214 protein-coding genes, 1 tRNA gene, 1 other RNA gene, 2 pseudogenes and 1 riboswitch (1 of these 219 only partly in view) are annotated in these 226,575 nt (G+C 63.3%); of the genes and pseudogenes, 137 read left to right on the top strand and 81 right to left on the bottom strand.

Annotation, left to right across the window (positions count from 1 at the left end):
- Together pdxY and LB559_RS18105 are read right to left on the bottom strand one after the other, a co-directional pair.
- A protein-coding gene (gene pdxY, locus LB559_RS18110) for a pyridoxal kinase PdxY (protein ID WP_063169475.1) crosses the window boundary here: on the bottom strand, window positions 1-555 show its 5' portion. Its footprint begins 330 nt before the window's first position; only the first 555 of its 885 coding nucleotides appear in the window; the start codon lies at window positions 553-555; its stop codon lies off the left edge, out of view.
- Between the two features lie 13 nt (window positions 556-568).
- Window positions 569-820 (bottom strand): hypothetical protein, encoded by a 252-nt coding sequence (locus LB559_RS18105; protein WP_224674643.1) that lies wholly within the window; start codon window positions 818-820, stop codon window positions 569-571.
- Window positions 821-983: 163 nt separating this feature from the next.
- Between LB559_RS18105 and LB559_RS18100 the strand changes: the two genes are divergently transcribed.
- The 6 genes from LB559_RS18100 to ppa all read left to right on the top strand — a co-directional run bounded on the left by LB559_RS18100 (window position 984) and on the right by ppa (window position 5,275).
- The gene (locus tag LB559_RS18100) at window positions 984-1,622 is read left to right on the top strand and encodes a LemA family protein (protein WP_024504707.1); all 639 of its coding nucleotides are present in this window, start codon (window positions 984-986) and stop codon (window positions 1,620-1,622) included.
- A gap of 27 nt (window positions 1,623-1,649) precedes the next feature.
- Window positions 1,650-2,474, top strand: a complete 825-nt coding sequence (locus LB559_RS18095; protein WP_411970082.1) for a TPM domain-containing protein — start codon at window positions 1,650-1,652, stop codon at window positions 2,472-2,474.
- 4 nt (window positions 2,475-2,478) lie between these two features.
- Complete coding sequence (locus LB559_RS18090) at window positions 2,479-3,357, top strand: TPM domain-containing protein (protein ID WP_224674642.1); 879 nt, start codon at window positions 2,479-2,481, stop codon at window positions 3,355-3,357.
- Between the two features lie 8 nt (window positions 3,358-3,365).
- The gene (locus LB559_RS18085) at window positions 3,366-4,004 is read left to right on the top strand and encodes a TPM domain-containing protein (RefSeq protein ID WP_224674641.1); all 639 of its coding nucleotides are present in this window, start codon (window positions 3,366-3,368) and stop codon (window positions 4,002-4,004) included.
- A gap of 118 nt (window positions 4,005-4,122) precedes the next feature.
- Window positions 4,123-4,629 (top strand): GNAT family N-acetyltransferase, encoded by a 507-nt coding sequence (locus LB559_RS18080; protein WP_013528996.1) that lies wholly within the window; start codon window positions 4,123-4,125, stop codon window positions 4,627-4,629.
- A 112-nt stretch (window positions 4,630-4,741) separates the two neighbouring features.
- Window positions 4,742-5,275 (top strand): inorganic diphosphatase, encoded by a 534-nt coding sequence (ppa, locus tag LB559_RS18075; protein WP_013528997.1) that lies wholly within the window; start codon window positions 4,742-4,744, stop codon window positions 5,273-5,275.
- A 9-nt stretch (window positions 5,276-5,284) separates the two neighbouring features.
- Here the strand turns inward: ppa and LB559_RS18070 are convergent, their stop codons facing one another.
- Together LB559_RS18070 and LB559_RS18065 are read right to left on the bottom strand one after the other, a co-directional pair.
- The gene (locus tag LB559_RS18070; protein WP_224674640.1) at window positions 5,285-5,878 is read right to left on the bottom strand and encodes a hypothetical protein; all 594 of its coding nucleotides are present in this window, start codon (window positions 5,876-5,878) and stop codon (window positions 5,285-5,287) included.
- Between the two features lie 45 nt (window positions 5,879-5,923).
- Window positions 5,924-6,541, bottom strand: a complete 618-nt coding sequence (locus tag LB559_RS18065; RefSeq protein WP_013528999.1) for a TetR/AcrR family transcriptional regulator — start codon at window positions 6,539-6,541, stop codon at window positions 5,924-5,926.
- A 74-nt stretch (window positions 6,542-6,615) separates the two neighbouring features.
- Here LB559_RS18065 and LB559_RS18060 point away from each other — a divergent pair, with 74 nt between their 5' ends.
- Together LB559_RS18060 and LB559_RS18055 are read left to right on the top strand one after the other, a co-directional pair.
- Complete coding sequence (locus LB559_RS18060; RefSeq protein WP_064995962.1) at window positions 6,616-7,899, top strand: MFS transporter; 1,284 nt, start codon at window positions 6,616-6,618, stop codon at window positions 7,897-7,899.
- 195 nt (window positions 7,900-8,094) lie between these two features.
- Complete coding sequence (locus tag LB559_RS18055; RefSeq protein WP_263499093.1) at window positions 8,095-9,654, top strand: alkaline phosphatase D family protein; 1,560 nt, start codon at window positions 8,095-8,097, stop codon at window positions 9,652-9,654.
- 48 nt (window positions 9,655-9,702) lie between these two features.
- On the opposite strand, the gene LB559_RS18050 is transcribed toward LB559_RS18055, so the two are convergent.
- Entirely contained in the window at window positions 9,703-9,984 is a 282-nt protein-coding gene (locus tag LB559_RS18050; protein WP_224618852.1) for a hypothetical protein, read from the bottom strand.
- A gap of 197 nt (window positions 9,985-10,181) precedes the next feature.
- On the opposite strand from LB559_RS18050, the gene typA reads away from it, so the two are divergent.
- Window positions 10,182-12,011 carry a translational GTPase TypA gene (gene typA, locus LB559_RS18045; protein ID WP_013529003.1) on the top strand — a complete coding sequence of 610 codons (1,830 nt, stop codon included), beginning with the start codon at window positions 10,182-10,184 and terminating at the stop codon, window positions 12,009-12,011.
- A gap of 60 nt (window positions 12,012-12,071) precedes the next feature.
- Here typA and LB559_RS18040 read toward each other — a convergent pair whose 3' ends face one another.
- A complete protein-coding gene (locus tag LB559_RS18040) occupies window positions 12,072-12,698 on the bottom strand; it encodes a DUF1062 domain-containing protein (protein ID WP_013529004.1) in 627 nt (208 codons plus the stop codon).
- Window positions 12,699-13,092: 394 nt separating this feature from the next.
- Here LB559_RS18040 and LB559_RS18035 point away from each other — a divergent pair, with 394 nt between their 5' ends.
- Window positions 13,093-13,707, top strand: coding sequence for a LysE family translocator (locus tag LB559_RS18035; protein WP_024504201.1), 615 nt, complete (start codon window positions 13,093-13,095; stop codon window positions 13,705-13,707).
- A gap of 9 nt (window positions 13,708-13,716) precedes the next feature.
- Here LB559_RS18035 and LB559_RS18030 read toward each other — a convergent pair whose 3' ends face one another.
- On the bottom strand, window positions 13,717-14,040 hold the full coding sequence (locus tag LB559_RS18030) for a hypothetical protein (protein ID WP_224674638.1): 324 nt from the start codon (window positions 14,038-14,040) through the stop codon (window positions 13,717-13,719).
- A gap of 138 nt (window positions 14,041-14,178) precedes the next feature.
- On the bottom strand, window positions 14,179-14,742 hold the full coding sequence (locus tag LB559_RS18025) for a peroxidase-related enzyme (RefSeq protein ID WP_224674637.1): 564 nt from the start codon (window positions 14,740-14,742) through the stop codon (window positions 14,179-14,181).
- 136 nt (window positions 14,743-14,878) lie between these two features.
- Between LB559_RS18025 and LB559_RS18020 the strand changes: the two genes are divergently transcribed.
- The gene (locus LB559_RS18020; protein ID WP_224674636.1) at window positions 14,879-19,693 is read left to right on the top strand and encodes an NAD-glutamate dehydrogenase; all 4,815 of its coding nucleotides are present in this window, start codon (window positions 14,879-14,881) and stop codon (window positions 19,691-19,693) included.
- Window positions 19,694-19,773: 80 nt separating this feature from the next.
- On the opposite strand, the gene LB559_RS18015 is transcribed toward LB559_RS18020, so the two are convergent.
- Window positions 19,774-21,918 carry a TonB-dependent siderophore receptor gene (locus LB559_RS18015; protein ID WP_224674635.1) on the bottom strand — a complete coding sequence of 715 codons (2,145 nt, stop codon included), beginning with the start codon at window positions 21,916-21,918 and terminating at the stop codon, window positions 19,774-19,776.
- A gap of 355 nt (window positions 21,919-22,273) precedes the next feature.
- On the opposite strand from LB559_RS18015, the gene LB559_RS18010 reads away from it, so the two are divergent.
- On the top strand, window positions 22,274-23,650 hold the full coding sequence (locus LB559_RS18010; protein WP_224674634.1) for an MFS transporter: 1,377 nt from the start codon (window positions 22,274-22,276) through the stop codon (window positions 23,648-23,650).
- A 249-nt stretch (window positions 23,651-23,899) separates the two neighbouring features.
- Here LB559_RS18010 and purH read toward each other — a convergent pair whose 3' ends face one another.
- The 4 genes from purH to htpX all read right to left on the bottom strand — a co-directional run bounded on the left by purH (window position 23,900) and on the right by htpX (window position 29,879).
- Entirely contained in the window at window positions 23,900-25,516 is a 1,617-nt protein-coding gene (purH, locus tag LB559_RS18005) for a bifunctional phosphoribosylaminoimidazolecarboxamide formyltransferase/IMP cyclohydrolase (RefSeq protein WP_224674633.1), read from the bottom strand.
- 86 nt (window positions 25,517-25,602) lie between these two features.
- Window positions 25,603-27,327, bottom strand: coding sequence for a heparinase II/III family protein (locus LB559_RS18000; RefSeq protein WP_224674632.1), 1,725 nt, complete (start codon window positions 27,325-27,327; stop codon window positions 25,603-25,605).
- A gap of 147 nt (window positions 27,328-27,474) precedes the next feature.
- On the bottom strand, window positions 27,475-28,902 hold the full coding sequence (locus LB559_RS17995; RefSeq protein WP_263499088.1) for an RsmB/NOP family class I SAM-dependent RNA methyltransferase: 1,428 nt from the start codon (window positions 28,900-28,902) through the stop codon (window positions 27,475-27,477).
- Window positions 28,860-29,879, bottom strand: coding sequence for a zinc metalloprotease HtpX (gene htpX, locus LB559_RS17990; RefSeq protein WP_024504208.1), 1,020 nt, complete (start codon window positions 29,877-29,879; stop codon window positions 28,860-28,862). Before htpX ends, LB559_RS17995 begins: the two co-directional genes overlap by 43 nt.
- Window positions 29,880-29,984: 105 nt before the next feature.
- On the opposite strand from htpX, the gene LB559_RS17985 reads away from it, so the two are divergent.
- Entirely contained in the window at window positions 29,985-30,206 is a 222-nt protein-coding gene (locus tag LB559_RS17985) for a DUF1674 domain-containing protein (RefSeq protein ID WP_024504209.1), read from the top strand.
- A 7-nt stretch (window positions 30,207-30,213) separates the two neighbouring features.
- Here LB559_RS17985 and LB559_RS17980 read toward each other — a convergent pair whose 3' ends face one another.
- A complete protein-coding gene (locus tag LB559_RS17980) occupies window positions 30,214-30,879 on the bottom strand; it encodes an HAD-IA family hydrolase (protein WP_063169463.1) in 666 nt (221 codons plus the stop codon).
- A 165-nt stretch (window positions 30,880-31,044) separates the two neighbouring features.
- Between LB559_RS17980 and LB559_RS17975 the strand changes: the two genes are divergently transcribed.
- The 3 genes from LB559_RS17975 (at window position 31,045) to LB559_RS17965 (ending at window position 35,550) form a co-directional block, all read left to right on the top strand.
- The gene (locus tag LB559_RS17975) at window positions 31,045-31,914 is read left to right on the top strand and encodes a transglutaminase-like domain-containing protein (RefSeq protein WP_013529017.1); all 870 of its coding nucleotides are present in this window, start codon (window positions 31,045-31,047) and stop codon (window positions 31,912-31,914) included.
- Between the two features lie 524 nt (window positions 31,915-32,438).
- Window positions 32,439-33,917 (top strand): TadE/TadG family type IV pilus assembly protein, encoded by a 1,479-nt coding sequence (locus tag LB559_RS17970; RefSeq protein WP_224674631.1) that lies wholly within the window; start codon window positions 32,439-32,441, stop codon window positions 33,915-33,917.
- Between the two features lie 364 nt (window positions 33,918-34,281).
- Entirely contained in the window at window positions 34,282-35,550 is a 1,269-nt protein-coding gene (locus LB559_RS17965; RefSeq protein WP_063169461.1) for an SAM-dependent methyltransferase, read from the top strand.
- Window position 35,551: 1 nt separating this feature from the next.
- Here the strand turns inward: LB559_RS17965 and LB559_RS17960 are convergent, their stop codons facing one another.
- Both LB559_RS17960 and acs read right to left on the bottom strand, forming a co-directional pair.
- Window positions 35,552-36,295 (bottom strand): MOSC domain-containing protein, encoded by a 744-nt coding sequence (locus tag LB559_RS17960; RefSeq protein WP_063169460.1) that lies wholly within the window; start codon window positions 36,293-36,295, stop codon window positions 35,552-35,554.
- Window positions 36,295-38,250 (bottom strand): acetate--CoA ligase, encoded by a 1,956-nt coding sequence (gene acs, locus LB559_RS17955; RefSeq protein ID WP_224674630.1) that lies wholly within the window; start codon window positions 38,248-38,250, stop codon window positions 36,295-36,297. Before acs ends, LB559_RS17960 begins: the two co-directional genes overlap by 1 nt.
- A 302-nt stretch (window positions 38,251-38,552) precedes the next feature.
- Between acs and LB559_RS17950 the strand changes: the two genes are divergently transcribed.
- Entirely contained in the window at window positions 38,553-38,825 is a 273-nt protein-coding gene (locus LB559_RS17950) for an usg protein (RefSeq protein ID WP_013529022.1), read from the top strand.
- A gap of 241 nt (window positions 38,826-39,066) precedes the next feature.
- Here LB559_RS17950 and LB559_RS17945 read toward each other — a convergent pair whose 3' ends face one another.
- Both LB559_RS17945 and LB559_RS17940 read right to left on the bottom strand, forming a co-directional pair.
- Window positions 39,067-40,101, bottom strand: a complete 1,035-nt coding sequence (locus LB559_RS17945; protein WP_024504215.1) for an aldo/keto reductase — start codon at window positions 40,099-40,101, stop codon at window positions 39,067-39,069.
- Between the two features lie 51 nt (window positions 40,102-40,152).
- Window positions 40,153-41,334, bottom strand: coding sequence for an MFS transporter (locus LB559_RS17940; protein ID WP_224674629.1), 1,182 nt, complete (start codon window positions 41,332-41,334; stop codon window positions 40,153-40,155).
- A gap of 119 nt (window positions 41,335-41,453) precedes the next feature.
- Here LB559_RS17940 and LB559_RS17935 point away from each other — a divergent pair, with 119 nt between their 5' ends.
- Window positions 41,454-42,362, top strand: a complete 909-nt coding sequence (locus LB559_RS17935; RefSeq protein WP_224674628.1) for a LysR substrate-binding domain-containing protein — start codon at window positions 41,454-41,456, stop codon at window positions 42,360-42,362.
- A gap of 44 nt (window positions 42,363-42,406) precedes the next feature.
- Here LB559_RS17935 and LB559_RS17930 read toward each other — a convergent pair whose 3' ends face one another.
- Window positions 42,407-43,456 (bottom strand): aldo/keto reductase, encoded by a 1,050-nt coding sequence (locus LB559_RS17930; RefSeq protein WP_024504218.1) that lies wholly within the window; start codon window positions 43,454-43,456, stop codon window positions 42,407-42,409.
- Between the two features lie 110 nt (window positions 43,457-43,566).
- Window positions 43,567-44,229, bottom strand: a complete 663-nt coding sequence (locus LB559_RS17925; RefSeq protein ID WP_027163466.1) for a YggS family pyridoxal phosphate-dependent enzyme — start codon at window positions 44,227-44,229, stop codon at window positions 43,567-43,569.
- A 155-nt stretch (window positions 44,230-44,384) separates the two neighbouring features.
- On the opposite strand from LB559_RS17925, the gene leuS reads away from it, so the two are divergent.
- The 3 genes from leuS to LB559_RS17910 all read left to right on the top strand — a co-directional run bounded on the left by leuS (window position 44,385) and on the right by LB559_RS17910 (window position 50,557).
- Window positions 44,385-47,009, top strand: a complete 2,625-nt coding sequence (gene leuS, locus LB559_RS17920; RefSeq protein ID WP_224674627.1) for a leucine--tRNA ligase — start codon at window positions 44,385-44,387, stop codon at window positions 47,007-47,009.
- Window positions 46,996-47,574, top strand: a complete 579-nt coding sequence (gene lptE / locus LB559_RS17915; RefSeq protein ID WP_013529029.1) for an LPS assembly lipoprotein LptE — start codon at window positions 46,996-46,998, stop codon at window positions 47,572-47,574. The genes leuS and lptE overlap by 14 nt, the downstream gene beginning before the upstream one ends.
- Before the next feature lie 301 nt (window positions 47,575-47,875).
- The gene (locus LB559_RS17910) at window positions 47,876-50,557 is read left to right on the top strand and encodes a DNA translocase FtsK (RefSeq protein WP_224674626.1); all 2,682 of its coding nucleotides are present in this window, start codon (window positions 47,876-47,878) and stop codon (window positions 50,555-50,557) included.
- A 103-nt stretch (window positions 50,558-50,660) separates the two neighbouring features.
- Here LB559_RS17910 and LB559_RS17905 read toward each other — a convergent pair whose 3' ends face one another.
- Window positions 50,661-51,044 carry a hypothetical protein gene (locus LB559_RS17905; protein WP_224674625.1) on the bottom strand — a complete coding sequence of 128 codons (384 nt, stop codon included), beginning with the start codon at window positions 51,042-51,044 and terminating at the stop codon, window positions 50,661-50,663.
- A gap of 345 nt (window positions 51,045-51,389) precedes the next feature.
- The gene (gene fsa / locus LB559_RS17900; RefSeq protein WP_224674624.1) at window positions 51,390-52,046 is read right to left on the bottom strand and encodes a fructose-6-phosphate aldolase; all 657 of its coding nucleotides are present in this window, start codon (window positions 52,044-52,046) and stop codon (window positions 51,390-51,392) included.
- 90 nt (window positions 52,047-52,136) lie between these two features.
- Here fsa and LB559_RS17895 point away from each other — a divergent pair, with 90 nt between their 5' ends.
- From LB559_RS17895 to LB559_RS17860, 8 genes are all read left to right on the top strand, one after another.
- Entirely contained in the window at window positions 52,137-54,320 is a 2,184-nt protein-coding gene (locus tag LB559_RS17895; RefSeq protein WP_224674623.1) for a primosomal protein N', read from the top strand.
- Window positions 54,321-54,374: 54 nt separating this feature from the next.
- Complete coding sequence (locus LB559_RS17890) at window positions 54,375-55,070, top strand: aspartate/glutamate racemase family protein (RefSeq protein WP_224674622.1); 696 nt, start codon at window positions 54,375-54,377, stop codon at window positions 55,068-55,070.
- A gap of 95 nt (window positions 55,071-55,165) precedes the next feature.
- The gene (locus LB559_RS17885) at window positions 55,166-55,561 is read left to right on the top strand and encodes a DUF4345 family protein (RefSeq protein ID WP_013529034.1); all 396 of its coding nucleotides are present in this window, start codon (window positions 55,166-55,168) and stop codon (window positions 55,559-55,561) included.
- 246 nt (window positions 55,562-55,807) lie between these two features.
- The gene (locus LB559_RS17880; protein WP_013529035.1) at window positions 55,808-56,368 is read left to right on the top strand and encodes a F0F1 ATP synthase subunit delta; all 561 of its coding nucleotides are present in this window, start codon (window positions 55,808-55,810) and stop codon (window positions 56,366-56,368) included.
- Window positions 56,368-57,897, top strand: a complete 1,530-nt coding sequence (atpA, locus tag LB559_RS17875) for a F0F1 ATP synthase subunit alpha (protein ID WP_013529036.1) — start codon at window positions 56,368-56,370, stop codon at window positions 57,895-57,897. The genes LB559_RS17880 and atpA overlap by 1 nt, the downstream gene beginning before the upstream one ends.
- Window positions 57,898-57,929: 32 nt before the next feature.
- Window positions 57,930-58,814 (top strand): F0F1 ATP synthase subunit gamma, encoded by an 885-nt coding sequence (locus LB559_RS17870; protein WP_013529037.1) that lies wholly within the window; start codon window positions 57,930-57,932, stop codon window positions 58,812-58,814.
- Window positions 58,815-58,884: 70 nt separating this feature from the next.
- Window positions 58,885-60,477 carry a F0F1 ATP synthase subunit beta gene (gene atpD, locus LB559_RS17865; RefSeq protein ID WP_224674621.1) on the top strand — a complete coding sequence of 531 codons (1,593 nt, stop codon included), beginning with the start codon at window positions 58,885-58,887 and terminating at the stop codon, window positions 60,475-60,477.
- Window positions 60,478-60,579: 102 nt separating this feature from the next.
- Window positions 60,580-60,987: a F0F1 ATP synthase subunit epsilon gene (locus tag LB559_RS17860; RefSeq protein ID WP_013529039.1), complete on the top strand. Its 408-nt coding sequence runs from the start codon at window positions 60,580-60,582 to the stop codon at window positions 60,985-60,987.
- A 51-nt stretch (window positions 60,988-61,038) separates the two neighbouring features.
- On the opposite strand, the gene LB559_RS17855 is transcribed toward LB559_RS17860, so the two are convergent.
- Window positions 61,039-62,559, bottom strand: coding sequence for a mannitol dehydrogenase family protein (locus LB559_RS17855; RefSeq protein ID WP_224674620.1), 1,521 nt, complete (start codon window positions 62,557-62,559; stop codon window positions 61,039-61,041).
- A gap of 95 nt (window positions 62,560-62,654) precedes the next feature.
- Between LB559_RS17855 and uxaC the strand changes: the two genes are divergently transcribed.
- From uxaC to LB559_RS17815, 8 genes are all read left to right on the top strand, one after another.
- Window positions 62,655-64,115 carry a glucuronate isomerase gene (uxaC, locus tag LB559_RS17850; RefSeq protein WP_050580485.1) on the top strand — a complete coding sequence of 487 codons (1,461 nt, stop codon included), beginning with the start codon at window positions 62,655-62,657 and terminating at the stop codon, window positions 64,113-64,115.
- 32 nt (window positions 64,116-64,147) lie between these two features.
- Window positions 64,148-65,125 carry a TRAP transporter substrate-binding protein gene (locus LB559_RS17845; protein WP_024504231.1) on the top strand — a complete coding sequence of 326 codons (978 nt, stop codon included), beginning with the start codon at window positions 64,148-64,150 and terminating at the stop codon, window positions 65,123-65,125.
- Window positions 65,126-65,184: 59 nt separating this feature from the next.
- A complete protein-coding gene (locus LB559_RS17840; RefSeq protein WP_013529043.1) occupies window positions 65,185-65,712 on the top strand; it encodes a TRAP transporter small permease in 528 nt (175 codons plus the stop codon).
- Complete coding sequence (locus LB559_RS17835; RefSeq protein ID WP_224674619.1) at window positions 65,713-66,993, top strand: TRAP transporter large permease; 1,281 nt, start codon at window positions 65,713-65,715, stop codon at window positions 66,991-66,993. It abuts the gene before it with no gap.
- Window positions 66,994-67,097: 104 nt separating this feature from the next.
- Complete coding sequence (locus tag LB559_RS17830) at window positions 67,098-67,871, top strand: FadR/GntR family transcriptional regulator (RefSeq protein ID WP_024504234.1); 774 nt, start codon at window positions 67,098-67,100, stop codon at window positions 67,869-67,871.
- A 22-nt stretch (window positions 67,872-67,893) separates the two neighbouring features.
- Window positions 67,894-68,745 (top strand): 5-dehydro-4-deoxy-D-glucuronate isomerase, encoded by an 852-nt coding sequence (gene kduI / locus LB559_RS17825; RefSeq protein ID WP_024504235.1) that lies wholly within the window; start codon window positions 67,894-67,896, stop codon window positions 68,743-68,745.
- The gene (gene kduD, locus LB559_RS17820; protein WP_224674618.1) at window positions 68,742-69,500 is read left to right on the top strand and encodes a 2-dehydro-3-deoxy-D-gluconate 5-dehydrogenase KduD; all 759 of its coding nucleotides are present in this window, start codon (window positions 68,742-68,744) and stop codon (window positions 69,498-69,500) included. The genes kduI and kduD overlap by 4 nt, the downstream gene beginning before the upstream one ends.
- 66 nt (window positions 69,501-69,566) lie before the next feature.
- Entirely contained in the window at window positions 69,567-69,902 is a 336-nt protein-coding gene (locus LB559_RS17815) for a cupin domain-containing protein (protein ID WP_224674617.1), read from the top strand.
- A 271-nt stretch (window positions 69,903-70,173) separates the two neighbouring features.
- Here the strand turns inward: LB559_RS17815 and LB559_RS17810 are convergent, their stop codons facing one another.
- Window positions 70,174-71,595, bottom strand: a complete 1,422-nt coding sequence (locus LB559_RS17810) for a coniferyl aldehyde dehydrogenase (protein WP_224674616.1) — start codon at window positions 71,593-71,595, stop codon at window positions 70,174-70,176.
- 448 nt (window positions 71,596-72,043) lie between these two features.
- On the opposite strand from LB559_RS17810, the gene LB559_RS17805 reads away from it, so the two are divergent.
- Together LB559_RS17805 and recQ are read left to right on the top strand one after the other, a co-directional pair.
- The gene (locus LB559_RS17805) at window positions 72,044-72,706 is read left to right on the top strand and encodes a sulfotransferase family protein (RefSeq protein ID WP_224674615.1); all 663 of its coding nucleotides are present in this window, start codon (window positions 72,044-72,046) and stop codon (window positions 72,704-72,706) included.
- Window positions 72,706-74,547, top strand: coding sequence for a DNA helicase RecQ (gene recQ, locus LB559_RS17800; RefSeq protein ID WP_224674614.1), 1,842 nt, complete (start codon window positions 72,706-72,708; stop codon window positions 74,545-74,547). The genes LB559_RS17805 and recQ overlap by 1 nt, the downstream gene beginning before the upstream one ends.
- A 276-nt stretch (window positions 74,548-74,823) precedes the next feature.
- Here recQ and LB559_RS17795 read toward each other — a convergent pair whose 3' ends face one another.
- Entirely contained in the window at window positions 74,824-75,720 is an 897-nt protein-coding gene (locus tag LB559_RS17795) for a LysR family transcriptional regulator (protein ID WP_013529052.1), read from the bottom strand.
- Between the two features lie 277 nt (window positions 75,721-75,997).
- Between LB559_RS17795 and LB559_RS17790 the strand changes: the two genes are divergently transcribed.
- Together LB559_RS17790 and LB559_RS17785 are read left to right on the top strand one after the other, a co-directional pair.
- Window positions 75,998-76,732 (top strand): SDR family NAD(P)-dependent oxidoreductase, encoded by a 735-nt coding sequence (locus LB559_RS17790; RefSeq protein WP_024504244.1) that lies wholly within the window; start codon window positions 75,998-76,000, stop codon window positions 76,730-76,732.
- A gap of 74 nt (window positions 76,733-76,806) precedes the next feature.
- Window positions 76,807-77,406 (top strand): NADPH-dependent F420 reductase, encoded by a 600-nt coding sequence (locus LB559_RS17785; RefSeq protein WP_224674613.1) that lies wholly within the window; start codon window positions 76,807-76,809, stop codon window positions 77,404-77,406.
- Here LB559_RS17785 and LB559_RS17780 read toward each other — a convergent pair.
- Both LB559_RS17780 and LB559_RS17775 read right to left on the bottom strand, forming a co-directional pair.
- A complete protein-coding gene (locus tag LB559_RS17780) occupies window positions 77,390-77,782 on the bottom strand; it encodes a hypothetical protein (RefSeq protein ID WP_224674612.1) in 393 nt (130 codons plus the stop codon). The two genes, LB559_RS17785 and LB559_RS17780, sit on opposite strands and share 17 nt — an antisense overlap.
- 274 nt (window positions 77,783-78,056) lie before the next feature.
- Window positions 78,057-78,146 (bottom strand) — tRNA-Ser (locus LB559_RS17775).
- Window positions 78,147-78,550: 404 nt separating this feature from the next.
- Between LB559_RS17775 and LB559_RS17770 the strand changes: the two genes are divergently transcribed.
- From LB559_RS17770 to LB559_RS17755, 4 genes are all read left to right on the top strand, one after another.
- Window positions 78,551-79,231: a 50S ribosomal protein L21 gene (locus LB559_RS17770; protein WP_013529062.1), complete on the top strand. Its 681-nt coding sequence runs from the start codon at window positions 78,551-78,553 to the stop codon at window positions 79,229-79,231.
- Window positions 79,232-79,328: 97 nt separating this feature from the next.
- The gene (rpmA, locus tag LB559_RS17765; protein WP_013529063.1) at window positions 79,329-79,598 is read left to right on the top strand and encodes a 50S ribosomal protein L27; all 270 of its coding nucleotides are present in this window, start codon (window positions 79,329-79,331) and stop codon (window positions 79,596-79,598) included.
- A gap of 120 nt (window positions 79,599-79,718) precedes the next feature.
- The gene (locus LB559_RS17760; protein WP_024502874.1) at window positions 79,719-80,306 is read left to right on the top strand and encodes a GNAT family N-acetyltransferase; all 588 of its coding nucleotides are present in this window, start codon (window positions 79,719-79,721) and stop codon (window positions 80,304-80,306) included.
- 3 nt (window positions 80,307-80,309) lie between these two features.
- Window positions 80,310-80,858, top strand: a complete 549-nt coding sequence (locus tag LB559_RS17755; RefSeq protein ID WP_411970077.1) for an N-acetyltransferase family protein — start codon at window positions 80,310-80,312, stop codon at window positions 80,856-80,858.
- A 7-nt stretch (window positions 80,859-80,865) separates the two neighbouring features.
- Here LB559_RS17755 and LB559_RS17750 read toward each other — a convergent pair whose 3' ends face one another.
- Window positions 80,866-81,735 (bottom strand): endonuclease/exonuclease/phosphatase family protein, encoded by an 870-nt coding sequence (locus LB559_RS17750; protein ID WP_013529066.1) that lies wholly within the window; start codon window positions 81,733-81,735, stop codon window positions 80,866-80,868.
- Window positions 81,736-81,869: 134 nt separating this feature from the next.
- Between LB559_RS17750 and obgE the strand changes: the two genes are divergently transcribed.
- From obgE to LB559_RS17725, 5 genes are all read left to right on the top strand, one after another.
- On the top strand, window positions 81,870-82,901 hold the full coding sequence (gene obgE / locus LB559_RS17745; protein ID WP_013529067.1) for a GTPase ObgE: 1,032 nt from the start codon (window positions 81,870-81,872) through the stop codon (window positions 82,899-82,901).
- A 4-nt stretch (window positions 82,902-82,905) separates the two neighbouring features.
- Window positions 82,906-84,096 (top strand): glutamate 5-kinase, encoded by a 1,191-nt coding sequence (gene proB / locus LB559_RS17740; protein ID WP_013529068.1) that lies wholly within the window; start codon window positions 82,906-82,908, stop codon window positions 84,094-84,096.
- A 3-nt stretch (window positions 84,097-84,099) separates the two neighbouring features.
- A complete protein-coding gene (locus LB559_RS17735; RefSeq protein ID WP_224674611.1) occupies window positions 84,100-85,386 on the top strand; it encodes a glutamate-5-semialdehyde dehydrogenase in 1,287 nt (428 codons plus the stop codon).
- A gap of 163 nt (window positions 85,387-85,549) precedes the next feature.
- Window positions 85,550-86,137: a nicotinate-nucleotide adenylyltransferase gene (locus LB559_RS17730; RefSeq protein ID WP_013529070.1), complete on the top strand. Its 588-nt coding sequence runs from the start codon at window positions 85,550-85,552 to the stop codon at window positions 86,135-86,137.
- Between the two features lie 68 nt (window positions 86,138-86,205).
- The gene (locus LB559_RS17725) at window positions 86,206-87,489 is read left to right on the top strand and encodes an MFS transporter (protein WP_224674610.1); all 1,284 of its coding nucleotides are present in this window, start codon (window positions 86,206-86,208) and stop codon (window positions 87,487-87,489) included.
- A gap of 9 nt (window positions 87,490-87,498) precedes the next feature.
- Here the strand turns inward: LB559_RS17725 and LB559_RS17720 are convergent, their stop codons facing one another.
- Entirely contained in the window at window positions 87,499-88,350 is an 852-nt protein-coding gene (locus tag LB559_RS17720) for a mechanosensitive ion channel family protein (RefSeq protein WP_224674609.1), read from the bottom strand.
- 242 nt (window positions 88,351-88,592) lie between these two features.
- Between LB559_RS17720 and rsfS the strand changes: the two genes are divergently transcribed.
- The 10 genes from rsfS to LB559_RS17670 all read left to right on the top strand — a co-directional run bounded on the left by rsfS (window position 88,593) and on the right by LB559_RS17670 (window position 98,093).
- Window positions 88,593-88,970, top strand: a complete 378-nt coding sequence (gene rsfS / locus LB559_RS17715) for a ribosome silencing factor (protein WP_013529073.1) — start codon at window positions 88,593-88,595, stop codon at window positions 88,968-88,970.
- 27 nt (window positions 88,971-88,997) lie between these two features.
- The gene (gene rlmH, locus LB559_RS17710; RefSeq protein WP_224674608.1) at window positions 88,998-89,480 is read left to right on the top strand and encodes a 23S rRNA (pseudouridine(1915)-N(3))-methyltransferase RlmH; all 483 of its coding nucleotides are present in this window, start codon (window positions 88,998-89,000) and stop codon (window positions 89,478-89,480) included.
- A gap of 124 nt (window positions 89,481-89,604) precedes the next feature.
- Entirely contained in the window at window positions 89,605-90,933 is a 1,329-nt protein-coding gene (locus tag LB559_RS17705) for a murein hydrolase activator EnvC family protein (protein WP_224674607.1), read from the top strand.
- The gene (locus LB559_RS17700; protein ID WP_024502881.1) at window positions 90,934-92,265 is read left to right on the top strand and encodes a S41 family peptidase; all 1,332 of its coding nucleotides are present in this window, start codon (window positions 90,934-90,936) and stop codon (window positions 92,263-92,265) included. It begins immediately after the preceding gene.
- A 212-nt stretch (window positions 92,266-92,477) separates the two neighbouring features.
- Window positions 92,478-93,656, top strand: coding sequence for a divergent polysaccharide deacetylase family protein (locus LB559_RS17695; protein WP_063169215.1), 1,179 nt, complete (start codon window positions 92,478-92,480; stop codon window positions 93,654-93,656).
- A 30-nt stretch (window positions 93,657-93,686) separates the two neighbouring features.
- Window positions 93,687-94,208, top strand: coding sequence for an RNA pyrophosphohydrolase (locus tag LB559_RS17690; RefSeq protein ID WP_013529078.1), 522 nt, complete (start codon window positions 93,687-93,689; stop codon window positions 94,206-94,208).
- Window positions 94,209-94,324: 116 nt separating this feature from the next.
- A complete protein-coding gene (alr, locus tag LB559_RS17685; protein ID WP_224674606.1) occupies window positions 94,325-95,464 on the top strand; it encodes an alanine racemase in 1,140 nt (379 codons plus the stop codon).
- Window positions 95,465-95,737: 273 nt separating this feature from the next.
- Window positions 95,738-96,160, top strand: coding sequence for a nucleoside diphosphate kinase regulator (gene rnk, locus LB559_RS17680; RefSeq protein ID WP_013529080.1), 423 nt, complete (start codon window positions 95,738-95,740; stop codon window positions 96,158-96,160).
- 2 nt (window positions 96,161-96,162) lie between these two features.
- A complete protein-coding gene (locus tag LB559_RS17675) occupies window positions 96,163-96,717 on the top strand; it encodes a nucleoside-diphosphate kinase (RefSeq protein WP_013529081.1) in 555 nt (184 codons plus the stop codon).
- 119 nt (window positions 96,718-96,836) lie between these two features.
- The gene (locus LB559_RS17670) at window positions 96,837-98,093 is read left to right on the top strand and encodes a D-amino acid dehydrogenase (protein WP_013529082.1); all 1,257 of its coding nucleotides are present in this window, start codon (window positions 96,837-96,839) and stop codon (window positions 98,091-98,093) included.
- Window positions 98,094-98,097: 4 nt separating this feature from the next.
- On the opposite strand, the gene LB559_RS17665 is transcribed toward LB559_RS17670, so the two are convergent.
- From LB559_RS17665 to LB559_RS17655, 3 genes are all read right to left on the bottom strand, one after another.
- Window positions 98,098-100,254, bottom strand: coding sequence for a phospholipase D-like domain-containing protein (locus LB559_RS17665; protein ID WP_224674605.1), 2,157 nt, complete (start codon window positions 100,252-100,254; stop codon window positions 98,098-98,100).
- Window positions 100,251-100,694, bottom strand: a complete 444-nt coding sequence (locus tag LB559_RS17660) for a hypothetical protein (RefSeq protein WP_013529084.1) — start codon at window positions 100,692-100,694, stop codon at window positions 100,251-100,253. Before LB559_RS17660 ends, LB559_RS17665 begins: the two co-directional genes overlap by 4 nt.
- A 216-nt stretch (window positions 100,695-100,910) precedes the next feature.
- Window positions 100,911-101,792, bottom strand: a complete 882-nt coding sequence (locus LB559_RS17655) for a LysR family transcriptional regulator (RefSeq protein WP_224674604.1) — start codon at window positions 101,790-101,792, stop codon at window positions 100,911-100,913.
- A 217-nt stretch (window positions 101,793-102,009) separates the two neighbouring features.
- On the opposite strand from LB559_RS17655, the gene LB559_RS17650 reads away from it, so the two are divergent.
- Both LB559_RS17650 and LB559_RS17645 read left to right on the top strand, forming a co-directional pair.
- Window positions 102,010-103,506, top strand: coding sequence for a CoA-acylating methylmalonate-semialdehyde dehydrogenase (locus LB559_RS17650; RefSeq protein ID WP_013529086.1), 1,497 nt, complete (start codon window positions 102,010-102,012; stop codon window positions 103,504-103,506).
- A gap of 315 nt (window positions 103,507-103,821) precedes the next feature.
- Window positions 103,822-104,121 carry a hypothetical protein gene (locus LB559_RS17645; protein WP_024502890.1) on the top strand — a complete coding sequence of 100 codons (300 nt, stop codon included), beginning with the start codon at window positions 103,822-103,824 and terminating at the stop codon, window positions 104,119-104,121.
- 52 nt (window positions 104,122-104,173) lie between these two features.
- Here LB559_RS17645 and LB559_RS17640 read toward each other — a convergent pair whose 3' ends face one another.
- Window positions 104,174-104,866: a GntR family transcriptional regulator gene (locus LB559_RS17640; RefSeq protein WP_050596296.1), complete on the bottom strand. Its 693-nt coding sequence runs from the start codon at window positions 104,864-104,866 to the stop codon at window positions 104,174-104,176.
- Window positions 104,867-104,935: 69 nt separating this feature from the next.
- Here LB559_RS17640 and LB559_RS17635 point away from each other — a divergent pair, with 69 nt between their 5' ends.
- From LB559_RS17635 to LB559_RS17575, 13 genes are all read left to right on the top strand, one after another.
- The gene (locus LB559_RS17635; protein ID WP_024502892.1) at window positions 104,936-105,829 is read left to right on the top strand and encodes a dihydrodipicolinate synthase family protein; all 894 of its coding nucleotides are present in this window, start codon (window positions 104,936-104,938) and stop codon (window positions 105,827-105,829) included.
- A gap of 61 nt (window positions 105,830-105,890) precedes the next feature.
- Complete coding sequence (locus LB559_RS17630) at window positions 105,891-107,210, top strand: NAD(P)/FAD-dependent oxidoreductase (protein ID WP_411970075.1); 1,320 nt, start codon at window positions 105,891-105,893, stop codon at window positions 107,208-107,210.
- A gap of 32 nt (window positions 107,211-107,242) precedes the next feature.
- Window positions 107,243-108,244, top strand: a complete 1,002-nt coding sequence (locus LB559_RS17625) for a 4-hydroxyproline epimerase (RefSeq protein ID WP_013529091.1) — start codon at window positions 107,243-107,245, stop codon at window positions 108,242-108,244.
- Between the two features lie 334 nt (window positions 108,245-108,578).
- The gene (locus LB559_RS17620; RefSeq protein WP_013529092.1) at window positions 108,579-109,481 is read left to right on the top strand and encodes a branched-chain amino acid ABC transporter permease; all 903 of its coding nucleotides are present in this window, start codon (window positions 108,579-108,581) and stop codon (window positions 109,479-109,481) included.
- Window positions 109,482-109,485: 4 nt separating this feature from the next.
- The gene (gene livM / locus LB559_RS17615) at window positions 109,486-111,081 is read left to right on the top strand and encodes a high-affinity branched-chain amino acid ABC transporter permease LivM (protein ID WP_013529093.1); all 1,596 of its coding nucleotides are present in this window, start codon (window positions 109,486-109,488) and stop codon (window positions 111,079-111,081) included.
- Window positions 111,081-112,637, top strand: coding sequence for an ATP-binding cassette domain-containing protein (locus LB559_RS17610; RefSeq protein WP_063173264.1), 1,557 nt, complete (start codon window positions 111,081-111,083; stop codon window positions 112,635-112,637). The genes livM and LB559_RS17610 overlap by 1 nt, the downstream gene beginning before the upstream one ends.
- The gene (locus tag LB559_RS17605) at window positions 112,637-113,365 is read left to right on the top strand and encodes an ABC transporter ATP-binding protein (protein WP_013529095.1); all 729 of its coding nucleotides are present in this window, start codon (window positions 112,637-112,639) and stop codon (window positions 113,363-113,365) included. The genes LB559_RS17610 and LB559_RS17605 overlap by 1 nt, the downstream gene beginning before the upstream one ends.
- 110 nt (window positions 113,366-113,475) lie before the next feature.
- Entirely contained in the window at window positions 113,476-113,823 is a 348-nt protein-coding gene (locus tag LB559_RS17600) for a DUF6867 family protein (protein WP_013529096.1), read from the top strand.
- Between the two features lie 137 nt (window positions 113,824-113,960).
- A complete protein-coding gene (locus tag LB559_RS17595; protein ID WP_013529097.1) occupies window positions 113,961-115,079 on the top strand; it encodes a branched-chain amino acid ABC transporter substrate-binding protein in 1,119 nt (372 codons plus the stop codon).
- A 291-nt stretch (window positions 115,080-115,370) separates the two neighbouring features.
- Window positions 115,371-118,829: a pyruvate carboxylase gene (gene pyc, locus LB559_RS17590; RefSeq protein ID WP_224674602.1), complete on the top strand. Its 3,459-nt coding sequence runs from the start codon at window positions 115,371-115,373 to the stop codon at window positions 118,827-118,829.
- 159 nt (window positions 118,830-118,988) lie between these two features.
- Window positions 118,989-119,249, top strand: coding sequence for a DUF2312 domain-containing protein (locus tag LB559_RS17585; protein WP_013529099.1), 261 nt, complete (start codon window positions 118,989-118,991; stop codon window positions 119,247-119,249).
- A gap of 201 nt (window positions 119,250-119,450) precedes the next feature.
- Window positions 119,451-119,891 carry a hypothetical protein gene (locus LB559_RS17580; protein WP_013529100.1) on the top strand — a complete coding sequence of 147 codons (441 nt, stop codon included), beginning with the start codon at window positions 119,451-119,453 and terminating at the stop codon, window positions 119,889-119,891.
- A gap of 7 nt (window positions 119,892-119,898) precedes the next feature.
- Window positions 119,899-120,210 carry a hypothetical protein gene (locus LB559_RS17575; RefSeq protein ID WP_024502896.1) on the top strand — a complete coding sequence of 104 codons (312 nt, stop codon included), beginning with the start codon at window positions 119,899-119,901 and terminating at the stop codon, window positions 120,208-120,210.
- A gap of 100 nt (window positions 120,211-120,310) precedes the next feature.
- Here the strand turns inward: LB559_RS17575 and msrB are convergent, their stop codons facing one another.
- The 5 genes from msrB to LB559_RS17550 form a co-directional block, all read right to left on the bottom strand.
- Entirely contained in the window at window positions 120,311-120,715 is a 405-nt protein-coding gene (gene msrB / locus LB559_RS17570; protein WP_013529102.1) for a peptide-methionine (R)-S-oxide reductase MsrB, read from the bottom strand.
- 197 nt (window positions 120,716-120,912) lie between these two features.
- The gene (locus LB559_RS17565; RefSeq protein WP_224618765.1) at window positions 120,913-121,710 is read right to left on the bottom strand and encodes an MBL fold metallo-hydrolase; all 798 of its coding nucleotides are present in this window, start codon (window positions 121,708-121,710) and stop codon (window positions 120,913-120,915) included.
- Window positions 121,711-121,729: 19 nt separating this feature from the next.
- A complete protein-coding gene (locus LB559_RS17560; RefSeq protein WP_224674601.1) occupies window positions 121,730-122,920 on the bottom strand; it encodes a vWA domain-containing protein in 1,191 nt (396 codons plus the stop codon).
- 6 nt (window positions 122,921-122,926) lie between these two features.
- On the bottom strand, window positions 122,927-123,373 hold the full coding sequence (locus tag LB559_RS17555; protein WP_013529104.1) for a GNAT family N-acetyltransferase: 447 nt from the start codon (window positions 123,371-123,373) through the stop codon (window positions 122,927-122,929).
- Window positions 123,374-123,438: 65 nt separating this feature from the next.
- Entirely contained in the window at window positions 123,439-124,302 is an 864-nt protein-coding gene (locus LB559_RS17550; protein ID WP_024502900.1) for a LysR family transcriptional regulator, read from the bottom strand.
- A 136-nt stretch (window positions 124,303-124,438) separates the two neighbouring features.
- On the opposite strand from LB559_RS17550, the gene LB559_RS17545 reads away from it, so the two are divergent.
- The gene (locus tag LB559_RS17545; RefSeq protein ID WP_063173817.1) at window positions 124,439-126,007 is read left to right on the top strand and encodes an MFS transporter; all 1,569 of its coding nucleotides are present in this window, start codon (window positions 124,439-124,441) and stop codon (window positions 126,005-126,007) included.
- Window positions 126,008-126,022: 15 nt separating this feature from the next.
- Here LB559_RS17545 and LB559_RS17540 read toward each other — a convergent pair whose 3' ends face one another.
- Window positions 126,023-126,862, bottom strand: a complete 840-nt coding sequence (locus LB559_RS17540) for an AAA family ATPase (protein ID WP_224674600.1) — start codon at window positions 126,860-126,862, stop codon at window positions 126,023-126,025.
- Window positions 126,863-127,010: 148 nt separating this feature from the next.
- Between LB559_RS17540 and ssrS the strand changes: the two genes are divergently transcribed.
- From ssrS to LB559_RS17520, 4 genes are all read left to right on the top strand, one after another.
- A non-coding RNA gene (ssrS, locus tag LB559_RS17535) (6S RNA) lies at window positions 127,011-127,166 on the top strand.
- Between the two features lie 96 nt (window positions 127,167-127,262).
- Window positions 127,263-127,850 carry a 5-formyltetrahydrofolate cyclo-ligase gene (locus tag LB559_RS17530; protein ID WP_024502903.1) on the top strand — a complete coding sequence of 196 codons (588 nt, stop codon included), beginning with the start codon at window positions 127,263-127,265 and terminating at the stop codon, window positions 127,848-127,850.
- A 70-nt stretch (window positions 127,851-127,920) separates the two neighbouring features.
- On the top strand, window positions 127,921-128,745 hold the full coding sequence (locus tag LB559_RS17525) for a YmdB family metallophosphoesterase (RefSeq protein WP_024502904.1): 825 nt from the start codon (window positions 127,921-127,923) through the stop codon (window positions 128,743-128,745).
- A 74-nt stretch (window positions 128,746-128,819) separates the two neighbouring features.
- The gene (locus LB559_RS17520; protein ID WP_013529109.1) at window positions 128,820-129,581 is read left to right on the top strand and encodes a TerC family protein; all 762 of its coding nucleotides are present in this window, start codon (window positions 128,820-128,822) and stop codon (window positions 129,579-129,581) included.
- Window positions 129,582-129,747: 166 nt separating this feature from the next.
- Here LB559_RS17520 and LB559_RS17515 read toward each other — a convergent pair whose 3' ends face one another.
- Window positions 129,748-130,215: an SRPBCC family protein gene (locus LB559_RS17515; RefSeq protein ID WP_127369214.1), complete on the bottom strand. Its 468-nt coding sequence runs from the start codon at window positions 130,213-130,215 to the stop codon at window positions 129,748-129,750.
- A gap of 16 nt (window positions 130,216-130,231) precedes the next feature.
- Entirely contained in the window at window positions 130,232-130,714 is a 483-nt protein-coding gene (locus LB559_RS17510) for an SRPBCC domain-containing protein (RefSeq protein WP_013529111.1), read from the bottom strand.
- 52 nt (window positions 130,715-130,766) lie between these two features.
- Here LB559_RS17510 and LB559_RS17505 point away from each other — a divergent pair, with 52 nt between their 5' ends.
- The 3 genes from LB559_RS17505 to LB559_RS17495 all read left to right on the top strand — a co-directional run bounded on the left by LB559_RS17505 (window position 130,767) and on the right by LB559_RS17495 (window position 132,367).
- Complete coding sequence (locus LB559_RS17505) at window positions 130,767-131,090, top strand: ArsR/SmtB family transcription factor (RefSeq protein ID WP_024502907.1); 324 nt, start codon at window positions 130,767-130,769, stop codon at window positions 131,088-131,090.
- 213 nt (window positions 131,091-131,303) lie between these two features.
- A complete protein-coding gene (locus LB559_RS17500; protein ID WP_013529113.1) occupies window positions 131,304-132,053 on the top strand; it encodes a YebC/PmpR family DNA-binding transcriptional regulator in 750 nt (249 codons plus the stop codon).
- A 17-nt stretch (window positions 132,054-132,070) separates the two neighbouring features.
- Window positions 132,071-132,367: a SelT/SelW/SelH family protein gene (locus LB559_RS17495; protein WP_127218697.1), complete on the top strand. Its 297-nt coding sequence runs from the start codon at window positions 132,071-132,073 to the stop codon at window positions 132,365-132,367.
- An 18-nt stretch (window positions 132,368-132,385) separates the two neighbouring features.
- On the opposite strand, the gene LB559_RS17490 is transcribed toward LB559_RS17495, so the two are convergent.
- A complete protein-coding gene (locus LB559_RS17490; RefSeq protein WP_013529115.1) occupies window positions 132,386-132,535 on the bottom strand; it encodes a hypothetical protein in 150 nt (49 codons plus the stop codon).
- Between the two features lie 21 nt (window positions 132,536-132,556).
- Window positions 132,557-133,036: a DUF1772 domain-containing protein gene (locus LB559_RS17485; protein ID WP_013529116.1), complete on the bottom strand. Its 480-nt coding sequence runs from the start codon at window positions 133,034-133,036 to the stop codon at window positions 132,557-132,559.
- Between the two features lie 126 nt (window positions 133,037-133,162).
- Between LB559_RS17485 and LB559_RS17480 the strand changes: the two genes are divergently transcribed.
- A complete protein-coding gene (locus LB559_RS17480) occupies window positions 133,163-133,804 on the top strand; it encodes a TetR/AcrR family transcriptional regulator (RefSeq protein ID WP_224674599.1) in 642 nt (213 codons plus the stop codon).
- A 128-nt stretch (window positions 133,805-133,932) separates the two neighbouring features.
- Here LB559_RS17480 and rpmE read toward each other — a convergent pair whose 3' ends face one another.
- The gene (rpmE, locus tag LB559_RS17475) at window positions 133,933-134,154 is read right to left on the bottom strand and encodes a 50S ribosomal protein L31 (RefSeq protein WP_013529118.1); all 222 of its coding nucleotides are present in this window, start codon (window positions 134,152-134,154) and stop codon (window positions 133,933-133,935) included.
- Between the two features lie 206 nt (window positions 134,155-134,360).
- Here rpmE and LB559_RS17470 point away from each other — a divergent pair, with 206 nt between their 5' ends.
- Window positions 134,361-136,160, top strand: a complete 1,800-nt coding sequence (locus LB559_RS17470; protein WP_224674598.1) for an ABC transporter transmembrane domain-containing protein — start codon at window positions 134,361-134,363, stop codon at window positions 136,158-136,160.
- A 27-nt stretch (window positions 136,161-136,187) separates the two neighbouring features.
- On the opposite strand, the gene LB559_RS17465 is transcribed toward LB559_RS17470, so the two are convergent.
- Window positions 136,188-137,675 (bottom strand): carboxypeptidase M32, encoded by a 1,488-nt coding sequence (locus LB559_RS17465; RefSeq protein ID WP_224674597.1) that lies wholly within the window; start codon window positions 137,673-137,675, stop codon window positions 136,188-136,190.
- Between the two features lie 139 nt (window positions 137,676-137,814).
- On the opposite strand from LB559_RS17465, the pseudogene LB559_RS17460 reads away from it, so the two are divergent.
- Window positions 137,815-138,169: pseudogene (locus LB559_RS17460) on the top strand (DUF1304 domain-containing protein).
- Window positions 138,170-138,245: 76 nt separating this feature from the next.
- On the opposite strand, the gene LB559_RS17455 reads toward LB559_RS17460, so the two are convergent.
- The 9 genes from LB559_RS17455 to LB559_RS17415 form a co-directional block, all read right to left on the bottom strand.
- Window positions 138,246-138,680 carry a hypothetical protein gene (locus tag LB559_RS17455; RefSeq protein WP_013529122.1) on the bottom strand — a complete coding sequence of 145 codons (435 nt, stop codon included), beginning with the start codon at window positions 138,678-138,680 and terminating at the stop codon, window positions 138,246-138,248.
- Window positions 138,681-138,919: 239 nt separating this feature from the next.
- Window positions 138,920-139,951 carry a peptidoglycan -binding protein gene (locus tag LB559_RS17450; protein WP_063173252.1) on the bottom strand — a complete coding sequence of 344 codons (1,032 nt, stop codon included), beginning with the start codon at window positions 139,949-139,951 and terminating at the stop codon, window positions 138,920-138,922.
- Between the two features lies 1 nt (window position 139,952).
- The gene (locus LB559_RS17445) at window positions 139,953-140,978 is read right to left on the bottom strand and encodes a MotA/TolQ/ExbB proton channel family protein (protein ID WP_013529124.1); all 1,026 of its coding nucleotides are present in this window, start codon (window positions 140,976-140,978) and stop codon (window positions 139,953-139,955) included.
- Window positions 140,979-141,082: 104 nt separating this feature from the next.
- Window positions 141,083-141,769: a PAQR family membrane homeostasis protein TrhA gene (gene trhA, locus LB559_RS17440; RefSeq protein WP_224674596.1), complete on the bottom strand. Its 687-nt coding sequence runs from the start codon at window positions 141,767-141,769 to the stop codon at window positions 141,083-141,085.
- Window positions 141,770-141,891: 122 nt separating this feature from the next.
- A complete protein-coding gene (locus LB559_RS17435; protein WP_224674595.1) occupies window positions 141,892-142,692 on the bottom strand; it encodes an inositol monophosphatase family protein in 801 nt (266 codons plus the stop codon).
- Window positions 142,693-142,777: 85 nt separating this feature from the next.
- Window positions 142,778-143,344: an elongation factor P gene (gene efp, locus LB559_RS17430; protein WP_013529127.1), complete on the bottom strand. Its 567-nt coding sequence runs from the start codon at window positions 143,342-143,344 to the stop codon at window positions 142,778-142,780.
- A gap of 173 nt (window positions 143,345-143,517) precedes the next feature.
- Window positions 143,518-144,558 carry a tetratricopeptide repeat protein gene (locus LB559_RS17425; protein WP_224674594.1) on the bottom strand — a complete coding sequence of 347 codons (1,041 nt, stop codon included), beginning with the start codon at window positions 144,556-144,558 and terminating at the stop codon, window positions 143,518-143,520.
- Window position 144,559: 1 nt separating this feature from the next.
- Entirely contained in the window at window positions 144,560-145,207 is a 648-nt protein-coding gene (locus LB559_RS17420) for a thiamine phosphate synthase (RefSeq protein WP_024502915.1), read from the bottom strand.
- A gap of 134 nt (window positions 145,208-145,341) precedes the next feature.
- The gene (locus LB559_RS17415; protein ID WP_224674593.1) at window positions 145,342-146,259 is read right to left on the bottom strand and encodes a DMT family transporter; all 918 of its coding nucleotides are present in this window, start codon (window positions 146,257-146,259) and stop codon (window positions 145,342-145,344) included.
- A gap of 135 nt (window positions 146,260-146,394) precedes the next feature.
- Between LB559_RS17415 and LB559_RS17410 the strand changes: the two genes are divergently transcribed.
- The 3 genes from LB559_RS17410 to LB559_RS17400 all read left to right on the top strand — a co-directional run bounded on the left by LB559_RS17410 (window position 146,395) and on the right by LB559_RS17400 (window position 148,557).
- On the top strand, window positions 146,395-146,874 hold the full coding sequence (locus LB559_RS17410) for an Lrp/AsnC family transcriptional regulator (RefSeq protein ID WP_013529131.1): 480 nt from the start codon (window positions 146,395-146,397) through the stop codon (window positions 146,872-146,874).
- Between the two features lie 65 nt (window positions 146,875-146,939).
- Window positions 146,940-147,668 carry a class I SAM-dependent methyltransferase gene (locus tag LB559_RS17405; RefSeq protein ID WP_224674592.1) on the top strand — a complete coding sequence of 243 codons (729 nt, stop codon included), beginning with the start codon at window positions 146,940-146,942 and terminating at the stop codon, window positions 147,666-147,668.
- Window positions 147,669-147,786: 118 nt separating this feature from the next.
- Window positions 147,787-148,557, top strand: coding sequence for a sulfite exporter TauE/SafE family protein (locus LB559_RS17400; RefSeq protein ID WP_013529133.1), 771 nt, complete (start codon window positions 147,787-147,789; stop codon window positions 148,555-148,557).
- Window positions 148,558-148,591: 34 nt separating this feature from the next.
- Here LB559_RS17400 and LB559_RS17395 read toward each other — a convergent pair whose 3' ends face one another.
- Window positions 148,592-149,143, bottom strand: a complete 552-nt coding sequence (locus LB559_RS17395) for a DUF2269 family protein (protein ID WP_224674591.1) — start codon at window positions 149,141-149,143, stop codon at window positions 148,592-148,594.
- Between the two features lie 331 nt (window positions 149,144-149,474).
- Here LB559_RS17395 and LB559_RS17390 point away from each other — a divergent pair, with 331 nt between their 5' ends.
- From LB559_RS17390 to LB559_RS17355, 8 genes are all read left to right on the top strand, one after another.
- Window positions 149,475-149,855: a hypothetical protein gene (locus LB559_RS17390; RefSeq protein ID WP_013529135.1), complete on the top strand. Its 381-nt coding sequence runs from the start codon at window positions 149,475-149,477 to the stop codon at window positions 149,853-149,855.
- 397 nt (window positions 149,856-150,252) lie between these two features.
- Entirely contained in the window at window positions 150,253-150,786 is a 534-nt protein-coding gene (locus tag LB559_RS17385) for a DUF1465 family protein (protein WP_013529136.1), read from the top strand.
- A 75-nt stretch (window positions 150,787-150,861) separates the two neighbouring features.
- On the top strand, window positions 150,862-151,371 hold the full coding sequence (ruvC, locus tag LB559_RS17380) for a crossover junction endodeoxyribonuclease RuvC (RefSeq protein WP_224674590.1): 510 nt from the start codon (window positions 150,862-150,864) through the stop codon (window positions 151,369-151,371).
- A 61-nt stretch (window positions 151,372-151,432) separates the two neighbouring features.
- On the top strand, window positions 151,433-151,684 hold the full coding sequence (locus LB559_RS17375; RefSeq protein WP_013529138.1) for an AbrB/MazE/SpoVT family DNA-binding domain-containing protein: 252 nt from the start codon (window positions 151,433-151,435) through the stop codon (window positions 151,682-151,684).
- Window positions 151,685-151,686: 2 nt separating this feature from the next.
- Complete coding sequence (locus LB559_RS17370; protein WP_013529139.1) at window positions 151,687-152,100, top strand: type II toxin-antitoxin system VapC family toxin; 414 nt, start codon at window positions 151,687-151,689, stop codon at window positions 152,098-152,100.
- A 15-nt stretch (window positions 152,101-152,115) separates the two neighbouring features.
- The gene (ruvA, locus tag LB559_RS17365) at window positions 152,116-152,736 is read left to right on the top strand and encodes a Holliday junction branch migration protein RuvA (protein ID WP_013529140.1); all 621 of its coding nucleotides are present in this window, start codon (window positions 152,116-152,118) and stop codon (window positions 152,734-152,736) included.
- A 43-nt stretch (window positions 152,737-152,779) separates the two neighbouring features.
- A complete protein-coding gene (gene ruvB, locus LB559_RS17360) occupies window positions 152,780-153,817 on the top strand; it encodes a Holliday junction branch migration DNA helicase RuvB (protein ID WP_224674589.1) in 1,038 nt (345 codons plus the stop codon).
- Between the two features lie 160 nt (window positions 153,818-153,977).
- Window positions 153,978-154,874 carry a metallophosphoesterase gene (locus tag LB559_RS17355; RefSeq protein WP_224674588.1) on the top strand — a complete coding sequence of 299 codons (897 nt, stop codon included), beginning with the start codon at window positions 153,978-153,980 and terminating at the stop codon, window positions 154,872-154,874.
- A gap of 11 nt (window positions 154,875-154,885) precedes the next feature.
- Here LB559_RS17355 and LB559_RS17350 read toward each other — a convergent pair whose 3' ends face one another.
- Complete coding sequence (locus LB559_RS17350; protein ID WP_224674587.1) at window positions 154,886-156,136, bottom strand: glycoside hydrolase family 5 protein; 1,251 nt, start codon at window positions 156,134-156,136, stop codon at window positions 154,886-154,888.
- Between the two features lie 57 nt (window positions 156,137-156,193).
- Between LB559_RS17350 and ybgC the strand changes: the two genes are divergently transcribed.
- From ybgC to ftsH, 11 genes and pseudogenes are all read left to right on the top strand, one after another.
- The gene (gene ybgC, locus LB559_RS17345; RefSeq protein ID WP_013529144.1) at window positions 156,194-156,664 is read left to right on the top strand and encodes a tol-pal system-associated acyl-CoA thioesterase; all 471 of its coding nucleotides are present in this window, start codon (window positions 156,194-156,196) and stop codon (window positions 156,662-156,664) included.
- A gap of 399 nt (window positions 156,665-157,063) precedes the next feature.
- Window positions 157,064-157,774 carry a protein TolQ gene (tolQ, locus tag LB559_RS17340; protein WP_013529145.1) on the top strand — a complete coding sequence of 237 codons (711 nt, stop codon included), beginning with the start codon at window positions 157,064-157,066 and terminating at the stop codon, window positions 157,772-157,774.
- A 10-nt stretch (window positions 157,775-157,784) separates the two neighbouring features.
- Window positions 157,785-158,237: a protein TolR gene (gene tolR / locus LB559_RS17335; protein WP_013529146.1), complete on the top strand. Its 453-nt coding sequence runs from the start codon at window positions 157,785-157,787 to the stop codon at window positions 158,235-158,237.
- 7 nt (window positions 158,238-158,244) lie between these two features.
- Window positions 158,245-159,402 carry a TonB family protein gene (locus LB559_RS17330; protein WP_224674586.1) on the top strand — a complete coding sequence of 386 codons (1,158 nt, stop codon included), beginning with the start codon at window positions 158,245-158,247 and terminating at the stop codon, window positions 159,400-159,402.
- 40 nt (window positions 159,403-159,442) lie between these two features.
- Window positions 159,443-160,753 carry a Tol-Pal system beta propeller repeat protein TolB gene (gene tolB, locus LB559_RS17325; RefSeq protein ID WP_013529148.1) on the top strand — a complete coding sequence of 437 codons (1,311 nt, stop codon included), beginning with the start codon at window positions 159,443-159,445 and terminating at the stop codon, window positions 160,751-160,753.
- A gap of 23 nt (window positions 160,754-160,776) precedes the next feature.
- A pseudogene (locus LB559_RS33180) lies at window positions 160,777-160,914 on the top strand (four helix bundle protein); the annotation flags it as partial.
- An 89-nt stretch (window positions 160,915-161,003) separates the two neighbouring features.
- Window positions 161,004-161,066: a hypothetical protein gene (locus LB559_RS33175; RefSeq protein ID WP_411970080.1), complete on the top strand. Its 63-nt coding sequence runs from the start codon at window positions 161,004-161,006 to the stop codon at window positions 161,064-161,066.
- 331 nt (window positions 161,067-161,397) lie between these two features.
- Window positions 161,398-161,904 carry a peptidoglycan-associated lipoprotein Pal gene (gene pal / locus LB559_RS17315; RefSeq protein WP_013529149.1) on the top strand — a complete coding sequence of 169 codons (507 nt, stop codon included), beginning with the start codon at window positions 161,398-161,400 and terminating at the stop codon, window positions 161,902-161,904.
- A 220-nt stretch (window positions 161,905-162,124) separates the two neighbouring features.
- Window positions 162,125-163,234: a tol-pal system protein YbgF gene (gene ybgF, locus LB559_RS17310; RefSeq protein WP_224674585.1), complete on the top strand. Its 1,110-nt coding sequence runs from the start codon at window positions 162,125-162,127 to the stop codon at window positions 163,232-163,234.
- A gap of 57 nt (window positions 163,235-163,291) precedes the next feature.
- A complete protein-coding gene (gene tilS / locus LB559_RS17305) occupies window positions 163,292-164,665 on the top strand; it encodes a tRNA lysidine(34) synthetase TilS (protein WP_224674584.1) in 1,374 nt (457 codons plus the stop codon).
- Between the two features lie 125 nt (window positions 164,666-164,790).
- Window positions 164,791-166,719 carry an ATP-dependent zinc metalloprotease FtsH gene (ftsH, locus tag LB559_RS17300; protein WP_013529152.1) on the top strand — a complete coding sequence of 643 codons (1,929 nt, stop codon included), beginning with the start codon at window positions 164,791-164,793 and terminating at the stop codon, window positions 166,717-166,719.
- Window positions 166,720-166,965: 246 nt separating this feature from the next.
- On the opposite strand, the gene LB559_RS17295 is transcribed toward ftsH, so the two are convergent.
- Together LB559_RS17295 and LB559_RS17290 are read right to left on the bottom strand one after the other, a co-directional pair.
- A complete protein-coding gene (locus LB559_RS17295; RefSeq protein WP_127369729.1) occupies window positions 166,966-167,418 on the bottom strand; it encodes a hypothetical protein in 453 nt (150 codons plus the stop codon).
- Window positions 167,419-167,660: 242 nt separating this feature from the next.
- Window positions 167,661-168,497 (bottom strand): hypothetical protein, encoded by an 837-nt coding sequence (locus LB559_RS17290; protein WP_027162515.1) that lies wholly within the window; start codon window positions 168,495-168,497, stop codon window positions 167,661-167,663.
- A 368-nt stretch (window positions 168,498-168,865) separates the two neighbouring features.
- Here LB559_RS17290 and glmM point away from each other — a divergent pair, with 368 nt between their 5' ends.
- From glmM to serA, 5 genes are all read left to right on the top strand, one after another.
- The gene (glmM, locus tag LB559_RS17285) at window positions 168,866-170,218 is read left to right on the top strand and encodes a phosphoglucosamine mutase (RefSeq protein WP_127267139.1); all 1,353 of its coding nucleotides are present in this window, start codon (window positions 168,866-168,868) and stop codon (window positions 170,216-170,218) included.
- Between the two features lie 249 nt (window positions 170,219-170,467).
- The gene (locus tag LB559_RS17280) at window positions 170,468-171,304 is read left to right on the top strand and encodes an outer membrane protein (RefSeq protein ID WP_224674583.1); all 837 of its coding nucleotides are present in this window, start codon (window positions 170,468-170,470) and stop codon (window positions 171,302-171,304) included.
- A gap of 207 nt (window positions 171,305-171,511) precedes the next feature.
- Window positions 171,512-172,369 carry an outer membrane protein gene (locus LB559_RS17275; protein WP_013529157.1) on the top strand — a complete coding sequence of 286 codons (858 nt, stop codon included), beginning with the start codon at window positions 171,512-171,514 and terminating at the stop codon, window positions 172,367-172,369.
- Window positions 172,370-172,569: 200 nt separating this feature from the next.
- Complete coding sequence (locus LB559_RS17270; protein ID WP_027162512.1) at window positions 172,570-173,745, top strand: phosphoserine transaminase; 1,176 nt, start codon at window positions 172,570-172,572, stop codon at window positions 173,743-173,745.
- A gap of 67 nt (window positions 173,746-173,812) precedes the next feature.
- Window positions 173,813-175,414 carry a phosphoglycerate dehydrogenase gene (serA, locus tag LB559_RS17265; RefSeq protein WP_224674582.1) on the top strand — a complete coding sequence of 534 codons (1,602 nt, stop codon included), beginning with the start codon at window positions 173,813-173,815 and terminating at the stop codon, window positions 175,412-175,414.
- Window positions 175,415-175,471: 57 nt separating this feature from the next.
- Here the strand turns inward: serA and LB559_RS17260 are convergent, their stop codons facing one another.
- Together LB559_RS17260 and LB559_RS17255 are read right to left on the bottom strand one after the other, a co-directional pair.
- A complete protein-coding gene (locus tag LB559_RS17260) occupies window positions 175,472-175,936 on the bottom strand; it encodes a DUF2231 domain-containing protein (RefSeq protein WP_013529160.1) in 465 nt (154 codons plus the stop codon).
- Window positions 175,937-176,088: 152 nt separating this feature from the next.
- On the bottom strand, window positions 176,089-176,994 hold the full coding sequence (locus LB559_RS17255) for a DMT family transporter (protein WP_063173242.1): 906 nt from the start codon (window positions 176,992-176,994) through the stop codon (window positions 176,089-176,091).
- A gap of 208 nt (window positions 176,995-177,202) precedes the next feature.
- Between LB559_RS17255 and LB559_RS17250 the strand changes: the two genes are divergently transcribed.
- Both LB559_RS17250 and LB559_RS17245 read left to right on the top strand, forming a co-directional pair.
- Complete coding sequence (locus tag LB559_RS17250) at window positions 177,203-178,501, top strand: adenylosuccinate synthase (protein ID WP_024502931.1); 1,299 nt, start codon at window positions 177,203-177,205, stop codon at window positions 178,499-178,501.
- Window positions 178,502-178,575: 74 nt separating this feature from the next.
- Window positions 178,576-180,234: a hypothetical protein gene (locus tag LB559_RS17245; RefSeq protein ID WP_224674581.1), complete on the top strand. Its 1,659-nt coding sequence runs from the start codon at window positions 178,576-178,578 to the stop codon at window positions 180,232-180,234.
- Between the two features lie 17 nt (window positions 180,235-180,251).
- On the opposite strand, the gene LB559_RS17240 is transcribed toward LB559_RS17245, so the two are convergent.
- The 4 genes from LB559_RS17240 to LB559_RS17225 form a co-directional block, all read right to left on the bottom strand.
- Window positions 180,252-180,551 (bottom strand): CcdB family protein, encoded by a 300-nt coding sequence (locus LB559_RS17240; protein WP_224674580.1) that lies wholly within the window; start codon window positions 180,549-180,551, stop codon window positions 180,252-180,254.
- The gene (locus LB559_RS17235) at window positions 180,551-180,793 is read right to left on the bottom strand and encodes a type II toxin-antitoxin system CcdA family antitoxin (RefSeq protein WP_063170355.1); all 243 of its coding nucleotides are present in this window, start codon (window positions 180,791-180,793) and stop codon (window positions 180,551-180,553) included. Before LB559_RS17235 ends, LB559_RS17240 begins: the two co-directional genes overlap by 1 nt.
- A 168-nt stretch (window positions 180,794-180,961) precedes the next feature.
- Window positions 180,962-182,782, bottom strand: coding sequence for an ABC-F family ATP-binding cassette domain-containing protein (locus LB559_RS17230; protein WP_224674579.1), 1,821 nt, complete (start codon window positions 182,780-182,782; stop codon window positions 180,962-180,964).
- 1 nt (window position 182,783) lies between these two features.
- On the bottom strand, window positions 182,784-183,443 hold the full coding sequence (locus LB559_RS17225; RefSeq protein WP_027162509.1) for a thiamine diphosphokinase: 660 nt from the start codon (window positions 183,441-183,443) through the stop codon (window positions 182,784-182,786).
- Between the two features lie 87 nt (window positions 183,444-183,530).
- A riboswitch (TPP riboswitch) is annotated at window positions 183,531-183,645 on the top strand.
- 43 nt (window positions 183,646-183,688) lie between these two features.
- Between LB559_RS17225 and thiB the strand changes: the two genes are divergently transcribed.
- The 4 genes from thiB to LB559_RS17205 all read left to right on the top strand — a co-directional run bounded on the left by thiB (window position 183,689) and on the right by LB559_RS17205 (window position 188,833).
- On the top strand, window positions 183,689-184,687 hold the full coding sequence (gene thiB, locus LB559_RS17220; protein WP_013529168.1) for a thiamine ABC transporter substrate binding subunit: 999 nt from the start codon (window positions 183,689-183,691) through the stop codon (window positions 184,685-184,687).
- An 8-nt stretch (window positions 184,688-184,695) separates the two neighbouring features.
- Window positions 184,696-186,321: a thiamine/thiamine pyrophosphate ABC transporter permease gene (gene thiP, locus LB559_RS17215; protein ID WP_224674692.1), complete on the top strand. Its 1,626-nt coding sequence runs from the start codon at window positions 184,696-184,698 to the stop codon at window positions 186,319-186,321.
- Complete coding sequence (gene thiQ, locus LB559_RS17210; protein WP_027162507.1) at window positions 186,314-187,105, top strand: thiamine ABC transporter ATP-binding protein; 792 nt, start codon at window positions 186,314-186,316, stop codon at window positions 187,103-187,105. The genes thiP and thiQ overlap by 8 nt, the downstream gene beginning before the upstream one ends.
- Window positions 187,106-187,363: 258 nt before the next feature.
- On the top strand, window positions 187,364-188,833 hold the full coding sequence (locus LB559_RS17205; RefSeq protein ID WP_024502938.1) for a M48 family metalloprotease: 1,470 nt from the start codon (window positions 187,364-187,366) through the stop codon (window positions 188,831-188,833).
- 24 nt (window positions 188,834-188,857) lie between these two features.
- On the opposite strand, the gene LB559_RS17200 is transcribed toward LB559_RS17205, so the two are convergent.
- Window positions 188,858-189,721, bottom strand: a complete 864-nt coding sequence (locus tag LB559_RS17200) for an RNA polymerase factor sigma-32 (protein WP_027162506.1) — start codon at window positions 189,719-189,721, stop codon at window positions 188,858-188,860.
- Window positions 189,722-190,043: 322 nt separating this feature from the next.
- Here LB559_RS17200 and LB559_RS17195 point away from each other — a divergent pair, with 322 nt between their 5' ends.
- From LB559_RS17195 to LB559_RS17185, 3 genes are all read left to right on the top strand, one after another.
- A complete protein-coding gene (locus LB559_RS17195; protein ID WP_013529173.1) occupies window positions 190,044-190,817 on the top strand; it encodes an amino acid ABC transporter substrate-binding protein in 774 nt (257 codons plus the stop codon).
- A gap of 126 nt (window positions 190,818-190,943) precedes the next feature.
- On the top strand, window positions 190,944-191,624 hold the full coding sequence (locus tag LB559_RS17190; protein ID WP_013529174.1) for an amino acid ABC transporter permease: 681 nt from the start codon (window positions 190,944-190,946) through the stop codon (window positions 191,622-191,624).
- Window positions 191,621-192,391, top strand: a complete 771-nt coding sequence (locus LB559_RS17185) for an amino acid ABC transporter ATP-binding protein (protein ID WP_013529175.1) — start codon at window positions 191,621-191,623, stop codon at window positions 192,389-192,391. Before LB559_RS17190 ends, LB559_RS17185 begins: the two co-directional genes overlap by 4 nt.
- Window positions 192,392-192,572: 181 nt before the next feature.
- On the opposite strand, the gene LB559_RS17180 is transcribed toward LB559_RS17185, so the two are convergent.
- The gene (locus tag LB559_RS17180) at window positions 192,573-193,184 is read right to left on the bottom strand and encodes a LysE family translocator (RefSeq protein ID WP_024502939.1); all 612 of its coding nucleotides are present in this window, start codon (window positions 193,182-193,184) and stop codon (window positions 192,573-192,575) included.
- A 155-nt stretch (window positions 193,185-193,339) separates the two neighbouring features.
- Window positions 193,340-193,999 carry a response regulator gene (locus LB559_RS17175; protein ID WP_024502940.1) on the bottom strand — a complete coding sequence of 220 codons (660 nt, stop codon included), beginning with the start codon at window positions 193,997-193,999 and terminating at the stop codon, window positions 193,340-193,342.
- A gap of 130 nt (window positions 194,000-194,129) precedes the next feature.
- On the opposite strand from LB559_RS17175, the gene LB559_RS17170 reads away from it, so the two are divergent.
- Complete coding sequence (locus tag LB559_RS17170) at window positions 194,130-195,899, top strand: ATP-binding protein (protein ID WP_224674578.1); 1,770 nt, start codon at window positions 194,130-194,132, stop codon at window positions 195,897-195,899.
- Window positions 195,900-196,065: 166 nt separating this feature from the next.
- On the opposite strand, the gene LB559_RS17165 is transcribed toward LB559_RS17170, so the two are convergent.
- The 6 genes from LB559_RS17165 to LB559_RS17140 all read right to left on the bottom strand — a co-directional run bounded on the left by LB559_RS17165 (window position 196,066) and on the right by LB559_RS17140 (window position 204,212).
- Entirely contained in the window at window positions 196,066-196,647 is a 582-nt protein-coding gene (locus LB559_RS17165) for a CarD family transcriptional regulator (RefSeq protein WP_013529179.1), read from the bottom strand.
- 367 nt (window positions 196,648-197,014) lie between these two features.
- Window positions 197,015-197,353 (bottom strand): ferredoxin FdxA, encoded by a 339-nt coding sequence (gene fdxA / locus LB559_RS17160; RefSeq protein ID WP_013529180.1) that lies wholly within the window; start codon window positions 197,351-197,353, stop codon window positions 197,015-197,017.
- Between the two features lie 234 nt (window positions 197,354-197,587).
- Window positions 197,588-197,974 (bottom strand): RNA-binding S4 domain-containing protein, encoded by a 387-nt coding sequence (locus tag LB559_RS17155; RefSeq protein ID WP_013529181.1) that lies wholly within the window; start codon window positions 197,972-197,974, stop codon window positions 197,588-197,590.
- A 16-nt stretch (window positions 197,975-197,990) separates the two neighbouring features.
- Window positions 197,991-201,383, bottom strand: a complete 3,393-nt coding sequence (locus LB559_RS17150; protein ID WP_224674577.1) for a helicase-related protein — start codon at window positions 201,381-201,383, stop codon at window positions 197,991-197,993.
- Window positions 201,384-202,109: 726 nt separating this feature from the next.
- Window positions 202,110-202,835, bottom strand: a complete 726-nt coding sequence (phbB, locus tag LB559_RS17145) for an acetoacetyl-CoA reductase (RefSeq protein WP_013529183.1) — start codon at window positions 202,833-202,835, stop codon at window positions 202,110-202,112.
- A 198-nt stretch (window positions 202,836-203,033) separates the two neighbouring features.
- Window positions 203,034-204,212, bottom strand: coding sequence for an acetyl-CoA C-acetyltransferase (locus tag LB559_RS17140; protein WP_024502944.1), 1,179 nt, complete (start codon window positions 204,210-204,212; stop codon window positions 203,034-203,036).
- 86 nt (window positions 204,213-204,298) lie between these two features.
- Between LB559_RS17140 and LB559_RS32900 the strand changes: the two genes are divergently transcribed.
- On the top strand, window positions 204,299-204,427 hold the full coding sequence (locus tag LB559_RS32900; RefSeq protein WP_255337222.1) for a hypothetical protein: 129 nt from the start codon (window positions 204,299-204,301) through the stop codon (window positions 204,425-204,427).
- 84 nt (window positions 204,428-204,511) lie between these two features.
- The gene (gene phaR, locus LB559_RS17135; protein WP_013529185.1) at window positions 204,512-205,123 is read left to right on the top strand and encodes a polyhydroxyalkanoate synthesis repressor PhaR; all 612 of its coding nucleotides are present in this window, start codon (window positions 204,512-204,514) and stop codon (window positions 205,121-205,123) included.
- 21 nt (window positions 205,124-205,144) lie between these two features.
- Here the strand turns inward: phaR and LB559_RS17130 are convergent, their stop codons facing one another.
- A complete protein-coding gene (locus LB559_RS17130) occupies window positions 205,145-206,284 on the bottom strand; it encodes a citrate synthase (protein ID WP_224674576.1) in 1,140 nt (379 codons plus the stop codon).
- Window positions 206,285-206,375: 91 nt separating this feature from the next.
- Here LB559_RS17130 and LB559_RS17125 point away from each other — a divergent pair, with 91 nt between their 5' ends.
- The 3 genes from LB559_RS17125 to LB559_RS17115 all read left to right on the top strand — a co-directional run bounded on the left by LB559_RS17125 (window position 206,376) and on the right by LB559_RS17115 (window position 209,614).
- Window positions 206,376-207,464, top strand: a complete 1,089-nt coding sequence (locus LB559_RS17125) for a citrate synthase/methylcitrate synthase (RefSeq protein WP_224674575.1) — start codon at window positions 206,376-206,378, stop codon at window positions 207,462-207,464.
- 187 nt (window positions 207,465-207,651) lie between these two features.
- Window positions 207,652-208,434 (top strand): 3-hydroxybutyrate dehydrogenase, encoded by a 783-nt coding sequence (locus tag LB559_RS17120; RefSeq protein WP_127369067.1) that lies wholly within the window; start codon window positions 207,652-207,654, stop codon window positions 208,432-208,434.
- A gap of 49 nt (window positions 208,435-208,483) precedes the next feature.
- Complete coding sequence (locus tag LB559_RS17115; protein WP_224674574.1) at window positions 208,484-209,614, top strand: patatin-like phospholipase family protein; 1,131 nt, start codon at window positions 208,484-208,486, stop codon at window positions 209,612-209,614.
- Window positions 209,615-209,647: 33 nt separating this feature from the next.
- On the opposite strand, the gene LB559_RS17110 is transcribed toward LB559_RS17115, so the two are convergent.
- A complete protein-coding gene (locus tag LB559_RS17110; RefSeq protein ID WP_027162498.1) occupies window positions 209,648-210,244 on the bottom strand; it encodes a TetR/AcrR family transcriptional regulator in 597 nt (198 codons plus the stop codon).
- 123 nt (window positions 210,245-210,367) lie between these two features.
- Here LB559_RS17110 and LB559_RS17105 point away from each other — a divergent pair, with 123 nt between their 5' ends.
- From LB559_RS17105 to LB559_RS17080, 6 genes are all read left to right on the top strand, one after another.
- The gene (locus LB559_RS17105; RefSeq protein ID WP_063169182.1) at window positions 210,368-210,829 is read left to right on the top strand and encodes a (2Fe-2S)-binding protein; all 462 of its coding nucleotides are present in this window, start codon (window positions 210,368-210,370) and stop codon (window positions 210,827-210,829) included.
- A gap of 2 nt (window positions 210,830-210,831) precedes the next feature.
- Window positions 210,832-213,105, top strand: a complete 2,274-nt coding sequence (locus LB559_RS17100; RefSeq protein ID WP_224674573.1) for a xanthine dehydrogenase family protein molybdopterin-binding subunit — start codon at window positions 210,832-210,834, stop codon at window positions 213,103-213,105.
- Window positions 213,102-213,710 carry a hypothetical protein gene (locus tag LB559_RS17095; RefSeq protein WP_063169180.1) on the top strand — a complete coding sequence of 203 codons (609 nt, stop codon included), beginning with the start codon at window positions 213,102-213,104 and terminating at the stop codon, window positions 213,708-213,710. Before LB559_RS17100 ends, LB559_RS17095 begins: the two co-directional genes overlap by 4 nt.
- Before the next feature lie 155 nt (window positions 213,711-213,865).
- Window positions 213,866-215,041, top strand: a complete 1,176-nt coding sequence (locus tag LB559_RS17090) for an efflux RND transporter periplasmic adaptor subunit (protein ID WP_013529194.1) — start codon at window positions 213,866-213,868, stop codon at window positions 215,039-215,041.
- Window positions 215,042-215,121: 80 nt separating this feature from the next.
- Window positions 215,122-218,295, top strand: coding sequence for an efflux RND transporter permease subunit (locus LB559_RS17085; protein WP_127366518.1), 3,174 nt, complete (start codon window positions 215,122-215,124; stop codon window positions 218,293-218,295).
- Between the two features lie 93 nt (window positions 218,296-218,388).
- The gene (locus LB559_RS17080; RefSeq protein WP_013529196.1) at window positions 218,389-218,547 is read left to right on the top strand and encodes a DUF3309 family protein; all 159 of its coding nucleotides are present in this window, start codon (window positions 218,389-218,391) and stop codon (window positions 218,545-218,547) included.
- A 57-nt stretch (window positions 218,548-218,604) separates the two neighbouring features.
- Here LB559_RS17080 and LB559_RS17075 read toward each other — a convergent pair whose 3' ends face one another.
- Both LB559_RS17075 and LB559_RS17070 read right to left on the bottom strand, forming a co-directional pair.
- Entirely contained in the window at window positions 218,605-219,564 is a 960-nt protein-coding gene (locus tag LB559_RS17075; protein WP_127366519.1) for an SDR family oxidoreductase, read from the bottom strand.
- Between the two features lie 91 nt (window positions 219,565-219,655).
- Window positions 219,656-219,865: a DUF680 domain-containing protein gene (locus LB559_RS17070; protein WP_127366520.1), complete on the bottom strand. Its 210-nt coding sequence runs from the start codon at window positions 219,863-219,865 to the stop codon at window positions 219,656-219,658.
- Window positions 219,866-219,979: 114 nt separating this feature from the next.
- On the opposite strand from LB559_RS17070, the gene LB559_RS17065 reads away from it, so the two are divergent.
- On the top strand, window positions 219,980-220,888 hold the full coding sequence (locus LB559_RS17065) for a LysR family transcriptional regulator (RefSeq protein ID WP_224674572.1): 909 nt from the start codon (window positions 219,980-219,982) through the stop codon (window positions 220,886-220,888).
- Here LB559_RS17065 and LB559_RS17060 read toward each other — a convergent pair.
- The 3 genes from LB559_RS17060 to LB559_RS17050 all read right to left on the bottom strand — a co-directional run bounded on the left by LB559_RS17060 (window position 220,852) and on the right by LB559_RS17050 (window position 223,263).
- Window positions 220,852-222,027 carry an MFS transporter gene (locus tag LB559_RS17060; protein ID WP_064993272.1) on the bottom strand — a complete coding sequence of 392 codons (1,176 nt, stop codon included), beginning with the start codon at window positions 222,025-222,027 and terminating at the stop codon, window positions 220,852-220,854. The two genes, LB559_RS17065 and LB559_RS17060, sit on opposite strands and share 37 nt — an antisense overlap.
- Before the next feature lie 118 nt (window positions 222,028-222,145).
- Complete coding sequence (locus LB559_RS17055; RefSeq protein WP_013529201.1) at window positions 222,146-222,454, bottom strand: DUF1244 domain-containing protein; 309 nt, start codon at window positions 222,452-222,454, stop codon at window positions 222,146-222,148.
- Window positions 222,455-222,465: 11 nt separating this feature from the next.
- Entirely contained in the window at window positions 222,466-223,263 is a 798-nt protein-coding gene (locus LB559_RS17050; protein ID WP_224674571.1) for an N-formylglutamate amidohydrolase, read from the bottom strand.
- Between the two features lie 245 nt (window positions 223,264-223,508).
- Between LB559_RS17050 and LB559_RS17045 the strand changes: the two genes are divergently transcribed.
- Window positions 223,509-223,997, top strand: coding sequence for a DUF1036 domain-containing protein (locus tag LB559_RS17045; RefSeq protein WP_013529203.1), 489 nt, complete (start codon window positions 223,509-223,511; stop codon window positions 223,995-223,997).
- Entirely contained in the window at window positions 223,994-225,430 is a 1,437-nt protein-coding gene (pyk, locus tag LB559_RS17040) for a pyruvate kinase (RefSeq protein ID WP_013529204.1), read from the top strand. The genes LB559_RS17045 and pyk overlap by 4 nt, the downstream gene beginning before the upstream one ends.
- A 43-nt stretch (window positions 225,431-225,473) precedes the next feature.
- Here the strand turns inward: pyk and LB559_RS17035 are convergent, their stop codons facing one another.
- Window positions 225,474-226,538 carry an alpha/beta fold hydrolase gene (locus LB559_RS17035; RefSeq protein ID WP_224674570.1) on the bottom strand — a complete coding sequence of 355 codons (1,065 nt, stop codon included), beginning with the start codon at window positions 226,536-226,538 and terminating at the stop codon, window positions 225,474-225,476.
- Window positions 226,539-226,575: the final 37 nt, after the last annotated feature.

Here is a 226,575-nt window from a genome sequence, read left to right as displayed (position 1 = left end):
GGTGACCAGCATGGTCGATGGTCCGGCGTGCAGCGCCGCCGCGATCACCGATTTCATGTCTGGCAACGCGGCGCCGGCCATCCATTCCAGTTCGTAGCGGTTAGGGGTGGCTATGTCGGCGATCGGCATCAGCCGGTCGCGCATGGCGATGGCGGTCGGTTCGGGCACATAGAGGCCGCCCGAATCACCCATCACCGGATCGCAGATATAGACGGCGCCGGGCGTCCTTGCCTTGACCGCTGCGACCAGCGAGGCGACGGCCTCGGCCTGGCCCGCCTCGCCGAGATAGCCGGACAGCACGGCGCCGACCTCACCCAGCCATGGCGCCCGCTCGAGATCGGCCATCAGAGCCTTGAACTCGTCGAGCGGCGGCACGATGCGCGTCGCGCGCCCATGGCCGGGATGCCAGGGCAAGATGACGGTCGGCACCGCCCAGACCGGGAAACCCAGGGTCTCCAGCGCAAAGACGGCGGCACGGTTGCCGACCGAGCCACGCGCGACATGGCTGGAAATGACGATGACCGCACGCGGCGCGTCGGTTTGTTCGGCGCTCATTGTCGTTTGATTCCTAACTGTCCCGGATGACGTAAAGCACGAGCCAGACCATCAGGCCCAGCGCCAGCAGCAGGCCCAGCGTGCGGCCAAAGCGGGTGCCCCAGACTTCGATCGGATCGGCACGATCGGCATCGGCCGCGGTGACGTGATCGTGCATGCCTTTCGCTGCCCGCGCTACAAACGAGTTGCCGGCCGGATCCGTCTCGCGCGCAATGCGCTCGAGGATACGGCGCGATTCCTTGTCGCTGTCCTGGCGTTCCGCCATGATGATGTCCCGTTTTGCCGGACCTTATCGCGTTCGCACGGCCAATCACAGAGCCTTGCAGCGGCACCGGGCGTGCCAGGCGAGGGGCTGCCGGCGCGGGCGGTTTTCTTGCGCGCTGATTGTGGTAATGCTTCGCGTGCAACTTCTACCGAGGGACCCCATCATGTTTGCCCAGCGCCTTGCCTTGCCGTCCACGTTCCGCACGCTGCCCGCCTTCCTGATGATGGCGATCGTGCTGCCGCTGCTTGCAGGCTGCGGCTATAACACCATCCCGACGGCGGAAGAAAATGCCAGGGCGGCATGGAGCGAGGTGCTGAACCAGTATCAGCGCCGCGCCGACCTCATCCCCAACCTGGTCGAGACGGTCAAGGGCTATGCCTCGCATGAAAAGGATACGCTCGACGCGGTGGTCGAGGCACGCGCCAAGGCAACGCAGATCACGGTAACACCGGAAACGCTGAAGGATCCCGAAGCCCTCAAGAAGTTCCAGGATGCCCAGGCGGGGCTGACCAGCGCGCTGTCGCGGCTGATCGCGGTCTCGGAGGCCTATCCGGACCTCAAGGCCAATCAGAACTTCCTGGCGCTGCAGGCGCAGCTCGAAGGCACCGAGAACCGCATCGCGGTGTCGCGGCGCGATTACATCCAGGCGGTCAGGGACTACAATCTGACGCTGAGGACGTTCCCCTCGGTGCTGTGGGCGACCTTCTGGTTCCGCGGCAACGAGCCCTTCGCCAATTTCACCGTCGCCGAAGACAAGATGCAGCCGCCGAAGGTCGATTTCGGCACGAAGCAGGGCGGGTGAACGGCGGGGCCAAACGTCGTGATCTTGCTGGCCGGTGAGAGGCGGCGCGTCATTCGTCTTGTCGCAGTCGTCCTGCTCGTCCTTGTGCTGCCGTTTTCGGCCCTCGCGGCCGATCTCCCGGCGCTGACCGGCCGTGTCGTCGACAATGCCGGCATCATCGACGCCGCGACCAGGGCGGCGCTGACCCAAAAACTCGCCGATTTCGAGACAAAAGGCTCCGACCAGATCGTCGTCGCGACGATTCCCAGCCTCGATGGCGAGGAGATCGAGCCTTACGCCAACCGGCTGTTCCGCTTCTGGAAGCTCGGCCAGGCGAAGGAAAACAATGGCGTCCTGCTGCTGGTGGCCCCGAACGACCGCAAGATGCGCATCGAGGTCGGCTATGGGCTGGAAGGCACGCTGACCGACCTGCACACCAAGCTGATCATCGAAAATGACATGGTGCCGGCCTTTCGCGCCGGGGACTTCTCCGGTGGTATCAGCAAGGCCGTCGACGACATGGTCATGGTGCTGGAAGGCAATCCGGAGGAGCTGGAGGCGCGCGGCGAGCGCAACCAGCAAGCGCCTTTCGATTCCGACGACCTGTTCTTCGCCGTCTTCATCAGCATCTGGGCGATCATCTTCTTCGGCAGCATTGCGGCTTCCGTGCTGCCGCCGATCTTCGGCCAGAAGCTTGGCCCCGGCCGCTACCGCTGGCTTGGCATGACCTTCGAGCCAAGCCGGCGATCCTCCAGTGGCGGCTGGTCGTCGGGGAGTTCCGGCGGCGGCTGGTCTTCGGGGTCAAGCAGCGGTGGAGGCTTTTCCGGCGGCGGCGGTTCGTCCGGCGGCGGCGGCTCGTCGGGAAGCTGGTGATGGCATGATGGTATCCAGCATCAGCCTGTCGAAACGCGACCGCCTCGCCTCGGCTGTCCTGATTGCTGCGGTCGTGCTGTTCTCCTGCGTCATGGCCTACGCGGCCGACCTGCCGGCGCTGACCGGCCGTGTCGTCGACAATGCCGGCATCATCGATGCCGCGACCAAGACGGCGCTGACGCGGAAGCTCGCCGACTTCGAGACGAAAGGTTCCGACCAGATCGTCGTGGCGACGGTCCCCAGCCTCGATGGCGAGGAGATCGAGCCCTACGCCAACCGGCTGTTCCGCTTCTGGAAACTTGGCCAGGCGGGCGAGAACAATGGCGTGCTGCTGCTGGTTGCCCCGAACGACCGCAAGATGCGCATCGAGATCGGTTATGGGCTGGAAGGCACGCTGACCGACCTGCACACCAAGCTCATCATCGAGAATGACATGGTGCCGGCCTTCCGCGCCGGGGACTTCTCCGGCGGCATCAGCAAAGCCGTCGATGACATGGTCATGGTGCTGGAGGGCAATCCCGAAGAACTGGAAGCGCGGGGCAAGCGCAATCCCGCCGATGACGGCACGTCCATCGATCCGATCTTTGCCGTGTTCCTGATCCTGTGGGCGACGATGTTCTTCGGCGGGATGGCGATGGCGTTCCTGCCGCCGATGTTCGGCACGAAACTGTCGCCGGGCGTGTACAAATGGCTGGGCATGACGTTTCGTTATGGCCGCGGGCCGAGCGGGTACTCGGGCACTGGCTGGACAACCGGTTCGTCGTCGGGCGGCGGCTGGTCTTCGGGTTCGGGCAGTGGCTGGTCCTCGGGGTCAAGCGGCGGTGGCGGATTTTCCGGTGGCGGCGGCTCGTCCGGTGGTGGCGGTTCTTCAGGAGGCTGGTGAGACAGATCATGGCAACGCGACCAATCAGCCCGCAGGATCATGAGCGCATCGCAACCGCGATCCGCGCCGCCGAGGAGAAAACCGACGGCGAAATCTACTGTGTCGTGGCGCATGCCAGCGACGGCTATTTCTTCCCGGCCGCCTTCATGGCGACCGTGTGCATGCTGTTCGTCAGCCTGGCGGTCGGCTACGGTCTGGAGGCCTGGTGGCTGTCGATCCGGCTGCCGCATTTCGTCCTCGCCCAGCTCCTGGCGCTTGCCTGCGTGCTGGCCTTGTTGTGGGCGCTGCCTGGTATGCGCATCCACCTGGTGCCGAGGCGGCTGCGCTACCAGGCGGCGCACGCCAACGCGATCAAGCAGTTCCTCGCCCGCAACGTCCACCGCACCACGGCGCGCACCGGCGTGCTGGTCTTCGTCTCGATCGCCGAGCGCTATGCCGAGGTGGTTGCCGATTCGGGTATCGACGCCAAGGTCGGCCAGCATGTCTGGGACGGCGTCGTGCGCGACCTTACCGCGCATGCCGGCGACGACCGGCTTGCCGACGGCTTCGTCAAGGCGATCGAGTTGGTGGGTGCGGTGCTGGCCGAGCATTTCCCGGTCACTGCGGGCGACAGCAACGAGCTCGACGACCATCTTGTCGAGATTTGAGCCTTTCCACAGAAGTCTTGAAGGCCCCTCACCAGCGCGGTGATCGCCTGTGAGAAAGCAGCCGGCTGGCCGCCCGGACCCTTGCAATCGGGCGATGCGGGTTTATGGTTAACAAATCATGAATACGCTGACGATCGACATCCGGAAAGCCGACCCGCGCGATGCCAGTGCCATCGCCGAGGTGCATCTGGAAGCCTGGCGCGGCGCCTATTCCGGCATCATTCCGCACCGGACCCTGACATCGATGATCAACCGTCGAGGCGCCGACTGGTGGGCGAATGCGATTCGCCGCGCCGCCACCGTTCTGGTCGTCGAAATCGGCGGCAAGATCGCCGGCTATGCGACGATCGGCAAGAACCGCGCCCGTGAACTGCGCCAGCAGGGCGAAATCTACGAATTGTACCTGCGCCCGGAATATCAGGGCATCGGGCTCGGCAGCCGCCTGTTTTCGGCGGCCAAGGCGCGGCTGGCCGATCACGGGCTGAAAGGCATGGTCGTGTGGGCGCTGGAGGACAACCAGAACGCGCTTGCCTTCTATGCCGGCGCCGGTGGCCGCGATGTCGCCGAGGGCGTCGAGATCTTCGAGCAGAAGGCGCTGAAGAAGGTCGCTTTCGTCTGGGAATGACAACCCGGCCTTTCGGCAATTGGGCGTTCCATTCGCATCCAGCACCATTCGCCGCATTGCACCATGACGCGCCGCCCGCTATCGATCGTCCATCGAGAGAGGGATTTAAGCCATGCGCATTGAAGCCATAGCCAGCGGAAAGAATCCGCCTGAGGACGTCAACGTCATCATCGAGGTGCCGATCGGCGGCGAGCCGATCAAGTACGAGATGGACAAGGAGGCCGGCACGCTGTTCGTCGACCGCTTCCTGCACACCTCGATGCGCTACCCCGGCAATTACGGCTTCGTGCCGCACACGCTGTCGGGCGACGGCGATCCGATCGACGTGCTGGTCTGCAACACGCGCGCGCTGGTGCCGGGCTGCGTCATCAACGTGCGGCCGATCGGGGTGCTGATCATGGAAGACAATGCCGGCCAGGATGAGAAGATCATCGCCGTGCCGTCGCCAAAACTGACGCTGCGTTATGAGAACGTCACCGAATACACTCAGCTGCCCGACATTACGCGCCAGCAGGTGCAGCACTTCTTCGAGCACTACAAGGATCTCGAGCCCGGCAAATGGGTCAAGATCGAAGGCTGGCACGATTCCAAATACGCCAAGAAGATGATCGTCGACGCGATCGAGCGGGCCAAGGCGAGCAAGTAGCCCGACCGGTCAGTTGTCGACCCGGCCGAAGGCCGGCACTTTGCCGATGACGGTGTGTCTGTCCTTGCCGCAGGCGAAGGTGCGTGCCTTGTCGTCGGCAAGCTTGCGCGCCTGGTCGTTGGCGGCGGGATTGCCGGTGGCCAGCACCAGGCCGACGGTGCAGCCGTCGCGGGCGTCCATCTGGCCGACCTTGGCGACGAGCAGCACCTCGGTCGGCTTTTTCTCGTCCTCGGGATTGCTGATCGAGCGGCGATGGATGGCGGCATAGGGCACTGCCGTGTCGCCCTTGGTTTCGATGCGCCATTCGACTTTGGCTCCGGACGAATTGAAGCCGGAAAAGCTTTCCCAGACCGTCGTCATGTCGCCGCCGGGCGGAAAACCGTAGAACAGCGATTCACGGGCGTCGTCATAGGCGATCAGTACGGGATAGCCGCGATAGCCTGAACAGGCGAGTTCGGCCCAGTCGCCGTCGCCTTCTTCTGCCTGCGCGTAGGTCACGCAGTCCGTTTTCGAATCCAGATCGGTGTAGGCGCTGGAAATGCCGTCGGCTTGCGCCGCCTGACCGAGACCGACCAGGACAAGCGGGATCAGAATGGCACGCATGGCGGTCAATCTCCGTTGCAAGCCGCCGCAGCGTAGCGCCAAACGCTATTTCTTCAAGCTGGCTTCGATCAGCAGGTCGGCATTGCGGGCAACCGCTTGCGCCGGACCGCCGAGGCCGAACAACTGGCCGCTGATATAGGCGCCCTCGATCAGCAGCAGCAGGCCGTCGCCGAGCGTGTCTGGGTCTTGCGCGCCCATCGCAGCCGCCATGGCGCGCAGGCGGCGGCGCAGTTCCTGCTTGTTGGCCTCGCTGACCACGCGGGCCGGATGGCTGTGGTCGGGATATTCGACCGCCGCATTGGTCATGCCGCAGCCGCGATAGTCCGCCACCTGCGTGCGCTTGCCGATGCGGGTCAGGAAAGCCTTGATCTGAGCGCGCGGGTCGCCGGGATGAGCGGCGACCGCCTCGTCGAAGCGCTCCCAGTATTCACGGTCATATTGCCTGAGATAGGAAGCGGCCAGTTCGTCCTTGGACGGAAAGCTGCGGTAGAGGCTGGGCTTGGTGACGCCGGCACGCTTGACGATCTCGTCGACGCCGATCGCCCTGATGCCGCGCCGGTAGAACAGGTCATAGGCCACATCGAGGATCTTCTTGGCGGCTTTCGGCGGAGCGGATGCATGACCGTCGCTGATGGTCAGTTCAATATTTTTGTCGGTTGGCATCGTGTGACTCGATTGACAATGTTACCGATCGGTACGTATACATGTTCCCACCCTGCAACGTACCGGTCAGTAACATGATAACTCAATCTCGCCCCTTTGGCCAGCGCTACGCTTTCGTCGTGGTCGGCGTCATCTTCCTCAGCCTGCTGGTCGCGGCTGGCCTGCGCTCCGCACCCTCGGTCATGATGCTGCCACTCGAGAACAGTTTCGGCTGGCGCCGCGACATCATCTCCCTGGCCGCCGGTGTCGGCATTCTGCTTTACGGTTTGACGGGGCCATTTGCCGCAGCCCTGATGGAGCGCATCGGGCTGCGCCGCACGCTGCTCGCCTCGCTGGTGATGATGTCGGGCTCGACCATGCTCAGCCTGCTGATGACCAAGCCGTGGCATCTGTTCATCACCTGGGGCGTGTTCTCGGGCATTGGTTCCGGTGCCGTCGCCAGCGTGCTCGGCGCGACCATCGTCAATCGCTGGTTCAAGACCAATCGCGGCCTTGTCATGGGATTGATGTCGGCCTCCAGTGCCTCGGGCATGCTGGTGTTCCTGCCGCTGATCGCCGCTCTGGCACAGTCGGGCGGCTGGCAGCCGGTTGTCATTGCGGTCGCGATCGCGACCGCTGCCCTGATACCGCTGGTCTGGCTGCTGGTGCCGGAGCGGCCGGCATCGATCGGCATGGTGCGCTATGGCGCCGAGGCTGACGATGTGCCGCCGACCCCGCCTGCATCACAGGGCAACTTTCTGGCGCATACGTTCTCGACGCTGCGCCGTGCTGCCGGCACGCGGGTGTTCTGGTATCTGTTCGCCACCTTCTTCGTCTGCGGCTTCACCACCAACGGGCTGGTCGGCACGCATCTGATCGCGTTTTGCGGCGACATGGGCATTGGCGAGGTGCAGGCCGCCGGCCTGCTGTCGATGATGGGCATTTTCGATCTGATCGGCACGACATTGTCGGGCTGGCTCACCGACCGTTTCGACCCCCGCAAGCTGCTCGGCGTCTATTACGGCATCCGCGGCCTGTCGCTGATCTACCTGCCCTATTCCGGCTTCTCAGCGACCAGCCTGATCATCTTCGCCGTGCTCTACGGTCTCGACTGGATCGCCACCGTGCCGCCGACTCTGAGGCTCGCCAATGAGGCGTTCGGCGATCGCAGTGGGCCGATCGTGTTCGGCTGGATCGTCGCCGGCCACCAGATCGGTGCGGCGACCGCCGCCGCCTTCGGTGGCACCATGCGCGAGTTGCAGGGCAATTACGAACTGGCCTTCCTGATCGCCGGCATGACGGCAATAGCCGCTGCCTGTATCTCGCTGCTGATCAACACCAGCAAGCCGGCATTCGAGCCGGAGCCGCAGGCGGCGTAGGGAGAGACGCTACCGGCCAAGCTGCCATCTCCCCCACACGGAGGAAGATCGGCAGCTTCGCCGTCCGCGCAAACGCCCACCCGCCTGTTGATCGTCAGAAAAACTTCATGATCCCGAGATGTCCCTGAAACATTGACGCTGGATTTTGATGGCACCGTTCAAGCCATCCAGGAGACAGCCGTGAACAAGCTTTCGATGACTCGCCGCGCTTTCGTCACCTCCGCCAGCGCCGTTGGCCTGGCTGGCGTCTCGAGCCTGGCGCTGCCCTACTATTCGCGCGCCAGTCAGCGGCCGGCCTTCACCCATGGCGTCCAGTCCGGCGATGTCGACGCAACCAGCGGCATGGTGTGGACGCGCACCGATCGCCCGTCGCGCGTCATGTTCGAAGTGTCGTCGACGGAGAATTTCGTCAATGCGACACGCCTGGCGTCGCTCGATACGTCGCCGGCCAGCGACTACACCGTCAAGCGGCTGCTCACCGACCTCGCTTCGGACCAGGATATCTTCTATCGCATGACGGCAGCCGATCTCGCCGACATCAACGCCGTTTCCGAGCCGATCACCGGGCGCTTCAGGACGGCGCCGGCCTCGAAGCGCGACATCCGCTTTGCCTGGTCGGGCGACACCGCCGGCCAGGGCTGGGGCATCGATGAGACCGGCATGAAGACCTACGCCACGATCGGCAAGCACACGCCCGACTTCTTCCTGCATTCGGGCGACACCATCTATGCCGACGGCGCCATGAAGGACGAGGTCGACCTGCCCGGCGGCGGCAAGTGGAAGAACGTCGTGCTGATCGACGGCAAGCGTAAGGTTGCCGAGACGCTGGACGAATACCGGGACCAGTGGAAATACAACATGATGGACAGGAACGTGCTCGGTCTCAGCGCCATCTGCCCGACTTTCTACCAGTGGGACGACCATGAAGTCCTGAACAACTGGTCGGATTCGAAGGATCTCAGCGCCGACAGCCGCTATACGGAAAAATCCATCCACGTGCTGGCGGCCCGTGCGGCGCGGGCTTTCCACGAGATGACGACGATCCGCTACGAACCTTCCGAGCCCGGCCGCGTCTATCGCAAGATCGCCTACGGGCCGCTGCTCGACGTGTTCTTCCTCGACATGCGTGCCTACCGCGGCCCCAATGGTCCCGACATGCAGGATGAGATGACGCCGCAATCGCGCATGCTCGGCGAGCAGCAGACGAAATGGCTGAAGCGCGAACTGGCGAATTCGAAGGCGACCTGGAAAATCATCGCCGCCGACATGCCGCTCGGCCTCGTCGTCTGGGACGACGGCACCAAGAAGGTTGGTGCCGAAGCAGTCAGCAATGGCGACAATGGCTTGCCAAAAGGGCGTGAGCTCGAGATCGCCGACCTGCTGCGCTTCATCAAGAATGCCGGCATCAGCAACACCGTCTGGCTCACCGCCGACGTGCATTACACGGCCGCGCATTATTACAACCCGGACAAGGCGCAGTTCCAGGATTTCAATCCGTTCTGGGAATTCGTTTCGGGTCCGATCCATGCCGGAACATTCGGGCCGAACGATTTCTACATGACGTTCGGTCCGGAGCTGAAGTTCATCAAGGCGCCGACCGCCGAACAGGGACAGAACCTGCCGCCGTCGGCAGGTCTGCAATTCTTCGGGCTGGTCGATATTTCAGGCGCCAGCGAGCAGATGACGGTGCGGCTGATGGATCGCGACGACAACGAACTCTACAAGGTGACGCTCGACCCGGTGCGGTCGGCATAAGCGCGCGCTGATGGAAAGGTGTCGCGCGCGTCCAGGGCGCGCGATGCCTTAGTCCGGGTAGCAGACCATGGGGATATTCGGCCAGACGGCGCTGTCGCAGTTGGCGGCGTCCTGCCGCTGCTTGAAGGCGGCGCTGACCGGGCCGGTCACCACCGGGTCGACGCCGTCGGGCGCGTCGGCGAAAATCTGCTCGGCCGACTGTGCCTCTGACGGCAAGGCAGGCCGTGATTCCTTCGTCGTCGCGGCCGACTGCGCGGCGTTGGCCGCCAGCAGGACGGCGAAGGCAACAGAGGCGATGAGCGGCCAGAATCGGTTGAGTTTATCGGTCATGACGTTCGAACTGCCCGGGCCCCGAAGGGTTCCCGCCTTGGTTAACAAAATCATCTCACACGCAGATGCTTAAGATTTGATGAGTATTTGGTGACGCGCCTCCTCTTTCGCAACTGCGAAAAACCCTGTATGAGCCGCGCAACCGAAAGAGGCAGCGCCTTTTGGCCTGCTGCCTGCAACGCTTCCGAGACCAGAACATGAAAATCCGTAATATCGCGATCATCGCGCACGTCGACCATGGAAAGACCACCCTGGTCGACCAGCTTTTGAAGCAGTCCGGCTCCTTCCGAGACAATCAGCGCGTGGCCGAGCGCGCCATGGATTCCAACGACCTCGAAAAGGAGCGCGGCATCACCATCCTGGCCAAAGCGACCTCGGTCGACTGGAAGGATACCCGCATCAACATCGTCGACACCCCCGGCCACGCCGATTTCGGTGGCGAGGTCGAACGCATCCTGTCGATGGTCGACTCAGCCATCGTGCTGGTCGATGCCGCCGAAGGGCCGATGCCGCAGACCAAATTCGTCGTCGGCAAGGCGCTCAAGGTCGGCCTGAAGCCGATCGTCGTCATCAACAAGATCGATCGCCCGGACGCCCGTCATGTCGAGGTGGTCAACGAGGTGTTCGACCTTTTCGCAGCGCTCGACGCCACCGACGAGCAGCTCGACTTCCCGATTCTGTACGGCTCAGGCCGCGATGGCTGGGTTTCGGAAAATCCGGAAGGACCGAAGGACCAGCAGTTGGCGCCGCTGTTCGACCTCGTCATCAAGCATGTGCCGGAGCCGACCGTTCATCCCGGTCCGTTCCGCATGATCGGCACCATCCTGGAAGCCAATCCGTTTCTCGGCCGCATCATCACCGGCCGCATCGAGAGCGGCACGCTGAAGGCCAACCAGCCGGTCAAGGTGCTGCACCATGACGGTACCCAGATCGAAACCGGCCGTATTTCCAAGATCCTGGCCTTCCGCGGCCTTGAGCGCCAGCCGATCGAAGAAGCGCAGGCGGGCGACATCGTCGCCATTGCCGGCTTGTCGAAGGGCACCGTCGCCGACACGTTCTGCGACCCGAGCGTGAGCGAACCGCTGCATGCGCAGCCGATCGATCCGCCGACCGTGACCATGTCGTTCCTGGTCAACGACAGTCCGCTGGCCGGCACCGAAGGCGACAAGGTGACCAGCCGCGTCATCCGCGACCGCCTGCTGCGCGAAGCCGAAGGCAATGTCGCGCTGAAGATCGAGGAATCGCCTGACAAGGATTCGTTCTTCGTCTCCGGCCGCGGCGAATTGCAGCTGGCCGTGCTGATCGAGACGATGCGGCGCGAAGGCTTTGAAATCGCCGTGTCGCGTCCGCGCGTCGTCATGCAGAAGGGCGAGAATGGCGAATTGCTGGAGCCGGTCGAAGAAGTCGTCATCGACGTCGACGAGGAGCATGCCGGCGTCGTCGTGCAGAAGATGTCCGAGCGCAAGGCCGAGATGGTCGAACTGCGCCCATCCGGCGGCAATCGTCAGCGCATTGTCTTCCATGCGCCGACCCGTGGCCTGATCGGCTACCAGTCGGAGCTTTTGACCGACACGCGCGGCACCGCCGTGATGAACCGGCTTTTCCATGCCTATGAGCCCTACAAGGGCGAGCTGCCAGGCCGCACCAATGGCGTGCTGATTTCCAACGAACAGGGCGAATCGGTCGCCTACGCCATGTGGAACCTGGAAGATCGCGGCCCGATGGTCATCGATCCGGGCGTCAAGGTGTATCAGGGCATGATCATCGGCATCCATTCCAGAGACAACGATCTCGAAGTGAACGTGCTCAAGGGCAAGAAGCTGACCAACATCCGTGCCGCCGGCAAGGACGAGGCGGTCAAGCTGACCCCGCCGATCCGCATGACGCTGGAACGCGCGCTGGCCTGGATCCAGGACGATGAGCTGGTCGAAGTGACGCCGAAGACCATTCGACTGCGCAAGCTCTATCTCGATCCGAACGAGCGCAAGCGGTTCGAGAAGTCGTCCAAGGTGGTCGGCGCGGCGTAAGCTCTCTGTTTTCCGATAATCGAGAGGGGCGGAGCAACCAGTGTTCCCCCCCTTTTTCGTTCATCCACCGGCAGCCGCGATGATGGCCTGCCGATCGGCCTCGCCGGCCAGATCGATGCGGATCGTGTTTCCCGCACGGGCCGGCTTGCGCAGGGCCTTTGCTCCATCCGGGTCAACGATGAGCAGCCGCTTCTCCTCCAGCGCCTGAAGCCGTGATCGCGAGATGCAGAGTTCGCTTGCGAGCAGCCGGTCGAGCCGCAGCGATGTCGGCATTTCGAGCCCGAGCTGGAGTTCCAACACGGTCGCGGCTTCCCTGGTGTCGCCGAGCCTGCGCTTGTGAACGCTGACATCGGAGAACTCCTCGACGCGCCCGATCCGGTTGCGCAACGCCACCGCATCGAAGGCATGACGGTGAGCGAGTGCAGGATCGTTGCTTTCGAGCGCCGCCAGCAGCGCCGGGTCGATGTCGCGGCGGTTGCAGCGTTCGAAAATGCCGAAATTCCAGGAATTGTCGCAGTCGATGCAGCGATAGATCAGCCACACGTCGATGCGTTTGCCATTGGCGTTGACGCGGAACTTTCCGCTGCTGCAATAGGCCCTCACGGTGCCGCAGCGGTTGCAATTGATGAGCGGTCGAGGTGCGGTCTTGGGCGCGATTGCCCAGTGGATACGCAGAAGTCCAGACATGCCGATAAGCCCTTCCCGTCGGGAAGTTCATCAGGCCGGCGATGTCGAGATGCCCATGCGGGCGCGGCGTGGCGGTCGCTTGCTATGATTGGAAATCGGATGTCACGGGCGGCAGCGCGCAACAACGGTTCAGCAGTGCCAAACCGGTCTCGAACCGCCGCCCAGAAGAACACATGAAAATGAAAACAGATACCGCAAATGCGGTGTCATGCAGTGTGTCGGGGGAGTTGGCGAGACCGGCGGTTACGTAGGCAAAGTGAAGCTCAAAATTGTTTCGCGATGGCCTTTCTAGCCGCGACATGCCGGACCGACAAGGGTCTTTTGTCGGTGCTACCGCAGCCGAGCCACTTGCGTTAATATCCGAAATCGAAGGTTTTCAACCAGAGACCCGGTTATGCACCCCACCTCGCTCCTGATTTTCGCCGCCGCTCTGTTCGTTGCCGCGGGCTCGCCTGGGCCATCGATCGCGGCGCTTGTCGCCCGCGTCATCTCGAAAGGGTTTCGCGACGTGTTCCCGTTCCTGCTCGCCATGTGGATCGGCGAGGGCATCTGGCTATCGCTGGCGGTGTTCGGGCTGGCTGTCGTGGCGCAGACCTTCCATTTCGCCTTCGTCGTGGTGAAATGGGTCGGCGTTGCCTATCTCGCTTACCTCGCCTGGAAGATGTGGACCGCGCCTGTCGATGCAAAAGAGGGCGAGATGCCGCGCGAGGATTCGGCGATAAAACTGTTCTTCGCCGGCATGGCGGTGACGCTCGGCAATCCCAAGATCATGATGTTCTACCTGGCGCTGCTGCCGACCATCATCGACCTCGCTTCGGTCAGCATCGTCGGCTGGGTCGAGCTGACGGCGACCATGGCCGTGGTGCTGGTCGCCATCGACCTCGCCTGGGTGCTCGCCGCATCACAGGCGCGCAAGCTTTTGAAGAGCAAGCGCGCCATGAAGATCGCCAATCGCATCAGCGCCACGACGATGGCCGGTGCGGCGGCCGCCATAGCGACGCGGTCCTGAGCCGGCGCGTCACATCACTTCAATGATCGGCGCGATCTCGACGCTGAAGGCCGGGTTCATCAGGATCGGGCAGTCCTTGGCCTTGGCGACGGCATCGTCGATGTCTTTCGCTTCGACGATCGTGTAGCCGGCGGCCGGATTGCTGCCGCCATTGTTCTCGACCTTGCCGCCGGGCAGCACCATCTTCGACATGCCGACCGGATTGCCGCCGTCGACCACGGTCGAGCCGAGCTTGCCGTACCAGCCGTTCCAGGCGTCCATTGCGGCCTTCCGCTCGGCCTCGTCGGTCGGCATCTTGCCCGAGCCATGATAGACGTAGAGATACTTCGCCATGTTCTCCTCCCTTGGTGAGCGGCATCGAACCGGCATGCGGTCATGCCGCCTGCCGATCATCGGACCAAACCGGCAAACAAGCAACGAGAATGCGACACTGCTAATATAACGCCCCGGTCTGGCCCCTGCCGCAATCCGTCACCTTGCCATGGCGTGGTATTCGTCGTTCGGCCGCATATCGATTGCCGCAGCCACGCGGTTCGACATGTTGAAGAAGGCAGCGGTCGAGGCGATGTCCCAGATGTCGCGATCGGTGAAGCCGGCCTGACGCAGCGCGGCCCGGTCGGCCTCGGCGATCTTGGCCGGCTCTTGCGTCAGCTTGACGGCGAATTCGAGCATTGCCGTCTGCCTGGGCGAAAGATCGGCGGCGCGGAAATTCATCACCATCATTTCACCGAGCGGCGGGTCGCCGGAGAGCTGGCGCACCGCCGCGCCGTGCGCGGTCAGGCAATAATAGCAATGATTGATCGAGGAGACGGCGACCGCGATCATTTCGCGCTCCAGCTTCGACAGGCCGGACTCACCCAGCATCAAATCGTTGTACATGTCGGTGAAGGCGCGCAGCTTCTTGTCGTCGAAGGCATAGGCCCTGAGCACGTTGGGGACGAGGCCGAGCTTCTCCTCGCATTTGGCGAAATAGGTTTTTGTCGCCTCGCTCAGCTCTCCCTGGCCAAGATCAAGCGCGCTGATTTTACCGGTCATGGGTCATTTCTCCTCGTTGCGCGGCATCTTGTCGCCAAATTCCGATAATTCTTGGCAAGCCGTCAAACCTTTGTCGCCAAACAGCGGTCATCTGCTACCATAGTCGTAAAAGCATTCGACGGGAGGGACGTGCGTCATGGCCAGCGTGAAATCCGCGAGCAAGCCGAAGAAAAAAGCCACGGCAGCGCTTAAAGCGGAGGAAAGGCCAGCCAGGCTTGCAGACTATCTGCTCGCCCGCGCGCCAGCTGAAGACATTGCTCCCTACGATGTGGCCGACCTGGAGCGGGCTGCCGATCTCGCCGGCCAGGCAGTCGCCACTCACAGGAAAGGCGAGTGCGTCGTCGCCGTCGATGCCGATTCGGGCGTTGTGCGAGACGGCCGCCCGATGACGGTTGTCACGGTCGTCAACGACAACATGCCGTTCCTGTTCGATTCCATCCTCGGCGAGATCACCGAGACATCGGGCGAACCGACCCTGGTCACCCATCCGGTTATCGTCGTGCGCCACGGCAAGGGCGGCGTGGAAGAAATCCTCGGCGACGGCAATTTCGCCAAGGACGATGGCAGCCACGACCGGCTGAGCGTCATCCATGTCCACATCCCGCGGCTGACATCCGAGCAGGCGAGCGGATTGAGCGAGCGGCTGCGCAAGATCCTTGGCCAGGTTCATGCCGCCGTTCACGACTGGAGGCCAATGCTGGCCCGCCTCGATCAGGCGATCTCGGAATTCCGCTATACGGCCGTGCCGCTCGACAAGAAGAGCGTTGCCGAGGCTCTCGCCTTCCTGGAGTGGCTGCGCGACGACAATTTCACCTTCCTTGGCATGCGCGAGTTCAAATACACCGGCGGCGAGGAAAGCGGCACGCTGGAGCGCGCTGAAAAGCCTGGCCTCGGCATCCTGTCCGATCCCGACGTGCTGGTGCTCAGGCGCGGCACCGAAGCGGTAACGACGACGCCGGAGATCCGCGCCTTCCTGCATGGGCCGGAGCCGCTGATCGTCACCAAGGCCAATGCCAAGTCGTCCGTGCACCGCCGCATCTATCTCGATTACATCGGCATCAAGACCTACACCGCCAAGGGTACGCTCGCGGGCGAATTGCGCATCGTCGGCCTGTTCACCTCGACCGCCTACACGCGCTCGGTGATGAAGATCCCGTATCTGAGGTCAAAAGCCGAAACCATCATCGCCAAGTCCGGCTTCGACAGGCACGATCACTCCGGCAAGGCGCTGATCAACGTTTTAGAGAGCTATCCGCGCGACGAACTGTTCCAGGTGCCGGTGCCGATCCTGCGCAAACATGCCGCCGCCATTCTGGGCCTGGTCGAGCGGCCACGCGTGCGGGCGCTGGTGCGCGCCGACCAGTTCGACCGTTTCGTCTCAATCCTCGTCTTCGTGCCGCGCGACCGTTACGACAGCGTCGTGCGCGAGAAGATTGGCTCCTATCTGAAAACCGTATTCGAAGGCCGGCTGTCGGCCTACTACCCGGCCTTTCCCGAGGGCGGGCTGGCGCGCGTGCACTTCATCATCGGCCGCTCCGGCGGCAAGACGCCGAAGGTCGAGCAAGCGACGATAGAGGCGGCGATCCGCGACATCGTGCGTACCTGGGAGGACGCCCTTTCCGATGCGGCCGAGGCCAGTGGCGGCGACCAGGCTTTGAAGGCGATTGCCGCGCGGCTGCCGGAAAGCTACCGCGATTCGTTCAGCGCGGCGGTGGCGCTGGCCGATGCCAGGCGCATTGCCAAGATCAGCGCCGGCAATCCGATCGCCATCGATTATTATCGCCATGCCGAGCAGAAACCGCACCAGGCATCACTGAAAATCTATCACCATGGCAGCCCGGTGGCGCTGTCGCGCCGGGTGCCGGTGCTGGAAAACATCGGCTTCCGCGTCATCAGCGAGCGCACTTTCGAGGTCGGCGACGACCAGGTCGGCACGATCAATAGTGATCGGCCCGGCTTAGTCTTTATTCATGACATGGAGCTTGAGAACAGCTACGGCCAGCCGATCGACCTGACCGATGGCGGCGCGCTGTTCGAAGATGCGTTCCTCTCCGTCTGGCGCGGCGACGTCGACAATGACGGCTATAACGGCCTCGCCCAGACCGCCGGTCTGTGGTCTGGCGAGATCACCATCCTGCGCGCCTATGGCCGTTATCTGCAGCAGGTCGGCATTCCGCAAAGCCAGGATTTCATCGCCGCCGCGCTCAACCGCTATCCCGACATAGCGCGTGGCCTGCATGCGCTGTTCATCGCCCGGCTTGGCCCGACAGCGGAGACCGAAGGCGTGGTGGCCGCAAAGCACCTCAAGGCCAAGATCAAGGATGCGCTGGAGGATGTGCCGAACATCGACGACGACACCATCATCCGGCGCTACCTCAATCTGATCGAAGCCACGCTGCGCACCAATCATTTCGTTGCCGATACGAAAGAAAAGGGCCAGTCGCTGGCGATCAAGCTGGACTCGCACGCGGTCGAGGGCTTGCCGGCGCCGCGGCCGTGGCGGGAGATCTTCGTCTACGGCTCCGAGGTCGAAGGTCTGCATCTGCGCTTCGGTCCGGTGGCGCGCGGTGGCCTGCGCTGGTCCGACCGCGCCCAGGACTACCGCACCGAGGTGCTCGGCCTGGTCAAGGCACAGCAGGTCAAGAATGCCGTCATCGTGCCGGTGGGCGCCAAGGGCGGCTTCTATCCGAAGAAGCTGCCGATGAGCGCCGGCCGCGACGCGATCTTCGAGGCCGGTACTTCGGCCTACAAGAACTTCGTCTCCAGCCTGCTGTCGATCACCGACAATATCGGCCTCGACGGCGTCATCCCGCCGGCCGGCGTTATCAGACGCGACCCGGACGATCCGTATTTCGTCGTTGCCGCCGACAAGGGCACGGCGACCTTCTCCGATACCGCTAACGCGATCTCGGAGAAGCACGGCTTCTGGCTCGACGACGCCTTCGCCAGCGGCGGCTCGGCCGGCTATGACCACAAGAAGATGGGCATCACCGCCAAGGGCGCCTGGGAAGCGGTCAAGCGGCATTTCCGCGAGATCAACCGCGACATCCAGACCTCGTCCTTCACCGTCGTTGGGGTCGGCGACATGTCAGGCGACGTGTTCGGCAACGGCATGCTTTTGTCCCCGAAAACCCGGCTGATCGCGGCCTTCGACCATCGCGACATCTTCATCGATCCCGATCCCGACATGGCAGCCTCGATGGCCGAGCGCGAGCGCATGTTCGCGCTGCCGCGTTCGAGCTGGCAGGACTACGACAAGACGAAACTGTCGGAAGGCGGCATCATCGTCTCGCGCAACCAGAAATCGATCACCTTGCCGGCGGCGGCGGCGGCGGCGATCGGCCTGGCCAAGACCACCGCCACGCCGGTCGAGATCATGACCGCCATCCTCAAGGCGCCGGTCGATCTCCTCTGGTTCGGCGGCATCGGCACGTATCTCAGGGCATCGACCGAGACCAATGCCGAGGTCGGCGACCGCGCCAACGATGCCATTCGCATCACCGCGCTCGACGTCCGGGCGAAAGTGATCGGCGAGGGCGCCAATCTCGGCGTCACGCAGCGGGCGCGCATCGAGTTCGGCATGAATGGCGGCCGCTGCAACTCCGACGCCATCGACAATTCGGGCGGCGTCAACTGCTCCGACGTCGAGGTCAACATCAAGATCGCGCTGGCTTCCGCCATGCGCAAGGGGTCGTTGACACGCCCGGCACGCAACAAGCTGCTGGCCGAGATGACCGAGGAGGTCGGCTCGCTGGTGCTGTCCAACAACTACCAGCAGACGCTGGCGCTTTCGATCGCCCGCAAGCGTGGCCTCGCCGACATCGCGCATCAGAGCCGTTTCATGACAGCGCTGGAGGCGCGCGGCCTGCTCGACCGTGCCGTCGAGACGCTGCCGTCGCCGGCAGCGCTGGCCGAGCGCGAAGCGCGTGGCGAACCGCTGACCAGAGCCGAACTCGGCGTGCTGCTCGCCTATGCCAAGATCGTGCTGTTTTCCGACATCGTCGCCAGCGACGTGCCTGATGACGCGCATTTCGACCGCGACCTGATGGGCTATTTTCCCGACCAGATGGCGAAGAAATACGCCGCCGAGATCCATGGCCACAGGCTGCGCCGCGAGATCATCACACGGGTCGTCGCCAACGATCTGGTCAATCGCGGCGGCCCGTCCTTCGTCAACCGGCTGCAGGAGGCCACCGGGCGCACCGCCGCCGACGTGGTGCGGACCTTCGCGGTGGTGCGTGACGGTTTTGCCTTGCCGGCGCTCTATCGCGAGATCGACGCGCTCGACAACCAGATCGACGGCCAGGTGCAGCTCGATCTCTATCAGATGGTCAGCCGGCTGATCTATGTGACCAGCGGCTGGTATCTGAAGAACGATGCCGGCACGGCACCCCTCAGCCAGCGCATTGCCGAGTTGCAGGAAGCCCGCAAGGCGCTGGAGCCCAAGCTCGTTTCGCTGCTGCCGGCCTTTTCACGCGAGCGCATCGAGGAGAAGCGGCATGGGCTGTTCACGGCCGGCGCGCCGGAAAGCTTGGCCGGGCAGCTGGCACTGAGCGAAGTGGCGGAACTCATCCCCGACATCGCGCTAACGGCGCGCACCGCCGGCGCCGATATCGTCGCCGCGGCCAAGGCGTTCTTCGCCGTCAGCGATGCCTTCCGCATTCCGCGTGTCGAGGATGCCGCACGCTCGATCACGCCATCGGACTACTACGATCAGCTGGCGCTTTCGCGCGCCACCGACACGATCGATGCGGCACGGCGCGGCATCGCGGTGGCGGCGCTCACCGGCCACGCCAAGACGGCCGATCCGGTGGCTGCCTGGCTGGACGCCGGCGGCGAGCGGGTGGCGCGCATCCGCGAGCGGCTGCAGGCGTTGACCGAGGGCGGCGACATCACCGTGTCGCGGCTGTCGGTGGCGTCGGGGCTGATGAGCGATCTGACGGGGATGTGAACCGTCGATGATTGCCACACGCGTTGTCGGGTGCGTGTGGCGCCTTTTCCAATGTTATCGGCGCTCGGCGTTCAGCAAGCTCACCAGGAATGTTTGAGAGTGCCGACGATTTTCAGCCGGTCGCCGTAGAATTCGGTCCCGTAATAGCTGGTTGTCAGATACTTCCGGTCGAACAGGTTCGTTGCGTTCAAGGCCAACGTCACGTCCTTGGTCATCTTGTAGCTAATCGCCGCATCCACCAGTGCGTAGCCGCCAATCGAAATGGTGTTCGCGTCATCCCCGTAGGTTTGTCCGATATAGCGCACGCCACCGCCGATGGTCAGGTCGCCACGCGGTCCTTCCTCGGGAAGCGTATAGTCAACCCAGGCTGACGCCAGGTGGCGAGGAACGCGCTGCGGCCGATTGCCGGCATTCCCGCCAATGCCGTCTTCCAGGATCTCGGCATCCCAGTAGGAATAGGCAAGCGTCAGGTTCAGGTTTTCCGCGATGGCGGCCTTGCCCTCGAGTTCGATGCCGCGGACGCCAACCTTGCCGATCTGCTGCTGGACAACAGGCGTGACATAGGTCGGAACATTGGTTTGGGTAAGGTCGAAGACCGCGGCTGTGAACAGGCCGTCGAAGCCGTCGGGCTTGTACTTGATGCCTGCCTCATACTGTTTGCCCTCCTGAGGCTTCAACGAGCCCGAGACCGCATACCCGTTGGCGCTTGGCGACACGAGCGGCTGGAAGCTTTCCGAATAGTTGGCGTAGACCGCGAGGTTCGGCGTGAATTTGTAGGTCAGGCCGGCGCGCTTGGTGAAGGCCGATGCGGTGTCGTCGTCCTGCGTTCCCAGGTCGAGATAATCAGCAGTCGTCTGCACGCGGTCCCAGCGCCCGCCCAGGGTGACGATCCAGCGGTCGTCAAACGTCAATTGCTCCTGGGCATAGACACCGACCGCCTGTTGCTTGACCCGCCAGTTCACGTAGGGGCCGAGGTTGATGCAGGACAGACCGCAATAGGTCGGGTTGTCGATGTCGATGGGACCCGCGGTGCCGAAGAGGATGTTTTCGCGGGTGTTGTCGTTGGCGTAGTCGACGCCGACAAGCGTCTTGCTGTCGATCCCGTCCCATCCCGTATCGTATTGCAACTGATTGTCGAAGGCATAGCGGTTGGACAGGCCGCCGACGGAAAATGCCGTGCGGTCCGCCGTGGGGTCAAGCGACGCGCCGTAGACCTCGGCGTAGTCGAGGCTCAAATGCGTGTAGCGGGCATTGGAGCGGAAGGTGAGATTCTCGTTGAATTCATGTTCGAACTGGTAGCCGATATCGACCTGCTCGGTGTTGAAGCGGTTGAAATCCGGCTCGCCCAGGAAGGTGCCGATGTCGATATTGGCGCCGGCCGGGGTGCCGCGTGCGCCTGTGCCATCTCGCTTGTAATAGTCAGTCAGGATGGTGAGCGAGGTTCCTTCCTCGGGCTTGATGGTCAACGCGGGTGCGATGTAAAGCCGGTCGTCGTTGGAATAATCCCACCCTTGATCGCCATCCTTGGCCAGCCCGGTAAGCCGATAGGTCCACACGCCATCGGCGTCGATCGGCCCGCCAAAATCAACGCCAATCTCCTTGGTGCCGTCGCCATAGGACGTGTAAATCTCCCCCTGCTTCTGGTCCAGCGGCCGCTTGGTAATGGCGTTCACCAATCCGCCAGGGCCGTTGAGACCAAAAAGCGTCGATGTCGATCCCTTCAGGACCTCCACGCGCTGAAGTCCGTAAGGTTCGAGACGGCTGGCCGTGAACCAGGCTGGGATGCGCGCCGTCAAGCCGTCGCGATAGGTACCGAGCGATGTCTGGTCGAAACCGCGGATGCGAATATAGTCGTATCGGTCATCGTTGCCGAACTCGTCGGTGAGGACGCTGGATGTGTAGGCCACGGCCTGCTGGAGGCTTTCGACATGGCGCGCCTCCAGTTCCTTTTGGGTTACAACTGAAACCGAGGCGGGAACGTCGACGCTCGGCGTATCGGTCTTGGTGGCGGTCGCCGTATCCTTGGCGACGATCGTTTGATCGGGCCCGCCAACGCGGTCCGACTTGCCGGTGACGACGATCGTTTCCAGTTGAGTTGCATCGTCCGGCGAAACGTCCTGGGCCCGGCCGGTCCCCACCATTCCAAAAGATGCCGCTATCAAGGCACTGCTCGCAATCACTCGCCTTGCCTGAATGCGCAACAATGCCTGTCGACCAATCGTCATCTCTTATTCCCTGTCAGACCAATTTCGAGCAGTTCGGCCGGTCACCGTTCCGGCCCTGCGCGAGCGCAATTAGTCAAAGCGGACAAAAAGAGTCAACTTAATAATCAAGAAATCCACCCCGGCGACAATCGTTGCGAAGCAGGGGGGTGGAGGACGGCGCCGGACCTACGGTCCGACTTCCCCCACGAGAAAAATACGGGCTTGGTTCGCGAAGCGGACGAAAGCCAGTTGCATGGCTTTCGAACAGTGAACGCCCGGCAGCGTCAAGGGTACGGCACCGAGCTTGGTTCATTGCATGAGCGCATGAAACATGCAGACATGGCGCCCGACACGGAACCGGTGCCGAGGGATCATGATGACGGTAGAGACAGTGCAGCGTGCGTCCGGGCGCGGCATCTGGGGATGGATGCTGTTCGACTGGGCGGCGCAGCCGTTCTTCACGGTCGTGACGACCTTCATCTTCGGACCTTACTTCGTCTCGCGCATGGCGAGCGATCCGGAGACTGGCCAGGCGGCCTGGGGCTACGGCATTGCCGCGGCCGGTCTTGTCATCGCCGTGCTGTCGCCCATCCTCGGCTCGATTGCCGACCAGACCGGCCCGCGCAAGCCCTGGATCGCATTCTTTGCCGCGGTCAAGGTCACCTGCCTTTGCATGCTTTGGTTCGCGGCCCCCGGTTCGAACCTTTTCCTGGTCGTGCTGTTCTTTTCGCTGGCGTCGGTCGCGGCCGAGTTTTCGACCGTGTTCAACGATTCGATGATGCCGCGCCTGGTGCCGAAGAGCGAGATCGGCCGAATCTCCAACATGGCCTGGGGCCTTGGTTATCTCGGCGGCATGATCGCGCTGATCTTCGTCGTCGCTTGCTTGGCCGGTTCGCCGGAGACCGGCAAGACGATCATCGGCACCGACCCGCTCTTTGGGCTCGACCCGAAGCTCGGCGAGGACGCGCGCGCAACCGGGCCTTTGTCAGCCGGCTGGTACTTCCTGTTCATCCTGCCGATGTTCTTTTTCACCCCCGATGCCATCAAGGGCCTGCCGATCGGCCCTGCGGTGCGAGAGGGGTTGGCGGAGCTGAAAGTGACGCTGGGCGAGGTGCGCAAGCGCAGCGGCATCTTCCGCTTCCTGGTCGCCCGCATGATCTATCAGGACGGTGTCAATGCGGTGCTGGCGCTGGGGGGCACTTTCGCAGCAGCGATGTTCCACTGGTCGATCACCGAAATCGGTATTTTCGGCATCATTCTCAACGTCGTCGCCATCTTCGGCTGCCTGGTTGCGGCCCGTCTCGACACGGCGCTTGGCTCAAAAACCATCGTCATGATCTCGCTGGTCCTGCTCAGCATCGCCACGATCGGCATCGTCTCGACCGGACCGGGCTATACTTTGTTCGGCCTCTGGATGATGCCTGGACCGGACAGTGGCGGCCTGTTCGGCACCGCAGCGGAAAAGGCCTACATCTTCTTCGGCCTGTTGATCGGTGTGGCTTTCGGGCCGGTGCAGGCGTCGTCGCGATCCTACATGGCGCGCAGCGTCACGGCGGCCGAATCCGGCCGCTATTTCGGCATTTATGCGCTGGCCGGGCGGGCGACCAGTTTCCTGGCGCCGTTCATGGTCGCGTCCGTCACCCTGGCCAGCGGCTCGGCACGGCTCGGCATGGCGGTGATCGTGCTGTTCCTCGGGATCGGCATGGCGATCCTGGTCAAGACGCCCTATCCGGCGGACCGGCCGGCGGAGTGAGTTCTTTCTTCCTTCTCCCCCTGTGGGGTGAGCGGCCGGTTCGCGAAGCGAATTCATCGTGCCAGTGGCACGATGAAAGGCCGGCGAACGCCGGGACGCTGCGGAGCAGCGGGGACCCGGCAGGGCGGATCGGCCACCGCCCGGCCCTTCGCAGCTCAGGGCGTTCGAAGCTCGAAAAGCCAAGCAATTGGCTTTTCGTTCGCTGCGCGAACCGCTTCTCACCCCGCAAGGGGAGAAAGAAGAAGTGCGTCAATGCCTGAAATGCCGGACGCCCGTAAACACCATGGCGATGCCGTGCTCGTCGGCAGCGGCGATGACGTCCTTGTCATTCATCGAGCCACCCGGCTGGATAACGGCAGTGGCGCCGGCGGCGATCGCCGACAGCAATCCGTCGGCGAAGGGGAAGAAGGCGTCGGAGGCGACGACCGAGCCCTTGGTCAGCGGTTCGGCAAGGCCGGCGGCCTCGGCGGCGTCGAGTGCCTTGCGGGCAGCGATGCGTGAGGAGTCGACCCGGCTCATCTGGCCGGCGCCGATGCCGACGGTGGCGCCGTCCCTGACGTAGACGATGGCGTTGGACTTGACGTGCTTGGCGATGCGGAAGGCGAATTTCAGGTCGGCCATTTCGACCGGCGTCGGCGCCCTCTTGGTCACCACTTTCAGTTCGAGGTCGTCGACGACAGCGTTGTCCCGGCCCTGGATGAGCAGACCGCCGGCGACGGATTTGACCGTCGTGCCCGGCGTGCGCGGATCCGGCAGCCCACCGGTGACCAGCAGGCGCAAATTCTTCTTCGCCGCGACGATGGCCGCTGCCTCGTCGGTGGCGCCGGGCGCTATGATGACTTCGGTGAAGGTTTTTACGATCTCTTCCGCCGCCTCGGCGTCGAGGGTGCGGTTGACCGCGACGATGCCACCGAAGGCCGAAACCGGGTCGCAGGCGAGCGCCTTGGCGTAGGCGGCTTTCAGCGAGGCGCCTTCGGCAACGCCGCACGGGTTGGCGTGCTTGATGATGGCGACGGCGGCGGAACGCGCCGGATCGAACTCGCCGACCAGTTCGAAGGCGGCGTCGGTGTCGTTGATGTTGTTGTAGGATAGCTGCTTGCCCTGCAACTGACGCGCCGTGGCGACGCCCGGCCGCTTGTCGCCATCGATATAGAAGCCGGCGCTCTGATGCGGGTTCTCGCCATAGCGCATCACCTCGACCAGCCTGCCGCCAAAGGCGCGCCACGTCGGGTGTTCGATCTCGAGCGCTTCGGCGAACCAGCCCGAGATCGCCGCGTCATAGGTGGCGGTGCGGGCGAAGGCCTTGGCGGCCAGCTTCTTGCGGAAATCCAGCGACAGCGAGCCGATGTTCATCTCCAGCGCGTTCAGCACCGAGGCATAGTCGCCGGGATCGGTGACGATGGCGACATAGGCGTGGTTCTTGGCCGAGGCGCGGATCATGGCCGGGCCGCCAATGTCGATGTTCTCGACGATCGATGCGTAGTCGGCGCCGGAGCGGCGGACCTCCTCGAACGGATAGAGATTGGAGACGACGAGATCGATCGGCTCGATGCCGTATTTGCGCATTGCCGCTGAATGCTCCGGATCGTCGCGCACGCCAAGCAGCGCGCCATGCACGCCGGGATGCAAGGTCTTGACGCGGCCATCCATGATCTCGGGAAAGCCGGTGAGATCGGAGACGTCGCGCACCGGAAGGCCCGCGTCAGAGATCGCCTTTGCCGTGCCGCCGGTCGAGACCAGCTCGACGCCTGCGGCTGCCAGCGCCTTGGCGAAATCGATGAGGCCGGTTTTGTCGAAAACGGAGAGCAGGGCGCGGCGCACGGGAACCAGGTCTGGTGCGGGAATGTTCTTGGCGGCGACGGCCATGGGCTGGCGGCCTTTCACGACTGGTGTGGTGGATGCCCGCGCCCGTAGCACATGCCGCCCGGAAATCAAACCGGCGGTCAGGTAGGTCAGTTGTTTTCCGGATAACCGGCGATGCTGGTGCGGGTCAGCTGCCAGTGGACTTCGGCGATTTCCGAGGCCTTGAAGGCAAGCACGACCTGGCGGCTGCGGCGCGGGCCGCCAAGACCGGCGAAATAGATCGATTCCTCGACCTCCGGCACCACTTCGGCCGATGTGAACACCCAGGTGTCGGCCTGATCGGCGGCCAGCACCAGGCGGTCATGCTCGTCCTGCAAAAGGTTGACATCGGGATGAACGTGGAAGCGGACGGTGACGAAGTCGCGGCCATTGTTGCGGATCGCGGCACTGCCGGGGCGCTGGAAGCGGTCCCGGCCGGCCAGCACATTGCCGTTCGACGACAGCTTCAGCTCGCGCTCATGCAGGAAACCAAAGCGCGCGACATAGCCGTCATGGCGGGCGATGAAACCCTGAACGCCTTTCTGATCGGTGCGCTTGCACTGCACATGCTGCGGGCCGCCGATCAACGGCGAACCGAGCAGGTCGTTGACGCGCAACGAGTGGCTGAAGCGCGCCGACGAGGTGTCGTTGATGGTGGCGGTCGAGTGCGCGGCGGTGGCGCGCGCCAGCGGCCGGAATTCAGCCGCGCCGTAGGTGTCGATGCCGGCATTGACGATGTAGTGCTGGCGCCCGGACGACAGTTCGAAGGCAAGGCAGCTGGCATGTGCGGCATTGGACACGTCGACCGGCGGCGGCGGGCCGGTGTCGGCGATGACCGTGGTGCCGCCCATAGACAGGCGCTCATAGCCGGAATGCGGCGCATGCAGCAGCGGCGCGCCAGCGGTGTCGTCGTGGCGCAGGATGGTGGCGATGCGGTCGTGGATGGTGGCGCCCATGCCGTTGAAGCGGGCGAGGCTGCCATCCTGATGGCGGAAGAAGCGCAGCGCCGGCAGCATGCGGTCGATGGCGCCGATCAGCGCCTGCGGCGGCGTTTCCGCCTGGTTGGCATAGGTCTGGCGCAGCGGCAGAAGGTCGGCGAGGATTTCCAGGACGACCATCGGATTGCGCGAAATGTGCCCGCCATCGGCGAGGATCTGGCGGTCGAGTTCCTCGGCAAGGTTGCGGGTCGCGCCACGCAGCGCCGATGCCGGCGCCGGCAGGGACAAGGCAGCGAAGGCGAGCGCGATGCGGGCCCGCAGCCTGTCCTTGCCGTCGGGCATTTCGCGCGCCATCGACCTGAGATAGCGGATCTGCATGGCAACCGACTTCAGGAAGGCGCGGTAGAAAGGGAACTCGGCGCCCTGCAATACGACCGAGGAGTGCTGCAACCAGGCGATGATGCGCTTGGCCGTCGTGCCGGGCTCCCAGGCGATGCCGGAAATATGGCTGCCATGCATGGTGATCCAATCGGAGACCAGGGCGCGGGCATTGGCAGCGGCAAGCTCCGTGCCGGCAGCGCGCATATGGCGCAGCCAGCGAAAGCCGTGCAGCGTCTTCTGCCAGCCGTGATTGGGCACGTTGATCTGGAAAGGCGACTTGCCGCCGGTCTCGACCAGATGCCCCGACAGGGGATAGCGGCCGTAATAGATCTCGAGTGCGATCTGCGGGTCGGCGAGGCGCAGGTCCGGCGGTGCGATCAGCACACGTTCCGGCGTGCGGCCGGAATAGCGCCAGCGATAGACAGGCCCGGCGCGCAGGCGCCGGCGCGTTTTGCGCCAGAACTCCTTCGCGACAAGCGTCCACAGACGCGTCGTGCTGCTGGCAGCCAGTGCCAAAACCCCTCCTGATCGTCCTCTACCCCGGCGCCGAGTCTACATGATTGCACGATTCGTGCGAAGGCGAATTCCACGAGCCCGGGCCGGTTCACCTGCTTCTGCCGCCGGTCCTGCCTAAAAAAGGCAGCAAATCCGGCAGTTCAAGCCCTAGCCGGCTCGCCGCATGCGAGCGGCGAAGAAGCCGTCGAGGCCCGAGCGTTCCGGTGCGCCGAGGTCCAGGTCGGCGGGCGTGGTGCGCAGCGTGCCTTGCGGCGTCAGGAATGGATCGATGCCGGCGATCTCGCCTTGCAGCAGCGGATCATTGGTGATTTCAGGCGTGCCGGCGAGAAAGGCGCGACAGAGATCCTCGCCTTCGAGCGGATCGAGCGAACAGTTGGAAAAGACGATCCTGCCGCCGGGCTTCACCAGCGTCACAGTGCGGGCGAGCAGCCTGCGCTGCAGGTCGGCCAGTTTTTCCACATCGGCCGAAGTCTTGGTCCATGGCACGTCGGGATGCCGCCGCACCGTGCCGGTCGACGAGCAGGGTGCGTCGAGGAGAACGGCGTCGAACAATTCCTTCGGCTCGTATTTGAGCAGGTCGGCCTGGACGATCTCGGCGGACAGGCCGAGGCGGTCGAGATTCTGCGTCAGCCGCGCAAGCCGGTTTTTTGACGTGTCGATGGCGGTGACCTTCGCGCCGGCAACGATCAGCTGCGCGGTCTTGCCGCCGGGCGCGGCGCAGAGATCGGCAACCCGCAATCCCGTGACATCGCCGAACAGTCGGGCGGGCAGGCTGGCCGCGGCGTCCTGGACCCACCAGGCGCCCTCGGCAAAGCCAGGCAATTCGGTGACAGGACCGACAAGATTCTCGACCCGCACCGTGCCGGTCGGCAGGACGATGCCGCCGAGTTTTTCGGCCCAGAGTCCGGGATCGGCCTTGACCGAGAAGTCGACCGGCGCCTCAACGCGGTGCGCTTCGAGGATCTGTCTGGCCTTTTCGTTGCCGTAGGTAGTCTTCAGCCTGTCGGAAAACCATTTGGGCGCCTCGTCGGTGGCGGCAAGGGCGGCAGGCAATTCCGTTTCCTTGGCCCGTGCCAGTGTGCGCAGCACGCCATTGACGAGGCCGGAGAACCGCACCGTGCGCGGATCGGACTTGGCATGGGTCACCGCAATGTCGACGGCGGCGCTGTCGGGAATATCGAGGAACAGGATCTGTGCGGCCGCCACATGCAATATGTGCGACAGCGCCGTGGCATTGGGCGGCAGCGGCTTTTCCAGGCGCCGCGCCAAGAGCCCCGATATGGTCATGCGATAGCGCAGCGCGGTGACCAGAATGGCGCGGACAAGGCCGCGATCGCGCAAATCGAGCGCCTTGTATTGCGGGTGGCCGTTCTCGTGATCGGTCAGCCCGTCAAGCGGTGTCCTGGCATCGATGACGGCGGCAAGCAGGCGGGCCGCTGCCTTGCGCGCGGCGAGACCGGCGACGAAGTCGCCGCCGTCCCTGTGTTCCTGATCACCTGAAACCGTGCGTCGAGGTCCTCTGTCCGCCACGCTCACGACCACCGGCCCCTGGGGCCGGTCGGATTGCGACCCCATGGGTTGGATTTGGGCTTGGCGGGCTCCGCCGGCTGCTCGGGCCGTGCTGTCTGATCCCACGGGCCGGATGGCCGCAGTTCGTCCGCCTGGCGTGGCGTTGGGGCCTGGCGCGGTGCAGCCCGGGTTTCGCTGCCGGCCATGTCGCGCGCCATCGCCTGCAAGGCTGCAATGCGGTTCTCAGTGGCGGGGTGGGTGGAGAACAGGCTGTCCATGCGCTCGCCGTGAAGGGGATTGATGATGAAGAGATGCGCGGTCGCGGGATTGCGCTCGGCATCGGGGTTGCGGATGCGTTCGGCGCCGCGGGCGATCTTGTCAAGCGCCGATGCCAGCCAGAGCGGGTGTCCACAGATTTCGGCGCCACGTCGGTCGGCCTCGTATTCGCGGGTGCGGCTGACCGCCATCTGCACGACCATCGCGGCAAAGGGCGCTACGATCATCGCCGCCAGCACGCCGACAAAGCCGAACGGATTGTTGTCGCGATTGCCACTGAAAAAAAAGGCGAAATTGCCGAGCATCGAAATGGCACCGGCAAAGGTGGCGACGATCGTCATGGTCAGCGTGTCGCGGTGCTGCACATGGGCGAGTTCGTGCGCCATGACGGCTGCGACCTCTTCAGGCGTCAGCGCCTGCAACAGGCCGGTGGAGGCAGCGACCGCCGCGTTCTGCGGGTTGCGGCCGGTGGCAAAGGCGTTCGGCTGCGGATTGTCGATCAGGTAGGTCTTCGGCATGGGCAGGCCGGCCTGTTTGGCGAGCGACTGGACGATGGCGTAATATTCGGGCGCGTTCTTCTCGTCGACCTCGACGGCACGGTTCATCGACAGCACCATCTTGTCGGCATTCCAGTAGCTGAACAGATTGGTGCCGGCGGCGATCAGCAGCGCGATCATCATGCCGCCGGTTCCGCCGATCAAAAAGCCGACGCCCATGAACAGCGCAGTCATCGCGGCAAGAAGCATGGCGGTGCGAAGTGTGTTCATCGTCTGCTCCTGTCCAGGTGATAGCGAAAAGGGGTCGATCCGCTTCGTCTCATCGCTATATGATGGGAAACACCAGTTCCCGTTTCAATCCGCTGGAAATATCGCATGAACGACGAAGCCAGTAAAACCGATGCCGAGCTTGCCCATGATGTCGAGCCAAAGGCGCTGACGCCGGAAGCCAGACGTGCGCTCGCGGAAGCCGAAGCAAGGCGTGTAAAGTACCTGGAAAAGGAAGCCTCGGCGCCGAAGGAAATCGGCGGCCGCGGCGGCAAGGAGCCCGGCCGCTACGGCGACTGGGAGGTAAAGGGCCTGACCAGCGATTTCTAGACGCGGCCTAGGCGGCGTTGCGCTGCGGCTCGAGCGCGATCCAGCCACGCTCGTCGACGGTGATGCCCACCATGTCGTAGCCCGCGATCGCGGCGTGTTGCGTTGGCAAGGGGTGCTTGTGCGTGGCGCTGATGACCATGACCGCCGCGCCCGCCGCTTCGGCTGCCGCTATGCCGGCCGGGGCATCCTCGAACACGAGGCAGTCGCGCGCGTCGAAGCCGAGCCGTTCCGCGCCAAGCCGGAAGCAATCGGGCGCCGGCTTGCCGCGGGAGACATCTTCCGCTGCGACGATGACGGCCGGGACGGGGATGCCCGCGGCCTTCATGCGCAACAGCGCCAGCTCACGTGGGGCGGAGGTTACGATCGCCCAGCGTTCGGGCGGCAGCGAATCGAGAAATGCCACGGCGCCGGCGATCTGGATAATGCCTTCGAGATCGGCCGCCTCGGCCTTCAGCAGCAGATCAGCCTCGTGTGCCGGGTCGACGCCCGGCAGCGCCAGGCCGGTGATGGTCTCGATCGCGCGTACGCCATGGATCGTCGGCAGGAAGGCAGCGACGTCGAGGCCCTGGCGGCGTGCCCAATCGCTCCACACCCGTTCCGCCGAGGCGATGGAATTGATGAGCGTGCCGTCCATGTCGAAGAGGAAGGCCGCGAATTTTCTGCTTGAATACATGATTTTCCTTGAGTCCGGGGAGCGCTGGTGGGGTTGCCGAACCTAACGTCTCGACCGCGGCAGGGGAAGACACGGGGTGGGCTTTTCGATCGGCCCAGGGAACCACGGTATCCTCCGGGCGTTTGGGAAGGACTGCTTCTCACAAGATCGAAGGGGGGACCAACGATGCTGATCCGGCTCGGCTATGAAATCGCCATCGAATGCGTAGCCGCCACGCCGGTGATTTCAGTGCTCGAGATCCATCGGGACAGGCAGGCTGATATCAAGCGGCAGACGCGGGTGCTGACCTCGCCCGCGGTGCCGACAAGGCTGTACCACGATCTGCATGGCAATGCCTGCCGGCGCTTCACAGCGCCCGCCGGTGGTTTTCGCATCCTGTACGACGCGGTCGTCGAGGACAGCGGCGAGACGGACGAGGTAAACACGCTGGCCAGGGAAGTGCCGGTGGCGGACCTGCCGGACGAAGTTCTCGGTTATCTCCTGGGCAGCCGCTATTGCGAGACGGATCATCTGAGCAGCCTGGCCTGGCAGCTCTTCGGCGACATTCCGTCCGGCTGGGCGCGCGTGCAGGCGATCGTCGACTATGTCCACAACCGGCTGTCGTTCGGCTATGGCTATGCGCGCTCGACCCGCACGGCGGCTCAGGCGCATGAGGAACGCGTCGGGGTCTGCCGCGACTTCGCTCATCTGGCGATCACGCTTTGCCGCTGCATGAATATTCCGGCACGCTATGTGAACGGCTATCTCGGTGATATCGGCGTGCCAGCCGATCCGGCACCGATGGACTTTTCGGCGTGGCTGGAAGTGTTCCTCGACGGCAAATGGTACACGTTCGATCCTCGCCACAACACGCCAAGAATCGGCCGCATCGTCATCGCCCGCGGCCGCGACGCCACCGACGTGCCGCTGCTGCATAGTTTCGGCGCCCACCGGCTCAGCCTGTTCAAGGTATGGACCTATGAACAGGAAGGCAATCTGTTCAACCCGCCCTACCACGGTATCGACAGGACCGTCGGCGCACAGATGCTGGCCTAAAGGTATGTCGATTCAGGTGAGGCCGGTCTGCAAATGACGGCTTTCTGAGCTTCCGGTGCTCACGGACCAAATGTCCGCTCCGCTCCGGTTCTCGAAAGCCATCATTTTCGACTTGGCCTTACCTGAATCTCAACACCCCCTTGAGGCGCGGCCAAAAGCGGCCCTGGTTTTCAAACGTGATGGCGCTTTGGTCTTTCGACGGCCGGAGGCGTTGGATCCGATCATTTCGCGCCCTGCAGTCTCGGGACAACTGGCCCGCTTCGGCACACGGACCCTGTCCCGCAACAGGACGTCATCGGGATTCCGTGATTGCTTCGTCTTGAGCATGGTAACCGGCTCGTAAACGCAGCCGCGGCCGCGCCTTTCTGTTTACCAGTCATTCACCTTTGCGGAGCTTGAAGCCGAACAAAAACAATGATTTGGCGGCAAGCGGCCGGCCTTCTACCAGCCAGCGGCGTCATCCGGCGGGAATCCTGCATTGCCCTGTCCGCGGCGACGAGGCCGAGGCGAATGGAGGCTGTAGGATGCGGAATTACGGGGGTCTTGTTCACGCGGTCGGCGGGTTCGCCAGGGATCGCGGTGGAAATTTCGCAATCCTGTTCGGCCTCAGCGCCTCGGTCTTGGCGCTGGCTGTTGGCTTCTCGGTCAACGTATCGCAGCTCTACAATGCCAGATCGAGCCTCCAAGGCGTCGTCGACGCCGCGGTCACATCGACGGCACGCGACCTAACGACCGGCGCCATCAAGGAAGCCGATGCCAACAAATCGGTGCAGGCCTTTCTCGACGCCAACAGCCAGGCAGGCATTCTGCAGGCCGACCAGATCGTACTCGACAAGCTGATCGTCAACAGGACTGCCAAGACGGTCCAGGCCGACGCCCATGTCGATGTCGGGCTGTATTTCCCGATTTTTGGCACGGGCGACATGAAACGCGTCGCCGCCTCCACGACGGCGCTCTATTCGGACAAGACCGTAGAAGTGGCGATGATGCTCGACATAACGGGGTCGATGGCCAAGCGCGGCAAGGTCGACAAAATCGGCGATCTGAAAACAGCTGCAAAAAACGCCGTCCAGACGATGCTGCAGAAACAGGATCCGCAGAACCCCCGCATCCGCGTCGCGATTGTGCCTTATGCATCTGGCGTCAACGCCGGCAAGCTGGCGGAAAACATCTATGCCGAGAAGCAAAGCAGCTCTGAACTCCCACCCATCGCCGGCAGTCCGCTTGTCGTCGCCAAGACGGGCAAAAATCTGCTGCCGTCCTTCAGCGACTACATCTCCATTGTCGGCGCGGCGATGCCACGCCCCGACAATTGCGCCACCGAGCGCAAGGACAAGAACGGCAACGCGGATATGAGCGCCGACGGCCCGGATACTGTTCGCACCGACGGGAACGGCAAGAAATACTATGCTCTGGTCAACCGGGACGATCATCTCGGTAACGGGGACATGAACAGGTGCCCTGATGCCAAAGTGATCCCGCTGACCGCCGATTCCGATGCCTTGCTTGAATCGATCGAGGACTTCCGGGCCAATGGGTTTACGGCCGGCGCGATCGCCATTCAGTGGACCTATTATATGCTGTCGCCGCAATGGCGCACTGCGATCAGGAATGCCGGTCTTGGCAAGGGTGCCTCGGATGCCGATCCGAAGAAGATCGCCAAGGTCGCGATCCTGATGACCGATGGCCAGTTCAATACCGCCTTCGCCGGTGCTGGGGACAGCTACAACAGGCAGGGCACCCTTGCGCGCGGCAACGCCGAAACGCTGTGCGACAACATGAAAAACGACGGCATCGAGATTTTCACCATCGGCTTCGATCTGGACGACAAGGATATGTCGACAACCGAGCGGGATCAGGCAAAGGCGGTGCTGAAGGATTGTTCGTCGAAAGATACCTCCGCCGCCAAGAGGCATTTCTTCGACGTGTCCACCGGAGCCGAATTGGACGACGCCTTTCAGGAAATCATTCGCAACACTGAAAAGGTCGCATTGACCCAGTAGTCTAGTCCGCAAACGGAAAAGGCCGCCGCTTCTTTCGAAGCTGGCGGCCTTCCGTGTTTCCGTCCGTGGCGCGGCCCATGGCGATGACCTATCAGGTCAGCCGCCGCGCATTTCGCGCCTTAACGGGAAGACTGCTTCCCGAAAGTGCAATCCGCTGAGGCCACGTTCTGGAAAACGAAATCACTCGACATCGGATCACCTCCTTTCGATTTGTTGAACACATACTCATGATGGGGTGCATTGCAGCAAAAGACAAGGTGCAGGTCTGAAATTAACCAAGGGGCGGGCCTGGTGCGGGCCGGCTTGCGATTGCCAGGCCGACCGGGCAAACTTCTGCCCCTGAGCCAGCATTCGGAGGAATCGCATGGAGGCAGCCGAAAAGGCCGCTCGCATCGTTCGAACGGTGATCGAAACATTGAAGCCGGGTTTTGCGGTCAGGCTGTGGACCGGGGAGCGGATAGGCCCCGCCACTGGTCCGGTGCTCACCATCAACGACCAGGACATCGTCTGGCAGATCGTGAAGCGACCGTCCCTGTCGACGCTGATCGAGATGTGGATTTCCAAGACCATCGACATCGAAGACGGGACGATCTTCGATTTTTATGCCCTGCCGTCGCAAGGCAAGCTCAGAACCAAGCTCAAGTCGCTGCCGAAAATGGCGATCCTGCGCGACCTGCCTTCCGTGCTTTTGGCACGCAAGCAGATGAGCGCGCGGACCGATCTGTCGGGGCGCAATCCCTATGTCAGCGGTTCGAGCCAGGAGGCGATCCAGCATCACTATGACATCTCGAACGCCTTCTACCGGCTCTTTCTCGACGAGCGCATGGTCTATAGCTGCGGCTACTTCAAGGATTTCGCCAATGGCATCGACGAGGCCCAGGTCGACAAGCTCGACCACATCTGCCGCAAGCTCCGGCTGAAACCGGGCGAACGACTGCTCGACATCGGTTGCGGCTGGGGCGCCATGCTGATCCATGCGGCGAAGAACTACGGCGTCGTCGGCCACGGTGTGTCGCTGTCGCAGGCGCAGACCGAGCTGGCCCGCGAACGCATTCGCGCCGAGGGGCTGGAGGACCGCATCACCATCGAGATCAAATCCTATGCGGAACTCACCGGCAGCTTCGACAAGATCTCGTCGATCGGCATGTTCGAACATCTCGGGCTCGCCAACCATGCGACTTATTTCAAGACCATTCATCGCCTGCTGAAGCCGGGCGGCATCTATCTGCACCACGCCATCACCCGGCGCAGCAAGGGCGACATCAAGAAGACCTTGCGCAAGGGGCCGGAGTTCAAGGCGCTGCTCAAATACATTTTTCCCGGCGGCGAACTCGACACCATCGGCATGACAACAGGCAATCTCGAGGCGCATGGTTTTCTCGTCTACGATGTCGAGAACCTGCGCGAGCACTATGCCCGCACCTGCAGGCTGTGGGCCGAGCGGCTGCAGGCCCGCTTCGATGAGGCAATCGCCGAGGTGGGCGAGGCCAGGGCGCGGCTATGGCTGCTTTACCTGACGGGCTGTTCGATCACCTTCGAGCGCGCATCGGCACAGATTTTCCAGACCGTCGTGACCAAGCGCGCGCGCGGTCCAAGCGGCCTGCCGCCGACACGGGCGGATCTGTATCGATAGCTTACAGGAAGCGCATCGCGTCGCCGACTTCGACGCGCGCCGGCCGGTCGACCGTGCAATAGACGCCGAGATTGTGGGCGTTGTGGCGGACCAGGTTGCGCAGGATCGCCGGATCATGGTCGAAGCCATCCTGGGCGACGATGGTGAAACCGCAGCGGCGGCAGGGTTCCGAGATGGTCAGCAGGAGATCGCCGACGGCAAGCTTGCGGCCGATCCATTCCGTTTCGGGAAACGAGCCTTCGATGGCCGCCATGTCGACAACGATGTTGGGGCGGAAGCGGCGCGGGTCGGCGACCCCTTCCGGGTGCAATGCTTTCAGGCGTGCCAGCGAAGCCGTGGTCAACAGATGAATCGGCGCCTTGCGGTAGCGCTCCGCGGTCAGCGGGCCGGAATAGTCGGGCCCGGCATTCTCGCGGCGAAACGGACGGAGCGAGGCCTCGAAGCCGAGATAGGCCGACACCGCGCGGTCGCTCTCGATGCTTGGCGCGGCCAGCCAGTCGCCCTCGGGAACGGCAATCTCGAGTTCCAGGGTCGGCGACAGCCGGGTGCGGATGCGCGGCACCTTGTGCCATTTCGCGTCGCGGTCCGGTCGTGCGATCTCGTTGTCGGACACGTCGACAAGGCCGAACAGGCGGTCGCCGTCGATGCTCTCGACGTCGACCGAGATTGTTTTCAGGCGCTCGCCGGCAAGCGAACTCGCCGGATAGCGCCAGAGTTCGCTGACAGTGCCCAGCGCGGCCTGCATCAGCTCTTCTTGTTCTGCCGGTTGGCGACCAGATCATCGACGACGGCCGGGTCGGCCAGCGTCGAGGTGTCACCCAGGGCAGAAAAATCGTCCTCGGCGATCTTGCGCAGGATGCGACGCATGATCTTGCCGGAACGCGTCTTCGGCAGGCCCGGCGCGAACTGGATCTTGTCGGGCGAAGCGATGGCGCCGATCTCCTTGCGGACATGGGCAACAAGCTCCTTGCGCAGCTCTTCGGTCGGTTCGGCACCCTTCATCAAGGTGACGTAGCTGTAGATGCCCTGGCCCTTGATGTCGTGCGGATAGCCCACGACCGCGGCCTCGGAAACCTTATCATGGCTGACCAGCGCCGATTCGACTTCGGCCGTGCCCATGCGGTGGCCGGAGACGTTGATGACGTCGTCGACGCGGCCGGTGATCCAGTAATAGCCGTCGGCGTCGCGGCGGCAGCCGTCACCGGTGAAGTACTTGCCCTTGTAGGTCGAAAAATAGGTCTGCACGAAGCGGTCGTGATCGCCATAGACGGTGCGCATCTGGCCCGGCCAGGAATCTGTGATGCACAGATTGCCGTCGGCCGCACCTTCCAGCACCTTGCCCTCGCCGTCGACCAGCTGCGGCTTGATGCCGAAGAAAGGCCGCGTCGCCGAACCCGCCTTGAGGTCGGTCGCACCTGGCAGCGGCGTGATCAGGATGCCGCCGGTCTCGGTCTGCCACCAGGTGTCGACGATCGGCACCTTGCCGTTGCCGACGACGTTGAAATACCACTCCCAGGCTTCCGGGTTGATCGGCTCGCCGACCGAACCCAGCACGCGCAGCGATTTGCGCGACGTCTTCTTCACGTGCGCATCGCCGGCGCCCATCAGCGCGCGCAACGCCGTCGGCGCGGTGTAGAAGATATTGACCTTGTGCTTGTCGATGACTTCCCAGAAGCGCGACTGCGACGGATAGTTCGGCACGCCTTCGAACATCAGCGTGGTGGCGCCGTTGGCGAGCGGGCCGTAGACGATGTAGCTGTGGCCGGTTACCCAGCCGACATCGGCGGTGCACCAGTAGATGTCGCCGTCATGGTAGTCGAAGACATATTGGTGGGTCATCGAGACGTAGACGAGATAGCCGGCGGTGGTGTGCAGCACGCCCTTCGGCTTGCCGGTCGAACCCGACGTGTAGAGAATGAACAGCGGGTCCTCGGCCTTCATCTTCTCGGGCTTGCATTCGGCTTTCATCGTCGCGATCTCGTCGTGATACCAGACGTCGCGGCCTGAAACCCAGCCGGTCTTGCCGCCGGTGCGGCGCACGACCACCACCTTTTCGACTTTCGTTCCGGCTTTCGCGGCGATCTCGATCGCCCTGTCGGTGTTTTCCTTCAAAGGGATCGGCTTGCCGCCGCGCAGGCCTTCGTCAGCCGTGATAACGAAGGTCGACTTGCAGTCGTCGATGCGGCCGGCCAGCGCATCCGGCGAGAAACCGCCGAAGACGATCGAATGGACGGCGCCGATGCGCGTGCAGGCCAGCATCGCATAGGCGGCTTCCGGGATCATCGGCATGTAGATGGTGACTCGATCGCCTTTCTTGACGCCGTGTTTCTTCATCACATTGGCGAGCCGGCAGACATGCTCGTAGAGCTCGTTATAGGTGACCTTCTTGTCGTCGTAGGGATTGTCGCCTTCCCAGATGATGGCGGTCTGGTTGCCGCGCTTCTTCAGATGCCGGTCGATGCAGTTGTAGGAAACGTTGGTCAGTCCGTCCTCGAACCATTTAATCGAGACCTTGCCGTCGAAGGAGGTGTTCTTGACCTTGCTGAACGGCTTGAACCAGTCGATGCGCTTGCCGTGCTTGCCCCAGAATTTGTCCGGGTTCTTGACGCTGTCGGCATACCATTTCAGGTAGGAGTCATTGTCGATCAGCGCGTTTTTCTTCCACGCCGGCTGGACGCGATGGACATGAACCTCGGACATTCCTGACTTTCCTCCCGAACCAATCGCCGGCTTGAAATGCCGGCGGGATCGCGGCGACACGGCCGCGAATTCGGCGGCATTATTACCAGTTCCGCCGTTACGGCAACATTAGACGTTGGATTCGCGCGGCGGGATGCCGCAGGGGGCTTCTCCAAGGCTGTCAGCACTCGAAGAGGTGCGCTGCTAACTGCATGTTTTCGCATGCTAAAGCCGGTTCAGATGAAGAAAAAATCAATAGACGGTTAATCAGCGGCGCGCACAATCAGCCGTGGGAGGACAGGCGAATCAACCTGGGGACCGTCATGCGCGACCATGCCGAAATGGACCTGATGCTCAAAGGCTATGGCTTGACCACTGCCAAGATTCTTTATCACTTTCCCGATCACCCGCATCTGCTGCAGAGCTTCATCTGGCAGGACTACGATCTCGCGCCGAAGTTTCCGGTGCTGATCAAGTTCATCGAATTCTGGAAGGCCAAGCTGGACGGGCCGCTGCATTCGATCAGCTATACGCATCAGAAGCTGATCGCGCCGAACGAATGGCGCAAGGTGGATGGGGAGTTTGTGCTGCACTAGGGGCAAGTTTCGCAGCAACGGCTTCTTGAGGTCGGCGTTCTACGACGCCCCCCTCTGTCCTGCCGGACATCTCCCCTCAAGTGGGCAGATTGGCAGCTCCACCGACAACGCCGCCCCTTGTTACGCCTGCGATTGGCGAAAGTCGCCGCGACATCCGATCTCCCCCCTTGAGGGGGAGATGGCCGGCAGGCCAGAGGGGGGCGCTGGCCCGCGAACCTTGCGCCATGACGGCCCGATGCGCTCAAACCACCGGCGGGTTCAACCGGGCAAAGCCTTCCTGCCGCCGATACGGGAAGTACGGGTAGGGCGCGGTGACCTCGCTTGCCGCGTCGAGCTGCCTTATCTGCTCCGGCGTCAAGGTCCAGCCGACGGCACCGAGGTTCTGGCGCAACTGCTCCTCGTTGCGGGCGCCGATGATGACCGACGATACGGTCGGGCGCTGCAGCAGCCAGTTGATGGCGATCTGCGGCACGGTCTTGCCGGTTTCTTCGGCCACGACATCGAGGGCATCCATCACTCGATAGAGATGCTCGTCCTCGACCGGCGGACCGAAGCTTGCCGTGTCGTGCAGCCGGCTCTGTTCCGGTAGGAGCTGGCCACGGCGGATCTTGCCGGTCAGGCGGCCCCAGCCAAGCGGGCTCCACACCAATGCACCGACGCCCTGGTCGAGGCCGAGCGGCATCAGCTCCCACTCATAGTCGCGGCCGACCAGCGAATAGTAGACCTGATGGGCGACATAGCGCGGATAGCCTTGGCTGTCGGCTTGCGCCAACGACTTCATCACTTGCCATCCGGAGAAGTTGGAGACGCCGACATAGCGCAGCTTGCCGGCACGGATCAGGTTGTCCAGCGTCGACAGCACCTCCTCGATCGGCGTGCCGGCATCGAAGGCGTGTAGCTGCAAAAGGTCGATGTAGTCGGTGCCGAGGCGCCTCAGCGCATCATCCACGGATCTGATCAGCCGCGAACGTGACGAGCCGTAATCGCCCGGCCCATCGCCCATCGGCAGCGCGGTCTTGGTCGAGATCAGCACGGCATCGCGGCGGCCTTTTATCGCGTCGCCAAGCACCTGTTCAGAAGCGCCGTTCGAATAGACGTCGGCCGTGTCGAACAAATTGACACCAGCCTCCAGGCAGATGTCGATCAGCCGCCGCGCTTCCCTGGCGTCGCTGTTGCCCCAGGCGCCGAACAGCGGGCCGGAACCGCCAAAGGTTCCCGCGCCGAATGAGAGTGCGGGCACTTTCAAGCCCGATGCACCGAGACGTCGATAATCCATCTTTTTACTCCTGGTGGTATGAAGGGTGTCGGAAGGGTTTGCCGAGGGTAGTCACGAGCGGATGGAGGCAGGTGCGCCGAGCGCCGGGGTACGATCGAGACGCAGCGCCAGTCCGGCCGCGCCGAGCGCCGTGAGCGGCAGCAAGGCGGCGACCCAGGTCAGGGCACCCAGGCCAAGCCCTTGGGCAATCACCGCGCCGCCAAGCCAGGCGCCTGCGGCGTTGCCGAGATTGAAAGCGGCGATGTTGAAGGACGAGGCGAGGCTCTGGCCGGCACCTTGCGCCTTGTCCAGCACCCACATCTGCAGCGGCGCCACGGTGGCAAAGGCGGCGGCACCGAGCAGGCCGACATAGATGACGGCCATCACCTGGCTGTGGATGGCGAAGGTCATCGTTGCGAGCACCAGGGCCAGCACCACCAGACTGCCCAGCACGGCCGGCACAAGCCAGCGGTCGGCGACCTTGCCGCCAAGCAAATTGCCGGCGATGAGACCGCCGCCGAAGACGAGCAGGATCGGCGACACGGCTGCTTCCTTGAAGCCGCTGATCTCGGTCAGCAACGGAGCGATATAAGTGAAGACGGCGAAGACGCCGGCATAGCCGAGCACGGTGGTGGCGAGGCCGAGCAGGACGGGGGTGCGGCGTAAAACCGCGAGATCGGCGCGCAGGTCGCTCTTTTCGGGCGCCGTCCGGCTGCGTGGCACCAGAGCCAGGATGACGGCGAAGGCGGCCACACCGACCACTGTCACGGCCCAGAAGGTCGCCCGCCAGCCAAAGGCCTGGCCGAGCCAGGTGCCGAAGGGCACGCCGAGGATGTTGGCGATGGTCAGGCCGGTGAACATCAGCGCGATCGCCGAGGCTTGTCTGTTGGGTGCGACCAGCCCTGTGGCGACCACCGAGCCGACGCCGAAGAATGTGCCGTGGGCAAAGGCGGTGATGATGCGGGCGCCCATCAGCGTCCAGTAGTCGGGCGCCAACGCGCAGGCGAGATTGCCGAGCGTGAAGATCGCCATCAGCGCCAGAAGCACGGTCTTGCGCGGCCAGTTGCCGGTGGCGATGGTCAGCAAGGGCGCGCCGATGACGACGCCAAGCGCATAGCCCGAAATGAGCTGGCCGGCAGCCGAAATCGAAACGCCGAGATCCTTGCTGACATCGAGCAGCAAACCCATAATGACGAATTCGGTGACGCCGATGCCGAAGGCACCGGCGGCGAGGGCGTAGAGAGCAAGAGGCATGGCGGTTTTCCACTTCGATGCGAAGAGCGCCGTCCCGCGCCCCGACCCCTGAGATCGTGCTTCCCTGCATTGTGAACCAGACTTGCCTTGGGCATATTTTCTGTGAAATAGATTCATGAATGGCCAGGCCCGACATCAATCGCTCCGGCGAGATCGAAGTGTTCGTGCGCGTCGTCGAGGAAGGCAGTTTCTCCTCCGCGGCACGCGCGTTGCGCATGACGCCGTCGGCGGTGAGCAAGCTGATCGCGCGGCTGGAGGCCCGGCTTGGCGCGCGGCTGGTCAGCCGCTCGACGCGAAAGCTGCAACTGACGCCGGAAGGCACAGCATTCTACGAGAGCGGCCTGCGCATCCTCGCCGACATGGCGGCAGCCGAGCAGGAGGCAGCGGCGGGTGCTTCACCGCGCGGACGTGTGCGCATTAACAGCTACGTGCCCTTCGGGGTGCATCGGCTGGTCCCGCTTCTGCCTCGGTTCCTGGAACGCTACCCCGAGATTTCGGTCGATCTGGTGCTGACCGACAGCGTCGTCGACCTGATGGCGGAGCGCGCCGATGTTGCCATCCGTGCCGGGCCATTGAGTGGGTCACGGCTGGTGGCGCGCAAGCTCGGGCAAAGCCCGGTGGTCGTTGTTGCAGCACCTTCTTACCTCGATACGCACGGCATACCGCTGACGCCAGCCGATCTCGACAGGCACAACCGCATGGGCTTCGGCTTCGTCAGGCACCTCGATGGCTGGCCGTTCCTCGACGCGGAAGGCCGCGCCATCATGATTCCGATCACCGGCAACACGCTGGTCAGCGATGGTGAGGCGATGCGGCTCATGGCACTGGCGGGCGCGGGCATCGCCCGGCTGGCGCGCTGGCATGTGGCGGAAGACATAGCGGCCGGCAGACTGGTGCCGCTGTTGGAGGCATTCAATCCGGGTGACGAGGAGCCGACCCACGCCGTCTATGTCGGCCAGGGCCGGCATCTGCCGGCGCGGGTGCGCGCCTTTCTCGACTTTCTGGTCGAGAGCGTCCGGCTGACCTGACATCTCCGGAGCCACGGCTCCCGAGATGTCAGCGTGGGCTGTATTTATGCTTTCGGCGTGAACGCCGCCGGACGGCGGCCCGCTGCCTGGCGCTCCAGCATCCAGCCTGGATATTCGGACGGCAGCGCGCTGACCTCGTCGAGGCGGGCGAGATCGTCGGTGTCGAGCTTCACTTCAGTCGCTGCGAGGTTCTGTTCAAGCTGGTCCATGCGGCTGGCGCCGATGATGACGCTCATCACGAAGGGCTTGGCCAGGACATAGCCGAGCGCCACCGTGGCGACGCTCACATCATGTTTTTTGGCTATGTCGCGCATGACGGCAACGGCCGCCCAGGCGCGGTCCTCATTGACCGGCGGGAAGTTGAAGGACGCGCGGCGGCCTTCGCCATTGCCGGGTGCGCCGGGGCCATATTTGCCGGAGAGCAGGCCGCCGGCCATCGGCGACCACACCATCAGGCCGAGTTTTTCCTCGTTGAGCAGCGGCACGATTTCGCGCTCGAGATCGCGGCCGGCGATCGAATAATAGGACTGCACGGTCTCGAAACGGGCGAAACCCTTGCGCTCGGCGATGCCGAGCGCCTTGGCGATGCGCCATGCCGCCCAGTTGGAGACGCCGACATAGCGGACCTTGCCGCTGGCAACGAGATCGTCGAGCGCTCGCAGCGTCTCGTCGATCGGCGTCACCGTGTCGGTGCCGTGCAACTGATAGAGATCGATATGGTCGAGCTGCAGCCGCTCCAAGCTGGCATCGATCGAATCCATGATGTGGCCGCGTGACGAGCCGCGCTGGTTGGGGCCTTCACCCATGGCGCCATGCGCCTTGGTGGCGATGACCACATTCTGCCTGTTGATCTTGAGATCCCTGAGCGACTGGCCGAGCAACCGTTCGGATTCGCCAAAGGAGTAGACGTCGGCCGTATCGAAGAAATTGACGCCGGCGGCAAGCGAATGGGCAACGATCTCGTTGACGCCCTTCTGGTCGAGGCTGGCGATCAGGCCCCATTGGGCATTCTGGCCGGCGGCGCCGAAGGTCATGGTGCCGAGGCACAGTTCGGAGACGAACATCCCCGTATTTCCAAGCTGGTTGTAGCGCATGGTGGCGGCTCCAGAGAGTTTGTGACGACCCAAAGCAAATAGGAACGGTACGTTTCGTTTCCAGTCCTGGAGCAACGAGCCTGTCGGATTGGCCCAAACGCCGTTGCGTCTCAGCGAGTGCCGAAGATCGCCGAACCGACGCGGACGCTGGTGGCGCCGAAGGCGATTGCTGTTTCGTAGTCGCCGGACATGCCCATTGAGAGTTTGGCGACGTCGGCTTCCTTGCTAAGCTTCTCCAACAGCGCAAAATGCGGACCGGGATTCTCGTCGGCCGGCGGGATGCACATCAGGCCTTCGATGGCGAGGCCGTGCACGTCGCGGCAGCGGGCGACGAAGGCCACGGCGTCGCGGGGCTCGATGCCGGCCTTCTGCGGCTCGGAGCCGGTGTTGACCTGGACATAGAGTTTTGGCGCGCGGCCCTGTTTGGCGATCTCCTTGGCGAGTTCGGCGGCGATCTTCTCGCGATCGACCGTCTCGATGACGTCGAACAGTGCTACCGCTTCCCTAGCCTTGTTGGATTGCAGCGGGCCGATCAGATGCAGTTCGATGTCGGGAAATGCGTCCTTCAGATCAGGCCATTTGGCTTGCGCCTCCTGCACCCGGTTCTCGCCGAAGACGCGCTGGCCGGCTTCGATGACCGGGCCGATGTCGGCGGCATCAAAGGTCTTTGAGACCGCGACCAGGATCACGGCGCCGGCTTCGCGGCCGGCCTCGCGTTCGGCGGCGGCGATCTTCGCCTTGACCGCGAAAAATTGCTGAACGGCGTCACCCATATGCAAATCCTGCTGTTTTGACCGGCGTTTTTGTCAGACGCGGTACCCATATGGTTGACGGGTTTGCCAAACCATGGTGAACACCCGGACCACATTCCCTGAACTGCCGAGCCATCGCCCGCAGTTCGCGCATGCTTTTAAGTGAAAAACGTCCCATGGCAACCGAACGATACAATCCGCGCGCGTCAGAGCCCAAATGGCAGAAGGCCTGGGACGCCAAGAAGCTGTTCGAAGCGCACAATGACGATCCGCGCCCGAAATACTACGTGCTGGAGATGTTCCCCTATCCGTCGGGGCGCATCCATATCGGTCATACCCGCAATTACACGATGGGCGACGTGGTGGCGCGCTACAAGCGGGCCAAGGGCTTCAACGTGCTGCACCCGATGGGCTGGGACGCCTTCGGCATGCCGGCCGAAAACGCGGCGATGCAGAATAAGGTCCACCCCAAGGAGTGGACCTACCAGAACATCGCCACCATGCGCGAGCAGCTCAAGGTCATGGGGCTGTCGCTGGACTGGGCGCGCGAATTCGCCACCTGCGACGTCGATTACTACCACCGCCAGCAGATGCTGTTCCTCGACTTTGTCGAGAAGGGGCTGGTGACGCGCAAATCCTCCAAGGTCAACTGGGATCCGGAGGACATGACGGTGCTTGCCAACGAGCAGGTCATCGACGGGCGCGGCTGGCGCTCGGGCGCGCTGGTCGAACAGCGCGAACTGACGCAGTGGTTCTTCAAGATCACCGACTTCGCCCAGGATCTGCTGGATTCGCTCGAAGGCCTCGACGAATGGCCGGAAAAAGTGAAGCTGATGCAGCAGAACTGGATCGGCCGCTCGGAAGGCCTGCTGATCCGTTGGCCTCTGGCCGACGCCTCCGATGGCGAGCATGAGCTGGAAGTCTATACGACAAGGCCCGACACCATCTTCGGCGCTTCCTTCATGGCTGTCGCCGCCGATCATCCGTTGGCCAAGAAGGCCGCTGCGCACAATCCGGCACTGGCGAAGTTCATCGAGGATATCGGCCATATGGGCACCTCGGTGGCGGCGCTGGAGACAGCTGAGAAGAAGGGTTTTGACACCGGCCTCCGCGTCGTCCATCCGTTTGACGACAACTGGACGCTGCCTGTCTATGTCGCCAATTTCGTTTTGATGGAATACGGCACCGGCGCCATTTTCGGCTGCCCGTCCGGCGACCAGCGCGACCTCGACTTCGCCAACAAATATGGCCTGCCGGTGATTCCGGTGGTGATGCCGGAAGGCGAGAATCCGGCGACGTTCCAGATCATCGATGAAGCCTATGTCGATGACGGCGTGATGATCAATTCGCGCTTTCTCAACGGCTTGAAGCCGGATCAGGCTTTCGACGAAGTCGCCAAACTGCTGGAGCAGAAGACGATCGGCAACCGGCCGATGGCCGAGCGCAAGGTGAATTTCCGTCTGCGCGATTGGGGCATTTCGCGCCAGCGCTACTGGGGCTGCCCTATCCCGATGATCCATTGCGAGGCTTGCGGCGTGGTGCCGGTGCCGAAGGCGGACCTGCCGGTGAAGCTGCCCGACGATGTCGATTTCGACCGCCCGGGCAATCCGCTCGACCGTCATCCGACATGGCGGCATGTGAAATGTCCGCAATGCGGCAGGGATGCGCGGCGCGAAACCGACACGATGGACACGTTCGTCGATTCGTCGTGGTATTTTGCCCGCTTCACCGCGCCGTGGGCACATGAACCGACCGATCCCAAGGCGGCCAACGAATGGCTGCCGGTCGACCAGTATATTGGCGGGATCGAGCACGCGATCCTGCATCTGCTCTATTCGCGCTTCTTCACCCGCGCCATGCGCGAGGCCGGCCATGTCGATCTGGCCGAGCCGTTCAAGGGCCTGTTCACGCAAGGCATGGTGGTGCACGAAACCTATCGCGTTGGCTCGGCATCGAACGGCCGCTGGCTGGCGCCCACCGAAGTTCGGCTGGAGGACGTCGACGGCAAGCGCAGCGCCATCGAGATCGCCACCGGCGAGACCGTCTCCATCGGCCCGCTGGAAAAGATGTCGAAGTCGAAGAAGAACACGGTGAGCCCGGAAGACATCACCGATGGCTACGGCGCCGATACGGCGCGCTGGTTCATGCTGTCGGATTCGCCTCCCGAGCGCGATGTCGAGTGGACCGACGATGGCGCCGCCGGCGCGCATCGCTTCATCCAGCGCATCTGGCGCCTGGTGTCGACGGCGGCGGAAACACTGGCCGGCATCAAGCCCGTGGCGGCCAGCAGCGGCGAGGCCGCGGTGGTTTCCAAGGCCGCGCACAAGATCCTCAAGGCGGTCGGAGAGGATATCGAGAAGCTCGCTTTCAACCGCGCCATCGCCCGCATCTACGAACTGGCCAACGCGCTGACCACGCCGCTTAACGAGGTGGCCGAAGGCAAGGCCGATGCAGCGCTGAAAGGCGCCTGCCGGCAGGCGGTGGAGATTCTCGTGCATCTGATCGCGCCGGTCATGCCGCATCTGGCCGAGGAGTGCTGGGCAACGCTCGGCGGCACCGATCTCGTTGCCGAACGGCCGTGGCCGGTCTTCGATCCGGCGCTGGTCGTCGACAACGAAGTCACCTATCCGGTACAGGTCAACGGCAAGAAGCGGGGGGATTTGACAATTGCCCGCGACGCGGACCAAGGTGCGGTCGAAAAAGCGGTATTGGCTCTCGACTTCGTGCAGAAAGCACTCGAAGGGAAGGCTCCGCGCAAGGTGATCATCGTGCCGCAGAGGATCGTCAATGTCGTTGCCTGATCGGGAAAAGACAGAGTTGAGCCATTTGCTGCGCCGCATGGCGCTTGCCGGCCTGATAGGTTCGCTCGCGCTTGTCTCGGCCTGCACGGTGCGGCCGCTCTATTCGAGCGCGCCACTGTCGGGTTCGCAGGCCAGTGCCAGTGCCGAACTGGCGTTGATCGGCATCAAGCCGGTCAATACGCGTTACGGCCAACAGGTGCGCAACAATCTCATTTTCGGGTTTGGACGAGGCGCCGGCGAGCCGGCCTCGCCGGCCTATTCGCTCAATCTCGGCGTGACCGAAGCGGTCGAGTCCGCGGCACTTGTGCAGGTCGGAACCGACGAAGACGAGCCGACCGCCGGTTCCGTGACGCTGACCGGCAGCTATACGCTGGCCGATGCGAAGACCGGCGTGGTGATCGCATCCGGCAAGCGTTCGATCACCTCGTCCTTCGACAGGCCGCGTCAGGAATTCGCCGCATACCGGGCGCAGATCGACGCCGAGAATCGCGCTGCGCGAGAGTTGGCGGAAGCGCTGCAGCTGTCCATTGCCCAGGACCTTGTCCGGCACGGCAAGACCGGCTAGCGCACCTCATCTGCTTCACGAAAACGGTCTGGCGCCCCAGGCATGACGGGATGATCGTGGGATCATGACCAGATTCCCGAACAGAGCCAGATTCTGAACAGAGATTGGCCGAAGAGACCCATCGGCCTGCCATGGCACAGCGAGTAGATCGCGCCACCGCGGTGGGTGCGGCGAGGCGACGATCGTGCCGCGTCGCTCGCGAAGATTTTGGCGCTCAGGATCGTAGGCGACCCATCCGGGAAGCAACTGTTAACCACTCGCTCCCTATTGCTCGGCAGACATTTCAGAGTGAGTCTTGAGAATGGAAGCCAAGCGTTTTTCCCGGGTCAATTTGTCGACGGCCGCACCGCCTGATGATCCCGAGGGGAAGCGCTTCGAGAGCATTGGCGACAGGGGTGATCAGCGAAGTTCTTCCGCCGCAGGCGCCCTTGATCGTATGGCTCGCAAGGAGCCGGACGGTCGGCAGCCCGCCACACGCCAGGCCGGCTATTCCGCGCCTATGGTCGATCTCGGCGGCAACAAGCGGCCCTATATGGAGCCGCGGAGTGGCTCCGACGACACGCCTTCGAAAATCGGCGATATCGAGAGCCCTGCCTGGCAGGAATATTTCTTCCTTGCACCCAACGTGCGTTTTACACGCACGCCGGATTATGAGGCCAGGAAGCATCATCCGCAGCACGAGCGTGTCGTCGAACACGGCGCGACGCGCCCGGCACAGCAAGCCGTTGCGCAACCCATGGTCGGCAGGGCGTCCTCCGCGCCCTCGCTCCTGGCATTGCCGGCGTCGGTGAAAAGCCCTGCCTCCCAGCCGCAGACCGGGCGCGCCACGCAAGAGCCATTACCGCCGGCTGCTGCCTTTGTCCCGTCGGTGCGCGCCAGGGAGAGGGCGCCAGCCGTTGCGCCGGTGCCGCCGAGGACGGTCGCAACGGGACGGGCATCCGTGCGTGCGTCCGTTGCTCCGGGCGCCCCGACCAAAACCGAAAGGCAGCGCTGGCCCTATCTTTCGGATCATGCCTTCTTTGAGGCTATGGCACCCTATCTGGTCGACGTTTCGCCGCCGGCCCGGCAAATCGGTTCAACGTCGCCTGCGCCGCTCGCCGCAGCGCCAGTCACCACTATGCCGATCGATATCCGTCCGACGACAGGGACCGATGCCACCGCATTGTTTCGCGTCATCGACTGCCTGCCGGGCCAGGCCTTGAAGCCGTTGCCGGATGTTTGGCCGGCCAATTCGAACCAGGCCGTCGCCCAACCTGACGTGCCGGCGAGCAATGCGCCGTCGCCGGTCCAGCCTGTCGCAATTCCAGCCGCCAAAAGCGTCGCCGTTTCCAAGCCGTCCGCGCCAAGTGTGAACCTCCCTGCCAAGGCCGTTGGCGCCCGCTCTGCACGCTTGCCTGGGGCTGGAAAGGTCGTGCTGTCAACCGCGGGCGATCCCTATGAGCTTCCCTCGGAAGAGCTGTTGCAGCAGCCACCGGAGGGACAAGGCTTCTACATGTCGCAGGAGCGGCTCGAGCAGAACGCGGATCTCCTGGAAAGCGTGCTCGAAGACTTCGGCGTGCGTGGCGAGATCATTCATGTTCGTCCCGGCCCGGTCGTCACGCTCTATGAGTTCGAACCGGCGCCGGGCGTCAAATCTTCTCGCGTCATCGGGCTTGCCGACGATATCGCCCGCTCCATGTCGGCGATTTCGGCGCGCGTCGCCGTCGTGCCCGGCCGCAACGTCATCGGCATCGAGCTCCCGAACGAGATGCGCGAAACCGTCTATTTCCGGGAGCTGATCGAATCGGAGGGCTTCCGCAAGACGAGCTGCAAGCTGGCGCTGTGTCTCGGCAAGACGATCGGCGGCGAGCCTGTCATTGCCGAGCTGGCGAAGATGCCGCATCTGCTCGTGGCCGGAACCACCGGCTCCGGCAAGTCGGTTGCCATCAACACCATGATCCTGTCGTTGCTCTATCGGCTGAAGCCGGAAGAATGCCGGCTGATCATGGTCGATCCCAAAATGCTCGAACTCTCTGTCTATGACGGCATCCCGCATCTTCTGACGCCCGTCGTCACCGATCCAAAAAAAGCCGTCACGGCGCTCAAATGGGCGGTGCGCGAAATGGAGGACCGGTATCGCAAGATGGCGCGGCTCGGTGTGCGCAACATCGACGGCTACAACGAGCGCGCCGCCCAAGCCCGCGACAAGGGCGAAACCGTCGTCATGACGGTGCAGACCGGCTTCGAAAAGGGCACCGGCGAACCGCTTTTCGAACGGCAGGAAGTAGACCTGGCGCCGATGCCCTACATCGTCGTCATCGTCGACGAGATGGCCGACCTGATGATGGTCGCCGGCAAGGAGATCGAAGGCGCCATCCAGCGTTTGGCGCAGATGGCGCGTGCTGCCGGCATCCACCTGATCATGGCAACGCAGCGTCCCTCGGTCGACGTCATCACGGGCACGATCAAGGCCAATTTCCCGACCCGGATTTCCTTCCAGGTGACGTCGAAGATCGACAGCCGCACCATCCTGGGCGAGCAGGGCGCCGAGCAGCTGCTCGGCCAGGGCGACATGCTGCACATGATGGGTGGCGGGCGCATTTCGCGCGTGCATGGGCCGTTTGTCTCCGACGCGGAGGTCGAGCATGTGGTCGCGCATCTCAAGGCGCAGGGCCGGCCTGAATATCTGGAAACCGTGACCGCCGACGAGGATGAGGAAGAAATCGAAGACGACCAGGGCGCGGTCTTCGACAAGGGATCGGTTGCAGCCGAAGACAGCGATGCCATCTACGACGAGGCGGTCAAGGTGGTGGTGCGCGACAAGAAGTGTTCGACGTCCTACATACAGCGCCGTCTCGGCATAGGCTACAACCGCGCCGCGTCGCTGGTCGAGCGTATGGAAAAGGAAGGCTTGGTCGGCACACCCAACCATGTCGGCAAACGCGAAATCATCGTGGGCCGGCGCCAGCCGGCGACCGTGCCTGAGGATGACGGCGCGGACTGAGCGACCCCGGCCGTTATGGGATCATGCTTCAGGGGATGCTTCAGCTGCGGGTCAAGCTCGTGAATTCCATCACCTATCCCAGCCTAAACCTTAAGCATCTACACTAGCGCTTAGTGACGGCCTTTCCAATGCTGACGACCACATAGGATAACCAGCCAATGACATGCCCGAAGAAATAGATGCACAGTCCCAAATATGTAAGCAACGCAATCACAAATAGCTTCTCACCTAACGCAACATTCGTCACGAAGCCTTGAGGCAACAGGGCAAGAATCCAACCGAAGTGAAGGCCCCAGCTACACCCCCATTGACCACACGTCCGGTTGGCACTCAGCACCGTTGCGCCAAGCCACACGACCGAAATCACTATGAAACTCACCCACGAATAACGTTTGTCCCGAATGAGGCCGTAGATTGAAAATGCCTTTGCGAAAGCGAGTCCTATTGATGCAAGAACAGAAAAGGCGATTGAGATTAGAAGGCTCATGTTCGACCCAGTAGCTAAAACATCGAAGCTACAGCCAGCACCTTTACAAAGGGTTCGACCAAGTCATCGTTTTTTAAGTTCGTCGAAGGGCATCTCTCTAGCGTGATATCCAGGGTATGCTTCAGCAGCGTGTCGATCTGGTGAACTCGATCAAATATCCTGTTTTGAACTTGTCGCTCTCGATTTCAGCTGGATGCAATGCTGCGATGCAGTAAAGCCAAAAGAGCTAGTGCAAGGCACGCAAAAACAAAGACATGGAAAGTCACCCCACCCGCAGCACATAAAAAAGACCGGTTGCCCGGTCTTTTTTCACTGCAAGCGCATTGGCTTCAGCCGATCGCCATCTCAGCCAATCGATTGGCCGGTCTTGGCCCAGTCGGCGAGGAAGGCGGCGAGGCCCTTGTCGGTCAGCGGATGGTTGACCAGGGCCTTCAGGGTCGCCGGCGGCGCGGTCACGACGTCGGCGCCGATCAGTGCCGCCTGCTTGACGTGGTTCACGGTGCGCACCGAGGCGACGAGGATCTCGGTCTGGAAATCGTAATTATCATAGATCTGCCGGATTTCCTGGATCAGCTCCATGCCGTCGATGCCGATGTCGTCGATGCGGCCGACGAAGGGCGAGATGAACGAGGCGCCGGCCTTGGCCGCAAGCAGCGCCTGGTTGGCCGAAAAGCACAGGGTGACGTTGACCAGGCGGTTCATCTCGGTGCGGATGGTCTTGCAGGCCTTGAGGCCGTCCAACGTCAGCGGCACTTTGATGCAGACATTGTCGGCTATCTTGGCCAGAGCCTTGGCCTGCTGCATCATCTCGGAATATTCGGTGGCGGTGACTTCAGCCGAGACCGGACCCTTGACGATGTCGCAAATCTGTTTGGTTACCTCGGCGATCTTGCCGCCGGATTTGAGGATCAGCGACGGATTGGTGGTGACGCCGTCGAGCAGCCCCAGATCGTTCAGCTCACGGATATCCTTGACGTCGGCGGTGTCGACAAAAAATTTCATGGCGGGTCTCCTGAAGATTTTCATGTGCATGCCATGCACATTTGGGGTCGGCCTTTGATCTAGACCAAAGTCAGGGCAAGGTCACGCCTCATGATCGAAGATTCGCCCTTTGTCGCAGCCGCACCGGTGCTGGTGCCGATGCCCGCCGAACGCCCCTACACCTACGCCGTGCCGGCCGGCATGCGCGTGGTGCCGGGCTCGATCGTGCGTGTGCCGCTCGGGCCGCGCCAGGTCGCCGGCATCGTCTGGGATGGCGCGGTCGAGAAGGTCGACGCGAAAAAGCTGCGCCCCATCGAACAGGTCTTCGACTGCCCGCCGATCGACCGCGCGATGCGCCGTTTCGTCGACTGGGTGGCGCAGTACACGCTGTCGCCGCCGGGCATGGTGGCGCGCATGCTGCTTCGGGCGCCGGAGGCTTTCGACCCCGAACCGTGGATCGAGGGGTTGCAGCGCACGCTTCTCGCACCTGACCGGATGACGGGCGCCAGGCAGCGCGTGCTGGAGACGGCCGAAGGCGGCCTTGCCTGGACGCGATCCGGCCTCGCTCACGCCGCCGGCGTGTCCTCGACGGTGATCGACGGCCTGAGGGCGCAAGGCGTGTTCGAGACGGTGATGATCCCGCCGCGCCCGGTGGTGGCCGCGCCCGATCCCGGCTACGCTATTCCGGAACTGATGCCGGACCAGGGCGCCGCGGCGCAGATGCTGCGCGCCAATGTCGCAGCCGGCGTGTTCAACGTCGCGTTGCTCGACGGCGTCACCGGTTCGGGTAAGACCGAGGTCTATTTCGAGGCGGTGGCGGCTGCGCTCGACCAGGGGAGGCAGGTTCTGATCCTGCTGCCGGAAATCGCGCTGACGCATGCCTTTCTCGAGCGCTTCCAGCAGCGCTTCGGCGCCAAGCCGGGCGAATGGCATTCCGACCTGCCGCCGCGGATGCGCGAGCGGGTTTGGCGGCAAGTGGCGGAAGGCGGCGTGCGCGTCGTCGCCGGCGCGCGCTCGGCGCTGTTCCTGCCGTTCAAGGAGCTCGGCCTGATCGTCGTCGACGAGGAGCACGACCCCGCCTACAAGCAAGAGGACCGCGTCTTCTACAATGCGCGCGATATGGCCGTGGTGCGCGGCCATATCGGCAGCTTTCCGATCGTGCTGGCGTCGGCGACGCCATCGGTCGAGAGCCGGGTCAATGCCAGCCAGGGCCGCTACGACAGGGCGGTGCTTTCCGCTCGCTTCGCCGAGGCAGCACTTCCGCATCTGAAGGCGGTCGACATGCGGCGTGCGCCGCCGGCGCGTGGCGGTTTCCTGTCGCCGGTTCTGCTCGACCAGATGCGCCAGACGCTGGAGAGGCAGGAGCAATCGCTGCTGTTCCTCAACCGGCGCGGCTATGCGCCACTGACGCTGTGCCGGGTCTGCGGCCATCGCTTCGGCTGCCCGGTCTGCTCGGCCTGGCTGGTCGAGCACCGGTTTCGCGGGCAACTCGTCTGCCATCATTGCGGCCACAATGAGCGCCGCCCCGAAGCCTGCCCGGAATGCGGCACGCTGGATCATCTGGTCGCCTGCGGGCCGGGTGTCGAGCGCATCGCCGAGGAGGTCGTGACGCATTTCCCCGACGCGCGCACCATCGTCTTGTCGTCCGACCTGATGGGCGGCGTGCGGCGGCTGCGGCTGGAGCTGGAAGCGATCGCCGATGGCGAGGCCGACATCGTCATCGGCACGCAGCTCGTCGCCAAGGGCCACAACTTTCCCAACATGACTTTGGTCGGCGTTGTCGACGCCGATCTTGGCCTTGCCAATGGCGATCCGCGCGCCGCCGAGCGCACGTTCCAGCTGCTCAGCCAGGTCACCGGCCGCGCCGGCCGCACCGGCAAGAAGAGCCTTGGCCTTTTGCAGACTTTTCAGCCCGACCACCCGGTGATGCGGGCGATCGTCTCGGGCGACGCCGAGGCATTTTACGAACGTGAGATCGCCGAGCGCGAACGGGCTGCCCTGCCGCCCTTCGGCCGGCTCGCGGGTGTCATCGTCAGTGCGGTGACACGAGCGGAAGCCGAGGGCCACGCACGTGGCCTGCGCCGCGCCGCACCCGAGGCGTCAGATCTGTTCGTGCTGGGGCCAGCCGAGGCGCCACTGTCACTGCTCGGCGGCCGCCACCGCTTCCGGCTGCTGATCCAGGGCGAACGGCGCGCCGACATGCAAGGTTTTATCAGGGCCATGCTGGCCAACGGGCCGAAGCAACGCGGCTCGGTCCGGGTGCAGGTCGACGTCGACCCGCAGAGTTTTTTGTAAGGTTGCGCTTTCAGCGATAGGTTGCCCGCAAGCCAGCGAGATGTGGAAACTCATATGAAGACCCTTGGCCTGCTCGGCGGCATGAGCTGGGAATCGACCGCCATCTACTATCGCCTGCTCAACGAGATCGTGCGCGAACGGCTGGGTGGGCTGCATTCCGCGAAACTGCTTCTGTGGTCGTTCGACTTTGCCGAAATCGCCGAGCGGCAGCATCACGGCGATTGGGACGGTGCCGGCGTGCTCCTCGTAGAAGCGGCGCGCAAGCTCGAGGCCGGCGGCGCGGAAGGTCTGCTTTTGTGCACCAACACCATGCACAAACTGGCCGATCAGGTGCAGGCGTCGGTGTCGATCCCGCTGATCCACATCGCCGATGCCACCGCAGTGGCGGTCAAGCGTGCCGGAATGCAGCGTCCGGCGCTGCTGGCGACGCGCTTCACCATGGAGCAGGATTTCTACAAGGGCCGGCTCGCTGACAGATTTGGCTTGGACCCCGTGGTGCCTGATGCGGCCGGGCGCGACATGGTGCACCGTGTCATCTACGAAGAACTGTGCCAGGGCATCGTCACGGAGGTCTCGAAGGCGGCCTATATCGCCGAGACCGAACGCCTGCGCCGCGAAGAGGCGGCCGACAGCGTCATCATGGGCTGCACTGAGATCACCATGCTCATCGGCCAGCAGGATTTCGACATCCCGGTCTTCGACACGACGCGCATCCATGCCGAGGCGGCTGTGGAATTCGCGCTCGGTTGATGCGCGCTGCCTAAAGTACCTGGACCCATCTGGCGCGGGGGCTTTCCTCCGTTAGAATGCCCGGAATTTCAAAACAGGCATTTCGAGGGGACAAGATGGATTTTGCGCTTCCATGGCCGACGAGCCAGGGCGAATGGCTGGCTTGGTCGAGCGCCGTCTTCACGGTGCTGCTCGGGCTTTTGTTCTTCCTGGCGCCGGGTCTCGCCTTTCGTGCCCTGCGCCTGCAGGTCAAGCCAGAGAAGGCTGCGGCGATCGCCGAGGGGCGCGGCAGGATGTCGGGCTTTTATCTCGGTGTCGGCCTGTGCTGTATCCTGCTGGCGCAGCCGCTGATCTACATGGCGCTTGGCTTCTCCTGGCTGTTCACTGCCTTCGGCCGGCTGCTGTCGATGATGTCTGATGGCGCCAACACGCCTTTCAATTGGGTTTCCATTGTGCTGGAATTGGTCCTGGCGGCGTTGCCGCTCGCCTTCGCCTTCGGCTTTCTGCCTTGAATCATTGGGTATTCCGCGATGGAAGACGGGCGACTTTCGCTGGATGCGACAATAGTGCCTGAAAACCATGCGGAACGACGCATTGCGGTCTTAAAATGCCTGTGCTAGACGGCAATCGACTTTCGGCCGGGGATAGCGGAAGCCGCGCCTCCGTGCTCGAAAAAATGCAGTAAGGTCAAAGATTTAGCCAGAGTTTTTGCTCGCGCCAACAATCTACGGCCTGTCAGACAAGAGAAAAGACGGTCCGTGGCTCAATCGTCATCGCCAATCTCAGGTGTCGCAGAACGCTATGCGGGTTCGCTGTTCGAACTCGCCCTGCAGGCAAATTCCGTGGCCAAGGTCGAAGCCGACCTCAACAGTTTCGAAATCATGCTCGCGGGCAGCGCTGATCTCACCCGGCTGATCAACAGCCCGGTGTTCTCCAGCGAGGACCAGGCGAAGGCCATCGCGGCGATCGCCGACAAGGCCGGGATCACCGGCCTCACCGGGAATTTCCTGCGCGTCGTCGCCCGCAACCGCCGGCTGTTCGCCATTCCCGGCATGATCAGGGCGTTCCGCCAGATATCAGCCGAACACCGTGGCGAGACCGCTGCTGAAGTGACGTCGGCTCACGCGCTGACGGCTGTCCAGCAGACCGAACTCAAGGCGGCGCTGAAGAGCGTTGCCGGCAAGGATGTGGCTATCTCCGTCACCGTCGATCCGTCGCTGCTCGGCGGGCTGGTGGTCAAGATGGGCTCGCGCCAGATCGATACGTCGCTCAAAACCAAACTCAATTCGCTCAAGCTTGCACTGAAAGAGGTCGGCTGATGGACATCCGCGCCGCGGAAATTTCCGCAATTCTGAAAGACCAGATCAAGAATTTCGGCAAGGAGGCCGAGGTCTCCGAAGTTGGACAGGTGCTGTCCGTCGGTGACGGTATCGCTCGTGTCTACGGCCTCGACAATGTCCAGGCCGGCGAGATGGTCGAATTCCCCGGCGGCATCCGCGGCATGGCGCTCAACCTCGAAGCCGACAATGTCGGCGTCGTCATCTTCGGCGCCGACCGCGACATCAAGGAAGGCGACATCGTCAAGCGCACCGGCGCCATCGTCGACGTTCCCGTCGGCCCAGGCCTGCTCGGCCGCGTCGTCGATGCGCTCGGCAATCCGATAGATGGCAAGGGTCCGATCAAGGCAGTCGAGCGCAAGCGCGTCGACGTCAAGGCGCCCGGCATCATTCCGCGCAAGTCGGTGAACGAGCCGATGTCGACCGGCCTCAAGGCCATCGATGCGCTGATCCCGGTCGGCCGCGGCCAGCGCGAGCTGGTCATCGGCGATCGCCAGACCGGCAAGACCGCCATCATCCTCGACACGATGCTCAACCAGAAGTCGGTGCACGACAACGGCCCCGAGAAGGAAAAGCTCTACTGCGTCTACGTCGCCGTCGGCCAGAAGCGCTCGACCGTCGCGCAGTTCGTCAAGGTGCTGGAAGAGCGCGGCGCGCTCGAATACTCGATCATCATCGCCGCCACCGCTTCCGACCCGGCGCCGATGCAGTTCCTGGCGCCGTTCGCCGGCTGCACCATGGGTGAATATTTCCGCGACAACGGCATGCACGCGCTGATCAGCTATGACGATCTGTCGAAGCAGGCCGTCGCCTATCGCCAGATGTCGCTGCTGCTGCGCCGCCCGCCGGGCCGCGAAGCCTATCCGGGCGACGTGTTCTACCTGCACTCGCGCCTGCTCGAGCGCGCCGCCAAGCTCAACGACGATCTGGGCGGCGGGTCGCTGACCGCTCTGCCGATCATCGAGACGCAGGCCAACGACGTGTCGGCCTACATCCCGACCAACGTGATCTCGATCACCGACGGCCAGATCTTCCTCGAAACCAACCTGTTCTTCCAGGGCATCCGTCCTGCGGTGAACGTCGGTCTGTCGGTGTCGCGCGTCGGCTCGGCAGCGCAGATCAAGGCGATGAAGCAGGTTGCCGGCTCGATCAAGGGCGAGCTCGCGCAGTACCGCGAAATGGCGGCCTTCGCGCAGTTCGGCTCGGATCTCGACGCTGCCACGCAGCGCCTGCTCAACCGCGGATCGCGCCTGACCGAACTCCTGAAGCAGCCGCAGTTCTCGCCGCTGAAGACGGAAGAGCAGGTCGCGGTGATCTTCGCCGGCGTCAACGGTTATCTCGACAAGCTGCCGGTCAACCAGGTCGGCAAGTTCGAGCATGGCCTGCTCAGCCACATGCGTGCGGCCGGCAAGGACGTTCTCGACGCCATCCGCAAGGAAAAGGCACTGTCGGACGACCTGCGCGCCAAGCTGAAGGCCGAGATCGACGCTTTCGCCAAGACCTTCGCCTGAGCGAAGCGACAAGACGGGATCAGGTTTGAAGCATGCCTTCATTAAAAGACCTTCGTAACCGTATCGCCTCGGTCAAGGCGACGCAGAAGATCACCAAGGCGATGCAGATGGTCGCCGCGGCGAAGCTGCGCCGTGCGCAAGAGGCTGCGGAAGCGGCGCGCCCCTATTCGGAGCGCATGGGTTCCGTGCTGGCCAACATCACCCAGGCGATCGGCGGCGGTGGCGATGCCCCGGCGCTGATGACCGGCACCGGCAAGGATGATGTGCATCTGCTCGTCGTCTGCACCGCCGAGCGCGGCCTGTGCGGCGGCTTCAATTCGCAGATCGCCCGTCTTGCCCGCGACCACATCCGCAAGCTTTTGGCCGACGGCAAGCAGGTCAAGATCATCTGCGTCGGCAAGAAGGGTTTCGACATCCTGCGCCGCGACTACGCGTCGCTGATCATCGATCGCGTCGATCTGCGCGAGGTCAAGACACTCGGTTTCGTCAATGCCGATGCCATAGCCAAGAAGGTCATCCATCTCTTCAACGAGGGTGGCTTCGACATCTGCACGCTGTTCTATTCGCAGTTCAAGTCGGTGATCAGCCAGATCCCGACCGCGCAGCAGATCATTCCGGCGGGCGTTGCTTCGGCTCAGGCGGAAGTGACGGATGGCGGCAACGCTGTCTATGAATACGAACCGGAGCCGGGCGAAATCCTCTCCGATCTCATTCCGCGCAACATTTCCGTGCAGGTTTTCCGGGCACTGCTCGAAAACGCGGCCGGCGAGATGGGCGCCAAGATGAGCGCCATGGACAATGCGACGCGCAACGCTGGCGAGATGATCAACAAACTGTCGATCACCTATAACCGCCAGCGGCAGGCGCAGATCACCAAGGAACTGATCGAAATCATTTCGGGCGCCGAGGCGCTCTAGGCGCGGTCCGCGGGTTTTTTGCCCGCGACCGGACCGCGTGAGAAACAAAGGACGAAAAAGGGTAAAGACGATGGCGAAAGCAGCGACCCCCCAGAAGGCAGCCCACAAGGCCGCAGCCGCGAAGGCAGCAGCCCCCGCGAAGGCGGCAAAGGCTCCAGCAGCAGCCGTGAAGGCGGCCCCGGCCAAGGCAGCAGCACCGGCGAAGGCCGCAGCTGCCAGGACATCGGCAGTGGCCAGCAAGGCAACCGGCGTTGTCGGCAAGGTCCGCCAGGTCATCGGCGCCGTCGTCGACGTGCAGTTCGGCGATCACCTGCCGGCGATCCTGAACGCGCTCGAGACGACCAATGTCGGCAACCGTCTGGTGCTCGAAGTCGCCCAGCACCTGGGTGAAAACACCGTGCGCTGCATCGCCATGGACTCGACCGAAGGTCTGGTTCGCGGCCAGGAAGTGCGTGACACCGGCGCGCCGATCACCGTGCCGGTCGGCCCGGGCATGCTCGGCCGCATCATCAACGTCATCGGCGAGCCGGTCGACGAAGAAGGCCCGGTCGACGCGATCGAAATGCGCTCCATCCACCAGCCGGCTCCGACGTATGTCGAGCAGTCGACGGAAGCACAGATCCTGATCACCGGCATCAAGGTGCTCGACCTCTTGGCTCCCTACGCCAAGGGCGGCAAGATCGGCCTGTTCGGCGGCGCCGGCGTCGGCAAGACCGTGCTGATCCAGGAACTGATCAACAACATCGCCAAGGCGCATGGCGGCTATTCGGTGTTCGCCGGCGTCGGCGAGCGCACCCGCGAAGGCAACGATCTCTATCACGAGTTCATCGAATCCGGCGTCAACAAGAAGGGCGGCGGCGAAGGCTCCAAGGCCGCGCTCGTCTACGGCCAGATGAACGAGCCGCCGGGCGCGCGCGCCCGCGTCGGCCTGACCGGCCTGACGGTTGCGGAGTATTTCCGCGACCAGGGCCAGGACGTGTTGTTCTTCGTCGACAACATCTTCCGCTTCACGCAGGCTGGTTCGGAAGTGTCGGCTCTGCTCGGCCGTATTCCTTCAGCCGTGGGCTATCAGCCGACGCTCGCCACCGACATGGGCGCGCTGCAGGAACGCATCACCACCACCACCAAGGGCTCGATCACGTCCGTGCAGGCGATCTACGTGCCCGCCGACGACTTGACCGATCCGGCGCCGGCGACCTCGTTCGCCCACCTTGACGCGACGACGACGCTCAACCGCGCCATCGCCGAAAAGGGCATCTACCCGGCCGTCGATCCGCTGGATTCGACCTCGCGCATGCTTGATCCGCTGGTCGTCGGCGACGAGCATTACGGCGTCGCGCGCCAGGTGCAGTCGATCCTCCAGCGCTACAAGTCGCTGCAGGACATCATCGCCATCCTGGGCATGGACGAGTTGTCGGAAGAGGACAAGCAGACCGTGGCCCGCGCCCGCAAGATCGAGCGCTTCCTGTCGCAGCCCTTCTTCGTCGCCGAAGTGTTCACCGGCGCGCCGGGCAAGCTGGTCGACCTCGCCGACACCATCAAGGGCTTCAAGGGCCTCTGCAACGGCGACTATGATCACCTTCCGGAAGCTGCCTTCTACATGGTCGGCGGCATCGAGGAAGCGGTCGAGAAAGCACAGCGCCTCGCGGCTGAAGCGGCGTAATCAAGCGAATAGCGAATAGGGAGTAGCGAATAGGGAATATGGGCCGGCGAATTCTTCTTCTGACTACTCGCTGCTCGCTATTCGCTATTCGCTAAATTGATCATGGCTGAAGCTTTCAAGTTCGAACTGGTCTCGCCGGAGCGCCTGCTTGTTTCCGAGCAGGTTGAATCCGTCGTCATTCCGGGCGCCGAAGGCGAGATGACCGTCATGGCGCATCACGCGCCGGTGATGACCACGATCAAGCCGGGCGTCGTCACCGTGAAGACCGCAGCGGGCGGCGAAGAACGCTATGTGGTGTTCGGCGGCTTCGCCGACATCGTTCCGGCCGGCTGCACGCTGCTGGCGGAATCGGCTGTCGCGGTGAAGGATGTCGACCGCGCCGATCTCGCGCGCCGCATCCAGGAAGCCAAAGAAGACGCCACTGATGCCAAGGACGACGAGGCTCGCAGCAAGGCGGAACAGTTCCTTAGCCAGCTCACCACGCTGGAAGGCGCCATCCTGCCGGCTTGAAATTCGGTTCGATGAAAGAGTAAAAAGCGGGGCCTTGCCTCGCTTTTTTGTTTAAATGCCCAAGGCTGCGAAAGCCAATGTCGGGCCGTCTCGTCGCAGGTGGACGAGATGCACGGCCACGAGCTCGATCAAGGTCTGGCGCTCGGCATGGTCCCTGGCGAAGCCGGCGAGGTCGAACACTGCGGTCACGGTTTCGTTCGCCGGCAGTTGCTCGCCCAAAAGTGCCGTCAACGCCGCGTCGAGCGGGTCGGTGAAATGGCCCTCCGGCAAGGTTTTTCCTCGTGCGGCGCAAGCAGCGATCCAGGCAGCCACCACCAACGTGAGATGGACCAGCTCGGTACCGGCTTCTAGACATTCGATGGCGGAAGCGACGATGCGCTGCGGCAATTTCTGGCTGCCGTCATTGGCGATCTGAGCCGTACGGTGGGCAAGTGCAGTGTTGGAAAAACGCTCAGCGAGCTCCGCGGTGTAAGCGCTCGGGTCGAGCCCGGCATCCTCGGGCAGGGTCGGGATGGCTTCCGCCCACAATGCATCGACGAATTGCCGGATCGCCGGGTCGGCGAAGGCGCGGTCGACGGTGGCATGACCGCTGAGCAGGCCAAGATAGGCGATGGCCGAATGCGAGCCGTTGAGCAGCCTGAGCTTCATGTCCTCGAACGGGCCGACGTCGCGAACCATGGTGACGCCGAACTGTTCCCAGTCCGGGCGGCCCGCTGGGAAATTGTCTTCGACCACCCATTGGCAGAACGGCTCGGTCATGACAGGCCAAGCGTCCTCGGCACCGAGTTCTTCAGCGATCCGCGCCCGATCGGCATCGGTGGTTGCCGGCACGATGCGGTCGACCATGCTTGAAGGAAAGGCGACCTGATGGGCGATGTGATCGGCAACTCCGACATCACTCGATTGGGCGAGCCCGGCATCTCGCAACTGGGCGAATTCAACCAACAGCCGATGCAGCGTGGCGCCGTTGGCCGGCAGATTGTCGCAACAGAGCACGGTAAAGGGCGGCGTGCCGGCGGCGCGTCGCCGGGCAAGCGCCTCGGTCAGGAAACCATGCGCTGTCTTCGGCATCTGCGGATTGGCCAGATCATGGGCGATATCGGGATGAGCAGCGTCCAATCCGCCGCCAGCCGCCCTCAGATAGGCCTTTTCGGTGATCGTAAGCGTGACGATGCGGGTGCGCGGATCGGTCAGCGCGGCCAGCACCGCGCCCGGATCCTCCGGCGCCACCAGCATCGCGGTAATCGAGCCGATGACCTGAAGTTTTTCGGTTCCACTGCTTCTGATCGCCAGCGTGTAGAGCCCATCCTGCGGCGTGAGTGCGTCGCGCGTGTCGGCGCTGCGCAATGAAACGCCTGTTATGCCCCAATCCGTCTCGCCGGCCGCCAGGCAATCGTCGACATAGGCGGCCTGGTGGGCGCGATGGAAGGCGCCGACGCCTAGATGCACGATGCCCGGGACGATGCGGCTGCGGTCATACGAAGGCGTCGCGATCGAAGCCGGCAGTGCGCGCACCGTCTTCGTGGAAAGGCGTTCGGTCGTCGTGGTGCGACTGGTCTGGTCGGATGACATGAGTGGCCTCGGCAGGGATCGGCAAAGCGGCGTAACATTCGATTTCCCGCCACACAATGGGCCGAAAAGTCATCATACAACAATCTAATTTTTGTATGTTGACATTATTTCTTGCCGCCCCTACCGATAGCGGCCCTGGGAGGATTGCCGTGCCACTGACCGATGCGGATCTGCTGTTTCCCGCCGATGCGCATTCGCGCTCGGTTGCCCGCGATCTCTATGCCGGGATCAAGGACCTGCCCCTGGTCAGCCCGCATGGCCACACGGATCCGCGTTGGTATGCGCTGAACGAGCCTTTTACGGATCCGGCGCAACTGCTCATCGTTCCGGATCACTACATTTTCCGCATGCTGTTCAGCCAAGGCATCCGCCTTGAGGATCTCGGCGTGGCGACGCTGGACGGCGCGCCTGTCGAGACAGACGGCCGGACGATCTGGCGTCGTTTTGCCGAGCACTATTATCTGTTTCGGGGCACACCGACCCGGCTGTGGTTCGATCATGTGCTTGCCGATCTGTTCGGCATCGACGAGCCGCTGACCGCAGCGACCGCCGACCGCCACTACGACGCCATCGCGACGCTGCTGCAGTGGGAGAATTTCCGCCCGCGCGCCTTGTTCGAGCGCTTCAACATCGAGGTCATCGCGACCACGGAAGGCGCGCTCGACGATCTCAAATGGCACCAGATGATCCGCGACAGCGGCTGGCAGGGCCGTGTGGTCACCGCTTATCGCCCCGACGCCGTCGTCGATCCCGACTTCGAGGGGTTTTCAACCAATCTCGACCGGCTCGGCGAGATCACCGGCTGCGACACCGGCAGCTGGGCAGGCTATCTCGATGCGCATCGCCAGCGGCGCGCCTTCTTCAAAAGCTTCGGCGCGACCTCGTCCGACCATGGCCATCCGACGGCCGAGACCGCCAATCTTTCGGATGCTGCAGCGCAGGAGCTGTTCAATCGCGTTCGCCGTGGCTCCGACGACGAGCGCGAACGGAAACTGTTCCGCGCCCAGATGCTGACCGAGATGGCCAAGATGAGCCTCGACGACGGGCTGGTGCTGCAGATCCATCCCGGCTCCTGGCGCAATCATTCGTCGGCTGTTTTCCAAAAATTCGGCCGCGACAAGGGTTTCGATATCCCGACCCGGACCGACTATGTCACGGCGCTGAAGCCACTGCTCGACTGCGTCGGACTTGAGCGCGACCTCACAATCGTTCTCTTCACGCTCGACGAAACAAGCTATGCGCGCGAACTGGCGCCACTCGCCGGTGTCTACCCGGCGCTGAAGCTCGGGCCGGCCTGGTGGTTCCACGACAGCCCGGAAGGCATGCGGCGCTTCCGCGAGATGACCACCGAGACCGCCGGCTTCTACAACACCGTCGGCTTCAACGATGACACCCGTGCCTTTCCCTCGATCCCGGCGCGCCACGATGTGGCGCGGCGGGTCGACTGCGCGTTCCTGGCGCGTCTCGTCGCCGAGCATCGGCTGCGCGAGGACGAGGCGCATGAGCTGGCGCGGGAGCTTGCCTATACACTTGCGAAAAAGGCCTACCGGCTCTGAGCCGGGCGTTTTGGTTTCATAGGGAGGAAGTCATGTTGCATCTTTCGAAATTGACGGCAGTCACATTCGTTTTCGGCTCGTTGCTGGTCGGCATTGCCAACGCCGAAACCGTGCTGCGGTCGTCCGATACCCATCCCGACGGCTATCCAACCGTCGAAGCGGTCAAATATATGGGCGAGCTGATCAAGCAGCGCACCAATGGCCGCTATTCGGTCGAGGTCTATCATTCGGCGCAGCTCGGCGAGGAGAAGGACACGATCGAGCAGACGCAAACCGGCGTCATCGATCTCAACCGCGTCTCGATGGGGCCGTTCAACGGCATCGTTCCGCAAACCGCGGTGCCGTCGCTGCCCTACATGTTCCGCTCCGTCGAGCATATGCGCCATGTCATGGACGGGCCGATCGGGGACGAGATCCTGAAAGCCTTTGAGACTCACGACCTTGTCGGTCTCGCCTTCTACGATTCCGGGGCACGCTCCTTCTACAACACCAAGAAGGACATCACCTCGATGGCCGACATGAAGGGCATGAAGTTCCGCGTCATCCAGTCCGACGTGTTCGTCGACATGGTCAATGCGTTGGGCGCCAACGCCACGCCGATGGCCTATGGCGAGGTCTATTCGGCTTTGCAGACAGGCGTCATCGACGGCGCCGAGAACAACTGGCCGAGCTTCGAATCCGCCAAGCATTTCGAGGTCGCCAAGCATTACACGCTCGACCAGCACCAGATCGTGCCAGAGGTTCTGGTGATGTCGAAGGCGAGCTGGGACAAGCTCGCCCCGGAAGACCAGGCGATCGTGCGGCAGGCGGCCAAGGACAGCGTCGTCAAGATGCGTGAATTGTGGGACGCGCAGGAGAAGAAGTCGCGCGACATCGTCGAGAAAGCCGGCGTCAAGGTCAGTGAGATCGACAAGCAGCCGCTGATCGATGCGATGAAGCCGGTCTACGAGAAATATCTCTCGACCCCCGAGTTGAAAGATCTCGCCGCGCGCATCCAGGCGACCAAATAATCCGTTCGCGGCAATGGTGGCGCGAGCTTGCGCGCCACCGTCCAGGGGGAAGTGCGCATATGAAACCATTCTGGCTGGCAATAGAACGGCTGCTGTCACGGCTGGCGAGGCTTGCGCTGTGGGTCAGCGGCATCGGACTGACGCTGATGACCGTGATCATCTTCTGGCAGGTGTTCTCACGCTATGTGCTCAACAGTTCGCCAAGCTGGACGGAACCCTTCTCGGTGATTTTGATGGGGTGGTTCATCTTTTTGGGCGCGGCCGTCGGTGTCCGCGAACGCACGCATCTGGGCTTCGATGTGCTGCTCTATTTCCTGCCGCCCGCCGCAAAGGCGGTACTGCGCAGCATTTCGGATGTCGTCGTGCTCGCCTTCGGTCTCGGCATGATCGTCTACGGCGCCCAGCTCACCCGGCTGACATGGAACACGGTGATGCCGTCTCTCGCTTTCCCGGGCGGCGTCAGTTTCCTGCCGGTCATCCTGGGCGGCGCGCTTGTCTGCCTGTTTTCGCTCGAGCGGCTTGCCGGGCGGTTTGCCGGACTGCCGGTCGATGCCGATCAATACGCCACGGGCGAGGAGGGTCTCTAGATGGCATTGACGGTTCTGTTCGGCACCTTCGTCTTTCTTCTGATCATCGGCACACCGATCGCCTTCTGCCTCGGTGTCGCCAGCTTCGCCACGGTTCTGGTGCTGGGGCTGCCGCCGCTGGTGGTGTTCCAGCGCCTCAACTCCGGTGTCGGCGTGTTTTCGCTGATGGCCATCCCGTTCTTCATCTTCGCCGGTGACCTGATGGTGCGCGGCGGCATTGCCGCTCGCCTTGTTGCGCTCGCCGGGGCGTTGGTCGGCCACCTGAGAGGCGGGCTCGGCCAGGTCAACATCGCCGCCTCGACCATGTTCGGCGGCATTTCCGGCTCGGCGGTGGCCGATGCCTCGGCGGTCGGCGGGCTGATGATCCCGCAGATGAAGGCGCGCGGCTACGGCGTCGATTATGCTGTCAACATCACTTCGGTCGGCGCCATCATTGCGCTGCTGATACCGCCTTCGCACAACATGATCATTTATTCGATTTCGGCCGGCGGCCGGATCTCGATCGCCGATCTGTTCACCGCCGGCATCATACCGGGCCTGCTGCTGGCGCTATCTCTGATGGTCACGGCCTATTGGGTCGCCAGCCGCCGCGCCTATCCGACCGAGCCGTTCGCCGGCTTCGGCAGGGCGCTGCAATTGCTCGTTGCCGCAATTCCCGGGCTGATCCTGATCGGCATCATCTTCGGCGGCGTTCGCTCCGGCGTCTTCACCGCCACCGAAAGCTCCTGCATCGCCATCGTCTATGCTTTCCTGGTGACCCTGCTGATCTATCGCTCCATGAGCTGGAACGACTTCGTCACCGCGACCACCGCTGCCGTGCGCACAACCGCAATGGTGCTGATGATCATCGGCTGCGCCGCCGCCTTTGGCTGGCTGCTGGCCTATCTCCGGGTGCCGGCCGCTCTGGTCGCCTTCCTGCAGTCGGTATCCGACAACAAGCTGGTCATCCTGCTGTTGATCAACGTCGTGCTTCTCATCCTCGGCACGTTCATGGACATGTCGCCGCTGATCATCATCACCACGCCGATCTTCCTGCCGGTGGTCATGGCCTACGGCGTCGATCCGGTGCATTTCGGCGTGATCCTCATTCTCAATCTCGGCATCGGCTTGTGCACACCGCCGGTGGGGGCCGTGCTGTTCGTCAGCTGCGCGATCGGCCGGATCCCGATCTGGACGGCGATGCGTTCGATCTGGCCATTCTATGGGGCGGCTTTCGCTGTGTTGATGCTTGTCACCTACGTGCCGGAAATTTCGTTGTGGTTGCCGCACCTGTTCCACTAGAGCAGTTCACGGGAACGGCGAACTGCTCTAACCCTTTGTTTTGACGCAATTCCGGACGGAAACCGTTTCACATTTTTCCTGGAATTGCTTTAGGAGACCATCACGTGTCCGCTGCATCCGCCGACCTCAGGGTCGAGAGAAAACCCAAGCTGTCGGAGACCGTCGTCGCGGCGATCCGCAAGCAGCTGCAGGCGGGCGAAATCCTGCCTGGCCACAAATTGCCGACCGAGGGCCAGCTGACCGAGACCTTCGGCGTCAGCCGCACCGTCATCCGCGAGGCGCTGGCCAAGCTTGCCGCCGACGGCCTGGTCGAGTCGCGTCAAGGCGCCGGCGTCTTCGTCACCGAGCATATCTCGACGATGTTCGGAGCGCTTGCCGCCGACATGGGAGCCAAGGATTCGATCGCGCTCAACGTGCTCGAGGTACGCCTGGCAATCGAGATCGAGTCGGCCGGGATCGCCGCTATTCGCCGCAACGCCGCGCAGGAGGCGGCGATCCAGGAAGCCTTCTTCGAATTCGAGCGGCTGCTGCTTGCCAGCGAGCCGACCGGCCCGGCCGACCTCGCCTTCCACCGCGCCATCGCCAGCGCGACCAACAACCCGTTCTATGTCGAGATGCTCGACGTGCTCGGCCGGCGCGCCATTCCGTGCGACGTGACCTCGCCCTGGTCGACCGAACTGGCGCAATCCGACAGCTACCAGCGCGGGCTGCAGCGCGAACACCTGGTGATCCTCAATGCGATCACATCGGGCGATGCCGAAGCGGCGCGCGAGGCAATGCGCGCGCACCTCACAGCCAGCCAGCAGCGCTACCGCGAACGCCTGCATGCGCGGCAGGCTTTCTATGCCAGTTCGGTCAGGGCCGCCGCCGGCGAATGACCCATTTCAAGTCAGGACGAAAATGAGCCAGAGCCATACCGATTACACATCCCGCTTTGCCATAGACCCGGTTGCCGCCGCGGCGATGGGAACCGATGAACTCCGTCACAATTTCCACATTGACGGTCTGTTCCAGTCCGGCCGCATCAGCCTGACCTACACCCACTACGACCGCATGATCGTCGGCGGCGCCGTGCCGATAGGCTCGCCACTCCAACTGGAAGCGATCAAGCCGACCGGCACCAAAGGTTTCCTCGACCGGCGCGAGTTGATCGCCGTCAACATCGGTGGCGTGGGCGTCATCACGACCGGCGGCCAGTCCTTCGAATTGCAGGCGCGCGACATGCTCTATCTCGGCATGGGCACACAGGATGTGTCCTTCGCCTCGGCGGATGAGGGGGCGCCGGCGAAGTTCTATCTGCTCAGCGCGCCGGCGCATCTGGCTCATCCCAGCCGGCTGATCCGCATCGGCGATGCAAAGCGCCTCGATCTTGGCAGCAAGGATGCCTGCAACGAGCGTTCGATCTTCCAGTTCATCCATGCCGATGGCGCAAAGACCTGCCAGCTGGTGGTCGGCATGACCCAGCTGGCGCCGGGCTCTATCTGGAACACCATGCCTTGCCATGTGCATGACCGGCGCATGGAGGCCTATCTCTATTTCGACCTGGCCGAGACGGCGCGCGTCTTCCACTTCATGGGCGAGCCGGACGAAACGCGCCATATCGTCATGGCCAACGAAGAGGCCGTGCTGTCGCCGGGCTGGTCGATCCACTCCGGCGCCGGCACTTCCAACTATGCGTTCATCTGGGCGATGGCCGGCGACAATGTCGACTACACCGATGTCGACCCGGTGGCGTTAGGCGATCTGCGGTGAGCGACCCCTTCAGCCTTGCCGGAAAACGTATCCTGGTCACCGGCGCCAACACCGGCATCGGCCAGGGCATCGCCGTATCGATCGCACGCGCCGGCGGCACGGTGATCGGCGTCGGCCGCTCGTCGATGGACGATACGGCCAGAAAGATCGCAACGGTGGGCGGGCAATTCGAGGCGGTGAGCGCCGATCTTGCCGACACGTCAGCCGCCGGCCCCTTGCTCGACCGCGTCTGGGACGAAAGCGGCCCGTTCGACGGGCTGGTCAACAATGCCGGCATCATCCGGCGCGCCGATGCCGTCGATCTCAGCGAGGCCGATTGGGACGACGTCATGGATGTCAATCTGAAGGCGGTTTTTTTGCTCTGCCAAAGCTTTGCCAGGCGTGCCTTGGCCGCTGAGCGGAAAGGCAAGATCGTCAACATTGCCTCCGTGCTGAGCTTCCAGGGCGGCATTCGCGTGGCGTCCTACACCGCCTCGAAGCATGGCGTGCTCGGCATCACCCGGCTGCTTGCCTGCGAATGGGCGCAAAAAGGCATCAACGTCAACGCTATCGCGCCAGGCTATATCGAAACCAACAACACGCAGGCGCTGCGCGCCGATCCCGACCGCAGCGCCGCTATCCTGGCGCGCATCCCGGCCGGTCGCTGGGGCGAGGCGGGCGACATTGGCGATGCCGCCGTCTTCCTGCTGGCGCCGGCGTCGAACTACATGCATGGCGCGGTGGTGCCGGTGGATGGTGGCTGGCTGGCACGCTAGGTTTTGACGCAATTCCGAACGGAAACCGTTTCACACTTTTCCTGGAATTGCTCTGAGGAGACGACGATGACCGCAAAGATCTTCGCGCATGCCGGCGAGGGCGCCTGGACGGCGACACCGGACGGCAACAGGCGCCGCATTCTCCTGCACACTGACGAGTTGATGCTGGTCGAATTCGGCTTCGACAAGGGTGGCATCGGCGCCCTGCATTCGCACCCGCACGTCCAGGCAAGTTACGTCGCCGAGGGCCGCTTCGAGGTGACCATCGACGGTCGGACCGAGATCGTTGGGACGGGCGGGAGTTTCATCGTGCCGTCGGGCCTGGTGCACGGCGTCAAGGCGCTGGAAGCGGGGCGGCTGGTCGACAGCTTTACGCCGCACCGGGCCGATTTCCTCGGCTAGAGCATTTCACCGTTTCACGGAAACGGCGAGCTGCTCTAACTCTTTGTTTTGACGCAATTCTAGATGGAAAACCGCTTCACACTTTTCCTGGAATTGCTCTAACGAGGGGTAAGAGATCGAGCGGGAATGACCCGCACCCCAGAAAGAGGCGCGGGTCTGTTGCCTGGGCGCTTGTGGCGCCGCGGTACTCAAGACATCACCGCAGGATGAGGACCCTGCCGCACCGTGGTGAAGATAGTCTTAATGCACCGGGGCTGCGTAGCTCGGTCGGTCAGGTGATGTGACGCAGGAGGCTGAAAAGCCGTTCGAACGTCTTGCCGTAGGGCGGGCGCAGCAGGCTTCCCGCGCTCAGCCGCGACTGCATGAAAACCGGTTTCTCCTTGCTGAAGGTGCGAAATCCCCATTCGCCGTGATAGGCGCCCATGCCGCTGGCGCCGACGCCGCCGAAGGGCTGGTTTTCCTGTACCAGATGCAGCATGCAGTCGTTGACGGTGACGCCGCCGGCAATTGTCTCGTGCAGGATGCGTTGACGGTTGCCGCTGTCGCGGCCGAACCAGTAGAGTGCCAGCGGGCGGTCGGCCCCGTTCACATGGGCGATCGCCTCGTCGATCCCGGTGTATTCTACGATGGGCAGCACCGGCCCAAAGATCTCTTCGCGCATCAGCCGCAGGTTTGCGCCGGCATTGCGGACCAGGGTCGGCAGCAACTTCCCGCTATTGGCGTCAAGTTCCTCGCCGGCCGGGTTGATTTCGGTGACATCGGCGCCGGCGTCACGCGCTTCAGTGACCATGTCGCGCAGGCGCTGGTGGTGCCGATCGCTGATGATGGCGGTATAGTCGGGGTTGTCGCGCAGGGTCGGGTAGAGCTTAGCGATCGCCGTTGCGAGCTTGGCAGCGACCGTGCCTGCTTGCCCCTTCGGCACCAGAAGGTAATCCGGCGCGATACAGGTCTGCCCGGCATTCAACAGCTTACCGTAGGCAATGCTCGATACTGCCGCGTCGAGGTCGCAGGACGGATCGAAGATTGCCGGCGACTTGCCGCCGAGTTCGAGCGTGACCGGGGTCAGGTTGGCGGCCGCGGCGATCGCGACCTGGCGTCCGACCGCGGTCGAGCCGGTGAACAGCAAATGATCGAAAGGCATCGACACGAAGGCCTTTCCCATCTCCGCATCGCCGCTGATGACGCTGAGCTCATCGGCTGCGAAATGCTCGGCAACGAGTTTGGCCAGCAGCGCGGAAAATGCCGGCGTCAGCTCGGAAGGTTTGATGAGCACGCGGTTGCCGGCGGCAAGGGCGGCGGTCACCGGTGCGACGGCGAGCTGGAAAGGATAATTCCAGGGCGACACGATGCCGATGACACCGAGCGGCTGCGGGATGAGGCGATTTCTGCCGGGCAGGAACGGCATGGTGGTGGCAACGCGGCGTTCGCGCATCCAGCCCCTGAGGTGCGACAGCGCGTGGCGGATGCCGGCACGTACGACGAACAGTTCCGCAAGACGCGTCTCATGCGCGGAACGGCCGCCAAAGTCGGTGTCGATGGCGGTGCAGATGTCGGCTTCATGCCGCTCGGTCAGCGCGAGCAGGCGTTTGAGGCGATCCTTGCGAACGTCAAAGTTGGGGAAAGACTGCGCCTCGAAGGCGGCGCGCTGCAGGTGGAACCGCTCGCCGAGAACATTCTGTCTGGTCTGCAGCATCGCGCCCTCCCTGGCTTGCCGGACGGAGCTTACATCGTGGTGCGTGGCGGAATCCAGCGGGGGTGCAGGTGTCCTAGGGGAAGCCGCTTTCGGATGCGCACGGCATCCGGCTGGCAAGCGCCGATGGCCGCATCAACGGCAGGTTCCTGCAAAGGGGGCGTTGTGGTTGGATGACGGCTGCGCTACTCCAAAGCGTCACGCCAGAGAGTCGTCTTGACCGGTTTCCACATCCTCTCCAGTCTACGAAATTCCAGCCCGGTGTCCGCCTGATGCTGATATCGGTGACAAGCATCTTGGCCATGGACCCCAAGCGGCGCGTTCCGCGCCGCGCGGCCCAGCGGAATTGCGGATGAAGGGCGCTCACAGGCTTGAGGCTGCGTTTGGAGCGGCTGCACGAAGGGTGGTGCGGGAGTTTCTGCGGTTCGTGCCGCTGTCTCTGAGACAGCGCATGCAAAGACGCACATATGCACGCGCGACGCCCGCCAACAGAATTTTCATTTCGGGCTGCGCACGCAGCGGGACGACGCTGACACAGCGGCTGATGAGGTGTTTCGAGGACATTTTCGTCCATCCGCCCGAAGCGCGATACGCAATGCTGGACATGCTGGACCGGCCGGAATCGAACCTCGTCGTCAAGCGCGATGCGCGCGGTTTTGCGCATCTGGCGAAGCTACCGACCTCCATCGGCTTGATCTATTGCGTGCGCCATCCATTCGACACGCTGACAAGTTCGCATCCGCAAACACGTAACCAGCGTCGGTTCCACGTCACGCCGCAACGCTGGCTGACCGAATACGACGCGCTGATCCGGCTGAAGAAGGCACAACCGCACCGGCAGATCCTTTTCGTCCGCTACGAAGACATGATCGGCGCGCCCGATGCGCAGCAGGACAGAATCGCGCAGTCATTCGGACTGACACCGCGCATTCGTTTCAGCGAGGACCCGGACAATCCGATCCGGGTGGCTTCGTTGAGAAAATGGGAACGGAATGAAGAATTCAGGACCTATCTCGGCGGCCTGCCCCCGGCATTTCTCGCCCGCGTCCAGCGTTTCTGCGCCGAGTTCGGCTATGACATGCCAATAAGCACGCCGACCGTGGACGCGCGGTGATGCAGGCACCGGCGGCCCTCGCGACAGAAGAGCTGGATCCCAAGCGGCGCGTGCTGAAGGACGTGTTCGGCTTCGATGATTTTCGCCCCGGGCAGGCCGATGTCATGGACGCGTTGCTGGCCGGGCGTCATGTGCTGGCTGTCATGCCGACTGGTGCCGGCAAATCGCTCTGCTACCAGGTGCCGGCGCTTGTCCTGGGCGGGCTCACCATTGTCGTTTCGCCGCTGGTGGCGCTGATGCAGGATCAGGTCGCCGCCTTGCGGCTTGCCGGCGTGGCCGCCGATACGATCAATTCCTCGATCGACCGCGATGCCAATATTGCCGCATGGCGTCGCGTCGCCTCGGGCCAGACGCGCCTGCTCTATCTCGCGCCGGAGCGGTTGATGACCGAACGGATGCTCGAGGCGCTGGCCAGGCTCGATATCAGCCTGATCGCCGTCGACGAGGCGCATTGTATCTCGCAATGGGGGCCGGCGTTCCGGCGCGAATACGAGGACCTGTCGCGTCTGCGCGGCATCTTTCCCAGCGTGCCGATCATCGCGCTGACGGCAACGGCGGACGAAGGCACGCGCACCGACATCGAATCCCGGCTGTTTGCCGAGCGCGTCGAGACCCTGGTGCTGGGCTTCGACCGGCCGAACATCAAGCTTGCCATCGAGGCCAAGCAGGACAGCAAGCGCCAATTGCTGCGCTTCGTCGAGCGCCATCCCGGCCGCAGCGGCATCGTCTATTGCCTGTCGCGCAAGAAGACGGAGGAGATGGCGGCCTTCCTCGAGAAGAACGGCGTCACCGCGCTCGCTTATCACGCCGGCATGAGCAAGGAGGCGCGTGACGCCAACCAGAACAGCTTCATGACCTTGTCCGGCGTCGTCATGGTGGCGACCATCGCCTTCGGCATGGGCATCGACAAGCCTGACGTCGCCTATGTCTTCCACACCGACATGCCGGGCAGCCTGGAGGCCTACTACCAGGAGATAGGCCGCGCCGGCCGCGATGGGCGGGACGCCGAGGCGCATATGCTGTTCGGCCTGGGCGATATCCGCATGCGCAGGATGTTCATCGACGACGAGGATGCGCCGCCCGAGCACAAGAGGCGCTCGCATGGCCGGCTCGACACGCTGATAGGCTATTGCGAGACGGCGCAGTGCCGCCGCCAGGTGCTGCTCGGCTATTTCGGCGAGGAAGCGCAGCCTTGCGGCAATTGCGACACCTGCCTCGACCAGGCACCGCGCGCCGATGGCGGAGCCGAGGGTCGGATCATCCTGACGGCGATCGCCCAGAGCGGTGAGCGTTTCGGTGCCGGCCATGTCATCGACATCCTGCTCGGCCATGAAACCGAGAAGGTGCTTGCCAGGAACCACCAGAGGCTCACGAGTTTCGGCAGCGGTCTGGCGCACAAGAAGGATTTCTGGCTATCGCTGATCCGGCAACTCGTCGCCGGCGGGTTCCTGATGCCGGATCCGGCCGGCCATGGCGGCCTCGCCATCGCCGAAAAAGGCCATGCGCTTGGCCGTGGCGAGATGCCGTTCCATTATCGCGTCGAGGTGCGCAGCCGCGCCTTGCGCGGCAAGATGCGCTCCGGGCAGGATCTCGGGCAGTCGGCTGTGGACACCGGGCTACTGGCCGCGCTTAAATCCTTGCGCCTGCGGCTCGCCAAGGAGCGCCAGGTGCCGGCCTATGTGGTGTTCTCGGATCGTACGCTGATCGACATGGCCGAGCGCCGCCCGCACGATCTCGACGCCTTCGCCGAAGTGAATGGGGTTGGGGCGGCAAAGCTCAAGGAATTCGGCCAGGTTTTTCTGAGTGCGATTGCCGAGCACCGGTCGGGTGAGGCGGCCTGAGGTCAGATCAGCGACTGGTCACGCGCCGTGAAGCAGAGGGATCTTCGGAGAAGGCATCCGTTCCGAAACCTCCTGTGCCGCCGCCGCCCATTCCTCCACCGCCCATGCCCCCCAGGGACCGATTAGTTCAACGTTTTCTGGCCGGCCGGTCGACAGATCAGGCCCAGACTGAGGCGTGCATCGACTTCATGGCCGAGCATTTGCAACCGCAATAGATGCCGCTGTCCGCTTGCAGGCACCTATCCACTGCAAGCGTCGCGGGCGACCCGCCGGGCGTCAGTCGCGCGATGTGGACAGTCCCGCGAGAAGCGGAGCGTAGGCGGCGAGCCTGCGGGATACGAACTCAGTGAAGAGCCGCACGCGCTTCGTCTTGCGTGTCTCCCCATGTGTGAGAAGCCAGAGCGTTCCGTACAGGTGCAGGTCGGTGCCCGGCACCCTCACCAGCAGGGGGTCGGCATCTCCGACGAAGCACGGCAGTGTCGTGATCCCGAGACCTTGCCGTACGGCAACGATCTGCGCCTCGGCGTCCGTGATCCTGAATGGAACTCCCGTGGTGCCAACCTCACCCGCGCTGGCCCACTCTGGAATTCCATGAACGCTTATGACGATCCACCGGATGGGATCAGGTGCGCCCGCACGCCACGCGGCCAGGCGGTCGCGGGACATGTAGACGCCGCCAAACACCTCCGCTCCCTTCAGGCCGTGAAGATTGAGCGGCAGGGTTTTGCGGTCGTAGACGACGCGGATCGCCACGTCGGCCTCTCGGTTGGTCAGATTTGCCAGTTCGCCGGACGACAGGATTTCCATCTCGATGTCTGGATGCAGGTGCGCGAAATCGGCGAAGTCCGGCATGAGCAGGTGCGTCGCGAGGGGCGGTGCCAGCGTCACCCGCAGAAGTCCGCGTACGCTCTGGTCGCGCCCGAAGACGCGCGTCTCCAGCTGGTGCGACGACGCTTCCATCTGGTTCGCGAGCTCGAGGACCTCCTCGCCCGCAGCGGTCAGGCGGTAGCCCGAAGGCAGCTTTTCGAACATTTGCGCCCCGAGGCGTTCCTCAAGCTGTGCGATGCGTCGCAGCACGGTCGAGTGATTCACCCCGAGCTGCGCGCCGGCAGCCCGCACCGAGCCTCCGCGTGCGACGGCTAGAAAGTAGCGAACGTCATCCCAGTCGATCATGGTGCAATCCGGCACCGCGCGGTGCGCCTTCCAAAGCCCGTATCTAACACATCCTACAGCAGTAGGGGCGGGATATCGTGGCTTGTGTCGACAAGGGCGACGCTATTCCGAACGGCGGACACGGATCGTCGCGGGCTGGCGTCAATCCTGAAAGCGGATCGATTCTGCACCACCGATGTGCGCGCTTCCGCACTCACCGCGCGACCCCGGCGGGCCCATCTAGAGGTTCTCGGGGCGTCCCCGAACGACCAAAGACAGAGCCTGGAAGGATTAAGTCATGGGAAAACTGGACGGTAAGGTTGCGGTTATAACGGGTGGTGCCACCGGCATCGGCCTCGCCGCTGCAAAGCGCTTCATCGAGGAGGGCGCCTTCGTCTTCATCTTCGGCCGCCGGCAGGAAGCGCTAGACGCCGCTGTGGCCGAGCTCGGGCCCAATGCCCGCGCGGTGAAGGGCTCGGTCTCGGATGAGGCCGACCTTGATCGGCTCTACGCGGCGGTGAAGGCCGAGCGCGGAAGCCTCGACATTATCTTCGCCAACGCCGGGGTGGGAAGCCTGCTTCCGCTCGGCAAGCTCACCGCCGAGCACATTGACGAAACCTTCAACACCAATGTGAAGGGTACGATCTTCACGGTCCAGAAGGCGCTGCCGCTGATGGGCGAGGGCGGTTCGATTATCCTGACCGGATCGAGCGCCGGCACCACGGGCGCGCCCGCATTCAGCGTCTATAGCGCGAGCAAGGCGGCCGTGCGCAACCTCGCGCGGACCTGGGCGGAAGACTTGAAAGGCACCGGCATCCGGGTAAACGTGCTGTCGCCCGGGCCGACGGCGACCGAACTCGCGAAGGCAGCGATAGGCGAGGAGGGCTTGAAGGTCTTCGCCTCGATGAATCCGCTTCAGCGTATGGCCGATCCAGCGGAGATCGGGGCGGCGGCTGCGTTTCTCGCGTCGCCCGACAGCAGCTTCATGACTGCCAGCGAGGTCGCCGTCGACGGGGGCTTGGCGCAAATCTGACCCGCTACGCCCCGCCGTTCATTCCATTCGATATCCCGAGCCCGCAGGGCCTGGTAAACTGAAGGAGAGTATACATGAGCTACGCAATTATCGGCTTTGGCAAGATCGGCCAGGCTCTTGCCAAGGCATTTGCCCGCAAGGGCCTCGAAGTGTCCGTGGCAACCACGCGCGACCCGGAAAGCTTTGCATCCGACGCGGCCGCGATCGGACCCACGATCATCCCGAAAACACTGGCGGACGCCGTCAAGGCGGACATCATCTTTTTGGCTGTCCGCTTTGAATCGCACCCGGATGTCGCGAAGGCGCTGCCAAGCTGGGAAGGCAAGACGATCATCGACGCGACGAACGTGTTTCCAGTCCCCGAAGAGCTGGACGGTCTGCCGTCCTCCGCCTTCGTCGCGAAGGCGTTCACCGGCGCCAAGCTCGTCAAAGGCTTCAATCACCTGATTGCGGCCACCCTGGCTGCCGATCCGATCGTCGAGGGCGGGCACCGGGTCGTCTTTCTGTCGAGCGACGACGAGGACGCGATCGCTCCCGTGGCGGCATTGGCCAAACAACTCGGGTTCGCACCGGTCAAGCTGGGGAAGCTCAACGAGGGCGGCACGCTGGTGCACGCACGCGGCCGCACTTGGGGCCAGCTGATCTTCCAGGACCTGTTCAAGAAGGAGCAGTAACGGATTTATCGTGCGCCGACAGAGTGGCAGGCGTACGATGCCGGCCACATCGTCGGCAACGAGCCAAGCGCGCGAAGTGACGTGCTTGAAAGCTTACATCTGCCTGGGATCCTTCGGCCGACATGTGCCGGCCCTCCCATGCTTCATAGTTGCAAAAGCTGATGTCCCAGCCGGCATCGCGTCTTTTGGAAGTTGCCTCACGACCGCCCGCGCGGATGGGTCCGAAGCCACCCCAACTGCCATCCGAGCCTTTGTAATTTCCCATGACGCGATAATTGCAGTTGTTTACGACGACGTTGCCGTCCATCGACACGCATGCCGATGCAACAGTGGCAAGGCTGAAGAAAGCTGCGATGGCGAGAGAGGCTTTGCGCATCGTGGTCTCCTAACTGGGTTCGGCGAACCAACCGTTACGAGATCGTGGGCCGGGCCTCTTCCCCATTTGGGCTAAACCGGCTGGTAAATTCACAGCGGCATGGCTGCGCTTGCGGACAGAAGCGATGTGCGGAGATGCCGAATGGGCCTGCCCATCGCCGAAGCTTTACGGCCTCCGCGAAGGCCAGAGTGTCCCGGCTCGAGCGGCTTTGTCCTATTGGCTGCGCGATATGCGGCAGGCGGCCCAGGAAATGTCCGGTTTTCTCGGGATTGAATGGCGGAGAGGGAGGGATTCGAACCCCCGATGGGCTTGCACCCATGCCGCATTTCGAGTGCGGTGCATTCGACCACTCTGCCACCTCTCCGCGGTCATGGTCGGCCGTTGCCGGCGCGGCGCACTAGATAACGGCTGAACGGGCAGGTTACAAGGCCAATCCGTCAGTTATTTGGCTTGCCGGGCAAGCAGCGGATTCGCGACGGTTCAGCGGCGGCGAGGCCTGGGTAGGTTGGTAACCAGTCACGCGTGCTTGCCTCGATGACGGTCACGTCGTGCAGTCGTGCTGACACGCTCGATCCTTCGGCCGCCAACAACAGTCCCGACAACAGCTGTTTGCCTTGACTCGCACTCAACCTTCGGTTAGGGACAGCGCGCAATCGGCGTGGAGGGTTCTTCCGCGCCGCTTGTTTTTTGAACCCGCAGACTGACAAAAAGACGGCTGAACCGCCAGAGGCGGCTCATCAAGGCCGACCGAACAGCGAAAGGCAAAAAATGTTCGCAGTCATTAAAACGGGTGGCAAGCAGTATCGCGTTGCCGCCAACGATCTCCTGAAGATCGAAAAACTCGAAGCCGCTGTCGGCGATATGGTCGAGATCGGCCACGTCCTCGCACATGGCGAAGGCGAGAATGTCACGTTCGGCGCGCCGTTCGTCGACGGCGCGGTGGTCACCGCCGAAGTCGTCGAGCAGGGCAAGAACCGCACCGTCATCGCCTTCAAGAAGCGCCGCCGGCAGAATTCGCGCCGCAAGATCGGCCATCGCCAGCTTTTGACCACCGTGCGGATCTCCGAGATCCTGCTGGGTGGCGCCAAGCCGACGAAGACGGCAGCGGTCAAGGCGCCGAAGAAGGTGAAGGCCGAGGCCGCCACCGAGGTGCAGGCGGAAGCCGCGCCGAAGAAGGAGCCCAAGGCCAAGGCAGCCGAGACAAAGGCAGCCGAGACCGCGGCAGCGCCGCTGTTCAAGGCGCCCAAGGGTGAGCCGGACGATCTGACCGTGATCAAGGGCATCGGCCCGGTCGCGGCCAAGGATCTCAACGAGCAGGGCATCATCACCTTCGCGCAGCTCGCCAAGCTGACCGACAAGGATGTCGCCAAGATCGACGAGCACATGCCCTTCAGCGCCGACCAGATCAAGGACTGGCGCGAGCAGGCCAAGGAATTGGCGGCGAAGTAATTTTCTGGCGACCAGGTCGCCGGATCGGACTTGAAACGGAACGCGAACGCGTTCATAAGGCCTTTTAGGCGCCTTGCGGCGCAACGGAGTTAGTTAGATGGCACACAAGAAAGCTGGCGGCTCGTCGCGCAACGGTCGCGACTCGCATTCCAAGCGTCTGGGCGTGAAGAAGTTCGGCGGCGAAGCCGTCATCCCGGGCAACATCATCATTCGTCAACGCGGCACCACGTGGCATCCCGGCGTCAATGTCGGCATGGGCACGGACCATACGCTTTTTGCGCTCGAGACCGGCGCCGTGACGTTCAACAAAAAAGCCAACGGCCGAACCTACGTATCGGTCAACCCGATTGCCAAAGCCGCGGAGTAGCCGGTTCCGCACTAGAACACCGGCGCCCATCTCGGGAACCGGTGTCTGGCAAAGCCAGGAAAAGGATCAGGGGAGATGGGTTTCCATCTCCCCTTTTTCTTGTGCCTGGAGGACTTTCAAATGGTTGCCGAAGCGGAAGACTCAGAAGACGAAAGTTACGCGATAGATTGCCCGGTGCTGGTCACCGAGCGGCTGGTGATGCGGGCGCCACACGAGGGCGATATCGCGCAACTGGTCGAGCTTGCCGACAACCGCCATGTCGCCGAAATGCTGGCACGCATGCCGCACCCCTATGGCGAGGCCGAGGCGCGCGCTTTCCTGGCCATGACCAAATCGCGCCGGGCCGGCATTGCTTATGCCCTGACGCTGGCTGGCACCGACACCTTCGTCGGCTGCGCCGGCCTCAACACCACCGATCGCGGGCTGGAGCTCGGTTACTGGATCGGCGAGCCGCACTGGAAGAAGGGCTATGCGACGGAAGCAGCGCACGCGCTGGTCGATCTCGCCTTCCAGAGGACGTCGATCCAGGTCCTGCATGCCTCGACGCGGGTCATCAATCCGGCCTCGCGCCGCGTCATCCACAAATGCGGGTTCCAATATGCCGGCCAGGGCATGCTGAACTCGATCGTCGCCGGCCAGGTTCCCGTCGAGCGCTACCGGCTCGATCGCAAGACCTGGACCAGCCTGCGGAACTGGGTGCATTTCTGATGGATGACGGCGGTCAAGCCAATGGTCGACAGCAGCGATATTGAAACGGCCGCGATCGCGCCGATGACGCCTGGGGATATCGAAAGCTTTCATCGCGCGCTCGATGTCGTAGCGCGTGAGCGAAAGTACTTGTCCTTCCTTGAGGCGCCACCGCTGGATCAAGTCAGAAGTTTCGCAATGGATCGTATCGGGAGAGGCGATCCGGGGTTCGTGGCCGTTGTTCGTGGCGAGGTCGTCGGCTGGTGCGACATCTCACGCCATGATCGGCTCATCCATGCCCATCGCGGCTCCCTCGGGATGGGGATTGTTCCTCCCTATCGGGGGCGAGGGCTTGGACTGCGGCTCATCAATGCAACCTTGGCGCAAGCGCGCAGGGCCGGTTTCGTCCGCATCGAACTCTCCGTGCATTCCGACAATGCTCGCGCCATCTCTCTCTACGACAAGGTCGGGTTTGTCAGGGAGGGCGTGCAGCGCGATGCCGTCCATGTCGACGGGGAATACCGCGATACGATCATGATGGCGATCGTCGAACGCGAAAACGCCGCCAGATGAATGGCCATCAGCCCAGTTCGACCCACACCGGCAGATGGTCCGAGCCGACTGCCTTTCGGTCGACCCACAGACGCTGCAGGGATCTGGCAAGCGAAGCGCTGGTAAAGATATAATCGATGCGCTTGTGCCGGCTGGGATCGGTGGGTTGCTTGGGATCGACCCAACTGATGAGATCGTCGCCGGTGGCGTTCAGCCGCAAGGCGGCATCGACGGCGAAGTCGGCGGTCAGCGGCATGCCGAATTCATGGTCCGGCCGGCCGGCGAGTTCGACATATTCGGGTGAGCCGGCCAGCATGTTGAAATCGCCCATGCCGACAAAGGCTTCGGGATGCGGCAGTTCCGGCAGGCCGATCTCGGCGACGCCGGACAGTGCTCCGCCTTCGAGCGCATAGTTCAGCATGCGTTGGCGCAGGAACTGGATCTGGCTGGCGCGTTCGAGGGGGCTGCGGTGATCGAGATGGATGGAATAGAAGCGGATGAAACCAAGCGGCGTCTCGATCAGCGCTTCCAGCGCGCCGCGCTGGAAGTTCATCATCTCGAAGCTGCGGCTGCGCGGCAAAAGCAGGTTGCGCGACAGATGAATGGGCGTCCTAGACAGCACCATGTTGCCGAGCTGGAAGGTTTTCGTCACGGCACGGCCGTTGTCGATGTGCGAACCGATATTGGCCTCGAAATTGCTGCCATAGACGGCGAAATAGTCGGGCAGCGCCTCGCCGATCTCGGCGACCATGTCGCGGCCGCCATTCCGAGGATTGTTGCGGGTCACCTCCTGCAAAGCGATCACGTCGGCGCCGCGCACGGCATCGGCGATGCGCCCGACATCGTACTGCCCGTCGAGGCCGATGCCGTACTGGATGTTGTAGGTTACAAGCTTCATTCCGACGTCTCTCCGGCCAACCCCACATGGCCATTGTCACAAAACGGCCTCGCCCTTCGCCGCGCCTTGGTTTAGAGCAAGGGCCAAGGTTTAGAGCAATGCCGCAAAGCCACTAGTAGAAACTGTACAATCTCATGAAATTTCTCGATCAAGCCAAGGTATACATCCGCTCCGGTGACGGCGGCGCCGGTTCGGTGTCGTTCCGGCGCGAAAAATTCATCGAGTTCGGCGGGCCGGATGGCGGCGACGGCGGCCGCGGCGGCGATGTCTGGCTGGAGGCGGTCGACGGGCTGAACACGCTGATCGACTACCGGTATCAGCAGCATTTCAAGGCCAAGACCGGCGTCCACGGCATGGGCCGCAACATGACCGGAGCCAAGGGCGCCGACGTCACGCTGAAAGTGCCGGCCGGAACGCAGGTGTTCGAAGAAGACAACGAGACGCTGATCTGCGACCTGACCGTGGTCGGACAGCGCTTTCTGCTGGCCAAGGGCGGCAATGGCGGTTTCGGCAACCAGCATTTCAAGACCTCGACGAACCAGGCGCCGCGCCGCGCGAATCCCGGCCTGCCGGGGCAAGAGCTCAACATCTGGCTGCGGCTGAAGCTGATCGCCGATGCCGGGCTGGTCGGGCTGCCCAATGCCGGCAAGTCGACATTCCTGGCGGCGGTCACCGCAGCCAAGCCGAAGATCGCCGACTATCCGTTCACGACGCTGCATCCCGGCCTCGGCGTTGCCCGCATCGACGCGCGCGAATTCGTCATCGCCGACATTCCGGGCCTCATCGAAGGCGCGCATGAGGGCGTCGGCATCGGCGATCGCTTCCTTGGCCACGTCGAGCGCACGCGTGTGCTGCTGCATCTGGTTTCGGCGCAGGAGGAAAATCCGGGCAAGGCCTACAAGACCGTGCGAGCCGAGCTCGACGCCTATGGCCATGGCCTCACCGACAAGGTCGAGATCCTGGCGCTTTCCCAGGTCGACACGCTCGACGCCGATGCGCGCAAGAAGAAGGTCGCCTCGCTGAAACGCGCTGCCGGCCGCGCGCCGATGCTGTTGTCGGCGGTCACCGGCGAGGGCGTCGAGGCGGTGCAGCGGGCGCTGATGGCGGTGATTGCTGAGGCGCGCGCGCAGATCGCGGCGCCGGTCGAGACGCGCTGGGACAAATAGGGTCATGCAGTCGCTGAGAAAATATCGGCGCATCACCGTCAAGATCGGCTCGGCGCTGCTCGTCGACCGCGCGACGGGCCTGAAGCGCGACTGGCTGGCTTCGCTCGCCGACGACATTGCCGGGCTGGCCCAGGGCGGCGCTGAAATCCTCGTCGTCTCGTCCGGCGCTATCGCGCTTGGCCGCACCATCCTTGGCCTCGGCAAGCGAGCCCTGAAACTGGAGGAGAGCCAGGCGGCGGCAGCCGTGGGACAGATCGCGCTGGCCGGCGCCTGGTCGGACGCGCTCGGCAAGGGCAGCCTGAAATCGGGCCAGATCCTGCTGACGCTCGGCGACACCGAGGAGCGCCGCCGCTATCTCAACGCGCGGGCGACGATCTCGACACTCTTGAAGATGAAGGCAGTGCCGGTCATCAACGAGAACGACACGGTGGCGACTTCCGAAATCCGCTACGGCGACAATGACCGGCTGGCGGCCCGCGTCGCCACCATGATGGGCGCCGATCTTTTGGTGCTGCTTTCCGACATCGACGGGCTCTACACCGCGCCGCCGGCGCGCGACCCCAACGCCAAATTCATTCCGGTGGTCGACCGCATCACGCCTGATATCGAGGCGATGGCGGGTGCGGCCGCTTCCGAGCTGTCGCGCGGCGGCATGCGCACGAAGCTCGATGCCGGCAAGATCGCGACCGCCGCCGGCACCGCGATGATCATCACGTCGGGCACTCGGCTGTCGCCGCTGATGGCGATCGAACGCGGCGAGCGCGCTACTTTCTTTCGGCCGAGCAGCAACCCGGTCAAGGGCTACAAAACCTGGATCGCCGGCCAGCTCGAGCCGGCCGGCCGGCTTACGGTCGATGCCGGCGCCATCGGCGCGCTGCTGTCGGGCAAATCGTTGCTGCCGGCCGGCGTCAAGCTGGTCAGCGGCAATTTCTCGCGCGGCGACACGGTGGCGATCCTGTCGCCCGAGGGCCGCGAGATCGCGCGCGGGCTGGTTGCCTATGATGCCGCCGATGCCGTAAGGATCGCGGGCCTGAAGACGGCCGAGATCGAAACCGTGCTCGGCTACGAGGCGCGTTCGGCGATGATCCACCGCGACGACCTTGTGGTGAGCCATTCGGGTGACCAAGTACGGGCCGGCGACCAAACAGGGGCCGGTGACCAAGTCACGGTCGGTGGCGATGTAAGCGGAGGATGAGCCATGCTGAAACTGCATGAAAAATCCGGGGATGACACTGTCGCGCTGATGGCCGATATCGGCCGGCGCGCCCGGGCTGCCGCCCGGCCGCTGGCCATTGCCACGACCGCCGCCAAGAACGCCGCACTGCTGGCCATGGCCGAGGCGATCGTGGCCCGTGAGCAGGACATTCTCGACGCCAACGCCATCGATGTTTCGAATGGTCATGAATCCGGGCTTTCCACCTCCTTCATGGACCGGCTGAAGCTCGATCCGGCGCGCATCCGCGCCATGGCCGACGGCATCCGCGAAATCGCCGCGCTGCGGGATCCGGTTGGCGACGTGATCGCGCAGTGGGACCGGCCGAACGGTCTGCATATCGAGCGCGTGCGCACGCCGCTCGGCGTCGTCGGCGTCATCTATGAGAGCCGCCCGAACGTCACCGCCGATGCTGGCGCGCTGTGCCTCAAGGCCGGCAATCCGGTGATCCTGCGCGGCGGTTCGGATTCGCTCAATTCCTCGGCCGCCATCCACGCCTGCCTGGTCGAAGGGCTGAAGCAAGCGGGCCTGCCGGAGGATGCCATCCAGCTGGTGCCGACCACCGACCGCGCCGCCGTCGGCGAGATGCTGAAGGGGTTGGGCGGCAACCTCGACGTCATTATCCCGCGCGGCGGCAAAAGCCTGGTCGGACGGGTGCAGGCCGAGGCGCGGGTCCCGGTCTTCGCCCATCTCGAAGGCATCTGCCATCTCTACATCGACCGTTCCGCCGATCTCGATATGGGGGTGCGGATCGCCGTCAACGCCAAGATGCGGCGCACCGGCGTCTGCGGTGCCGCCGAGACGCTGCTGGTCGACCGGGCGGTTGCCTCCACGCATCTGGTGCCGATCCTCGACGCGCTGCGCGCGGCCGGCTGCGAAATCCATGCCGATGCCGAGGTGCTGAAAGTGTTTTTCGACGCCAAGCCGGCGACCGATGCCGATTGGGTGACAGAATATCTCGATGCCATCATCGCGGTAAAACTGGTCGACGGTATCGGTGGTGCGATCGAGCATATCGAGACGTTTTCCTCGCATCACACCGAGGCGATCGTCGCCGAGGATGCGCAAGCCGTCGAGCGGTTTTTCAACGAGATCGATTCGGCGATCCTGCTGCACAACGCATCGACGCAGTTCGCCGACGGCGGCGAATTCGGCATGGGCGCCGAGATCGGCATCGCCACCGGCAAGATGCATGCGCGCGGACCGGTGGGCGTCGAACAGCTGACGTCGTTCAAATACCGTGTGCGCGGGTCGGGACAGGTGAGACCTTGAGCGCTGGTCTTACCCTTCCCCTTGTGGGGAGGGTGGCGAGCATAGCGAGCCGGGTGGGGGGACGACGCTGAATTCCGCGATACCCCTACCCCGCTCCGCTTCGCGGATCGACCCTCCCCACAAGGACGAGGGTAAGGAGGCTATCTCCTCCCACTATCTCAAAATGCCGCACGCCGAGAAAGGCCTTGCCGTCGGCCTGTTCGGCGGTTCGTTCAATCCGCCGCATGCCGGCCATGCGCTGGTCGCCGAGATCGCGCTCAGACGCCTGGCGCTCGACCAGTTGTGGTGGATGGTGACGCCGGGCAATCCGCTGAAGAACACCAGGGAGTTGGCGCCGCTGGGCGAACGGCTGCAGCTGTCGGAACAGATCGCCAAGAACCCGAAGATCAAGGTCACCGCTTTCGAAGCCGCCCATCACGTCCGCTACACCGCCGATACGCTGGCGCTGGTCAAGGCGCGCAACCCCGGTGTCGATTTCGTCTGGATCATGGGTGCCGACAGTCTGCGCGATTTCCATCGCTGGCAGCGCTGGCGCGAGATCGTCATGACCTTCCCGATCGCCGTCATCGACCGCCCGGGCGCGACGCTGTCGTTCCTGTCCTCGGTCGTCGCCAAGACCTTCGACTATGCCCGCATCGACGAGGGCGATGCGCCGCGGCTTGCCCGCATGAAGGCGCCGGCCTGGACCTTCATTCACGGCCCGCGCTCGTCGCTGTCATCGAGCGCGATCCGCAAGCTGGCGAAGGGGTGAGCCCGGCCGCCCGGCCATGTCGCTTTTATCGCTTCCTTTGCCCGTTTCATGGGCAATCCTGAGCAGGCATGTCGATTCCCAGGAAAAACCGCAGCGAAGCCGAGCAGGGCGCCGAGCCCACGCCGCTGATCGCGATTGCCAGTGTCATCGTGTCGATGGCGCTGATTGCCGTCGGCAACGGGCTGATGTTTGCCTACATCCCGGTCCGGCTTGGCGCCGAGGGTTTCGATCCGACCTGGGCCGGGCTGATCATCACCGGGCTTTCGGCCGGCGGGCTCGCCGGCTGTATCCTGACCGGACCGCTGGTGCGAAGGGTCGGCCATGCCCGTGCCTTCATGGTGTTGTCGGCGCTGATCGCGCTGGCCAACGCCGCTGTCGGCGCCGGGGTCCTTCCGCTGCTGTGGATAGCCGCGCGCGCGCTCTACGGCTTTGCCATATGCGGCCTGTTCATCGTCGCGCAGAGCTGGCTGAACGATGCGGTTGCCAACGCCATCCGCGGCCGGGTGATGGCTTTCTTCTACGTTGCCTATGTCGCCGGGCTCGGCGTCGGCTACGCGACGCTAGCGCTGGTCGATATCAGGACAGCGGATGCGCCGCTGATCGGCATCGTCTTCACCGCGCTGTCGATCCTCCCTGTCGGGATGACCAAACTTGCCCAGCCGCCGGCGCCGCAGGCGGCCTCGGTGGCGCTGCGCCGTGCCTGGCGGGTTTCACCGGTCGGCGTCGCCGGCATGCTTGCCGTCGGCGGCCTGTCCATGTCGATTGCTGGCTTCGCGCCGATCCACGCCACGGCCAAGGGCTACAGCCAGGCCGACGTGGCGCTGCTGCTTTCGGCGATGCCTCTCGGCACGCTGATCCTGCAGATCCCGCTTGGCTGGATTTCCGACCGAACCGACCGCCGCTATGTGCTGATCGCCGCATCCGCGCTCGCCATGGTCGCCGGCCTGTTTGCACTCGGGTTCGATGGCGGCGCGCTGGCCGCGTTGGTTGTGATCTACATCGTGTGGGACGGCGCTTCGGAATCGATCTATTCGCTGGCCAGTGCGCACGCCGCCGACCGCGCCGGCAAGGACGACATGGTGGCGCTGTCCAGTTCGCTTTTGTTTGCCTGGTCGCTGTCGGGCTTCGTCGTGCCCGGCATCGTGACGGCGCTGTCGGCCGTCTTCGGAACGCAGGCTTTCATCTATGTGGCTGTTCTCATCGCCGCAGCCTTCTGCCTGTTCGTGCTTTTGCGTGTGTTCACGACGCGTGCGGTCCCGGTCGGCGAAACCGGCAGTTTCGCACCGATGACGGCGCAGGCGCCGTTGCCGGTCGAACTCGCCTTCGCACCGGCCGATGAGGGCCGGCACTGAGCCACCCGACTATTGTCGACGGGCTTCCGGTGACGGGGCTTTCGGTGGCGGCAGCGGGATCGATATGCCTTCGCTATCGAATTCCTGTTTGGCGCGCTTGGTGAGATCGGTCTGGGTGGCGAAGAAGTCGGCCGACGATGTCCAGTAGCGCAAGGCAATCGAAACAGTGCTGTCGCCCAATGTCGCGACGAAAGCGATCGGTGCCGGCTCACGCTTGACCCGCCGTTCGGCGGCGGCAATGGCAAGCAAGGTCTTTTGAGCGCGGTCGATGTCGTTCCAGGAACCGATGCTCAGCGTGATGTCGCTGCGGCGCACGCCATTGCGCGAAAAGTTGCGCACCGGCTGGTTCCATAGCGTCGAGTTGGGCGCCAATATGTAGACCCCGTCGGCCGTCCTGAGCTTGGTTGCGAACAGGCCGATCTCCTCGATCGTACCGGCAATCGAACCGACCTCGACGGACTCGCCGATGCGAAACGGCCGCAGTGCCAGAAGCATGATGCCAGCCGCGATGTTCTGCAGCGTGCCTTGCAACGCCAGGCCGATGGCGAGGCCAATGGCACCGATCGCGGCAATGATCGAGGCCGTCTGCACGCCGAACTGGCCGAGCACCATGATGGTGACGAGGATCAGGATGGCATAGCGGACGATCTTGGAGAAGAAATGCCGCAACGTCGCGTCGAAACCATGGATATGGCCGAGACCGGCGAAGATCGAACGTTCGGCAAGGCCGGCGACGATATAACCGACGATCAAGAGGATAACGGCACCGATGGCCGAGAAGGAGTAGGAAACAATCAGCGTGCTCAGTTGGGCGAGGCCAGCCTGGACGCTGAGGAAGGCGTTTTGCGGGTCGATCGGCATGGGGGAAATCCGGTTGGTCGGTGAGCCGATAACCCATGCCGACGGCGAGGGTTCCGATCTTTTCCGGTGTGCGGCGGAACCACAGGAGCGACAATACGTTCGTGCGAGGCAGGGTCCCGTCTTGAAACTGTCAGGGAACTCTGCCTATCTAAGTGGTGTCACCTGCTTCAAGGGGTGATTTGGTTGTTCTTGCTGCGAAAGGAAATACACTGAGAACAGCACTGCGGAAGAAGGCCGATATCATGCCTTCGCCGGCCAGGATCAGCGTAGACGACGCCGTGTCCCGCGCCATCAAGACAGTCCTTGCCAGTCTGGAAGACTCCAAGGCCGAAAATATTGTCTCCATCGACATCCAGGGGAAATCGAGCCTCGGCGACTATATGGTCGTCGCTTCGGGCCGATCGCACCGTCATGTCGCGGCTGTCGCCGATCATCTTCTCAAAGCGATCAAGGATGCCGGTCTCGGCACCGCGCGCGTCGAGGGGCTGTCCGGCGCCGACTGGGTCCTGATCGATTCTGGCGACATCATCGTCCATGTCTTCCGCCCCGAAGTCCGCGAATTCTACAATCTCGAAAAGATGTGGCAGGCGCCGGACCTCGAGGAAGAAACGCTCCACTAAGTCGTTCGCGCGGCTTACAAGGCAAGGATGAAGATATCAGTTCATGCCGTGGGCCGGATGAAAGCCGGCCCCGAGAAGCTGCTGGCCGACCGCTATTTCGAGCGCTTCGCCAAGAGCGGCCCGGCGGTGGGGCTTGAATTTGGCGGCATTGCCGAAATAGCCGAGGGGCGCGGCCAGACTGCCAACGAGCGCCGGCGTGAGGAAGGCCAGAAACTGCAGACGCAGTTGCAGCCCGGCACCGCGCTGATCCTGCTCGACGAACGCGGCAAAAGCTTTTCCTCGGAAGATTTCGCCGGGCGCCTCGGCCTGTTGCGTGACGGTGGCCGCAAGGCGCTGATCATCGCCATCGGCGGCGCCGACGGCCACGATCAGTCGCTGCGCGACCATGCCGAACTGGTGATGTCGTTCGGATTGCTGACATGGCCGCATCAACTGGTGCGCGTGATGCTGGGAGAGCAGCTTTATCGTGTGGCCACCATCCTTTCGGGACATCCCTACCATCGCTCGTAAGCCGGTGAATTGGTGCGACACACCCGGATTTCCGCCCCAATGCCAACGTAACATTGCATCGAGTGGGCGGTTTCGAACATGGTTGATTGTTCGTTAACGAAGCCACGCATAGAGTCGGGCTTCAATGTCTGAAGACAGAAAATCAAGAACGGGCTCATGGCGCGCGCGCTGCGGCATCGCGGCGGCGGTGCTTGTGCTGTCGCTGCATGTGGGGCGGGCGGAAAACACGCTCGACATGGCTCCCGATCCGGACCAGAGCCGGGCCGAATATGAACGGGTCTCGAAGGAGATCTCGCTGTCGTCGGAACGATTGGCCAAGCTCTCCGCCGACATCGCGACGATCAAGAAGGATCACGCCTCGATCACCGCCGCATTGATCCAGTCGGCGATGACCGAGCAGAAGCTCGGCCAGGACATCGAGGACATCGGCGCCAGGCTGGAAGGGTTGAAGGGCCAGGAACAGAAGATCCGCGCCTCGCTGATGGCGCGGCGCGACGTTCTGGCCGAAGTGCTGGGCGCGCTGCAGCGCATGGGCCTCAACCCGCCGCCGGCGATCCTGGTCAAGCCCGAGGACGCGCTGTCGTCGGTGCGCAGCGCCATCCTGCTCGGCGCGGTTGTGCCGGAACTGCGCCAGCAGACCGATAGCCTGCTTGCCGATCTCAAGGAACAGACCAGGATTACGGCGTCGATCGAGGCCGAACGGGCGCGGCTGACGGCGGCGGTCGGCGACCAGACGGCGGAAAAGAAGCGGCTCGGCATGCTGCTGGAGGCCAAGCAGAAGCTCGAAGCCGACACGCAAACGCAAATGGCCGCGGAAAAGCAGCGATCCGAAGCGCTGGCGGCCAAGGCCGGCAGCCTGAAAGAGTTGATCGCCTCGCTCGAAGCGCAGGCCGACAAGAGCCGCAAGGCCGCCGATGCCGCCAAGCAGAAGACGGCGGATGGCGACAAGACATCCGCGCCGGCGGAACTGGCGTCGCTGCCCGTTCCGGAAAGCAACCAACTTGCCGCCGCGGTGCCCTTTTCGGCGCTGCAAGGACAGATCGCACTGCCGGTGACCGGCCGCATCAAGCGGCGATTCGGCGCCGACGACGGTAACGGCGCGGTGATGCTAGGCGACATGGTTGCGACACAATCGGGAGCCATCGTTACCGCGCCGGCGGATGGAAATGTGCTTTATGCGGGGCCGTTTCGCTCTTATGGTCAACTCTTGATCCTGAACGCAGGCGACGGCTATCATGTCGTTTTGGCGGGGATGAGCAGAATCAGCGTCGCGACCGGTCAATCAGTGCTTGCAGGAGAGCCGATCGGTGCGATGGGAGAGGCCCGGGTGGCGAGCACCTCGGTTTCGAAGAATGGAAATGCCACGCCGGAACTCTATGTCGAGTTCCGCAAGGATGGAAAACCCGTCGATCCGGCCCCATGGTGGGCGGACCGTTTTTCTGGAAGGACGTGAATAATGCGGAAACTGTCGCTTCTGTTTGCCGGTGCGCTGATGGGCGCGTCCGCCATGAGCCTGGTCTATGGCGCACCCGGCTCGGCGGCGAACGCTGCAGGGTCGGAGACCTACAAGCAACTGGCGATCTTCGGCGATATCTTCGAGCGCGTGCGGGCACAGTATGTGACGCCGCCCGACGACAAGTCGCTGGTCGAGAATGCCATCAACGGCATGCTGGCTTCGCTTGACCCGCACTCCTCCTACATGAATGCCGAGCAGGCGCAGGATATGCGCGTCCAGACCAAGGGCGAGTTCGGCGGCCTCGGCATCGAAGTCACCATGGAGAACGATCTGGTCAAGGTGATCACGCCGATCGACGACACGCCGGCCGCCAAGGCAGGCGTGCTGGCCGGCGACTACATCGCCAAGATCGACGGCGAAGAGGTTCGCGGCCTGACCCTCAACGATGCGGTCGACAAGATGCGCGGCCTGGTCAACACGCCGATCAAGCTGACCATCCTGCGCCAGGGCGCCGACAAGCCGATCGAACTGACGGTCGTGCGCGACATCATCAAGGTCAAGGCGGTCAAGTTCCGGGTCGAGAACGACATCGGCTACATGAAGATCACCTCCTTCACCGAAAAGACCTACGACGACCTCGAGAACGCCATCGACACCATCAAGAAGCAGATTCCCGACGACAAGCTGAAGGGCTACGTTCTGGATCTCCGCCTCAATCCGGGTGGCCTGCTCGACCAGGCGGTGAGCGTGTCCGATGCCTTCCTCAACCGCGGCGAGATCGTCTCGACGCGCGGCCGCGACCCCAAGGACGTCACCCGCTTCGACGCCAAGCCCAAGCAGGTCGACGACATCAACGGCAAGCCGATGATCGTCCTGGTCAATGGCGGTTCGGCCAGTGCCTCGGAAATCGTCGCCGGCGCGCTGCAGGACCTGCGCCGCGTCACGGTGGTCGGCACGCAGTCCTTCGGCAAGGGTTCGGTGCAGACCATCATTCCGCTCGGCGAGAATGGTGCGCTCAGGCTGACGACGGCGCTCTATTACACGCCGTCCGGCAAGTCGATCCAGGGCAAGGGCATCACGCCCGACATCAAGGTCGAACAGCCACTGCCGCCGGAACTGCAGGGCAGGGATCTGACGCGTGGCGAATCCGATCTCAAGGGCCATATCAAGGGCGCCGACGAGAGCACGACGGGTTCGGGCTCTGCGGCCTATGTGCCACCGGATCCGAAGGACGATCTGCAGCTCATCTATGCCGAGCAGCTGCTGCGCGGTCAGAAGACCGATCCGTCCTTCCCGCCCAATCCGCAAAAGGCGGTTCTCAACCAGTAAGCATCTGGAGCGGCGCACGCGCCGCTCCATCTTTCTGTTTGAGCATGATGGAAGCAATGCGATGCTGCCGGGACCGAAAGGTTCCGGCAGTTTGATTCGGGGGCGAGGCAAAGCTCCCAAGGCATGGCGCGGGAGTGCGCCGGGATTGATGAATTCGCGCATGCCGTTTCGAAGTGGCTTCGCCTTCGGAGCCATGCGCCCGGGGATTACGCTTGACTGATATCGGCAAGGACATCGAACGCCCGCTCGGACAGGCAGTCCGGCCGCCGCGCGCCGCCGGCAAGCTCAGCGGCGGTGCGATCATGGCGACAGTGGCCGTGCTGGTGGTGGCAGGCATCTCCGGCGCGATCGCGCTCAGGGAAAAGCCGTTTCGTAAGCCGCAACAGGTTGCCGTTTCAACGCCGAAAGTGACCGCGGCGGCCGAACCTGCCGCCGCGCCGCCTGCATTGGCCCCGGCGGCACCGAAGCCGGAGGCGCCGGTCAAATCAGGTGGGCCGCAGATCATCCATGTGCAGACGGAGGAGGGCGATGGGCCGCCCAAGGCAGCGATCGTCATTCGCGACCCGTCGACCGTCGGCCAGAACCTGAAGGTCGCGCATATTCCAGACAAGGCGCTGATCGAGGCCAGCGAGACCGGGCCGTTGCCGGTGCGCGCCGCCGATGGCAGGCGGCCGTTCGACGTCTATGCGCGGCCCTGGTCGGGCGGGCGCGGCGCACGGGTGGCGATCGTCATCGGTGGGCTTTCGGTTTCGCAGACCGGCACCCAGGCGGCCATCGCCAAGCTGCCGGCGGAAGTGACGCTGGCCTTCGCGCCGCAAGGCAACAGCATCGGCCGCTGGATGCAGGCAGCCAGGCAGAGCGGCCACGAGATCGTCATGCAGGTGCCGCTCGAACCGTTCGATTATCCCAAGGTCAATCCGGGACGCAACACGCTGACGGTGGCGGCGAGCGCGGACGAGAACCTGAAGAGCCTGCACTGGGCGCTGTCGCGGACGACCAACTATACCGGCGTCATGAACTATATGGGCGCCCGCTTTTCCGCTGACGCGGCGGCGATGGAGCCGTTCATCGCCGAGCTCGGCAAACGCGGCCTCGCCTATATCGATGACGGCTCGTCGGCGCGCAGTCTGGCGCCGGATCTGGCGCTGAAGGACGGCGTGCCCTTCGTCGCCGGCGACATGGCGATCGATGCCGTGCAGGATCGCGGCGAAATCCTGAAGAAGCTCGACAGCCTGGAGGCGACCGCGCGGGCCAAAGGCACTGCCGTCGGCATCGGTTCGGCCTTCGACCTGACGGTCGATACCGTGTCATCCTGGGTGGTCGAGGCCAAGAAGCGCGGCATCGAGATCGTGCCGATTTCAGCGGTGGCTATCGATCCGCAAAAAGGCTAGCCCTCGGAAGACGGCTGGAAAGAGTGACTGATGCCAAAGACGAACAAAATCGACCGCGAAACGCTGCCTTACCGACCCTGCGTCGGGCTGATGATCCTCAATGCCGAGGGCCTGGTCTGGGTCGGGCACCGCATTGCCGAACCGGACAGCGAATTTGCCGGCACGACGCAGCTCTGGCAGATGCCACAAGGCGGCATCGACGAGGGCGAGGAGCCCCTGCAGGCGGCCGAGCGCGAGCTCTATGAGGAGACCGGCATGCGCGGCGTCTCGCTACTGGCCGAGGCGCCGGACTGGATCAACTATGATTTGCCGGAGCATCTCGTCGGCATCGCCTTCAAGGGCCGGTATCGCGGCCAGACGCAGAAATGGTTCGCCTTTCGCTTCCACGGCGATGTCAGCGAGATCCAGATCAATCCGCCGCCGGGTGGCCACACCGCCGAGTTCGACAAATGGGCATGGCGGCCGATGCAGGATCTTCCTGACCTGATCGTGCCGTTCAAGCGCCATGTCTATGAGGATGTGGTGGCGGCGTTCCGGCATCTGGTGCGATAGTAGGGGAGTAGGGGAGTAGGGTTGAATGTTCTGTTGCGGTCCGCGCCAAATTCTACTGACTACTGACTACTGACTACTGACTACTGACTAACCCATCCACCACAAGAACGGTCGCCATGAACGACGCCCTCCAAAAATCGCCGCCAGAAGAGGTCACCGCCACGAGCGAAGTGGCGGCTGGGGCCATCCTCACCATCGATCTCGGTGCAATCCGTGAAAACTACCGGCGGCTGAAGGCGCGGTTGGGCGATGTTGCCTGCGCTGGTGTGCTCAAGGCGGACGGCTACGGCCTTGGCGCCGGCCAGGTCGGGGCGGCACTGCTGCGCGAAGGCTGCGATATCTTCTTCGTTGCGCTTCTGGGCGAAGGCGTCGCCCTGCGCCGCTCGCTTGGGGCCGGCCCTGCCATTTTCGTGTTGAACGGCATTCCGCCCGGTGCCGAGCCGGACGCCGTGGCAGCAAACCTTTGCGCTGTTATCAACAGCCACGAGCAACTGGCAGCCTGGCGTGCTGCGGCCCGCCGCGCCGGCCGAAAAATGCCGGCCGCGGTCCAGGTCGACAGCGGCATGTCGCGGCTCGGCATGGCGCCTCGGGATGTGGATCGCATCGCCGCCGATCCGCAGGCTTTCGACGGCATCGACATCCGTTACGTGATGAGCCATCTGGCCTGCGCCGACGAGCCGGAGCATCCGGCCAATGAGAAGCAGCGGTCGGTGTTCGAGCGGCTGCGCGCAATGTTGCCGAAGGCGCCGGCGTCGCTGGCCAATTCCTCCGGCATCTTTCTTGGGCCGTCCTTTCACTACGATCTCGCCCGCCCCGGTGCCGCCCTCTACGGCATCAATCCGACGCCGCCAAAGTCCAATCCGATGCTGCCGGTGGTGCGGCTGCAGGCAAAGGTGGCACAGACGCGCAGCGTCGAAAAGGGCGCCGGCGTCGGCTATGGCCACAGCTATCATGCGCAAGGCCCGCTCAGGCTGGCGACGATTTCGTTCGGCTACGCTGATGGCTGGCAACGCCGCGCCGCGTCCGCCGCCTGGTTCGAGGGCGTGCGGCTACCTTTCGTCGGGCGGGTGTCGATGGATTCGATCATTCTCGACATTTCCGCCCTGCCGGGCGGCAGGCTGCGCGAGGGTGATCTGGTCGAACTGCTCGGTCCCTCGCAAAGCGTCGATGACGCCGCCGGCCATGCCGGCACCATCGGCTACGAGATCCTGACCAGCCTCGGCCCGCGCTTCCACCGGCGCTATGTCGGCGGTTGAGCGGTTTGGCCGCGCTTGACAAGCGGACGCCTGTCGGCAAGGCTCCATGCATGAGCAACCCAGCTTATATCAGAACCTTGTTCAGGGTCTGCCCGATCGCGGGATCGTAGCCCCGGCGCGGTCGCCTTTGGCGTCCGTCCGAACCGGGGCATTTCTACCTGACATTATCATTCCCGAGCCAGACAGCTTCGCGGCTGCCGGTTTTTCATCAAGCCACCGTTTGCGCGGCGGCAGGCGCGCGTCTGTTCGATGCGCCAAGTCATGAGGTTTGCCATGCAACATGCAACAGGATTGCGTCCACCGAGTCGGCTTCTGGTCACCGATGCCGACCATCTCAGGCTGACGGGCCTGGCGCGGGCGTCGCTCGACCGCGTGCCCGAGACGGCCGAAGAATTGCTTTCGGAGATGGACCGTGCCGTTGTCACGGCAGCGGCTTCCATGCCGGCCAATGTCGTGCGGATGGGCTCGGCGGTGACAATCCGCAACGATGGCGGCAACATCCAGCGCGTCACGCTGGTCTATCCCGGCGAAGCAGACATCAGTGAAAACAGGATCTCGGTGCTGACGCCGATGGGGACGGCGCTCATCGGCGCGACCGCTGGGCAGACGGTGTGCTGGAGCAGCCGTGGCGGCCGGGAACTGTCGGCGACCATCGAAGTGGTCGATACGCCGGCCTGCGGGCGGGAGGGGGCCTGATCATGGAGACGGTGATGACAGGCGCGAATTTCCAGCTGACGACAAAGGACTTCGCCGTCCTCGAAATCATGTTGGAGCGTCGGCGGGCTTTCGCGGATCCGATTGTTCCAATGCTTGAAGACAAGCTTTCCAAGGCCGAGGTCGTCGCGATCGATTCGGTCGGATCCGATATCGTGACGCTGAACAGCAGGCTGGTATTCCGTGTCGATGCCGGCCCCGCCCAGACCCGGACCCTGGTGCAGAACGAGGTGCGCGGCCCGGTCGGCTCCAGCCTGTCGATCATGACGAGGCGGGGGCTTTGCATGCTCGGCATGGCCGAGGGCCAGACTGCATGGATCGAACAGGCCGACGGCAGGCGGGAGTCGGTCCTGATCGCGACCGTGCTCTACCAGCCGGAGGCCGCGCGGCGTGCCGTTAGGGAGAAATCCCAGGCCGAGGCGCGACGGCCGCATGGGCTCACCCTCGTCTACAGCGCCGCAGCCGATTGGCGGCCCCTTGGCGAAAGGGCCGGAATGCGGCAGACAGGGGACGACGACCCCGGTCCTGCGGCGGCGTGAACAGGCAACACTGCATGATCTCGAAAATCGGCATCGATTTTCGCCGAGGATCATGCGCAAATCGGAATGCGCCGCGTCCAGGCGTCCTCAAGGGCGTGCGACGCGGCAAGGAGTGAACGATGAAGATCATGGTGCTGGGCGGCGGTGTCATCGGAGTGACCACGGCGTACTTTCTCGCCGAGGCCGGCCACGAGGTGACGGTTCTCGACCGCCAGAAAGGCCCGGCGCTGGAAACCAGCTTCGCCAATGCCGGCGAAATTTCGCCCGGCTACGCCTCGCCCTGGGCCGGTCCCGGCATTCCGCTGAAGGCGATCAAATGGCTGCTGATGAAGCATGGCCCGCTGGTGGTGCGGCCGGCCTTCGATCCGCATATGTGGACATGGCTCATCAAGATGCTGCGCAACTGCACGGCCGAGCGCTATGCGATCAACAAGGCGCGCATGGTGCCGCTGGCCGAATACAGCCGCGATACGCTCAAGGCGCTGCGCGAAGCGACCGGCATCGCCTATGACGAGCGGACCCAGGGCACGCTGCAGCTGTTCCGGACGCAAAAGCAGCTTGACGGCACCGGCGGCGATGTCGAGGTGCTGAAGAAGTATGGCGTGCCTTACGAGATCCTCGACCAGGACGGTTGCATCGCGGCTGAGCCTGGCCTTGCCGGGGTGCGCGAAAAGTTCGTCGGCGGCCTCAGGCTGCCGCACGACGAGACCGGCGACTGCAAGATGTTCACCGACAGGCTGGCCGAACTCTGTGTGGCCCGTGGCGTCAAGTTCGAGTACGACGTGACGATCTGGCGCGTCATCCGCAGCCGCAACCGCATTGCCAATCTCAGCACCAGCAAGGGCTGGAAGACCGCCGACGCCTATGTGATGGCGCTGGGCAGTTATTCGGCGGGTTTCATGCGCCGAGTGAAGCGGCCGATCCCGGTCTATCCGGTCAAGGGCTATTCGATCACCGTGCCGATCAAGGACGCGGCGGCGGCGCCGGTCTCGACGGTGATGGACGAGACCTACAAGGTGGCGATCACCCGGCTTGGCGACCGCATCCGGGTTGGCGGTACGGCCGAGATTTCCGGCTTCGACCTCAGGCTGCACGAATCGCGGCGGCGCACGCTGGAACACTCGGTCGGCGATCTCTTTCCCGGCGCCGGCGCGATGCGGGACGCGACGTTCTGGTGCGGGCTGCGGCCGATGACGCCGGATGGTCCGCCGCTGATCGGCCGCACCGAGCTCTCCAATCTCTATCTCAACACCGGCCACGGCACGCTCGGCTGGACCATGGCTTGCGGCTCGGGCAAGGTGCTGGCCGACATCATCTCCAACCGGGTGCCTGACATCGACGTCCGCGACCTCGCGCAGGAGCGCTATCTGCGCTAGAGAGTCAGAACGCCTGCCGGACCCAGTCCTCGTCGAAAAGCAGCCGATACGCCCACGGGATCGTCACATTGGTGGCGACCGGTTTGGAGTGGGCGACATAGTCGTCATAGATCGGCTTCATCCTGGTGTAGAAGGCCGGATCGAGCACCATCATGCCGTTCTCACTGTCGTGGAAGAAGCTGCGGTTGTTGAGGTTGACCGACGAGATGGCGACCAGCCTTTCGTCGATCATCATGATCTTGGAATGCAGCACCACGTCAGGCGCCTTGAACTCGCGGATGTTGATGCGGTCGCCATATTTCTCGACGAACAGCTTGTTGAGCGCGGTGAGGAACTTGCCGCCGATATCGCCCTTGAGATCGATGCGGCCGACAATGTCGATCCTGACGCCGCGCGCGAGCGCCCGGTCAACAGCCTGGGCAAGCTTGGGCGTCAGGTTGAGGTAGGGGTTGACGATCTGGATATGGTGCTGGGCGGCGTCGACCAACTCGACGAAATAGTCCTCCAGCGCATGGCCATCCTCGTAAGGCACCGAAATGAAGTGTCGTGCCGTGCCTGAAGGACGGGCGCCGTCGGACCGGACCGGAATGGAGAAGGGGCGCGCCAGATTGGTGTCGGCGTCGCGCAGCCACACTGTCGAAAGATGCGCGGCAAGGGTCTCGACCGTGGCCGGATCGGCGAACTCGATGTCGAAGTCGCTCCAGTTCGAATAGTAGTTCAGCGAGAACCCGTCGGTCTTGCCGTATTGCTCAAGGTCTGGATAGCGCGACAGATCGATCGGCTGGTGGAACAGGAAGCCGTCATGGATGTTGCGGCCGCCGATGATGGCGCGCGACCGCCGTGGATCGTCGGCAAGCGTCGCCAGCATCTTGACGTGATGGACCTTGTGCAATTGTGAAATCTGCTCGTCGATCGGCGCGCCCCGGTCCGCCCGCCAGCGATATTCCTGCAGCCCGACATTGGGGAATTCGGCCGCCAGCCGATGCAGCATGGCGTCGTCCTTGTCGCGCTCCAGCACGTCGGTGACCAGGATGCGCACCTTGGTGCCGAGGGCTGCATGATGACGGATCAGCCGTTCGATGATGCGGCCGGAGAAGTCGGCCTTGAACTCCAGGGATGACAGATAGATCAGCTTCAGTTTTGGGGCCCTGGAGAAGTCGAGCGGCAGCTCCGGGTCGCCCTTGTCGATGGCGCTGTCGGACAGCGGCGCTCCCATCAGCGCCTCGACCTTGGCGTTGAAGCCATCGCGCGATTTGCGCAGCAGGCGCGGCTTTCCGATCGGCAAGGCACAGGTCTGCGACAGCCAACGGCTGGCATAGAAGGCGCGGCTGAGAGGATCGAGGCCGGTTGGGTCTGGCGTCGGGCAACGCTCGTAGCGACTGTCGAAAGCGGCAAGCGCCGGATCGGCGGTCTCTTCGCGTCGGATGGTGAGCGGCGCGCCGGCCGGAGCAAGGCTGGAGCGGATTCTTGTCGCGCAGCGGTTCAGGCCGTCACTTGGAAACAGGCTGACCGTATCGTCCTCGCCGGACAGGCGAAAGCGAAATGCCGTGCCGGTGGCGATGGTGCGTGAAGCGCCGCCGGCACGGATCGCCAGCGTGCCGTCGCATGTGCCCTCGATGGCGGCCGGTTGCTTGCCGGCCTGGCGCAGCACGATCTCGACGCCGCGCGCTTGCAGGCCGGAGAAATCGAAGGTCTTGGGCGCCGAAGGCCGCGCCGCTGCATCGATGTAGAGCGTCTGTCGCGACACCCGCCAGCGTCCGTCAAAATGACCCTCGCCGCTGTTGGCGTCGGCCGGCGGCAGATGCGTTTCGGCGACCGGCCCGGCCAGTTTTTGCAGCGTCCGGTAGGTCGCCTGGAAATTGCTGTTGCGGATTTCATAGCGGTCGTGGCCGAAAAGGCCGGTGCCGTTGGCTCGGTCCATGGCGCCAAGCTGATGGCGGGCGAGCAGCGCCAGGAAGCGTTTTTCGTAGTCGCTGGTGCCGGCGTCGCCGAAAAACTGCGCGGCGGCGATCCGCGGCCCAGCTGTCTCGGCGGAGAGCGCGGGTCGCGCGCAAGCGCTCTGGCCTTGCAGGAGATCGCAGGCATTGCGGCCAGCGCCGGCACAGCCGGCAAGGACAGCCAGCCCGAACAGAACGACGGCGATGAATGCGCGACCCTTCACCCGGCCGCTCCGGTCTTCAGAGCGCTCAATTGCGCCGGATCGCGCGGCGGCATGAAGCCCTGGGGGAAGACCTTGCAGACGGGAATGGCGAAGGTGGCGATCAGCAGTTCGGCCTCGCCGCGCATCTTGCGCGGCGTTGCGTTGTCGTCACGGATCGCTTTCGCCGAGGCGACCAGGGCGCCGTCGCAGTCGCAATGGTTGTGGCGGGCGATGTAGCAGGCATCATGCGTCTGGCAGGCCGCGTCGAGGCGGTCGGCCGGTCGGGCCGACAGATCGCCGGTGCGGGTGCCGGGGCCGCAATAATTGCCGAAGACGAAAGGCGAAGGCCGCGCCATGGCGTAGCGGATCGGTTTGGGCAGTTCGGCCTCCGGAACCTTCGTCCACGGATTGGCGCAAGCGGAAACGAAAAGCAGCGGCAGGATGGCAAGAACGGCTCGCATGTCTATCCGCGCCAGCTTTCTGAAAGGTTTCCCACCCGGCGACCTGCCCGTGGCCGGCGACCGCACGCCTGATGCCACACTGGCCGGTTTTGTGGCAAGGAAAAGGCGGCACGGCCAAAGCGTATCGCGTTTGATCGGATTCATGCGATGCGCTTTAGCGTCTTAGTTTATGCATGTCGTTCGCCCAAAACCGAGATCAGTTTTGGGCGACATGCCTCAGACGAACAGGTTCCGCTCCCGCTCCACCATCTTGGTGATGAAGCTGGCGACGATCTGGACGCGGCGCAGCGGCCTGACCGATTCGTGATAGACCAGCCAGTAGGCGCGGCGGATGGGTGCCACGACATCGACCGGGACGAGTTCCGGCATCGAGCGGGCGACGAAGGTGTGCAGGATGCCGATGCCGGCGCCCGAGCGCACTGCTTCGGCCTGGCCGAGCGCCGAGGAGATGGCGAAACTGGTGCGCCAGTCCGCGCTGAATTCGGCCGCGTAGTCGAGCGAAGGGCTGACAATGAGATCCGGCACATAGCCGATAAGGGTGTGCTGGCCGAGTTCGGCCGCTGTTTTGGGCAGACCATTGGCATCGACATAAGCGCGCGAGGCAAACAGGCCGAGCGAATAGTCGACCAGCTTTCCCGCCACCAGCCGGCCTTCGGTCGGCCGCTCGACAGTGATGGCGATGTCCGCCTCGCGGCGCGACAGGGAGAAGGAGCGCGGCACCGGCACCAGCTGGATCGTCAGCTCGCGGTGCAGGGCGGTCAGCGCGCCAAGGCGCTTGGCCAGGAAGGCAACGCCAAAACCGTCCGGGGCGCCGATGCGCACCGTGCCGGAAACATCGTCGCCTTCGCCTGATATGGTCGAGCGCGCGGCGATCATGTCGCCCTCCACGCGCTCGGCAATGTCGAGGAAGCGCTCGCCGGCGGGAGTCAGCTCGCTGCCGGTGGTCAGCCGGCGAAACAGCTTTGTCCGAAGCGCATCCTCGAGTGCGGCGATGCGGCGTGAGACGGTGGCGTGGTTGAGCTCCAGCCGTTTGGCGGCGCCAAGGATCTGGCCGGCACGCGCCACGGCAAGGAAGATGCGGACGTCATCCCAGTTCATGGGGATGGTCCAGATGACAATCGCTGACGCCGCGTCCTGTGGTGGGAACTCAATCTCTCAATCCCTGCTGCTATCAGACGGGGTCTCGCATTTGCGAGAATTGATGCTCGTCCGTCAACCGCTATCTACTTTCCGCACAACGGTTGCGTTCTCCGTCGCGTTGCCATCCGCCGGCCAAAGGCGGACAATGCAGCATCACAAACAAGGGAGAGAAATCATGATCGACTATGGTCATTTCATCGGCGGCAAGCATGTCGCCGGGACCAGCGGCCGCAAGCAGGATGTCATGCAGCCGATGGACGGCTCCGTGCGCGGCACGGTGGCGCTGGCATCACAGGCGGAACTGCGCGCTGCGGTGGAGAACGCCAAGGCTGCGCAGCCGAAATGGGCCGCAACCAACCCGCAGCGTCGCGTGCGCGTGCTGATGAAGTTTCTCGAACTGGTCGCCCGCGACTATGACGAACTGGCCGACATCCTGGCGCGCGAGCACGGCAAGACGATCGCCGACGCCAAGGGCGACATCCAGCGCGGCCTCGAAGTGGTCGAAGTCTGCATCGGCGCGCCGCACATGATGAAGGGTGAATTCACCGACGGCGCCGGCCCCGGCATCGACGTCTATTCGATGCGCCAGCCGCTCGGCGTCGTCGCCGGCATCACACCGTTCAACTTCCCGGCAATGATCCCGCTGTGGAAGATCGCGCCGGCCATCGCCTGCGGCAACGCCTTCATCCTGAAGCCTTCGGAGCGCGATCCGGGCGTGCCGATGCGCATCGCCGAACTGTTCCTCGAAGCTGGCCTGCCGGCGGGCATCCTCAATGTCGTCAATGGCGACAAGGACGTGGTCGACGCCATCCTCGACGATCCCGACATCAAGGCCATCGGCTTTGTCGGCTCGACGCCGATCGCCCACTACATCTATTCGCGCGGCACGGCCGCCGGCAAGCGCGTGCAGTGCTTCGGCGGCGCCAAGAACCACATGATCATCATGCCCGATGCCGACATGGACCAGACGGTCGACGCGCTGATCGGCGCCGGCTACGGCTCGGCCGGCGAACGCTGCATGGCGATCTCGGTTGCCGTCCCGGTCGGCAACGACACCGCCAACCGGCTGATGGAAAAGCTGATCCCGCGCGTCGAAAGCCTGAAGGTCGGTCCTTCGACCGACTCTTCCGCCGATTTCGGCCCGCTGGTGACGCGCCAAGCCCTGGAGCGGGTCAAGGGCTATGTCGACACCGGCGTCAAGGAAGGCGCCAAGCTGGTCGTCGACGGCCGCGGCTTCTCCATGCAGGGCTATGAAGACGGCTACTATATGGGCGGCTGCCTGTTCGACAACGTCACCGCGGACATGCGCATCTACAAGGAAGAGATCTTTGGGCCGGTGCTGTCGGTTGTGCGCGCGCCGACCTATGAGAGCGCGATCAAGCTCGCCAACGACCATGAGATGGGCAATGGCGTCGCCATCTTCACCCGTGACGGCGATGCCGCGCGCGACTTCGCAAGCCGTGTCCAGGTCGGCATGGTCGGCATCAATGTGCCGATCCCGGTGCCGATCGCCTACTACACCTTCGGCGGTTGGAAGGCGTCTTCCTTCGGCGACCTCAACCAGCACGGCCCGGACGCGTTCCGCTTCTACACCAAGACCAAGACGGTGACCTCGCGCTGGCCGTCCGGGATCAAGGACGGTGCCGAATTCGTCATCCCGACGATGAACTGACCGGACGATTTCCTGGTTGCGCGTCCTCGCCTTCGGCTGCGGTCGCGCGGGCAGGCATCAAGGACGGTGCCGAATTCGTCATCCCGACGATGAACTGACCGGACAACAGATTGATTTTGAATTTGAGGCCCGGGCGCTCGCGCTCGGGCTTTTTTGCAGTCCGGCGACGACCCTATCTGCGTGAACGCTAATGTGATGGAACCAAGTGGGCATCTGCCGTCTTGGTTTGCAGTCCTGCCGCAAGGAGGTACGGCAGATCAAGCAACGGCGCTGGCGACAGCTTCGGGGACATCGTCTGGCGCAAGGAGGTGTCAGATGACCCGTCTTGTGGCAACGCTATTTTTCGCGGCGGTTTCCGCGTTTGCCGCCGTCCCGGCGATGGCGGAGCAATGCGCAGCCCGTGCGGATATGATCAAAGCGCTCGGGGAAAAATTCCACGAAAGCGAGGCTGCGCGCGGCCTGGTCAACCCGAGCGTCATTCTTGAGATATTCGTCTCCGACCAGGGCACCTGGACGATCCTTGCCACCGACACGCATGGTCAGAGCTGCGTCATCACGGCGGGCGAAGGCTGGGACGGTTCGTTGATGGCGGCGGCTGCCTTGCCAGGGACCTGATCCGAGCTTCGAGGAAGCACCGGCGGCGAAAGCGCATCGGATTAAAAGACGTTCAGCGCGTCGCCGCCGTTTCGGCGTGGCCGCGCAGCAGCGCCATCAGGCGTTTGGCATCCTTGGCCGCGGCCTCCTCGTCGCCGGCAAGGATCGAGCGGATCAGCGCGACATGGTGCTCGGCGGATTCGGCAAGACCGGTCTCGGCCTTGTAGCGGAACCAGAAGCGGCGGCTGTGGGTCTGCAACGGGGCGGCCAAACGGGCGGCGAAGGGATTGTCGGCAGCCAGTGCCAACGCTTCGTCAAGTGCCTTGTCGGCCTGAATGAAGGCAAGCACGTTGCCCGAGATCACCGCTTTCTGCATGGCAAGCGCTGCTTCGTGAAACAGGTCGGCGGCCTCGCGGGTGACGAAGCGGGCGGCCGAGCGGGCCAGCACCACCTCGACGCCGCGACGCGCGTCGAGCACGCGCAGCCAGTCGCCGGGATGCAGCGGGGCGATGGCGATGCCTGCGCGCGGCCTGATGTCGAGCAGCCCTTCCCAGGCCAGCCGCTGGATCGCCTCGCGCACCGGTGTCCTGCCAAGCCCGAGCCTGTCGATCAGGGCGCCCTCGGTGACGAAGCTTGCCGGGGCCAGTTCGAGCGTGACGATCATGTGCTCGAGCACATGGTAGGCCCTGGTCGCGGCCGGCTCCGCCGAGGTGCTTGCTGCCGTGGATATCAAATGCGCTCTCCTGATATATCTTGAATATATCATAACGGATTCCGCATTGACAGCGGGTTTGTTAATAGATATACCAGTGATATATCAGATGGAGAGATGATCATGTGGACCGGAGTTTTTCCTGCCGTCACGACCAAATTCACCGCGGATGATCGCCTCGATCATGCCGAGATGGAGCGCTGCTTCAACCTGCAGATGGAAGCTGGCTGCGACGGCATCATCGTTTGCGGATCGCTCGGCGAGGGGCCGATGCTGTCGCCCGATGAGAAGATCGAGGTGCTGAAGACCGCACAAAAGGTCGCCGGCAAGAAGCCGGTGCTGCTGACGGTCAACGAGGCCGGCACACGCGAGGCGGCCAGCATCGCCAAGCGCGCGAGCCGGGAAGGCGCCAACGGCCTGATGGTCGTGCCGAGCCCGATCTACCACACCAATGCGGAAGAGACGGTCGCGGCGCTGCGCGCGGTCGCGCAGGCTGGCGACCTGCCGGTCATGATCTACTCCAACCGGCTTGCCTACCGCGTCGACGTCAGCGTCGACCAGATGGAGGAGCTGGCGTCGGACGAGCGCTTTGTCGCGATCAAGGAATCCTCCGACGACATCCGTCGTTCGACCGAGATCATCAATCGCCTGGGCACTCGCTACGACCTGTTCACCGGCGTCGACAATCTGGCCTTCGAGGCGCTGTCGGTCGGCGCCATCGGTTGGGTGGCCGGACTGGTCACCGCGTTCCCGCGCGAGACGGTCGCCATCTACCAGCTGATGAAGCAGGGTCGCCGCGAAGAGGCGCTCGGCATCTACCGCTGGTTCCGGCCGCTGCTCGACCTCGACGTCTCGACCTATCTGGTCCAAAACATCAAGCTTGCCGAAGTGTTCGCGATCAACACAAATGACCGCGTTCGCATGCCGCGACAGCCGCTGTCTGGCGATCGCCGCAAGTCCGTCGAAAAGATCGTCAAGGATGCGCTCGCGGTGCGGCCGACACTTCCGCAGTTCTGAGGCTTCTTCTTCCTGTTCGCAGGGAGAAGATGGTGGCAGCCAGATAAGGGGCAGCGCCCACGTGCAAGGAAATTCCAAGTCGACAGAAGCGGGGCGCAGCCCCTCATCCGCTCTTCGGGCGCCTTCTCCCCGTGAACGGGGAGAAGGGTTGGACATAGCCATCGTCGGTGGCGGCATCATCGGTATCTGTGCCGCTGCTTCTCTCGCTGAGGCGGGACGCAGGGTCACCGTCTTCGATCGCACAGGCATTTGCGAGGAGACGAGCTCCGGCAATGCCGCCGCCTTCGCCTTCTCCGACGTGCTGCCGCTGGCGCACAAGGGCATGATGCGGCAGCTGCCGAAATGGCTGGCCGATCCGCTCGGCCCGCTCAGCATCCCGCCCGCCTACCTGCCGACGCTTCTGCCCTGGCTGATCCGCTTCTGGCGCGCCGGTGCTGCGGGGAAATACGAGGCGAGCCTTGCCGCTCAAGCAGGCATGATGAAGCTTGCCGAGGCGGAGTGGATGGGCTTGCTCGATCGCTCCGGCACGCGGTCGATGCTGCGCGAGGATGGCTCGCTCGAGCTTTACGAAAGCGAAGCCGAATTTCAGGCCGGGCTGCCCGGCTGGGCGGCGCGTAAGCGTTTCGGCATCGGTTTCCGCCACGTCGAGGGCGAGGAACTGGCCGCCTTGCAGCCGGGCCTGTCGCCGCGCTTCATCAAAGGCACATTCGTGCCGGGATGGAAGACGGTCGCCGACCCGAAACTGCTGGGCAAAGCGGTGTGGACCTATGCGCAGGCCAAGGGCGCTCGCTTTGAGCTGGTCCGGATCAGCCAAGTCGCGGCGGATCAGGATGGAGCGACGCTGATGTTGGCAGACGGCACGACCAGACAGGCCCGGCACCTCGTCGTCGCCGCCGGCGCCTGGTCGCATCTGCTGGCCAAGCAACTCGGCGATCGCATTCCGCTGGAGACCGAGCGCGGCTACAACACCACCTTGCCCACGAGTGCCTTCGACGTGAAGCGGATGCTGATCTTCTCCGGCCATGGTTTCGTCGTCACGCCGCTCGAAACAGGCCTGCGCGTCGGCGGCGCCGTCGAACTCGGCGGCATCGAGCGGCCGCCCAATTATGCCAGGTCGAAGGCGCTGCTGCAGAAGGCACAGAAATTCCTGCCGGGGCTCGATCCCTCGGGCGGGCGCGAATGGATGGGGTTCCGCCCCTCGCTGCCGGATTCAGTGCCCGTCATCGGCGGCGCGCCGGGAAAGCGGTCGGTGGTCTATGCCTTCGGCCATGGCCATCTCGGCCTGACCCAGGCGGCGGCCACCGGACGGTTGATCAGGGATCTTGTCCTGGGGCAGACTCTGCCGATCGATCTGGCGCCCTTCGGTCCGCAACGATTTTGATTTTTTCGGGTTTTTGATTTTCGAGGAGCGTCATGGCCAAGAAATCCTTCTTCTGCATAGACGGCCACACCTGCGGCAATCCTGTGCGGCTGGTCGCCGGCGGCGGCCCGCTGTTGCAGGGCGCGACGATGATGGAGCGGCGTGCGCATTTTCTGGCCGAATATGACTGGATCCGCACCGGGTTGATGTTCGAGCCGCGCGGCCACGACGTGATGTCCGGTTCGATTCTCTATCCGCCGACGCGCGAGGATTGCGACATCGCCATCCTGTTCATCGAAACCTCCGGCTGCCTGCCGATGTGCGGCCATGGCACGATCGGTACGGTGACGATGGCCATCGAGCACGGACTCATCAAACCAAAGACGCCGGGCGTGCTCAGGCTCGACACGCCGGCCGGGCTGGTCGTCGCCGAATACAAGCAGGTCGGCGACTATGTCGAGGAGGTGCGCATCACCAATGTGCCATCCTTCCTCCATGCCGAGGGGCTGACGGTCGAATGCCCTGGGCTCGGTGAAATCACCGTCGACGTCGCCTATGGCGGCAACTTCTACGCCATCGTCGAACCGCAGGAGAACTATCGCGACATGGCCGATCATTCGGCGGGCGACTTCATCGCCTGGAGCCCGGTGGTGCGGCAGCGGCTCAACGAGAAATATTCCTTCGTGCATCCGGAAAATCCTGGCATCAACCGGCTGTCGCACATGCTGTGGACCGGTGCGCCGACGGTGGATGGGGCGGATGCCCGCAATGCCGTGTTCTACGGCGACAAGGCGATCGACCGCTCGCCCTGCGGCACCGGCACCTCGGCGCGCATGGCGCAGCTTCATGCCAAGGGCAAACTCAAGGCCGGAGACAGCTTCGTGCATGAATCGATCATCGGTTCGCTGTTCAAGGGCAAGGTCGAAAAGGATGTCAGCGTGGCCGGCAAGCCGGCCATCATTCCCTCGATCGGCGGCTGGGCGCGCATGACCGGACTGAACACCATCTTCATCGACGACCGCGACCCGTTCGCGCACGGGTTTGTTGTCAAGTGATGGGAATCCTGACCTTGCGGAAAGCAACGACCTGAAAAATGGATCGTGCCAAAAACGCAAGGATTCCTTTCATCACCTAATTTTGACGGCGATTTCTTCGAAACGGAGCGCATGATGCGGTCGAATCGTCAAAGACATTGCGTTATGCCAATGGTAGGGTCCGCGATAGTCCAGGGGTCGGATGATGGAAAACGGGCAATCGGGCGGCGTGCTTCGAAAACACGCATGACGATTGAAAAATGACGTTGCAATCCGGGCTCGAAACTTTACGACTAGGGGAAATACGAAAAGGAATGCGTCTGCATGGGCGACATTCCAGGGGAGCCATGTACACATGCAGTACTTTGTCCAGCAGCTTATCAACGGGCTGACGCTGGGATCGATCTATGGGCTGATCGCGATCGGCTACACGATGGTCTACGGCATCATCGGTATGATCAATTTCGCCCATGGCGACATCTTCATGGTGGGTGCCTTCACGGCACTGATCGTCTTCCTCGCCCTTGGCGCGCTGTTCTATTCCGTGCCGGTTGTGCTGGCGCTGCTGATCATGATGATCGTGGCGATGCTGCTCACCAGCCTCTACAACTGGACGATCGAAAAGGTGGCCTACCGGCCGCTGCGCGGTTCGTTCCGACTGGCCCCGCTGATCACTGCCATCGGCATGTCGATCGCGCTGTCGAACTTCGTCCAGGTGACGCAGGGTCCCCGCAACAAGCCGATCCCGCCGATGGTCAGCCAGGTTTACAACATCAACGGCATCAGCGTGTCGCTGAAGCAGATCATCATCGTCGTCGTCACGGCGCTGCTGCTGGCGCTGTTCTGGTATCTGGTCAACAAGACCTCGCTTGGACGAGCGCAACGGGCCTGTGAGCAGGACCGCAAGATGGCGGCGCTGCTCGGCATCGATGTCGACCGTACCATCTCGATCACCTTCATCATGGGTGCGGCCCTTGCCGCGGTCGCCGGCACTTTGTTCCTGATGTATTACGGCGTCATTGCCTTCTCGGATGGTTTCACGCCGGGCGTGAAAGCCTTCACGGCGGCGGTGCTGGGCGGCATCGGTTCGCTGCCGGGCGCGGTGGTCGGCGGGCTGATGATCGGCTTTATCGAGAGCATGTGGTCGGCCTATTTCTCGATCGACTACAAGGATGTCGCGGCGTTCTCGATCCTGGCCATCGTGCTGATCTTCCTGCCTTCCGGCATATTGGGCCGGCCAGAAGTCGAAAAGGTCTGAGACTATGGCCGTCACCGTATCTCCGGAGCGCGACACCGTCGCCACCCCCATGCAGCGCGCATTGCGTGAGGCGCTCTATGCCGCTGCCATATCGTTTGGCCTGTTCGTGCTGTTCATCGGCCTGAAGACCGGCCAGAACATTTCCAATGAACTGGTCCTGACGACACGCTGGGGCCTGCTTGCCGCCGTGGTTATCGCCACGGCTGTCGGGCGCTTCCTCTATGTCGCCTATGGACAGCCCTTCCTGGCCAACCAGAAGATCACCGACGTCGCCACCGGCCTGCTGCCGGCCAGCGTGGCGTCACGCTTCTTCCAGTTGCCGGCCTTCATCGTGGCCTTGGTCGCGGCGGTGGTGTTGTTTGCGGTCAACAGCTCTCTCGTCGGATGGGTGGGAGCGGAGCCGGCGGGCTATCTGCAGTTCCTGCGCGCCTTGTCGGTCATCTATGTGCTGGCCTGCGTGATCTATTATTTCCGCGGCTTCATTCATGCCAACTTCACCAAACTCGGCATTGCCGCGCTGATCCTCTATCCGATCCTGGTGGTGGCGATCCTGTCGCTGATGTCCTGGTCGTTCGTCGGCGGACTGCAAGGCTCGCTGAAATGGGTCGACAATTTCGGCATCCAGATCCTGATCTATGTGATGCTGGCCTGGGGCCTGAACATTGTCGTTGGCCTCGCCGGCCTGCTCGACCTCGGTTATGTGGCCTTCTACGCGGTCGGCGCCTATGCCTATGCGCTGCTCGGCACGCAGTACGGCCTGTCGTTCTGGATCCTTTTGCCGGCCGCCGGGGCCATGGCCGCCTTCTGGGGCGTGCTGCTCGGTTTCCCGGTGCTGCGCCTGCGCGGCGATTACCTGGCGATCGTCACCTTGGCTTTCGGTGAGATCATCCGCCTGGTGCTGATCAACTGGCGGGAGGTCACCAACGGTTCAGCCGGTATTTCCGGCATCCCGAAGGTCACCTTCTTCGGCCTGATGACCTTCAACGTGTCGGACCCCAATTACGTCGCCAAGGTGCTGCATCTGGCGACATCGAGCGCCTACTACAAGATCTTCCTCTATTACCTGATCCTGGCGCTGGCGCTGCTGACAGCCTTCGTCACCATCCGGCTGCGGCGCATGCCGGTCGGCCGTGCCTGGGAAGCGTTGCGCGAGGACGAGATCGCCTGCCGCTCGCTCGGCATCAACACCACCACCACGAAGCTTACGGCCTTTGCCACGGGTGCGATGTTCGGCGGCTTCGCCGGCGCATTCTTCGCCGCACGGCAGGGCTTCGTCAGCCCGGAATCCTTCGTCTTCCTGGAATCGGCCATTATCCTGGCCATCGTGGTTCTCGGTGGCATGGGCTCGCTGGTCGGCATAGCGGTCGCCGCAATGGTGATGATCGGCGGCACCGAGGCGTTGCGCGAACTCGACTTCCTCAAGCAGGTCTTCGGACCGGACTTCACACCGGAACTCTACCGCATGCTTCTGTTCGGCATGGCCATGGTCATCGTCATGCTGTGGAAGCCGCGCGGCTTCGTCGGCAGTCGTGAACCAACCGCCTTCCTGAAGGAGCGAAAGGCCGTCTCAAGCTCCTTCACCAAGGAAGGACACGGCTGATGAATGCGAACCCTGTTCAGAAAGCCGCTTCGGGCATGAACGACGCTATCCTTCAGGTCGATCATCTGTCGATGAAGTTCGGTGGCCTGGTGGCCATCGGGGATCTGTCTTTCGCCGCCAAGCGCGGCGAGATCACCGCGCTGATCGGCCCCAACGGCGCCGGCAAGACCACGGTGTTCAATTGCATCACCGGCTTCTACAAGCCCTCGGAAGGCATGATCACGCTCAACCGGAACGATGGTTCGACCTTCCTGCTCGAGCGGCTGCCCAACCATGAAATCCCGGCGCGCGCCAAGGTGGCGCGCACCTTCCAGAACATCCGCCTGTTCTCCGGCATGACCCTGCTGGAGAACCTGCTGGTCGCCCAGCACAACAAACTGATGAAGGCATCGGGCTACACGGTGCTTGGCCTGTTCGGCTTCAGTGGCTATCGCAAGGCCTCGGCCGAATCGGTGGAGCTCGCCAAGCATTGGCTGGAAAAGGCCGATCTTGTCGACCGTGCCGACGACCCGGCCGGCGACCTGCCCTATGGCGCGCAGCGCCGTCTCGAGATCGCTCGCGCCATGTGCACGGGACCCGAGCTTCTGTGCCTCGACGAGCCGGCGGCCGGCCTCAATCCGAAGGAATCGGCGGCGCTCAACGAGCTGCTGATCGACATCAAGAACACATCCGGCGCCTCGATCCTGTTGATCGAGCACGACATGTCGGTGGTCATGCAGATCTCCGACCATGTCGTGGTGCTGGAGTATGGCCGCAAGATCTCCGACGGCAGTCCGCAGTCGGTGCGCACCGATCCGCGCGTCATCGCCGCCTATCTCGGCGTCGACGACGAGGAAGTCGAAGCGGTCCTTACCGAAGTCGGCGACGAAGATGTCATCGAACAGCTCGATACGGGGCCGGATGCCGCGCACGGTCCGGGAACATCGTCGTCCTATCTTGCCGGGCCGGTGACCGACACGGTCGGCCATAGTTCGGGCGAGCGGGTTACGGTGGCCAAGGGAGCGTCAAAGGCCGGTCAGGTCGACGCCAGGTCGCTCGCCGCGGCAAACAAGGCAGCCTCGCTGGCAGCCGTGCCGCCGGCGAAGGCAAAGCCTGCTCCGAAAGCGACGTCGAAGGCGGCAACCGGCACGGCGGCGAAGTCGACCGCATCCGCCAAGCCTGCGGCGAAGACTGGAGAGATCTCCAACCGGCTGGCTGCGCCTCGCGGCGGCAAGGCCGACAATTTGACCCGCATAAAGGGCATCGGTACGGTCAACGAGAAGAAGCTCAACGACCACGGCATCTTCCACTTCGACCAGATCGGCGCCTGGAAAAAGGCCGACGTCGAGGCCGCCGAAGCCTATCTTGCTTTTGACGGACGGATCGCGCGCGAGGAATGGGTTAAACAGGCCAGGCTGCTCGGCCAGGGCAGGGACACGGAATTTTCGCGCCGCGTGGATGCGGGCAAGGTGGCGACGAGCCATGCTTCCGCAAAGACTGCAAAGGCAGCCTCCGGAAAGACCGCGAGCAAGACCGCTGCCAAGCCCGTGGCGGGCAAGCGTGGAGGGGGCAAGTGATGGCCGCGACAACGCTGCTCGATATCAAGGGCGTGCAGACCTATTACGGCAACATCCGGGCGCTGAACGGCGTCGATGTCACCGTCAAGCAGGGTGAGATCGTGGCGCTGATCGGTGCCAATGGCGCCGGCAAGTCGACGCTGATGATGACTATTTTCGGTGCGCCGCGGGCTCGCGCCGGGACTATCACCTTTGCCGGCACCGACATAACCCAGATGCCGACGCACGAGATCGCGCGCATGCGCATTGCCCAATCGCCCGAGGGCCGGCGGATCTTTCCGCGCATGACGGTGATGGAAAACCTGCAGATGGGCGCCAGCCTCGACAACCTCAAGCACTATGACGAGGACGTCGAGAAGGTGTTCACGCTGTTCCCGCGTTTGAAGGAGCGCATCACCCAGCGCGGTGGCACGCTGTCGGGCGGTGAGCAGCAGATGCTGTCGATCGGACGCGCGCTGATGGCACGGCCGAAGCTGCTTTTGCTCGACGAGCCGTCGCTGGGTCTCGCGCCGCTGATCGTCAAACAGATCTTCGACGCCATCCGCGAACTGAACCGCACCCAGGGGCTGACCGTGTTCCTGGTCGAGCAGAACGCCTTCGGCGCGCTCAAGCTCGCCACGCGCGGCTATGTCATGGTCAACGGCAATGTGACGATGAGCGGCACCGGCAAGGAACTGCTCGCCAATCCGGAAGTGCGCGCCGCCTATCTCGAGGGCGGACACCACTGAGTTCGAAGCGGAATGCGTGCACCGCTATTCCGCTCCAGATTGTTTGTTTGTCGCATGATCTTTGTCCGGAAAGTCCGCAACTTTCGGGATCATGCTAAGGAGACTTCACCATGCAGGGCATTCTTTACGAGGAACCCTCGATCTGGCAGTTCTTCTTCGTCACCTGTCTGCTCGGCGGCTGGGCGGCGTGGATGACGGGCAAGGCCAGTGCCCAGACGTGGCGCAGCTTCATCCAGCTGTTCGCCTATGTGCTGGGCCTCGGCATCGCGATCCGCTTCATCCATCACGCGCTGTTCGGCGGCACCATGTTCTCGCTGCATTATTATGTCGTCGACACCATCGTGCTGATGATCCTCGGCTTCGTCGGCTATCAATACACGCGCACCAACCAGATGGTGACACAGTATAATTGGCTCTACGAAAGAGCTTCACTCTTGAGCTGGAAACCGAAAGGTTGACGTTCATCATTAACGCCGCCTCGAAATTGAATCGGCGTGACAAGTGCCTGAAAATCGGCAAACTATGCTTTCTGCGATAAGGGTGGGCATCGCATGAAAGCTTCATCCACGCCCACTCCGTTAATGGGAGCGTTTAAATGAAAAAGTCACTTTTGTCCGCCGTCGCCCTGACCGCGCTTGTCGCGTTCGGCGGCAGCGCGTGGGCTGACGTAATGATGGGCGTCGCGGGCCCGATCACCGGTCCGAACGCCGCCTTCGGCGCGCAGCTGCAGAAGGGGGCGGAAGCTGCTGTCGCCGACATCAATGCCAAGGGCGGCATCAACGGCGAGCAGATCAAGCTCGAAGTCGGCGACGACGTCTCCGATCCGAAGCAGGGTATCTCGGTCGCCAACAAGTTCGTCGGCGACGGCGTCAAGTTCGTGGTCGGCCACTTCAACTCCGGCGTCTCTATCCCGGCATCTGAAGTCTATGCGGAAAACGGCATCGTCGAAGTGACGCCGGCCGCGACCAACCCGCAATTCACCGAGCGCGGTCTGTGGAACGTGTTCCGCACCTGCGGACGCGACGACCAGCAGGGCAGCATTGCCGGCGCGTATCTCGCCGCCAACTTCAAGGACGCCAAGATCGCTGTCGTTCACGACAAGACCACCTACGGTCAGGGCCTTGCCGACGAAACCAAGAAGGCGATGAACGCCAAGGGCGTGACGGAAGTCATGTATGAAGGCATCAATGTCGGCGACAAGGACTTCTCGGCGCTGATCGCCAAGATGAAGGAAGCCGGCGTTTCCATCATCTATTGGGGCGGCCTGCACACCGAAGCCGGCCTGATCATCCGTCAGGCGGCCGACCAGGGCCTCAAGGCGACGCTGGTTTCCGGCGATGGCATCGTGTCGAACGAACTGGCTTCGATCGCTGGCGACGCAGTTGCGGGCACGCTCAACACGTTCGGCCCGGATCCGCGCCTGATCCCCGCCAACAAGGAACTCGTCGAGAAGTTCCGCGCGCAGGGTTTCGAGCCGGAAGCCTACACGCTCTACTCCTACGCCGCCGTGCAGGCGATCGCGGAAGCAGCGACCGCTGCCAAGTCGAACGACCCGCAGGCAGTTGCCAAGGCGCTGCATGAAAACGGCCCCTTCAAGACCGTTCTCGGCGACCTGTCCTATGACGCCAAGGGCGACCCGACGCTGCCCGGCTACGTCATGTACGAATGGAAGAAGGGCGACGACGGCAAGTACACCTACGTCCAGAAGATGTAAGCTCGTCAGTCTCCAGACCATTTACGGATGCCCGGCGCCTCGCGCCGGGCATTTTCTTTTGCCATCGTCATGTTCAGGGGCGGCCGGTGGAGCCGATGCTTAGCCGGGCAATGATCGTGCATTAACCGGAAAGCCGGCTCTTTTTTGGCTGTTCGGAGGAATGGGGAGGGTCCTTGGCGCAATGATTCCATTTCAATCGGTTTAAATGCGCGTCAATTTCGTTTGCACTGCAGCATTTTCACGCTAATCATTGCGCCGATTTCTCTTCCTTCCGTCGCTGGAGCCCAGTCCTTGGCCATCACGAAGATCCTCGTCGCCAACCGGTCCGAAATCGCCATTCGCGTCTTCCGCGCGGCCAACGAACTCGGGCTCAAAACCGTGGCGATCTGGGCGGAGGAAGACAAATACTCCCTGCATCGCTTCAAGGCCGACGAGAGCTACCAGGTCGGACGCGGGCCGCATCTGACCAGGGACATGGGGCCGATCGAAAGCTATCTGTCGATCGAGGAGGTGATCCGCGTCGCCAGGCTGTCGGGTGCCGATGCTATCCATCCCGGCTACGGATTGTTGTCGGAAAGTCCCGAATTCGCCGACGCCTGTGCCGAAGCCGGCATTACCTTCATCGGGCCGAGGCCGGACACAATGCGGCGGCTCGGCAACAAGGTCGCGGCGCGCAATCTCGCCATCGAGGTCGGCGTGCCGGTGATCCCCGCCACCGATCCGTTGCCGGATGACATGGAGACGGTCAAGACACTAGCCAAGGAAATCGGCTATCCGGTGATGCTGAAGGCATCATGGGGCGGCGGCGGCCGCGGCATGCGGGCCATCCGCGCCGAAGCCGACCTTGCCCGTGAAGTCACCGAAGGCAAGCGCGAGGCGAAAGCCGCCTTCGGCAAGGACGAGGTCTATCTCGAAAAGCTGATCGAACGCGCCCGCCATGTCGAGGTGCAGGTGCTGGGCGATACCCATGGCAATGCCGTGCACCTGTTCGAGCGCGACTGTTCGATCCAGCGCCGCAACCAGAAGGTCGTCGAGCGGGCGCCGGCGCCCTATCTCGAAATGTCGCAGCGCGAGGAGCTTTGCGGCCATGCGCTCAAGATCGCCCGCGAGACCAGCTATATCGGCGCCGGCACGGTCGAGTTCCTGCAGGATGCCGACACCGGCAAATTCTATTTCATCGAGGTCAACCCGCGCATCCAGGTCGAGCACACCGTCACCGAGCAGGTGACCGGCATCGATATCGTCAAGGCGCAGATCCATATCCTCGACGGCTTTGCCATCGGCACACCGGAATCAGGCGTGCCGGCGCAGAAGGACATAAGGCTGAACGGCCACGCGCTGCAGTGCCGTATCACCACGGAAGATCCCGAGCACAATTTCATCCCGGATTACGGCCGCATCACCGCCTATCGCGGCGCGACGGGCTTCGGCATCCGCCTCGACGGCGGCACCGCTTATTCGGGCGCGGTCATCACCCGCTTCTACGATCCGCTGCTGGAGAAGGTGACGGCGTGGGCGCCGACGCCGGCCGAGACGATCGCCCGCATGAATCGGGCGCTGCGCGAGTTCCGCATCCGCGGCGTCGCCACCAATTTGACCTTCCTCGAAGCGATCATCAACCATCCGAGCTTCGCCGACAATTCCTACACGACCAAGTTCATCGACACGACGCCGGAACTGTTCCAGCAGGTCAAGCGCCAGGACCGCGCCACCAAGCTCATCAACTATCTCGCCGACGTCAGCGTCAACGGCCATCCCGAGACGCGCGGCCGGCCGCAGCCGAAGGCCGACGCCGCGGCACCCGTGGTGCCTTACCTCAACGGCAATGTGCCCGGCGGCAGCAAGCAGAAGCTGGATGTGCTGGGCCCGCAGAAGTTCGCCGCCTGGATGCGCGATCAGAAGGAGGTTCTGGTCACCGACACAACGATGCGTGATGGCCATCAATCGCTGCTGGCGACGCGCATGCGCACGCATGACATTGCCGGCATCGCCGGTACCTATGCGCGTGCCTTGCCGCAGCTTCTATCGCTGGAATGCTGGGGTGGCGCCACCTTCGACGTCGCCATGCGCTTCCTCACCGAGGATCCGTGGGAGCGGCTGTCGCTGGTGCGCGAGGCGGCGCCCAATCTGCTGTTGCAGATGCTGCTGCGCGGTGCCAATGGCGTCGGCTACACCAACTATCCCGACAATGTCGTGCAGCATTTCGTCAAGCAGGCAGCAAGCGGTGGCATCGACCTGTTCCGGGTCTTCGATTGCCTGAACTGGGTCGACAACATGCGCGTCGCCATGGATGCGGTCGGAGCCGAGGGCAAGCTGATCGAAGCGGCGATCTGCTACACCGGCGATATCCTCGATCCGGCGCGGGCGAAATACGACCTCAAATACTATGTCGGCCTAGCCAGGGAATTGCAGGCGGCCGGCGCCCACATCATCGCCGTCAAGGACATGGCCGGCCTGCTGAAGCCTTCCGCAGCACGCGTGCTGTTCAAGGCGCTGCGCGAGGCGACCGACCTGCCGATCCATTTCCACACCCACGACACGTCGGGCCTGTCGGCGGCGACGGTGCTGGCGGCGGTGGAAAGCGGCGTCGACGCCATAGACGCGGCGATGGATGCCTTCTCCGGCAACACCTCGCAGCCTTGCCTTGGCTCACTCGTCGAGGCGCTGAAGGGCACCGAACGCGACCCCGGTCTCGACCCGCAATGGATCAGGAAGATCTCGTTCTATTGGGAAGCGGTGCGCAACCAGTACGCCGCCTTCGAAAGCGACCTCAAGGGGCCGGCCTCGGAAGTCTATCTGCACGAGATGCCGGGCGGGCAGTTCACCAATCTGAAGGAACAGGCTCGCTCGCTCGGATTGGAGACGCGCTGGCACGAGGTGGCGCAGACCTATCACGACGTCAATCTGATGTTCGGCGACATCGTCAAGGTGACGCCGTCGTCCAAGGTCGTCGGCGACATGGCATTGATGATGGTCAGCCAGGACCTGACCGTTGCCGATGTCGAAAATCCCGACAGGGATATCGCCTTCCCGGACTCGGTCGTCTCGATGCTGCGCGGCGATCTCGGCCAGTCGCCAGGCGGGTGGCCGGCGGCGCTGCAGAGGAAGGCGCTCAAGGGCGACAAGCCGATCACGGTGCGGCCCGGCTCGCTGCTCAAGCCAGCCGACCTCAAGGCCAACCGCAAGGAAATCGAGGAGAAGCTCGAGCGCAAGCTGTCGGAATTCGAATTCGCCTCGTGGCTGATGTATCCGAAGGTGTTCACGGATTTCGCCGGCGCACAGGAAACCTATGGGCCGGTCAGCGTGCTGCCGACGCCGACCTATTTCTACGGCATGAAGCCGGAAGACGAGATTTTCGTCGACATCGAGAAGGGCAAGACGCTGGTGGTGCGGTGCCTTGCCATCGGCGATGTCGACGAGAAGGGCATGGTCACCGTGTTCTTCGAGCTCAACGGCCAGCCGCGCCGTGTCAAGGTGCCCGACCGGGCGCATGGCGCGTCCGCCGCCAAGGCCCGCCGCAAGGCCGAACCCGGCAACGAGGCGCATGTCGGCGCACCGATGCCGGGCGTCGTTTCTGCGCTTTCGGTGGCTGCCGGCCAGGCTGTGAAGGCCGGTGACGTGCTGCTTTCCATCGAAGCGATGAAGATGGAGACGGCGCTGCATGCCGAGCGCGACGGCACGGTCGCCGAGGTGCTGGTCAAGGCAGGCGACCAGATCGATGCCAAGGATCTGCTGATCGCTTTCAGCTAATTGATACCTTCCTGGGGATCGCTGTCCGCATCGTGGCGGCAGCGTCAGTTCGATCATCGATAACAGCTTGACCCGCCGCCGCCGGTCGGGCATCGAGCCCGCTCAATTCGCCGCTGCATGCATCCCGAGTCGCGGCGCAGAAACGACGTGGAGAAAAATATGGCCGACGATATCACCGATACCAGCCAGACTGTTGCCGCCGGCCAGCTGCGTGCCTTCATCGAGCGCATAGAGCGGCTCGAGGAAGAGAAGAAGACCATTTCCGACGACATCAAGGAAGTGTTCGCCGAGGCCAAGGGCACAGGCTTCGACACCAAGGCGATGCGCACGATCATCCGGCTGCGCAAGAAGGACCAGGCCGAGCGTCAGGAAGAGGAAACCATCCTCGATCTGTATAAGGCCGCACTCGGCATGGTGTAGAGACCGTCTGGAAATTCTACTCCGGCGGCCATCTGGTGGCGTTTTCTGCGCTTCCCTGGTTCTACTGCAATGCAGTAGAACTGAGCTCACGTACTTTAAGTACGCTCCGCTCCGGTTCTCGAAACCACCACCATATGACTCGCCGGAGCGAATTTCGAAACAGTCTCCGGCCGAGCATGATGCCGGAGCGAGCATCGAGCCATGAGCGAATTCGACTTCGGCGCCCGCCGCGCCTCTGAATTCCGCCAGCGCGGCTTCTGGACGCTGTTCGCCGAGCGGCATCCGGAAGAAAGGGCTCTGATGGCGAGGCGCGGACCCTGGTTCTGGCAGCGCGGGCTGCCCGATTTCGCCTTGGTCCTTTCCATGTATGTCGCGCCGGCGCAGAGCCAGGTCGGCGTCTTCTTCGGCCGCAACGAGAAGTTCGGCGCCACGCAAGCGTGGTCGCGGTTGAAACCGTTCCAGCCTGATATCGAAGCCCGGCTGAAGCTCAGGCCGGAACAGAGTTGCGAGGATCTCGGCATCAATTCGATGTGGCGGGTGAACTGCTATGCCGAGGACAACTGGCCAGCCATGGCCGACTGGCTGGTGACCGAATGTTCGCGTTTCGAGCGCGCGGTAACCGAAGTCCTGAGGCAGGGATAGACATCCGGTGTTGCCAGAGGGTATCGGCTCCTTTTTCCGCTCACGCTGGCAAGGCCAGGTGCCGCTCGACCGGCTGTTCTGGCGCGACCTTGTTCTTGTCGGCACGGCGCTCAACGTAGCATCTCTGGTGGCCGCGATCGTCCTGCTCGGACTGAAGCTGCCGCTCGCGCTGGTTCTGGCGGTGCATTTCGCACCGGTGCCCTACAACCTCTTTCTGACCTTTTCCGTATGGCGAACCACGGAAAAGGCCGGTGGCGCCAAGGCCTCACTGATGACGCTCGGCGCCACATTATGGCTGATCCTGACGGTCGTGGTCTGAGAGCGGACACGGGCGCCCACCGCGTTCGCCGGGTTCGGCCGGGGGGCAATGAAAAGGGCGGCCGCAGCCGCCCTTTTCATTCATTCAATCGAATTTCGGTTCAGGCCGCCGGCTCGAATTTCAGCGCCACGCCGTTGATGCAATAGCGCAGGCCAGTCGGCGGCGGGCCGTCCTCGAAGACATGGCCGAGATGGCTGCCGCAGCGGGCGCAATGGCATTCGGTGCGAACCATGCCGTAGCTGCGGTCGACGGTGTTTTCGACCGAACCCGGCACCGGGTCGTTGAAGCTCGGCCAGCCGGTGCCGCTCTCGAACTTCAGCTTGGATTCAAACAAAGGCTGGTCGCAGCCGACGCAGGAAAATGTGCCGGCGCGCTTCTCATACAGCAAGGCGCAGCTTCCCGGCCGCTCGGTGCCGTGGCCGCGCATGACGGCATACTGCTCCGGCGTCAGCCGGGCGCGCCATTCGGCGTCGGTGCGGGTTACAGGGTAGGTGTGGGTGTCCATGTGATCTCCTCAGCCTTGCCGACTCGCCACTACAGCGCCGCGCGCCCATCGGACGCGCAAAGGACGCTGTAGTACTTTGGTTTTGCGCATAATCCTTTCCGAACCGGAGGTTCGGGATCATGCGCGGATTGCAACCTCATATTCGCACCAAGATAGGCATTTGTTACGCGATTTGCCCGCATTTTCGATCGTGATCTTTATGCGATCGCCCTGAGATAGCGATCGACCGAAGCAGCCAACGCCGCTTTTGCGCCCCCGATGACATTCTGGTTCCACCATGCACCATAGATATGGTCGAACGCGAATGGCTCCAGTGCCGCCGCGATGCGGCGCACGGCCGCTGCATTGAGCGGAATGTAGTTCGGATAGCTGTACATGAAGCTGACATGGCGGCGCGTCGGCGTCACCTGCAAGATATCGCCGGCCAGCAAGACGTCGCCGACATCGCGTTTCCAGTGCAGTACCTGACCGCCGGCAAAGTGGCCGCCGCAGCGGATGAGCGTCAGCGAAGGGTTTATGGCCAGCGTCTCGCCTTCCCAACTGACGATCGCCTTGTGCGGTCGCATGATCCATTGGCGGTCATCGGCATGGAGATAAATCGGCACGCCGCCAAACGCCTCGCTCCAACTGGCCATCACCGAATAATAGTGGCAGTGCGAGATGGCGATCGCCGCCAGGCCACCGCGGCGGTTGATCTCGGCCACCGCCTCGTCGCTGACCATCGAAACGCAGTCCCACAGCACGTTGCCGTGTGGCGTCTGCGCCAGCAGCGCCCGTTGGCCGATGGCGAAGCGCGGCTCGATGCCGAAGGCGAGAACGCCGGCATCGTCCTTCATAACAAGCCGGTGTCCTTCGGCAAGTTCCTCCGGCGTGATCCACGCTTGGCCCTCCCAGCGCACATATTGGCGCTCGTCCTCGCAGATCGGGCAATGTTTTGGCGGCGTCTCTGTCGCCGCGAACTGGACGCCGCATTGCAGGCAGAGGAAGCAGGTCATCGGATCTCCTGTCGGTCTTTCAGTGCTTTCTTGAAAGCTGCTTGGTCGCGCCCTCAAGCCCGGCCAGCGTCAGCGGGAACATGCGGCCGCCGAAGATGTCGCGGATCATCGCAATCGAGTGGGTGTAGCCCCAGTTCTTGGGGTCTTCGGGGTTCAGCCATACCGCGTTCGGCCATTGCTGCAGCAGACGGCCGAGCCAGACGCTGCCCGCCTCCGGATTCCAGTGCTCGACCGAACCGCCGGGGTGAGCGATCTCGTAAGGGCTCATCGAGGCGTCGCCGACGACGATCACCTTGTAGTCCGGCCCATATTTGTGAAGCAGGTCGAAGGTCGGAATCACCTCGGCATGCCTGCGGCGATTGTCCTTCCACACGCCCTCATAGAGGCAGTTGTGGAAATAGAAATATTCGAGCTGGCGGAATTCGGCGCGGGCGGCCGAGAACAGCTCCTCGACGCTTTTGATGTGGTCGTCCATCGAGCCGCCGACATCGAAGAACATCAACAGCTTCACCGCGTTGCGCCGCTCTGGCCGCGTCTGCACGTCGAGATAGCCGTGTTCGGCCGTGGCGTGAATGGTGCCGGGCAGGTCGAACTCCTCCTCGGCACCCTCGCGCACCCAGCGGCGCAGGCGCTTCAGTGCGATCTTGATGTTGCGCGTGCCGAGCTCCACGGCATCGTCGAAATTTTTGAACTCGCGCTTGTCCCAGACCTTCACCGCGCGGCGGTTGCGGCTTTCATGCTGGCCGATGCGCACGCCTTCGGGATTGTAGCCATAGGCGCCGAATGGCGAGGTTCCGCCGGTGCCGATCCATTTCGAGCCGCCCTGGTGGCGACCTTTTTGCTCCTCGAGTCGCTGTTTCAAAGTCTCCATCAGCTTTTCGAACCCGCCGAGCGCCTCGACCAGTTTTTTCTCCTCGTCGGTCAGGTGCTTTTCGGCGAGGCGGCGCAACCATTCCTCGGGGATATTGGCGACGTCCAGCGCGTCCGGTCCGCCCAGCGCTTCAATGCCCTTGAAGACATGCGCGAACACCTGGTCGAAGCGGTCGATGTGGCGCTCGTCCTTCACCAGGGCGGCGCGGGCGAGGTAATAAAAACCTTCGACGTCGTAGTCGACCAGCCCGGCTTCCAGCCCTTCCAGCAGCGACAGATATTCCCTGAGCGAGACGGGAACGCGTGCAGCCTTCAGTTCAAGGAAGAAGGGGATGAACATGGCCGGTTACAGCAAATCATACTCGATGAAGCCCGTGCGGCGGGCGACGTGGTCGTAAAGCTTGCGCGCGGTGGCGTTGGTCTCGTGCGTCATCCAGTAGACATTCTTGACGCCGATCTTTGCCGCCTCTTCCTTCACTGCGTTGATAAGGGCGGCGCCGATCCCCTTGCCGCGCACATCCGGGTCGGCGAACAAATCCTGCAGATAGCAGTTGTTTTTCTCCGACCAGCCGGAGCGGTGGTACAGGTAGTGCGTGAGACCGACCGCCTTGCCGTCCAGTGTGGCGATGAAGCCTTTTGGCTCGAATTCGCCCGGAGTGAACAGCCGCTTCCAGGTGACGGCGTAGACCTCTTCCGGCAGCTTCGTCTCATAGAAGGTGAGATAGTCGGTCCACAGGCGCCGCCAATCGGCGTGGTCGGACTGCGCGAGCGGGCGGACGATTATCTCGGACATTTCGTTCCCTCTGAAGTCTGGAACCCGATCCATACCAATAGAATCGGGATCAGGAACACCCTTGCCTATTCGGCAGGCGAACTATATTCGCGAAAAGCGGTCGCGAGCATGTGCAGCGCCTCCCGCGCCCGCGGCGGCAGAGCGTGCGACTGCAAAACGATCTCGGACGGGGGAATTGGTGGCAGGCCGAGTTTGCGGCCCACCTCGATCAAGCCCGGGGGCACAACCCGGTAAGCGAGGGCGGAAAGGGCAAAGCCCGCCGATACCGCGATGTTGACGGCAGCGCCGCCGCCGCCGACGAAAGCCTCATTCCAGGCGATGCCTGCCCGGTCCAGCGCCTCGACCGCTCTCATACGGTCCGGGCAATTGCATCTGGTGCTTAAAAGAGCCAGGCGCAGGGGCGTGCCTGGTCGCCATTCGAAGCCAGGTGCCGCGAACCAGCCATAGTGGGTGCGCGACAAAGCTTCACCGCGTCGACTGTCATCTTCCTGGTGCACAATCACCGCATCGAGTTCGCCGCGATCGAAAGCTTCTTCCAGCATGGAGCTGGTATCGATCCGTATGTTGAGCGCGAGCGACGGATCGTGGGCATGAAGCTGGGCGATCAGCGTGGAAAGCTCAGGCCCCGCGACATGATCGACGAAGCCGAGCGCAAGCCGACATGGCGCCGCGGAAAATTCCGCGACGGCGCGTTCATGGGCGGCAAGGAATTCGCGGGCCACGGGCAGGAAGACAGCCCCCCTTTCCGACAGTGCCACGCGGCGCGGGGTTCGTTCGATCAAACGTGCGCCGAGCTTTTCCTCGAGCCGCCGCAACTTGACGCTGATCGTCGCCTGGGTGCTGCCAAGTGCTGCAGCCGCCCGGGTGAAGCTCTGCAGGTCGGCCACCATGACGAAAGTGCGCACGGCATCGACATCGAGACTGGCCATCTCCGGCATTCCATTTTGTTATCTCTGAAATAGAAATGCATAGTCTTTTTTCATGGTCAAGCGTCGTCTATGTCATCTCGACCGCAGTTTGAAGAGCCAGCCCGGTTCCAGAATGCTTCGACAGAAAGTGATCGACATGACGTTTCAAATCGACCGAAACACCGTTGCGCTTGCCGGGGCCTGCCTTGCCTCGCTGCTGTTCGGCCTCGAAATCTCCAGCGTCCCGGTGATCCTTCCGAGACTGGAAAGCGTGCTCGCCGCCGACTTCAAGGATCTGCAATGGATCATGAACGCCTACACCATTGCCTGCACCACGGTGCTGATGGCGACAGGAACGCTGGCCGACCGCTTCGGCCGCAAACGGGTGATGGTGATCGCCACCATCGCCTTCGGCCTGGCCTCACTGCTGTGCGGCCTCGCGCCGAGCGCTTCGCTCCTCATCATTGCACGCTTCCTGCAAGGCCTGGCGGGAGGGGCGATGTTCACTTGCAGCGTGGCCGTCTTGTCCCACCAGTTTCAGGACGGCAGCGAACGCGGCAAGGCTTTTGTGGCCTGGAGCGTCGTCTCGGGGATCGGGCTTGGCTTTGGTCCCGCCATCGGTGGATTGATCGTCGCGTTCTCGAGCTGGCAGTGGGTGTTCCTCATCCATGTGCCGCTTGCCATCCTTGCGCTGGTCTTCATCGGTGCCGGTGTCACCGAATCACGCGACCACAATGCCCAGAAGCTTGACCGTGCCGGTATCCTGACGCTCTCGTTCGCGGTGTTCGGCTTCTCCTATCTGATCACGCAAGGGGCCGATCTCGGCTCTGGCGCCCGCATCGGCGTAGCAAGTGCTGCCGTGCTGGCCTTCGCCGCGTTCCTCGTTGCCGAGAAGATCAGCCCCTACCCGATGTTCGATTTCTCGGTGTTTCGGATCCGTCAATTTTCGGGAGCGATCATGGGCGGCATCGGCATGAATTTCAGCTATTGGCCGTTCATCATCTATCTGCCGATCTATTTTTCGGGTGTGCTCGGCTACGACAGCACCACGACCGGCCTGCTGCTGCTCGTCTACACGCTTCCCTTGATGCTGATGTCCTCGACCGCCGAGCGCCTGCGCGCCCGCTATCAGGCGCGGGTGGCGATCCCGCTCGGGTTGCTGACATTGGGGGTCGGCTTTATCGCCATGAGGATAGGTTCGAGCCTTGAGGGAACCAGCTGGCTGACCATGCTGCCCGGTACGCTGATCGCCGGTATCGGTATCGGCCTCACCAACTCACCGACCACCAACACCACGACGGGTTCGGTGTCGCCGGATCGCGCCGGCATGGCTTCGGGCATCGATATCAGCGCGCGGCTGATCACGCTCGCCATCAACATCGCGGTGCTGGGCCTGCTGTTGACGCAGGGAATTGCTTCCTATCTCAAAACCGCATTGGGCACGGCCCTTGACCCGGACGAATTGCGCGCGTTGGCGGAAAAGATCGCCACCGGAAATCTCGATGGCCTCTCGCAATATTCGCCCAGGCTGGCGACCCTCGACCCGTCCGGCGCGCTTGCGCATGCTGCCTTGGTCAACGGTTTTGGCTGGGTCATGCTCTATAGCGGGATCGGCGTTCTTGCCCTTGCCGTCATCAGCTTCGTCGTCTTCGGCCCCAGAAACGTCGCGCCGCAAGAGGCAAGGGACCGTCATCGTGCTCAGGGCGCAAGCGAAGCTCGATCGTAGCCAGTGCCCGGCGCCTCACCCTTGCCTGCGCGCCATGAAGGCAAGCCGCTCGAACAGATGGACATCCTGTTCGTTCTTCAGCAATGCGCCATGCAGCTTGGGCAACGCGTTCTTCGGGTCGGCGCGCAGATCCTCGGGCGCGATGTCGTCGGCGACCAGCAGCCTTATCCAGTCGAGCGCCTCGGAGGTCGACGGTTTTTTCTTCAGCCCCGGCACATCGCGGATCTCGTAGAACTGGGTGAGGGCTGCCCGAACCAGGTTCTGCTTGATGCCGGGATAGTGGACGTCGACGATTCTGTGCAGCGTGTCGACGTCGGGAAAGCGGATGTAATGGAAGAAGCAGCGGCGCAGGAACGCGTCCGGCAACTCCTTCTCGTTGTTGGAGGTGATGATGACGATCGGCCTGACGGCGGCGCGGATGGTTTCGCCGGTCTCGTAGACGAAGAACTCCATCCGATCGAGTTCCTGCAGGAGATCGTTTGGGAATTCGATGTCGGCCTTGTCGATCTCGTCGATCAAGAGCACGACCTTCCTGCCGGCGGCGAAAGCCTCCCAGAGTTTGCCGCGCTTGATGTAGTTCCTGATGTCGTTAAAGCGCTCGTCGCCCAACTGGCTGTCGCGCAGCCGCGAGACGGCATCATATTCGTACAGGCCCTGCTGCGCCCGCGTCGTCGACTTGACGTGCCATTCGATGAGGTCGAGGCCGAGTGCAGCCGCCACCTGGCGGGCCAGTTCCGTCTTGCCGGTGCCGGGCTCGCCCTTGACCAGCAAGGGCCGCTCCAGCGCGATCGCCGCATTGACGGCCACCATCAGATCCTTGTCGGCGACATAAGCCGCCGTGCCTTCGAAACGCATTCTTGCTCCTCGGTTGGTCATCGCGACCGTAAGGACGAGGCCGTGCCTGTGCAAGGGTGAGGTGTTGGCGGCGCGAGGGCCTGAACCCAACACGGAAAGAGTGCCCGTCTCACTGGCGCTTAGCCGGCCGGCAGCCTATATTGGGCGGGACGGTCTGTGCTTCCCGGCAGGAGAACATTTTCCCCGGGGCCTTAACGATCCTTAGGGAGCTGTCCCTGGGAAGACCCGTGGGTTTTCTCACACGGCGCCCACCTACTTTGTAGGTTCCCGGGATCGCTCTCTCCACCGGTTGTGTGGATCGTCACTTATTGCCACGCGTCCCGCATTTCGGTGGATGATTGCGGTGGAAAACGTCGCTCCCAACACTCCATCCAGATCTGACCTTTTCTACCCTGACTGCATGACCTCTCTCAAAGACCTCAAAAAGCAGCTTCGCCGCGAGGCCCTCGGACGCCGCGATGCGCTCGACGAATTCTGGCGGGTGGAGGTCGCGCTTGAAATGGCAGAGACGGCACGCGATCACCTCCACATTGAGCCGGGCCAGATCGTTTCCGGCTTCTGGCCGATGCGCTCGGAAGTCGACGTCAGGCCGCTGATGTTTGCCTTGCGCGAAAGGGGCGCGCGGCTTTGCCTGCCGGCCATTCTCGACAAAACCACGATCGTCTTTCGCGAACTGGTGCGCGGCGCGCCGATGGTCGAGATGGGTTTCGGCACGGTCGGCCCGCATGAAGAAGCAGAAGTGCTCGACCCCTCGGTGATGCTGGTGCCGCTCGCCGCCTTCGATGCGCGCGGCCATCGCATCGGCTATGGTGCCGGCTATTACGACCGCGCCATCGCCAAGCTGATCGACAAGGGACAGCCGCCGCGGCTGGTCGGCATCGCCTTCGACTGCCAGGAGGTGGCAATGGTGCCGGATGAGGAACATGACGTCGTCATTCCGGAAATACTGACCGAGAGCGGGTTGCGCCGCTTCGCGTCAAAATTGTAGATAAAAGGACGCATGATCTTTCACAGACGTCATGCAGCTTTTGCTTCGCTGACCTTCGGTGCGGGATCATATGAGACTTCTCTTCCTCGGTGACATGGTTGGAAAGACAGGACGGACGGCGGTGTGGGAACAGCTGCCCGGCTTGATCTCCGACTTCAAACTCGATTTCGTCATCGTCAACGGTGAGAACGCCGCCGGCGGCTTCGGTATCACCGAAGATATCTTTCGCGAGACGATCGCGGCCGGTGCGGATGTCGTCACAACCGGCAACCATGTCTGGGACCAGCGCGACGCACTCGCCTTCGCGCCGCGCGAAGAGCGCTTCCTGCGCCCCTCGAACTTTCCCAAGGGCACGCCCGGGCGCGGCTCCGGCGTCTACATCGCCAGGAGCGGCGCGCGCGTGCTGGTCGCCAACATCATGGGCCGGGTGTTCATGCATCCCGAACTCGACGATCCCTTCCAGGCCGGCGAACGCGAGCTTGCCGCCTGTCCGCTCGGCGAGCAGGCGGATGCCGTGATCATCGACTTCCACGCCGAGGCGACCTCGGAAAAGATGTGCTTCGCGCATTTCGTCGACGGCCGCGCCAGCCTCGTCGTCGGCACCCACACCCACCAGCCGACCGGCGATCACCAGATCCTCAATGGCGGTACCGGTTATATGTCCGACGCCGGCATGTGCGGCGACTATGATTCCTCGCTCGGCATGGACAAGGAGGAGCCGCTCAATCGGTTCCTGTCGAAAGTGCCGAAAGGCCGCTTCGAAGCGGCGACCGGACCGGCGACATTGTGCGGCGTCGGCGTCGATATTTCCGACCGCACCGGGCTGACCGAGCGGATCGCGCCGTTTCGTCGCGGCCCGCGGCTGGAGGAAACCGCACCGTCCTTCTGGTCATGACATTGATATAGGCACGCTTAGTACCTAACTGCCGGCGACACTGCTCTAGATCGTTAAAAGAGGGGACGACCTCCATGCAGCTCATCGAATTCCTGGCGCCGCATTTTCAATTTGTGTCCGATCCAACCGCCTGGGTCGCGCTGCTGACGCTGATTGTGCTCGAGGTCGTGCTCGGCATCGACAATCTGATCTTCATCTCGATCCTGACCAACAAGCTGCCGGAAGCACAACGGGCCCGTGCCCGCCGGCTCGGCATCTCGGCGGCGCTGATCATGCGGCTGGTGCTGCTGGCCACCATTTCGATCATCGTCCAGCTGACCACGCCGGTGTTCACGGCCTTCGGCCATGGTTTTTCCTGGCGCGACCTGATCCTGATCGCCGGCGGCCTGTTCCTGGTCTGGAAGGCGACCAAGGAGATCCATCACACGGTCGATCCCGACGACCACAAGGATACGATGATGGGCGAGACGCTGCAGATCAGCCTCGCCGGCGCGATCTTCCAGATCCTGCTGCTCGACCTGGTCTTCTCGATCGATTCGATCATCACCGCCGTCGGCATGACCGACGAGATCGCCATCATGTACATCGCCGTGATCGTGGCGGTCAGCGTGATGATGCTGGCGGCCGGGCCGCTGGCCAACTTCATCGCCAAGAACCCGAGCATTGTCATGCTGGCGCTGGGCTTCCTTTTGATGATCGGCATGACACTGATCGCCGACGGCATGGGCTACCATGTGCCCAAGGGCTACATCTATGCGGCGATGGGCTTTTCGGCATTGGTCGAGGGGCTCAACATGCTGGCGCGGCGGCGCAAGAAGCCGGGCGGCGGGCATTGAGGCATGAGCAGCAGGGACCTTAGCCAGGATCAGCGCGATCAGTTGGCCAAGCTGGCTGAATTGCCTGACAGCGAGATCGATATCTTGGACATTCCGGAAGCTCCGGCCGAGAATTGGGCTCAAGCTCGTCGTGAGCAGGAAAAGCGGCGATCCCAAGCCCGCCGGTTCAGTTAGCCGGCACGCCCTTCGGGTGACGGTCGCCGATCAGGCCGAGCGTCAGGCCTTGTTCCAGCCACGCCTTGGCACCGGCCAGCACCAGCGTGAAGCCGCCGGTTGAGCCGACGGCCTCTTTCACCTGCCCGTCGCCATCGCCGGCGAAGCCAAAATTGCGAACCTCGAGAAAAGTTGTCTCGCCAGGCATTTCGGTGAAAGTCCAGACCACGGTGGTCGGTGGATCGCTCCACTGCATGACGATCTTTTCGTTCGGAACGATCTCGCTGACGTCGACCGTCGTCGAGACGCCGTACATGCGCCATTCCCAGTGGATCTGCTCGCCGCTGTCCAGCCGGCCGCTGCTATGGGTAAACCAGAATTTTGTGGTGATGGCCGGGTCGACGAAGGCCTCGAACACTTCGGCGACAGGCCGCCGGATCAGCATGCCGGCTTCGGCGGTCGGTTTTTCGTGGATGTCCATGGAATGCTCCTAATGGTCAGATATTGGTCTCGTTGGCGGGTTCGCCTTTCATCTCGCTGCGGTAGTAACCGTCGCGCAAATTGATGCCGTACTCGACATAGGCCTTCATGCAGGCCAGCATCTGCGACCAGCCCTCGCAATTGAGGTAGGACTTCTTCAGGCCGACCGCGCCTTCCTGCCAGCCGCTCTCGGCGATGGTGACGAAGGTGCCGCCATCGTCCAGCGGTTCGAAGTTCATCTCGATGCGGGTTTTGTAGGCCGGCTTGCCGTCCTCATCGGTGGCATCCCAGCGCAGCACGATGCGGCGGTCCTTGACCACTTCGTCGACCTCAACCGGCACCTTGCCCCACCAGACGACGCCGGCGCCGGCTTCCAGCGGGGCGCTGGCGCCGCCGATCGTGGTGAAATAGCCGCTCAGTTTCTTCGGATTGACGACTGCGTCGAAGACGTCGGCGACCGGCTTGCCGATGCGTCCGGAAACACTGAATCCAAGTGACATATCCACAGCTCCTTCCCTTGATCGGTCCAAAGATATGTTATATAAACATAACATGTCAAGCAGATCGCAAGACGACAATGTTTTCAAGGCGCTGGCGCATCCGCGCCGGCGCGAAATGCTGGATCAGCTGAAGGACGCGCCGAAGACGACCGGCATGCTGTGCGAGGCCTTTCCCGATATCGATCGCTGCACGGTCATGCTGCATCTGAAGGTGCTGGAGGAGGCCGACCTGATCGTTGCGCGGCGCGACGGCCGCGAGCGCTGGAACCATCTCAACGCGCTGCCGATCAAGCAGATCCACGACCGCTGGATCAGCCAGTATGCCGGCCATGCGCTCAGCATCATCGACCGACTGAAGTCGGACCTCGAGGCGTGAGCGGCCGCAGCAGGTCACGTCTTGCGCCGCATGCGCGGTGCGGCTGGACGAATTGAGCCGATTTATCTATAAGCCGGCCATTCCGACAGAGAACGCCGTGCTTCCAAGAGGTGCACCTGGGACGCTCTGAAATTTTGAATTCGGGCATTGCGGAAGACGAGGTCAGATCACTTCGCTTCGCGATGCTCTAGCCGAGAAGACGACAGGGGTGCCATGGCTGGCCATTCACAGTTCAAGAACATCATGCACCGCAAGGGCCGCCAGGATGCGGTGCGGTCTAAAATGTTTTCCAAGCTGGCGCGCGAAATCACCGTCGCCGCTAAAAGCGGGACGCCCGATCCATCGATGAACCCGCGCTTGCGCCTGGCGATCCAGAACGCCAAGGCGGTGTCGATGCCGAAGGACAACATCCAGCGCGCCGTCAACAAGGCCTCGATGGGCGATGCCGAGAATTACGAAGCCGTGCGCTATGAGGGCTATGGCCCGGGCGGCGTCGCTGTCATTGTCGAGGCGCTGACCGACAACCGCAACCGCTCGGCGTCCAATGTGCGTGCTGCCTTCACCAAGGCCGGCGGCGCGATGGGCGAAACGGGCTCGGTTTCCTTCATGTGGGACCGCGTCGGCGAGATCTATTATCCGGCATCGGCCGGCAGCGCCGACAAGGTCATGGAAGCGGCAATCGAAGCCGGCGCCGACGACGTGGAAACCGACGAGGAAGGCCACACCATCTATTGCGCCTTCGAGAATCTCGGTGAGGTGTCGAAGGCTCTGGAAACCTCGCTCGGCGAGGCAGAATCGGTGAAGCTGATCTGGCGGCCTCAGAACAACGTTCCGGTCGACGAGGAGCGGGCACAGTCGCTGATGAAACTGGTCGCCACGCTCGAGGACGACGACGACGTGCAGAGCGTCTACGCCAACTTCGAAGTCGACGACGAGACCATGGCCAAGCTCAGCGCGGCATGAGCGGAGCTCAGCCCGGCATGAGCGAGCAGATCCTCCCCGCCATCCGCATCACCTATTGCACGCAGTGCCAGTGGCTGCTGCGCGCCGGCTGGATGGCGCAGGAGCTGCTGTCGACCTTCGGCACGGACCTTGGCGAGGTGACGCTGGTGCCGGGCACCGGCGGCATCTTCACCATTTCCTGCAATGACGTGCTTGTCTGGGATCGCAAGCGCGACGGCGGTTTTCCGGACGCGGCCAAGCTGAAGCAACTGGTCCGCGATGTCATTGATCCGGACCGCGACCTCGGTCATTCCGATCGGAAGACAAAGGCGTAGAGGCCGCCGGCGCTGCCGTCACTTGCGTCGCCACGCTCCGAAGGCGGCGCCAATCGCAATGCCCACGGCGACGCCCATCGGAAGGTCATCCAGAGCGGTGCCGACCGCGGCACCGACACCAACTCCGATTGCCATGCCGAAGGCCATATTCGAATATTGATCCTTCATCGGTGGCTCCACCCATCCTTTTCAACGCGCGGCGAACCAGAAGGATGCCAGCGCGGCTATGCCGCTGATGGTGCGGACATGGTTCCACATCACCCACTCGTTGAGGTAGCGCGACCACAGGCTTGCGCCATTGCTGCTGGCCGGATCGAGGGCGGCGAGCGCATCGTTGAGCGGGACGTTGAAGATCATCGTCACCACCACGATGCCGATGAGATAGAGCAGGCTGCCGGCAACCAGCCAGAGCGAGCCTGGCTGGTTCCAGCCGATCACCGCACCGATGGCGACAACGATGCAGACGAGAGCCGTGCCGAACAGTGCTGTCATGAACAGCGGCGTCACCGCTGTGACGTTGATGGAATTCATCGCGGCAATGCCGCTTGCGGCTGGCATGCGGGCGAGGCCCGGCATGACGAAGCTGGAGAAAGCAAAGAAGACGCCGCCGACGACGCCTGAGCCAAGTGCGGCAATGAAGATGAGAGTGGGAAGAAGTTTCGCGATCATGTCAGTTGCTCCAGATGCCCATTGTGCTTTCCTCCGCATAAACGTGATTAATCCTCACATTTGCAAAACGTGATAAACCCTCGTATTTTTCGAGTCAAGTGATTTTGGCGGCATTTGGAGTCAGGTATGGAAGACGCGGCAACCCCCGTTTCCGCACAGCAGCAGGCTGCTTCACCGCGTCGGGCGCCGAGCCAGCAGCGCAGCCGCGAGCGGGTCGAGCGCATGCTGGCGGCTGCCTCGGCGCTGATCGCCGAGCAAGGCAGCGATGCCATGCGCATGGGTGAGGTGGCGGAGCGCGCTGGGGTGTCGATCGGGTCGCTCTATCAGTTCTTTCCGGACAAGCGGGCGATCATCTGGGCGCTGGCCGAGCGCTACACCGCCGAAAGCCAGTCCTGCATTTCGGCAGCACTGGCTGGCATCAGCGACGCCGAAGGCCTGCAGTCCGCGTTTTCAGAGTTGGTCGACATCTATTACCGGCTGTTCCTGGCCGAGCCGGTGATCCGCGACATCTGGTCGGGCACGCAGGCCGACAAGGCGCTGCGCCAGCTCGAACTCGCCGACAGCCGCGCCAACGCCGAATTCCTCAGCGCGGTGCTGAAACGGCTGCGGCCGGCAGCCGATCCGGCGACACTGGAAACCACGGCGTTTCTGGTCTGGCAGATGGGCGAGGCCGCCATGCGGCTGGCGATCTCGGTTGAGCGGCAGGAGGGCGACAGGCTGGTCGCCGCCTACAAGCGCATGGCGTTAAGGGAATTGCTGGCCGAGTAGGACCGCGCCGCAACAAAAAACCCGCCACAAGGGCGGGTTTTCGATCTGTGAAAGCTCGTTTGGCTTAAGTTCTTACTTGATGCAAGTCGTTATCCCAAAACCGCTTCGCACTTTTGGGCGACATACAATTAGATGCCGAAACCTTCGAAACGCTTCTTGAACTTCGACAGGCGGCCGCCGCGGTCGAGCAGGGTCTGCTGGCCGCCGGTCCAAGCCGGGTGGGTGGTCGGGTCGATATCGAGGTTCATCGTATCGCCTTCCTTGCCCCAGGTCGAACGGGTCGTGTATTCGGTGCCGTCGGTCATGACGACCTTGATGGTGTGGTAATCGGGATGGATGTCGGTCTTCATGGTTCGGTTCCTGGCTTGCCGGCGCTGGCGACGGGCATAAGCCTGCGTCGATGCGCCCCTTTTTAAAACTCGAAGCCGCAGCTATTGAGGAGCCACGGCTTCTAAAACGGTCGGCGAGCCTATACATCAGCCGGAATTGAATCACAAGGCCGCGGCAAGCGCATATTGAGGCGCAGACCCCAAGGACGGCTGGAGGAAACATCGGGATGGCGCAAATCACCAGCGCAGACGAGCGCCGGCGTTCGCTCAAGCCGCTCAAGCGCCTGTTCCCCTACATCACGCACTACCGCACGCTGGTCGTCGGCGCCATTATCTCGCTGGTCATCGCGGCGGCAACCACGCTGGCGCTGCCGCTGGCGGTGCGACGCATGATCGATCATGGCTTCTCGTCGTCCAGCACGACCTTCATTGCCGAATATTTCGCAGCGCTGGTGGCTATGGCCGCCCTGCTGGCGGCGGCATCGGCCGGCCGCTACTATTTCGTCATCACGCTGGGCGAGCGCGTCGTCGCCGATATCAGGCGCGATGTGTTTGCCCATGTGACGACGCTGTCGCCTGCCTTCTTCGACACCGCCCAGTCGGGCGAGATCGTGTCGCGGCTTGCCGCCGACACGACGCAGGTCAAGTCGGCGGTCGGAGCGACGGCCTCGGTGGCGCTGCGCAATGTCATCCTCGGCCTTGGCGCGGTGGGGATGATGGTCATCACCAGCCCGAAACTGTCCGGCCTGGTCATCGCGGCAATACCCGTGATCGTGCTGCCGCTGGTCGCCTTCGGCCGTTCGGTGCGGCGCAAATCACGCCAGGCGCAGGATACGCTGGCCGATGCCACCGCCTATGCCAGCGAGCAGATCGGCGCGGTGCGCACGCTGCAGGCCTTCACCAATGAGAAGCTGGTCACCGGGCATTTCTCGGCTGCGGTGGAAGCTGCTTTCGAGGCGGCACGCTCCTCGATCTTCGCGCGCTCCTTCCTTACCTTCTTCGCCATTTTCACCATCTTCTCGTCCGTCGTGGCGGTGCTGTGGTTCGGCTCGCGCGACGTGCTCGAAGGCTCGATATCGCCAGGCACGCTCGGCCAGTTCCTGCTCTATTCGGTGTTCGCCGCCGGCGCGCTGGGCGCGCTGTCGGAAGTGTGGGGCGAACTTGCGCAAGCGGCGGGTGCTGCCGAACGGCTGACCGAGATCCTGGCCGAGAAGCCGGCGATCCAGGCTCCCGCCGATCCGAAGCCGCTGCCGGCCGTCGCCAAGGGCGCGATCGTCTTCGACAATATCTCCTTCTCCTACCCGGCAAGGCCCGACCGCGCCGCCGTGCACGGCTTAAGCTTTCAGGTCATGCCGGGCGAGACGGTGGCGATCGTCGGGCCGTCAGGGGCCGGCAAGAGCACGGTGTTTTCGCTGATCCTGCGTTTTTACGATCCCGAAACAGGCAAGATCCTGATCGACGGCGTCGATGTGCGCGAGGCCGATCCCGTTTCGGTCCGCCAGCGCATCGCCATCGTGCCGCAGGACGTCACCATTTTCGCGGCAAGCGCGCGTGACAATATCGGTTTCGGCCGGCCGGGAGCCAGCAAGGCCGAAATCGAGACGGCGGCGAAGGATGCACTTGCCGATGAATTCATCCTCAAGCTGGAAAAAGGCTATGACAGCCAAGTCGGCGAGCGCGGCGTGACGCTGTCAGGCGGTCAGCGCCAGCGGGTTGCGATCGCCCGTGCCATCTTGCGCGACGCGCCGATCCTGTTGCTCGACGAGGCCACCTCGGCACTCGACGCCGAAAGCGAAACGCTGGTGCAGACGGCATTGGAACGGCTGATGCAGGGCCGCACCACGATCGTCATCGCCCACCGCCTGGCAACGGTGCTGAAGGCCGACAGGATCCTGGTCATGGATGGGGGCTCGATCGTCGAGGAAGGCACGCATCAAAGCCTTGTCGCCAAGGGCGGCATCTATGCACGGCTGGCCAAGCTGCAGTTCGAAACCGGCGCCAGTGCTTTCAGGGGCGCGGCGGAGTAGGCAGATCTGGCGCTGTGGCGACAGCCGCTATGCGGCTCCATAGCGCTGCTTCAGATGGTTCACGAAATAGGTAGCATTGAGCTTTTCGCCGGTGGCGCGTTCGAGCAGGTCCGGCGTCGACCAGCGTGACCCCTGTGACCAGATTTTTTGGCGGCGCCAGTCGTTGATCGCCTCGAAATTGCCTTTGGCGAGATCCTCGTCGGCGGCAGGATGCTCCCGCGTCAGCGCCGCCCATTGCTGGGCCGCCATCATCGCGCCAAGCGTGTAGGAGGGGAAGTAGCCGAAAGCTGCCCCGGGCCAATGCACGTCCTGCATTGGCCCGTCGGCTGGGTTGTCGATGGTGGAAAGGCCGAGGTAGTCGCGCATCTTGGCGTCCCAGGCTTCGGGCAGATCGGCCACCTCCAGCCGGCCCGAGACGAGTTCCTGTTCCAGTTCGTAGCGCAGGATGACATGCAGGGGATAGGTCACCTCGTCGGCATCGACCCGGATCAGGCCGCGTCCGACGCGATGCACGTGCGGCAGGATGTCGTCGAGCGACCAGGCTTCGCCGAGATGCTTTTCAACCACTGGCAGCGCCCAGCGCCAGAAGGCCGGGTTGCGGCCTAGCTGCTTCTCGACGAACAGGCTCTGGCTTTCATGCACGGCCATGCCGCGCGCTTTGCCGAGCGGCCAGTGCGACCATGTCTTGGGCAGGTTCTGTTCGTAGAGCGCATGGCCGGTCTCGTGCAGCACGCCCATCAGCGCCGACAGGAAGTCGGACGTCTTGTAGCGGGTGGTGATACGCACGTCGCTCGGCACGCCGCCGCAGAAAGGGTGGTGCGACACCGACAGCGACCCATGCGTCAGGTCGAAGCCGACTGCCGTCATCATGGCAAGGCCGAGCTCGCGCTGCCGATCGATCGCATAGGTGCCCGAAAGCGGCTTCAGCGGGCGCTTGCGCTGCCGTGCGTCCTGGATCGCCAGCGCCTCCGGCACGAAACTTTTCAGAAAAGCCTTCAGGTCGCTGAACACAGGCGTGATGTCGGCGGTGCGGTTGCCGGGGTCGTACTGCTCCATCAGCGCGTCATAGGGGGCTAGGCCGAGCACATCGGCACGCAGCGTCGCCTCCTCGCGCACCAGCGCCATGACGCCCTCCAGCGCCGGCTGGAAGCCTGCCCAGTCGTTCTTGGCGCGCAGGCCGCGCCACAGCTGCTCGCAACGCATGCGCGCGGTCGTCTGGCGTTCGACGAATTCGACCGGCAGGCAGGTCAGGTTGGTGTATTGCCGCCGCAGTTCCGAGACGGCGGCGCGCTGCTCCTCGCCCAGCGCTTCCTGTTCGGCCGCGGCGATCCAGTCTGCTATCTCGGGCGCCGTTGCCCTGGTGTGATACATGCCGGCCAGTGCCGACATCGCCTCGGCACGCTTCTCGCCGCCGCCGACGGCCATGTGCGTGGCCTCATCGGCACCGAGGATGGCCAGCGCATGCTCGAGCGCTTCGAGCTTGTGACCGAGGTCGTCGAGTTTTTGAAAGGACATGGCGACTTCCGTGATTGGGACGCGCGAAAAGACACCAACGCAAAAGCGTTGGCAACCCTCGGATGCCGTCCGGCAAATGCACCTTGCGCAGGCGAGGCCATGCATGAAATGCTGCCGGCAACACATCAAGGGGGAAAAAATGATCGGCAACATCCTGGTCGGGCTGGTGGCCTTGATCCATGCCTACATCGTCTATCTGGAGATGGTGCTGTGGGACACGCCGCGCGGGCACAAGGCTTTCAACCTGACCCCGGAATTCGCCAGTGCCTCGAAAGTGCTCGCGGCCAATCAGGGACTCTATAACGGGTTCCTCGCCGCCGGGCTGATCTGGGGGCTATACCTTGGTGCGGCCGGTTTCCAGGTCAAGGTCTTCTTTCTGGCTTGCGTGGCCATTGCCGGCCTCTATGGCGCGGCAACGGTCGGGCGCAAGATCCTGTTCATCCAGACCGTGCCGGCGGGTGATCGCCCTGATCGCGGTGTGGCTCGGCTGGTAAAAAAGGGCGCCCGCGGGATCGCTTTCGAAGGCGCCAGGCGGTCCCTTCCTCTTGGACCGTTTCGGGCGCTATGGCCTCAGCCGTTCGGGTAATTGCCGCCGTCGGCGCCGTCGCCGATCATGAAGCCGCTGCCGGTGTCGATCATCAGCCGCTGGTCGACATTGTCGAGACGGCGCAGCAGCTCATGGTATTGCGCGGCCGGTATCCTGCCGTGATCGGAGGCGGCGACTTTCTCGGCCGCCTGACTGATGTGGGCCGTGCGCATTTCCAGGCGTTCCGCCACAGCCGGGGTGATGTTGTTGGCCTGTCTTGCGTCCACGATGCCCTGCCGGACGCCCTGCACCTGTTGGATAAGCGCCTCGACACGCGGGCCAGTCATATCGGTTGGATCGGTCGCGTCGAGAGCGCCCTTGTGATGGCCCGCGGCATAGGCGCCGGCAAGCGGAACGGCGATGAGGAGCGCCGTGAGTGTTGCAGTTCTAAGCGAGGTCTTGGGAGTGAAAGAGCGCATCACGCGTCTCCTCTTGTAGAGGGAGGCGGCGGTTGTCCGCCTGCCTTCCAGCCTTGGGCCGTCCGGTTCCGTCGCGTCGCGATGAGGGGGGATTCATCGCCGGCGGTTCTCGGCCCGGGCGGCAGGCTAGGACCGCCCTGCGACAATGTGTAATTAAAAAAAGATAATCTTTTCAGGCCTTGCCGGCCGCCATCTGCGCCCTAGGGTTGAACCGGCGAACAAGTTCGCGTGATTTTGGATCAACGTTCGGTGAGCTTCAGTTCAATACGGCGGTTCTTGTTGCGCGCCTCTTCGGTGTCGGCGGGATCGAGCGGCTGGAACTCACCGAAGCCTGCCGCGACCAGGCGGTTGGCCGGCACGCCGTTCTCGATCAGAAATTTCACCACCGAGGTCGAACGCGCCGTCGACAGTTCCCAATTGTCGCGGTAGCGGCCGGTGCCGGAGAGCGGCTTGTTGTCGGTATGGCCGTCGACGCGCAGCACCCAGTTGATCTCGGGCGGGATTTCCTTCTGCAACTCGATGATGGCGTCGGCGAGTTTCTTCATCTCGACCTTGCCGGCATCGTTGATCACCTCGGAGCCCGTTGGGAACAGCACTTCCGACTGGAAGACGAAGCGGTCGCCGACGATGCGGATGTTCTCGCGGTCGGCGAGGATTTCGCGCAAACGGCCGAAGAAGTCGGAGCGGTAGCGGTTCAACTCCTGCACGCGCTGCGCCAGCGCGACGTTGAGGCGGCGGCCGAGATCGGCGATCTTGGTGTTGGAATCGCGGTCGCGGATTTCGGAGACGTTGAGCGCATCCTCGAGCGCGCCGATCTGCTTGCGCAGTGCCGCGATCTGCTGGTTGAGGATCTCGACCTGGCTCAGCGCCTGCTGGCTGATCTGGCGCTGGCTGTCGAGTTCGCCGCCGAGCGCCGCTGCACGCTGATTGGCGGCGTCGCCGGCACCGGCACCTTGCGCCAGCAACTGTTCGAGCCGGCTCTTTTCCGCTTGCGCGGCCGACAGCGACGCCTGCAGATTGGCCAGGGAATCATCCTTGTCCTGCGCCGTCGAGCGCTCCAGCGCCAGCAGTTGGGTCAGTTCGTTGATCTGCGAGTTGAGGCGCGAGAGCGCCGTATCCTTGCCGGAGATTTCGCGTCCCAGCAGGAACTGCGCCAGCACGAAGACCGTGAGCAGGAACATGATGGCCAAAAGCAGCGTCGACAGCGCGTCGACGAAGCCTGGCCAGTAGTCGATGCGGCGATCGGTGCGCCGGCCCCTGGCGAGTGCCACGTCAGTGCACTCCGGGCTTCTTCAGGGCATCGGCGATCTTTTCCAGCGTGTTGCGCATCGCCTTCTGCTCGTCGGACTGGGCCTCGACCCAGTCGCGCATGATCTGCTGTTCCGAGCGCATATTCTTGACCAGGCCGGAAATGCCGTCGGCGAGATTGGCCATGGCGGTGGCGACGCGCGGGTTGGAGCCGCCGCCATTCTCCTGCATCGAGCGCAGCCGTTCCGACAGCACCCGGATCTCGTCGGAGGATTCGGTTTTGGCCGGGTCGGCGACGACGATGTCCGACGACAGGTCGGTGACCGAGGAAAGCCAGTTTTCCAGTTCGGTGTAGAAGCGCGTCTGGGCGCGGCCGGCCTGCAGGTCGAGGAAGCCGAGCACCAGCGAGCCGGAGAGGCCGAACAGCGAGGACGAGAAGGCGGTGCCCATGCCGGCCAGCGGCGCCGAAAGCCCCTGCTTCAGGGAATCGAGCACCGCGGCGGCGTCACCGGTGCCGGGATCGAGCGATTCGATGGTTTCGCGGATCGAGCCGATGGTGTTCAACAGTCCCCAGAAGGTGCCGAGCAGGCCGAGGAATACCAGCAGGCCGACGAGATAGCGCGAGGTGTCGCGGCTTTCGTCGAGGCGCGTGGCGATGGAATCGAGCATGGTGCGCATCGAACTGGTCGAGAAGGCCATCGCCGAGGAACGGCCGATCATCGCCTTCATCGGCGCCAGCAGCACCGGTTCGGTCGTCTCCGAGCCGGCACGGAAGGAGTTGACCCAGCGCACTTCGCGAAACAGTCGCCCGACCTGGGCGAAGGCCAAAAGGATGCCGACCACCAGCACGCCGACGATCAGGCCATTGAGGCCGGGATTGCTGCCAAAGGCGGTTGAGATCTGTCGGGTGAGGATGGCGGCGATGAAGGCGACGATGACCAGGAAGATCACCATGGTCAGCAGAAAGACCTGCGGGCTCGATAATTTATGCGGGTCGTAGATCAGGACATCAGAACGTCTGCCCATGCCGAAGGATCTGAGAAAAGCCATCCGTGCCCCGTTTCCGATGCCGCCGCCGATCACGTAAACCGCGACTCTAAACGGAATTGTGACCAAATTGAATGGCGCTTGGCAATATTGCCGCGTCGATAGTGTCAGAGGCGATTGATGACCAGACAGTCGACCATGGCGGCCAGATGCAGGCTGGCGCCGGTGACGACGAAACCGTGCCACAGCGCATTGTGGAAGCGCAGCCCCTTCCAGGCGAAGAAGATGACGCCGCAGGAGTAGACGATGCCGCCGGCAACGATCAGCGCTATCGATGTCGTCGGTAGCGTCTGGACAAGCGGCTTGACCAGGATGATGCCGCTCCAGCCAATGGCGAGATAGAAGCCGATCGCCAGCCGGTCGAAACGGCCGGGAAAGAACACCTTGATGGCAATGCCCAGCGCTGCCGCGGTCCAGACCAGCACGATCATCCAGCGCGCCAGCGGCGAGTCTTCGAGCTGCGCCAGGAAAGGCGTATAGGTCGCGGCGATCAGCAGATAGATCGCGGCGTGGTCGAAACGCCGCAACACCCATTTTGCCGGCGACGAGACCGGCCACAGATTGTAGGTCATCGACACCGAGAGCACGGTGAGCAGCGAAACCACGTAGAAGGCGGCGGCGATGTATTCGCCGGGTCCGACACGAAACGCCGCCAGCGCCAGCAGCGCGGAACCGGCCGATATCGCCAGCACGATGCCGACCGCGTGGACGATACCGTCAGCGATCATCTCGGCACGCGAATAGTGCCAGCGTCCGATGAACGGGATATCGGGGTAGGGTTCGTTGTCTCTCACTAAGCCGGGTTCCTGCGCCGCGCCCTCCAATCTGGGCGCTCGCCGGGCAGTATTTCAAGCTTCCGTTGCGGTTTTGCGACTGCGGCGCATCAGCGCGGCGGTTTGTCGGCGCGGCTTGCCTGTCAACGAGAGGAGAGCGGCTTCTTCACGACCTTGAGCAAAGCGCGCTGGATGATCTCGTTGCCGGCGACGACCGAACCGTTGTCGAGCATGTCCTGGCCGCCATCCATGTCGGAGACGAAGCCGCCCGCCTCGCGGATCAAAAGCAGCCCGGCGGCGATATCCCAGGCAGACAGGCCGGTTTCCCAGAAGCCATCCATGCGGCCGGCAGCGACATAGGCGAGATCGAGCGATGCGGAGCCGAGGCGGCGGACGCCGGAAACCTCGGCCATGACGTTGCGCAGCTCGACGAGGAAATTGCCGTGGTGGCCGCGGCCGAGATGCGGCATGCCGCAGCCGATGACCGTGTCGACCAGCTTGATGCGGCCGGCGACGCGCAAGCGGCGGTCGTTCATGAAGGCGCCGCCGCCGCGTTCGCAGGTGTAGAGTTCGTCCATCGCCGGATTGTAGATGACGCCGGCAACGATCTGGCCCTGGCGCTCCAGCGCGATCGAAACGGCAAAGAGCGGAATGCCGTGCAGGAAATTGGTGGTGCCGTCGAGCGGGTCGATTATCCAGCGATGCTGGCCGTCGTCGCCTTCGACCACGCCGCGCTCCTCCATCAGGAAGGAATAGCCGGGCCGTGCCTTGGACAGTTCGGCGAAGACGATGTCCTCGGCCTTGCGGTCGGCCTGGCTGACATAGTCGCCGGGGCCCTTCATCGAGACCTGCAGGTTCTGCACTTCGCCGAAGTCGCGCGACAGCGAGCGGCCGGCCTTCATTGCGGCCTGGACCATGACGTTGAGAAGGGCTGAGCGTGCCATAGTGCTTTTTCCCGGTGCTGCGCTTTAAATTCTGCCTCGATGCATGTCGGTGACCCGGAACCGGGCCACTTTTGGGCGACATGCGTCAGTCGGCGCGGCGCACGTAAGTGATTTCGTTGGTGTCGACGATGATGCGTTCGCCGGCGCCGATGAAGGGCGGCACCAGGACGCGGATGCCGTTCTCCAGGATCGCCGGCTTGTAGGACGATGCCGCCGTCTGGCCCTTCACCACCGGGTCGGCCTCGGTGATGGTCAGCGTCACATAGTCGGGCAGCGAAATGCCGATCGGTCGCTCTTCGTAGAGCTGGACCGTTACCATCATGCCGTCCTGCAGGAAGGCGGCGCGATCGCCGACGAAGTCCTTGTTCAATTCGAGCTGCTCGTAGCTCTGGGTGTCCATGAACACCAGGGCGTCTTCCTGCGCGTAGAGGAAGGAAAAATCCTTCAGGTCGAGCCGGATCTGTTCGACCGTCTCGGCCGAGCGGAAGCGCTCGTTGAGCTTGGTGCCGTTGATGAGGTTCTTCAGTTCGACCTGATTGTAGGCGCCGCCCTTGCCAGGCTTGACGGTGTTGGTCCTGACCGCCACCCAAAGGCCGCCATCATGCTCGATGACATAGCCGGGACGGATTTCGTTGCCATTGATCTTGGCCATGATGAGATGATCCGGAATGATGCCTACGGCCACGCCGTCGGTAAGGGATATTCGCTGGGAAAGCGATTTCGGGCTCCCAAGACCACAAATCGCCAGAAGAGGCAAGGGAGCGGGCAGGTTGCGACCAGGCAAGGGAGCCGGGGTTGCACTTGCAATGACCGTGAGAACCGCCGTCAAGGCAGTCGGTTGGCCTTCTGCAGCGCCTGCTTGGTTTGGTCGTCGTCCAGCCCCTGCAGCAAGTCGTCCATCTGCGGATCGATGAGGCCGGCGCGGCGGGCAATGATGTACCAGGCACCGGCAAGGACCAGGTCCGGATCGGTGCCGATGCCTTGCATATAGAGCTTGGCCAGGCGGTTCTGGGCGGCAACATTGCCGCCCTCCGCCGCCTGCTTCATCCAGCCGAAGGCGGATTTCAGGTCGCGCGCGCCGCCGCGGCCTTCGATCATCCAGGCGGCGAGATCGATTTGCGCGGTGTCGTAGTTCTGCCTTGCGGCCTGCGCCAGCAGGCGCCTTGCCTGGGCATCGTCGCGTGGCTTGCCGCCGACACCGTTGGCGTAGATCTGCGACATTGCATATTGCGCGTCCGCGAGGCCGGTCGCAGCGGCGCGTTCATAGTAGGAGACCGCCTTGGCCATACCGGCGTCGCCGGGGTCCTGCTGGACCAGCATCTGCGCGAAATTGAATTGCGCCAGCCGGTTGCCGGCTTCGGCTGCGGCCTGCATCAGGGCGTAGGCCTCTTTTCCATCCTTTTTGACATAGCGGCCGTCGAGCAGCATCAGCGCATACTGGAACTGCGATTCCGGCACACCCTGTTCGGCGGCCAAGGCGTACCATTTCGCCGCCTGCGCCGAATTGACCGGTACACCGAGACCTCGCGACAGGATCTCGGCCACCAGGGTCTGCGCCGCCGGGTCGCCGTTTTGCGCCCGGACCAATGCCAGATTGTAAGCTGTCTTGTAGAGGCCGCGCTGGAAGGCGCCATAGGCCGCGTCGGCGGGTTTTGCGCCGAAGCGGTCGGGATTGACGGCGTCGGCCGACGGCAGCGGCGCAGGCTCGGCCGTGGTGGCGGGCTGCGGCAACGGCTTGTCGATCGGCTTATCGGTGTGGACGCCGATTTCCGGCTTGGGCTGCGGCAAGGGGATGGTCTCCGCGGCCGCCGCCTGGACCATCAGCACCGCAAGCAGAGCCTGGAGGGGAAGCGTCGCCGATGACATTTCAGTCCTCGAAACGCGGCGCAGTCTCGTCGAGCAGCGCGTTGGCGGTGGCGACCGCTGTCCTGGGGTCGGTGCCGTCGGCGAACACGGCGCTCGACAGCGCCACGAATTCAGCGCCGGTGGCGCCCACGGCTTCGACCGAGGCGATGTCGGATCCGGCCATGACGATGCAAGGGATCTGGATCATGTCCGCCCACCATGCGCCGAGCGACAGGTTGCGCGGGTGCGGTTCGGGCTTGTTGTCGTAGCCGAAGCGGCCGAAGAAAATGTAGTCTGGCCGCGTCTCGCCAAGCTCGAGCGCGTCGTCACGCGTCTTGGCGCCACCGGTGCCGACCATCATCTTTGCCTGGAAATGCTCGATCGTCTCGGCGAGTTCGGCCTTGGAGACTTCGACATGGATGCCGTCGGCCTGGACGCGGCCGGCTATGCGGGTGTCGCCGGCGATGATGACAGCAACGCCGGCGGCTTGCGCTGCCGGCACGATCCGTTCGGCGAAAGCCTGGAAGGAGGCTTCATCCATGCCGTTCTCGGGCAGGATTAGCGAAGCGACATCGCCACCATCGAATGCCGCGACAATACGGGCCGCCGGCACGCCGGGCGGCGCGATCAGCACGATGCGACAGCGATTGGGGGGCGTTGCTTCATTCATGGTTCTTCGGGTCCCGCGTTTCGCCTATGCCGGGCGAAGATGGTTGGATTGCGGCATAGAGCAAAGTGCCCGCCTTGAACAGGCAGGCAGCCGGGATCGCTATGTTTGAACCGCCGGGCAGCCGGCGGGCCGCTTCACTTGATCGGGTGCGGGCTCGCGACGGGCGGTTTGCCCTTCCACAGCGTCCAGCCGAGATTCATGCCGGCGGCGGCGATCAGGATGGCGGTAGCGCCGACGACCTGGCTCAGATGCAGCCGATGGCCGAAGGCGACGACGTCGACCAGGATGGCGACGACGGGATAGATGAACGACAGCGATCCCTGCAGATGCGTCGGCAGCTTCTGGATGGCGCCGTACAACAGTATGTACATCAGGCCGGTGTGGACGATGCCGAGCGTCGCCAGCATCGTCCAGCTCCAGGCATCGGCTGGAAGCCGGGATAGATTGGCGAACGGCGCCAGCATGACGACGCCGACGCAGACCTGGATCAGCGCAATCAGATGCGGTGGCGTGCCCTTGAGCTTCTTGGTGACGATGGCGGCGACGGCCCAGAAGAAGGCCGCGCCCAATGCCATGACGATGCCGGTGAAATAATCCGTGCCGGCCATGCCGGCATTGGGGCCGGCATCGGGAGCCGACTGCACGATCAGCACCATGCCGGCGAAGGCGATGGTCAGCCAGGTCAGCTTGGTCAGGCTCAGCCGCTCGGCGAAGAAGAGCGCGCCGAAGCCGACCAGCATGAAGGGCTGCGTGTTGTAGACGGCGGTGGCGATCGAGATCGACGCGCGCGAGAAAGCGCTGAACAGCAAAAGCCAGTTGACGACGATGGCGACGCCGCCGAGCGCGGCGATGCCGATGATGCGCAGCGACAGCCTGTTGCGCAGCAACCCCAGCCCGGCGCAGATGATGAGCAGCGTCAGCGCGCCGAAAGCGCAACGCCAAAACACCACATCCATGATCGGCTGGCCGGACAGGACGACGAACCATCCGATCGTTCCCAGGATGGCCATTGCGGCGGACATTTCGACCGTGCCGCGTACTGTCTCGTTCACAACAAACCTCCGTATCGGTTGAGCCGCCATAATCTCATGCGGTCGCGAAGCTTTCCATCAGATTGGAAAGGGTGTATTGGCTGTTGACCTAATTATATTAGGAGAAAGCTCCAAGCTGTCGGGAAAAGGAAAAAGATGCTGGACGATCTCGATCGAAATCTCCTTGAAATCCTGGTCAAGGATGCGCGGACCTCGCTGAAGGAGCTGGCCGCCCAGGTCGGGCTGTCGTCGCCAAGCGTTTCGGAGCGGCTGCGACGACTCGAGGAGCGCGGCGTCATCCGGGCGTTCACCGTCGAGATCGATCCGCTCGCGCTCGGCTATACCCTGCAGGCGATCGTGCGCATCCGGCCTCTGCCGGGCAAGCTGCACATCGTTCAGAAGCTGATCGAGGACATCCCCGAATTCGGCGAATGCGACAAGGTGACGGGCGATGACTGCTTCGTCGCCCGGCTGTTCGTACGCTCGATCGGCGATCTCGACGGAATTCTCGACCGTATCGCCGACAAGGCGGAGACAAGCACCGCCATCATCAAGGCGCAGCCGATCCGGCGGCGGCCGCCACCGCTCGACGCGGCTGCTTCTCGGGATAGGGCAAAGGTCTTGCATGCCTCCTGATCGAGCCGGGTGGAAAGCCGGTGGCCGCTTGGTTAGTGTGCCGACCAAATGAGACCGAGACTGTCATGGCGCAGAACATATACGACCGTGAGGATTTCTTCGCAGGCTACAGCCAACTCGGCCGTTCGGTCGAAGGGCTGGAGGGTGCCGCCGAGTGGCCGGCAATGCGCGCGATGCTGCCCGATGTCGGCGGCTTGAGGGTCGTCGATCTCGGCTGCGGCTTCGGCTGGTTCTGCCGCTGGGCACGCGAGCATGGGGCGGCGCAGGTGCTTGGCCTGGACCTGTCGGAGAAGATGCTTGCCCGAGCAAGGGCCGCCGGCCCGGATGCAGGGATAAGCTATGAGACGGCCGATCTCGATCGGCTCAGCCTGCCGGAAGCCAGCTTCGATCTCGTCTACAGTTCGCTCGCCTTGCACTATGTCGAGGATGTGTCGCGTCTGTTCGGGACCGTGCATCGGGCCCTGGCGCCTGGCGGGTATTTCGTCTTTTCGACGGAACATCCGATCTTCATGGCGCCGACCAAACCCGGCTGGGTGATCGATAGCGAAGGCCGAAAGACGTGGCCTGTCGACCAGTATCTGGTGGAAGGACCGCGCAGCACGGACTGGCTGGCCAAGGGCGTCGTGAAACATCACCGCACGATCGGCACCACGCTCAACGCTCTCCTGCAGGCCGGCTTCACCATCGCGCATGTCGAGGAGTTCCGTCCGACATCAGAGCAGATCGCGGCCAAACCCGAACTGGCGGAAGAGCTCGAGCGGCCGATGTTCCTGCTGGTCTCGGTGCGTCGGTAGGCACAGGCCTGCGTCGGCCCGCATGTGCGGCCGCCACGCTCATATTTGCTGTCGCTCCGCCCGACATTCTGGGCTATTCAAGCGTCGACACGCTTTCCCTCCGGACCAGTCCCCTCCCATGTCAGGCCTGCTTCTCGATCCGTGGTTCTATGCGGCCGCCATTCCGGCGGTCATTCTGGTCGGCCTGTCGAAGGGCGGCTTTGGCGGTGCCGTCGGTTTCGTCGGCGTGCCGCTGATGGCGCTGACCATGCCACCGGTGCAGGCGGCGGCCATCCTGCTGCCGATCCTGTGCCTGATGGACATCGTCTCGGTGTGGACGTGGTGGGGCGTTTACGACCGCAAGATGCTGGTCGACATGATGCCGGGCGCCGTCATCGGCATCGGCCTTGGCTGGCTGACGGCGGCACTGGTGACCGAAGAGGCGGTGCGGCTGATCGTTGGCGCCGTCGCCATCATCTTCGTCCTGCGCTGGCTCTATCTGCAGTTCCGCCACGGCGCCGATCACGCGGCCGCGCCCAACCGCGTGGCCGCCGCCGTGTGGGGCACGGTCGCCGGCTTCACCAGCTTCGTTGCCCATGTCGGCGGCCCGCCCTTCCAGGTCTATGCCTTGCCGATCCGTCTCGATCCGAAAGTTCTGTCGGGCACCGCAGCGATCTTCTTTGCCGCCACCAACGCGCTGAAGCTGGTGCCCTATTTCGCGCTCGGCCAGTTCGACACCGCCAATCTGACGGCATCGGCGGTGCTGATGCCGCTGGCGCCGCTGTCGACCATCGCCGGAGCGTGGCTGGTGCGCCGCATGCGGCCGGAAACCTTCTATCCCTTTACCTACGCAACCGTCGCGGTCGTGGCGCTGAAGCTGCTGTGGGATGGCATTGTCGGCCTGATGTAGAAAGGCCGCCGCGCAGCCGCCCCGTCATTAGGGGTCAGGCGGTGCTTGGCACCAGACGACGGTTGCCGCCAAAAGCCAGTGTCGCGCCGACCATAACGACCAGCACCATGCCGGCAAGGATGCCGATGTCATGCACGGTCGGTTTGAGCACCATGTCCGCAATGATCACCAGCATCACCGCATAGTCGAAACGTGCCGCGCTCATCATGCGCTGGCCGATGGCAAGAACCTCTGGCGTGACGCCCTCCTTGGCGATCATTGCGCCCATGCGCTCCCCGGTCGGCTTGAAGATGAACATGCCGATCGAAAAGGTCGTGGCGTATCCCGCCAGGCCGATCAGGATCCACAAATCGGAGAAGCCGACCCAGAACCAGCACATGATGAGGCCGAAGATCAGCGTCAGCATCGACATCGGCGCAAAGAACCTGCCGCCCAGCTGACCGCTGGCGCGCATTGCCTGCAGCTTTTCCTCGATGTTGCCCGCGCGCTCGGCAAGCATGCCCAGCAGGAACAGTACGAAGCCACCGCCGACCCACAGAATGGCGGTAGTGACGTGGAGGAATTTGACGATCGAGTACCAGTCCATGGGTTGCTCCTGCAGTGTCCGGTCAGTTTTGCGGGGCGCTGATTTGCGCCGGCCGTCAGAGGAGCGGGCGTTTAGCGTGGCGCCTGTTTCGGAACGATGTCGCGAAAAATCCGGCTCTGTTTCAGCTTACGGCCAACGCGCGAGGTCGCAGATTGTGAACGCATTATCTGATTTTCTGCTAATGTACGAATCGTCGGGAGGGGGTTGGCGCGACATCGTCTGGATACGCTGCCGATATTAGTGCGCCAATGCCGGGAGCCCGGTGGCGACAACAATCGCCTGACGATCAACCCATTCCCGCAAGCGGGAAAAGGCAATTCGGGGGACCATTATGCAAGGGATAGCACGGAATTTCTTCACGCTGGCCATCATCTATTCGCTGTGCGGCATGGCGCTCGGCCTGTACATGGCGATCAGCCAGGATCACGGCCAGATGCCGACCCACGCCCACACGATGGTGGCCGGATGGCTGATGTCGGCGGTCTTCGCCTTCTTCTACCATTTGTTTCCGGCAATCGGGCAGAAGACGCTCGCCACAGTTCATTTCTGGCTGACGGCGGTCAGCGGCATCGGCCTGCTGATCGGCCTCTATTTCCTGCTTGCCGGCAATGCCGCGATCGAACCGCTGGTGGCGGCCTCCTCGATGGGCTTCTACGCAGCCATGCTGCTGTTCGCCTTCATCGCCTTGCCGGCGGTCTGGAAGACCGCTTGACCGAGCCTGACGCAGGAGATGCTGTGCTGTTACGGCACAGTATGGCGGCGTTCGGTCAAAAAACATCCGCACCGTTAAGGCTTCATTAAGCTTTACAGGTGTTTACTATGTTCATCCAGTGATCTGGATTCTTACCGAGTGGTTGGAGCCACTTTGTTTGACGCCTCCCTGTTAAACTCCTGAGAGCCGCCTTATCCGCGGCTCTTTTTTTGTCTCGATTTCTCTTTTCTTGTCCGCACCCCAGCGGGGCCGTCCGACAGGGGTGCCGTTAACCTTCTGTTAAACATGTGCTTGCCTTCACCGGTGACGAAGCGCATTTTCAAGCTTCAGTCAGATAGGGTTCCGGGTGTATCGGCAGGGAGCCGAATCGGCCGGTTGCAAGTGCAGGGGCGTATCAATGAACGAGCCTTCGAAGGGCAGTGCGAAAACCGTCAAGCTGGCGGAACGCCGGGTTTTCTCGCAATCCTTCAAGCCGCTTTACCAGGAAGGCATGGGTCTGGTCGAACAGGCCGCCGAATATCTCGACGGCAAGGGCCGGGCCGAGGCGAAGAAGCTGTCGCGGCTGGCCGCCACGCTCTACGCGGCCGAATCGATGCGGCTGACCACCAGGCTGATGCAGGTTGCCTCCTGGCTGCTTTTGCAGCGCGCCGCCAATTCCGGCGAGATGACCCGTGACCAGGTGGCGTCGGAAAAGTCCAAGGTGCGCCTCGACACCGCTTCCGCCCATGACGAAGCCGCCGGTTGGGCCGAACTGCCCGAGGATTTCCTCGACCTCGTCACCCGCTCGCTGCGCCTGCAAGCGTTGGTGCGCCGCATGGACGACGAGATCTATGGCTCCGGCGCCATGGTCGACATGCAACCGATGGCTCGCCGCCCCAACCCGGTTTCCGACCAGATCAGCCTGCTCAACACGGCTTTCGCTCGGGGTTAGACCGCGGTCCGCCTTCTGTTTCCGGTTTGTTCACATTTCGCTGGCATCGCTGTCCGCCGGAGGTAAACTCGGCAAATGGCGGAAGCGATTCGCATCATCGGCATCGATCCCGGGCTTCGGCGCACCGGCTGGGGCATCGTCGAAAGCCTCGGCAATTCGCTGCGCTTCATTGCTTCCGGCACTGTGAAATCAGACGATAAGGCCGCGCTGGCAACGCGGCTGTGCCAGCTGCATGACGGGCTTGCCGAAGTCCTGCATGCCGCCGTGCCGCACGAGGCGGCGGTCGAACAGACCTTCGTCAACAAGGACGCGGTGGCAACGCTGAAGCTCGGCCAGGCACGCGGCATCGCCATGCTGGTGCCGGCGCGTGCCGGGCTTGTCGTTGCAGAATATGCGCCCAACGCAGTCAAGAAAGCGGTGATCGGCGTCGGGCATGGCGACAAGAAGCAGATCCACATGATGGTGAAGGTGCTGTTGCCGAAAGCCATTTTCGATACCGAGCATGCCGCCGACGCGCTCGCCATCGCCATCTGCCACGCGCATCACCGGCAAAGCGTGGCTTACCGGATGGCGCTCGCTAGTTAGCGATGTTCTTGACTTGTTCGTCGGGTTGGAATAATCCTTACTTGTAAGAAAGGGGTGTTTCATGCGTGTGACGAGCAAAGGCCAAGTGACAATCCCACGGGATCTGCGGGAGACATTTGGGATTGGCGCCAACAGCGAAGTCATCTTCGGCATCGAGGGCGGCAAGATCACGATCACGCCGAAGCATGACAAGGGGCGGTTGGCCGACCGCGAAAGACTCGATCGTTTTCTTGCTGCGCTCGATCGGCTTGAGGGCAGCGGCGATCAGACAATGAATGCCGATGCCGTCATGGCTTTGACCCGGGATCGCTAATCTTGGCGACGCTTGTCGACACCAACGTGCTTGTCGATATCGCCGTTCGCGATCCCGTCTGGTCAAAGTGGTCGTGGTCCAAAATGGTGTCTGCCCTCGAGCAAGGCAGCCTGGTCATCAATCAGATTATCTACGCCGAGTTTTCGATGCGCTATGAGGCGATAGACGATGTCGATGATGCCTTGCCTGAAGACGAGTTCCGGCGCGAAAGTCTCCCGTTCGAGGCGGCCTTTGCTGCGTCGAGAGCGTTCTCGGTCTATCGGCGGTTGGGCGGACCTCGAGAGAAGGTGATGCCCGACTTCTTGATTGGGGCTCACGCTGCCATCCGAGGCTATCCCATTCTTACTCGCGATCCCGCAGGTTTCAGAAAGTACTTTCCAGATGTCGAGCTCATCACGCCCGATACTCATCCCTAACGGGGATTGCGTCCAATGATCGGCAAGCTCAAGGGCACGCTGGACGAGGTCGACGAGGATCATTGCCTCGTCGATATCCATGGCGTCGGCTACGTCGCCTATTGTTCAGCGCGCACGCTGGCGGCGCTGCCTTCGCCCGGCGAAGCGGTGGTGCTGTTCATCGAGACCTATGTCCGCGAGGACATGCTGCGGCTCTACGGCTTCCAGTCAGTGCTGGAACGCGAGTGGTTCCGGCTGCTGATGAACAATGTTCCCGGCGTCGGCGCCAAGGTGGCGCTGGCCATCCTGTCGACGCTGGCGCCGGCCGATCTCGCCAATGCGATTGCGCTGCGCGACATCGCCATGGTTTCTCGCGCACCCGGCGTCGGCAAGAAGGTGGCCGAGCGCATCGTCACCGAACTGAAGAACAAGGCGCCGGCCTATGCCGGAACCGCTTCGGGCACCATCGGCCTGAAACAGGAGCTCGGCGACGGCGTGGCATCCGCGCCGATCACCGACGCGGTCTCGGCGCTGGTCAATCTCGGCTATTCGCGCGACACGGCCGCCAATGCGGTGGCGGCGGCGCTGAAGACGGCGGGCGAGGATGCCGATGCGCCGAAGCTGATTCGCTTCGGGCTGAAGGAACTTGCGCGGTGAGCCGCCGCTTGTTCAGCCCCTTGCCGTGTGCAAGGAAGGCGGCATGAGCCTGTCGCCCCGCTTGATTGCACCGGAAAAACGCGGCGAGGATGCCGAGCAGACCTTGCGGCCGCAGACGCTCGACGATTTCGTCGGCCAGGCGGCGGCGCGGGCCAATCTCAAAGTGTTCATCGAGGCCGCCAAGAGCCGCAGCGAGGCGCTCGACCATGTGCTGTTCGTCGGGCCGCCTGGTCTCGGCAAGACGACGCTGGCGCAGATCATGGCGCGCGAGCTAGGCGTCAATTTCCGCTCGACCTCGGGTCCGGTCATCGTCAAGGCCGGCGATCTTGCCGCGCTGCTGACCAATCTCGAGGAAGGCGACGTGCTGTTCATCGACGAGATCCATCGGCTGAGCCCGGCGGTGGAGGAGATCCTTTATCCGGCGATGGAGGATTTTCAGCTCGACCTGATCATCGGCGAAGGCCCGGCGGCGCGCTCGGTCAAGATCGACCTCGCCCGCTTCACCCTCGTCGCCGCCACCACGCGGCTTGGCCTGCTCACCAATCCGTTGCGCGACCGTTTCGGCATTCCGGTACGGCTCAATTTCTACACGGTCGAGGAGCTGGAGCAGATCGTGCGGCGTGGCGCGCGTATCCTGCAAATGCCGCTCGGCAACGACGGCGCGCTGGAGATCGCGCGGCGCGCGCGGGGCACGCCACGCATCGCCGGCCGGTTGTTGCGCCGTGTGCGCGATTTCGCCTCGGTGGCCGGCGATGGCCATGTCGACCGCAAGATCGCCGACGAAGCGTTGACCCGGCTGGAAGTCGACGCGCTCGGCCTCGACGCGCTCGACCGCCGGTACCTCAGCATGATCGCGCGCAATTTCGGCGGCGGGCCGGTCGGCATCGAGACGATCGCCGCCGGCCTGTCAGAGCCGCGCGATGCCATCGAGGACATCATCGAGCCTTATCTGATCCAGCAGGGTTTCATCCAGCGCACGCCGCGCGGCCGGATGCTGACGGCCAATGCCTGGCGCCATCTCGGCCTCGACGCTCCGAAGGATCTGGCGCAACAGCAGATCAACCTGTTCCAGGAAGAATAGCGCTCAGGGCGATCAGGCGCAGGTTCCGGGCCGACAAAGGATCTGTGAGCGGCCTGCGCAAAATATCCTCGGCTTCGTCGGTTTGCCGGCGCATTCGTCGGCTCTGGTGGCGGTGCCATCCCGGGGCAATCTCGCTCCGATGGTTTGCCGGAGCCACGCAATGATCACCAGACGCGGATTCCTGCGCTTCATCGGCGGGTCGGTTCTGTCGGTTGCCGCGTTCAGCGCCTATGCGGCCGGCATAGAGCCGATGCTGCTGACGCATGTGAAACGCTATGCGCTAACGCCGCCGCATTGGCCTGATGGCCTGAAGCTGCGCATCGTCGCGCTTGCCGATATCCATGCCTGCCGGCCATGGATGACGCCGGAGCGGATCGCCTCACTTGTCGAAGACGCGAATGCCCTGCAGCCGGACGTGATCGTCCTGCTCGGCGATTATATCGCCGGCATGCCGTTGGTGACCGGCCCGGTGACGCCGTCGCAATGGGCCTCCGCCCTCTCGGACCTCAAGGCACCGCTCGGCGTGCTCTCGATTCTCGGCAACCATGACTGGTGGGCAGATGGCTTCGCGCAGCGCGCCGGGGCCGGCCCGACCGTAGCGCGCAAGGCCCTGGAGAAAGTCGGCATCCCGGTGCTGGAGAACGATGTCGTGCACGTCCAGAAGGACGGCCATGGTGTGTGGATCGCGGGGCTTGCCGACCAGCTGGCACTGCTGCCGACCAGCGACCGCCCCGGCTTTACCGGGCTGGACGATCTCGACGGCACGCTGGCCAAGGTCAGCGACACCTCGCCCATCATCCTGCTTGCGCACGAGCCAGATATTTTTCCGAAAGTGCCGTGGCGCGTCTCGCTGACCCTGTCCGGCCACACCCATGGCGGACAAATTCGGCTGTTCGGCTATTCGCCGGTCGTGCCATCGCGTTTCGGCAACCGCTACGCCTATGGCCACGTCGTCGAGAAGGATCGCAATCTGATCGTCTCCGGCGGGCTCGGTTTCAGCATATTGCCGGTGCGTTTCGGGATGCGGCCGGAAATCCTGTCGATCGACCTTGGCTAATCCAGATCGCCTCAGTGAAGCGATTTGATCGCGTCCATCACATCCGGCTCGGCCTTGTCGCCGTTGAAGGCGTCGACGATGCCGAAGGCGCCGCCATAGCTCCACACCGACCATGAGAAGCCATGTGCTTCGGCACGCGCGATCATGTCCCTGACATAGGCGGCCCGATACCCGGCGGGCATCACATAGGAATTGCCGTATTCCTGACGGATCATGCCGAACTCGCCCAGCGTGATGTTTCCAGGCTTGACGCCGTTGGCCCTCGCCCACGCCTCGACCTTTTCGAACGGCGCATCCACCAAGCCGAGCAGTCTGTCGGGGCTGTCCATGCTGGCGACCTGTTCGTCAAGATAGGCAAGCAGGCCGCTTTGCCGCGTCCATGGCGCCTCGGCCTTGATCCTGGCGCGGATGGTGTCGAGCGTCACGTCGAGCTGTGCCTTGGGCACCGCACTCAGCGGATAGGGCAGGCCGGTCACGTAAGGAATGAAGTCTCCGGCCCAGGTTGCGCCCTGATGGGTGAGCAGAAACGGATCGTAGGAATGGAAGGTCCAGATGACGTTGTCGTCCGGAATCGTCTTCGGGTCGATCTTTTCCAACGAACTCGCGGCGGAATAGCAGGCGCCGGTCAGCACCAGGGTCAGTTTCGTAGCCGAGGATCGCGCCGCCGCGAACAGTTTGCGCTGGCGGTCCGGCCACAGGCTCGTGCCGTCGCTGTCGCAGTCCACGATCGGTTCGTTCATGGGCTCGAAGGCGACCTGGGCGGGATCTTCGCTGGCCAGCGTGCGGGCCATCTTGCGGACCATCTCGACATAGGCGTCGAAGGTCCGTGGGTCGCCCATCACTTCAGCCATTCCGATCTTGCGGCTGCCGCCGGCCGGGATCAGGTGCATGTCGACGATCACCTTGAGTCCGGCGCGGTTGATCATGCGCACCGAGTCCAGCACGCTGGCATAGAGATCGTCACGCAAGGCCACGGTCTGGTCGGACAGAAAGGGCGATGGATCGACCGGCATGCGCAGGAAATCGAAGCCGGCATCCTTCAACGCCTTGAGGTCGTCCTCCCCAAGGAATTTCCGCCACTCCGGATAGGGCAGGATGGCCTTGGCGTCGCCCCACTGGTCCTCGCCGGGCCAGGTGACCCACTGGTCGAGATTGAGGCCGCGCTTCATCGAGAATGTCGCGGTCTGGCCAGGCAGCGCCAAAGCCACCAACACGAACAGCGCCGCCATCAAACTCTTGATCATCGCCGTCAACAGTGCCATCCGATGCTGTGTCACGCGGGAAACAGGTGCCTCGTCGGGGCTGAAAAAGGAAGCGCAATGGGCGATCATGGTGAATCGGCGACGCTGCTGGCCGGGCTTTCCGGTGCGCTGACGGCGTTCGGCCACCGGCTGATGGCGCGGGTCTATTATGCCGACACCGATTTCTCCGGCGTCGTCTATCATGCGCGCTATCTCGAGTTCTTCGAACGCGGCCGCTCCGACTATCTCAGGCTGACCGGCGTGCACCACACAGAGCTTGCCGACGGCAAGCATGGCGAAAGAATAGTCTGGGTGGTGCGCCGCATGGAGATTGACTTTCGCGGCCCGGCCCGCATCGACGACATCCTGACCGTCGACACCCGCACCGAGGAGATTTCCGGCGCGCGCATCTTCATGGCGCAGCAGCTCAAGCGCGGCGACGAGGTGCTGGTCGAGGCCAAGGTCGAGGCGGCGATCATCGGCGAGAATGGCCGCCCAAGGCGCTTTCCCAAGGAATGGGTGGCGGCATTCATGCCCCGGATGGGATGATATTCAGGTGATGCCGGCCTGCAAACGGTGATTCCCTGCGCTTCCGGTGCTCGGGTACTTCAAGTACCCTCCGCTCCGGTTCTCGGAAACCACCGCTTTCGGCTCGGCATCACCTGAATATCATCCCATCCTGACTTCGCGCTTGGATGATGGCGTTACAACTGTGCGGGCGTGGCAATGCGCCGCGCCTTATATACTAACCCATCCTTAACCATAACGGTTCATGAAGAGATTGGTGAAGATTGGCGTTATCGAACGCCTTCGTTTCACCAATATTTGCCCTGAAAAGGCCGACAACGGCACAGTTTGGGGTTGTTCCGGTAGCTTCGTGCGAACCGACCACAAGGGATGCCAGGGGCCAGCCGCCAGCTTCGCCCGGAAAATCTTAAGGACGTAACGATGGAAAATATCGCACTCGCCGATCCGGGCGCGCAATTGTCGGTTTGGTCGCTGTTCGTTTCGGCCAGCTGGGTGGTCAAGCTGGTCATGATCGGCCTGCTCTGCGCCTCGGTCTGGACCTGGGCGATCATCGTCGACAAGCTGGTTTCCTATGCCCGCATGCGGCTGGCGCTCAACCGGTTCGAGCAGGTGTTCTGGTCGGGGCAGTCGCTGGAGGAGCTTTACCGCACGCTCGCCGATCGCAAGACCACCGGCATGGGCGCCATTTTCGTGGCGGCCATGCGCGAGTGGAAGAAGAGTTTCGAGAAGGGCGCCAAGTCGCCGCTCGGCCTGCAAACCCGCATCGACAAGGCGATGGACCTGGCGCTGACCCGCGAGATGGAAAAGCTGGAAGGGCGCCTCGGCTTCCTTGCCACCACGGGCTCGGCGGCACCCTTCATCGGCCTGTTCGGCACCGTCATCGGCATCATGACGTCGTTCCAGGCGATCGCCGGCTCCAAGAATACCAGTCTCGCCGTGGTTGCGCCGGGCATCGCCGAAGCGCTGCTGGCGACGGCCATCGGCCTGCTCGCCGCCATTCCCGCCGTCATCGCCTACAACAAGCTGTCGTCCGACGCGAGCAAGATAGCCGTGCGCATGGAAGGATTCTCCGACGAGTTCTCCGCCATACTCTCGCGCCAAATCGATGAAAAAGTGGCCCCCAAGGCCTGAGGAGTAGCAGATGGGTATGTCCATGGGCATGGCAGGACGCGGCGGGCGCGGCCACAGGCGGCGCGGCCGTCACCATGCACTGATGTCCGAGATCAACGTCACGCCGATGGTCGACGTGATGCTGGTGCTGCTGATCATCTTCATGGTCGCGGCACCAATGCTGACGGTCGGCGTGCCGATCGACCTGCCGGATACGCAGGCTAAGGCGATGAATGCCGACACGCAGCCGATCACCGTCTCGATCAACGCCGCCGGCCAGATTTACCTGCAGGAAACCGAAATCCCGATCGAGGAACTGGTAGCCAAGCTGCAGGCAATTTCCAAGACCGGCTATGAGGAGCGCATCTTCATCCGCGGCGACAAGTCCACCGACTATGGTACGGCGATGAAGGTGATGGCCCGCATTTCGGCCGCCGGCTACAAGAACATCGGCCTGGTTTCACTGCAGGAACAGGACCAGTAGACGCGCGATGAAGACCGGCCTCACCACATCGGTGATCTTGCATACGGCGGCGCTGACCTTCGGCCTGTTCACGCTGACGGCGCCGGCGGCACTTCCGTCGTCCGACGTCGAGTCGGTTGCGGTCGATATCGTGCCGATGGAAGCCATTGCGCAGACGTTGCAGGGCGACAAAAAGGCCGTGATGCATGAAAAGCCGGCGCCTGTGCCGACGCAGCGCCCGGACATCGTTCCGGATGCGCAGAAGGTCGGCGAGAACAGCGTCGACACCGACAAGCCGATAACGCCGGAAGCCAAGCCGAAGCCCGTCGACATGACCTCGGCTCCGCCGCCCGCGCCGACCCCGATCGAAAAGCCGAAGCCCGAGGACGTGCCGAAGCCGCAGGAGAAGCCCGAGCCCACCCCGGCAACGGAAGTGGCGCCGGCGCCGACGCCCAAGGAAGAGGTCAAGCCCGAGCCGGTCAAGCAGGCCGACCCCAAGCCGACACCGGCCAAGCCGGCGCCGACCCCGCCGCCGCAGGACAAGACCGCTGCCATCGATCCGACGCCCGAGGTCAAGCCCGACGCCGTCGCTGAAGCCATAGCGCAGGAGCCGCCCGCCGAGGCGACGCAGCTGCCGGATTCCGCTCCCGCGCCGGAAGCGCGGCCGAAGCCGCAGCCGGCGCAGGCCGAAAGCGCCAAGGCGCCGGAGCGCAAGGACGCCGACAAGCCGGTCAAGGAAGCGTCGTCGAAGCCGAAATCCGATGACAAGCAATTCAACGCCGACGAGATCTCCGCGCTCCTCGACAAGCAGAAACCATCCGGCGGCGGCGCCAAGCGCTCGACCCAGCAGGCGTCGCTCGGCGGCGACAAGGACCAAGGTCAGAAGCTCTCCAGGTCCGAAATGGGTGCCCTGGAAAGCCAGCTCGGCGGCTGCTGGACCCTTCCTGTCGGCCTTGAAGGTTCCGAGAACTTCCTCGTCGTGGTGCGGTTCAACCTGGATGCATCCGGTAAGCTGGACGGGCGCCCGGCGGTCGAAAAGTCGAGCGGGAATCGCCAGTTCGACGAAAGTGCCGTTCGTGCGGTGCAAAAATGCGATGTCACCGGCCTGCAAGTTCCCGCCGGCAAGCAGGACATCTGGGCCGACGTCCGCGTCACCTTCGATCCAAGGGAGATGCTCGGCCTCTAAGGCCCTGTCATCCGAAAATCAGTACGAGAAGCGAGAAGACATGAAATCAATCCTCAAGCCGCTCCTGATGGTCGCAGCAATGGCGATGGGCATGACCGCGGCAGGCACGTTGCCGGCGCTGGCGCTCGTCGAGCTCAACGTCAACAAGGGCAACGTCGAGCCGCTGCCGATCGCCATCACGGATTTCCAGGGCGGCGACGCGCTTGGGGCGCAGATTTCGCAGATCGTCACCGCCGATTTGAAGCGTTCGGGTCTGTTCGCTCCGATCGACAAGAGCGCCTTTATCGAGAAAATCACCAACCCCGATGCAGCACCGCGCTTCGACGACTGGAAGGTGATCAACGCGCAGGCGCTGGTCACGGGCAGCGTCAGCAAGGAAGCCGACGGCCGCATCCGCGCCCAGTACCGGTTGTGGGATACCTTTGCAGGCCAGCAGATGGCTGGCGAGCAGTTCTTCGCCAACGATGCCAATCAGCGGCGTGTCGCCCATATCATCGCCGACGCCATCTATGAGCGGCTGACCGGCGAAAAAGGCTATTTCGACACCCGCGTCGTCTTCATCGACGAATCCGGCGCCAAGAATGCGCGCAAGAAGCGCCTCGCGATCATGGACCAGGACGGCGCCAACGTCCGCTATCTTTCGGACGGCAGGTCGATCGTGCTGACGCCGCGTTTCTCGCCGAACCGGCAGGAAATCACCTACATGTCCTATGAAAGCGGCCAGCCGCGGGTGTACCTGCTGCAGATCGAGACCGGCCAGCGCGAACTGGTCGGCAATTTCCCCGGCATGACCTTTGCGCCGCGCTTTTCGCCCGACGGCCAGAAGGTGATCATGAGCCTGCTGCGCGACGACGGCAATTCCAACATCTTCGCCATGGACCTGCGCAGCCGCTCGACGACGCGGCTGACCAACTCGACCGCCATCGACACCTCGCCGTCCTATTCGCCCGACGGCAGCAAGGTGGTGTTCACCTCCGACCGTGGCGGCCGCGCACAGATCTACGTGATGGGCGCCGACGGTTCGGGCCAGACCCGCATCTCCTTCGGCGACGGCGTCTATTCGACACCGGTCTGGTCGCCGCGCGGCGACCTGATTGCCTTCACCAAGCAGACCGGCGGCGAATTCCAGATCGGCGTCATGAAGACCGATGGATCGGGTGAGCGCATCCTCTCCTCCGGCTTCCAGCAGGAGGGACCGACCTGGGCGCCGAATGGCCGCGTGCTGATGTTCTTCCGCGATTCCGCCGGTGGCCCCAAACTGGTTTCGGTCGATCTGACCGGACGCAACGAGCAATCGATCCCGACGGCGAACTTCGCTTCGGACCCTGCCTGGTCGCCACTGCTGGAGTAAGAGGGGAATTGAAGAACTGAAGAATGGAGAAGGCGGGCGGCTACATCAAGCGTGCGAAGGATCTAGAGGTTTATAAGCGCGCTTATGTGGTCTCTCTTGACGTGCACAAAGCTACGCTCGCCTTCCCGAAAATGGAGCAATACGCACTGGCTGATCAGTTGCGTCGCTCCAGCAAGGGAATCTGCGCCAATTTGGCTGAGGGATTTGCCAAGCAGACTCACTCCAAACCCAATTCGCGCGGTTCATTTCGATGGCAATGGGGTCATGCAGCGAAGTGGAGACGTGGATTTCCTATGCGTTCGACCTTGGATAGATCAGCCAGGCACAACACGACGATTGGCTGCGATCCTATGCCCATATCTACGGCATGCTGATCAATCTGAGAGAAAAGCTGAAGTGAATTCTCTCTTCAGTTCCTCAATTCCCCAACTCTTCAATTCCTCTTTTCCATCTCTTTGTCGCGTTTTGGCCGTATTTCCGCCTAGGGTCCGCGCCAACTGTGGCTCATGGCCAATGGCTGCGGACGGGCAGCTTAAACCAAAATTTAACCGTGTTTCTTGAATGCCGGTTAACCCAAACGTGGTTACTGGGTGATCAACGAAATCACTCAAATTAGACCACTCGAATTACGAAGGAGAGGCGGCATGGGCCGTATTGCAGCACTTACCAGAAACCCGGTCATGATCGCGCTGGTGGCGATGCTCGCCATCGCCGGTTGCGCCTCGAAAAAGACGCCGAACAACGCGGCCGATCTTGGCCTTAACGGCGCCGGCGCCGCAACACCCGGATCGGCGCAGGACTTCACCGTCAACATTGGCGACCGCATCTTCTTCGATACGGACTCGACCTCGATCCGTGCCGACGCGCAGACGACGCTCTCGCGCCAGGCACAGTGGCTGAACCAGTACAAGCAGTATGCCATCGTCGTCGAAGGCCATGCCGACGAACGCGGAACGCGCGAATACAATCTGGCGCTCGGCGCCCGCCGCGCAGCCGCTACCCGTGACTTCCTTGTCGCCAAGGGCGTCTCGGCCAGCCGTCTCAAGACCATTTCCTACGGCAAGGAACGTCCGGTCGCGGTTTGCGACGACATCTCTTGCTGGTCGCAGAATCGCCGCGCGGTCACTACGCTTAGCGGCGCTGGCTCCTGAGGCATCATGGACCGGCGCGTCAAAGGACGCGTGGCCGTCTAGCGGTAAAAATGCAACATACTTGTGCGAAAGGCGGCCTTGGGGCCGCCTTTTTCATATCCGGATGCCCGAAACAAAATTTGGCCGAAGTCTCGGCTCCTGCTATGAGCCGAGGGCGCTTGGCTGGTCCCATTCTGATTGGAAGGCGCGAACAAGCTAACGAAATCACTGCGAGAGGCACATGCATTTGAGATCGGTTCTGAGCGGCACGCTTGCGCTGCTGCTCCTATCAGGCGTCACCGCCCTGGCTAGCGGCACCGGGGCGAGCGGCACAGGGCAATCAACCGACAGCGGCTTTACCTTCCATCTTCCCGGTATCGAATTGCCCGGCTTTTTTGGTCAAAAGAAGAAACCGGACCAGGTTCAGCTGGTGCAGTCCGATCCTACCGCTGTCACCAGCCTGGAAGAGCAGCTGCGGCAGATGAACGGCAAGATCGAGGAACTCAATTTCCAGGTCCTGCAAATGCAGGAGCAGATCCGCAAGCAGCAGGAAGATAATGAATTCCGCTTCCAGCAGCTGGAAGGTGGCGGCACGCAAGGCGGGCAGCCGCCGGCGCAGAAGAAATCGGACGCCACCACCGGCACCGACAACAACGTGGCGGCGGCCCCGGCAACACGGGCGCCGGCCGATGCCGGCGCCGAGCCCGCCAACGATCAATCGGCAGGCGGCAAGACGGTCGAGGACGTCATCGTCGAATCTCCGGATGGCGACCCCGGCAAGGTTATTCCCGGTACGGGAGCGCCGGAAAAGACCTTCGGCAGCATCACCGTCGACAAGAACGGCAATGTCATCGATGCTGGCGGCAACACACAATCGACCGCGCCGGCGCAGGATACCGCGCCAGTCGCCGGGGCGGCGCCCAAGACCGGCAAATCCGATACGGTGGTCGCGGCGTTGCCCGCCACCAACAATCCGGAAGAGCTCTACCGCAACTCATACCAGTTCATCCTCTCGGGCGACTACGGCACCGCCGAGCAGGGTTTTCGCGACCACATCGCCCGCTTCCCCAAGGATGCGAAAGCAGCGGATGCGCATTACTGGCTGGGCGAGTCATTGCTCGGCCAGCAGAAATACCGCGATGCGGCCGAGACGTTCCTTGCCGCCAGCAAGGACTACCCCAAGGCCAAGAAAGCTCCCGACATGTTGCTGAAGCTCGGCGTGTCGCTGGTCGGCCTCAAGCAGCATGACGTTGCCTGCGCCACTTTCAGCGAGGTCGGCAAGCGCTACCCCGATATTTCCAGCGCGCTCAAGGAACGCGTCAAGCAGGAGAAGGCTCTGGCTGCCTGCTGATCCTTGTCATACATGTCGTTGTCCTGAAACCGGGATCACTTTTGGGCGACATGCATCATGCTCGACACCGAGCCGGACCTTTCGACTAACCCTTTTTCGCATATCGATTTTACCAGCGGCGCTGTTGCGGCCGTGTCCGGCGGCAGCGACTCGACCGCCCTGCTCCTTCTTCTCAAACACCATTTCGACCGTAGGGCGCCGGCAACCAGGCTGCTGGCAGTGACGATCGACCACGGTTTGCGGTCCGGTTCGGCTGCGGAAGCGCAAACAGTGGCGAAGCTGTGCGCCAGGCTCGGAATTTCACACCGCATCCTGACATGGTCGGGTCCAAAGCCATCGACCGGTCTGCCCGCCGCCGCTCGCGAGGCGCGCTACCGGCTGCTAGCCGAGGCGGCACAAGCGGAAGGCATCGGCATGATCCTCACCGGCCATACCGCCGACGACCAGGCGGAAACGGTGCTGATGCGGCACGCGCGGGACGCGGGCCAAGGCCATGCCGGCATGGCCGGCCGGGGACTTGCCGGCATGGCACCGGCCACCCTCTATGACTGGCGCATCTGGATCGTGCGGCCGCTCCTCGGCGTGCGGCGCGCGGTATTGCGCGACGTCCTGCGCCGTCAAAATGTCGGCTGGGCTGACGATCCGACCAATGTCGACGCGGCTTTCGAGCGGCCGCGTGTGCGGGCCGCACTTGCCGGCGAGAGTGTCGAGCATGTGAAGGGCATGTTGATGCTCGCGGGCCAGGCCGCCCTCGAGCGCAGGCAGCTTGGCGCCAGCGCAACCGATTTGATCGATGGCTTCGCCAGCCAGCCAGCCATCGGCCTCATCCGCCTCGACCCGTGCCTGCTCTCCTCCGGTGACGAGCAGGCGGCCATCTATGCGTTGCGCATCCTTCTGGCCACGACCGGCGGGATTGCCTTCCTGCCGGATGAGGCCCGCAGCGAGGCTCTGTTCGGTCGGCTGAGGGCTGGATTTCTTTGCGCCACATTGTCGCGGACGGTTGTCGATTCCCGGCGCTCCGGCATATTCCTGCGCCGCGAGGCGCGCGGACTGCCCGCCGCCGCTGCCGCCACCGGCAGCACCCTGTGGGACGGCCGCCGGCACATCACATTGAACGACAGCAGCAGCGCATTGTTGATTGCCCCGTTAGGCGCGGCAGCGGCGAAGCGGCTGGCGACGGGTGAAGGAAAAACCCCGTCGAGCCTGATGCGCGCCGCGCTCGCGGCCGAACCGGCGGTGTGGCAGGCCGGTGAATGCCTTGGTTTGCCTGGATATGGACTGAAGTCCGCGACGGTGGAAGCGCGGCCGGTCGTTGCCCCCTTCGGCCGCTTCCTGCCATCCTTCGACCTAGCGCTGGCGCGGGCCGTCGCCGGGCTGATTGGCGCGGCCCCGGTCCCGCCCTTGCCTTTCAGCGGCCACAGTGCCGGCTGAGGGTTGCGCGAAAGCTTAACCCAGACGTGCTGTTCTGCTTGGCAAGGGGGGACGCTCTCCCTATGTTAGGCGCAAGTTTCCTCTCATGACGCGTGTCCGCCTCGCGGACGCCAACGGGACAATTGATGAATCCGAACTATCGCAACCTCGCGCTCTGGGCGATCATAGCGGTCCTGCTCATAGCCCTGTTCAATCTGTTCCAGACGCCGCAGACGCGAGGGGCTTCCAGCGATGTGCCTTATTCGCAGTTCCTGCAGGATGTCGCGGCGGGGCGGGTCAAGACGGTGACCATTGCTGGCGCTCGTATCAGCGGCACCTACACCGACAATTCCAGCGGTTTCCAGACCTATTCGCCCGGCGATCCTTCGCTGGTCTCGCGGCTGCAGGACAAGAACGTCACCATCAATGCGCGGCCTGAAACGGACGGTTCCAATTCGCTGTTCGGCTATTTGATCTCCTGGCTGCCGATGATCCTCATCCTCGGCGTCTGGATATTCTTCATGCGCCAGATGCAGTCCGGCTCCGGCCGCGCGATGGGCTTCGGCAAATCGAAGGCCAAGCTGCTCACCGAAGCGCATGGCCGCGTCACTTTCCAGGACGTTGCCGGCGTCGACGAAGCCAAGGAAGATCTGGAAGAGATCGTCGAGTTCCTGCGCGATCCGCAGAAGTTCCAGCGGCTCGGCGGCAAGATTCCGCGCGGCGTGCTGCTCGTCGGCCCTCCGGGAACCGGCAAGACGCTGCTCGCGCGCTCGGTTGCCGGCGAAGCCAATGTGCCGTTCTTCACCATTTCCGGTTCTGACTTCGTCGAGATGTTCGTCGGCGTCGGTGCAAGCCGCGTCCGCGACATGTTCGATCAGGCCAAGAAGAACGCGCCCTGCATCATCTTCATCGACGAAATCGACGCAGTCGGCCGTCATCGCGGCGCCGGCCTCGGCGGCGGCAATGACGAACGCGAGCAGACGCTGAACCAGCTGCTGGTCGAGATGGACGGTTTCGAATCCAACGAAAGCATCATCCTGATCGCTGCCACCAACCGGCCCGACGTGCTCGATCCGGCACTGCTCAGGCCAGGCCGCTTCGACCGCCAGGTCGTGGTGCCGAACCCTGACATCGTCGGCCGCGAGAAGATCCTCAAGGTGCATGTGCGCAACGTGCCGCTGGCGCCCAATGTCGACCTCAAGGTGATCGCGCGCGGTACGCCTGGCTTCTCCGGCGCCGACCTGATGAACCTCGTCAACGAATCCGCGCTGATGGCGGCACGACGCAACAAGCGCCTCGTCACCATGGCTGAATTCGAGGACGCCAAGGACAAGATCATGATGGGCGCCGAGCGCCGCTCGTCGGCCATGACGCAGGCCGAGAAGGAGCTGACCGCCTACCATGAGGCCGGCCACGCCATTCTCGCGCTTAACGTGCCGTCGGCCGATCCGCTGCACAAGGCCACCATCATCCCGCGCGGCCGCGCGCTCGGCATGGTCATGCAGTTGCCCGAAGGCGACCGCTATTCGATGAGCTACAAATACATGATCTCGCGGCTCGCCATCATGATGGGCGGCCGTGTCGCCGAGGAGTTCAAGTTCGGCAAGGAGAACATCACCTCCGGAGCTTCTTCGGATATCGAGCAGGCGACCAAGCTGGCGCGTGCCATGGTCACGCGCTGGGGCTTTTCCGACAAGCTCGGCCATGTCGCCTATGGCGACAACCAGGAAGAAGTGTTCCTTGGCCATTCGGTGGCACGCACGCAGAACGTCTCGGAAGAAACGGCGCAGATCATCGACGCCGAAGTGCGCCGCCTGATCGATGAGGCCTATTCGTCGGCGAAGTCCATCCTGACCAAGAAGAAGAAGGAATGGATCGCGCTGGCGCAGGGCCTGCTGGAATACGAGACGCTGTCCGGCGAGGAGATCAAGCAGTTGATCGCCGGCCACAAGCCCGCACGCGACCTCGGCGACGATACGCCGCCAAGTCGTGGCTCGGCCGTGCCGAAGTCCGGCGGCCGCCGCAAGAAGGGTCCTGAGCCCGAAGGCGGTATGGAACCACAGCCGTCGAGCTGAGTTCGGCCACCGATTTCATCGAACGCCGCGGCTTGCTCCGCGGCGTTTTTTGTTTTTGGCGTTGGGGAGGAGTTGTCCGCGACCTCGCATCTGCGACGGTGACGATTGGCGAAAGCCTAGGTGATAGCCAATCTCCCCCACAAGGGGGAGATTGGCAACGTCGCCGCTGGCGTGCCCTCGAAGGCAACAAAAAGGCCCGCGAACCCTGCGGTTCGCAGGCCTTCTCTTCTTCAGATGTCTTGTCGCTCAGCTCTTCAGCTTGGCATTGCACAGGCTGTAATAACCGCCGCCCTTCTGGATCCAGCGAAGGCCGTTCAACGTGCCCGCGTCCTTGTTGCCATGGTAGCCTTGGAGACAGGTCTTCATGCGCGCCTTCGCGGGCTTTTCGGTCTTGAACTCGGCGGCCAGCGTGGTCGGAAATGTCACGCCCGCGGGCGCTGCAGTGGGGGCGACCGCCGCGCTGGTTTCTTTTTTCGTCTGCGGCTCGGTTTTGACCGTATCCTCGCTGACACTGTCCGCTGCTGATGTCGCGCACTTCTCCTTGCGAAAAGCCGTCCAGTCCATGCCGTTCAGAGTGCCGCCTTCCTTGGCTGTTCGATAGGTCTCGCCGCATTCCTTCATCGTCAGTGCGCTTGCGGGGGCGACGCTCCAAGCGACAAATGCGGTCGCAGCCAATACCGCTAATTTCAAACCGTGCATAAGACCCTCCTGGTTGATAATAAGTTTGACGTCTTTTTGTATATGGTTTGTTCTCTATATGTTCAACCAGAATCTTTACGGACTACCGATGAGCTTGGCGGTGGGCAGTGTAGGCGAATTGATGATGCCGGCAGCCCGGCGACATGCAGATGCGAGCAAGGCAGTGTGCGTCTTCGCGCAACAAAAAAGGCCCGCGCATCTTGCGATGCGCGGGCCTTTGTTTGGAGACTATGGCTAAGCGATCAGCCCTTCAGCTTGGCATTGCACAGGCTGTAGAAGCCGCCGCCCTTCTGGATCCACTTCAGGCCGCCGAGCGCGTTGGCGTCCTTGAGGACATAGTACTGGTCGAGGCAGGTGTGCATGCGGCCCTTTCCGGGGGTCTCGCTGGCATATTTCGCCGAGATCGCGGACGGGAACTTGACGCCCTTGGGCGCAGCCGTCGTCGGCTTCGCCGGCTCCTTGGTGTAGCTCGCCTCGTCGGCGGCCGGCACGGTGTCGTCATCCGAGGCGGCTGCGCCGCACTCGGTCTTGCGGAAGTCGTTCCACTTCATGCCGTTCAGCGTGTTGGCCGTCTTGGCGGCCTGATACTTGGTGCTGCATTCGGCCATGCTCAGACCCTTGCCGCCATTGTCTGCGGGAGCGGCGGGAGCCGCGGCGGCCTTGGTGGTCGCCGGCTTGGCGGCGGCAGCGGCGGATGCACCGGCGGCGCATTCGGATTTGCGGAAGTCGTTCCACTTCATGCCGTTCAGCGTGCCGGCAGCCTTCGCCGCCTGATACTTGGTGCTGCATTCCTTAGCCGTCAGGCCCTTGGCCGTGCTGTCGTCCGCCGCGGCGGCAGCCTTCGTGGTGTCGGTCGCTTTCTTGGCATCGGCCGGCTTGGCGTCGGTCGTCGCTGTGGCGTCGGTGCCGCACTGAGCCTTGCGGAACTGGTTCCAGGTCGCTCCGGCCAGTGTCCCCGCATCCTTGGCGGCGTTATACTTCGTGCTGCACTCGGCCATCGTCAGTGCGTTGGCTGGCGCGGCCAGGAACAAGGTCGCGACGGCGAGGCCGGTCAAAGTGGCAAGTCGGTGGATGAGCATAGCGTTTCTCCGTTGCAGCAGCCCATGATACGTCCCTGCAAATCAATAACGCTCAACGGTCGGTTGCGCCAGATGCTAAGTGGCGTATATATCGCCGAAAATCGGCTTCTCCCGATAAGGTGATGAAATCGTTGTCCGTTGCCTGGTTCAGAGCAAGATTTTCCTGGTGCATCCGCGCTGAAAGGCTCGAATGACTTGTATATTGCAGCATGGCAGTCTGGGCATGTCAGGTTGCGGCCACGTTGTGTGCAGTGCACAACAATGGTTTTCTAAGGATTGGTAACGTATAATCACACAATGTGATCATAGCGCCCCGGCCACTTGTGGCATGACGTGCCGGGGAAGAAACGTCGAGGAAGCTGACTGGCATGGCAGGGAATTATTTCGGCACGGACGGCATTCGCGGACGCGCCAACAAGTTTCCGATGACCGCTGAAATCGCGATGCGGGTCGGCATGGCCGCCGGCCTTTCCTTCCAGCGCGGCAGCCATCGACATCGTGTCGTGCTCGGCAAGGACACCAGGCTTTCCGGCTATATGATCGAGAATGCCATGGTCGCCGGTCTTTGTGCCGCCGGCATGGATGTGTTCCTGCTCGGCCCGATCCCGACGCCGGCTGTCGCCATGCTGGTTCGTTCGCTGCGCGCCGATATCGGCGTCATGATCTCGGCCTCGCACAACCCCTATTACGACAACGGCATCAAGCTGTTCGGACCCGACGGCTACAAGCTCTCCGACGAGATCGAGGAGCGCATCGAGAGCATGCTCGACAAGGATATCGAACTGGCGCTCGCCGATTCCGACGGGCTTGGCCGCGCCAAGCGCGTCGACGGCGTGCATGACCGCTACATCGAATTCGCCAAGCGCACCTTGCCGCGCTCGATGTCGCTCGCGGGCTTGAGGATCGTCGTCGATTGCGCCAATGGCGCGGCCTACAAGGTGGCGCCCGAGGCGCTGTGGGAACTGGGCGCCGAAGTCGTCGCCATCAATGTCGAGCCCAACGGCTTCAACATCAACAAGGAATGCGGCTCGACCCACCCGGCCGGCCTGCAAAAGAAGGTGCACGAAGTGCGCGCCGATATCGGCATCGCGCTCGACGGCGACGCCGATCGCGTCGTCATCGTCGATGAAAACGGCGCGATCGTCGATGGTGACCAGATCATGGCGCTGATCGCCGAATCCTGGCACCAGAGCGGGCGGCTTGCCGGCGGCGGTGTCGTCTCAACCGTCATGTCCAATCTGGGCCTCGAACGCTTCCTCGGCGACATGAAGCTGCAATTGCACCGCACCAAGGTCGGCGACCGTTATGTCGTCGAGCATATGCGCGCGCACGGGCTGAATGTCGGCGGCGAACAGTCGGGCCATATCGTGCTGTCCGACTTTTCGACCACCGGCGACGGCCTGGTTTCGGCGCTGCAGGTGCTGGCCTGCATCAAGCGGCAGGGCCGGCCGGTCAGCGAACTGTCGAAGAAATTCGAACCCGTGCCGCAACTCCTGAAGAACGTTCACATTTCCGGCGGCAAGCCGCTCGAGGAGGCGCCGGTCAAGGCCGCCATCGAAGACGCGCGTAACCGGCTCGGCAAGACCGGACGGCTGGTTATCCGGCCATCCGGGACAGAGCCGCTGATCCGCGTGATGGCCGAGGGCGACGACCCGCAACTGGTCGAGTCCGTGGTGAATGGCATCGTGGACATCATCTCGGAAACGCGCAGCGCCGCCTGAACCCCACAGCGTCCGGCAGGACGTCGTCGCCTGAACCTGTCCAAGGCCCGCCTTTCGGCGGGCTTTTTCTTGTCGGCTCCCAGTCTGTTCGCTGTTCGGAAATCTCGCACCGGTTCCCAGAAGTTTCGAGATTCGTGGTTAAGCAACAGGGTTAAACGCCTTTTAACCTTTGCAATTCATTATCCACGACTGAAAGCCAATCGCATTTCGGGCGGGTTTGCCGTTCCGAGCTTCTCAGGGGTGACAAGCATGTTCAAGACAGCAAGAAAGGCCCTGCTCGCCTTACTGTTCGCAGGCCTGGCGGGGCCGTTGTTCGCGGCCGACCTGCCGGAACCGATCGTCGAAGAGGCTCCGCCTCAGGCCGTCTACGAGCAGCCGGTAGAAGTCGGCGGCTGGTATATCCGCGGCGACATCGACTATCACAAGTCGACCGTGCGCGGCATCGACTATATGACCTACACCATCGATCAATGTAATTGTACGGTCACGCCCGGCACCAGAAGTTTCGATTTCGGCAAGCTCAAGGGCGGGTTCTCGCTCGGTGCCGGCGTTGGTTACAAGATCAACGACCACTTCCGGACCGACCTGACCGCCGACTACTGGTTCAAGTCGAACTTCAACGGCGGCACCTCGGATATCAACGGAACATCGACCGAAGTGTCGAAGATGAGCGCCCTGCTGCTGCTGGCCAATGCCTATGTCGATCTCGGCACCTGGCACGGCATCACGCCTTACGTTGGCGCCGGCATCGGCGGCGCCCGCGTCAAGTGGGATGATGTCTACGATCCGAACACCACCGAGTTCAATCCCGGCAGATCAAGCTGGCGTTTCGCCTACGGTCTGATGGCCGGCGCTTCGTACTGCCTGACCGACAAGATCATTCTCGATGCCGGCTACCGCTTCTCCCATATCCAGGGCGGCCGCATGTTCGACTGGAACATCACCAGCTCCGGTCCCGGCTTCGATCGTGGCATCAACACACACGAAGTGCGCGGTGGCCTGCGTTACCAGTTCGGTGGCAACAACGGTTGCGCCGCGCCGGTCGTTGCCTACCAGCCCGAACCCGAGCCGATCTACACCAAGTAACAGCATCTACATTACTTGAATTCTTCACAAACCGCCCGGCCTCAGCCGGGCGGTTTTTCGTTGGCCGCCTGGAATCGACAGGGGAAATGAATTCGCTAACGCTCTGTTAGCCTTAACCGCCACTTAACCACTATGGTTAACAATGCTCCTTGAAACGATGGCTGCCGCTGCGATTGCGGGCTGCGCCAAATTCGGGAGTCGGGGACCATGAAACTTACATCGCGTATGGCGCTGGCGCTCGGTGCACTAGCCCTCCTGCCGCTGACGCCGGTGCACGCGGCCGACTACGATCCGCCGATCTATGTCGACCAGGCGCCCGACTACGTCCCGGTCGAGGTCGGCTCCGGCTGGTATCTGCGCGGTGATCTCGGCTATGCCTTCAACAAGCCCTATGAATTTTCGGAAACTCCGGCCGGTCTGGTTACGGATACCAGCCCGCTGTCTGGTTCGATAGGTATGGGCTACCATTTCAACGATTACTTCCGTGGTGAATTGAATTTCGGTCTGCTGCCGACAAGCAAATTCGCCAGCAAATTCGACAGTACTTGCGATGGAACGCAGACGGTGACTGTCACCAGCGGTGGCAGCACAAGCGCGTTCGCCGGCCCAAGCACCCGTGGATGCGAAGGCTCCAACGACGGCAACAACAAGGCCTACGATGTGATGGCCAGCGCCTTTGTCGACCTGGGCACTTATGTCGGCTTCACGCCCTATGTCGGAGGCGGTGTCGGCATAGCGTACAGCACCTACAAGTACGCTCAAGGCGCTCGCAACTGTCAGAATTCATCGACAACATCAGGTACAACCACGACCATCTTTGAATGCGACGATCCAAACGGCTATGATGGGACGACGCAGTCGGAGAAGCAGTTCAGCTTCGCCTATACGCTCGGCGCCGGCTTTGCTTATCAGGTCAGCAAGAATGTTGCAGTCGATGTCGGATATCAATACACGGCTCTGCCTTCCGCGAAATACGTGACAGCAGACGCTGTCGGCAACCCTGAGTTCAAAAAGGGCCTCGATTATCATCAGGTCAAGGTCGGGCTGCGCTACGATCTCTGGTAGGCGCGGCGAGTACGAGGACCAGCACGGCGGATCATGGGGTCCGTCGTTTGCGTTTGAAGTCACGACATCCTGATCGGGGATCGCCGGTATCCCGGCAACGACAAAAACTTTCCTCTTGACGCCTGAAGCCCGAACGAATATCGCCGTCCGTGGGCCACCCCTCCCCAACGAGGGGCCACTATCTGGAAGGATAGACCACGATGACGACGCATACGAAGCCCGGACTCCGTCCGGCAAACCCCAATTTCTCCTCAGGTCCCTGCGCAAAGCGCCCCGGCTGGTCGGTCGAGGCGCTAAGAAATGCTGCGCTCGGCCGTTCCCACCGCGCCAAGATCGGCAAGACCAAGCTCGAACAGGCGATCGAGCTGACGCGGGAGATTCTCCAGGTCCCGGCGGGTTACCGCATCGGCATCGTGCCGGCGTCGGACACCGGTGCGGTCGAGATGGCGCTGTGGTCGCTGCTCGGCGAGCGCGGTGTCGACATGGTCGCCTGGGAGAGCTTTGGCTCCGGCTGGGTCACCGACGTGGTCAAGCAATTGAAGCTCGCCGACGTGCGCAACATCGAAGCCGGCTACGGCGAACTGCCTGATCTCACCAAGATCGATTTCGACCGCGATGTGGTGTTCACCTGGAACGGCACCACGTCGGGCGTTCGCGTGCCGAACGGCGATTTCATTCCCGCGGACCGCAAGGGCCTGACCGTCTGCGATGCGACTTCCGCCGCATTCGCGCAGAGGCTCGACTTCGAAAAACTCGATGTCGTCACTTTCTCCTGGCAGAAGGTGCTGGGCGGCGAGGGCGCTCACGGCATGCTGATCCTGTCGCCTCGCGCCGTCGAGCGGCTGGAAACCTACAAGCCCTCATGGCCGCTGCCGAAAATTTTCCGCCTGACCTCAGGCGGCAAGCTGATCGAAGGCATCTTCAAGGGCGAGACCATCAACACTCCCTCGATGCTGTGCGTCGAGGATTACCTCGATGCGCTCAACTGGGCGAAGTCGACCGGCGGCCTCGACGCGCTGATCGCCAGGGCGGATGCCAATGCGGCCGTCCTCGATCGCTTTGTCGGCAAGTCCTCCTGGCTCGGTCATCTCGCCGTCCAGCCGGCGACACGGTCGAACACGTCCGTCTGCCTGTCCTTCACCGATCCGGACGTGTCCGCGCTCGACGCCGACGGGCAGGCGGCCTTCGCCAAGGGGCTGGTGTCGGTGCTCGACAAGGAAGGCGTCGCCTATGATATCGGTGCCTATCGCGACGCACCGCCCGGCCTGCGCATCTGGTGCGGCGCGACGGTCGAGACGTCGGATCTCGAAGCGCTGCTGCCCTGGCTCGACTGGGCATTCGCCGCACAGAAGGCGTCGCTCAAAGCGGCGGCCTGAGATCGTTCGCGGCGGCCTTCGGGCCGCCCACTCCCATCAGGATCAAATCCATTTCAAGGAGGCCGCCATGGCGCCCCGCGTTCTCGTCTCAGACAAACTCTCCCCCACCGCCGTGCAAATCTTCAAGGATCGCGGCGTCGAGGTCGACTATCTGCCCGATCTCGGCAAGGACAAGGATAAGCTCGCCGAAGTGATCGGCCAGTATGATGGCCTCGCCATCCGCTCGGCGACCAAGGTCACCGAAAAGCTGATCAACGCCGCAACCAATCTCAAAGTCATCGGCCGCGCCGGCATCGGCGTCGACAATGTCGATATCCCGGCGGCAAGCCGCAAGGGCATCATCGTGATGAACACGCCCTTCGGCAACTCGATCACCACAGCCGAACATGCGGTGGCGATGATCTTTGCGCTGGCGCGCCAGATCCCCGAAGCCAACGCCTCGACCCATGCCGGCAAATGGGAAAAGAACCGCTTCATGGGCGTCGAGGTAACCGGCAAGACGCTGGGCGTCATCGGTTGCGGCAACATCGGTTCGATCGTCGCGACGCGCGGCGTTGGCCTCAAGATGCACGTCATCGCCTTCGATCCGTTCCTGTCGGACAGCCGTGCCGAGGAGCTTGGCGTCGACAAAGTCGAGCTCGACGAGCTGTTCGCCCGCGCCGATTTCATCACCCTGCACACGCCGCTGACCGACAAGACGCGCAACATCATCGATGCCGCGGCGATCGCCAAGATGAAGAAGGGCGTGCGCATCATCAATTGCGCACGCGGCGGTCTGATCGTCGAGGCCGATCTGGTCGCAGCGCTGAAGAGTGGCAAGGTGGCCGGCGCTGGCGTCGACGTCTTCGAGGTCGAACCGGCCGAGAACAACGAACTGTTCGGCATGGAGAATGTGGTGGCGACGCCGCATCTCGGCGCCTCGACGACGGAGGCCCAGGAGAATGTCGCGCTGCAGGTTGCCGAGCAGATGGCCGACTATCTGATCAAGGGCGCCGTCTCCAACGCCATCAACATGCCGTCGATCACCGCCGAGGAGGCGCCGCGGCTGAAGCCGTTCGTCAAGCTCGCCGAGGTGCTCGGCGCCTTTGTCGGCCAGGTCACAGAGGATCCGATCAAGGAGGTGGAGATCCTGTTCGACGGCTCGACCGCGACGATGAACACGCGCGCGCTGATCAGTGCAGCACTCGCCGGGCTGATCCGGCCTCAGGTCTCGGACGTCAACATGGTGTCGGCGCCGATCATGGTGAAGGAGCGCGGCATCATCGTGGCCGAGGTCAAGCGCGACAAGTCGGGCGTGTTCGACGGCTATATCAAGCTGACGGTGAAGACCGAGCACATGACGCGCTCGATCGCCGGCACATGCTTCTCGGATGGCAAGCCACGCTTCATCCAGATCAAGGGCATCAACCTCGATGCCGAGGTCGGCCAGCACATGCTCTACACCACCAATGCGGACGCGCCGGGCATCATCGGCCTGCTCGGCACCGTCTGCGGCGAGAATGGCGTCAACATCGCCAACTTCCAGCTCGGCCGCAACCGGCCGGGCGGCGATGCCATAGCGCTGCTCTATCTCGACGCGCCGTTCCCGGAAGCCGTGCTGGAAAAGGTCAAGGCGCACAAGTCGATCGACTCGGCCAAGCGGCTGCAGTTCGACGTCAACGCGATGTGATTGAGGACAGGCGGTCGCCGACCCACCTCGTTGACGCCGGCCGCCGCGGCGGCCGGTTCATGTCAACTCGTCCGAGCCATCGGAGACACCCACGCGATGTCGGTAGACCAGTTCCCAGCCCTTCCAGCCCGTAAACAGCAAGATGAGAACCACGATCAGCGATAGGACGATGCCGGTTGGCATCACGGCCGCCGCTCCGCCGGCATACCGCGAGTACCAGTTGTAAAGCTCGATCAACACGACGAGTACATTGCCGCCGGCATGGAGCCATGCCGTCGTGAGATTGCGGACCTGCACATCGCCGAGAACATCCGTCAAGCCAGCAAGCGCAGCCAGGGCAGCCATGATCAGGCCTGCGCCGAGAAGCCAAAGCGACCCGGTGACCCATCCAGGATCGGCTGTTCGCCAGAAGATAAGGTCGCAAACGAAGGTGCCGACAAAAAAGGCAATCGGAAACGGAATCAGCATCGGGTGGATAGGGTGACCAGCAATGCTTGCCGTGCTGCGAGGGTTGTGGCTCATCATGTCGCCTCCCTGGCGTTCAAACTCCGCTGGAGGTGAAATGTTCCAAGTAGGGGACGCGGCAGGATTCATGCCGCTGTTTCCGCGCCATTGGCGAAGTCCAGGCCGTTCGCGTGATTACCGCGACGGCGGAGGGCGTCAGCCGCCAAATGTCATCCGCGGTGGTCCGCCACCGCCATCTTGCGCCCGCTGTATTCGGCAAGCCCGATGCCGCCCAGCACGAGCACCAAGGCCAGCGCCTGATAGAGCTGGAACGTCTCGCCGACGATCAGCACCGACAGCAGCGTGCCGAAGATCGGCACCAGATTGATGAACAGGCCGGCGCGGTTGGCGCCGATCAGCTCGTTGCCCCTGATGTAGAAGATCTGCGAAACGACCGATGCGCCGATCGCCGTATAGACGATGACGGTCCAGCCGCGCGCGTCGGGCATGATGACCTTGCCGGCGAGGACCTCCCACAGGAAGAACGGCAACGAGGTGACGAGTGCCGAAACCGACAGGGCCAGCATCAGGCTCTGCCAGTGCATCACCGGCTTCAGCCGCAACCCCACCGAATAGCCGCTGTAGAGAAAGACGGCGACCAGCATGATGGCGTCACCGAAATTGAGTTCCAGCGTCAACAGCCGGCGCGGGTCGCCATGGCAGGCGGTGAGGATCACGCCGGCGATGGTCAGCACGACGCCGACAATCTGCGCCCAGTTCACGCGCAGGCGGAAGAAGACGAAATTGGCAGTCATGATCAGGATCGGCATAGCCGCCTGTTCGATCGAGACATTGATCGCTGTCGTGTAGTTGAGCGCCGTGTAGAAGATGGTGTTGAACAGGGTGAAGCCGCTGGCGCCGAGGGCGACCAGCACGAACCAGTGCTTGCGGACCATCGGCCAGTCCTTCTGGATGGTCTTCCAGCCGATGGGCAGCATGATCGCCACGGCCAGCACCCAGCGCAGGAAGACCAGCGTCATCGGCGAGACGTGATCGACCGCCAGCTTGCCGGCCACCGAATTTCCACCCCAAAGCAAGGTGGTGAGCAGCAGGAATATGTAGGCGCTTCGATGCATCGCGGGATTCCAGTCGCCGGAGCTGCGGTGTTTGCCGGCCTATTGCCCTCGCTCGCCCAAGTAAATGATGTCAAAGCCGAAAATTGTTGTGCCTCAGGGCATTTTCGACGGCAAAGAAAGGTCGCGCTCGCGAGGTCTTGACGTTATAGAGGCCTGTCGTTTCGAACCATATTCAAGCCGCTTGGCGGCGTCTCAAGGGAAAAGAAACATGGCCAATGTGGTGGTCGTCGGCTCGCAGTGGGGTGACGAAGGCAAGGGCAAGATCGTCGACTGGCTGTCGGAGCGCGCCGATGTCGTGGTGCGTTTCCAGGGCGGCCACAATGCCGGCCATACGCTGGTCGTCGACGGCAAGGTCTACAAGCTGTCGTTGCTTCCGTCGGGCGTCGTGCGCCAGGGCAAGCTGTCCATCATCGGCAATGGCGTCGTGTTCGACCCGCACGCTTTCGTCGCCGAGGTGGCAAAACTCAAGGCGCAAGGTGTCGAAGTGGCGCCGGATCGCCTGAAAATAGCCGAAAACACAGCGCTTATCCTGTCCCTGCATCGAGAGCTGGACGGATTTCGTGAGGACGCCGCATCCAATTCCGGGACGAAGATTGGCACGACCCGTCGCGGCATCGGCCCCGCCTATGAGGACAAGGTGGGCCGGCGCGCGGTCAGGGTGATGGATTTGGCGGATTTGGAAACACTGCCCTTGAAAGTCGACAGGCTGCTGACGCACCACAATGCGCTGCGTCGCGGGCTTGGTCATGCGGAAGTCACGCATGACGCGATCATGCAGGAACTAACCTCGGTCGCCGACGACATCCTGCCCTATATGGACCGGGTCTGGAAGATCCTCGACGACAAGCGCCGGGCTGGCGAGCGCATCCTGTTCGAGGGCGCGCAGGGCACACTGCTCGATATCGACCACGGCACCTATCCGTTCGTGACCTCGTCGAACACGGTTGCCGGACAGGCTGCCGCCGGCTCCGGCGTTGGCCCGGGCGCCATCGGCTATGTGCTCGGCATCACCAAGGCCTATACGACACGCGTCGGCGAGGGTCCGTTCCCGACCGAGCAGAAGAACGAGGTCGGCGAATTCCTCGGCACGCGCGGCCATGAATTCGGCGTCGTCACCGGTCGCAAGCGCCGCTGCGGCTGGTTCGACGCGGTGCTGGTGCGCCAGGCCGTCGCGGTCAACGGCATCAAGGGCATCGCGCTGACCAAGCTCGACGTGCTTGACGGGCTGGACGAGATCAAGGTCTGCACCGGTTACCGTCTCGACGGCGAGATGATCGATTATCTGCCGGCCAGCCAGGGCGCGCAGGCACGTGTCGAACCGGTCTACGAGACGCTCGAGGGCTGGAAAGGCACCACTGCCGGCGCGCGCAGCTGGAATGATCTGCCGGCCCAGGCGGTCAAGTATGTCCGCTACATCGAGGAGCTCATCGGCGCACCGGTCGCGCTCCTTTCCACCAGCCCGGAACGCGACGACACGATACTTGTGACCGATCCGTTTCAAGACTAGTTTCTGAGCCTTTCCGGGCATCGCGGCTGATTTGCGGGGGCCGACGCGGAAGCAAAATACAGGTCGACTGAAGCATGGCAGATTTCGTTGCTATTCTGAAAAACGCGCTCGACAAGCATGGCGACGAGACGCCGGAAAAGCGTACGCGCATCTATGCCAGCGTTCGCACCATGCTGGCGAAGAAGCTTGGTGAACGTTCGCCGCCGTGGGCTCCCGAAGCCATAGCCACGCAGATGCGTTCGCTGGAAGACGCCATTACAAGCGTCGAGCGCGATTATGCCAAGAGCGTGCCGGAGACCGACCCGCTCGCGGAGCTGGAACACATCTTTTCGTCGATCGATCGCAACAAGAACCAGCCAAGCCATACGAGGCAGCCGGCGAAGGCGGAATCGGCCTGGCCGGCACCGCCCGTCGCCAAGCCCGAGCCCTATCAACCCGCGCCGCCGCCTGCCGCCAAGGTCGAGCCAAGCTGGCAAAGATCGACGCCGGCGCCTGCCCAGCCGGCTCGCGCCGACACGCCTCTTCCAGGCGTGAACGCCGAGGAGGCGGACGACGAGGCCGATGTCTTTTCCAGCAACGAAGACAATGAAGAGCCGGTACAGGACACCTTCCAGCGCCTGCGTCCCGCCGAGCGCAAGCGCAGCTATGGCGGGCTGATCGCGGCCGTCGTCGCACTGCTGGTCGTTGCCGGCGGCGGCTACGGCATCTGGCTGAACAAGGACGCCTTCGGCAAGATGCTGGGGCTTGGCGGCAATCAGGTAGCGAAAACCGAACCCGTGAAGCCGGCGCCGGCCAAGCCGGCAACCGATGCCGCGGCAGCGCCGCCGGCGCCCGCGGCTGGCGGCACGGAAGCCGAAAGCACGAAATTCACCCAGCGGCTGACACCGCAGGGTGGTGAAGTCGACCCGGGTCCGGCCGGTGGCCAAAGCGGCATCGGCGAAGGCGAATCGGTCGCGGCGCTGACCACCCCGCCCTCGGCCACGAACGCACCGGCGATTTCCGCACCGGCCGCGGGTACGCCTGCCGCGACTACGCCTCCGGCGACAGATGCCGCCCCCGCAACGCCGCCTGCCAACGGAGCAGCGCCTGCAGCGCCGGCCGATGCTGCCGGCACGCCGCCAGCACCGGCAGGTGCCGCGCCGCCCGCGCCGGCGGCTGCGCCTGCGGAAGCCGCCCTGCCTGTCGGCCAGAAGGCGATCTTCTATGAGGAGCGCACCAGCACCGCCCAGGGCTCCGCCGAGCCCGGCAACATCGTCTGGTCGCTGGTGCAGGAATCGCCCGGTGGCGACCTGCCGCCGGAGCCGGCGATCCGCGCCGAGGCGACCATTCCCGGCAAGGACATCCAGTTGCGCATGACCATCCGCCGCAACACCGACCAGACGCTGCCGGCCAGCCATATCATCGAGATGATCTTCCTGACGCCCGACGGCTTCGAGGGCGGCGGTGTCGACAACATCCTGCGCGTTGCCATGAAGGCTTCGGAGCAGGATGCCGGCAGCCCGCTGATCGGCATTCCGGCCAAGATTGCCGACGGCTTCTTCCTCGTCGCGCTCAACGACACCAAGGCCGACGAAGACGCCAACATGACCTTGTTGCGCGGCCAGGACTGGATCGACGTGCCGGTGGTCTACAAGACCGGACGGCGGGCGTTGCTGACCATGGAAAAGGGCATTCCCGGAGAGAAGGTGTTCGACGAGGCAATCAAGGCCTGGCAGGCCAAGACGGCAGGCTGAGACGCTGTAGCCGCCGTTCAGAAGCCCTGGAACAGCATGTCGAGCGCAGCGACGATGTCGTCGTGGTGCTTGATCAGGTTCAGCCGACTTTCGCCTAATTCGCTGGCAGAAACGGTGGCAACCAGGTGTGTTGCCATAACGAGCTTTCGACCGTTGATCTCAAAAATCGGATGAAGCCTTCGCATCGGCGGTGGCACCATTGCGACCGGCAGAAGCGGCACGACCACCCGCGTCTTGAAATTGTCGAGCAGCTCTGACTGAACGTCGAGCACATAGCTGCCTTCGATGCGACCGGCGAAGACATCATAGCGGGGCATCAGAACTGCCGGTACTCTTCCAGCGGGATGCCATGTTTCTCGATATAGTCGTTCCACGCGTCCATCGTGGCGCGGTTCTCAAGCTTCCACAGTCGCGTTTTTTCGGCAGCCACCGCCTCCGCGATGCCGGCCTCCGCAGCGCGCGAGACATTCACGTCAAGTCCCTTGGCTTCCCTCATGAGGTTCGAATCGATCGACAGATTTGCTGGCTGACGGGTCGCACTCAAGGCAATTTTGCGCATAATAGCCTCCGCAACATGCGCATAATATATGCGCATTTCTGTATGGAGGCAATCAGGCGGTTCTAGCTGCAGGTAGGGGCGCTCGGCCCCTTTCGCTATGGCTCCGGGCGTTCGTCGCTTCAATCGACAAATCGTCGTCGATTGATCGGCCTACGGCCGAAACACTCCTCACCCCTCCATCTCCTCGCGCAACATCTCCAGTTCCAGCCATTCTTCCTCGAGCGCGGCCAGCGTGGCGCGCTCCTTGTCGAGGGCGGCGATGGTTTTCTGGAACGAGGCCGGATCGCGCTCGTAATAGGCCGGATCGGCGATGTTGTTCTCCAGCCGCGAGATAGAGGCCATCACAGCTTCGATTTTCTTCGGCAGGGATTCCAGTGCGAATTTCTGCTTGAACGACAGTTTCTTCGCCGGCACTTTTGGCGCGGCGGCTTCGCTCTTGCCTGACGCGGGCGCCTCGCCATTTTCGGCTCTCGCCCGCGCCTTGCGGTCGTCCAGCTTCGTGCCGCCGCGCTGCGCCAACATGTCGGAGTAGCCGCCGGCATATTCGATCCAGCGGCCTTCACCATCCGGCGCGATCAGGCTGGTCACGGTGCGGTCGAGGAAATCGCGGTCGTGGCTGACCAGGATGACGGTGCCGGCGAAACCGGCGACCAGTTCCTGCAGCAGTTCAAGTGTCTCCATGTCGAGATCGTTGGTCGGCTCATCGAGCACCAGAAGGTTTGCGGGCCGCGCCAGCACGCGCGCCAGCAGGAGCCGCGCCCGCTCGCCGCCGGACAACTCGCGCACCGGCGTGCGCGCCTGCTCCGGCTTGAACAGGAAATCCTTCATGTAGGAGACGACGTGGCGCTGCTCGCCATTGATGACGAGGTTCTCGCCGCGTCCATCGGTGAGATATTGTGCCAGCGTCTCCTGCGGGTCGACCGCCTCGCGCTTCTGGTCGAGCGTGGCGATCTCCAGATTGGTGCCGAGCCGCACCGAACCGGCGTCCGGTTTCATCTCGCCGGTCAGCATCTTCAAGAGCGTGGTCTTGCCGGCGCCGTTCGGCCCGACCAGGCCAACGCGATCGCCGCGCTGGATGCGGGTCGAAAACGCCTTGACCACGGTGAGATCGCCAAAGCTCTTTTCGATGTTTTTCGCCTCGATCACCAGCTTGCCGGACTCGGTGGCGTCGCTCGCCACCATGGTCGCCGACCCTTCGGCCCCGCGATGACCGCGAAAACGCTGGCGCATGGTCTGCAACTCGCCGAGCCGGCGCATGTTGCGCTTGCGCCGCGCCGTCACGCCGTAGCGCAGCCAATGCTCTTCGCGAACGATCTGGCGACCGAGCTTGTGCTGCTCGCGTTCTTCTTCCTCCAGAACCAGGTCGCGCCATTCCTCGAAATGGCCGAAGCCCTTGTCCAGCCTGCGGGTCTGGCCGCGATCGAGCCAGACCGTGGCGCGCGACACGCGTTCGAGGAAGCGGCGGTCGTGGGAGATGACGATCAGCGCCGAGGAGGTGCGGATGAGTTCTTCTTCCAGCCATTCGATGACCGAGAGGTCGAGATGGTTGGTCGGCTCATCAAGCAGCAGGATATCGGGCTCTGGCGCCATGACGCGGGCAAGGGCGGCGCGCCTCGCCTCGCCGCCCGACAGGTCGTTCGGACGTTCCTCACCCGACAGGCCGAGATGCTCCATCAGATAGCTGGCGCGGTAGGGATCGTCGGCGGGGCCAAGCCCGGCCTGGACATAGGCGCGGACAGTGGCAAAACCTTCCATGTCGGGCATCTGCGGCAAATAGCGGACGGTCGCCGAAGGCTGGCGGAACACTTCGCCGTCCTGCGGCTCGATCAGGCCGGCGGCGATCTTCAGCAGGGTCGACTTGCCGGACCCGTTGCGGCCGACCAGTGCGATCTTGTCGCCGGCCGAAGCCGTCAAGGCGGCGCCATCGAGCAGCGGCGTGCCGCCGAAGGTCAGTTTTATCCCGTCGAGGTTGAGAAGGGGCGGGGCCATGTCAGCTTTCAGGTAAGGGATAGGGATGAGCGAGCAGCATCGCGCGGCCATGGCCGAGCGCGATTTCGAGGCGGCCCCCGGTCTTGTCGGACTTGACCTCGTTGGAAATGGTCAGCGACGAACCGAACGCCACCTTGACGTGAGCGAGCGGCCATTTGGCGCCGGTGACGGTCAGGCCGTCGAGCTCGGAAAAGCCGAGCACCGAAAACAGCGTGCCGTCGGCATAGTCGAAGCCGGCCGTTCCGCGCAGCAGGGGGATGCCTTCCTGAGCGCCGCTGGTCAAAAGCACGTCCGTTCCCGCCTCCGCCAGCCGCAGGGCGAGCGACAGATGCAGAAAAGCGTGGTCGGCGCGCTTGCCGCCAAAGGCGCCGGCCAGCACCAGGCGGGTCGCGCCGCGCTCCAGTGCCGCGGCGACGGCAAGTTCGCCATCGGTCTGGTCCTTTTCCGCCGGGAAGGTCCGGCGCGGCACGGAAGCGAGATCGTCCGGCAGGTTGGCCGGCACCGAATCGAAATCACCCACCCACAGCTCCGGCACGAGACCCAGCAACCGCGCATGACCGATGCCGGCGTCGGCGGCGATGACGCGGGAGCCTTTGACCTGACGGTCGAGCCGTGGCGTACGGATGAGATCGCCGCCAAGCAGGATGGTGAATGTGCTCATATCGTGTGGCCCTTACCAGCCCGGCACGGGAAACGGAAGGCGGCAAACTCCCGCTTGCATGGCGGATCGGCCCGGCCTATGTGTCGAAACGCTCTAACGGGGTGCCGGACGCGATCTTCGCGGACCGGCTGAGAGGCAGTCTCGCCAACCCGCTGAACCTGATCCGGTTTGTACCGGCGGAGGGATTAGACGTTTCGGACAGTCCGACGCCTCAATTCCTTTCAATTCGAACGAAGGAGGCGCCGATGCGCACGCTTTTATACGCTCTTGTTTCAGCAACGGTCGTGGCCTTGTCCGGGCCCGCCTTGGCCAAGGACAAGCTCACCGTCTACACCTATGAGAGTTTCACCGCCGACTGGGGTCCGGGTCCCGTGGTGAAGAAGGAGTTCGAGGCCGAATGCGGCTGCGACGTCGACTTCGTCTCGGTCGCCGATGGCGTCGCGCTGCTCAACCGCGTCAGATTGGAAGGCGCATCGACCAAGGCCGATATCGTGCTTGGCCTGGATACCAATCTCACCGCCGATGCCAAGGCGTCAGGCTTGTTCGCGCCGCATGGCGCGGTGACGGATGTCAATGTGCCGGGCGGCTGGAGCGACGACACTTTTGTCCCCTTCGACTACGGCTATTTCGCTGTCGTCTATGACACGCAGAAGATGAAGACGCCGCCGAAGAGCCTGAAGGAGCTGATCGAAGGCAGTGCCAACGACAAGATCGTCATCCAGGATCCGCGCACCTCGACGCCAGGCCTCGGCCTGCTTCTTTGGGTCAAGTCGGTCTATGGCGACAAGGCACCCGAGGCCTGGGCCAAGCTCAAGGCCAAGGTGCTGACCGTGACGCCGGGCTGGAGCGAGGCCTATGGGCTGTTCACCAAGGGCGAGGCGCCGATGGTGCTGTCCTACACGACGTCGCCAGCCTACCACATGGTCGCCGAGAACACGGAGCGCTACCAGGCGGCCTCCTTCGAGGAGGGCGAGTATCTGCAGATCGAGGTGGCGGGTATCACCACGACAGGAGCCAAGAATCCGCTGGCGGCCAAGTTCATGGCCTTCATGACCGGGCCGAAATTCCAGGATGCCATCCCCGAGACCAACTGGATGTTCCCGGCAGGCAAGACCGACAAGCCGCTCAATCCGGCCTTCGACAAACTGGTCAAGCCGACGAAGACCTTGCTGTTCAGCCCGCAAGAGGTCGCCGCCAACCGCAAGGCCTGGGTCGATGAATGGCTGGCGGTGATGAGCAAATAGGCAGCGCGATGGCGCCGGCGCATTCCACGGATTCCCGCGTCAGTGCCGGCATTGTAGCGCTCGCTGCAATCGCGCTGCTGATCGGCGGCGCGTTTGCCGGCCTGCTTTTCGAGGGCGCCCATGATTTCTCGGGCGCCTGGGCAGCCTTCGATCCCTATCTGCTTCGCGTCATTCGCTTCACGCTCTGGCAAGCGGTCCTGTCGACGCTGCTTTCGGTCATCCCGGGGCTGTTTGTGGCGCGCGCTCTGTCGCGGCATCCACGTTTCTTCGGCCGCGCCTTCATCCTGCAGATCTTCGCCGTGCCATTGGCGCTGCCGGCCATCGTTGCAGCGCTCGGCATCCTGGCGCTTTATGGCCGTGCCGGCTATTTCGCCGGCGTGCTTGCCGTTATCGGCGGCGGAAGCTGGCCGGGCATCTATGGCCTGTCCGGCATTCTCGTCGCCCATGTCTTCTTCAACCTGCCGCTGGCGACGCGGCTGTTCCTCGAGGCGCTGCAGACCATACCGGCCGACCAATGGCGGCTGGCGAGCCAACTCGGCATGGCGGCCCGGCCGGCGTTCCGGCTGATCGAATGGCCAACGCTGCGCGCCGCACTGCCCGGCGTCGCCGGGCTGGTCTTCATGCTCTGCATCACATCCTTCACGATCGTGCTGACGCTCGGCGGCGGGCCGGCCGCGACGACGCTTGAGGTCGGCATCTACCAGGCGCTGCGCTTCGATTTCGATCCCGCACGGGCCGTTGCACTGACGCTGCTGCAGATCGCCTTGACCTTTATCGTGGTGCTGGCACTGACGCGGCTAGGCGCCAATGTGGTCGGCGACACCAATTTGCCGGTCGCGCAACGCCGCTATCTCTCGGTCAATCGGAGCGAGACCTGGTTGAACGCGCTACTCATCGTCCTGGCGCTGCTGTTCGTTGTCGGGCCGATGGCGGCAACCGTGATGGCCGGATTGAGTGCCGATCTCGCCCGCTTGGCCGGCGAGGCCACTGTCCGGCAGGCAACGCTGACCAGCGCGGCGCTCGCCTTCCTGTCGGCGCTGCTTTCGGTGATGCTGTCGCTGGCGCTGACCATGGCGCGGCGGGCGCTAGCGCTGACCCGCCGTGCCGGCGCAAAGACACTGCTCGAACACGCGACCGATACAGGCGCCGGTTTTGTCCTGGTCGTGCCGCCGATCGTCGTCGGCGCCGGCTGGTTCCTGTTGTTGCGCCATGTCGGCGATGTCTTCGCCATCGCCCCGGTCATGGTCGTCACCGTCAACGCGGTGATGGCGATGCCGTTTGCGCTCCGCGCCGTGCGTCCCGCCTATGATGCGGCGAGCGAGCGTCACGAACGGCTCTGTGCACAACTCGGCATTGCGGGCTGGAACCGGCTGATGCTGGTCGACTGGCCGTCGCTGCGGCGACCGCTCGCCACGGCCTTCGCTTTCGCCATGGCGCTGTCGCTCGGCGATCTCGGTGTCATTGCCTTGTTCGGCAGTGATTCCGTGCAGACATTGCCCTACCTTCTTCTGGCTCGGATGGGCAGCTACCGCACCGAGGATGCCGCCGGCCTCGCACTGCTGCTCGGCCTCGTCTGTCTCGCTTTGATCGTGGCGGCGCACTGGCTGGGAAGGGAGGAGGTCCGTGATGCGTGAAAAGGCGGCCAACGGGCTCGCGAAGGGCGCGCCGGTGCGGCTGGACAAAGTGTCGTTCAGCTATGGCAGCTATGGCGAGGCGCCGCTTGTTTTCGATGTCGAGTTTGCCGCGGCGACGATCACCGCCATCATGGGGCCGAGCGGTTCGGGCAAGTCGACGCTGCTCAATCTGGTCGCCGGCTTCGAGACCCCACGGTCGGGCCGCGTGCTGATCGGCGGTGTCGATGTCAGCGCCGAGCCGGCCTCGGCGCGGCCGGTGTCGATGGTGTTCCAGGAGAACAATCTCTTCGCGCATCTTTCCGTCGAGCAGAATGTCGGGCTCGGCCGCTCGCCATCCCTGCGGCTGACCGAGGCGGACCGCGCTGCGGTCGCCGAGGCGCTTGCGCGCACCGGTCTTGCGGGCAAGGAGAAACGCCTGCCGCGCGAGCTCTCGGGGGGCGAACGCCAGCGCGTCGCCCTGGCCCGCGTGCTGGTGCGCGACCGACCGGTGTTGCTGCTCGACGAGCCCTTCGCTTCGCTCGGACCGGCTTTGCGCGACGAGATGCTGGATCTGGTTGCCGCCGTTCATGCCGAACGCGCCATGACAGTGCTGTTCGTCACCCACCAGCCGGAGGATGCACGCCGCATCGGCGAGCATATGGTGTTTGTCGACAATGGGTTGGTCGCCGCGACCGGCAAGGCTGATGATTTCTTTGCCGGGGCTGGTCCGGAGGCGTTCCGGCGCTATATCGGCGCGGGTGCCGGATATTCCACATCACGCGATGTTGCCCGGAAGCGGACATAATTTACGGTCAAACCGGCTCCAGGCGATGTGGCGTTTGCTTGCCATGACCGGGGGAGTGTGGCTAGGTCCGCCCTACCGGTCCGGCACGGGCCGTGATTTGCCTGCAGTATCCGGCGCCCGCCCCTGGGACGGGCCGCGGATACTGCAGCAGTTTGAGATATGGCACGTGAGCATTCTGAAGATCGTCCCCGATTTTCAATGTCATGTGCCGGGACCCGAAAGGAAGCCGTTCTGGCGATCGGCGCTAACACATTGGGAATGAAACCGCTGGCGCGCTTCCTCGCGCTGGCCGGCTTTGCCGTGGCGTTGGCAAGCTGCCAGATGTTCACGCCGCCGGAAGTTCAGGAATCCGGCTTCCAGCCTTCCGACAAGCCGATCACGGTGGACAATGTCGGCGCCAACAACAAGCTCGCCGAATTGGCCAGGGCGCAGCATCCGCGCATCCTGGCGACCTATGGCGGCGAATATTCCGATCCCAAGCTCGAGCGCATGGTCGCCAAGGTGGTCGGTAGTTTGACGGTGGTGTCCGCCAACCCGACACAGACCTATCGCATCACCATTTTGAATTCGCCCAATGTCAATGCCTTCGCGCTGCCGGGCGGCTATCTCTACATCACGCGCGGCCTCCTGGCGCTGGCCAATGATTCGGCCGAGCTTGCCGCTGTCATCGCGCATGAGATGGGCCACGTCACCGCCAATCACGGCTTGCAGCGCCAGCAACTCGAGGCAGAGGAAGGCCTGGCGACCAAGGTGGTTTCCGATGTGCTCGGCGACAGCCCGACCGCCAAGGCGGCGTTGATCCGCGGCAAGCTGAGGCTCGCGCAATTCTCGCGCAACCAGGAGCTGGAAGCCGACGCCATCGGCATCAAGTCGATCGGCGAGGCCGGCTACGATCCTTTCGCCGCCGGCCGCTTCCTGCAATCGATGTCGGCCTACACCGATTTCCGCTCGATCAGCGGCGCCACCGACGCCAGCCTCGATTTCCTGGCCACGCACCCCAATACGCCGCAGCGCATCGATCTGGCGCAGCGCCATGCCCGCCAGTTCGGCGCGCCGGGCGTCGGCACGCGCGACCGCGATTCCTTCCTCGCCGGCATAGACGGCCTGCTCTATGGCGACACGCCGGAAGAAGGCTATGTGCGCGGCGAAACCTTCCTGCATCCGGGCCTTGGCGTTTCGTTCACGGTACCGGACGGCTTCATCATCGACAATTCGGCGGCAGCGGTGACGGCCACCGGCCCCGGCGACATAGCGATCCGTTTCGATGGCGTGTCGATCGACAAGAACCGGGCGCTGACGGACTATATCCGCAGCGGCTGGGTGGCTGGTCTCGTCGACAGCAGCGTCAGGCAGGAAACCATCAACGGCAACGAGGCAGCGACCGCGCATGCCGGCGCCGAAGGCTGGCAGTTCGACATTGCGGTGATCCGCGCCGGCGGCCAGGTCTACCGGCTGCTGACCGCGGCCCCTTCGGCCAGCACGTCGCTGGACACGATCGCCCGCTCGGTCAGCGGCTCGTTCCGGATCCTGAGCGCTGCCGAAAAGGCGGCGCTGAAGCCGCTGCGCATCCGCGTCGTCACTGTCCAGCCTGGGCAGACGATGGGTTCGCTTTCGGCGCAGATGGTCGGCGTCGACCGTAAGCTCGACCTGTTCCGCGTCCTCAACGCGCTGTCGCCTGGTGCCGCGGTTTCGGCCGGCGACAAGGTCAAGATCGTCACGGACAAGTAGGCACCTCCGGACGCCTGCCGCCGTTCAGGCGGCAGTCGCCATGAACTCCGGATTCTGCTTCACCAACGCGACCTTCAGCTTTTCCATGGCGCGGGCCTCGATCTGGCGGACGCGTTCCTTGGAGATGCCGAGGGTTTCGCCGAGCGCTTCCAGCGTCGCGCCCTCGTCGTTAAGCCGGCGTTCCTCGATGATCCTCAACTCCCGTGCGTTGAGCGCGCGAAGCGCCTCCCTCAGCCAGAGCGAGCGGCGCGCGACATCGATCTTGTCGCCGACGATCTCGTCGGGCAGCGGATCGTCCGAGACCAGGAAGTCCATGCGCTCGGTCGAACCCGCATCGTCGGCAACCGGCATGTTGAGTGAGGAGTCGGGAGCCGACAGCCGCGAATCCATCATCGCCACGTCGGCTTCGGAGACGCCGAGTGCTTCCGATACTTCGCGATAGAGCGTTGCGTTTGACAGTGGCTCGGCGCCATTCGCCAGCCGCGCGCGCAGGCGTCGCAGGTTGAAGAACAGCGCCTTCTGCGCCGAGCTGGTGCCGCCACGCACGATCGACCAGTTGCGCAGGATGTAGTCCTGCATCGAGGCCCGGATCCACCATGTCGCATAGGTCGAGAACCGCACCTCGCGCTCCGGCTCGAAGCGGGCGGCGGCCTCGAGCAGTCCGACATGACCCTCCTGGACCAGGTCGCCGAGCGGCAGGCCGTAATGGCGGAATTTGGAGGCCATGGAAATGACCAGCCGCATATGCGCGACGGTGATGCTGTGCAGCGCGTTCTGGTCGTTGTCCTCTTTCCAGAGCAATGCAAGCCGATGCTCTTCGTCACGTTCGAGGTAGGGAGCCTTCATTGCCGCGCGGACCATGATCCGTCCTGCCGTGTCTTCCATCATGAGGCGCTCCCTGGGTGGTGCGGATGACTTTGCAAACTTGGCTGGCGCCCGGGTTGAAATGGCGGCGCCGTGCCCTAGAACAGCCAGAACTGCCATGCGCGGGAAAGGTTCCGCGACCGTGGCTGCGGGATTGTGTTGCCCGACGGGCTCCGGGGATGATCCGCGACAGTTCTGGTGTCGGCTGGAAAGCGCCAGTTTGAGTATGCGATTTCAGAAACTGGTTGTTTTTGGAATTCTGTTCCTTATTTTTTCGGCTTGCATCTGTCAGTTTCCAGCGCTCACAATATGCCGGTCGGCCGGCCAAGGACGGGATCACAGAAAAATGAAATGGCTCAAGTCGCTCATCATCGCCGGAACGCTGCAGGCCTTGGCTGTCACCGCAGGCCATGCCGGCGCCAATCTCGACCAGATCAAGCAGGCCGGGGTCATCAAGGTCGGCACGGAAGGCACTTATGCGCCATTCACCTATCATGACACTTCGGGCGCACTGGTCGGCTTCGACGTCGAAATCGCCAAGGCGATCGCCGACAAGCTCGGCGTCAAGGTCGAATTCCTCGAAGGCAAGTGGGACGGGCTGATCGCCGGCCTCGACGCCAATCGCTATGACGCCGTCATCAACGAGGTCGGCATCACCGATGCCCGCAAGGCCAAGTACGACTTCTCCGATCCTTACATCGCCTCCAAGGCGGTGCTGATCGTGCGCGGCGACAACACAGACATCAAGACCTTTGCCGATCTCAAGGGCAAGAAGTCGGCGCAGTCGCTGACCTCGAATTTCGGCAAGCTGGCCGAAACGAACGGCGCCGAGCTGGTCGGCACCGATGGCTTCGACCAATCGATCCAGCTGCTTCTGACAGGCCGTGCCGACGCCACGATCAATGACAGCCTGTCGTTCCTCGACTTCAAGAAGCACAAGCCCGACGCCAATGTGAAGATCGCCGCGCAAGAGGAAAACGCCGACTATTCCGGCGTCATCGTGCGCAAGGGCGATCCGGAGCTGGTCGCGGCGATCAACAAGGCGCTGGCCGACATCAAGGCCGACGGCACCTATAAGAAAATCTCCGACACCTATTTCGGCCAGGACGTTTCGAAGTAATCTATGAGGCGGGCCGCTCCGCGGCCCACAGGACATATCGAGCGGCGAGCCGTCTTTGACGGTCCGCCGCTTTTGTCGTGATATGTCGCGCCTCGACGAAGCCTCGACTTATTTGGAGGGTCTTACGTGCCGCACTGGCTGCAACTGATGCTGGAGTCGCTGCCTTCGCTGTTGTGGGCGGCGCTGATCTTCACCGTGCCGCTGACGCTGTTGTCCTTCGTCCTTGGGCTGACCGTTGGGTTGGGTGCGGCGCTTGCCCGGCTGTTTGGTCCGAAACCGCTGGTCGCGCTGGTGCGCTTCTATGTCTGGATTTTCCGCGGCACGCCGCTGCTGGTGCAGCTGTTCCTTATCTTCTACGGCCTGCCGTCGGTCGGCATCCTGCTCGACGCCTTCACGGCGGCGTTGATCGGCTTCACGCTCAACATCGGCGCCTACACGTCGGAAATCATCCGCGCGGCCATAGGCTCGGTGCCGAAGGGCCAATGGGAAGCCGCCTATTCGATCGGCATGACCTGGAGCCAGGCGATGCGGCGCACCATCCTGCCGCAAGCCGGCCGGGTCGCGGTGCCGCCGCTTTCCAACACCTTCATCTCATTGGTCAAGGATACGTCGCTGGCCGCCGCCATCACCGTGCCGGAGATGTTCCAGGCGGCGCAGCGCATCGTCGCCACCACCTATGAGCCGCTGATCCTCTATGTCGAGGCGGCGATCCTCTATCTGGCGCTGAGTTCGGTGCTGTCGGCCTTGCAGACGCGGCTGGAGACCCGGCTCAACCGCTATGGCGGCTTCCTGGAGGCACGCTCATGATCGGCCTCAGCAACATCGAAAAGCGCTTTGGCGACAATCTCGTGTTGAAGGGCGTGACGGTCACCATTGCCGAAGGCAGCGTCACGGCGCTGGTCGGCCCGTCGGGCGGGGGAAAGAGCACCCTGCTGCGCTGCATCAACCTCCTGGAGATCCCGACCTCGGGCACGGTGCGCATCGGCGACGAGACGCTCGAATTCCATCCTGGTGGCAGGGTTCCGGCCAGGGATATCCAGCGCCTGCGGCTGCAGACCGGCATGGTGTTCCAGAACTTCCAGCTGTTTCCGCATCGCACCGCGATCGAGAACGTCATGGAAGGGCTGGTGACGGTGCTGAAATGGGCGCCTGAGAGGGCACGCGAGCGGGCGCTGGCTCTGCTGGAGAAGGTGGGGATGGCGCACAAGGCCGACGCCTGGCCGGCGACGCTGTCGGGCGGCCAGCAGCAGCGCGTGGCGATCGCCCGCGCCTTGGCGCCGTCGCCGAAAGTGCTGCTCTGCGACGAGCCGACCTCGGCACTCGACCCGGAACTGGCGCAAGAGGTGGTCGACGTGCTTGGCAAGCTCGCCAGTGAAGGCACGACCATGGTGATGGCGACGCATGATCTGCGCCTCGCCTCCAAGATCGCCAAGGAAGTGGTGTTCCTCGATGCCGGCGTCGTCGTCGAGAAGGGACCGGCCGCGGTGCTGTTCAACAATCCGGAGCAGCAACGGACGAAGCGGTTCATTGCGACGCTGAAGCAGGAGGCTGAGAAGGAAGGCGGCGGCGGGTAGGCGCGGCCTAGGGTCTGTAGAATTCGGGCGATGGCCCCGAAGGCGCGCCGGTTCCGGTATATCTTGCCGGATGCGCGAGCAGGCCGTCAGCCATCCTTCGGCATATCGGGCCTTGCCGCCAGCAGCCGCTGAAATTTCACCGTCAGATCTCCCTCGAAATCGCGGCTCTTCATTTGCAGGTTCAGATATGATGGCTGACGAGCGCCACGCCAAGTCCGATGAGGATCGAACCGCATGTCTTGGGGATCACCCATCCGGCGCCAGTGAACCGGCCAACGGCGAGCGAGGCGATGCCGACCGCCGCAAGGTCGGCCATCGAGAAGATGAGATTGACGATGATGCCGAGGATGAGGAACTGCAACCCGACGGCCATGCCGGCTGACGGATCCACGAACTGCGGCAGGAAGGTCAGGAAGAACAGTGCCGTCTTGGGATTGAGGATCTCGACGACCATGCTGTCGCGAAATGTATTCGGGGCCGGCCTGGCACCATCCTCACCCATCCGGTTCCAGCCCAGGAACATGGCAAGGCCCAGCGAAATGAGATATGCGGCGCCCGCCCATCGGATCACCAAGAAAGCGACCGGCGCGTGTTCCATCAGTGCGGCGAGCCCGACCGCCGCGGCCAGGATGTGCACGTAACAACCAAGATGGACACCCAGTGCCGCCATCAATCCCGCCTGACGGCCATGGGCCAGCGTCTGCGCTGTCATGTAGAGAATCGCCGGTCCTGGCATGCAGGCGAAGGCGAGCGTTGCGAGGGCGAACGGAATCCAGAGATCCAGCGATGGCATGACAGCTCCTCCCATGATCAAGCCGTGGGAGGAGTAGGCCGGGGGGCAGGCCGAAAACATACGACGGATGCCGTATTTGGGTGATGATCGGGTTTGGCTAATCTGCCGATGGTTAAGGGGACGTTGCCGGGTTGCCCATTGTAGCGGCTGCGATATCAGCCGGTGGGCAATCCCAGACGAACCGCGTAGGCGGTCAGTTCGGCGGTGTTGTGGAGACTGAGCTTGCCCATCAGATTTTCGCGATGTTTGCGAGCGGTCGGCAGGCTGATGCCCAGTCGTTCGGCGATGTCGCGCGTGATCATGCCTTGCGCCACCAGTTGAAGGATCTGCCGTTCGCGTCGCGTCAGCGGTACCGGGGACAGGATTTCCTGCGCGGCTATCGGCTCGCTGTCCCTGCCTATATCGCTGACCGCGAAGCGAACGGTTTTCGCCAGATAGGTGCCTCCGTTCTTGACCGCTTCGATGGCAGCGCCGAGTTCCTCGGGATCGCCATCCTTGGTCAGGTAGGCGTTGGCGCCGGCGCTGAGCGCGGCGCGTACTGTCCTCGGCTCGACATTGGCCGTCAGCACCACGATCCGCAGGCGTGGTGCCAAGGTCCTGATGGTGGCGATAAACTGCATCCCGGCCACACCCGGCATGCCGAGGTCGAGGATCAAAAGGTCGGCGCGCGTGCTTCGCAGCTGGCCAAGCAGCGCCTCGCCATCCGCAGCCTCGGCGACGACCGAGACATTGTCCATAGCCGAGATAAGCAGCTTCAGCCCCTCGCGCACGATGGCATGGTCGTCGGCGAGTATGGCGGTGAGCGAGCGGTTCATCGGGGCACCATCCAGGGCTGCGGCGGCGTATATGGATCGATCGCCAACTTATGCGAAACAGGTTGCCGGTAGATCAACGGTACCGGGGAAGACCGGCCGGAGAATTACTTGGGACAATTGGAGGGATTCGATGCAGGAAGACAAGATACGCCAGGCCCTGGTCGAACTCCTGTATCGCAATTCCTACGGCGTGGTCATCTCCAACATCGTGATCTCGATGGCGGCGGTCTATGTTCTGAGAACGGCCGTTTCCGCCAATTGGCTGACCGGCTGGCTGGCGGCGCTGTATCTGCTGACGGCTCTCCGGGTGCTGGCGTCGCGCCGTTTTTTCAGCCGCTCAAGGGATCGCGGCTCGATCTTGCGCTGGGCATGGCTGGCCACGGCGTTTTCCTGTATGTCGGGCCTTCTGTGGGGGGTGCTTGGCTGGGTCGGCTTTATGCCCGAGGCGCCGATCGTGCTGTCCTTCACGGTCATCGTCCTGACTGGTCTCGTCTGCGGTACGGTGCCGTCGCTGTCGGCCTTTCCGCCGGCGCTGGTCGGTTCCATCCTGGCCACGGTGGTTCCGGTCGCCTTGCGCTGCTTGACCACCCAAAGCGATATTTCCGGCGCCTTCCTGTTCCTGCTCGCATCGCTGGTGGCGATCAATTTCTACTACTGCCGTATCACCTACCGCATGCTGCGCGAAACCGTCAGCCTGCGACTGGAGAACGAAACACTGGTCGAGCACCTGCAAGAGGAACGCGACAGGGCGCAGACCGCCGACCGTGCCAAGACGCGTTTTCTGGCGGCGGCGAGTCACGATCTGCGCCAACCGATCCATGCCCTGAGCCTGCTGGTCTCGACGCTTGCCATATTGGGGCAGCGCGGCGACGTACCCTCCGGCGAGGCGCGCGATCTGGCCAGCCGGGCGAAATCGGTTGTCAGCAACTTCAGTGGGCTGCTCAACGCTTTGCTCGATATCTCGCGGCTCGATGCGGGCATCGTCACGGTCACGAGCGAGGCGGTGCCGCTGCGCGACCTCTTTGGTGATCTTCGCAATGAATTCGCCGCCGAGGCAAAACAACGCGGACTTACGTGGCGCGTGGTAGACAGCAGTCTCTACGTCGACAGCGACCCGATGATGTTGAAGCGCATCCTCAACAACCTGGTCTCGAATGCCCTTCGCTACACCAAGCAAGGTGGTGTCCTGCTGGGCTGTCGCCGGCGCGGCGCATGTGTGGAGATACAGGTCCTCGACAGCGGCCCCGGCATCCCCGCCGATCAGCAGGGGATGGTCTTCGAGGAGTTCGTGCAGTTGCAGAACCCGGCGCGGGACCGCACGCAAGGCTTGGGACTCGGGCTCGCCATCGTTCGCCGCACCGCCGAGCTGTTGGGGCACCCCCTGAAATTGGCTTCGACGTCCGGGCGCGGTTCCCTGTTTTCCATCACCGTCGCGAAGGCCGGCGCGGTGCAAGCTCGCTTGGAGGTCGACACGACATCGCCGGCCAGCAGTGCCGCCGGCATCATGGTGGTCGAGGACGAGGGCGACGTTCTCGATGCCATGGTGCGCTTGCTCAGCCTGGAGGGACATCGTGTCTATCCCGGCCGCTCCGCCGCAGAGGCGCAGGAGGCCCATACGGCGGCGCTGGCTGCCGGCGATGCGCCGGTCGACCTGATCATCGCAGACTACCGTCTCGAGAATGACACCACCGGCACCGACGCGATCCGTGCGCTTCACGCCCATATCGGCCGGCTTGTCCCGACCATCATCATTACTGGCGATACGTCGCCGGCGCGCCTCAAGGAGATCAGCGCCAGCGGCAGCCGCATCCTGCACAAGCCGATCGCCGACGAGGAATTGCGCGAGACCATTGCCGCGGTCTGCTTTGGCGGCAAGGCGATAAGTGGCGACACACGTTAAAACGAAAACGCGCGCTCGACGGCTCGGCGCGCCGGCAAGCCGCGATGCAGCACGCTGGTGCGCAGGGCCTACCAACATCGAAGCTGCCGCCCGAAACCAAAAGAGGCCCCGGTCAAACCGGAGCCTCCAATCGTTTCTGGCAGGATTTCTCGAAAGGTGAGAAAGATCAGGCAGCTTCTTCCTGCTCGGCCTCTTCATTGTCGGCCTTGGCGCCACGCTTAGGGCCCTTGTTGAGGTTGACCTCGATCAGGCGCACGGCTTCGGTTTCCGACATGCGGTTGACGGCCGCGATCTCGCGGGCCATGCGGTCGAGCGCCGCCTCGTAGAGCTGACGCTCGGAATAGGACTGCTCCGGCTGGTTGTCGGCGCGGTAGAGGTCACGCACGACTTCCGAGATCGAGATCAGGTCGCCCGAATTGATCTTCGCATCATATTCCTGGGCGCGGCGCGACCACATGGTGCGCTTGACGCGGGCGCGGCCCTGCACGACCTTCAGCGCGCGCTCGACATAATCCTCTTCCGACAGCTTGCGCATGCCGATGGAGGTCGCCTTGGCGACCGGCACCTTCAGGCGCATCTTGTCCTTCGAGAAGTCGATGACGAACAGTTCCAGCTTGTGTCCAGCAACTTCCTGCTCGTCGATCGAGACGATCTGGCCGACGCCATGCGCCGGGTAGACGATGTACTCGCCGGTCTTGAAACCGTGACGCGCAGCGGTGGACTTCTTCTGCGGGGTGATCGTTGCCATTGCGCACTGAACTCCTTGTTGTGGTACCGGCGTCCTGCCGGCCCGAACTCGCGCGATCGGAGAAACCGACCGTTAGCCGCACAACAGATGAACCCATCGGAAAAGCCGGACCGGCAAACCGCAACATCGCGACCGCCTGGCCCAGATCGCTCTGGTCCGAATGGGATTTTCACCTTTCAGTGATTTGGGGCGTCTGCGCCATAAATCGACGTTGTGTCACCGGCATGTTTCGCTGATGTAACACAAAAAGTCGGAAGAATCAAGGTTTTGCTGCATACGCGAAGGCCACAACCCGGCGCCGGCTGTCAAGCCGGTTAATGTGACGTGCCTCTTACCCTGCGTAATACCGGCCTCTGCGGCCGTATTGTCAATCGCCTTCGCCGGGCTCGGCGGAGAAGTATTTCTCGAACTTGCCGGCCTCGCCGTCGAAGGATTTCGCGTCTGCCGGCGGTTCCTTCTTGGCGGTGATGTTGGGCCATTTCTCGGCGTATTCAGTGTTGACCTGCAGCCATTTGTCGAGGCCGGGCTCGGTGTCGGGCTTGATCGCGTCGGCCGGGCATTCCGGCTCGCAAACACCGCAGTCGATGCACTCGTCGGGATGGATGACGAGCATGTTCTCGCCTTCGTAGAAACAATCGACCGGACAGACCTCGATGCAGTCCATGTATTTGCATTTGATGCAATTGTCGGTCACGACATAGGTCATCGGTCGGCTCCGGGACGTCCCATTTTATTGGGCTTTTTCCGTCAGGTAACGCCTTTGGCCGCTGCTTGCAAGGGCAGCCATTCCTGTCGGCATCAGCGTTTCGAAATGGAATTCCAGGCAGCCGGCGCCCCAGAGGCCGGCGACCTCATGCAGGGCTTCCTGTTTGCCGGGTTCAGTTTTGCTTCAAACACGTGGTTATCCTGGCAAGCGCCGCCTGTTTTTGGACGCCAGGCATCAATCTTCGCCGAGCAATCGGTCGGTCTGGCGACGTTCCTTCTTGGTCGGGCGGCCGCTGCCGGCCTCGCGCAGCCCCGGAATTGCATCGGGAGGGGCTTCGCCCTTCGGTGCGGGCGGTGGCGACATATCCTCGTAGAGCGTACGGGCTTCCTCGGCCGGGCCGCGTCGCGCACCCGCGCCAAGGACCTTCCAGATGAAGATGCGCCGCTCGAGCGTGATGGTCAGGACGTCGCCCGGCTTGACCTGATCTGAGGCCTGCGCTGCTTTGTCGCGATTGATGCGGACCCGGCCGGCGACGACCAGTTTTGCCGCCAGCGAGCGCGATTTCACGACGCGGGAGAAGAACAGCCATTTGTCGATGCGCTGGCGGCCTTCGGCAACCATCGAAGCGAGCCGGGTTCTACTTCTTCAACTGGTCGCGCAGAGCGGCGAGCTTGGCGAAGGGCGAATCCGGATCGAAACGCACCGGACGCTCCTCGCGCGGCTTCGGCTGGAAGGCGGGCTTGCCGCCTTGCGGACCACCCTTGCCATCCGGCCTGCCACCCTTCCAGTCGGGACGGCCTTCGCGGCGGTCGGGACGCTCGCCCTGCGGCCTGTCACGTCGCTGTTCGCCTTCGGCCTGCGGCTTGGGTTTGAACTTCGAGCGGTCGAAGCGCGGCTTGCCGGCTCCATCGCGCCGTCCTTCATGGGCCGGACGCTCTCCGGGTGCAGCGGCGGCCGGTGCGCCGGCGTCCGCAGGCGCATCGCTTCGGCCGCGCGCTTGTCCGTTGCGTGGGCGATTGTTCCTGCGGTTGTCGTCGCGGTTGCGCGGGCGCTGTTCGAAACGACCCTGACGCCACAACAGGATGGGTTTTGGCGCTTCGGCTTCCGGAGCGGGTTCCCCGGTGGCTGCTTCAGTCACCGTCACGGGTTCGTCCGGCGCGGCGTCCGTTGCCGGCGCGGCATTTGACACCAGCTCGGCCGGTGCAACTTTTTCTGCCGCTGCGGCTTCAGTCTCGGCAGCTTCAGCCTCTGCCTGCGGTTCAACCGGTGCCGGTTCAGCAGCAGCCTCGGCAACAGGCGCTTCGTCTTGCACGGTTTCGACCGGAGCGTCCGCCTGTTCTTCCACGGCAGGCGCAGCAGGTTCCGCCGCGGCGTCGGAGGTGATTTCGGTCGCCGTTTCCGAAACGGCCACTGCGTCCGATGCCGGCTCCGACCCTTCGACTGCTGCCTCTGCTGCGGCGTCCGCCGCCTTGGTCTGCTCGGCTCGTGCAGCCTCTTCCGCCGCAAGCTTCGCCATCGCTGCTTCGCGCGCGGCATTGTCCTGTGCTTCGAGCCGCGCCTTGACCTCGACGGCCGGCTTCGGCTCGGGACGGTAGCCGAGACCTTTGAGGATCTCTTCCATATCGTCCGCGGTGGCGCCGAGGATCGACATCATCGGCGGCGTCACCATGAAGGACTGGCCGTCATAGGCGCCGTCCGGGCGCTGGCCGAGACCGGGCTTCCAGTTGGTCGCCGGACGGATCAGATCCGCCAGCCGTTCCAGGATGTCGATGCGCACGGCGCGACGGCCGAGATTGCGGTAGCCGGCAAGCTTGTAGAAGGTCTTGTCGAAGGCGGGGTCGATGACCACCGAGGTGCGACCCGAGGCGAGCGCATGGACCACGTCGCCAAAACCTGGCTTGTCCTTGCCGTCGTTCTTCAGCGCCCACAGCAGCGTCACCAGCCCGGCAGGCGCCGGCTTGATCAGCGCCGGCACGAAGACATGGTAGGCGCCGAAGCGCACGCCAAGCCGGCGAAGGGCTGCGCGGCCTTCCTGGTCGAGCGACTTCATCTCCTCGGCGATGTCGCGGCGGTTGATGAGGCCGAAATTCTCGACCAGCTGGAAGGCGATGCCACGGCCGATGCCGGAAATCTGGTCGGCGTTTTTCAAGTCGACCAGCGGCTTCAGCAGCGACTCGATCTGGAAATTGACGAAACGCTCGGCACGCGCGGCGACCTTGTCGCGCGCCGGGCCGGTCAGCTGTTCGTCGGCCAGCAGCACCAGCCGCGGCTTCAGCGCGTCTTCGCCTGATACAAGCGTGCCGATCGGCGCACCGATCCAGCGCAGCGTGCCATCCGACCCGAGGGCGATATCGCCATTGGCCGAGGCGCCGAAGCGTTCGGCGCGCGCCTCGAACTCGGCGGCCAGCGCCTTCTGGGCAGCGGTGCGCACCGCCTTGGCGTCTTCGCCGCCGGCGGTCTGGTCGGCGGTGAAGCGGAACCCTTGCAGCTCGCCGACATGGTGGCCTTCGACAAGGACGGTTCCGGTAGAACTAATTTCGGCTTCAGGCATGGTATTTTCTCTAAGGCGCCGCATGAGGACGGAAGTCCTGCGGTCTACGAAGCGTTTCGTCAACCGCTCATGCAGCGCATCCGACAATCTGTCTTCGATTTCGCGCGTCTTTTCCTGCCAGTGTGCCTGATCGGCCAGCCAGCCGGGCCGGTTCGACACGAATGTCCAGGTGCGGATCTGGGCAATGCGATGCGAGAGCGTATCAATGTCGCCCTCTGTTGTGTCGGCGCGGCGCACCTGCTCGGCCATGTAATTCTCGTCGACATGGCCGTGGCGTGCGAGGTCCGTGTAGATTGAGGCAATGAGATCGGCATGTTGGGCCGGCGCGATCCTGCGGTAGTCGGGCAGCGCGCAGGCTTCCCACAGCAGCGCCACGCGCTTGGCATTGGTGGTGAGTGCGCGGATGTCCTCGTCGCGCGACAGATGCTCGAGCGCCTGTGCATCGACGGCAGGCAATGCCCGTGTCAGTCCCTCGACCGGGGCGTTGGTTTCGATCGAGCGCTTCAGCGCGTCGAGGCTGGCAAAGTCGAAATGTGCGGTGCGCCATTGCAGCACCTTCACCGGGTCGAAGTCGTGGCCTTCGATCTTCTTGATCAGATCCTCGTCCAGCGGGTCGACCTGGCCGGTGACACCGAACGTGCCGTCGCGCAGATGCCGGCCGGCGCGGCCGGCGATCTGGCCAAGCTCGGCCGCCGTCAGATTGCGATACTGGAAGCCGTCGAACTTGCGATTCTGGGCGAAGGCGACGTGGTCGAGATCGAGGTTGAGACCCATGCCGATGGCATCGGTGGCGATGAGGTAGTCGACATCGCCGGACTGGAACAGCGCCACCTGGGCGTTGCGGGTGCGCGGCGAGAGCGCGCCGAGCACGACGGCGGCACCGCCCTGCTGGCGGCGGATCAACTCGGCGATGGCGTAGACCTCGTCGGCGGAAAAGGCGACGATCGCCGTGCGCCGCGGCAGGCGGGTCAGCTTCTTGGAGCCGGCATAGGCAAGATGCGACAGCCTCGGCCGCGTCACCACCGAGACACCCCTCAGCAGGCGCTGCAGGATACTTTGCATGGTGGCGGCGCCCAGCAGCAGCGTTTCCTGGCGGCCGCGCAGGTGCAGGATGCGATCGGTGAAAATGTGGCCGCGCTCGAGGTCGCCGGCGAGCTGCACCTCGTCGATGGCGACGAAGGCGGCGTCGGTCTCGCGCGGCATGGCCTCGACGGTGCAGACCGAATATTTGGCGCCCGGTGGCTGGATCTTTTCCTCGCCGGTAATCAGCGCAACCTTGTGGGCGCCGACCTTTTCGCAGACGCGGGCGTAGACCTCGCGCGCCAGAAGCCTGAGCGGCAGGCCGATGATTCCACTCTCATGCGCCACCATGCGCTCGATGGCGAGATGGGTCTTGCCGGTGTTGGTCGGCCCGAGCACGGCGGTCACGTCGCGGCCCGACAGGATCAGCGGCTCAGTGTGTTTGGGCTGGATGTTCATCAACCTAGAATAAGGCTTCCGGGACCTGGAGATAAGGCTTCTGGCCTCTGGTTGTCGGGAGCGTGCCTCAAATGGCGCGTATGACAGGCGACACATAGGGATTTCGGGCGCGAAGCGAAAGCGGAATGTTCCGTCGGCAGCCAGAAGGTGGTTCTGTCAAGCTCTCAATCAGATGCGGATTAACGGATAGAACGAGTCTGGAACGAATCGGCGACGAATCAGTGACTCCTGCAGATTCAGCTTTTGTTCACGGCTATATGTGGATTTCGCGGCCGCGACACGCACCACATGCTGAATCGCTGAACTGGCCCGTTTCGTGCTAAGAGGGCATTGCCATTAACCTTTGTCGATAAACGATCACAGTGGCTTGGCATGCCTCGACCAAGGTTATGAAATTGTTGATCTTTCTTAATCCGCGTTAAGCAATTGGCAGGGGATTCAGGCTGTCGTCGTTAACGTTCAGCTCAAAGCCGGAACGAATCGGCGACGAATCAGCGATAGCGGAATTTTCCCGTTTTGTTCACCCCAATATCTTGTGTTGTGAACAGCTTATCCACCGAGAATCCACAGGCTTGGAAGCAGGTTTCGCACAGGCCGGCCGGGCCGCTGTTAACCTCTGCGTGCCGGATTGGGTCAGCAGCCGTGCTGTCACTTCGAAGGACCATGGCGCCAACGAAAACGGGCCGGCGCGCCGGCCCGTCGATCTCTGCGCCTACATCGCCGTCGTCAGGCGAAATACTGGCCGCCATTGGCCGTGATGGTCGAGCCGGTGATGAAGCCGGCATCTTCGGATGCGAGGAAGACGACGCAGCGCGCGATTTCCTCGGGCTCACCGAGGCGGCCGACAGGAATCTGCGGAATGATGCGCTCGTTGAGCACCTTCTCGTCGATCGCCTTGACCATCTCGGTGGCGATATAGCCGGGACAGATGACGTTGACAGTGATGCCGGCGCGAGCCCCCTCTTGGGCGAGAGCCTTGCTGAAACCGATATCGCCGGCCTTGGCGGCGGAATAGTTGACCTGGCCGGCCTGGCCCTTCTGGCCGTTGATCGAGGAGATGGTGATGATGCGGCCGAACTTGCGGTCGCGCATCCCGCTCCACAGCGGATGCGTCATGTTGAAGACGCCGGACAGGTTGGTGTCGATGACCTCTTTCCACTGCTCACGCGTGATCTTGTGGAACATGGCGTCGCGGGTGATGCCGGCATTGTTGACCAGCACCGAGACCGGGCCGAGATCGGCCTCGACCTGCTTGATGCCGGCGGCGCAGGCATCATAGTCGGCGACCGACCATTTGTAGACCGGAATGCCGGTCTCAGCCTTGAATTTCGCCGCTGCGGCGTCATTGCCGGCATAGTTCGCCGCAACCGAATAGCCGACGGTCTTCAATGCGATCGAGATCGCCGCGCCGATGCCGCGCGATCCGCCTGTGACGATTGCTACCTTGGTCATGCATTTCCCCTTTTTTGATATCGCCCTGTTGTCGGGCTTGGCAGGCACTGGATACAGAACGGGCGGCTAAAGCGCGTCGCGCTGAGGTAGATTCAGGCGATGCGCTTCAGATGTTTGGTTTTATACATGTCGGTGTTCCCAAAACCGCTGCGCAGTTTTGGGCGACATGCATGCACGCCGCCCGTTTAGTGACTTTCTTCAGAGTGCTTCGACACACATGGCGACGCCCATGCCGCCGCCGATGCACAGGGTAGCGAGACCCTTCTTGGCGCCGCGCCGGCGCATTTCGAAGACCAGCGTGTTGAAGACGCGAGCGCCGGACGCACCGATCGGATGGCCGATGGCGATGGCGCCGCCATTGACGTTGACGATCGAGGGATCCCAGCCCATGTCCTTGTTGACGGCGCAGGCCTGCGCCGCAAAGGCTTCGTTGGCCTCGACCAGGTCGAGATCGCCGACCGACCAGCCGGCCTTTTCCAAGGCCTTGCGCGAGGCGGGAATGGGTCCGGTGCCCATGATCTGCGGATCGACGCCGGCGGTTGCCCAGGACACGATGCGCGCCAGCGGGGTGATGCCGCGCCTCACCGCTTCCGCTTCGCTCATCAGCAGCGCGCCGGCGGCGCCGTCATTGATGCCGGAGGCGTTGGCGGCGGTTACCGTGCCGTCCTTGTCGAAAGCCGGTTTCAGCTTGGTCATGGCGTCGATCGTGGCGCCGTGGCGGATGTATTCGTCCTGGTCGACGATGGTGTCGCCCTTCTTGCCCTTGATGGTGACGGCGACGATCTCGTCCTTGAACTTGCCGGCCTTCTGCGCGGCCTCGGCCTTGTTTTGCGAGGCGAGCGCGAACTGGTCCTGGTCTTCGCGGGTGATCTGGAACTGACGCGCGACGTTTTCGGCTGTGTTGCCCATGTGGTAACCGTTGAAGGCGTCCCACAGCCCGTCCTTGATCATGGTGTCGATCAGCTTGAAGTCGCCCATCTTGACGCCGGCGCGCAGGTGCTGGGCATGCGTCGAAAGCGACATCGATTCCTGGCCTCCGGCGACGATCACCTTGGCATCGCCGATGGCGATCTGCTGCATGCCGAGCGCGATGGCGCGCAGGCCCGAGCCGCAAACCTGATTGAGGCCCCAGGCGGTGGTTTCCTTGGGCAGGCCGGCATTGATCGATGCCTGGCGGGCCGGGTTCTGGCCTTGCGCGGCGGTCAGCACCTGGCCGAGGATGACCTCGTCGACCTCGCCTGGTTCGACGCCGGCACGCGACAGCAATTCCGTGATGACGACGGCGCCGAGCTCATGCGCCGGGGTGGCGGCGAAAGCGCCGTTGAAGGAGCCGACCGGCGTGCGCGCCGCACTGGCAATGACGATGGAAGCGGACATTTTCTTCTCCAGACTTCAAGGGTGTTGCTCTGTCGTTGGGGACTTTTCTTGCCCTTTCCCAACCCCAAGTCAAACCGGAAATGGGCATGGCGCCCATGCGCCGCAAGCAGGCCATGCCTTGCCATGGCGGCCATTCGTCCATTGCTGCGCAGCATATTTTGCCTGCCATGCAGCATTTAGTGATCCCGCACTGCACAAACTGCTTGGAATTGTGAGGCTTTTGCGCATATCCTCAAAAAAGGCACAATCGTTATCGGCGGCTTACTCAGAGGCGCGCCGGTGTCCCCGGGAGGATGTAGATGGCCGCTAAAGACGATCCGATCATCATCAAGAAATACGCCAATCGCCGCCTCTACAACACCGGCACCAGCACCTATGTGACGCTCGAGGACCTCGCCGAGATGGTCAAGAAGGGCGAGGAGTTCACCGTCCAGGACGCCAAGACCGGCGACGACATCACGCATCCGGTGTTGACCCAGATCATCTTCGAACTGGAGAACAAGGACGGGCAGAACATGCTGCCGATCCCGTTCCTGCGCCAGCTCATCGCTTATTACGGTGACCAGATGCAGATGATCGTCCCGAGCTTCCTCGAACAGTCGATGCTTGCCTTTTCCAAGGAGCAGGAGCGTTTTCGCGAGCAGATGAAGGGGGCGCTCGGCAAGTCGCCGCTCGACATGATGAAGATCACCACGCCGATCAAGGCGCTGGAGGAACAGACACGCCGCAACATGGAAATGTTCCAGAATGCGATGCGGCTGTTCACGCCGTTCCCGCCTGCGGGCTCCACGCCAGCCGCTGCGACGTCGCCCGAGCCGGCCAGGAAGGAAACGCCTGACAAGCCCGACGATCTTCAGGAACTTAAGGACCAGATCGCGGCCATGCAGCGCAAGCTCGACACGATGTCCTGAGCGCCTGGCGTTCTTGCGACCTTACACCAGCACGCCCTCATAGCGGCCGCGCGGCCGGATGACACTTCCGCTTGTTATCTGTTCGACCGTGTGCGCGGCCCAGCCGACGCTGCGTGCGAGCGCGAACAGGCGGAACGGTGCATCGCGCGGCAAGCCTAGGCTGCGCGTCAGCGCGGCCAGCCCAAAGTCGATGTTGGGAAGCGCGCCGGTCGCCGCAAAGGCAGCGTCGCGCAGCGACGATAGTGTGCCGTCAACCTCGATCACCGACAGCAGCGCCGCCCCGCGGGGGTCGCCGTCAGGATAGAGCTGATGACCGAACCCCGGCAGCGGCCGGTCATGGCTGAGCCAGCGCCGGATCGTCGCATCGGCGCCATGCCGCGCCGCATCCTCCGCCAGTTGCATCACCGCCTCGCCGGCGCCGCCATGGCGCGGGCCTGACAGCGTCGCGAGCCCTGCCAGCAGGCAAGCGGCCAGCGGCGCGCCGGTCGAGGCTGCGACGCGCGCGGCGAAGGTCGACGCATTCAGTTCATGATCGGCAAGCAGGACAAGCGCACGGCGGATCGCATCGGCGCGGCCGGAATCCACCGACCAGTCCTGCGCAAGCCGCTGATGGACGGGATTTGACCCCGCCGGTGCGCCCAGCGCGGCGGCCAGCACGCCGACCGCGTGCGCGGCATCGGTATGCAGCGAGGCGGCGCTGCGCCCGAGCGACGGGCGCCCCTGGCCGGCAAGCACGGCAAGTTGCGCAAAGGCCGAGGCTCGGCCAGCTTGATGGGGTGCGTCCGGCGACGCTGCTTCGAAAGCCACCGGTTTCGGCAGAGCCCACAGAACGGCGGCGGCTTCTTCCAGTGTGGCGTGCCCGGAGAGCACTGCGGCGTCCTGCCCGCGATAGATGAGCCGACCTTGCGAGACGGTCGAAATCGCCGTTACGATCGAGGGCTCGCCCCAGGCGATGGCGCTTTCGGCGATGACTGACGGGCTGCGGCCGCGCGCCCGGCGGGTCGCCAGTGCGGCGATATCGTCGGCGCGGTACTGGCTGCGGCGCGGATCGGCGCGGTCGGGCCGCATGCCGATGCGCCCACGGCTGACATAGGCGTACAGCGTCTGCGCCCGCACCTTGAGTCTCTCCAGCGCCTCTTCCCGGGACAACCACTCGGACATATCTGCCCTGATATTGATTCTATTGATCAAGATTGATGGAAACGTTGCCCATCTCTATCTCCGATCCGGAAATGCTTCAAGGAGACAGGCTATGGCGAATGGGCTCGATGATGTGGTGGCGGCGGAAACCGTGCTTTCCGATGTGGATGGTCTTGGCGGCCGTCTGACGATCCGAGGTCATTCGCTGCCGGAGTTGGCCGGCCGTTGGAACTATGCCCAGGTGGTTAGGCTGCTGCTCGACGGCTTCTTCAACGACCTTCCCGATGATGCGCAACTGACGCGGGCGCTGGGACAGGCGCGTGCGGACGTGTTCGAACGGCTCTTGCCCTCGCTGACTTCGCTGGCGCCGCTCGATGTCTACAGCGCCATGCGCGCCGGCATGGCGCAGTTGCCGGATGGCGAGACCTTGACCGACGCCTTGCTGCTGATCGCGGCGCCCGCCGTGCTGACGCCGGCGCTGCTGCGCCTGCGGCGCGGCGAGGCGCCGATCGCGCCGGACAGCCGCACCGATCATGCCGCCGACATGCTGAGGATGCTGAGCGGCCGCGCCGCCTCGCCGGCGCTCACAAAAGCGCTCGACACCTATCTGGTGACCGTCTGCGACCACGGCCTCAACGCATCGACCTTTGCGACGCGCGTGGTCGCCTCCACGCAGGCCGGCCTGACATCCTCTGTGCTGGCCGGGCTTGGCGCGCTCAAAGGGCCGCTGCATGGTGGCGCGCCTGGCCCCGTCATCGAGATGCTGGATGCGATCCAGGCGCATGGCGATGCCGCCGGCTGGCTGCGCAACGAGATCGCGCAGGGCAGGCGCATCATGGGGTTCGGCCACCGCATCTACCGTGTGCGCGATCCGCGCGCCGATGTGCTGAAGGCCGTGGTGCGGCAACTCGGCGGCGAGGGCGAAACCGGTCGCCGGCTGGCATTTGCGGAGACCGTCGAGCAAACGGCGCTCGAGGTGCTTAGGATCGCCAAGCCGCAGCGTTCGCTGCAGACCAATGTCGAGTTCTACACCGCGCTGGTGCTGCAAGCGGCGGGCTTTCCGCCGCAAGCTTTCAGCAATGTCTTTGCCGCCGGGCGCGTGGCCGGCTGGATCGCGCATGCGCGTGAACAGCAGACGACTGGACGGCTGATCCGACCGCAGTCGCGCTATGTCGGGCCGGTGCCGGACCTGGTCGCCTGAGGTTCTTTCGGCGCCTGGCGAGCGACACCGATCCGATCAGGATCCTCCTGGTGAGCGGCCGTGTGGCCGCTCATGACGAAAATTTCATCTCGTCGAAAAATTCTGGCCGCTGTTATTGCGTCGCATTGAGCATATATGCTGCACTGCAACATAAGATCGCTCTTGCCGCAACCAGAGGATTTCGACCTTGGCCGCCAGAAAAACCGCAGTCATCACCGGCTCCACATCGGGCATTGGCCTGGCCATCGCCCAGGCGTTGGCGGCCGAAGGCCATAATGTCGTCGTCAACTCCTTCTCCGACACGGCTGCCGACCACGCCATCGCTGACGCGATCGCCAGACAGCACAAGGTGAAGACGGCCTATATCAAGGCCGACATGTCGAAGCCGGCCGAATGCCGGGCGCTGATCGCCAAGGCGGCCGAGACATTCGGTTCGGTCGATATTCTCGTCAACAATGCAGGCATCCAGCATGTCGCCCCGGTGGAAGAGTTCCCGATCGAGAAATGGGACGCCATCATTGCCATCAACCTGTCGTCGGCGTTCCACACCATCGCGGCCGCCATCCCGCTGATGAAAAAGGCCGGCGGCGGCCGGATCGTCAACATCGCCTCGGCGCATGGCCTGGTCGCGTCACCGTTCAAATCGGCCTATGTCTCGGCCAAGCACGGCATCATGGGATTGACCAAAACCGTTGCGCTCGAACTGGCGCGCGAAAAAATCACCTGCAACGCCATCTGTCCCGGCTATGTGCTGACGCCGCTGGTCGAGGCGCAGATCCCCGACCAGATGAAAGCCCATCAGATGGACCGCGAGACCGTCATCCGTGAGGTCATGCTGGACAAGCAGCCGACCAAGGAATTCGTCACGGTGGAGCAGATCGCGGCAGCGGCGGTGTTCCTGTGCTCGGACGCGGCGGCGCAGGTCAACGGCACGCATCTCTCGGTCGACGGCGGCTGGACCGCCGCGTGAGGCGCAAAACTCTCTCATCCACCCAAAGGGACAGATCAAGGACGACGCCATGACCAAGAACGGCAAGGCGGAGGAGACGAAGAAGATCAACGTAGCGCTTCAGGGCGGCGGCTCGCACGGGGCCTTTTCCTGGGGTGTGCTCGACCGGCTGCTGGAGGACGGACGGCTGGAGATATCAGCAGTGTCCGGCACCAGCGCCGGCGCCATGAACGCGGTGGCGCTGGCCGACGGATATGTGCGCAGCGGTGTCGAAGGCGCGCGGCAAAAACTTGACGATTTCTGGCGCGCGGTGGCGGCCAAGGGGCGGTTCAGCCCGGTGCAGCGCATGCCGTGGGACGTCGCCTGGGGCAACTGGTCGATCGAGAACACGCCCGGCTATCTCTTCTTCGACACCATGTCGCGGGTGTTCTCGCCCTATGTCGCCAACCCACTCGGCCTCAATCCGCTGCGCGACGTGGTGCAGCAGGAGATCGATTTCGAGAACGTCCGCGCCTGCAAGTCGATGGAACTGTTCATCTCGGCGACCAATGTCGAGACCGGACAGTTGCGCGTCTTTTCCGACGGCGAGATCGACCTCGATACGGTGATGGCCTCGGCCTGCCTGCCGCAATTGTTCCGCGCCGTCGAGATCAAGGGCGTGCCCTATTGGGATGGCGGCTATGGCGGCAATCCGGCGCTTTATCCGTTCTTCAAGACGGCCGCGACCGAGGACGTGCTTCTGGTGCAGATCAATCCGGTGGTGCGCGAGGGAACACCAAGAAGCGCCAACGAGATCCAGAACCGCATCGACGAGATCACCTTCAACGCCGGGCTGCTGCGCGAATTCCGCTCGATTGCCTTCGTCAAGGAGCTGATCGCCGCCGGCCGTCTGCCGCATGGCGAGTATCGCGACATCCGCATGCACCGCATCGATGCCGACGAGGCGTTCAAGGACCTGTCGGCGTCCTCGAAGGTCAATGCCGAATGGGCGTTCCTGACCTATCTCAGAGATCTCGGCCGCACCGCCGCCAGCGACTGGCTGGAAGAGAATTACGACGCCGTCGGCAAGCGACCGACGCTCGATCTCTCCGGCGAACTGGATGACGGCTACAAGCCGGTGCGCGGTCCGGCACCCGGCCGGCGGGTCAAGGAATTTCTTGCGGCGCGCAAGAACCCGGAGGCGGAGCGCCGGCGCGCCTGAGCGACCAATCGATGTGCATCGATTGGTCCGCAATCATGCTTTCAAGGTCAGGTCGATCACCCTGATCAGGGCAGCGGCTGCCTGCCGCTGCCCCTCCGGATCTCTGATCCGCGCCTTCATGCCTTCCAGCCCGTCGAGCAGCATGTCGGCAAGCAGTTGCGCCGACAGGCCCCTGGCCGCCAGATCGACGCCGTTCCTGGCTGCCTCGCCCTCTATCGCGGCGCCGATGTGTTGGCCAAGCCCGCCGCGCCAGCAGCCCACCAGATCGCCAAGGCTCGATTTCATGTCCAGCAATTCGGCGCCGTGCGGCGAGGCAACGACCGCGCTCATCATCGAGATAAAGGCCTCATCGATGGCTCGCATCATGCGCTCGTTGAAAGGGCCATCGCCGGCTAGGGCAAATCTTGCCGCCTCGACCGAGCGCGACAGGATCATCATGGCGATGGCGCGGAAAATGTCGGTCTTGTTCTTGAACAGGAGATAGAGCGCCGGGCGCGACATGTCGGCGGCACGGGCGATGTCGTCCATGGTGGTGCGCGAGAAGCCATAGGCCAAAAACACCTTCATCGCGCCATCCAGAATACGGGCGCGTTTGGGATCGGCGGTGGCGATGTCTTCGATCTGGTTCATCGAGCAATTCTATCCTGCAAAATCCTAATTGACAAAATGACGAAATTTGTCAATCTGTATCGGAGCGAAACGGCCGGGAGGCCGCTTCGCCCTTGGCAGTGGACGACAACAAAGGGTATCCCCATGCGCCTCACCGTCGACGGTCAGTCATTCGATATCGACGCCGATCCGGACATGCCGCTGCTGTGGGCACTGCGCGATCTCATTGGCAAGACCGGGCCAAAGTTTGGCTGCGGCATCGCCGCCTGCGGCGCCTGCACTGTGCATGTCGACGGTCAGCCGGTGCGTTCCTGTTCGTTTCCCGTCGGCGAGGTCGGCGGCGCCGTCACCACCATTGAAGGCATCGGCACGGCAGGCGGACTGCATCCGGTGCAGCAGGCATGGCTGGAGGAACAGGTCGCGCAATGCGGCTACTGCCAGGCCGGCCAGATCATGAGCGCGGTGGCGCTGCTCGATGAAGTCGCCGACCCAAGCGATGCCGACATCGACAACGCCATGGGCGGCAATCTCTGCCGCTGCGGCACCTATCCCAAAATCCGCTCGGCCATCAAGAAGGCCGCGGCGCTCAAGACGGCGGGGCTCTGACCATGGCCAGGGTCGGAAAGATCGCCCGCCGCACGTTTCTGATTGGCGCTGCCGCTGTCGCTGGCGGCGTTGCCGTCGGCTACTACTATTATCGCAAGCCGTTCCCGAACCCGCTCGAGGCCGAGCTTGGCAAGGGCGAGGCGACGTTCAACCCTTATGTGAAAATCGGCGCCGACAACACCATCACCATCGTCGCGCCGCGCGCCGAGATGGGGCAAGGCATCTCGACGACGCTTGCGGCCATGGTCGCAGAGGAACTCGACGTCGGGCTCGACCGGGTCATGGTCGAGCATGGACCGGCATCCCATGCCTATTACAACGCCGCGATCCTCGAGGAGGGCGGTCCGTTCGCCTTCTTCGATGAAAGCCTGACCGCGCAGGCGGTGCGTTCCGGTCTCGGTGTGGTCGGCAAATTCCTTGCCCTGCAGGGCACCGGCGGTTCGGCTTCGACACGCGACGGTTTTGACAAGATGCGGCAAGCGGGTGCCGCTGCCCGGCAGATGCTGGTCGCAGCGGCAGCGCAAAAACTGGGTGTCGCGGCGGCCGATCTGGAAACGGCCGACGGTTCGATCCTGTACAAGGCGTCCGGCAAATCGCTGACCTACGGCGCGGTCGCCGCGGCTGCCGCCGCGATGGCGCCGCCGGCCGAAGTCAGGCTCAAGGACCGGGCCGACTGGAAGCTGCTGGGAAAGCCGCAGAAGCGCATCGACATGCTGGCAAAGCTCACCGGGGCGCCGATCTTCGGCATCGATGTCCGGCTGCCGGAGATGGTCTACGGCACGGTCAAGATGAGCCCGCGCTTCTGGTCGAAGCCGGTCAAGGCGGACCTCTCCAAAGCCGAGAAAATGCCTGGGGTGATCAAGATCGTGCCGCTCGAGACGAATTACGGCCATGGCTTCGGTATCATCGCGAATAATACATGGGCAGCATTCAAGGCGGCCGAGGCGATCGACGCCCAGTGGTCCGATCCTGAATATCCGCTCAGCAGCGCCGCCATTTCAGATGTGCTGAAGCAGGCGCTTGCCACCAAGGGGTCGGTGATGCGCGACAATGGCGATGTCGAAACCGCCTTTGCCGACGCGCCGCGCGAAAGCATCATCGAGGCAGACTATGCCGTGCCCTATCTGGCGCATGCGACGATGGAGCCGATGAACGCCACGGCACAGTTCAGGGACGGTGCGCTCGACATCTGGTGCGGCAACCAGGCGCCGACCCTGGTGCGGCAGCTTTGCGCCAACGCGGTCGGCATCGAGCAGGACAAGATCAATGTGCACACCACCTTCATGGGCGGCGGTTTCGGCCGGCGCGTCGAGATGGACTACGCGCTGTGTGCCGCGCTGATGGCGAAGGAGACGGGCGGACGCCCGATCAAGGTGACGTGGACGCGTGAAGAAGACATGCGGCACGACGCCTATCGGCCGGCTGCTATCGGCAAGTTCCAGGCGCGGCTCGGTGACGATGGCATGCCGATCGCGGTCGACATGAAGATGGCCTCGCCATCGGTGATTGCCGGTACGCTGCGCCGGCTGTTCCCCTCGGTATCGCCGCTCGGTCCCGACAAGACCATTGTCGATGGCGCCTATGACCAGCCCTACACGATCCCGAATTATCGGGTCAGGGGTATCGCGGCGCCGGTCTCCATCCCTGTCGGCTCCTGGCGTTCGGTCGGCAGTTCGGTCAACGGCTTCTTCCATGAGGGCTTCATGGACGAGATCGCGGTCGCCGGAAAAATCAATCCGGTCGAGATGCGCAAGAGACTGATGGCCGCCTATCCCTCGGCGGTGAAGGTGGTCGAGAAAGTCGCCGCGATGGCGAAATGGGGCGAGGCGCTGCCCGCCGGCAAGGCCAAGGGCATGGCCTTCACGCTGTCCTTCGGCAGTTGGGTCGGCGAGATCGTTCAGGTGGCGGACACGCCGGCCGGCATCCGCATCGAGAAGGTGTGGATCGCCGCCGATGTCGGCACCGCGCTCGATCCCGGCATCATCGAGGCGCAGTTGATTTCCGCCGCCATCTACGGCCTTTCGGCGGCGATGGGTCAGGAAATCACCTTCGCCGACGGCATGGTCGAACAGTCGAACTTCCACGATTTCGATGCCATGCGGATCTTCCAGTGCCCGGTCTTCGAAGTCGCCATCCTGGAAAATTTCCACAAGATGGGCGGCGTCGGCGAGATCGGCACACCGCCGGCGGCTCCAGCACTCGCCAACGCCATCTTCGCGCTCACCGGAAAGCGCATCCGCACGCTGCCGCTGTCGAAAACGGTGGCCTTCGCATGAAGAAGCTCCTCATCATGCTGACGCCTGCTGCCATGCTCGTGCTCGCAGCGCCGTTTGCGATTGCGCAAGAGAGCCAGACGCCGGCGCCGGCGACCGTCGACGCGGCGAAAGGCCTGCCCGAATGGGACAAGGTCTATGCGGTGTTCTCGCATCCGCGCTGCGCCGACTGTCATGTCGCGGACGACCGGCCGCGATGGTCGGGTGCGCACTATCGCGGTACGCGCGTTCACGCCTTCAATGTCCAGCGCGGTGCTGACGGGTCGGGCTTCGGCAATCCGGGCCTGCGCTGCACGACTTGCCATTTCTCCAGCAATTCCAAGGCATTGCACGGGCCGCCCGGGGCCGAGAACTGGCATTTGGCGCCGGCCGAGATGGCCTGGTTCGGCAAATCCTCGGCCGAAATCTGCGCCCAGATCAGGGATCCCCTGCGCAATGGCAACCGCAGCTTGAAGGACATCGCGCTGCATGTTCGCGACGACAGATTGGTCGCCTGGGGCTGGGCGCCGGGGCCGGATCGTGAACCGGCTCCGGGCTCTGCCGAAGCGACCTATCAAGCGATCGAAGACTGGGCCGCGGCGGGCGCATCTTGTCCGCCGGGGCAATGATCTTGCAACTTTCAGACTATATTGCGGTGCAACTTTGATGTAGAAGCGCGCTTCGCCGATCACGGCAAATTGAACACGGCTTGGCGCGCACCCATATCGGCGACGCGCCCGCGTTATGAGGACGCTGGCCGAACCCGCAGTGGAAAACAACGACGATGCCGAGAATCAGGTTTCACAAGCTTGCAGCCATTGTTGTGCTCATTGGTTTCGCGGCGTGGATGGCGACAGGCGAGTTTTCGTCGGTCGGCAGCGTAGCCGCCAACAAAGCCAAGGCAGCCGGAGCCGAACAGGCCAAGGCGCCGGACGCGGCCAAGCCGAAGACGGCTGAAGCCGAGCCGAAGGCACCGCTGCGCACCGTTGCGGTGGTGACGCCGCCACGCAAGACCTATGCACGCGCCATCCGCATTTCCGGGCTGACCGAAGCCGACAAGCGGGCGGTGCTGGCGACGCGCGTCGCCGGTGTCATCGACAAGCTGCCTGTCAAGCAAGGCGATCACGTCAAGACGGGGGATCTGGTACTGATGCTTGCGGCGGAAGAAAAGATCTCGATGGTCGACAATGCAAAGCAGTTGGTGGTGCAGCGCCAGGCCGAGTTGGACGCAGCCTTGCGGCTGATGAAGACCGGCAATCTGCCGAAGCTGCAGCTCGACACCGCGCGCTCGAACCTGACCTCGGCGCAGTCGCAACTGGAAACGGCACAGGCCGAACTCGACCGCAACGAGGTGAAGGCGCCCTTCGACGGCGTTATCGACCGGGTGCCGGTGGAACTTGGCAGTTCCATCATGCAGGGCGGCGAGGTGGCAACCATCCTCAAGCTCGATCCGGTGATTGCCCGCGGCGAAGTCAGCGAGCGCGATCTCGGCTACCTGAAACTCGGGGACAAGGCCACCATACGGCTGGTCAGCGGCCAGACTGTCGAAGGCACCGTGCGCTACATCAGCCGCGACGCCTCTTCGGCGACCCGCACCTTCCGCGTCGAGGTTGCCGTCCCCAATGCCGACGGCTCCGTGCCGGCCGGCATGACGGCGGAAATCGCACTCAGCGCGTTGCCGACCGATGCGGTGCTGCTGCCGCGCTCGGTGGTGACGCTCGGCGACAAGGGCGACCTCGGCATCCGTGCCGTCGGCAAGGACAACAAGGTTGCGTTCTTCCCCATCGACCTCGTCGACGACACGCCGACCGGCCTGGTGCTTGGCGGCATCCCTGCCGATGCGCGCATCATCGTTGCCGGCCAGGAACTGGTGAAGGAAGGCGATGAGGTCAAGCCGGTCGAAGCCGACCAGGCAACCATCCAGAAACTGCTGGGCGAAGCGACCGCCGGCACGCAGTAGCATGGGATACGGCGGACAGACCCCGGGCGGGGACACTTGGCTGCGACGCAGCTCGTGAAATTCAAGAACAGGCGTTAGCCATGGATATCGTCAGACTCGCAATCAACAATGCCCGCCTGACCATCTCGGTGCTGGTCTTCCTGCTGCTCGCCGGCTGGGTCGCCTATCAGTCGACGCCGAAGGAAGCCGAGCCCGACGTTCCGATTCCGATGATGTATATCAGCCTGATCTATCAGGGCATTTCGCCGGAGGATTCGGAGCGCCTTCTGCTGCGGCCGATGGAAAGCAAGCTGAAGAGCCTGAAAGGCCTCAAGGAAATGCGCTCGGCCGCCTTCCAGGGCGGCGGCTATGTGCTGGTCGAGTTCCAGCCGCAGACAAATCTGGCGACGGCCTTGCAGGACACGCGCTCCAAGGTCCAGGACGGCAAGGCCGACCTGCCGCAGGCGGCCGAAGAGCCGGTCGTTACCGAAGTCAACATCTCCGAATTCCCCGTCCTCGTCGTCACCCTGTCGGGCGAATTGCCCGAACGCGTGCTGACCGCCGCCGCGCGCGAACTGCGCGACCGTATCGAGGAAGTGCCAGGCGTCCTGGAGGGCTCGTTGCAGGGTTCGCGAGACGATCTTGTCGAAGTCGTCATCGATCCGATGAAACTGTCGTCCTACGGGTTGCAACTCGATCAGCTGATCGGCGCTGTCGGGGCCTCCAACAGTCTGGTCGCCGCCGGCAATATCGAAGGCTCGGAAGGCAAATACGCCGTCAAGGTGCCGTCACTGATCGAGACGCCCGAGGACGTGGCGGCCTTGCCCGTGGTCGCCGGCCCCAATGCCGTGGTGCAGGCCAAGGACATCGCGACGATCCGCTCGACCTTCGCCGATGCCACGACGATTACGCGCCTCAACGGCAAGCCGGCCATCGCCATCGAAGTCAAGAAGCGCATCGGCGCCAATCTGATCGACACGCTCGCCAAGGTGAGGGAGGTGTCCGACGCCTACGTCAAGACGATGCCGCAAGGCATGAACGTCACCTACACCCAGGACAAGTCGGTCTTCGTCAACCAGTTGCTCGGCGATCTGCAGAACCACGTCATGATCGCCGTCATCCTGGTGTTCATCGTCATCCTCTACGCGCTGTCGGGTCGTGCCTCGCTGCTGATCGGCCTGGCCATTCCGTCGTCTTTCCTGATCGGCATCCTGCTGCTGGCGATGATGGGCTACACGATCAACATGATCGTGCTGTTCAGCCTGATCCTGGCTGTCGGCATGCTGGTCGACGATGCCATCATCGTCACCGAGTTCGCCGAACGGCGGATGAGCGAAGGCATGCCGAAGGCGGAAGCCTTCGCATTGGCCGCCAAGCGCATGGCCGGTCCGGTCATTGCCGCGACGATGACGCGCATAGCCGCCTTCTCGCCACTGCTGTTCTGGCCGGGCATCATCGGCGACTTCATGAAGTACATGCCGATCACCCTGATCGTCACGCTATCGGCCTCGATGCTCTATGCGCTGGTGTTCGCGCCGACGCTGGGGGCGATCTTCGCCAAGGCGCCGGAGCATCATGAGGATGACAATCGCGACGGCTGGTACATGGCGATCGTCAAGCAGGCGGTGCGGTTTCCGATTACGGTGGTTTTGCTGACGGTCGCTCTGCTGTTCGGCGTCGGCTTTGCCTATTCGAAATATGGCGCCGGTGTCGAATTCTTCCCCAGTGTCGAGCCCGACTACGGCCTGCTCTACGTGCACGCGCGCGGCAACCTTTCGCTGGCCGAAATGGATACGGCGACCAAGATTGCCGAAAACAGGATGCTCGGCTGGCCCGGCATCAAGTCGGTCTACACCCGCGTCGGCAAGACACAAGGCGGCGGCCAGGATGTCCCTGAAGACGTCGTCGGCGTCATCCAGTACGAATTCATAGATTGGCGCGAGCGCAAGTCGGCGAACCAGATCCTGAACGATTTGCGCGGCGTCATGGCCGGCATTCCCGGCGTCGATGTCGAGGTGCGCGTGCCGGAGGCCGGTCCGCCGACCGGCAAGCCGATCCAGATCAGGCTTTCGGCCGTCGACCCCAAGGGGCTCGACGACAAAGCGCGCGCGGTTGCGGCACGCATCGGCAAGGTGCCTGGCGTCATCGACATTTCCGACGGCCTCCCGCCGCCCGGCGTCGACTGGGCGCTCGAGGTCGACCGTGCCAAGGCAGCGCAATATGGCATCAGCCCAACCGCTGTCGGCACAGTGGTGCAACTGGTGACCAACGGGCTGAAGCTTTCGGAATACCGGCCTGCCGGCGCCGACGACGCCGTCGACATCAGGCTGCGTCTGCCGGAAGACCGGCGCACGCTGTCGACGCTCGACGAGCTCAGGGTGCAGACCTCGCAAGGCTCGGTGCCGATCTCGAATTTCGTCGTGCGCAAGCCGGAGCCGACGGTTGGTATCCTCAACCGTATCGACGGCGCGCGCACGGTGGTCGTCCAGGCAAACGTTGCCGCAGGCGCCCAGGTCGCGGCCGTGCAGGCGGAGGTCACCAAGGCTGTCTCCGGGATGGATCTCGGCAGCGGCATACGTTGGAAGCTGGCCGGCTCGAACGAAGACAGCGCCGAGGCCAGCGCCTTCCTTGGCAAGGCCTTCGGGGCGGCGATCTTCCTGATCTTCCTGGTGCTGCTGATGCAGTTCAACAAATTCACCAGCGTGCTGATGGTGCTGTCCTGCGTGGTCATGGCGACGGTTGGCGTGTTCCTGGGGCTGCTGATCACAGGCGAGACCTTCGGCATCGTCATGTCGGGCATTGGCGTCATCGCTCTGGCCGGCGTGGTGGTGAACAACAACATCGTGCTGATCGACACCTATGACCGGCTGCGCGAAGAAGGCTGGGACAAGATGGACGCGGTGCTGCAGACCTGCCGCGAGCGCGCCCGGCCGGTGGTGCTGACGGCCGTGTCGGCGATCCTCGGCGTGTTGCCGATCGCCTTCGGCCTTGGGCTGGAAATCTTCCATCACGAGACGACGATCAACGCGCCGTCGACGCAATGGTGGATTTCGCTGTCCTCGGCGATCGTCTTCGGCCTGTCCTTCGCCACCTTGCTGACGCTGGTGGTGACGCCGTCGATGCTGATGATTTTCACGCGCAGCAAGAACAGCCGCTTCTATGCGTTTTTCCGCCGGCTGTTCCGGCGCGGCAAGGGAACGGTTTCGCCGACCGACAGGCTTGGCCAGGAAGCAGGCGACGAACCGGAAATCGCCTTTCCGAAAGCCGCCGAATAGACCCCATCGCCGATTTGACCGGCAGAGGCCGCCCGGAACAACCGGGCGGCCTCTGCATTGTCTCTGAGCGAAACGTCGAAGCGAGGGCTTCTCATGCCGATCACCACCATCGTCATCATCGTCCTGATCCTTGTCCTCATCGGCGCGGTGCCGGCCTGGCCGCATTCGCGCTCCTGGGGTTATGGGCCGTCGGGTATTGTCGGCGTCGTGCTGGTGGTGCTCATGGTGTTGCTGTTGATGGGACGGCTCTGAGGCGCCCTCTCGTGGATTGTTCAGTGTGCAGAGGGGCGGCGCCCGTGATCGCGGGAGTCAGGCAGCTTTCGCAACGCCATCCACGGTGGCAATGCCGATATCGCCAAGAGCTTCAGCAACCGCCTGATCCAACGGCGTGTGCGGGATCTCGCCGACGATGCCTTCCAGCCGTATCGAAGCCAGCTGATGCGGCTCGAAGCGCAGGTAGGACATGGAGACGATCTCGCGCCACATCGCCACGAACGGGCTGCCAGCGCGCAGCACCCACCAGGGCATCGAAGTCATCTTGAGCGGACGACCAATAGCCTTCTCGGCAGCGGCCTTGATCTGCAGATCGGTGACCGCGTGGCCCGGAAAGTTCAGCGCTTCATAGAAGCCGAGCTTGTCCAGATTGCGCGCCAGCGCGACGAAACCCACAGCGAAGTCAGGCAGATAGGCCCATTCATGCACGAGCTCGACCGGGCCAGGCGCGGTGTAGATACCTTTGTTGATCTTGGCGGCAACGATCAGGTCGAACCATGATCCGCTGCCGGTGCCGCCGAAGAAATCGCCGGCCCGCAGAAGAATGGTGCGGACGCGGCTCGCGTCGGCCTCGCGACGAAACAACTCCTCCATGGCGCAGCGGATGCGGCCCTTTTGCGTGGTCGGGTGGAAGGGTGTGTCTTCCGATATCACCGCCGGCATCGGCGAGCCGTAATTGTAAACGGTGCCGGGGAAGAGATGCAGTGCGCCGTTCGCATGGCAGGCGGCCATGACATTCTGCGCCATCGGCAGGCACTTGCACCAGTCGGTGTAGATCGGGTTGAGGCCGTTGAAGACGATATCGACACCTTGCGTGGCACGGATGAGGGCCTCGCGGTCGAGAGCGTCGCCGGCAACGGCCGTGGCGCCTTTGAGTTCGGCCGGCACCTTGCCGTTGCGGGTGACGGCGCGGACCTCGTAGCCCGCGTCGATGAAGGCCTTGGCGACCACGCGGCCGAGCCGGCCACCGGCACCGAGAATTGCGATCTTGGTCATTGGAAGCACTCCTGGTTGGGATTTAGTGGTCGGTCGGGCGATCGAGATCAGCGGCAAGCGCGATTGGGATCAGCGACAGGCGCGATCGGGATCAGCGGCTGCCGAAGAGATCGCGGTTGCTGCCCTGTGTGACCGGCTTCCGGATGGCCGCATCGGGGTTGTGAATCGAAGCGGTGGCCGTGTCGTCGGTGCTGGTGGCGGCCGGCTGGCTGGCGTCGTTCGAACCAAACTTGTCGCTGCCGGCAAAAGCGGCGCTGACGGAAATGAGGGTGGCGGCGGTGGTGAGAGCGATCTTGGTCATCTGAGTTCTCCTGGTTGGTGTTTGCAGTCCGTGTTGGTGTCTGCAGCTGGAATATGGTCGCTTCGAATACGAATGGAAATTGACTAAAGGTGGCGTTATGATATTCATAAATGAATGGCAGAAATCGACTGGAACCTGATCAAGAGCTTTGTCACCGTGGCGGAATCCGGCAGCCTGTCGGCTGCCGCGCGAAAGCTTTCGGCCAGCCAGCCGACGCTTGGCCGTCACATCGGCGAGTTGGAACAGGCGCTGGGCGTCACGCTGTTCCGTCGAGGACGGCACGGCTACGAACTGACGGAGGCCGGCAGCACGCTGTTCGAACGCGGCAAGGCGGTCAGCGAGCAGGCAAGCGCCTTCTCACTCCTGGCACTGGGTTCGGTTGAGGCTATCGAAGGCACGGTGCGTATCGCCGCCAGCGAGGTCGTGGCGGCTTATGTCCTGCCTGAGATGACGATGCGGCTGGGGATCGAGGAGCCCGGCATCGAGGTCGAGATCGTCGCTTCCAATCAGGTTGAGAACCTGCTGCGTCGAGATGCCGACATCGCCATCCGCATGGTCAAGCCGGCGCAGAACGAGCTGATGGCACGCAAGGTCTGCGACATCGAGCTCTGCGCCTGCGCGGCCAAATCCTATCTCGACAGGCGCGGCCGTCCGCTGAAGCCTGCCGATCTTGTCGACCACGATCTGGTCGGCTTCGACCGCGGCGACGAGATCATCAGGGGTTTTACCCAGCACGGCATCCCCGTCACCCGGAGCAGCTTCCGCTTCAGGGCCGACAACCAGATGGTTTTGTGGGAAGCGGTGCGGGCGGGAAACGGCATTGGTCTTGGCCAGGAGCCGCTGGCCGACAGGGATCCTTTGATTGAGAAGGTGCTGCCTGACCTGCCGCTGCCAGTTCTGCCGGTGTGGCTGGCGATGCATCGCGACGTGCGTACCAGCGTGCGCATCCGCCGTGTGGTGGATTTCCTTCACGAGGAGCTGAAACGCTATTCGGCGGGTGCTGGCGCGAATTCGGCGCGGTGAGCGAGCCCGGCCATCAGCAACACGATGATCAGCAGTCCCGACATGGTGATGAAGATCGGGCCGAAGCTGGAATGCTCGGCAACGAAGCCGATCGCCGACGGCGCCACCAGTATGCCGCAGTATCCGATCGTTGTGACCACGCTCATGCCGGTGCCGGAAGACATGCCTTCCTGGTTGCCGCCGGCCGAAAAGATGATCGGCACCATATTGGCGATGCCGAAGCCGCAAAAGGCAAAGGCTGCAATGGCGAGCCAGGGCGAGGGCGCCAGGCCAGCCACCAGCATGCCGACCGCGGCTACGAGGGCCGACGCGCGTAGCGTCGTCACCGCGCCGAAGCGATTGCGTATGCCGTCGCCGAAGAACCGCGTAACCGCCATGACGCCTGAAAATCCGGCGTAGGCGAGGCCGGCGACGGCGAGATCGGCGCCGAGCTCCTGGCGCAGATACAGGGCTGCCCAGTCGAGCACGGCGCCTTCCGAGATCATCGCCAGCAACGCCATCAGCCCGATCAGATAAACCAGCGGGTTTGCCGGCAGTGCGAATTTGTGGTGCTCGGCCGCCTGCGGTCTGTCTTCGGCGAGGAGATGGCGAACGGCCACCGCGATCACCGCGAAGGCAAACGCCGTTACCGCCGCCGCGTGGACGAGGTGGCCGTAATGCTGGATGGCAAAGCCGCCGAGGCCGCCACCGGCAAAACCACCGAGACTCCAGAAGCCGTGCGAAGACGACATGACGGCGCGGGAGAGCCGCCGTTCGACCACCACGGCGTTGGCATTCATGGCAACGTCCATGCCACCGATCGAGCCGCCGAAGATGATCATGGCAACGGCCGCCAAGGGTACGTCGGGCGCCAGCGCCACGACCATGAGACCGAGGCTGCCGCACAGCGCGAACCAACGCAGTACGGTGCGCGAACCATGTCTGGAGATCAAATGGCCACACCAGGTCATCGCGACGACGGCGCCGACCCCAAACAAGAGAATCAGCAGACCGAGCGTGAACTTCGAAATCTCCAGCCGGGTCAGGAACACCGGAATCTGCGGCGCCCAGCTGCCCGTCAGGAAGCCGTTGGCGAGGAAAATGGCCGCGAGCGCCCATCGTCCGCGAATGGCAGTCAGCTTGGCAGTTGACGCGTTCATGAGGCGAATCCCGCAAGAAATGGCTTCGCGCGGCAAATTAGATCGATTCAATTTTCAGTCAAGGCTCTTTCGGGAAGCATTTTTTTGAGCCAAACACAGCCTTGAGTGATCGCCGGCCTTAATGGTCCTTGGGGCGCCTTGCCTCGAATTCGGCCTTCTTGGCGTCGGAGGCCTCGGTCTGGTTGAGCGCCTGCCATTGCGCATAAGGCATGCCGTAGACGATCTCGCGCGACTGATCCTTGGTGAGATCGACGCCCTCGGCATTGGCTGCCTCGCGATACCAGTTCGACAGGCAGTTGCGGCAGAAGCCGGCGAGGTTCATCAGGTCGATGTTCTGCACGTCGTTGCGTTCGCGCAGATGCTCGACCAGCCGGCGGAAGGCGGCCGCCTCGAAATCGCGTTGCTGCTCGTCGCTGAGTTCGGTCATCGAAACCTCCGTCATAGCGGCCCGGTGCGCGAGCCGAACATCTTCACCACATGTATATCGGGACGGCGGTCGATGGCGTCAACGATCGGCGCCAGCCGTTCGGCCCAGGCGAGCGCGCCCTTCTGGTCCGATATCAAATCCTGTCGGATCTCGATCAGCGCATGGGCGAAGCCGTTGACGATGGCGTGCTTGTACATGGTGTCGCCGCGCAGCGCGCCGTCATAGGGTTCGTTGTCGCCGACGACGAGGTTCCTGTCCTGCGCCAGCATGTCTATCAACGGCCGCGCCACGCGGTCGTCCAGGTCCCACAGGATGCCGACGTGCCAAGGACGCTGGATTCCTTGCATGGCCGGGGTGAAGGAATGCACCGAGAAGATGAAGGGCGCCTGGGCGGAAGCCTGTGCGACCGAGGCGATCATGGCGCTGACGGCGTCGTGATAGGGCCGGTAGAACCCGTCGAGCCGCCTCTCGCGCTCATCGGCAGCGATGGGGTAGTTCCCAGGTACGACCGTGCCGTCATAAAGCTGGCGAATGAGCGTCGGGTCGTCTTCGCCGCGATTGGGATCGATCAGCAGCCGCGAAAAATTGGCGAGCACCGCTGGCACGCCGAGCAGGGCAGCCAGCTCGCGCGTCACGCCCTCGACGCCGATGTCATAGGCGATGTGGCGGTCGAACTCCGCTGAGGGCAGGCCGAGGCTGCCATAGTCGTCGGGCAGGTCGCGACGGGCATGATCGCCCAACAGCACGATGCCTCGCTTGCGGTCGCCCTCGATGATGTCGAAAGGCGCGAAAACTGTGGATCGGGTCATTGGCGGGAAATGGTCTGTTCGCTGGCTTCCGGGGAGGATGCTATCGTCATTCCACGAAGACGACGCTTGCGCAATGCCGTTGTTTGGCCAAGGTTTCCCGGGAAATCTGGCACAAGTCGGCGAATTGTGCGCCGGAGCCTTTCTAAATCGATTGGAATTGGACAAAACGGTGCGTTGACATGCGCCCGGACTTTTCCGAAAAGGGGCGCAGAGAGATGCTGATGTGGTTTTGGAGGGGTTTTCGGATGAGTTCCGCCGGCGGGCAGCGCATGCGCTCTGCCTTTGCCATGCCGCTCCTCACTCTTGCCATCGGCCTGTCGGCCATGGTCGTGGCTTCGCCGGCGCGTGCCGATTTCCGCGTCTGCAACGCCACGCAGAACCTGGTTGGCGTCGGCATTGGCTATCGCGCCAAGGCCGGCTGGATCACCGAAGGCTGGTGGCACATCGAGGGATCGAGTTGCAAGACGCTGATCGAAGGGCCGCTGTCATCAAGGTTTTACTATCTTTATGCAGAAGACGCCGAACGCGGTGGACGCTGGGACGGCCCGATCAACATGTGCGTGGCTGAAAAAGAGTTCAAGATCGCAGGCGTAACCGACTGCGTCGCCCGGGGCTTTCAGCGCGCCGGATTCCAGGAATATGACACGGGCGAACAGGCAAGCTGGATGGTCCAGCTGACCGATGAGTCCACAACGGGAGGCGCTCCAGCCACCCCGGGAACAAACAGTCAATGAGACGTAGCCGCAAGGTCAAGATCCTAGCCACCATCGGTCCTGCCTCCTCCTCGGAGGAGATGCTGAAGAAACTGTTCGAAGCGGGCGCCGATGTGTTCCGCATCAATATGAGCCATACCGACCATGAACTGATGCGCACGCTGGTCGGACGCATCCGCGCTGTCGAGGAAGCCGTTGGCAGGCCGATCGGCATCCTCGCCGATCTGCAAGGGCCAAAGCTGCGCGTCGGCAAGTTCGCCAACGGCAAGGAAGTGCTGACGCAAGGCCAGACCTTCACGCTCGACGACAATCCCGAGCCCGGCACTTCGACCAGGGTCTATCTGCCGCATCCGGAAATCCTGAGCTCGGTCGAAGCCGGCCATCGCCTGCTGATCGACGATGGCAAGCTCGAGCTGAAGGCGGTGAAGAGCGACGGCAAGTCGATCGTCTGCACCGTCGTCGCCGGCACCACGATTTCCGACAAGAAGGGCGTCAGCCTGCCTGACACCGACCTGCCGGTCGGCGCGTTGACCGAGAAGGACCGCAAGGACCTCGATGCCGTGCTGGCCACAGGCGTAGACTGGGTGGCGCTGTCCTTCGTGCAACGGCCGGAGGATCTGGCCGAAGCGCGCAAGATCGCACGCGGCCGGGCGCTGATCATGGCCAAGATCGAGAAGCCGCAGGCTGTCGCCCGGCTGGCCGAAATCATCGAACTGTCCGACGCGCTGATGGTCGCCCGCGGCGATCTCGGCGTCGAGATGCCGCTCGAGGCGGTGCCCGGTATCCAGAAGCAGATCACGCGCGCCGCACGCCGCGCCGGCAAGCCGGTGGTGGTTGCAACGCAGATGCTGGAATCGATGATCACGGCACCGGTGCCGACCCGCGCCGAGGTGTCCGATGTTTCGATCGCCGTCTTCGAAGGCGCCGATGCCATCATGCTGTCGGCGGAATCGGCGGCGGGTGCCTATCCCGTCGAGGCCGTGGCAATGATGAACCGTATCGCCACCAAGGTCGAGACCGATCCGACCTATGCCGGCATCATCAACGCCCAGCGCTCCGAGCCGGAAGCGACCGGCGCCGACGCCATTTCGCTGGCCGCGCGCGAGATCGCCGAAACGCTGAAGCTGTCGGCGATCATCACCTACACCGCATCAGGCACCACGGGCCTGCGCGCCGCCCGCGAGCGGCCGCAAGTGCCTGTTATCGCGCTGTCGCCGATCCTCAACACGGCGCGGCGGCTGTCGCTTTTGTGGGGCACGCATTGCGTTGTCTCGCCCGACGCCGTCGACCTCGACGACATGGTCAACCGCGCCTGCCGCATCGCCTTCGACGAAGGCTTCGGCAAGCCGGGCGACCGCGTCATCATCACCGCGGGCGTACCGCTGCGGACACCGGGTTCAACCAACATGCTGCGCATCGCCTATATCGGGTCGGACACACAAGTCAGCCGCTAGATTCCTAAAGCGTGTCGGCTCTGAACGGTTCGGGCGACCCGCTTTAGGTCGGCGCGAGTTCGGCCTGCGGTACCTTGATATCGGCGCATCTGCCGGCGCCGTAGGCGTCGCCGGCGATGCGCGCCTCCACGGTCCTGGCCATCGCCTGCAGGTCTATATTCTTGCCGGCGACCTTCTCGATGGCGCCGACGGTCAGGTCGGGCGCGATCCAGTCTGGCTTGTGACCGAGATTGTGCACCCAGACGAGTTCGGCACCGGCTATGTCGCGCGCCAGACCGACCGAATGGATATGTGCATAGACCACCTTGTCGCGATCGCCTGAAATGACCACGGTTGGCGCCTTGATCTCGTTGTAGCGCGGTGCGGCGTCGAGGGCATAGCGATAGAGCCCGGCGACATCGGTGGCGTTGGCGCGAAAGGCTTTTGGTCGCAGCACCAGCGGGATAGAGGCCATTCCGAGATAATTGTCCGGCACCTTGTTGGGCGAGAAAACGCAGGTGGTGGCGTCGGCCATCTGCAGTGTACCGGCCGGATAGGTCAGCGTTTCGGAAAACAGCCAGCCGAGCACCGGCATGGTGGTCAGATCGTAGTACCAGGCGGTTGCGCCGCCCGGCCATGGATGGGTCGCCGGTGCGAGGAAGGCCAGTCCAAGTGTCTTGTCTGGATGCTCGCGGCCAAAGGCCGATGTCACCACGCCGCCGAAGGAATGGCCGACGATGACAGCCTTCCTGATGCCGAGATGGTCCATCAGTGCGGCAATGGTGTTGGCCTGCGCCGACGGGTTCTCGTTATGGGTGCCGCGACCCGACCAGCCGTGGCCTGGCCGGTCGAAGAACAGCATTTCGGCGCGGCCTTCGAGCAAGGGACGCAGCGGCACCATCTGGTCCCTGAGATTGGCGCTGGCGCCGTGGATGAAGACGATCGGCGGCAGCTCGGCGTTGGCGGGTGCCGGAACATGGACATAGTGGATGCGGGCGCCGTCGATGTCGGCGAACTCGCCGAGCGGCGGATCGCGGCGCTCGATCAGCCACGAGCCGACGCGGGTGACGCCGACAAAGCCGAAGACAAGCGCCATCAGGAAGGCAAGGGCGGCGTAGATCAGGTTCATGGGGGAGATACGGAGGTGGAGGGGGTAAGTTGTAGGG

This window comes from Mesorhizobium sp. BR1-1-3 (assembly GCF_020165455.1).
Lineage (GTDB): Bacteria > Pseudomonadota > Alphaproteobacteria > Rhizobiales > Rhizobiaceae > Mesorhizobium > Mesorhizobium ciceri.
Note: the sequence above shows the minus strand (reverse complement) of the source record. Positions and strands in the feature narration are given on the sequence as shown.

Coding starts and splice junctions, on each gene's coding strand:
- LB559_RS18105 (WP_224674643.1), bottom strand. CDS start 820: ATGGCGGAACGCCAGGACAGCGACAAGGAATCGCGCCGTATCCTCGAG.
- LB559_RS18100 (WP_024504707.1), top strand. CDS start 984: ATGTTTGCCCAGCGCCTTGCCTTGCCGTCCACGTTCCGCACGCTGCCC.
- LB559_RS18090 (WP_224674642.1), top strand. CDS start 2,479: ATGATGGTATCCAGCATCAGCCTGTCGAAACGCGACCGCCTCGCCTCG.
- LB559_RS18085 (WP_224674641.1), top strand. CDS start 3,366: ATGGCAACGCGACCAATCAGCCCGCAGGATCATGAGCGCATCGCAACC.
- LB559_RS18080 (WP_013528996.1), top strand. CDS start 4,123: ATGAATACGCTGACGATCGACATCCGGAAAGCCGACCCGCGCGATGCC.
- ppa (WP_013528997.1), top strand. CDS start 4,742: ATGCGCATTGAAGCCATAGCCAGCGGAAAGAATCCGCCTGAGGACGTC.
- LB559_RS18070 (WP_224674640.1), bottom strand. CDS start 5,878: ATGCGTGCCATTCTGATCCCGCTTGTCCTGGTCGGTCTCGGTCAGGCG.
- LB559_RS18065 (WP_013528999.1), bottom strand. CDS start 6,541: ATGCCAACCGACAAAAATATTGAACTGACCATCAGCGACGGTCATGCA.
- LB559_RS18060 (WP_064995962.1), top strand. CDS start 6,616: ATGATAACTCAATCTCGCCCCTTTGGCCAGCGCTACGCTTTCGTCGTG.
- LB559_RS18055 (WP_263499093.1), top strand. CDS start 8,095: ATGACTCGCCGCGCTTTCGTCACCTCCGCCAGCGCCGTTGGCCTGGCT.
- LB559_RS18050 (WP_224618852.1), bottom strand. CDS start 9,984: ATGACCGATAAACTCAACCGATTCTGGCCGCTCATCGCCTCTGTTGCC.
- typA (WP_013529003.1), top strand. CDS start 10,182: ATGAAAATCCGTAATATCGCGATCATCGCGCACGTCGACCATGGAAAG.
- LB559_RS18040 (WP_013529004.1), bottom strand. CDS start 12,698: ATGTCTGGACTTCTGCGTATCCACTGGGCAATCGCGCCCAAGACCGCA.
- LB559_RS18035 (WP_024504201.1), top strand. CDS start 13,093: ATGCACCCCACCTCGCTCCTGATTTTCGCCGCCGCTCTGTTCGTTGCC.
- LB559_RS18030 (WP_224674638.1), bottom strand. CDS start 14,040: ATGGCGAAGTATCTCTACGTCTATCATGGCTCGGGCAAGATGCCGACC.
- LB559_RS18025 (WP_224674637.1), bottom strand. CDS start 14,742: ATGACCGGTAAAATCAGCGCGCTTGATCTTGGCCAGGGAGAGCTGAGC.
- LB559_RS18020 (WP_224674636.1), top strand. CDS start 14,879: ATGGCCAGCGTGAAATCCGCGAGCAAGCCGAAGAAAAAAGCCACGGCA.
- LB559_RS18015 (WP_224674635.1), bottom strand. CDS start 21,918: ATGACGATTGGTCGACAGGCATTGTTGCGCATTCAGGCAAGGCGAGTG.
- LB559_RS18010 (WP_224674634.1), top strand. CDS start 22,274: ATGACGGTAGAGACAGTGCAGCGTGCGTCCGGGCGCGGCATCTGGGGA.
- purH (WP_224674633.1), bottom strand. CDS start 25,516: ATGGCCGTCGCCGCCAAGAACATTCCCGCACCAGACCTGGTTCCCGTG.
- LB559_RS17995 (WP_263499088.1), bottom strand. CDS start 28,902: ATGGGGTCGCAATCCGACCGGCCCCAGGGGCCGGTGGTCGTGAGCGTG.
- htpX (WP_024504208.1), bottom strand. CDS start 29,879: ATGAACACACTTCGCACCGCCATGCTTCTTGCCGCGATGACTGCGCTG.
- LB559_RS17985 (WP_024504209.1), top strand. CDS start 29,985: ATGAACGACGAAGCCAGTAAAACCGATGCCGAGCTTGCCCATGATGTC.
- LB559_RS17980 (WP_063169463.1), bottom strand. CDS start 30,879: ATGTATTCAAGCAGAAAATTCGCGGCCTTCCTCTTCGACATGGACGGC.
- LB559_RS17975 (WP_013529017.1), top strand. CDS start 31,045: ATGCTGATCCGGCTCGGCTATGAAATCGCCATCGAATGCGTAGCCGCC.
- LB559_RS17970 (WP_224674631.1), top strand. CDS start 32,439: ATGCGGAATTACGGGGGTCTTGTTCACGCGGTCGGCGGGTTCGCCAGG.
- LB559_RS17965 (WP_063169461.1), top strand. CDS start 34,282: ATGGAGGCAGCCGAAAAGGCCGCTCGCATCGTTCGAACGGTGATCGAA.
- LB559_RS17960 (WP_063169460.1), bottom strand. CDS start 36,295: ATGCAGGCCGCGCTGGGCACTGTCAGCGAACTCTGGCGCTATCCGGCG.
- acs (WP_224674630.1), bottom strand. CDS start 38,250: ATGTCCGAGGTTCATGTCCATCGCGTCCAGCCGGCGTGGAAGAAAAAC.
- LB559_RS17950 (WP_013529022.1), top strand. CDS start 38,553: ATGCGCGACCATGCCGAAATGGACCTGATGCTCAAAGGCTATGGCTTG.
- LB559_RS17945 (WP_024504215.1), bottom strand. CDS start 40,101: ATGGATTATCGACGTCTCGGTGCATCGGGCTTGAAAGTGCCCGCACTC.
- LB559_RS17940 (WP_224674629.1), bottom strand. CDS start 41,334: ATGCCTCTTGCTCTCTACGCCCTCGCCGCCGGTGCCTTCGGCATCGGC.
- LB559_RS17935 (WP_224674628.1), top strand. CDS start 41,454: ATGGCCAGGCCCGACATCAATCGCTCCGGCGAGATCGAAGTGTTCGTG.
- LB559_RS17930 (WP_024504218.1), bottom strand. CDS start 43,456: ATGCGCTACAACCAGCTTGGAAATACGGGGATGTTCGTCTCCGAACTG.
- LB559_RS17925 (WP_027163466.1), bottom strand. CDS start 44,229: ATGGGTGACGCCGTTCAGCAATTTTTCGCGGTCAAGGCGAAGATCGCC.
- leuS (WP_224674627.1), top strand. CDS start 44,385: ATGGCAACCGAACGATACAATCCGCGCGCGTCAGAGCCCAAATGGCAG.
- lptE (WP_013529029.1), top strand. CDS start 46,996: ATGTCGTTGCCTGATCGGGAAAAGACAGAGTTGAGCCATTTGCTGCGC.
- LB559_RS17910 (WP_224674626.1), top strand. CDS start 47,876: ATGGAAGCCAAGCGTTTTTCCCGGGTCAATTTGTCGACGGCCGCACCG.
- LB559_RS17905 (WP_224674625.1), bottom strand. CDS start 51,044: ATGAGCCTTCTAATCTCAATCGCCTTTTCTGTTCTTGCATCAATAGGA.
- fsa (WP_224674624.1), bottom strand. CDS start 52,046: ATGAAATTTTTTGTCGACACCGCCGACGTCAAGGATATCCGTGAGCTG.
- LB559_RS17895 (WP_224674623.1), top strand. CDS start 52,137: ATGATCGAAGATTCGCCCTTTGTCGCAGCCGCACCGGTGCTGGTGCCG.
- LB559_RS17890 (WP_224674622.1), top strand. CDS start 54,375: ATGAAGACCCTTGGCCTGCTCGGCGGCATGAGCTGGGAATCGACCGCC.
- LB559_RS17885 (WP_013529034.1), top strand. CDS start 55,166: ATGGATTTTGCGCTTCCATGGCCGACGAGCCAGGGCGAATGGCTGGCT.
- atpA (WP_013529036.1), top strand. CDS start 56,368: ATGGACATCCGCGCCGCGGAAATTTCCGCAATTCTGAAAGACCAGATC.
- LB559_RS17870 (WP_013529037.1), top strand. CDS start 57,930: ATGCCTTCATTAAAAGACCTTCGTAACCGTATCGCCTCGGTCAAGGCG.
- atpD (WP_224674621.1), top strand. CDS start 58,885: ATGGCGAAAGCAGCGACCCCCCAGAAGGCAGCCCACAAGGCCGCAGCC.
- LB559_RS17860 (WP_013529039.1), top strand. CDS start 60,580: ATGGCTGAAGCTTTCAAGTTCGAACTGGTCTCGCCGGAGCGCCTGCTT.
- LB559_RS17855 (WP_224674620.1), bottom strand. CDS start 62,559: ATGTCATCCGACCAGACCAGTCGCACCACGACGACCGAACGCCTTTCC.
- uxaC (WP_050580485.1), top strand. CDS start 62,655: ATGTTGACATTATTTCTTGCCGCCCCTACCGATAGCGGCCCTGGGAGG.
- LB559_RS17845 (WP_024504231.1), top strand. CDS start 64,148: ATGTTGCATCTTTCGAAATTGACGGCAGTCACATTCGTTTTCGGCTCG.
- LB559_RS17840 (WP_013529043.1), top strand. CDS start 65,185: ATGAAACCATTCTGGCTGGCAATAGAACGGCTGCTGTCACGGCTGGCG.
- LB559_RS17835 (WP_224674619.1), top strand. CDS start 65,713: ATGGCATTGACGGTTCTGTTCGGCACCTTCGTCTTTCTTCTGATCATC.
- kduI (WP_024504235.1), top strand. CDS start 67,894: ATGAGCCAGAGCCATACCGATTACACATCCCGCTTTGCCATAGACCCG.
- LB559_RS17815 (WP_224674617.1), top strand. CDS start 69,567: ATGACCGCAAAGATCTTCGCGCATGCCGGCGAGGGCGCCTGGACGGCG.
- LB559_RS17810 (WP_224674616.1), bottom strand. CDS start 71,595: ATGCTGCAGACCAGACAGAATGTTCTCGGCGAGCGGTTCCACCTGCAG.
- LB559_RS17805 (WP_224674615.1), top strand. CDS start 72,044: ATGCAAAGACGCACATATGCACGCGCGACGCCCGCCAACAGAATTTTC.
- recQ (WP_224674614.1), top strand. CDS start 72,706: ATGCAGGCACCGGCGGCCCTCGCGACAGAAGAGCTGGATCCCAAGCGG.
- LB559_RS17795 (WP_013529052.1), bottom strand. CDS start 75,720: ATGATCGACTGGGATGACGTTCGCTACTTTCTAGCCGTCGCACGCGGA.
- LB559_RS17790 (WP_024504244.1), top strand. CDS start 75,998: ATGGGAAAACTGGACGGTAAGGTTGCGGTTATAACGGGTGGTGCCACC.
- LB559_RS17785 (WP_224674613.1), top strand. CDS start 76,807: ATGAGCTACGCAATTATCGGCTTTGGCAAGATCGGCCAGGCTCTTGCC.
- LB559_RS17780 (WP_224674612.1), bottom strand. CDS start 77,782: ATGCGCAAAGCCTCTCTCGCCATCGCAGCTTTCTTCAGCCTTGCCACT.
- LB559_RS17770 (WP_013529062.1), top strand. CDS start 78,551: ATGTTCGCAGTCATTAAAACGGGTGGCAAGCAGTATCGCGTTGCCGCC.
- rpmA (WP_013529063.1), top strand. CDS start 79,329: ATGGCACACAAGAAAGCTGGCGGCTCGTCGCGCAACGGTCGCGACTCG.
- LB559_RS17760 (WP_024502874.1), top strand. CDS start 79,719: ATGGTTGCCGAAGCGGAAGACTCAGAAGACGAAAGTTACGCGATAGAT.
- LB559_RS17755 (WP_411970077.1), top strand. CDS start 80,310: ATGACGGCGGTCAAGCCAATGGTCGACAGCAGCGATATTGAAACGGCC.
- LB559_RS17750 (WP_013529066.1), bottom strand. CDS start 81,735: ATGAAGCTTGTAACCTACAACATCCAGTACGGCATCGGCCTCGACGGG.
- obgE (WP_013529067.1), top strand. CDS start 81,870: ATGAAATTTCTCGATCAAGCCAAGGTATACATCCGCTCCGGTGACGGC.
- proB (WP_013529068.1), top strand. CDS start 82,906: ATGCAGTCGCTGAGAAAATATCGGCGCATCACCGTCAAGATCGGCTCG.
- LB559_RS17735 (WP_224674611.1), top strand. CDS start 84,100: ATGCTGAAACTGCATGAAAAATCCGGGGATGACACTGTCGCGCTGATG.
- LB559_RS17730 (WP_013529070.1), top strand. CDS start 85,550: ATGCCGCACGCCGAGAAAGGCCTTGCCGTCGGCCTGTTCGGCGGTTCG.
- LB559_RS17725 (WP_224674610.1), top strand. CDS start 86,206: ATGTCGATTCCCAGGAAAAACCGCAGCGAAGCCGAGCAGGGCGCCGAG.
- LB559_RS17720 (WP_224674609.1), bottom strand. CDS start 88,350: ATGCCGATCGACCCGCAAAACGCCTTCCTCAGCGTCCAGGCTGGCCTC.
- rsfS (WP_013529073.1), top strand. CDS start 88,593: ATGCCTTCGCCGGCCAGGATCAGCGTAGACGACGCCGTGTCCCGCGCC.
- rlmH (WP_224674608.1), top strand. CDS start 88,998: ATGAAGATATCAGTTCATGCCGTGGGCCGGATGAAAGCCGGCCCCGAG.
- LB559_RS17705 (WP_224674607.1), top strand. CDS start 89,605: ATGTCTGAAGACAGAAAATCAAGAACGGGCTCATGGCGCGCGCGCTGC.
- LB559_RS17690 (WP_013529078.1), top strand. CDS start 93,687: ATGCCAAAGACGAACAAAATCGACCGCGAAACGCTGCCTTACCGACCC.
- alr (WP_224674606.1), top strand. CDS start 94,325: ATGAACGACGCCCTCCAAAAATCGCCGCCAGAAGAGGTCACCGCCACG.
- rnk (WP_013529080.1), top strand. CDS start 95,738: ATGCAACATGCAACAGGATTGCGTCCACCGAGTCGGCTTCTGGTCACC.
- LB559_RS17675 (WP_013529081.1), top strand. CDS start 96,163: ATGGAGACGGTGATGACAGGCGCGAATTTCCAGCTGACGACAAAGGAC.
- LB559_RS17670 (WP_013529082.1), top strand. CDS start 96,837: ATGAAGATCATGGTGCTGGGCGGCGGTGTCATCGGAGTGACCACGGCG.
- LB559_RS17660 (WP_013529084.1), bottom strand. CDS start 100,694: ATGCGAGCCGTTCTTGCCATCCTGCCGCTGCTTTTCGTTTCCGCTTGC.
- LB559_RS17655 (WP_224674604.1), bottom strand. CDS start 101,792: ATGAACTGGGATGACGTCCGCATCTTCCTTGCCGTGGCGCGTGCCGGC.
- LB559_RS17650 (WP_013529086.1), top strand. CDS start 102,010: ATGATCGACTATGGTCATTTCATCGGCGGCAAGCATGTCGCCGGGACC.
- LB559_RS17645 (WP_024502890.1), top strand. CDS start 103,822: ATGACCCGTCTTGTGGCAACGCTATTTTTCGCGGCGGTTTCCGCGTTT.
- LB559_RS17640 (WP_050596296.1), bottom strand. CDS start 104,866: ATGATATATTCAAGATATATCAGGAGAGCGCATTTGATATCCACGGCA.
- LB559_RS17635 (WP_024502892.1), top strand. CDS start 104,936: ATGTGGACCGGAGTTTTTCCTGCCGTCACGACCAAATTCACCGCGGAT.
- LB559_RS17625 (WP_013529091.1), top strand. CDS start 107,243: ATGGCCAAGAAATCCTTCTTCTGCATAGACGGCCACACCTGCGGCAAT.
- LB559_RS17620 (WP_013529092.1), top strand. CDS start 108,579: ATGCAGTACTTTGTCCAGCAGCTTATCAACGGGCTGACGCTGGGATCG.
- livM (WP_013529093.1), top strand. CDS start 109,486: ATGGCCGTCACCGTATCTCCGGAGCGCGACACCGTCGCCACCCCCATG.
- LB559_RS17610 (WP_063173264.1), top strand. CDS start 111,081: ATGAATGCGAACCCTGTTCAGAAAGCCGCTTCGGGCATGAACGACGCT.
- LB559_RS17605 (WP_013529095.1), top strand. CDS start 112,637: ATGGCCGCGACAACGCTGCTCGATATCAAGGGCGTGCAGACCTATTAC.
- LB559_RS17600 (WP_013529096.1), top strand. CDS start 113,476: ATGCAGGGCATTCTTTACGAGGAACCCTCGATCTGGCAGTTCTTCTTC.
- LB559_RS17595 (WP_013529097.1), top strand. CDS start 113,961: ATGAAAAAGTCACTTTTGTCCGCCGTCGCCCTGACCGCGCTTGTCGCG.
- LB559_RS17585 (WP_013529099.1), top strand. CDS start 118,989: ATGGCCGACGATATCACCGATACCAGCCAGACTGTTGCCGCCGGCCAG.
- LB559_RS17580 (WP_013529100.1), top strand. CDS start 119,451: ATGAGCGAATTCGACTTCGGCGCCCGCCGCGCCTCTGAATTCCGCCAG.
- msrB (WP_013529102.1), bottom strand. CDS start 120,715: ATGGACACCCACACCTACCCTGTAACCCGCACCGACGCCGAATGGCGC.
- LB559_RS17565 (WP_224618765.1), bottom strand. CDS start 121,710: ATGACCTGCTTCCTCTGCCTGCAATGCGGCGTCCAGTTCGCGGCGACA.
- LB559_RS17560 (WP_224674601.1), bottom strand. CDS start 122,920: ATGTTCATCCCCTTCTTCCTTGAACTGAAGGCTGCACGCGTTCCCGTC.
- LB559_RS17555 (WP_013529104.1), bottom strand. CDS start 123,373: ATGTCCGAGATAATCGTCCGCCCGCTCGCGCAGTCCGACCACGCCGAT.
- LB559_RS17550 (WP_024502900.1), bottom strand. CDS start 124,302: ATGGCCAGTCTCGATGTCGATGCCGTGCGCACTTTCGTCATGGTGGCC.
- LB559_RS17545 (WP_063173817.1), top strand. CDS start 124,439: ATGACGTTTCAAATCGACCGAAACACCGTTGCGCTTGCCGGGGCCTGC.
- LB559_RS17540 (WP_224674600.1), bottom strand. CDS start 126,862: ATGCGTTTCGAAGGCACGGCGGCTTATGTCGCCGACAAGGATCTGATG.
- LB559_RS17530 (WP_024502903.1), top strand. CDS start 127,263: ATGACCTCTCTCAAAGACCTCAAAAAGCAGCTTCGCCGCGAGGCCCTC.
- LB559_RS17525 (WP_024502904.1), top strand. CDS start 127,921: ATGAGACTTCTCTTCCTCGGTGACATGGTTGGAAAGACAGGACGGACG.
- LB559_RS17520 (WP_013529109.1), top strand. CDS start 128,820: ATGCAGCTCATCGAATTCCTGGCGCCGCATTTTCAATTTGTGTCCGAT.
- LB559_RS17515 (WP_127369214.1), bottom strand. CDS start 130,215: ATGGACATCCACGAAAAACCGACCGCCGAAGCCGGCATGCTGATCCGG.
- LB559_RS17510 (WP_013529111.1), bottom strand. CDS start 130,714: ATGTCACTTGGATTCAGTGTTTCCGGACGCATCGGCAAGCCGGTCGCC.
- LB559_RS17505 (WP_024502907.1), top strand. CDS start 130,767: ATGTCAAGCAGATCGCAAGACGACAATGTTTTCAAGGCGCTGGCGCAT.
- LB559_RS17500 (WP_013529113.1), top strand. CDS start 131,304: ATGGCTGGCCATTCACAGTTCAAGAACATCATGCACCGCAAGGGCCGC.
- LB559_RS17495 (WP_127218697.1), top strand. CDS start 132,071: ATGAGCGAGCAGATCCTCCCCGCCATCCGCATCACCTATTGCACGCAG.
- LB559_RS17490 (WP_013529115.1), bottom strand. CDS start 132,535: ATGAAGGATCAATATTCGAATATGGCCTTCGGCATGGCAATCGGAGTT.
- LB559_RS17485 (WP_013529116.1), bottom strand. CDS start 133,036: ATGATCGCGAAACTTCTTCCCACTCTCATCTTCATTGCCGCACTTGGC.
- LB559_RS17480 (WP_224674599.1), top strand. CDS start 133,163: ATGGAAGACGCGGCAACCCCCGTTTCCGCACAGCAGCAGGCTGCTTCA.
- rpmE (WP_013529118.1), bottom strand. CDS start 134,154: ATGAAGACCGACATCCATCCCGATTACCACACCATCAAGGTCGTCATG.
- LB559_RS17470 (WP_224674598.1), top strand. CDS start 134,361: ATGGCGCAAATCACCAGCGCAGACGAGCGCCGGCGTTCGCTCAAGCCG.
- LB559_RS17465 (WP_224674597.1), bottom strand. CDS start 137,675: ATGTCCTTTCAAAAACTCGACGACCTCGGTCACAAGCTCGAAGCGCTC.
- LB559_RS17455 (WP_013529122.1), bottom strand. CDS start 138,680: ATGCGCTCTTTCACTCCCAAGACCTCGCTTAGAACTGCAACACTCACG.
- LB559_RS17445 (WP_013529124.1), bottom strand. CDS start 140,978: ATGGCTTTTCTCAGATCCTTCGGCATGGGCAGACGTTCTGATGTCCTG.
- LB559_RS17435 (WP_224674595.1), bottom strand. CDS start 142,692: ATGGCACGCTCAGCCCTTCTCAACGTCATGGTCCAGGCCGCAATGAAG.
- efp (WP_013529127.1), bottom strand. CDS start 143,344: ATGGCCAAGATCAATGGCAACGAAATCCGTCCCGGCTATGTCATCGAG.
- LB559_RS17425 (WP_224674594.1), bottom strand. CDS start 144,558: ATGTCATCGGCGACGCTTCCCCTCCAGGCTCTGCTTGCGGTGCTGATG.
- LB559_RS17420 (WP_024502915.1), bottom strand. CDS start 145,207: ATGAATGAAGCAACGCCCCCCAATCGCTGTCGCATCGTGCTGATCGCG.
- LB559_RS17410 (WP_013529131.1), top strand. CDS start 146,395: ATGCTGGACGATCTCGATCGAAATCTCCTTGAAATCCTGGTCAAGGAT.
- LB559_RS17405 (WP_224674592.1), top strand. CDS start 146,940: ATGGCGCAGAACATATACGACCGTGAGGATTTCTTCGCAGGCTACAGC.
- LB559_RS17400 (WP_013529133.1), top strand. CDS start 147,787: ATGTCAGGCCTGCTTCTCGATCCGTGGTTCTATGCGGCCGCCATTCCG.
- LB559_RS17395 (WP_224674591.1), bottom strand. CDS start 149,143: ATGGACTGGTACTCGATCGTCAAATTCCTCCACGTCACTACCGCCATT.
- LB559_RS17390 (WP_013529135.1), top strand. CDS start 149,475: ATGCAAGGGATAGCACGGAATTTCTTCACGCTGGCCATCATCTATTCG.
- LB559_RS17385 (WP_013529136.1), top strand. CDS start 150,253: ATGAACGAGCCTTCGAAGGGCAGTGCGAAAACCGTCAAGCTGGCGGAA.
- ruvC (WP_224674590.1), top strand. CDS start 150,862: ATGGCGGAAGCGATTCGCATCATCGGCATCGATCCCGGGCTTCGGCGC.
- LB559_RS17375 (WP_013529138.1), top strand. CDS start 151,433: ATGCGTGTGACGAGCAAAGGCCAAGTGACAATCCCACGGGATCTGCGG.
- ruvA (WP_013529140.1), top strand. CDS start 152,116: ATGATCGGCAAGCTCAAGGGCACGCTGGACGAGGTCGACGAGGATCAT.
- ruvB (WP_224674589.1), top strand. CDS start 152,780: ATGAGCCTGTCGCCCCGCTTGATTGCACCGGAAAAACGCGGCGAGGAT.
- LB559_RS17355 (WP_224674588.1), top strand. CDS start 153,978: ATGATCACCAGACGCGGATTCCTGCGCTTCATCGGCGGGTCGGTTCTG.
- LB559_RS17350 (WP_224674587.1), bottom strand. CDS start 156,136: ATGGCACTGTTGACGGCGATGATCAAGAGTTTGATGGCGGCGCTGTTC.
- ybgC (WP_013529144.1), top strand. CDS start 156,194: ATGGGCGATCATGGTGAATCGGCGACGCTGCTGGCCGGGCTTTCCGGT.
- tolQ (WP_013529145.1), top strand. CDS start 157,064: ATGGAAAATATCGCACTCGCCGATCCGGGCGCGCAATTGTCGGTTTGG.
- tolR (WP_013529146.1), top strand. CDS start 157,785: ATGGGTATGTCCATGGGCATGGCAGGACGCGGCGGGCGCGGCCACAGG.
- LB559_RS17330 (WP_224674586.1), top strand. CDS start 158,245: ATGAAGACCGGCCTCACCACATCGGTGATCTTGCATACGGCGGCGCTG.
- tolB (WP_013529148.1), top strand. CDS start 159,443: ATGAAATCAATCCTCAAGCCGCTCCTGATGGTCGCAGCAATGGCGATG.
- pal (WP_013529149.1), top strand. CDS start 161,398: ATGGGCCGTATTGCAGCACTTACCAGAAACCCGGTCATGATCGCGCTG.
- ybgF (WP_224674585.1), top strand. CDS start 162,125: ATGCATTTGAGATCGGTTCTGAGCGGCACGCTTGCGCTGCTGCTCCTA.
- tilS (WP_224674584.1), top strand. CDS start 163,292: ATGCTCGACACCGAGCCGGACCTTTCGACTAACCCTTTTTCGCATATC.
- ftsH (WP_013529152.1), top strand. CDS start 164,791: ATGAATCCGAACTATCGCAACCTCGCGCTCTGGGCGATCATAGCGGTC.
- LB559_RS17295 (WP_127369729.1), bottom strand. CDS start 167,418: ATGCACGGTTTGAAATTAGCGGTATTGGCTGCGACCGCATTTGTCGCT.
- LB559_RS17290 (WP_027162515.1), bottom strand. CDS start 168,497: ATGCTCATCCACCGACTTGCCACTTTGACCGGCCTCGCCGTCGCGACC.
- glmM (WP_127267139.1), top strand. CDS start 168,866: ATGGCAGGGAATTATTTCGGCACGGACGGCATTCGCGGACGCGCCAAC.
- LB559_RS17280 (WP_224674583.1), top strand. CDS start 170,468: ATGTTCAAGACAGCAAGAAAGGCCCTGCTCGCCTTACTGTTCGCAGGC.
- LB559_RS17275 (WP_013529157.1), top strand. CDS start 171,512: ATGAAACTTACATCGCGTATGGCGCTGGCGCTCGGTGCACTAGCCCTC.
- LB559_RS17270 (WP_027162512.1), top strand. CDS start 172,570: ATGACGACGCATACGAAGCCCGGACTCCGTCCGGCAAACCCCAATTTC.
- serA (WP_224674582.1), top strand. CDS start 173,813: ATGGCGCCCCGCGTTCTCGTCTCAGACAAACTCTCCCCCACCGCCGTG.
- LB559_RS17260 (WP_013529160.1), bottom strand. CDS start 175,936: ATGAGCCACAACCCTCGCAGCACGGCAAGCATTGCTGGTCACCCTATC.
- LB559_RS17255 (WP_063173242.1), bottom strand. CDS start 176,994: ATGCATCGAAGCGCCTACATATTCCTGCTGCTCACCACCTTGCTTTGG.
- LB559_RS17250 (WP_024502931.1), top strand. CDS start 177,203: ATGGCCAATGTGGTGGTCGTCGGCTCGCAGTGGGGTGACGAAGGCAAG.
- LB559_RS17245 (WP_224674581.1), top strand. CDS start 178,576: ATGGCAGATTTCGTTGCTATTCTGAAAAACGCGCTCGACAAGCATGGC.
- LB559_RS17240 (WP_224674580.1), bottom strand. CDS start 180,551: ATGCCCCGCTATGATGTCTTCGCCGGTCGCATCGAAGGCAGCTATGTG.
- LB559_RS17235 (WP_063170355.1), bottom strand. CDS start 180,793: ATGCGCAAAATTGCCTTGAGTGCGACCCGTCAGCCAGCAAATCTGTCG.
- LB559_RS17230 (WP_224674579.1), bottom strand. CDS start 182,782: ATGGCCCCGCCCCTTCTCAACCTCGACGGGATAAAACTGACCTTCGGC.
- LB559_RS17225 (WP_027162509.1), bottom strand. CDS start 183,443: ATGAGCACATTCACCATCCTGCTTGGCGGCGATCTCATCCGTACGCCA.
- thiB (WP_013529168.1), top strand. CDS start 183,689: ATGCGCACGCTTTTATACGCTCTTGTTTCAGCAACGGTCGTGGCCTTG.
- thiP (WP_224674692.1), top strand. CDS start 184,696: ATGGCGCCGGCGCATTCCACGGATTCCCGCGTCAGTGCCGGCATTGTA.
- thiQ (WP_027162507.1), top strand. CDS start 186,314: ATGCGTGAAAAGGCGGCCAACGGGCTCGCGAAGGGCGCGCCGGTGCGG.
- LB559_RS17205 (WP_024502938.1), top strand. CDS start 187,364: ATGAAACCGCTGGCGCGCTTCCTCGCGCTGGCCGGCTTTGCCGTGGCG.
- LB559_RS17200 (WP_027162506.1), bottom strand. CDS start 189,721: ATGATGGAAGACACGGCAGGACGGATCATGGTCCGCGCGGCAATGAAG.
- LB559_RS17195 (WP_013529173.1), top strand. CDS start 190,044: ATGAAATGGCTCAAGTCGCTCATCATCGCCGGAACGCTGCAGGCCTTG.
- LB559_RS17185 (WP_013529175.1), top strand. CDS start 191,621: ATGATCGGCCTCAGCAACATCGAAAAGCGCTTTGGCGACAATCTCGTG.
- LB559_RS17180 (WP_024502939.1), bottom strand. CDS start 193,184: ATGCCATCGCTGGATCTCTGGATTCCGTTCGCCCTCGCAACGCTCGCC.
- LB559_RS17175 (WP_024502940.1), bottom strand. CDS start 193,999: ATGAACCGCTCGCTCACCGCCATACTCGCCGACGACCATGCCATCGTG.
- LB559_RS17170 (WP_224674578.1), top strand. CDS start 194,130: ATGCAGGAAGACAAGATACGCCAGGCCCTGGTCGAACTCCTGTATCGC.
- LB559_RS17165 (WP_013529179.1), bottom strand. CDS start 196,647: ATGGCAACGATCACCCCGCAGAAGAAGTCCACCGCTGCGCGTCACGGT.
- fdxA (WP_013529180.1), bottom strand. CDS start 197,353: ATGACCTATGTCGTGACCGACAATTGCATCAAATGCAAATACATGGAC.
- LB559_RS17155 (WP_013529181.1), bottom strand. CDS start 197,974: ATGGTTGCCGAAGGCCGCCAGCGCATCGACAAATGGCTGTTCTTCTCC.
- LB559_RS17150 (WP_224674577.1), bottom strand. CDS start 201,383: ATGAACATCCAGCCCAAACACACTGAGCCGCTGATCCTGTCGGGCCGC.
- phbB (WP_013529183.1), bottom strand. CDS start 202,835: ATGACCAAGGTAGCAATCGTCACAGGCGGATCGCGCGGCATCGGCGCG.
- LB559_RS17140 (WP_024502944.1), bottom strand. CDS start 204,212: ATGTCCGCTTCCATCGTCATTGCCAGTGCGGCGCGCACGCCGGTCGGC.
- LB559_RS32900 (WP_255337222.1), top strand. CDS start 204,299: ATGGCGCCCATGCGCCGCAAGCAGGCCATGCCTTGCCATGGCGGCCAT.
- phaR (WP_013529185.1), top strand. CDS start 204,512: ATGGCCGCTAAAGACGATCCGATCATCATCAAGAAATACGCCAATCGC.
- LB559_RS17130 (WP_224674576.1), bottom strand. CDS start 206,284: ATGTCCGAGTGGTTGTCCCGGGAAGAGGCGCTGGAGAGACTCAAGGTG.
- LB559_RS17125 (WP_224674575.1), top strand. CDS start 206,376: ATGGCGAATGGGCTCGATGATGTGGTGGCGGCGGAAACCGTGCTTTCC.
- LB559_RS17115 (WP_224674574.1), top strand. CDS start 208,484: ATGACCAAGAACGGCAAGGCGGAGGAGACGAAGAAGATCAACGTAGCG.
- LB559_RS17110 (WP_027162498.1), bottom strand. CDS start 210,244: ATGAACCAGATCGAAGACATCGCCACCGCCGATCCCAAACGCGCCCGT.
- LB559_RS17105 (WP_063169182.1), top strand. CDS start 210,368: ATGCGCCTCACCGTCGACGGTCAGTCATTCGATATCGACGCCGATCCG.
- LB559_RS17100 (WP_224674573.1), top strand. CDS start 210,832: ATGGCCAGGGTCGGAAAGATCGCCCGCCGCACGTTTCTGATTGGCGCT.
- LB559_RS17095 (WP_063169180.1), top strand. CDS start 213,102: ATGAAGAAGCTCCTCATCATGCTGACGCCTGCTGCCATGCTCGTGCTC.
- LB559_RS17090 (WP_013529194.1), top strand. CDS start 213,866: ATGCCGAGAATCAGGTTTCACAAGCTTGCAGCCATTGTTGTGCTCATT.
- LB559_RS17085 (WP_127366518.1), top strand. CDS start 215,122: ATGGATATCGTCAGACTCGCAATCAACAATGCCCGCCTGACCATCTCG.
- LB559_RS17080 (WP_013529196.1), top strand. CDS start 218,389: ATGCCGATCACCACCATCGTCATCATCGTCCTGATCCTTGTCCTCATC.
- LB559_RS17075 (WP_127366519.1), bottom strand. CDS start 219,564: ATGACCAAGATCGCAATTCTCGGTGCCGGTGGCCGGCTCGGCCGCGTG.
- LB559_RS17070 (WP_127366520.1), bottom strand. CDS start 219,865: ATGACCAAGATCGCTCTCACCACCGCCGCCACCCTCATTTCCGTCAGC.
- LB559_RS17065 (WP_224674572.1), top strand. CDS start 219,980: ATGGCAGAAATCGACTGGAACCTGATCAAGAGCTTTGTCACCGTGGCG.
- LB559_RS17060 (WP_064993272.1), bottom strand. CDS start 222,027: ATGAACGCGTCAACTGCCAAGCTGACTGCCATTCGCGGACGATGGGCG.
- LB559_RS17055 (WP_013529201.1), bottom strand. CDS start 222,454: ATGACCGAACTCAGCGACGAGCAGCAACGCGATTTCGAGGCGGCCGCC.
- LB559_RS17050 (WP_224674571.1), bottom strand. CDS start 223,263: ATGACCCGATCCACAGTTTTCGCGCCTTTCGACATCATCGAGGGCGAC.
- LB559_RS17045 (WP_013529203.1), top strand. CDS start 223,509: ATGAGTTCCGCCGGCGGGCAGCGCATGCGCTCTGCCTTTGCCATGCCG.
- pyk (WP_013529204.1), top strand. CDS start 223,994: ATGAGACGTAGCCGCAAGGTCAAGATCCTAGCCACCATCGGTCCTGCC.
- LB559_RS17035 (WP_224674570.1), bottom strand. CDS start 226,538: ATGAACCTGATCTACGCCGCCCTTGCCTTCCTGATGGCGCTTGTCTTC.